Origin of the sequence: Agrobacterium sp. FDAARGOS_525, assembly GCF_003938925.1 — a bacterium.
In the GTDB taxonomy this organism is placed as follows: Bacteria; Pseudomonadota; Alphaproteobacteria; order Rhizobiales; family Rhizobiaceae; genus Agrobacterium; species Agrobacterium pusense.
In genome coordinates, this window is sequence record NZ_RKIU01000002.1 from 1 (window position 1) to 203493 (window position 203493).

Genomic DNA, 203493 nt, shown 5'->3' on the forward strand with positions numbered 1-203493 from the left:
ATCGAGGAATGCCCGGCTGGCTTTCTCCATTAAGTGCCAGCGGTCAGCGACCTGGGTGGCGTGTTGCAACGCCTTGGCTGCAGCCGTCGCGTAACCACCGCCGAGGTCGCGAGCGACGATGCTGATCTGAGGTTGGTCCGAGAGCCAGGCCTGGGCCGTCGACGGCTCCCGATCCGGCAGGAGAGCAATGGTTTTGCGCCGTTCCAGATCGCAGATGATGGTCCCATAGCGTTGATTTCGTCGCCACGCCCAGTCGTCGATACCGATCACGGTGGGTGGGACAAAGCGCGGACTGCCGCGTCGCCGCACGACGCGCAGCAGCGTATCGTTGCTGACCGGCAACATCAGCCTTTTGGCAAAGGTGGCCGCTGGCCTGCCACCCAGTGCAAGTCCGAGATGATGGACGATGTGGTCGAGCCTGGCGGTTCGCCGCGCCGAAGGCGCGAAGCAACCCTTTCGGGACATCGAGCGAACCAGTCTTGCTTCGCTGATACGGGTTAACCAGCCGGGCCATCGATAATGGGCTCCGCTCTTCTAATGGCGGTGAGCTGGACCTACTCGATAAATTCGACCATGACGCCCGGCTTGACCATGCCGGCCAGTTCCTCGACGTCCCAGTTGGCCAGCCGAACACATCCATGCGATCCAACCTTGCCTATCAGTTCCGATTCAGGCGTGCCGTGTATGCCGTAGGTCGGCTCCGTCAGGTCGATCCACACGGTACCCACAGGACCGTTCGGCCCGCTCGGCAGCTCAAGGATTTTCTTGTTGTTGCCCTGCTGAAAATTGATCTTCGGGTTGTATGTGTATGTCGGCATCCGCGAGACGCCCTTGACTTTGTGCGTGCCGGTCGGTGAGGGCGAATCCTCACTGCCTATGGTCGCCGGATAAACCGCCAGCAGTGAGCCGTCTTCGGCAAAAGCGAAAACCTGCGCCAGTTTGCGATGAACCTCGATCCGCTTGACCGATCCGGTCCTGGCAGCGCCGGGAATGGCGACAGCGATCGTTTCGCCCGGCTTGAAGGCCGCCGTCGGATTGAGGGCCTTGATCAGCGCGATATGCATGTGGAACCGCTCGGCCAGCTTCTCCGCAATGCTGGTGTAGCCGAGATGCTCCATCCTGGCCTGTTCGGCATAGTCTTTCGGAATGCTCTCGACGATATCCTTGCTGTCTTCCTGAATGATGGCATAGGCCTGGATGGCCGGGGCATCATCGGTCAAGCGGCCCAATACGTCGGGATCGAGCTTCCCATCCACTGGCAGACGTTGAAGCGCCTCGAAGCCGGCGATCGCTTTCGTCAGGTTGTCGCCGAAATACCCGTCGATGACGCCCGGCGATGAACCAGCCCGGTCGAGCAGGACCTGCAGATGCACGATGGCGGGATTGGGCTCGGTCTGTTTTTCCGCCGGCGCCTCGATCGGAAGGGACGCGATCGCCGCGGTATTGACGGCTTGTGCGTCGATCGGCGCTGCAAAGGCTGGGGAACAGAGCGTTAGAGCGGCGGTCAGTGAAAAGTACCGAAAGGCATTCTGCATGGAGGCTACCGATAAATTAGGGAGCGACTCTCCACCCGGTGGATGGAGAGGCTTCATTGGAGAAAGGTCAAGCAAGGAAGAAGGCCGCCGTTTCCGGCGGCCTTCATCTTGTCAAATCGTGCGGCGAGTGGTGGTTTCGGCCAGAAGCAACGCCTTCTTCGTGCCGTAGGAACCGCCGAACCAGGCCGCCACGGCCCCGAGCAGGAGGGCGAAGAAGCCCAGGATCGCGCCGGCCGACACTGCCTTGGTGGCCGTCTGCGCCGCCTCGAGCGCCTGCTGCTTGGCCGCAGCAACATTGTCGCGATAAGTCTTCTCGTACTGCTCGACCTGGGTGCGGGCCTGATCGACCGGGATGTTCTGTGCCTTGGCGATCGCATCAGCGGCACGATTGCGGGCATCTGCGGCCTTTGCCTGGTCACCGGTCACGGCAGCCTGGACCGCCGACACCGCAGCGTCACGCAGGGCTGCCGGATCGTTGCCGCCGGACGCATTGCGGATCTGTTGCTCGATCCCCGCCATCGGGTTGGCCGAGTTGGCGAGGGCAGGGGCTGCCGCCGTGGCAGCGGTTGCGGCCGTCTGGCCAACACCGCCGACAATGCTCGACAGACCGCTGAACGCGCCGCCGATGAGGGCACCGACCGACGTGGTCAGCAGGTAGAGGATGACAAGAGTGGTGACAGCCCAGGTGGTTACGCCCTGATACCCGCCGGTCGAGCGGCTCGGACGTCCGGAAAGGCGGCTGGCGGCATAACCGCCGACGAAGGAAGCAATGATACCGGCCACAACGAACCACGCGCCACCGGCAATGGAGAAGGTGCTCGCATTCGGGTTGTCGTAGGTTGCCGGATCGATCACGGCGGCGCCAATGCCCACGCCCAGAAGATTGAGGAGGAACTGGACGGCAAGCGCCAGGACGACCCCGGCGAAGATCGCGCCCCAAGACACCTTATGCAAAGTGGCTGTAAGGGAGGGGTCGACATAGGCCGCTTCGCGCGACACGTGGACTGAGACAGGTTCGGTCATGGTGCATCCTCTTCATCACGGGAATGTGAGTGCCATACTAACGCCGCAATCGCCGTTCGGTTCCCGTCCAGCAGGATAGAAAAAAGACCGGCGATGGGATCGCCGGTCTCTGCTGCAGTTACATCGAACGAACCGCCTTGATTAGTCCTTGCGGACAACACTGTCGGATCGTTCATCTTCGACTTCCACCTCGGTGCGGCGAACGCTGTCGCTGATGGTTTCCTCGCGCTGCTCGGCGGTCTTGCGCAGAGCGATCTCTTCGACAACACGCGCATCCTTAGAGACGACTGCCTCTTCATGACGTTCTTCTGCCTCAATTGTGCGGTCGACGAACGCGTTTTCCGTTCCAGTCACCGGGCGATCGACGGCGCGGCGCTCGATGCTGACGTTTTCGTCGCGCAGCGATACCTGTTCGCTGACAGGATTTTCGACCACGTAAGAACGGACACGCACGCGGCCATGATTGAGGTCACGCTTGCCGACGCGAAGCTCTTCCTCGACCACCGGGATAACCTCTTCACGGCCGGCCTCCAGAGCTGCCGTTCCGGTTGCGCTGGCACGATTGGCGGAGGCGCCATACGAACTCACGGTCTCCTGCTGGTTCCACCCTTCCGAGCGCCAGCTCTCTGCGCGCTGATCGAGATCGATGCTGCCCTCGTCATCGAGGATATCGATAACCTTGTCATAAGAGGCGGCGGTGACGTTGCTGACCGTCACAAGATAGCCACCGCGGCGAAGACCTTCGGAATAGACGGCGCGGTCCTCGTCGGGAAAGAAGAAGTCTTCCAGCTTCTCCCAGAAGCCCTTGTGCTCGGAGGCAACTTCAGTCGAGGTTGTAGACTCCTTTCCGGCGACGACGCGAATGCCGTCGCGGGCAATCCCGGCTTCCGCAAGGCGTTCGACGGCGGCATCCGCATCGCTGCGGTTTTCGAAGAAGGCCGTCACCGTGTTCGATGACGAGGCGCGGTAGGACGATGTGGTTTCGCTGTAGGTCATGAATTTCTCCTTTTCTCGGATTGATAATTAGCTCAGGGGTCGTCGCGCTCGATGGTGGCACGTTGCTTGCGCAGTTCGACCGGAATGGAAACGTCGTCAGTGGTGGCGACGCGGCGGATGTGGATCTCTTCGACCAGCATAAGGCGCTTTTCGACAACGAGAACCTCCTCCATCACAGGTATAATGGTCACGTCACCGTCCGTGCGAACACCCGGCGCTTCTGACACTTCACGTCCGATTGCCACACGCGTGACCTCGACATTCTCGCTGTCTAGGCGTGCTTCCGCTTTCTCGGTGACAAACTCGGTTTTGGTGGTGACGCGAACGCGGCCGTCTATGACGGCGCGCTTGTCGATGACAAGCTGTTCTTCGATCAGCGAGAGTTTCTCGTCAGGCTTGGTCATCCGCATTCCAGATTGTTGCGACAAGCATTGAACGAGCGGAATCCAACTTTGTTCCTTGGAAAAGGTCACACGTCACCAGCTGCGCAAAAATCGCCCAAGGCCGGAACAAAGTATTGACGCAGTGATTTTGTCGCTCACGAAGCAAGGTTGGATAAGCATGGTCAATATTCTGATCGTCGAAGACCAGTGGCTGTTATCGAGCGCGGTCGAAGAGGCAGTGTTGTCGCTTGGGCATGAGGCCATCGGGACGGCAACCACGGCAAAGGAAGCGTACGAGCTTGCCGACAAGGCAGAAGTTGCATTTGTCGATGTCAATCTCATCGATGGTGCGACCGGACCGGAAATCGGCCGACGCCTGGCGGCAGACGGCGTCACCGTCGTCTTCATGACCGGCAACCCGGAACAGCTTGGCTCAGGCGTCGATGGCGCCCTCGGGGTGATCTCAAAGCCGGTGATGGACCTTGAATTGGTCGAGACGATCCAGTTCGCAACGGATCATCACGCCGGGCGGGACTGTATCGCTCCTAAGCGGTTTATTGCGTTTCATTGACGACGACTACTCGGCGATACCCTTCTATTCGTCGAGCTCGTTTCGTGTGACGCTCGCCAACTCGTGGAGCCCCTCGGCGCGGCCTGGCTCCTCGTCAGCGGCCAGAATAACCGCGTAGAAGGCGGCCCGAGATATTTCTTTTTTAGACGCAGCAGCGTGTTTCTTTCTGACCGCGTCTACGAGATCCTTCGGTCGCATTCCCGGGAGAGCGAGTTCGGCGATCGTCCGCGCGATATCCTCAATGTCTGATGCCAGTTCTCTTGCCATCACCTTCTCCATTCGAAGATGAGATAGCGAAGGGAGATGACAGCGCGATGTCAGAACGCGTCTGGTCCGCTCAAAGTCAGATTTGCATTCTCAGGCGCGTTTCCGGATGCGTCAGGTCAGGCCTTACCCCCAACGATACGTTTCGCCGCTCAAGCGAGAGTGTGTAGGCGGGTAAATTCCGTCAACTTCCCGACTGAAGCCGCATCTTGCGCAAACGCTCGGTCTTCAGCCGCCGCTCCTCCGCCTCCGCCTTGATTGACGCCATGGCGCTGTTATGCGTTGCGTCGAAGCGTTGCTTCCTGTCCGCCAAGGAACTCTTCTCGCGGTTTCGTTTTTGTGGAATGTCGTCATCTTTCGATCACGATGAACTAATGCTCAGCAAAACAGCGACAAGTAGAGGGGGACGTCAACAAGAGGAATGTTCGACAGGGTACGGTGCTGATGCACCATCGGAACTTATCGTTTCGGGATGACGTTATCTGGCACCTCATCCTGGAGAGCCCCGATGGCCGACGATCCCAAATCTTCTTCACCCGCAGTTCAGGCTTACGAGTTGGAGAAGGCACGACAGCGGCAAGAGGAGGACAAGGGCGATCTCGATAAAGGCCTCGAAGATACCTTTCCCGCGTCGGATCCTGTTTCTCACACGATCACCTCCGTCCCGGCAGGCCGCACCGATCCACAAGAGGCTGAGCGCGTCAAAGCCAGTGCTCCTGAGAACCAGCAAAGCGACGGTTTTGCAAACAGCGTTCGCGGCTGGATCAAGGAAAACCCGCTCACTGCTGTAGCCCTCACAGCTGCGGTCGCCTGGATCTTTGGCGCGACCCGCTAACCGGGACGACGGATGTGAACACCTCAATTGACGGCCCGCTACCCGCGCCCCCTTCCGGGCACGCCACGTCGCGTCCGACATCAGGCTCGGTTCTGAAGAAGCTTGGCCCTGGCCTAATCACTGGAGCCGCCGACGACGATCCAAGTGGGATCGCAACCTACTCCCAGGCCGGCGCGCAGTTCGGCTTCAACATGCTTTGGACCATGTTGCTGTCTTATCCGCTGATGTCGGCAATCCAGCTTGTCAGCGCCAGAATTGGCCGCGTGACCGGATCGGGGCTGGCGGTCAACATGGGTGCCATCTGGCCGAAATGGCTCGTCACCGGGTTGGTCTGTCTGCTATTCGTTGCCAACTGCATCAATATTGGCGCGAACCTCGCGGCGATGGGTGCGTCGGTCGAGCTCGCGACGGGAATGCCGAGCCTGCCGATCACCATCTTCTTCGCCCTCTTGTCACTAGGGCTGCAGATGTTCATTCCCTATGAGCGATATGCCAACATCCTGAAGTGGCTGACGCTGGTCCTGTTCGCCTACATCGCCGTCCTGTTTGTGGTAAAGATCGACTGGATGGCGACGTTGAAAGGATTTGTCTGGCCAACCTTTCCCTTGAACACCGACAGTTTCACCGTGGTCGTTGCGATCCTCGGCACGACAATCAGTCCGTACTTGTTCTTCTGGCAGTCGAGCCAGGAGGTGGAAGAGATCGTTCGCAGGACGAAGCCAAGCCGCTTGAGGAGGCGCCGCGTCAAGCTCCCAAAGAGCTCAACCGGATCGAGCTTGATACCCTCGCGGGTATGGCCGTTTCCACCATCGTCGCTGTCGCGATCATGATGTGTGCGGCTGCGACACTGCACGCTAATGGCAAGACGGATATCAAGTCGGCGGCTGATGTCGCCGAAGCGCTGAAGCCGATCGCCGGCAATTTTGCCTTTGTCCTGTTCAGCCTCGGCATCGTTGGAACCGGATTGCTGTCGATCCCGGTACAGGCTGGCTCTGCGGCATATGCCTTCGCCGAAACGCAGGACTGGATCTGTTGGTTTACATTGAGGAGTTGATCATGCCCAAACTTGCGCTGTACGTGCCATTGAAGGCCAGGCCCGGAAAGGAGAGCGATGTCGCCGATTTCCTGACCTCGGCGTTAGCGCTCGTTCAAGCTGAGCCCGGTACCCTGACTGCGTATTCCGGTGATGCCGGACAAGCGCTAAACCGGAGGGGGATCACCCACCCGGAGGGCCGAGACGTATTTCATGGAAATGCGGCCGGTGCTGCAGGCCGCAGGCCGAAGCATGGGGAGACGGGTTTAGTGCTTGTGGGGGAGAGAGGGCAGAGCGCCTTTCTCCCCTCTCAGTGCGCTGAATAAATTCGCCTTCCGGCCCGAAGGATATATTCCGGCACAGATAGCTGCCAGGCGGCTACGCGCCGTCATTTCCGTCATTCGAGGGCGCCAGAACACATCCTGGAAGCAGTCATTCTCCACTATGGAGCTATCGCTGCCTGTATCGGTAGCTCAAGCGTGAAAACGCTGCCCAACCCCGGACCATCACTCCATACCGAAACATCGCCGCCGTGTAACTCCATGAGTTGTTTGACGAGGGCGAGGCCGATCCCAAGTCCCCCATGAGCATGATTCCGATGCTCTTCGACTTGCTCGAACATCCTGAAAATTGCGCCAGCGGCCTCGGCACTGAGGCCGAGACCATTGTCAGTGACGCTGATGCGATAGGTGCGCGGAAGTAATTCCAGCGCTACCTCAATCTGACCGCCCATCGGCGTGTATTTTGCGGCATTGTTCACGAGGTTTGAAACGCACTGCGTCAGCCGAACCTTGTCAGCGAACATCATGCACGGCTGATCCGGAACGTTGATGGACAAAGCATGGTTTCGCTCCTCGATTGCCTCTTTTGTCATATCCAGCGCGGAGTGAATGGCATCTCTCAAGTCAAAGTCAGACTTTACGAGATTGATTTTGCCCTGCGTTATCCGTGACACATCGAGCAGGTCGTCAACGAGCCTGATGATGTGGTCCATCTGTTGGTGCATGAGGCCATGGATCTGCTCCACCTTGCCAGCATCCGGCTTTCTCGAAAGAAGCTTCAGCCCGCCATTGAGAGCGGCAAGTGGGTTGCGCAGTTCATGGACGAGAACGCCGATGAACTCGTTCTTACGCTTGTCGGCGAGCTGAAGCGCGCGAGTCTGTGCCTCGAGAAGGTCGCGCTGTTCGGAAATCATTTTACGCTGACGATAGAGCTCTGCAAAAATCTCTGCCTTGCTGCGCAGAATATCCGGCTCGATCGGTTTTTGAATAAAGTCGACGGCGCCCGCTTCATATCCCTGGAACCGCCGCTCGGCTGTATGGGTACCGGCAGTCACGAAAATGATCGGAACCCGCCGTGTCCGCTCATTGCCTCGCATAAGTTCGGCAAGTTCGAAGCCGTTCAGTCCTGGCATCTGAACGTCAATCAGCGCCAGTGCCACATCATGTTGGAGCAGAAGCTCGAGAGCCTCATCGCCGGACCGCGCCTTCAATAGCATCAGCTCGTCGCGTTGTAGCAGAGCTTCCAGAGAAAGCAGGTTCTCTGGAAGGTCGTCAACCAAGAGGAATTTGACGTCAGTGTTCATTTTCGATGTTCTGCAAATAGGTTGAAATCTTCGACAAGGTCAAAACTTGAGCGCTTGGGCATGCGCGGATGGCAGCTTCGGGCATGGCCCGAGCGAAAGCCTCGGACGGATCCTGAACGATTGCCGTTCCGCCAGAACGAACGACGGCCGAAAGGCCTTGGGAACCGTCATGATTGGCGCCCGTCAGGACAATAGCTGTCAGTTGGCTGCCCCAGGCGTCTGCCGCGCTCTCGAATGCCACGTCGATCGATGGCCGCGAGAAGAGAACCTCTTCCTCGCTGGATAAAGCGACATGCGTTCGCCCCTCGAGCGACAAATGATAATTAGGGGGCGCGAAGTAGATGAACCCGGCTTCCACGGGCTCCTTGTCTTCCGCCTCGATCGCGCGAAGCTGACATTTGAGGTCAAAAATCGCGGCCAGCACACTGCGTTTGTTTGGCGGTAAGTGCACCACGACGAAGATAGGATACGGATAAGTCGCAGGCAGTGGCGGCAATATCATGGACAGCGCTTCCAGCGCCCCAGCGGAGGCGCCGATGATGATCGCACCGTTCGGATTGTCCTTCACGAGCCGATCCTCTGATAGATCTTCTCATCTCGGACGAACTCCCGGAAGCCATCGGCGTGTGCCGAAAACCGCAGTGTTTCCTTCGAGCCCAGCCCGAGAAAGCCGTTGCGTGGCAGCGCATCCCGGAAAAGACCGACAGCCCTGTCCTGGAGATCCCGGTCGAAATAGATCATGACGTTCCGGCAGGAGACCAGATGCATCTCACCAAAGACCTGGTCCGTCACAAGAGTATGATCTGAGAACACGACATTGCGCCGCAGGCTTTTGTCCAGGATGCACCGGTTGTAGCCCGTCGTGTAATAGTCAGACAAAGATCCCTTGCCGCCGGAGTCACGATGGTTCTCGGTGAACAATCTGACCCGTTCGATGTCATAAATTCCGGCTTCCGCCTGGGCGAGGGCCTCTGGATTGATATCCGTCGCATAAAAGAGGGTTCGCTCCTCAAGCCCTTCCTCGCGAAAAAGGATGACAAAGGAATAGAGCTCTTCGCCCGAACTGCATCCGGCAATCCAGATCTTCAAGGAGGGGTAAGTGCGAAGATGCGGAACGACCTTCTCCCGGATCGCCGCGAAGTAGGACGGGTCGCGAAACATCTCGCTGACCTGGACCGTAAGGAAGCGGAGCATGTCGTCAAGCATCTCGGGATGATGAAGGACGCGCTCCTGCATGGCTGAGATGGTCGCAAAGCCCAACTGTTCGCGTGCCTGGCGCAACCGCCGCCGGATCGACGACATGGCGTAGCTGCGAAAGTCATAGTGGTAGCGATGATAAAGCGCCTCCAGCAGCAGCCGGATCTCTATATCCTCCACCTTTTCGAACGTCTCCGTCATTGCGGCATCCAGACGCGCACGAGAGACAGAAGCTTTTCGACGTCAAGCGGCTTTGCCATGTAGTCATTGGCGCCGGCTTCGATGCAGCGCTTCTGGTCGTCCGGCATGGCCTTTGCCGTCAAGGTGATGATCGGCAACTTCTGCCATGCTGAGTTCTTGCGGATGTGGCGGGTAGCGGTGAGGCCATCCATGACCGGCATCATTACATCCATCAAAACCAGATCGATCCGCCCGTCTGGGTTTGTTATCGATTGCTCCAGTTTTTCCAGCGCCTCCTCGCCGTTTCTGGCGATATCGACGATCACCCCGCGTGGTTCGAGGATGTTGGTCAGGGCGTAGACGTTGCGCACGTCGTCCTCGACGATCAGAATGCGGCGCCCTTCCAGCAGTTCATCGCGATTGCGCGCTTTGCGGATCATTTGCTGCTGCTCGTCCGGCAGCTCGGAGACCACCTGGTGCAGGAAGAGGGTAACTTCGTCGAGAAGACGCTCCGGCGATTTTGCACCCTTGATGATGATAGATTTCGAGTAACGGCGAAGTCTCTGTTCTTCTTCGGACGAGAGAACGCGTCCGGTGTAGACGATGACAGGCGGGAAGGAATGCATGCCCGCTTCGCTCAACGTTTCCAGAAGCGCAAAGCCGGATGTATCTGGTAACGACAGATCCAGCACCATGCAGTCGAAGGTCTGTTCAGCCAGCAACGAGATGCACTCTGCCGCAGTCCCGGCCCCCACCGTTTCGACGTCATGCGACGACAGGAGTTTCGACAGAGCGTCCCGTTGAACGGCGTTATCTTCAACGATCAACACGCGCCGCAGCGTTTGTTCGGCTTTCGCGCCTAGGGACTCGATCATCGACACCAGGTGATCGCGTTGTACGGGCTTCAGCGCGTAGCCGACGGCGCCCAATGAGAGAGCCCGGTCGGAATAATCTTCGGCGGAGAGGATGTGGATCGGAATATGGCGCGTCCGCACGTCACGCTTCAGGCGGTCAAGCACCGAGAGGCCGGATTGATCCGGAAGACCGACATCGAGCAGGATGGCGTTCGGCAGATACTGATGGGCGAGTTCCAGGGCTTCTTGAGCGGTTCCGGCTACGAGCGCCTGGAACTTCAGCTCACGGGCGAGATCGCGCAGGATGAGTGCAAAGGATTGATCGTCCTCGACAATCAGCAGCTTGCGGGCCGTCGGCTCGGATGCTGCACGGTCGTCATCGACGATTGCGACTGCCTTCGGCTTTTGTGCAATGGTCTCTGCTTCAGCGCGCAAGACGGGTTCTGCAGCGGACGCGACGGGCGGGGCAAAATCCTGTTTCGGAGCCTGGACCAGCGCACTGTCGAACTCGGCCGGAATGACGATGGTAAACGTGCTGCCTTGGCCGAGCTTGCTCTCCAGCCGGAAGCGGCCGCCGAGCAGGCGCACTAGTTCGCGGGAGATCGAAAGCCCGAGCCCGGTGCCACCGAACTTGCGGCTGATGGTGCTGTCTGCCTGATGGAAGGCCTCGAAGATCCGCTTCTGCTGTTCTTCGGCAATCCCGATGCCGCTGTCCTTGATCGCAAAGGCCAGTTGATTGTCGCCGTGACGGCTGACCGCGAGCGACACACTGCCCTTCTCCGTAAACTTCAGGGCATTCGCCAAAAGGTTCTTCAACACCTGCTCCAGGCGCTGCGGATCGGTCTGGATGACGGCCGGCACGCCGGCCTCCACGGAGACGTTGAGCTGGAGGCCCTTGTTGGTTGCGAGCGGTTCGAACATGTGGCGCAGTCCGTTGACGGTCCGTTCGATGGACACCGCTTCCGGATTTATCTCGACATGGCCCGCCTCGATCTTGGAGAGGTCGAGAATGTCATTGATCAGATTCAGGAGGTCATTGCCCGAAGACTGGATCGTCTGGGCGAACTGGATCTGCTGTGCCGTTAGATTGCCTTCGGAATTGTCGGCCAGAAGTTTGGCAAGGATGAGCGAAGAGTTGAGTGGTGTGCGCAGCTCATGCGACATGTTCGCCAGGAAGTCCGATTTGTAGCGGCTGGCAAGTTCCACTTCCTTTGCCTTGGCTTCGATTGCGTCCTTTGACCGTTCCAGATTGTCGCGCTGCCGTTCCAGTTCCTCCGCCTGTTCTTCAAGCTGGGAGTTGGTCTGTTCGAGTTCCGCCTGCTGCTGTTCCAGGCGGGTTTGCTGTTCGCGAAGCGCGCGCCCCTGTTCTTCGAGCTCTTCGTTGGAAACGCGCAGCTCCTCGCCCTGCACCTGCAGCTCTTCCGATTGCCGCTGGGTCTCTTCCAAAAGAGCCTGGAGGCGGGTTCTGAATTCCGCTGATCGGATGGCGACAGCAATCAGCTCTGAGACCTGTTCAAGAAGCACTAACGTCTGATCGCTGATGGGAGACAGGAAGCCGAGTTCGAAAACGCCTCTTATGTCCCCTTCAACGATCGCAGGCGCCAAGGCGAGATAACGTGGCTTCTGCTGTCCAAGAGCCGAGCCGAAGTTGATATAGCCATCCGGAACCTCGCCAACCGCGATCGGACGGTGATCCCGCAACACATGGCCGAACAAGCTGTCGTTTTGGCCAAAGCTCGTAGGCAGGATCACGTCTGCAGGTACGCCGTGGACGGCCATGCGATGAAAGCGGCCGGCATTTTCGACATAAATGGCACCTGCAACGGCACCGAGATAGTTGGTGAGGAAGCCCAGGATGTTTTCGCCAAGTTTCGCGATTTGCTGCTCACCGCTGACGGATGCAGCCAAGCCCAATTGTGCATCCCGCAACCACTGTTCGCGCTTCTGCGCCAGAGTGGATTTTCTCACCAGTGCGGAGATCGCGAGGGTCATGACGATGCCAAGCAGCCCCGAAGCTAGCGCGCTCGCCCAGGCAATAATGTATGACGCATTCATCTCCTCAAGGCGCTGGCTCCGCTCTTCACCAGCCTCGTTACGCAGTTGGGAGATGACGTTGCGGATGCCGTCCATGTCGCTGCGGCCGCGGTCTGATTTTACAAGGGTCAACGCTTCGACGGACCCTCGTGTCTGGAAGACCTCCAGTGTTAGCGCCATCACTTCAAGTTTGGACGAGACAAACGCTCGGAGTTCCTCGACACTCCCACGTTCGCGCATCTCGGCTGTGGCAGCCGAGCTGATTGTGTCCATTCGGCTCTGAACCTGTGGGAGGGCACGGTGATATGGCGCAAGATAGGCCTCCTCAGAGGTCAGGAGAAAGCCACGTAATCCCGTTTCTGCATCTTGTATGTCGATCAAAAGCAGGTCGAGCGCCACCACAAGACCATGCGTTTGCGTCACTCTCGCATTGCTGTCTCTGACGTTCTGGACTGTGTAAACGGTTAGCGCGGTGCTGATGACGAAAAAGAAGATCGCGGTCGCTGCGCCGATGAGGGCATTTCGCTCCAGACCGAGCATTCTGTTGCCTGTAAGTGCGGATGTTTTTCTGTGCATCAGAAGGTCTCTAAAAACTCGGTCAGATGATATTATCACGTAAGAGTGACGGCATCGGAAACGGGAAATGGCTAGCGGGGTCGCAAAGCGTGTGGTTGCTGTGTCCCATCCACTCCCGCCGATCACGTCAACTTGAATAGAGTCCTAGGTAGCAATAATTTTATGAGGAAAGCAAGATTACGCTAAAAATGGAACGAAATGAGTTGCTTGCCCTTCAGGGGTTGGCCCATTCGCCGCAACGTCACGCAAGGAAGCTCAGCGGCTTCACGGTGGAGTACCTTCAACCAGAGTTGGGTGCTGCTTTCAGTTACGACTGGACGAGCGACCTCCATTACCATGACATTGTCCTGGAAGATGGGGGCATACGTGCAGGGGATGGATTGGAGGACAACCGCCGTGACCTCCGCCACACGCTGACTTATGTCCCGCGGGGTGCACGCGTCACTGGCTGGTCCGAACTCCAAAGGCGGAACAACTCGTTCGCAGCTATCTATTTAGATCCGGCAGCTATCCGGCAGGAGCTGGACACTCGCTTCGCCGAACATGTCGATGAAAAGGTTTATTACCGAAGCGACGAAGTCGCGGGATACCTGCGCCAATGGGCCGGCCTGCTAAAGCGAGATCATTCTGATGCTCTATACGAAGAAGCATTGGGCCTGATCACGATCTTGGCGATCCACAAAGCAACAATGCCGGCATTGAGACAGCCGCCGCCCCTTGGCAGAGCGCCTCTGGCTCTGATCGACGAGTTTATCGAGGAGAACCTTGGCTCAGATCTCAGCCTATCGAGCCTTGCTGCACTCGCGGGCCAAAGTCGGTTCCATTTCAGCAGGGCCTTCAAGGCGTCCACCGGAGAGACCCCATACCAGCACGTGCTCCGACGTCGAATGGAAAGGGCACGATTGCTCTTGGCCGCAGGAGAAATGCCCATCGACGAAATCGCCAGCAGGCTGGGCTTTCAGGATAGCGCGTATTTCCAAAGGACTTTCAAATCATGGGTTGGAATGAGTGTGAAAGAGTTCAGGGACCGGATGTAGGTCCTCACTGAAGGCTTCGCGCGCTTCAATAGTTCGCCCAATAAGAGCAGACTGTCTGCCTGCGCCTGCGCCTGCTTCGCAGCTAGGAACTCTGCGAACTCTCTCTGGCCAATCGTGGCTAGACGAGAATTGAAATGGGTATCTCACAATCGGCCCTACCAAACCGCGTGGACCGGCTTGGAACGCTGGCAAACAAGTTGGCGTCAGCCAACCTTCAAAAATCCCCGTTTGGGCAGTCCGAATCAAGATCTGTAGAAAGGCGTTAGGTTGCTGCATCAATCTTCGCAAAAAGATTGCAAACTAGTCCCGGGTCCCAGTTTTCTGGAACATCAAGCCGTGTTCGGTGGATATTGAATATTGGTGAATGAAGGAACAACTATGCGAAAAATCGGTCGAGTGCGGGAAGTCTGGCGCTATCCGGTGAGTTCTCTTGGCGGGGAGACGCTCGCCTCGATCACCGTGTCGCCCGAGGGCATCGCAGGCGACCGACGGTTCGCGCTGTTCGATCCGGAAACCGGCCTCGCCGCCGCCCCCGAGAAGGAAACGCGCTGGCGTCCTGCCCTCTTCATCACCGCCTGGCAACCGGCCTCCGGACTGCCGGTGCTGTGCTTTGCCGACGGCGCCGAACATGCGCTCGACGACGGTGCATTGCCGGACCGCCTGGCAGAGCATTTCGGCTTCCCGGTCGCGGTCGGGCTCGTCGGGTCTGGCGATTACCGCTTCCCCGTCGTCTCCAATCGTTACAAGCCAGCGCCGCTTCACCTTGTGACGACCGCTTCGACGGAGGCGCTTGCCGCGGTAACAGGCCTTCCGCCACTCGACGCAAGACGGTTCCGCCCCTCCGTGCTGATCGAAACGGAAGAAGGCGAAGGTTTCATCGAAAACGAGTGGGTTGACCATACGTTACGCATCGGAGACACGGATATCCGCGTCACCGAGGCGTCGCGCCGCTGTGGCATGACGCTTGTCGCACAGCCCGGCATGGCGGAAGAGCCCGATGTGCTGCGCGGGATCATGCGCCACAACAAGCGCAATCTCGGCGTCTATGCCACGCCCACCGAGGGCGTGACCATCAGTGTCGGCGATGCCGTCTATGCCGAGATCTGAAAGAGCGGCGTTTCCGCCTGCGAGATATCCTTGAGGATTGCCCGGCCGACAGTCTCGCCGATATCCCGGGCACTGGTGATGCCCTGAACGAAGGGCTCCTTGTGCAGGAGGAAGGCGATTGCCGCGCAATAGAGCCGGCCTTCCGACATCAGGCCGAGACGCGGGCGATAGAATTCATCGACATCGATGCCGCCGGTGCGCACCATATCGGGATCGCGATCGAGCGACATGATCGCCTCGACCTTGGGCGTCGCGGCTTCGCGCACGCCTCCCTGATCGACAAGCGTCGGAAAGGGGAGATCCGTCGCCGAGAGGGTTTCCTGACCGGTCGCATCGATGAAGGCGCCGAAGCGATGCACCGTGCCTGACACCTCGACCTCTGCGCCCCGCTCCAGACCGACCTCGGCCGTGCGGATCGTATAGTCTTCGCCGAGCCGCAGGATGGACAGTTTGCCGACACGCGACAGCGCGAGCAGACGGCGGATCGACATCAGCGGCACGGTTGCATAGTCGTCGATGAAGATGCCCTTGAAGTGGCGGTGGAAGCGCTTGAGGTCTTTCTCGTCCAGATGCGGAATGACGCGCGCGACAATCTCGTGGGTGATCAGGATCGCATAGCGCCACGGCACGGTATAGCGCTTCACCCTATTGTCCTCGGCCTCGGCCAGGTTCTTCGCGGCCCAGACGAACGGATCGCTTTCGGCTCGGTCGGCATAGTAGGCGGCTGCGAAGGTCTCGACGGTCAGCTGCGAAAGGCCGATGCTGGTGGCATAATCCGGGTCGCGGGCGACGATTTCTCCGCGGAACAGCTCGAAGACCTCATCGAGCAGGTCGTGACGACCTGTCGCGATCAGCGCGTCTATGGCCTCTTCCGTGCAGACGAGCGGCGTCACATAGGGCAGCGGGCAGTAGAAGTCGGCCTCCGGCAGGATGCCCTTGCGGGACATCAGCGTCGCGCGAAAATCCTCAGTCCCGGCAGCCGGCTGATATTGCAGATCACCCGCCGCATCGCTGTAGAACATGCCGTGGGCCGTCGCCACGGTCATCAGGGCGTCGATCCCGCTCAGCGAGGTGCCGAGAATGCCGACGGGTTCATTGCGGATCGACTTCAAAACAGTGGCCGGCCAGGGCGAAACGAAGTAGCCGGGTCGTATTTCGGTGCTGTCGGGCCAATTGTGGCCGGTCGCCATCACGACGTGGTCGAAGACTGCGTCCTCCTCTGCGTCGGGACGGGATACCCTCAGCCGCACTGCGGCCGCCTGTATCTCGATATCGGTGACCTTATGGCGGGCCAGCACGTGGATTTCGTGGCCGCGTTCGCCGGCCAGATTTTGCATCCGGGCAAACTGCGCCTGCATGTATTCGCCGAGCACGAGGCGGGGATAGAATTCCCGCTCATCAATCGCCTCGCGGCGGATGCCGTGGCGCATCAGCGTGTCCTCATCCTGCCGCCGCAGCCATTCGACCAGGGTCTCGGTGAAAGCCGGAAGCTCGATGCTCGGAATGTTGGAGAGCATCGCCGGGTCATTCATATCGGGGTGATAGGGCGTACCCTTGCCCGGCTCTCCCTCTGCTTCATAAAGGGTGATCGACAGGGGAACGGTCGAGCCGATCAGTTGTTTGAACGTGTAGAGGCCGGTTGGACCCGTGCCGATGATCGCAATTCGTGGAAGCATGGACATATCCTATGTCCGGCGAACAATCTCGCACGGCTGTCAGGGAATGTTCCACCCTTGAAATTGTTCCCGCCCTCATGCGCCCGCGCGAACTAGCCTTCGAGAAAAGGGGGATCGTGTGAACGTGATGTGAGATCTGGCCTGCTGCCGGTTTCATGGACACCGAGTTAAGGTGTTCCTCCTGAAACCGGAGAGCATGAATGCAACGAAGGAAGTTCAGCCGCGAGTACAAGCTTGAGGCGGTGAAGTTGGTCAAGGAGCGTGGGGTCTCTGTTGCCCAGGCGGCCCGTGACCTTGATGTCCACGAGAATGTGTTGCGCAAATGGGTTCGCGAATACGGCGACGATCCCAGCCAGTCCTTTCCTGGAAAAGGCCAGATGAAGCCAGAGCAGCTTGAGATTGATCGGCTCCGTCGTGAAGTCGCCAAGTTGAAGGCGGAGCGCGACATCCTAAAAAACGATCACGGGCTTTGGTCCGCCTGTGCGCGGTAGAAACAGGCTGTGCTACGCTGCACTCCGGAGGGGAGTTGCCGACTGCTTATTGGAGGCGTTCGACCCCGTTAAAAAACGTGGCACATGGGCTGTTGCGAACTTGAGAGTGGTGACGCGGCTTCAGCAGCGATCCCGATTAGGAAAATGACGAACTTGTGCGGCCCAGCCCCTCCCGAACCGAAGGAGGAGAAGCCATGCCCAAGACAAGATTATCTGCCCCGCAGAACCTCACCCGCCTGAACCCGAGCGCAGCCGCGATCGACATCGGGTCCACAATGCATATGGCGGCGGTCAATCCGGACAGCGATGACATGCCAATCCGCGCTTTCGGCACCTTCACCCATGATCTGCATGATCTCGCTGCCTGGTTCCGATCTTGCGGCGTCACGAGCGTGGCTATGGAGTCGACCGGCGTCTACTGGATACCGGCTTTCGAGATTCTGGAGGAGCATGGCTTTGAGGTAATCCTGGTCAATGCGCGTTACGCGAAGAACGTCCCAGGGCGGAAGACCGACGTCAATGATGCGGCATGGCTTCGCCAGTTGCATTCCTATGGTCTGTTACGCGGCAGCTTTCGTCCCAATGCGCAGGTTGCCACTTTGCGTGCTTATCTGCGCCAGCGAGAACGTCTGGTCGAGTATGCGGCAGCTCATATCCAGCACATGCAGAAGGCTCTGATGGAAATGAACCTGCAGCTCCATCATGTTGTCTCCGACATCACCGGCGTGACCGGTATGAAGATTATCCGGGCAATCGTTTCCGGCGAGCGCGATCCTGACGCCCTGGCCTCTTTGCGTGACGTTCGCTGCCACTCTTTTATCGAAACGATCAAAGCATCGCTGGTCGGCAACGATCGTGATGAACACGTGTTTGCTCTTTCCCAATCACTGGAGCTTTACGACTTCTATCAATTGAAGATGCTCGAATGCGACCGCAAGCTGGAAACGGCGATCGCCATGATGACTGTGGAAGTCGAAGTGCCGCTCGCGCCGCTGCCAAAAATCCGGACAAAGACCAAGCAGACGAATGCACCGTCCTTTGATGTCCGGGCCGCTCTATACGGCCTTACGGGCACCGACTTAACACAGATTCACGGCCTCGGCTCCTCGCTCGCCCTCAAGCTCATCGGCGAATGCGGAACTGACCTACGAGCATGGCCCACCGCCAAGCACTTCACATCATGGCTCTGCCTGGCTCCCGGCAACAAAATATCTGGCGGAAGACTTCTCTCCTCGAGAACGCGCCGATCATCGAACCGGGCAGCCGCACTCTTGCGGTTGGCAGCCACCACGATTGGCCGAAGCGACACGGCACTGGGTGCATTTTATCGACGTTTGGCAAGGCGCATCGGAAAGCAGAAAGCCGTGACGGCGACGGCACGTAAGATCGCGGTTCTCTTCTTCAATGCCCTTCGGTTCGGCATGGCTTATCGTGATCCCGGTGCGGCGGCATATGACGAGCGCCATCGCGGTCGAGTCTTGGCAAACCTGCAGCGCCGTGCTCGCTCTTTGGGATATCAACTTGATCCCATTCCCGATGCTGAGAGTGTTTCTTAGGAAGGCCGCAGCCTACTTTGCCAGGGACGCGATATGAGGTTCGCGTTCATTGCAAAGCACCGTTCGATCTGGCCGGTGGCATGGCTCTGCGAAGCGCTAGGGGTTTCTCGTTCAGGTTTCCATGCCTGGTTCAATCGTTCTGCGAGTGAACGCGCTCGCTATGATGAGGTTCTGCTGGACAAGATCAGGCAGAGCTTCAAAGCCAGCGACCGCACTTATGGTGCTCGCCGTGTATGGCATGACGTGCTGGAAGAAGGATTATCCTGTGGTCTCCATCGTATCGAGCGGCTGATGCGCTTGAATGCGCTCAGGGCGAGGCCGAGACGGCGTGGCTTGCCGAAAGATGCCGGTGACCGTGCCGTCATCATGCCGAACGTGCTGGACCGTCAGTTCATGGCAGAGCGGCCGAACCAGAAATGGGTGGCCGACTTCACCTATATCTGGACAGCAGAAGGCTGGCTGTATGTCGCGGCCGTCATTGACCTGTTCTCACGCCGTGTCGTCGGCTGGTCGATGAATGCCAACATGACGGCCCAGCTTGTCACAGATGCGCTGATCATGGCGATCTGGCGTCGAGGAAAACCAGACGCGCTACTGCATCATTCTGATCAGGGAAGCCAATATACGAGCGAGCAGTTCCAGCGCCTCATGAGCGACCACGGCATCACCTGCTCCATGAGCCGCTCTGGAAATGTCTGGGACAACGCTGCAATGGAAAGCTTCTTCTCATCACTGAAAACGGAGAGAACAGCACGCAGGGTTTATCGCACGAGGAATGACGCCAGAGCGGATGTGTTCGATTACATAGAGCGCTTCTACAATCCGAAGCGTCGCCACTCGACACTGGGCTATCTCAGCCCCAATGACTTTGAAACCAAGGTGGGATTAGCTTAACTCGGTGTCCGAAAAACCGGCAGCAGGCCAAAGGCCGCAAATCTCAAAGGCTCGTCAATCACGTTCTAGGCCGTGAACCCATAAAAATTGCAAGGGGCGGCCGAGGCAGCATGGCTATTCGATTTACCTGAGGGATGAGCGTGCTAAGCGAGGTTTATGAATAATTCGAATCCGACTGATACGTTTATCGAGACACCTGATGGCCGTCTGTTCGCTCGCTTTTGGGGGTCGGTGGGAAGGCCAGAAGCACCACCGATAATCTTATTCCACGACAGTTTGGGCTCCGTAGACCAATGGCGGGATTTTCCATGCAAGCTGGCTGCGGCCACAGGCCGTCCCGTAATTGCATATGATCGGCTTGGTTTTGGCAGGTCCGACCCAAATCCGAGAAAGTTGGAGCCAGATTTCGTCCGGAACGAAGCATCTGCTGGACTTGCCCATATTCGGGAGGCGTTCGCGGTCGATCACATGATTCTGTTCGGACATAGCGTTGGGGGTGGAATGGCGATTGCTTCTGGCGCGACATTTGCGACCGAAACTGATGCTGTGATCACTCTCGCCGCCCAAGCATTTGTCGAGGATAGGACGATTGCCGGTATCGAACAGGCGCGGGAGATGTTTCGAGACGAGAAGCAGATAGGACGCCTCGCCCGATATCATGGTGGTAAGACGCTATGGGTCCTCGATGCGTGGATCGAGACGTGGCTTGCACCTGCTTTCGCGGATTGGTGCCTTGATGATGACCTGCGCCGGCTAAATTGCCCGATCCTCGCCTTGCATGGCGATCTTGACGAATATGGATCGCGGGCACACCCAGATCGCATCGCGGCCTTGGCTGGCGGTGGCGCGCAGGAAGTGCTGCTTACCGATTGTCATCACATGCCGCACCGTGAGATGCCAGGCGAAGTGCTACGATTAGTTCGGGATTTCACCAGCAAGGTGCTTGTCGAAGCTCGTGACAAGCACGACTTTCAAACCACATGAAAATCTGATTCAGGGACGGCATGAGCCGATATGACCTGACCGACTTCGAATGGCGCGTGATCGCGCCGTTGCTCCCCAACAAGCCTAGAGGCGTGCCGCGTGTCGATGACCGGCGCGTGCTGAACGGCATCTTCTGGGTACTGCGATCCGGCGCACCGTGGCGCGACCTGCCGGAACGCTATGGCCCGCGCACAACTTGCTACAATCGCTTCGTGCGCTGGCGAAAAGCGGGCGTTTGGGATCGGATGATGGATGCTATCACCTCCGCGCATGATGGCGACATCCAGATGATCGACAGCACTTCCATCCGGGCGCACCAACAGGCTGCGACAGCAAAAAGGGGGATCGAGATCATTGTCTCGGTCGCTCCAGAGGCGGCCTCACGACCAAAATCCATGCGGTCGTCGACGGGCAAGGTCTTCCGATCCGACTGGGCCTTGCCGCTGGACAAAGCCATGACGTCCAAGCTGCCGGTGATCTGCTCGACCATGTCGGTGCTGGAACAATCGTGCTGGCGGACAAGGCTTATGACGCCGATCGCATTCGAACAACTCTCCGCGAAAAAGGAGCGTTCGCCAATATCCCGCCCAAGTCCAACCGCAGGTCGAAACCTTACTTCAGCACATGGCTTTACCGTGAGCGGAACCTGATTGAGCGCTTCTTCTCAAAATTGAAGCACTTCCGCAGGGTAGCTACACGATACGACAAGCTGGCCGAGAACTTCCTCGCAATGGTCCAACTCGCCTCAATGCGATTGTGGCTCCGCGTTTATGAGTCTACGGCCTAGTCACCTGAATCTGAAGTTCGGCTCATTGTTTTCTGGCAGAATCGCTTGACCGAGGCGAGGATTTGGTCGGCGGACTTGACCCACTTGTATGGGGTGGGGTTCTCGTTGTGGGTTTCGATGAAGGCGTGGATGTCGGCTTCCAGTTCTGCGGTGGAACGATGTACGCCGCGCTGCAACTGCTTTCGCGTTAGCTCTGCAAACCACCGCTCGACCTGGTTGATCCAGGATGCTGAAGTTGGTGTGAAGTGAACATGCCAGTGTGGACGGCGAGCAAGCCAGGCCTTGATCCTCGGCGTCTTGTGGGTCGCATAGTTGTCCATCACTAGATGCACATCCGGTCCATTGGGCATTTCGGCGTCAATCCGCTTCAGGAAGTCGAGGAATTCGGTGGCCCGGTGACGCTTGTAGCAATGACCGATCACCGCACCAGTGGCAATGTCGAGCGCGGCGAACAGCGACGTTGTGCCATTGCGGACGTAGGTATGGGTGCGCCGTTCGGCGACACCCGGCGCCATGGGCAGAACGGGCTGCTCGCGATCCAATGCCTGGATTTGCGATTTCTCATCCACGCAAAGCACGACTGCCCGATCCGGCGGTGACATGTAAAGACCGACGATGTCTTGCACCTTGTCAACGAAGAGGGGATCGGAAGAAAGCTTGAATGTCTCGGCACGATGCGGCTGCAGACCAAATGCCGTCCATATCCGGCGGATGGTGGTGTGTGACAGCCCGCTGTCGGCAGCCATCGAACGAATGGACCAGTGCGTGGCATCCTTTGGAGTGGCATTCAATGTACGCTCGACGACCTCGGCAACCTGAGCATCAGAGACAGTTCGTGGCCGACCTGTCCGGTATTCGTCCGTCAGTCCTTCGATACCATCGTGTACGAACCGGCGGCGCCACTTGCCTACCGTGTGCTCGTGGACCCCGAGCCGCTCGGCTACATCCTTGCTCCGCAGACCCTGCGCGCACAGCAAGACCATTCGGCACCGATCCGACAAGGAGCGTGGCGCTTTATGCCGGCGCACCTGAGATTCGAGGAAATTTCTATCCTCGTCGCTCAGAACGACGAGGTCCGCCTGCCTGCCAACCATAAAACAAACTCCTGCTCTTGTGACAGAAGCTGAACAAAATGAGGCTTACTTTGGTTCCAGGTGACTAGTTGAGCTCCTCAAACAGCTGTTCTTCATCGATTTAAAGGATCAGCCCGGCTGCGCCCCCTTGGCAGCCTTGTCGCAATCCATGCGCTAAAAGCCATTTAGCCGGCCGCCGAGACCGTGGCTTGGAATTGAAGCCTGTAGTGGCCCGAATAAATGTCCCAGCCCGCCCGTACGGCGCCAACCCCAATTTGCACGGGTCCCCATCCGCCGGTCTCGATGTTATTCGGCTCAACGAGCGCGGCCAGCAGAGACTTTATAGACTGACTCCTCATTTATGGGCTCCGGGTGCGTTAGTTCATGCGTGTTTGTCGTTCCATGGAACGCCAACATTGGAAACAACTATCTCGTCCCTCACCGTTTAGAGAGAACGGCGCGGACACGAGGTCCGCGCCTGAACTTCACTCGACCGGAGGCGAGGCTTTGCCGAGCTTAAGAGCAGGTTCCCGGCCCCACACCCGCAACTTCCCAAGTTCGGATACAAAAGCGGCAACCCCCCCTTCACCGGGAAGTGCGATCGTGCCTTCGTCGAGATCGTCGGTGATTCCAGCCTTGACGAGAAGCGGGAAAGCGCTCTCGTCGTAGCCGATGAACTTGCAGTGCTGGAATGCGTCCGCCACGAAGTCCCGTGCTGTCGCCTCCTTCACCAAATCCTCAACTGCGCCCGGAGCCGCGAGGACGGCGACGGCGTCGAACAGCACCGAGGGGCCACCGTCGATCATGTGCTGCGCCTCTATCCAGGTCCCATCGGACGCGGTCACGCCTCCGATCTTCGGCGCAATCAGCTCAACCAAAGCCTTCTCCTTCTCGATCACCATCATCAGCTTCTTGAGGAGCTTTGCATCGACGCCATCCGTTACAAGCACGCCGAGTTTGCGGCCCTCAAACCGCTTCGGTCCGCCTTGCACGATGCTAAGCGCGGGAGACGGCTCCAGATCCTGACGTGTGGGCATGGCAGCGTCGGCGGGCTTAGGCATTGTCTGGATTCCGAGCTTCTGGGCAACGGTGGTGGCGAGCGTCTCGTCGATGTTCAGCAGGTGCGAGATCATCCGTTCGCGGATAGCGACGGTCTCGACCTTGCTTAGCTCGAACGTGAGTGCCATCGCGATGTGCCGCTGCTCGGGCGGCGTCTGACTGAGGAAAAACTGGCGGGCCTGGCTATAGTGGTCGCCGAAGCTTTCCGGACGCAGCCGCACTTTCTGGCCGTTCTCCTCGGCCAGAAAGTGGCGGTATCCTCGGGACGGGGCCTGCCGGGGACCTTCCCCGAACGAGTTCGGCTGGTAGTTTACCCTGCCGACCGGGTTGCGCATCGCCATGTGCCCGTCCTGCTGGAAGTTGTGGAAGGGACACTTTGGTGCGTTGATGGGAAGGTGCGTGAAATTCGGTCCGCCAAGCCGCTTGAGCTGCGTGTCGAGGTAGGAAAAGTTTCTGCCCTGAAGAAGAGGGTCGTTGCTGAAGTCGATCCCCGGCGGAACGTTGTGCGTCATGAACGCGACCTGCTCGGTCTCCGCGAAGAAGTTGTCCGGCATGCGGTCGAGCACGAGACGGCCGATTGGTTTTACCGGCAACAACTCTTCCGGAATAATCTTCGTCGGATCGAGGACGTCGAAGTCCCAGTTGTCGGCAAACTCTTGATCAAAGAGCTGCACAGAGAGTTCCCATTCCGGAAAGTTGCCGGATTGGATCGCCTGCCAGAGATCGCGACGATGGAAGTCGGGGTCGGCGCCGTTGATCTTGACTGCCTCGTTCCACGCAACCGACTGGAGGCCGAGCTTTGGCTTCCAGTGGAACTTGACGAACGTGGACTCGTCTTTGTCATTGACGAAACGGAAGGTGTGTACACCGAACCCCTCCATGAAACGGAAGGATCGTGGGATGGTGCGGTCCGACATGATCCACATGACCATGTGCATGCTTTCCGGCGTAAGGCTGATGAAATCCCAGAAGTTGTCGTGGGCGGTCTGCGCCTGGGGGAAGGCCCGGTCCGGCTCCTGCTTTGCGGCATGTACTAAGTCCGGAAACTTGATTGCGTCCTGAATGAAGAAGACAGGGATGTTGTTGCCGACGAGATCCCAGTTGCCTTCCTGCGTATAGAACTTCACGGCGAAACCGCGGACATCGCGGGCGAGGTCGGCAGAACCTTTGTTGCCGGCGACAGTAGAAAAGCGGACAAAGACAGGCGTTTTCTCGCCTGCGCGCTGAAAGATGTCGGCGCGGGTGACGTCGGACAAGGATTCATAGGTTTCGAAGAAGCCGTGGGCGCCATAGCCACGTGCGTGAACCACGCGTTCCGGAATTCGCTCGTGGTCGAAGTGGAAGATTTTCTCGCGGAAATGGAAGTCGTCCATCAGCAGCGGACCGCGGGCGCCGATCCGAAGAGAGTTCTGGTCGTCGGCGATTGGTCCGCCTTGCGACGTGGTCAACACGTCGGCACCGTCCTCAGCGATCTGGTGGAGTTCGCCGCCCGCGCCTCGGTGAAGCTGCTGATCATGGATGGTGACAGTGTCCGTGGAAGAGGTCGAGCGGGTCGCCCGTTTTGTACGCTTTGCCATGGTTATCCCCTTTGGTGATGGCTGGATACAAAAAGGCCGCCCCTGTGGGACGGCCTTGAATAATGCACTGGGACCTCAGGAAGCCTTGCTTTTGCCCTTGGCGTTCGCAGAGGCCTTTGTGAGCTGCGTGAGCTTCTCGTCTGTCGCTTTCTCCTCGGCGAGGTTCGCCTCCAGCAGGGGTACGGCGTCCTTCAGACCAAGCTGTTTGGCCCACTCGATCAACGTGCCGTAACGGGCGATCTCGTAGTGCTCGACTGCCTGGGCGGATGAGATGAGCCCTGCATCCAGAGCCGGAGACTCCTTGAACTCTTCGATGATCTCTTCGCCTTCGGCAATAATGCCCTGTATGGCTTCGCAGGTCTTGCCGCGCGCCGCCTTTCCGAGCAGTTCGAAGACCTCTTCCAAGCGTTCGATCTGGCCCTGGGTCTCCTCGCGGTGCTGCAGGAAGCTTGCCTTCCCTTCTTCCGAATTGGCGGCGCGGGCCATCTTCGGAAGGGCCTTCAGGATCTTTTTCTCTGCGAAGTAGATGTCTTTGAGAGTGTCGAGGAACAAGTCGTCGAGTGTCTTGGTGGCTGCCATTTCAATTCTCCCTTGTGGTTCAAGATCAGGTCTAAGAGTTTGGTTCAGTCAAGCAGGTCGGCGGGGACTTTTCCTCCGTTTTCCGACAGCTTCTTCATGAGAGCCTTGTGAAGAAACGTGTTCATTTTCGCGCTGCCATCGGCGTCGCCGGTGTAGCCTAGTTCCTGCGCCAACTCCTTGCGCTCCTCAAGGCTGGCGTCCATGCCGAGAGCCTTCATCAGGTCAACAATTGAGCGCCGCCAGTCGAGCTTTTGGCCAGACTTCTTCGCCGCTTCGTTGAGTATGGATTCGACGTCGATTGGAGCCCGAGAATTTGAGCCGGAAGAAACGCCTCCGTCTAATTGCGGCGCAGGGTTCGCAGTCTGTGCTGCGGGCGGGGCGGGCTGGCTTATAGCCGGGTTGGCCGCAGTCTCTGACAGTGCGGGTGGTTGAGTGGTAGGCGCGGCTGAAGATGACGGTGCCAAAGAGGCCGTGCTTGACGCTTGCGGGGCGGGCGCGGCATTTGCTTCGCCAAAAATTGCGTCCTTGATGCGGTCGAAGATGCTCATTCATTCCTCCTGCTATGTGTAGCGGCTTGCCAACATAAGCGCCTCTGCTCGCAAACATCGGCATTTTCTGCTCGAATTATCTGACAATGGAGCGGGCGTCGTGCTCACGCTCTTTGCCAATGTGCTCGCAAACATCCGGGTCTGCTTGCAAACATCCGCCACGTGCTCAGATTAATTGCCAGCGACGGCATGGTCAAACCGGGACGCCTGCCTGTCGTAGTTGCTCGGTCAGCTGACGGGAATATTCGGGATCAAGGGTGCCCGCCAGGAAGGCGCGGATATACGGACATGCGCTGTGGCTTTCCCTCCTTGGCGCTTCGGGTGCAGGAGGTTCTGCAGCATGATCCGTTGTCAGGGCATCTCTTCGTCTTCAGGGGCCGCAGATCGGATATTTTGAAGATCATCTGGCATGATGGTCTGGGCGCCTGCCTTTTTACCCGGCGGCTGGAGAAGGGCCGGTTTATCTGGCCGAATATGGGATAGCATCCGTCAAGGTGGTGTAGAATTGGGACCGGGCCGTCATGATCAGGCGGCTCTGGGTGAAATTTCTCCATCGCAGCTACGCGAGGAGGTAGAGCTGAGTTTAAGTGCTGTCATTGAAGTTTCACGAGCCTGATAAACGGACGTCATATGTCGCCCATAGTGATGCAAATATTCAATCGATGCACCACTAACGATCAGGATTATTGTGATGCTGGCTCTGAACGGAGTTGCCGTGACCTATGCCAACGGCACCCAAGCTTTGAAGACAACGACATTGACGTTCAACCAGGGTCAGTTCGTCGTGCTCCTCGGTAGATCCGGCGCAGGCAAATCTACCCTCATCCGGACACTCAACGGCTTGGTTGCGCCGACGTCTGGTTCGATCACTTCTAACGATATTGGTGCTCTGGATGCGGAAACTAAGCTTCGCATTCACCGAAGGCGAACTGGGATGATATTCCAGCAGCACCAACTCATAGGGCGCTTGAGCGCGCTCGACAACGTCATGACGGGCCGCCTGGGCTACCACTCTGGCTGGCGTACGTTGTTCCCTATGCCGCGTTCGGATCGAAGGCTGGGGTTGGAATGCCTTGAACGCGTAGGCCTTCTTGATAAGGCTCTCGTCAGGGCGGATCAACTATCCGGCGGTCAGCAGCAACGGGTGGGCATTGCGCGCGCGCTGGTCCAGAAGCCCCAACTGGTCCTTGCAGATGAGCCCGTTGCAAGTCTGGACCCTGAAACGGCTGTCGAGGTCCTGTCGCAGCTTCGCGAAATATGCACAGCCGACGGCATCACTGCTGTGATCAGCCTTCATCAGATCGATCTAGCTCGCCGGTTCGGCGACCGGGTCATTGCTATGCGCGACGGGGAAGTGGTTGCGGACGCCGCTGTCGACGAACTGACCGATCAAATGTGTGCGTCGATCTACCGCAGCGCCCCAAGAAATCCGACCACAACACAAGATTTGTCCAACTACGAGTATGATCAACCTTTAGCTGCCATGGAGGCCGCATTATGAAGAAGCTTCTGTCCCTCGCATTCCTCGCCGTTCTTGGCTGGAGTTCGTTGGCGCATGCTGGCTCAAATCCAGAGACATTGCGCGTCGCGTTGCTACCGGACGAGAACGCCGCCACTGTCATCAAAAACAATCGTCCTCTCGAGGAGTATCTTGAGAAGACACTCGGTCGGGAGATTGAACTGATCGTAACGACCGACTACTCGTCAATGATCGAAGCGATGCGTTTCGGCCGGCTTGAGTTGGCTTATTTCGGGCCGCTCTCTTACACGCTCGCGAAAACCAAGGCTGATATCGAGCCTTTCGCAGCACTTATGAAGGATGGCGAAACTACCTATCGCGCTGTAGTTGTCGCCAATGCAGAGGCTGGCATCGAAAGCCTTGAAGATGCAAAAGGGAAAAAGGTCGCGTTTGGGGACGTGGCTTCCACCTCAAGCCACCTTATCCCGAAATCTATGCTGCTTAAGGCCGGAGTTGAGGCTGGAAAAGACTATAGCGAGAACTTCGTAGGGTCGCATGATGCCGTGGCTATTGCAGTGCAGAATGGCAATGCTCAGATTGGCGGACTTTCGTTGCCCATCTACAATTCAATGGTCGCTCGTGGCACCATTGATCCTAAGAAAGTTATCGCCCTCGCCGAGTCCGATCCGTTCCCGCAGTACCCCTGGACCATGCGGTCGGATCTTGACACTTCGTTGAAAGAGGCGATCACCAAAGCCTTCATCGACCTTAAAGACGAAAAGGTATTGGCATCCTTCAAAGCCGATGGGTTCGCTCCGATCGATGACAAAGCCTACGACGTCGTCCGTGAGCTCGGTAAAGTGCTGAACTTGGACCTGAGTCAGTAAGGCGCGTTCGAGACAGTTTCTCACCTTTCGACGCAGGCGCTGGCCTGCGTCCTTTCTTCCAGGATATGTGATGACACAGCCGTCGGCCGACTACGACTCTATCCTTCAACATCAAAACAAAGCTTGGACCAGAGCTGGCGTGATCGCGTTGGCAATTGCGTGTGTGATCATTGTTAGCAGTTATCACTCCGGTCTTCTTGATCTGGAGCGTCTGGGATCTGGGTTTCCTGCGCTCTGGCAGCTCGGTACGGAAATGTTTCCCCCGGATTTCAACCGAGGCTTGGAGTGGATCAGCCCTCTCATCGACACTCTGGCGATGAGTATAGCTGGGACTGCGATCGCGGTACTGATATCACTTCCAGTTGGCTTTTTCGCCTCAGGGAAAACAGCACCCAACGCTGTCATCTATATGATCTCGCGTGGATTGTTGAATGGTCTACGGTCGATCCCGGAGCTGATTATGGGCATCGTCTTCGTGGCGGCAGTGGGATTTGGAGCGCTCCCAGGCGTGCTGGCTCTTGGTCTTCACTCGGTTGGCATGGTGGGCAAGTTCTTTGCGGAGGCGATCGAGCATTGCGATAATGCGCCTATAGAAGCCGCACGCGCAGCTGGTGCGTCGCCGTTCCAGATCGTGACGCGGGCGATCTTGCCACAAGTTCTACCGCAATTGGCCGATGTGACCATCTATCGGTGGGAGTACAACTTCCGCGCCTCGACAATCCTGGGCACTGTGGGAGCTGGTGGTATCGGTTTCGAGTTGATGACATCCCTCCGGATCATGAATTATCAGGAGGTTCTTGCGATCATGCTCGTTGTCCTTCTGATGGTCACCATCGTTGACCAGGTCGGCGCTCTCCTCCGCCGCCAGCTGCAATAGAAGGATAAATTAAATGCTCCCAAAGGTAGTAATCACCCATCGCGTCCACGAGGAGATTATCTCAAAGCTATCTCCCCACGCTCGTTTAGTTTGCAACGATACTGATGATACATGGCCCCGCGAGAAACTGCTCGCAGAATTGAGCGACGCCAAGGCGATGATGGCGTTCATGCCGGACATGATCGACGCGTCTGTACTCGCGCACGCTCCCGATCTTCAACTTGTGGCATGTGCGCTGAAAGGCTTCGATAACTTCGACATCGAAGCCTGCACGCAGCGTGGAGTCCACGTCACGATAGTGTCCGATCTTCTCACTGACCCGACAGCCGAACTTACAATCGGTCTGATGATTGCTCTTGGGCGGCACATTCTGCCAGGCGACAAGAGCGTCAGGAGGGATTACAAAGGTTGGCGCCCTCGGTTTTACGGCCTTGGGCTGCAGGGCACAGCAATCGGCATTTTAGGGATGGGAGCGATCGGAAAAGCTATAGCACAGCGCCTAAGTACCTTCGGCGCCATTGTGTCGTACTGGGATCGTCAATCCCTGGACAAAGCCGATGAGATCAGACTGAACGTAAAGCCTCTTGAATTTGACCAGTTGATCTCGTCGTCTACCTTTCTTGTGTGTGCACTCCCGCTTTCGGCCGAAACGAAGCATCTCCTCGGCGCTGAACAACTCGCCAAAATGCCCAAAGGAGCACTTCTTATTAATCCTGCACGCGGAAGCGTGGTTGATGAAGAGGCTGTTGTCGCTGCATTGCAGGCGGGGCGCTTGGGAGGCTACGCCGCTGATGTTTATGAGATGGAGGACTGGGCCAGACCCGACCGGCCTGACAAGGTCCACGGGGGTCTCCTCAATCGCGAACATGATTCGATCTTGACACCCCACATAGGCTCAGCAGTGGCGAAGTCGCGTTTGGCTATCGAGCACGAGGCTGCTGACAACATTATAGATTTTGTCCAAGGCCGAAGACCTCGTGCGGCAATTAACGAGGTTCAACTAATTCCTTGATTAGAGAAAGTAATGTTTAGCCTTTCGCATGTCGCAGCATTCATAGAGGTAATCGAAACTGGCAGCTTTCACGAGGCGTCGCGACGGCTTCAGATATCCCAACCGACTGTCTCACATAATGTGAAACGATTGGAGGATATACTAGGGGTGCGGCTGGTCGAGAGGAGGAAGGACAAGTGTGTGCCGACTCGGCAAGGGCTCGTATTCTTGCCATTCGCACGCAGCCTTTTGACCGTCACGAAGAGATCTCTGGACCGCCTGCACAGCGGCCGGATTACGTTGGGTGCCAGTACTAACATCGGTACCTATATTTTGCCAGTCCACTTGAAGCGTTTACAGGATGCTCAAGGCCGGCCACCTGAGGTGGCCGTTGCCTCAAATCCTGAAATCATCGAAAAGCTCTTGAGGAAGGAGATTGATCTAGCCTTTACCGAATGGTGGGACGATCGAAAAGGATATCAAGCCCGCCTTTGGCGGAAGGAAAAGCTGGTAATAATCGTATCCCCACAGCATAATTGGAGGACGCGAAAAACAATTGAAGCGGCAGAGTTATTTCAAGAGTCCCTCATTGGCGGAGAACGTGGAACCGGTACCGGATCCGTGCTCCGCGAGGCCTTCGGCCAAGCGGCAGAGCAATTCCCAATCTCATTCAATGTCGGGAGCACTGAGGCTGTGAAGCATGCAGTTCGAGCTGGTCTCGGCATTTCGATCGTGATGAGGAGCACTGTCCTCGATGAGCTCGCGTCGGGTAGGCTTTATGAGGTTTCTGTTGAGAATGTGGTTCTCGAAAAGTCTGTGTGGGCTGTACATCCCGTACATATGGAGGATGGTTCACCGGAAGCAATCGCGCTTAAGGTTATACTCGATGCGAGCGCCCCTCTGGGTGACCTAGAGCACGTCCACATTACTCGGGGTCATATCCGCAAGATTTGAAGTAGTTGGCGCATTCCTGCGGCTCGAACATGGTAACGGCCTGGCCGACCGCATCCTTTGGTATCGCCGCCTCAATTCCCGGAGTATCCCATACAAGGGGGACAAGATCGGGGACCGCCCGATTTTCGATGCGTAAGGTTCCCTGCTCCATGTCGCGAATATTCGGCCGTCAGACACATAGTTGGTTTCCATGGATCGTTTGTCATAAACGAGGGTTTTTGAGCATGCCATAGCGCATGCCGTCACGCCCCTTGAATGGCGCGATGGAATCTTCTCAAAACTGTTATAGAAACGGTTGTCGCAAAATGCTATGTGTCCAACGACTTTCAAGAACATTTGGATGGCTATGCGGGTCGGGTACGCCAGGGTCAGCACGATCGATCAAAATCCGGAGCTTCAGCTTGAGGCGCTGAGACGCGCCGGTTGCGAGAAGGTGTTTACCGAGCGCGGGTCAGGCGCTCGCGATGACCGCCCGGAATTGGGCCGAATTCTCTCCGACGTGCTTCGCACTGGTGACACGCTCGTTGTCTGGAAACTCGATCGGTTGGCGCGATCGCTAAAGAAGCTCATCGCGACGGCGGAAGAGTTGGAGCGCGCGAAGATCGGGCTCGTGTCCTTGACCGAGAGCATTGATACGACGACGCCGGGCGGCATGCTGACCTTCCATGTCTTCGGTGCGATCGCCCAGTTCGAACGTGCTCTGATCCGCGAACGCACGACGGCTGGACTGGTCGAGGCGCGGCAACGTGGCCGCAAGGGTGGCCGCCCGCCCGCGATGCGCCCGGGCGATATTGCCGCGGCGCGCGCCCTGATGAAGGAAGGCAGCATACCGGTACGCAATATTGCGCAGCGCATGGGGGTTTCTGTTGCAACCCTCTATCGTCATATCGGCAAGAAGGGTGGCTCTCCCAAAACAGTGGAATCCGAGGACGTCCATGGCTGAGCGGAGAAAGCGGCCGCCCGGAGAGGCTCTTGTCGATCTTCGACGCCGATTGTCGCTGCTTTCTCCCCGTGATCCAGGCCGTACCGAGATTGTTGCTCGTGCCGCCGATGCCTACGGCATCTCGATCTGGACCCTGTATCGGGCGCTGCGGGAGTTGAACCGCCCGAAATCCGTACGGCGCGCCGATCACGGAACCTCCCGGATCGCCCCGCAGCCGGAGATGGAAACCTATGCCGAAATCATCGCGGCCCTGAAGATCAGAACGGCGAACCGGAAGGGGCGGCATATCTCCACGGCGCGCGCCATCAAGCTGCTTGAGGAAGACGGCGTGGTGACGCCCGATGGCCTGGTCCGTGCACCGCCCGGCATCTTGAAACGCGCAACGGTCGATCGGCTGCTGCGTGTTTCCGGCCTGGATTATGCGCGCGTCACCCGCCCGGTGGCTGCCGTCCGATTCCAGGCGCGGCGTTCCAACGAACTCTGGCACTTCGACATGAGCCCGTCCGACCTGAAGCAGGTGGAAGCGCCGCTTTGGGTCGAGGAAGGGCGCGGCCGGCCGACGCTGATGCTGTTCTCCGTGGTCGATGATCGCTCCGGCGCGAGCTATCAGGAATACCGCTCCGTCTACGGCGAGGACGCGGAGTCCGCCTTGCGCTTTCTCTACAATGCCTTCGCCGCCAAGCCTGAACCGGAACTGCCGCTTCAGGGGATTCCAACGACCATCCATATGGATAACGGGCCGGTGAGCCGCTCGCGCGTTTTCCAGTCCGTCATGGGTAGCCTTGGTGTCCGGGTTCTCACGCATATGCCCCCGTCGGACAGCGAGCGGCGCACGCCGGCGCGAGCGAAAGGCAAGGTCGAGCGGCCGTTTCGCACGATCAAGGAAGTGCACGAGACCCTCTATCATTTCCACAAGCCGAAGGACGAAGAGGAAGCCAACCTTTGGCTCAGGCGCGCCTTGGTCACCTACAATAACGGCGACCATCGCACAGAGTCTCATGCACGCATCGAGGATTGGCTGCGGCATCTTCCTCCTGACGGGGTGCGGGCGATGTGCTCCTGGGAGCGGTTCTGCGCCTTTGCGCGCGAACCGGAACGACGGACGGTTGCTGGAGACGCGACCGTATCGGTCGAAGGCGCATCCTATGAGGTCGAGCCCGAACTTGCCGGCGAAACGGTGACCTTGCTCTGGGGCCTGTTCGATCAGGAACTGTTCGTCGAGCATGAGGGCAAGCGCTTCGGTCCATTCCAACCTTCGCGCGGGGCGGTTCCCCTCTTTCGCTATCGCAAATACCAGAAGAGCAAGCTCGAAGAGCGGCTCGACAAGGTGGTGCGCCTGGCAGACCAACTTGGGCTCCCCCGCGCCGCGGTCACCGGCGGGGATCGTCCATTGCCTTCGCTGCCCCCGACCACGGCTGGGCTGAGTGTACGGCGGACACCGTTTCCGGAACCCGCAATAGAGACCGCTTATCCAAATGGCCTCGCAGCCCGTGGGGCCATCGCCGACCAGCTCGGCCGGCCGATCGGCGCGATGAATGCCGGTGACCGCGCCTTCATCAATGAACTGCTTGGAGAAACACTCGACAAAAAGATGATCGCGGCCCGTATCCGCGAACGCTTCCAGGCGCGAAGAAAGGAAGAATGATGCTCGCTGACGTTCAATCCAGTTACGGCCTCGACCGGCCTTTCCAAGGGGCCGGCAACTTTGAGACCGAGCATCAGCGCACGATCATCCGCGAGGTGTGTGCGGCCGTCCAGACCGGTCGGCTTGTCGTGGTCTCCGGCCTGGTCGGTTCGGGGAAAACCCACCTTTTGCGCCGCATCGAGGCCGAACTCACCAAAGCCGGCAAGGTCGCACTCGCCAAATCGCTGGCGGTCGACAAGCGGCGCACTTCGCTGCCATCGCTCATTGAAGCCCTGTTCTACGACTTGTCTCCCGGCGATCGTGCGCAGGTCAAGATCCCCAAGCAGGCCGAGCGCCGGGAGCGCGACCTGCGCGACATCATGAAAAAAGGCAAACGGCCGATCGTCCTCGTGGTCGACGAGGCCCATGACCTGCACCACAAGACCTTAACCGGCCTGAAGCGACTGATGGAGGTGGTCGCCGACGCCGGCGTGCTCCTTTCCGTACTTCTTGTCGGGCATCCCCGGTTGCGCAATGATCTGCGCCGGCCGCAAATGGAGGAGATTGGCTACCGCACGACCATTTTTGACTACGAGGGGATCGGCTCCGCGCGCCGCGACTATGTTGCCTGGCTGCTTGGCGCCTGTGCGGCCGAAGGCGTAAAGGTTGGCGAACTCCTCGAGGAAGAAGCCATCGACCTCATCGCCGAACGTTTGCGCACGCCGCTTCAGATCGAGATGCATCTCACCCTCGCATTCGAGCAGGGCTTTCGCCTCGGCACCAAGCCGGTTACCGCCGAAATCGTCGAGCAGGTCCTGTCCCGCGCCATCGACGATCTCGAACCGACGTTGACCCGAAATGGTTACGATGCGACGGCTCTGGTCACGCACCTCAATGCTCGGCCGTCGGATATCCGCGCCTTCCTGGCGGGCACCCTTGATCCCGAATATTCCCGTCAGCTGACCGAGCAACTACGACAGGCAGGCGTCCCGGTTTGACCATGCCGTCGCTGGCAATTAATCTGAGCACGTGGGGGATGTTTGCAAGCAGACCCGGATGTTTGCGAGCACATTGGCAAAGAGCGTGAGCACGACGCCCGCTCCATTGTCAGATAATTCGAGCAGAAAATGCCGATGTTTGCGAGCAGAGGCGCTTATGTTGGCAAGCCGCTACAGCTATGAGCTGGTCAGGGCGCTCGATCCACTCGTAAGCTGCAGCACGCATATGTACCCGGCCGTCGCGAAAAGTTGATGTGCTGTCGCCCCGCCGATTAACGCAGCGAACAAATCGCAGTTCCTTGTGCCCCAGGCTTGGGAGCAAATATTCTTTCGCGTTGGTCGCCCAGCGCGAGGCGGCCCGGTTCGAAGGGCGAGGTGGGCAGCCGCGGTGCGCTGCTTAGTGCGCGGTGGTCCGCTTGTTCTTTCACGGATTCTTTTTCCGGGATAAGCAACCTTTGTATCGGTGTGATGCCTAATAGAATGCGTGGATCCATGAGCAATTCGGGTCCCGCCGCGTTGGCGTCATTAAGTGGCCTTTCGAAGCAAGCTTGACTCTTCTGCGCTGAGAAAAAACACCGCGATAGCTTTTGTAGAGGACATTAGATCCTGCTCAACACAAGGTGAGGGAGGTCCGTGAAGGATGTCGCGTATCGAAAACCCTCGGGTGATCAACGGACTCAGGGACCACATCGGTAACCCGGAATGGAATGGTCGGGAAGGACCGCGGTTCTACCCTTTGGGGCTTTAATGCCAATCTGCGCTAATGGCCTGCAAACCAGTCCGCCGCGCCGCGCCATTTCCGCCTGAGCACTGAAGCGAACGCCGGTAGCCCGACCCCGCGCGAAGTTCTTCAGCGCTGCGTTAGAGATCCGCTCCCAGGTTTTTCCTCGGTCCCGGCCGGCGGGAACGCGGGGCAGCAGCCCGGGTTCTGCGCTCCAGGCCAGAAGTTGGTCCAAGGATGACGCTGTCGCGGAGGTGGTGCTCGATGAGATAAGCGTCCAGCATGGCACGGTGGGCAGGCAGGCCGATCTCGTGAACGAGCCCTTCCGGCATGCGCTGGTAGCGCAGCATCTGGTTGGAAGCGGGGAAGCTCCGACCAAGACCCCCAGCGCCGACTTCCAAAAACAGACCCATGGTGCGCCGCCGGTACAGCTGGGCGTGCATTAGCGCTGTCGAAACCAGTGCGCTGGGCGGCGAGCGCATCCAGGCACCAGACGGCCGGAGCACGTCTGCGGCAAACTCCTTCCAGAAGGCCGGGTCGGCGACGTCGGCGTCAAGAATATGATGCACGGCGATTGAATCCGGTGTCGTCGGCGGCTCGGGATTGACCACAGAGCTCCGCGCTCCTCGGTCACTCACCACTGGTCATCATCAGCCATAGTGACGTCCTGCCAGCCGATCTCGCAAACGTCGCTCAGACCATTGCCGCCGGTCTCCAGATCGATGACGCGAACTCTAGAGAGAGAATTGTCGGAAATCCTCGTCTATCCTCTAGTTATCCAATCATAACGCCAGATAGAGTTGCGGTTGTTCCCCGTCATCTTCCGACTGATCGTTGGTAAGCGAAGAGAGCGTGACGCCCAGCAGACGGATCGGACGCTTGAACGGATAGACGGTGGAAAGCAGGGCAGATGCGGCCTCCGTGATCTCGGCAACGCCCGTGGCCGGGAGAGTGCCTGTTCTGCTTCGTGTTGCCTGCGTGAAGTCCGAATATTTGATCTTAACGGTTACCATCTTGCCGCTGATCGACTTTGCCTGACAATGCGACCAGCCTTTTGCCGCTGAAGGTTCCATCCGGTGGTGGCGAGGGCTAGATCGTCGGTGTCGTCGACTAACGTATCCTCGGCACCGATTGGTTTTGTCACCCGGTCGGGCCGAACAGGGGGCTCATCGATGCCGCGCGCGATACCGTAAAAGTAGGGACCGGATTTACCGAAGTTCTCAGTCAGGAACTGCAGCGATTTTGATTTCAAGTTGGCTCCGGTTTTGATGCCGAGGCGGTGCATCTTCTCGGCGTTGGCCCACACCGCGAAATTTCTTGACCGCTAGTCCGTCGACGAAAGCTGGGCCGTTCTTCGGGCTGATGACGGTCTGGCCGTTCGGCTTGTTGAGATCCGACGCCATCTTGGCCAAAAACTTGTTGTACGGAATGCCGGCTGATGCATTGAGACCAGCGACTGACTTGATTTTTCGCACGGATCTCCAGCGTGATCTCGGTGGCGATCGGCATGTCCTTCAGATTTTCCGTTACTTCGAGATAGGCTTCATCGAGTGACAATGGCTGATCAGCGGCGTGTATTCGGCAAAGATATCGCGGATCTGTTGGGAAACAGCGCGATAGATCTCGAATGACCTGCCACTGAACTTTCATCCAGTGGCGATTAGAGCCCCGGCGGACGGTGAACCGCCCCAGGTTTCTGGACCATCTGAGGCTAGAGTTTTCCGGCTTCATTCAGGGAGGCGGGCTGGTTGAGCCTCCTGATTTCATCAGCGAGATCGGTACCTTATTGCCGATCGCACCATGCGGCCGAAACTCATTATAGTCTATACGCCAATCCTCCATCTTTTCGCGGGCATCCGCAAGGGTCAGGAACCAGTGCTGATTCAGACATTCGGCGCGGAAGCGGCCATTGAACGCTTCAATGAACGCATTGTCGGTCGGCTTGCCCGGGCGTGAGAAGTCCAAGGTGACGCCTTTGGCGTAGGCCCAAAGGTCAAGATCGCGAGACACGAACTCAGTCCCCTGATCGACACGGATCGTCTTCGGGTAGCCAACTTTCCGGCATACCCGTTCCAAGGTTTGCACGACATCTTCACCTCGATAGCTGTGACGTGGATCAAGCACCGGCACATAGCGCGAGAAGGTGTCGACCACCGTGAGCACCCGCAGTTTCTTGCCGGTCGCGAGTTGGTCGTGAACGAAGTCCATCGCCCAGACATCGTTCGGTCCAACGGCCATTTGCCGATCTTCCCGCAGCTTGGCTTTGACCCGTCGCTTCGGCGTCTTGTTACGCAGTTGCAGGCCCAAGTCTCTGTAAATGCGATAGGTTCGCTTGATGTTGGTCCCCCAACCCTCGCGCTCCAACAATACATGCACGCGACGATAGCCGTAGCGAACACGTATCTCGCAGATCTCACGAATACGACGTTCCAGACCGGCCTGATCGGCACGGCGAGAGGTGTAATGGTAGGTCGACCGATCGAAGTTCAGTGCCCCACAGGCACGCCGGATCGAGATCATCCAATCCCGGCACATGCCTTTCACCATCTCGCGTTTCCGAGCAGGCCTTAGAGCTTTCGCCGAATGACATCCTGCAACATCTCACGGTCCAGCGTCAGGTCCGCGACGATCTTCTTCAACCGCGCATTCTCGTCCTCGAGCTGCTTCAGCTTCTTCATCTCCGGCGGCAGCATGCCCGCGTATTTTTTCTTCCAGTTGAAATAGGTCGCCTGGCTGATCCCCGCCTTCCGGCAGATCTCCGCAACCGACACTCCTTCATCACCCTGCTTCAGAATGAACGCCTTCTGTGCGTCCGAAAACTGTGATGCTTTCATCGTCTTCCGTTCCTTTCCCAGCCAGGAAAATGCACCGGAAAACTCTAACCAAAAACGGTCCAGTTTGAAGGGTTCAGATCACCCCTTCATCGCCTATCAAACTCCAAGTTCAGTTAACCTTACGATGCCAGTTCTGTCTCATGGGCGCAGATGTCAAACAATGTAGAAAAGTAGGGACCTTCGAGACATCCTTGTTTTTAACTTTCGATCACAAGGATAATCGCGATGATGACATTCCGACGGGAAGTTTCACATAAGCTGCGCGTTCTTCAACATGCCGAGCGTCACGGTGACGTATCGCAAACCTGCCGCTATTTCGGTATTGGCAGAGCCAGTTTCTATCGATGGAAATCGGCTTTCGAGCGCTATGGCGAGGCCGGGCTTGAGAACCGATCCTCCGCACCAAAAAATCCCGCTAACCAGAAGCCTGCAGAAATCATCGAGAAAGTCTTGCATCTGCGCACCAGATATCATCTCGGCCCGATGCGCATTTCCTGGTATATGAGCCGGTACCATGCCATCACCATCTCTGACGCCTGCATCTATAGAATTCTGAAGCGGAACGGGCTTAGTCGGCTTCCCGGCGGTACGCGTGTTAGGAAAATCCATACCCAGAGATACGAGCAGCGCGTGCCGGGGCATCAGATACAGGTCGACGTAAAATTCCTGAAATTTGAAGGCGTTGACGGCAAGGTCGTCAAGCGCTTCCAATACACGGCAATCGACGATGCCACCCGCATCCGGGCCTTGAAGGTCTATGATCGCCACACCCAGGCCAACGCCATAGACTTCATCGACACCGTAATCGCCAAATTCCCGTTCCGCATTCGCGAAGTGCGCACCGATAATGGGCACGAGTTCCAGGCCAAATTCCACTGGCACGTCGAAGACCAGGGCATCCGGCACGCCTATATCAAGCCAGCGTCGCCCCAACTAAATGGAAAAGTCGAACGGTCACACCGCACTGATGATCAAGAGTTCTACCAGCTTTTGTCATATACAGACGACACCGACCTCGTTCAAAAGCTCAGCGAATGGGAGAGGTTCTACAACCTTGCAAGGCCGCATGGCGCTTTCAATGGAAAGGCACCTTACGAAATCCTCCGCGAACGCCTATAATCCAAACAAGGATGTCTCATCGCCCTTCAGAAGATTACATACTATGAACGTTTGGCTGGTGTGCACCGTCATACGGCTCTCCACATATCCCTGTTTATTTATTTTGATTCAAGTAAGCACTGAGCGTGGCATTGGTCAGTCAACCTTTTGTTACGTTCGTCGTTGTAAGGGCGCGAACGTGAGCGAAGCTGGATTGTTCCGGTAGCTCACTGGTTCTTCACCAAGGCCTAGTTGTAAGTGTATGTCTGCACGAGCCCCAGTGTGTTTTTTGAGAGTAGCCTGAGCCAGATAGCCAGCAGCGGCGGGACATTTGCTTTACCTCGGCTCATTGCCTCCACGACTGACAGATCGCATTGGAGGACTTCTGCCAAGTCTGGAAGTGACCACTGGAGATTGCACAGGCAACGGCGAAACTCTTCGGGGGCCATGGTCTTGCCACTTTACTTCGCTTCAAGCAAAGGAACCCACCATTCTCGGCGGGTTCCCTCACGATGCACTACCATACGTTGGAGCGCGGTCTTCTGGTCCCGCGCACGCTCATAGTGTGGCACTGCGGTTAATGATGGGTTAACGGCCAAAAAGAAATCCGCCGGAGCAGGTCTCATGCAAAGACACCATCAGACAAGGCCGCTTGAACCACCAGGCCAAAGCGGCGTCACGACACGAAAGTGTTGAATCTGTCCGACTTTTGAGAACGTATGGTGATCACGCTGCGAGGATGGATGTTTCGCGCCGTAGCGGCCTGAGATCGAGGCTTTCCGTCGAGGTCCAAATGTAATCGCCACTGAGCCTGATGTGTCGCCACCCGAGCGGGGTGATCTGTTTGACTAGGTCGGGCGATACCCTCCCGGTTGAGTTGGGCGAAGGCCGGTTGGAGATAGAGAGTGTTCCAGTAGACGATGGCATTGAACAGCAGGTTCAGCCCGGACGCCCGGTAGAACTGACTCTCGAAGGTCCTGTCTCGCAGTTCTCCGAGCCGGTTGAAGAACAGCGCACGGGCCAAGGTGTTCCGGGATTCGCTCTTGTTGACTGTGATTAGGCATGGAATAAGGGCTCTGACTCACTTTTGATGAAATCAAGTGCTGGCTGATGTTGGTTTCACGCAAGGAATCAATACCATGGGCCATTCGCTCAGATCGTCGACGCTCGTCCCTCGCGGCTTTATAGTCGACAATACAGCCATTGATGACGACGTCATGTTGATCGCAGTCCGGCCGACGAGCAAAGCAAGCTTTTGCCCAATCTGTGGAACAAGGTCGGAACGAATCCACAGTCGATATCAACGACGCCTGGCTGACCTGCCCTTGGTGGGAAAGCCCGTTCGGCTTGTCATTGAAGCGCGCCGGTTCCACTGCGATGCACTGCTATGCGGTCGGCGAATCTTCGCCGAGCGCTTCGACGGAGACATTCTCGCGCCTTCGGCGCGGCGAACCGCCAGGCTTGACCACATCGTCCATCATCTCGGACTTGCACTGGGTGGCAGGCCAGCGGCCACCTTTGCCAAAAGGCTGATGTTGCCGGTCAGCAACGATACGCTGCTGCGCGTCGTGCGGCGACGCGGCAGTCCGCGCTTTGTCCCACCCACCGTGATCGGTATCGACGACAGGGCGTGGCGACGAAATCAACGCTATGGGACCATCATCTGCGATCTGGAACGGCGCAAAACCATTGCTCTCCTGCCGGATCGGGAGCCGTCGACGGCCCAGGCCTGGCTCTCGGACCAACCTCAGATCAGCATCGTCGCTCGCGACCGCGGCGGTGGTTACGCGACGGCTGCAGCCAAGGCGTTGCCACACGCCACCCAGGTCGCTGACCGCTGGCACTTAATGGAGAACGCCAGCCGGGCATTCCTCGATGCGGTGCGCAAATCGATGCGCCAGATCCGAACTGCGATCGGACCGGCCACGATCAACCCCGAACTGCTGACGGCCGCCGAGAGGATCCAGTACGAGGGATATCTTCGCCGGGAAGACACCAACGCCGCAATTCTCGACATGGCCAAGTCCGGAGCAACAATCAAGGAGATCGTGCGCCGGACCGGATACAGTCGCGGCCTTGTCCGACGCGTACTGCGTGGTCAACGTTCGGATGTCTTCCGCGTCCGTGAGAACTCGCTTGAACTCTACCTGCCCTGGCTTGACGCTCAATGGACGGCCGGAAACCGGAATGGAACGGAGCTATGGCGGCAACTCAAGAGCCAAGGGTTCCGCGGCTGTCTTCGAGTTGTCACCGAGTGGGCCACACGCCGTCGAAAAGCAGAGAAGGTCGATGCGGGCGCGTTGAGCCGAGCGCCTTCGGCCAGGACCATTGCGCGTCTCATGACCATCGGCCGCGACGACCTTTCCAAATCTGAGACCGTGACGGTTGCGGCGATTGAGGGTGGCGTGCCGCTGCTGGTTGAGGCCCGGGAAGTCATCGCCGCCTTCCAGGCCATGATCCGCAAGAAATCTCTCGCTGATCTCGATACATGGTTGGAACGCGCTCGATCGGGCTTGGTCGCCTCCTTCGCCAACGGTGTCGTTAGAGACCGAGCAGCCGTCAGCGCAGCGATCTCTTCACCATGGTCCAACGGCCAGACGGAGGGGCAGATCACCACGCTCAAACTTGTGAAACGCCAGATGTACGGCCGCGGAAAAATTGATCTCCTCCAAGCCCGCGTCATCGGCGCGGGATAAAATCCATCACCACCAAAACTGCGTCAGAGCCCCGTTACGACGCCGATTGACAGAAACAGCGCTCCGGCTCATCGACGGATGGATCGCGGATTATAATGAAATCCATCCCCATTCTGCCCTCAAGATGGCTTGCCCTCGGCAGTTCATCAGGGCTAAATCAACCTAGCCGACTTGTCCGGTCAAACGGGGTGCACTCCATCACCCGATTCGAGACAATCAGCGATGAATGCCTCAAGTTCAGGTGTCAGCGATACGTTTCGGGTCAATCGATTGGCCATTGTCAAGATGTGCCCCAGGTCGAGCACTGTGTCAAAGTGTGGCCATATACCCCCCCTGCGGGGCGGGAAAGAACAAAGTGAAACGGCTTTTACCGACTGCATGGCAATGGCGGCAGACGCCGGTGTCCCAGGTTGAAGGCACAGAATTGGCCAGGCATGAAACCTGGAGAGGTCCTCGGGCGATAAGGTTTTCGCCTGACGATCAACCGCTTGGGCGCCACCCTACACCGGCATGGAGTGTATAGCTTGCCCGAATTGAAACGTTGGAACTCCGCCTACGCGCCTAAAACTGGCGGCTCCAATAGCAACCCCTCTTGCTCGTCGATAGCGACCGTGCTCGCTGTTAACACGAAATATGTCATGCCGACCCTGATGCAATTCGGTCTATTGTTGGGAAGCGCCGCAAGCAGCGCGACTAGATCTGCTGGCATCACAGGTGTTTCAGGCCTTCTGCGGTTATACCAGTGAATGATCCGATTCATCGTCCTAAGGCACTCCAACCCACGTGAACTTCTGGGACGCGGCCCCTCGAAATCGCACCGCTCTCTATTGTCTCGCGGGAGCGGAAATCGTCTCCGCCTCGCCAAATAAGGGTCATCTGCCCAAAACATCTCGCTTTAGGCGTCCCTCATCGTCTGACATCAAATCCTCGCCAGTCCCTGCAGCCGCCAACGACGTCCTGATGGCATCTTCAATCGGCTGTGGCCGGCCGAAAAGGTAGCCCTGACCGAGATCACAGCCAAGCTGCTGAAGGTATTGCAGTTGGCTTTGCTCCTCGATTCCTTCGGCGGTGACCTCAACGCCCAAACCATGACCAAGCGCGATCATGGCGCGGACGACCTTATCCTGCCTTTCGCTTGCCTCGAATGTCTGAACGAAACTCCTGTCAATCTTGATCTTCTGGAACTGGTAATTCGACAGCTGCGAAAGGCTCGAATAGCCGGTCCCAAAGTCGTCCAGAGCAATCCGGATACCCGCCTTGGTAAGATCCTCCAGAACTTCCTTGGCCGCAACTGCGTCCTTGATCAGCGCACTTTCCGTGATCTCGATTTCCAGGCGCTGAACCGGCAGGCCGCTTTCGCCCATGATTTTCAGCAGTCGCAGCCCGAGCAGCCGATCGCACAATTGCGTCGGTGAGACATTGAAAGACAAAATGGTGTCGGCCGGCCAGGACATTGCATCCTTGCAGGCTCGCCTGAACAATTGTTCTGTTAGCTCGACAATGAGCCCGGCATCTTCGGCGATCGGGATGAAATCAGACGGGGGAATAAAGGTGCCATCAGCTGTTTTCCACCGGGCAAGTGCTTCAAACCCCGCCAGCTTCCGGGTGCTGAGTTCTACAAAAGGCTGGTAATAGGGCTCGACTACACCCTCTCTCATGGCTTGGCGCAAACGAGCCTCAAGTTGTATGCGATTGTTGAGCTCATCAAGCATTGCCGGAGTAAAGGCCGAGGCATTGTTGCGGCCCATTTTTTTCGAAGCATACATGGCGCAGTCCGATTGATGGATTGCATCTGCGAGCGTTACGCCGTTAATGCCTGCAACGGTATATCCAACGCTTGCGCCAAGATCGACCGTCGCGCCTTTGATTGTCATTGGCTTGGATATCGCACGTACGATTCGGGCCGACAGCGCTTTGAGATCGACCTGCCCCCTAAGCTTCGCCAGCACGACAAACTCGTCACCCCCTAGCCGATAGATATGCTCGTCTGGGAAAACCTCCGCCAGCCGTTCGGACGTAATTTTGAGAGCAGCATCGCCGCTATCATGCCCAAGCAGATCGTTGACCTTTTTAAACCCATCCAGATCGATGCTGAACACCCCATAGCGGTCACCGGAAAGGAAATCTTCCCGGGCGGCCACAGCATCAAGAAGACGGCGATTTGGCAGCTTTGTCAGTGGGTCATGGAAAGCAATCCAGTCGACGTCACGCTCGGCGAGAATGCGGCGAGAGATTTCGTGAGACATATCCTTGATACGGAGGACAGAGTAGGCCAGTCCCAGGAAACCACCGATGTTAAGAGCGGTAAACACCTCATCGAGATTGTAACTCTCATGATCGCGGAAATAATGGTCCAGAACCTCATGGGCATTAAAATACGAGGCAAGGCCGTAGAGCAAAACGAATGCACCGATCCAGATAAAGATCTCGACGTTGGCGCGATTATGACGGAAGTTTGGCATGGAACCTCTTTGCGCGGCCTTGATAGGCGGAGCGATCGAAATCCGTTCGGCATCTGATGTTCGGCATCCCATGTGTAGATGCCGGTAAGGTTGATATGTTCCCAACTGAGCGGCGATATGTGTTTCAATAGAGTATCAGGAATGTCTCGCCCCGCTCGTTTCAGCTGTGTGACTGCGCGATCAAGATAAACCGTATTCCAGTGCACGATCGCACTGACGACGAGATTGAGCCCCGAGGCGCGGAAAGCTTGGCTTTCGAACGACCGGTCACGGATCTCGCCTCGCTCGTGGAAGAACACAGCGCGCTTCAGCTTATGGGCGGCCTCTCCCTTGTTGAGACCGGCTTGGCATCTCCGCCGCAATGCCGGACTTGAGTACCATTCGATCATGAAGAGCGACCTTTCGATACGGCCGAGTTCGCGGAGCGCCCTCGCGAGATGGCTTTGCTTCGGAGATGCGGACAGCTTCTTCAGGATCGTAGACGGTACCACGGACCGCGTCGTGATCGACGCCGCGAGATGGAGCAGATCGTCCCAATGGTCGAGAATCAGGGCGGTGTTGATCGGCGCCCCGATAGGAGGGGCGCCACGGTGGCGCCCCTTCAGTGACGCCCGATACCGCCTTTGATAAAGATCTCGTTTGTAAGACAATTGCCGCGATTAATTTAACGGTCTGCGACATAGATTTCATTCCACCCGCTCAAATTAGTATGCAGAATTCGTAAGCGGGACAACCAGCCGGCCGTAAGAGCCCCTCGCCCCTTCGTCAGCCGTTTGAAGCCTGAAATCTATCGGCATGCAAAACCTTGCAACTCCGCGCGGGCCCCGTTTCCGCACCGTCCGCCACGCAGGGAATATCGCAAACCAAGTTTTAACCATTGCCGTCAATTATAATATGGCGCGGCTTGTATAGCGTCCGCGCGTTTCAGTCGGAGACACTCGCATTTTCCGAAAGATTTTACTTTTCCTGATCGTCACCTTGTCTACAATATTCGCGGCCATGCTGATCGCAGTGATTGCAGCAGAGACAAATTGGATCGCGAGTTGGGACAGCAAAATAACGCTCGCCCCTGGCACAGCTTATAAGCTCTAACTGCGATCGCGACATTGCCGTCTCGCGAGGGTCGAATGCAGATGCTCGACTCAATCCTCACCCTGATTGTCATTTTTATCCCGTCTACGCGTTCTTCAAATGGGTTCATCATGACGCGCCGAATGCGGGTACATCCTCAAAACCGCACCAGGCCAGCCGCGGCCTAAAACGCCACTAATTTTCGCGCTGCCGCTCTCCTGTCGATAATGAAAAATTTCCCCGCGCCTGCATTTAAGATTCCCAGAGCTCCGGTCAACCCGGGCATGGTGCAGGACTGCCGTCATTGCCGGATGATCCAAGTTGGGTGACAATCTTACGGCGTCCCGACCTCGCCGAACGAAGTGAACGACATGAGCGGAAGGTAGCTTGCTCTTAGGGACGCCACCTGCATGGTGCCGCTATCGGACATCCGTTCTCTCTCTCTCTCTCTCTCTCTCTCTCTCTCTCTCACCCCGTTCATTAGCGCGTTTATCAGAAGAAGCGGCAGCCAGTCTCCATCCATTGACCTCATGGAACCTCATTGCCGACCAATCGTTTTGTTCTCGCGAGGGGGCCACGTCGCCATGTTTTCTCGGGGCCCAGGAAAACAAGGAGAAAAATCATGGTGAGCGGCCAACTGAAAGCATTGCTGGGTGTACTTGCGGTAGCAGGCTATCAGAACAGGGAGAAAATCGCGGATTTTCTGCGGGGGTTGAACACGCAGCAGACCTCCGGAGCTAACCGGGATGAAGAAGCGTCCTCCAACCAGACAAGCGGTGGCGACCTGCCCGGCAAGCTCGGTGGCGGCAGGGAGTCGGGAGGCATCGGATCTATTTTTGACGGGCTCACCTCAGGAGGAACTTTAAGCGGTGGTCTGAGCGACCTTCTCAAGACGTTCCAACAAAACGGCTTCGGGCAGAAGGCGGAGTCCTGGATCAAGCCGGGGGCAAATGACGCCATCAACGCCGACGAACTCTCGGAGGCGATCGGGCCGGAGGTTCTCGATGAATTGGCCGCGAAGACACGTCTGTCGCGGGAAGAGATATTGGCGCGTCTTAGCAAGGATCTACCGCAAGCTGTCGATGAACTGACGCCAGATGGGACCATTCCATCCGAGCAGCAGGTTTCGAAGCTCTGATATATATCTTTGCCGGATAGCGCTGACACGCTGTGGGGTGCTTGATCTGTGAGAAAATGCTCGCCGCGAGAGGTCGGCATATAAAATGTCGCAGACGTTTTTTACTCTCTGGAGCAACAGGAAAATGGAGGCGGCAGGCCTCATTTCCGCTGATCAGGAAACACCGGTCCCAAAACGCGCAGGTTCTCATCGCGACCGTAGACCCTTCGCGGTTTACTCTTTCCTGCAACCACTCGCCTTAATTCAACTTAGGGAGACCTGATGGAGTCACATAGTCAACCGATATACATAGGGGTCAGAACAAGAGCAGTCCGAAATCGTACGCTAAGGGCGAACGGAAAGAGAACTTATGCGACCCGCCGTAGCCCGGCTGGCAGACGCAGCGATCGAAATCCGTTCGGCATCTGATGTTCGGCATCCCATGTGTAGATGCCGGTAAGGTTGATATGTTCCCAACTGAGCGGCGATATGTGTTTCAATAGAGTATCAGGAATGTCTCGCCCCGCTCGTTTCAGCTGTGTGACCGCGCGATCAAGATAAACCGTATTCCAGTGCACGATCGCACTGACGACGAGATTGAGCCCCGAGGCGCGGAAAGCTTGGCTTTCGAACGACCGGTCACGGATCTCGCCTCGCTCGTGGAAGAACACAGCGCGTTTCAGCTTATGGGCGGCCTCTCCCCTGTTGAGACCGGCTTGGCATCTCCGCCGCAATGCCGGACTTGAGTACCATTCGATCATGAAGAGCGACCTTTCGATACGGCCGAGTTCGCGGAGCGCCCTCGCGAGATGGCTTTGCTTCGGAGATGCGGACAGCTTCTTCAGGATCGTAGACGGTACCACAGACCGCGTCGTGATCGACGCCGCGAGATGGAGCAGGTCGTCCCAATGATCGAGGATCAGGGCGGTGTTGATCGGCGCCCCGATATGGTTCGACAGGGTTGGATATGCATCGCTCCTCTCGAACGTGTGGAACTTCCGGTCTTTGAGATTGCGCAGTCGCGGTGAGAACCGCTTTCCGATCAAGGCGAACAGCCCGAAGATATGATCACTGGCACCGCCCGTGTCGGTAAAGTGTTCCTGAATGTCGAGCACCGTGTCCTGGTCGAAGAGCCCATCGAGCACATAGGCCGCCTCGCTTTCGGTCGGACTGATGGGCAAAATGCCGAAGTAGCCGTACTGATCTGATAGATGGCTATAGAATTTCGTCCCGGGTTCGCTGCCGTAGTGCAAATTGATGTCGCCGCGCTTTGCGGCTCGGTCACTCGCACGAAAAAATTGGCCATCTGACGATGACGTTGTGCCATTGCCCCAAAGGCGGGAATGCGGATGCTGGGTGTGGACATCGGTGATGCACGCTTGCGCCGCGCGGTAGGTCTCCGATCGAGCATGGAATGTACGCATCCACCCAATCTGGTGAGCGCTGATCCCTTTGGACGCGCCTGCCATCCGCTTCGGGCCGAGATTTGTCGCATCGGCCAGTACACCAGCGAGCATGGCAGAAACATTTTTTGGGACGTCGCCGGTGCGAACATGCGTGAAGTGATCCGCAAAGCCGGTCCATTCATGCACTTCTCTTAAGAGGTCAGGAACCTCGACCAATGGATACATATCGCTGACCTTGGCATTCAATTCCTCGGCTGCCGCCGGGACGTCGCCGACGGTTGGTGTGACGATCAACGTTCCAGCCTCAAGACGAACTCCTTCGAGACTTCCGGATCGTGCTCTATACGCCAGGCGCTGCAGGTTGAACTCGAGCATCTGGCACGCTTCAGCAAGCCACTGCGCGCCGTCGCCTTGGACCCCCAAACCGAGACGATCTTCTTCCTTCATCGTGATGAATGTCGACCGCGGCATCAGATGCTCGTCAATCGGCCGGAAAGATCGGCTGCCAGCGACCCAGATCTCCGCAGATCTAAGCCGGTCTCGCAAAGCCGCTAGCGTGGCGATCTCGTAGAGACGGCGATCAGGTTTCCCTTGTTCGAAGATAAGCCGTCGATCAGTTTGGCTGAGATGGGTGAGCGGCACGCGATCAGGGAGTGTCCGCCGCTTCTCGGCATAAAGCCGTTTCAGCAGCGCAATTGCCGCCAGAAGCGGGTCGTGGCGATGCGCCGAGCGAAACGTGAAGGCCTGAAGAAATGCACCAATGTATTTGTGGACGGTCGCGTATTGTTCGGCTGCCACGGTCAACGGCGGTGCCTCGTTGTCGTCGACCATCGACTCAAGCTCAGGCTTCATCCGAAGCAACCGGTCCCAACCGACTTTTTGGTCGAGAACATCCAATGCATTCCGACCATGGTCGTTGGCGGACTGCAGTGCGGTGATCGTATCCAGAAACATGCGCAGCGCTTTGGCGGTATTCGCCCTGCAGTCCATCTGTCGCTGCTTCTTTCGATTGTTGGCTTGCGAGAACAATTTACCCATCAGCTTGATGAACATCGTCACCGCATCGTCCGTGAGCTTCTGGCAAAGCTTGATGACTTGGGCCACGATCAGAGCGTGGCGACGGCTGGCGTTGAAGTCGTTGGCAAGCCAGGCCGGCGTTGCGTTGCCCTCCCGGATCATCTGGTCCCACCGTCCGGATGACACGCGCGCCTGCAGTTCCGGATCGATCTCCAGCCGCCGCAGAAAGGCTATCCGCTCGGTCAGCCCGACGAGGTTCGACGCGGCCGGCGCTTCTGGTGCCGAACGCAGCCAATGAAAGCGGGTCTGGCCGATCGACGGGTCAACCTCTAACAGCCTATCCAGTGATTGAAGCCTATCGAGTGGGATGTCTTCAATCAGGGTTCTTTCTGCTCGCCGCCGGGCTATGGCACGGCCGGCAAGGCCGATGCGTTCGATCGTGTCGATCGCCGGCAGAAGAGCGCCGCGTTCGCGAAACGCGGCGACAGTCGAACTGGCTATCGCAGCACCGTCGTCGGACATGGTCGCCGCTTGAATTGCCGCCAATAGCGCGGCGCGGCGATCTTGCAGCGTCGCGCTTCTCGTATCCAGATACACCATTAGCCGCGCCATATGATCCCGACGGGTTTCTTCGCGGCGTGCATAGAGGGCAAATTCGTCTGGAGCGGCGCCGATCTGATCAGCAACATACTTCAGCATGGCGCGAGGCGGAGTTTCTTCTGCTCCAAGCACTCGACCCGGGTATCGCATTAGACATAGCTGGATGGCGAAGCCGAGCCGATTGTGATTACGTCTCCGCAGTTCAATCTCCAGGCGATCCGCCAATGACAACGAATAGTGTCGGATTAGGTTATCCTCGTCGACTGGTATGTCGACAAGTTTTCGGCGATCTTGATCTTTGAGAAGTTTGCGCTTTGCCATCGCCCGACTCCATTAACGACCAACCTGTGTGAAGCGTTGTCGAGTCGGACCGGACAGAAAAATCAAAACTGGCGCATGTCGACGGCAATCCACAGAGATCCGGATGCTGCACATCCGATCTACAACATCGTTCCGGTTTCGTTCGGCCCTAGCGTACGATTTCGGACTGCTCTTGTTCTGACCCCAGCCTGTCGTCGGCGGCATTCTTTGTGCGGCGATCGTCGCTCTGATCTATCCGCTTTCCGGCGTCAGGATTTCATTCGACCTGGAGGTGAAGGACTTCCTGCTTCTGCTTTTTTTCGCCGGGATCGGGCTGAAGGCCGACATCGTCACACTGCTCAAAGGCGGGCGCCCGCTGTTCGTTCTTCTCGCCCTTGCGATCGTTTTCATCTTCATCCAGAATTTCGCCGCGATCGGCATGGCCGTTCTTTTCGGCATGGAGGCGAAAGCGGGGCTGATGGCCGGGTCCATCTCGCTGACCGGCGGCGTGGGGACGACGCTCGCCTGGGCGCCGACATTCGTGGAGAGGCTCGGCATCGCAAACGCCCTGGAGCTTGGCGTCGCCGCGAACACCGTCGGCCTCGTCTCCGCATGTGTGATCGGCGGGCCGATGGCGGCGTTTCTCATGCGCAAGCACCGCATTGCGCCGGCCGGGGAAGGGCATCTCGACGTCGGCGTCGCCTATGACCGTCAACCAGCGTCCAAACTGGACTATTTCGCGGTGCTCTGGGCCATTCTCATCCTCAATGTCACGGTCATGCTGGGCATGGGCATCAACGAGGTGCTGAACAGAGGCAGTCTTACCCTGCCAGCCTTCGTGAGCTGCATTCTGGCGGGGATCGCAATGCGAAACCTGCTGCCCGGCGCCATCGGCGCGGGCATCCGCCGCATCTGGCCGAGCCTCGACGACGGTTTTTCCCTGCTTTCCGATCTTTCGCTCGGGCTGTTCCTCACCATGGCGCTCATGGGGCTGCAACTGTGGGACCTCAAGGGTATGCTCGGCTTCATCGCCTGCACGCTCGCCGTCCAGATCGCCCTGGCTGTCGTCTACGCGCTCTTCGTCGTTTTCAGGGCTATGGGGCGCGATTACGAGGCGGTCGTCATGTCCGCCGGCTTTGGCGGCATCGCGTTGGGTTCGACTGCCACGGCGATGGCAAACATGGCCGCCGTGGCCCAACGCCACGGTCCTGCTCACAGGGCTTTCATCATCGTGCCGCTGGTCTGCGGCTTTTTCATCGATATCGCCAACGCGCTGATTATCTCAATGTTCGTTGCGTGAATTCAGGGGCGATCTCACAAGGCGACCGTTGCACCCGGCCGGGCCTGCCGTTTTGGCAGCGCATCGACGCCGACCATTTCGGGCGGGTAGCGGCAGCCTCCTCAAAGTCTCGTGCACCCGTAAAGGAACATGCGGACGCAGGAGGCGGCCCATGCCTCCAGTTCCACGGCTCCCATGGGCGGCCTCAACCCCAGCAGCATCTGCCTTTGCGGACCGATGATCATGCCCCTGAGCAGATCGGCGGCCAGCGCCGGCTCGGGGCAGGCGATCTTTCCGGCGGCGGCAAGCCGCCTTATGTGCGCTTCGAGCGTATCGGACACCTTAAGGGCCATTTCCCGATAGCTGGCCCCGACTTCCGGGAATTGATCCATTTCGGCCATGACCAGCCGGGCTGTCCTGGCCGCTTCCTCGCTAAGAAACAGCCGCGCATAACCCAGAACGATCTGCGCGAGCTGCTCCTCCACGCCCGATTGCGCCGTCCCGGCCGTATCCGGCGAGCCGAGGCTCGCCTCGATCCGCCTTTCGGCCGCCATGCGAAACAGCGCCGCCTTGTTTTCGACCAGCCTGTAAAGCGTGCGCGTGGAAATGCCCACCCTGCGCGCCACCGCCTCCACGCTCGTCTGGGCGTATCCGGACGTCAGGAATTCGGTGATCGCCGCTTCGACGATCACGCCGGCCGTCTCCTCGGCGCTGCGAGCCGGCGGCCGACCCCGCCCACGGCGTTTCGCCTTGTTGTCGTCCACGATCTTGACTCCCGTCAGTTTTTGCGTCATCTGCTCTATTCGGAAATTTTCTATTTTCCAAATTATCGCAAGCAGGATTCGAGTCAAGATCGGGAACCGGAGCATGTCCGCACGCAAGGCCGTAGCAGTCGCCGCCATTGTGGCGGCAGGGGTGGGAGCTTATGTCGCCTGGTCGGTGGAGCGGCCGCGCACGCTGCTCGTGCAGGGGGAGGTGGAGGCGACGCGGATCGACCTGGCGACCAAGGTCGCGGGGCGGGTTTCCTCCGCGCCGGTCAGTTTCGGCGATCGCGTGACGGCCGGGCAACTGCTTGTCGAACTCGACAGCCCGCAGTTGAAGGCCGGTCTCGACACGGCCGAAGCCAGCCTCGCCGTCGCCCGCTCCAACCGCGAGCTGACCTTCTCGACGCGTCCCGAAACCATCGCCGCGCGCAGGGCGGAGCTTTCCAAGGCCGAGGCGGATGTCGTTCTGGCCCAACGCACCTACGACCGCCTGTCCGGCCTGCTCGACCGGTCGGTCACGTCGCAGCAGGCGGTCGACCAGGCCTCCAATAGCCTGGACGCGGCGTTGCGCGCACGCGAGGCGGCGGAAGCGAACCTGCATCTGGCGGAAAACGGCAACAGCGTGGAGCAGAAGGCGGTCGCGGAGGCGCAGGTCAGGCAGGCGGAGGCGTCCGTCGCCCAGACCACGGCCGATATCGCCGAACTGACGATCCGTTCCCCCATCGACGGACAGGTGACGGCGCGTATGGCCGAGCCGGGCAAGCTCTTCAGCGCCGGTGCGCCGGTGATATCCATTGTCGACGTCGACCGGGCCTGGTTCACCTTCAATGTGCGCGAAGACCTGCTCGACGGGCTTGAGATCGGGCGGACCCTTCAGGTCCGCGTTCCCGCCCTCGGGAACCGGCTGGTGGAGGCGAAGATCACCGCGATCAACGCGCTTGGAAGCTTCGCCAACTGGCGGGCGACGAAAGCGACCGGCGATTTCGACCTGCGGACCTTCGAACTGCGCGCCGAACCGGTGGCGGCGGAACGGAACCTGCGTCCGGGCATGAGCGCGCTGGTCGAATGGAGCGCATCCCACCGGCTGGAGCGGTGACCGTGTCCGCCGCTCATCTCCCGCCCGGCTTCCGGCGCATATTCCGCCGCGAGCTGCGCCAGATCGCCGAACGGCCGGCGCTGTTCTTCATGCTCGGGCCGTTTCCGCTTCTGCTGTTTCTCATCCTCGCGGCTATATTCCATGCCGGGCTGCCGACGGCCCTGCCGGTGGCGGTGATCGACGAGGACGGCACCGGCATGTCGAGGCAGATCGTGCGGATGATCGACGCGACCCCCGAAGTCGAGGTTGCGGGACGCCTGGTCAACCTGACCGAAGGCAGAGAGGCCGTTCTTGACGGCAGGATCTATGCAGCCGTCCTGATCCCCTCCGGTCTGGAGCGGGATCTGCTCCTGGGCCGCCGCCCGGAAGTCGTGGTTTTCTACAACAACCAGTTGATGACGCCCGGAGGCATCGCCGCACGCGCCATAAACGGGGCGCTGAATACCTTCTCCGCCGGTCTGGCCGTGGAAATGCGCATCGCCAGGGGCGCCACGCGGGAAGCCGCCATCGAGGCCGCCGCTCCGGTGCCGCTCCGGCAGAGCCCGCTTTTCAATCCCACCCTCGACTACGTGCAATTCCTGCTCGCGGCGATCATGCCGACGGTGCTGCAAATCTTCATATGCGCCGGCGCCGTCCTCTCCTTTTCCCGCGACCGGCATACGAAGGCCGGAATTGCCCGGGTCCTGCGACTGGGAAAAACGCCGCTGCGGGCGACGGCGGGCAAGCTTTTGCCCTACACCTTCACCTACGGCCTGACGCTGATTGCCGCCGACGCCATCATCTTCGGCTTCTTCGGCGCGCCTTTTCATGGCAGCATGCTGCTGCATGTCGTCTCGGGCTTCGCCTTCATCCTTGCCAGCCAGCTGCTCGGCGTCCTTCTGGCCCTGTCGCTGGCCGACACGGTCGCGGCGCTCGGCCTATGCGGTCTTTTGACCGGTCCGGCTTTCGGCTTCGCCGGCGTCAGTTTTCCCCGCATCGTCATGAACGGATTTTCCGTGGCATGGGGGGCGATCCTGCCGCTCACGCCCTATCTGCAACTGCGGACCGACCAGGCTCTCAGGGGGACGCCGGTGGAGATATCGCTGCCCACCCTCGGCTGGCTGCTGGCGCTGCTGGCGGTCTATGGCCTTTTGACGCTTCTCCAGTTCCGCAGAACGGCCCGGCCCGCCGTGCGGGTGAAAGCGGAACCGCCGGTGGGAGAGACGCCATGAGATCCTTGTTCGCAGGTATTCTCGCCGCATTGCGCCAAGTCGCCGCCGATCCAGGCGCCAAGTCCACGATGATCGCCGCCATCGTCATCTATTGCGTCCTCTATCCTCAGCCTTATCTCGGAGAAGTGGTGCGCGAGGTGCCCGTCGTCGCCGTCGATCAGGACGGGTCGACCGCCAGCCGGGAATTGCTGCGCCGTGTTGCCAGCAGCGATTCCGCCGAAATTGTATCGATCGTGGCCGACCTGCCGGCCGCCAAGCAACTGTTTTATGCCCGTCAGGCTTACGGGATCGTCGTGGTGCCGCCGCGTTTCGAGGAAGACCTGCTATCTGATCGGCGCTCTGCCATCGCAGGCTACGGCGATGCAAGCTACTTTCTGCTCTACAATGCCGCGATGGGCGCCATGGGCGATGCCGCGCGCAGTCTGGGGGCCGATATCCAGTTCCAGCGCCTGAACGCAGCCGGGCTTCCGGGTGAAGAAGCGGCCGCGCTTGTCGCCCCGATGACCATTGCCAGCACACCGCTGTTCAATCCGCAGGGCGGATATGCGAGTTTCGTCGTCCCCGCCGCCTTCGTTCTGATCCTGCAACAGACCCTGCTGATGGGCATCGGCATTCTACATTCGGGCCGGCAGCCGTCGCGCGCTCCGGCCGCGGTTGCGGCGGCGCTGGCCTATATCCTTCTCTATTGTTTCTGGATCGCGGTGACGCTCGTCTTCCTGCCCTATGTCCTTGGTATTCCGCGCATCGGCGGTATCGTTACGCTCTACCTCGTGGCCGTCCCCTTCCTTTTCGCCGTCACCGCCATGGGCTTCGCCATCGCCTGGTCGATCCCGTGGAAGGAGGGCGTCGTCTTCTTCCTCGTCGTGCTGGGCATGCCACTGTTCTTCCTGTCCGGCGTTTCCTGGCCTGTAGAACAGATTCCCTCCGTCTTGCGCGAGCTTTCCCTGCTGATCCCGTCGACCACGGCGATCACCGCTATCGTCCGCGTCAACCAGATGGGTGCGAATTTCCGCTCGGTCGCGAACGATGTCGCGGTCCAGATCGTTCTGGCCATCGGATATGCGCTGCTGGCCGTAACAATCCGATGGGCGCGCAGATAATTCAAGTATCATTTGATATTTGAATTTCGAGTGATATTTATAACGTCGTACCCTGAAACGGCGCTGCGGCGCGCGGAAACGGAAAGGACGATCATGAACGACAAGACCACCTCCCTGCCGAACGGGCAGAAGCCGGGGATAAAGATCGAAGCCAATGTGGGCGAAGCCTTCTGGCGGAAAGGCCCGCAGGACACGCTGCCGCCGCCCGACACGATGGGTCCCTACATGCGCAACCGCCCGCTGCCGGTCACGCCGGTCGAAGGGCGCAAGGCCTGGATCGTCGGCAGCGGCGTCGCCGGGCTCGCGGCGGCCTTCTACATGCTGCGCGACGGCCGCATGAAGGGCGAGGACATCACCATCCTCGACACGATGAATATCGAGGGCGGCTCGCTGGACGGCGCGGGCAACGCCGAGGACGGCTATATCATTCGCGGCGGCCGCGAGATGAACTGGAACTACGACAATTTCTGGGACGTCTTCCAGGACGTGCCGGCATTGGAACTGCCCGAGCCCTACAGCGTGCTCGACGAATACCGGCTGGTGAACGACAACGACCCGAACTGGTCGAAAGCGCGCCTGATGCACAAACAGGGCGAGATCCGCGACTTCTCGACCCTCGGGCTCAGCAGGGCGCATCAGTGGGAGATCGTCAAGCTGCTCCTGAAGCGCAAGGAGGACCTCGACGACATCACCATCGAGGACTATTTCAGCGAAAGCTTCCTGCAGACCAATTTCTGGTATCTGTGGCGGTCGATGTTCGCCTTCGAGAACTGGCAGAGCCTGCTCGAGGTGAAGCTCTACATGCACCGTTTCCTCGACGCCATCGACGGCCTGACGGACATGTCGGCGCTGGTCTTCCCGAAATACAACCAGTATGACAGTTTCGTCGTGCCGCTCATCCGCCTTTTGAAGGAAAAGGACGTGAAGGTGCAGTTCGACACCCGCGCCTACGATCTCGACATGACCGAAGCGGAGGGCAAGCGGACGGTGACCGCCATCCGCTGCAAGGTCGATGGCCGGGACGAGGTGATCGATCTCGGCCCCGATGACGTGGTCTTCGCGCTGACCGGCTCGATGACCGAGGGCACCGCTTATGGCGACATGGACACCGCGCCCGTGCTTGAACGCGGCAAGGCGGAGCCGGGCGAGGACAGCGACTGGACGCTGTGGAAGAACCTGGCGAGGAAATCGCCGGTCTTCGGCAAGCCTGAAAAATTCTACGGCAATGTCGACGGCTCGATGTGGGAATCGGCGACGCTCACCTGCAAACCGTCGCCGCTCGTCGACAAGCTCAAGGAGCTTTCGGTCAACGATCCCTATTCGGGCAAAACGGTCACCGGCGGCATCATCACCTTCACCGATTCCAACTGGGTGCTGAGCGTCACCTGCAACCGCCAGCCGCATTTTCCGGACCAGCCGGGTGACGTGCTGGTGCTGTGGGTCTATGCGCTTTTGATGGACAAGGACGGCAATTACGTCAAGAAACCGATGCCTGCCTGCAACGGGCGCGAGGTTCTGACGGAGCTCTGCTATCACCTCGGCATCGTCGGGCAGATCGACGAGATCGCGGCCAACACCAAGGTGCGGCTGGCGCTGATGCCCTATATCACAGCGCAGTTCATGCCGCGCGCGGCGGGAGACAGGCCGCATGTCGTGCCGGAAGGCTGCACCAACCTGGCTTTGCTCGGCCAGTTCGTCGAAACCTCGAACGACATCATCTTCACGATGGAAAGTTCGGTCCGCACCGCGCGCATAGGCGTCTATACCCTGCTAGGTCTGCCCAAGCAGGTGGCCGACATCAGCCCGACGCAATACGACATCCGCAATATCCTGAAAGGAGCGCGGGCGCTCAACAGCAACGAACCCTTCCCCGGCGAGCGGCTCTTGCACCGGCTGCTCGACAAGACCTATTACGCCCATATCCTGCCGCCGTTGCCGGAGAAGGAGGAGACGACGCTGGAGCATGCCGAAAGCGAGTTGTCCAATCTTCTCGGCAAGGGCGGGCAGGCCGTGGCGACGGTGTTCGGCTGGCTTGAGCGGTTCCGCGAGACGGTGCGCGGAAAACGCGACTGAACGGCAACGGCACGCCGTCCCCGCAGGGGCGGCGTGCCGCAATCAGAAAAAGGCAAGGGTGCCATCATGCGCTTGACACGCAAGGAAGCTCAGGAACAGACACGCCGGCGCCTGATCGCCGCCGCGAACGCCTCGATCGCCTCGGAAGGGCTGGCCGCCGCCTCGATCCGGCATATCTGCGAGGCCGCGGGCCATACCCAGGGCGCATTCTATTCCAACTTCAGCACGAAGGAGGATCTGCTTCTGGAAATCATGCAGATGCATGTCCAGAGCGAGGTGGCCTTTCTGCGCGACATTCTTGCCGGGACCGACCGGGGCGATCTCGATGCCGCGATGACGCGGCTGGCGGCGAGGCTGGCCGAACTGGCGGCCGAGCCGCAATGGTCGCTTCTTTCGATCGAGTTGCAGCTTCATGCGCAGCGCGATGCCGCCTTCGCCAGCCGCTACAACGAATACAAGGCCGCCTGCCACGGCGAATTCACCCTGCTTTTGGAGGATCTGATCCGCCTTCACCGGTTGAAACCGGCGATGGAGCCGCGGCAGATCGCCATCGGGCTCTACGCATTGTGGGCGGGGCTGATCGTGCAGGGCAGCGTGCCGGATTCCCTGCCGCGCGACCGCATCCTGCTCGCCTTCTTCCGCGCCATCACCGGCTGCCCGGCCTGACGGGCGGCTGCCGCCGATATCCGCGCGCCGTCTGCCGGCCGCATCATCCGCAGGAGAAACGTCCATGACCATAGCCACTGTCACCGTGCTCGGAACCGGTATCCTCGGGGCGCAGATCGCGCTTCAGGCCGCCTGGCACGGATTTTCCGTCATCGCCTACGACATCGATGAGGCCGCGCTGGCAAAGGGGAGGGGGCTGGTTGACGCCTTCGCCCTGCGCTTGCTGGAAGATATTCCTGGCGCGGACGGGGCCTCGGCCGAGGCCGCGAAGGCGCGCATCGCCTGGACGGACGATCTTGAGGCCGCCGCCGGGGCCGCCGATCTGGTGATCGAAGCGATTCCCGAGAAGCTGGAGCTGAAGCGGCAGGTCTACGCCCGTCTCGGAGCCGCCGCTCCGCCGCGCACGATCTTCGTCACCAATTCCTCGACGCTCCTGCCCAGCGCCATGGCGGGATCGACCGGCCGCCCCGAGCGCTTCCTCGCGCTGCATTTCGCCAACGAGATATGGAAGCACAACGTGGCCGAGGTCATGGGCCATGCCGGGACCGATCCCGCCGTCTACGAACAGGTGGTCGCCTTCGCCCGCGCCATCGGCATGGTTCCGATCGAGATCCGCAAGGAGAAAGCGGGCTATGTGCTGAACTCGCTGCTGGTGCCGTTTCTGTCCGCCGCTTCCGGGCTTCTGGTCGACGGCATCGCCGATCCGCAGGCCATCGACAGGACATGGAAGATCGCCACCGGCGCGCCGAAAGGGCCGTTCGAGATCTACGACATCGTCGGTCTCGGTACCGCCTGGTATATCTCCTCGAACGGCGATCCGAAAGCGCAGGCCTTCGCCCGCTATCTGAAGGAAAACTATATCGACAAGGGAAAGATGGGCGTCGCCTCTGGAGAGGGGTTCTACGTCTACGGGAAATAACCTGCCGGAACGGGATGCCGGAGCAAGGCCCCCCCGCTCCTGCATCCGTATTCAACCGGCCCAGCCCTCGCTTCCGATCCAGCGCAGGGCCGTCAGGGAGGGCATGAACATGTATTCGCCTCCTCGCAGACGGTTGAAGGTTGTCACCCCGTCGATGCGGCGGCGCACCGGATCGGCCGGAATGGTGAACCTGCCCGGCTCCTCATGCAGACCGACAATCGGATCTGGCTCGGTGCCGAGGTCGATGAAGTTGCCGCGGTTGATCCACTCCTGTTGCAGGAACTCCACCGTGTCATAGGCCCGCGCGCTGATGAAGATGAAGAACAGGCCGCGTTCGTCCGGCCTGTCTTCCGCCGCCGTCACGTCCGGTGTCCATTTCGGACCGAAGGTCGAGGATCGCCGGATGATGCGGTGGATGTTCTCGTCTGTCAGGATGGTCAAGTCGCCGCCGCGCGGGTTCATGCGGCGCATATGACTGGAATGCGGACAAACGAACCCCCTTACGTCACCCTTGAAATCGAAATCGTTGTTGCGCTGCCGGTCCGCGCCAAGGTCCGGATCGTCCCTGGCCGGTGATAGTGGCAGCGGCGCGCCCGAACGCCAGCGGCCGAACATCTTGGCGGCCAAGGCATGCTGCGCCTCTGCGTCCCCCGTCTGTGCACGCAGAAACTCGTTGAAGGCGCCGACGCGGCTGTCATATTTGCGCAGCACGACGAAGGAGCCGTTTCGCCCCAGAGGATCGGGCGAAGGCATCGAGATGGGCTCGCCGGTCTCGCTGTTTTCGCCCAGAACGAATTCCCCGGCGGCGATGGCGCGCTCCTGCCCCGGCTGCGGATCGACACCGGCGCCCGCCACCGTCGGCTGCGAGATGGAATCGCGAAAGCCGAACGGGTTTTCGGCATCCTCGTCGGCGCCGAACTCATGCGTGCCCACGAGCGTGACGCCGGTCGAGGCGTCGAACTCGGCCATCGCCTTTTCCACGGCAACATCCAGCGCGGGCTTGTCTGCGGCATAGATCGTCAGCGCGATGTGGCAGGTGTCGTTCCTGTAGGCGTCCTCCCAGGTCTCGGGCGCGTTTTCGCCGAAATCATGAAGCTGGGTCGCGCGCCCCGCCATGCCCTGCCGGAAGGCTAGCGGGAAGGAGGCCAAAGAGTCCTCGGGCAGGCCGAGCGCCTTAAGCCCGGCATGGCTGATCGCGACGCCGGTCCAGGCGCTGAGATCGTCGGCCCAGTCGCTGGCCGAGGGAATATATTCAGCCAGCCGGGCGATCAGGTCGCGCCCGCCCTCCGCCTCGTCCACATGCAGCATCGCATGGATGCCCACATAGGGCTCGGGTCGCGAGCGCAGGATCAGGGCCTGGATATCGTCGAGCTGGAGCGTGACCCGGTCGCGACGGAAACGGTCTTTCAGGTGTTTGAAGAAGCTCATCAGTAATCGACCCCCTGCGGAACGGCGATGGCTTCGGACAGCTTCGCGAGCGCCTTGTGCGTCGTCGCGTCCATTTCGGCATTGGCCGACATGGCGTCGAGGAATTCCTCTACTGCCTTGTCCATCCGCTGGTAGCGGCGCACATCCACGACGCTCACCTGCGGATTGGCAACGAACCAGCCCGCCGCGTCGATCTGGTGTCCGGCGATGAAATCCTTCACCTTGGGTGAGGTGATGCCGGGCCAGCCTTCGACATTGGCGAAGAGCAGGTCCATCAGTTCCGGGATCTTGGTCGCGAAATCGTTGATATAGGTGTCCCAGTCGCCGTCATAGGCGGTGGCAAAGATGATACGCGTATCGTTGTCGAAAAAGACGAAGCGCATGTTGTGCAGGGTCGAGACCCTTTGTGCACCATCGAAATTTCCGTTCGTCAGGTTGAAGAGACGGCGCAGGCGATCGGCTCCGCCGGGCTTGAGATCGGCGATCGCCGTCAGTTCCGAAACATTGCCCGACTGCCGCCCGGCGCGCCCTGCGGATTTCGAGCTACCTTCGAACAGCGGATTGTGGTCGCGGATCAGACTGTTGATCTTGATCTGGGCCAGCGTCGGCGCGTCCGCCGCGATCTCCCTGGCGATGCGGCGGAACTCGGCGAGCCGGGACTCGTCGCCCAGACGCGGGTCTTTGGTATCGTTCGACATGAGTGGGGTCTCCTGCTTGGTCGAATGTGTCGGTCAGTCGGGAATATCGGCCAGTGCCGATGGCTCGGCGCGCGGCACGGCATTCAGCCGGTGTCGCTGCGCGGAAGAGGATTCATAGGCCGCCTTGCGCACGCGCATGATCGAGCCCAGCGGACGATGCGCAGCCACGCCGTTCCAGGGATTGAAGGCCAGATGGTCGTCGCCGTGGACTCGCCGGGCCGGCGACAGCACGTCCTGCGGCTCGAACTGCAGGGTCGCGATCGGTACATGCGGCGAGGCGTCGGGATCCCACAGGATGGCGGCGTCCTCGACCGGCATGTTTTCGGCATCGGTGCAAAGCTGGGCGCGCAGTTCGTAGCTCGCGCCGGCGCGTGCGAAATGCGCCGCCACCGCATCGGCCATCGCCGAGAAGCCGTCGCCGACCTCTTGCCCGGTCAGCACCGCGACCTCGCCCTGCGGCGCTAGCGACAGCTTGGCGATGTAGTCGCCGTAGCGGATCGCGGCCTGGGTGTGGAAGGTCTCGCCCAGCACATGCGCCCGGTCGCGGGCGAGGCCCTGGAGCGTTGCGCCGGGCGTCGCGCCCACGGCCTTGACGAGACCCCGCACTCCGCGTGCGGTGGCGGCCGTGGCTTTCTGCACCGCCTCGGGCGCTTGCGCCCTGCGTTCGAGAAGCGTGAGCATCTTTTTGTATTTCTGCACGGTTCCGAAGGCGAGGATGGGAAAGTTCACCATCAGAAAATCCTGATTGGCGCCGCCAAGCTCGGGCACGAGACGTTCGCCCTCAACACCGATGATCTTGATCGCGAAGCCGCGCGGTTCGGGAATGGAGTCACTATGGATATCGCCGGGCGCCGAGGACAGCCGTGCCACCACCTCGTATTCGCGCGGGGCGGCGAAAATCCCCTGTGCCAGTTCAGGTACCAGCCCGTCATGCACCGCCATCCGCCCCTTGAGGACCGCATGGCTCTTGGCGTGCGCGTCGCGATGGGCGTGCCGATGACGCTCGGCGTTGCGAGCCTGCGCCGCCGCCATATGGGAGACGATGTCACGGACGATGCGTTCTTCATCCGGCTGGAGCGTCTCGGTCGTTTCCGTATAGGGTATGAACAAATCTTGTGTCCCGCGTTCTTGCAACATGCAGGAGAAAGCCGGACATGTCCGAAGGCTTTCTCGCGCGCTTTGCGTCTTCGTGGCGTAAACGCACGGATCGATTTCAGGTTTCATGTGATATTCGAAATTTTTCCGCCAAAGCTGGAAAGTGAGTTCACCGTCGGAGAGCGGGAGCTCTTAAATCGGACAGTGGCGAGAGCGAGGATACAGCACCCGCCTGAGTGTGCCGGGCCCGCGAGGGAGGCATAGGCCGCAATTTGGGAATATGCCTTTACTGCGGCGATCCTGCCAGAGTTGCTGTAGTCGATATCAATGCGGAAGCCAAGTTCCGGCACTGTCTAAAAAAGCCCGAAGGTCTCGCTGGTGAAATGCCTTTGACATTCGTTGGAAATTTTCCCAGATTCCGCACCTCGTCTTTCTATTTCAGACTGGGAAGTGCCTGATGAAGTTCAGTTGTCGCAGGGCGTAAACAAGGGCATCGACATGAGCGAGGCTGTGAAGCCCGATCTTGCGGTCCTAACGGTTCAGCTTTGAGCGCCTATGTTAGAAACAATGCCGTGCCAGGCAGCGAGCTTGCCAATATGATTCGGACGACGAAGGCGGCTCCGTCGGAGGATGCAAAGCCTGAGGCGCCGCCGGAACCCGAGTACGTGCCAACCGTCTCCGTTAAGACAAGTCTGGAGTCGCGTGATCACATTGGCCTTCTCCAAGGCAGGCCCTGCAAGAGCCTGAAACGGCATCTGGCGATACGGGCTTACATCAGAGGAGTACCGCTTCCGGTTCAAGCGGCCGGGCGATTGTCCGATGGTAGCCCAGGATATTCCGAACAACGCCGGCAAGCGGCGAAGCGGCTCGGGCTCGGGAGGAAAAACGCGGACGGCCGATGTGTAGCAGAGTGCGGTTAATTCGAAATCTACGAGAAAGGTCGGCACCCCAGCCAGGTCGGCAGCTTCGGGAGCGATGCACATTCGGAGTGTTGGAAAAGGAAAGTGGGTGGTGAAGGAGAATGGGACCCCGCCGGCGGAATAGTCTGGAGTTTGGCAGAACGCGGTGGCTTTCACCAAAATAACGACAATGTGATGCGGGTATTCTTGTGGGTATTATGGACGACGGTGGATTTCTAGTGGATTGAAAAACAAGAGACTTTCGGGATAATATGGCAGCTGCCCCCGCAACCACCGACATTTGTAAATTCTCCCATTCGGGAAGCCGCTCGAGAAATTCCTCGCGGTAAATGTCGAGCATCATCTCCTTCTTCTCTTCACTGTCGATATCGCCGGCTTCCACGCGTTCCATGAAATCCTCGTGGACCTCCGACATAAAGCGGCTACTCATGTAGTCGAACACATCCATCTGGGTGAGGATTGCGGCGATCAAGCCATGAACCTGCAGGCTCGCCGGCTGATGGCCTGGTGTCTTACCGATGACAACCTTCTGAACGAGCTGGCGGACGATCGGCATCAGCGCGCGCTTTGCATCTTCATCCGTGCCCTTGCGCGCCATCCGCATGAACTGCCGCATCGCCATCTCTGTTTCCTGCGGATTATGGCGCCGACCCAATTGCTCGATCTTGGCAGTCATGTCCGGGCCGGTTTCCGTGAAACTGGCGATCTCCTTCTCCAGCGTCTGTCGCTCGACTTCGAGCCGGTCGAGCGTGTCGTCGAGTGCCGGCAGGCGAGGACGGCCCTCGGCCGCACGGTCACTGATCTGCTGGATGATGTTCTGCTGCTTGCCCTCGAGCTCCAAGAGCTTGCGCTTCATCTGATCGCGGTCGGCCAGCGGACGTTTGAGTTTTGCCGTCTCGTGGGCGATGATCTGTTCGGATAGCGTGTCGAAGATGCCTCCGGCAAAGAAGGCTGCGGGCAGGCAGTCCAACACGCGGCACTCCAGTTCCTGACGAATGATGGTCTTGCTGTTGCTGCAGCATGCGCCGCCAAGCTCGTCGATCGGCAGGCGTTTCTTGCGGTTGGTGCAGCTATAGCGATCCTTGCCGGAAATCGCGTAGGGGCCGCCGCACTCCTCGCATTCGAGGAGTTGGCTCAGAAGATACTCCGGCCTAGGCTCATCTCTCGAAACGGCCGTGTCCCAGAGCGATTACGCCAGCCTGTCTCGTTGCACCCAATATGCGCATTTCACGCCGGAGTTCATTATCCGCGCGATCTGGGCCGGATTGCAGCGTTTGGGCTGGCGCGGCGGCCGGGTGCTGGAGCCGGGGATCGGCACGGGCCTGTTTCCGGCGTTGATGCCGGACGCTTTCCGCGACGCCGCCTACGTAACCGGTGTCGAACTCGATCCTGTCACCGCCCGCATCGTCAGGCTTCTTCAGCCGAAGGCGAGGATCATCGAGGGCGACTTCGCCCGCACCGATCTGGCGCCGATTTACGATCTGGTGATCGGGAACCCGCCGTTCTCGGATCGAACCGTGCGCTCCGACCGAAACTATCGGTCGCTTGGCCTGCGCCTGCACGATTACTTCATTGCCCGGTCGATCGATCTGCTGAAGCCCGGCGCCCTTGCCGCCTTCGTCACCAGTTCCGGAACGATGGACAAGGCGGATGTCACCGCCCGCGAGCATATCGCGAAGGCGGCCGACCTGATTGCCGCCATCAGGTTGCCGGAGGGCAGCTTCCGCCGTGACGCCGGCACGGACGTCGTGGTCGATCTCCTGTTCTTCCGCAAGCGCAAGGCCGGAGAGGCGGAAGGTGACCAGACCTGGCTCGATGTCGATGAGGTTCGTGCGGTGGCGGAAGACGAGGGCGCCATCCGGATCAATCGCTGGTTCGCCCGCCATCCGGGTTTCGTGCTCGGCGATCATGCTCTGACATCTGGTCCCTTCGGCGAAACCTATACATGCCGTCCCCGCGCTGGTGTCGATCTCGAAACCGCGTTGAAGGCGGCCATCTCCCTCCTCCCGGAAGATTTCTATGACGGCGAGCCGACTGAGATCGACATCGATCTGGAAGACGAACTCGGCGAGATCGTCGATCTGCGCCCCGGCAGTTCGAAGGTGCGGGAGGGCAGCTTTTTCGTGGATACCAAACGCGGCCTGATGCAGATGGTTGACGGCGCTCCCGTCGAGATCAAGGTCCGCAATGGCCGTGGTGGTGAAGGTGGATCAGGCGAATGCCTGCCGGAGAAGCATGTCCGGATCATCAGCAAGCTGATCCCGGTCCGCGATGCGGTACGCGAAGTGCTGAAAGCGCAGGAGCAGGATCGTCCGTGGCGTGATCTTCAGGTCCGCCTGCGCATCGCCTGGTCGAGCTTTGTCCGCGATTTCGGCCCGATCAACCACACGACGGTCTCGATCACCGAAGACGCCGAGACGGGTGAGGTGAAGGAAACCCATCGTCAGCCAAACCTTCAGCCCTTCCGCGACGATCCTGATTGCTGGCTGGTGGCCTCCATCGAGGACTATAATCTCGAAACCGATACCGCTCGCCCCGGCCCGGTCTTTTCCGAACAGGTGGTTTCGCCGCCCGCGCCGCCGGTGGTGACATCAGCCGCCGATGGCCTGGCCGTCGTGCTCAACGAGCGCGGCCGCGTCGATATCGATCATATCGCCGAACTGCTGCATCGTGATCCGGACGCGGTGATCGCCGATCTGGGTGACGCCATCTTTCGCGATCCGGCCGATGGGTCATGGCAGACTTCTGACGCCTATCTCTCCGGCCCGGTTCGCACGAAGCTTGCCGCAGCGGAAGCGGCTGCAGACCTCGACCTGACCTACCGGCGGAATGTTGTGGCGCTGCAGGAGGTCCAGCCCGCCGATCTGCGCCCGTCGGATATTACCGCACGTCTCGGCGCACCGTGGATCCCGGCCGCCGATGTCGTCGCCTTCGTGCGTGAGACGATGAACACGGAGATCCGCATCCATCATATGCCTGAACTCGGTTCCTGGACGGTCGAAGCCCGGCAGCTCGGATATTCGGCCGTCGGCACATCGGAATGGGGCACCAGCCGCCGCCATGCCGGCGAATTGCTGGCCGACGCGCTGAACTCGCGCGTGCCGCAGATATTCGACACGATCAAGGATGTGGGCGGCGAGCGCCGGGTGCTGAATGTCGTCGATACGGAAGCCGCTCGCGACAAGCTGCAGCGGCTGAAGGAAGCGTTCCAGAACTGGGTCTGGACCGATCCGGATCGCACCGACCGGCTGGCGCGGGTCTATAATGACCGCTTCAACAATATCGCGCCGCGTAAATTCGATGGCTCGCATTTGCAGCTACCGGGCGCCTCTGGCGCCTTTACGCTTTATGGGCATCAGAAACGTGGTATCTGGAGGATTATTTCCTCCGGCTCCACCTATCTGGCCCATGCCGTCGGCGCTGGCAAAACCATGACCATGGCGGCCGCCATCATGGAGCAGAAACGGCTTGGCCTGATCGCCAAGGCCATGCTCGTCGTTCCCGGCCATTGCCTGGCGCAGGCAGCAAGGGAGTTTCTGGCGCTCTATCCGTCGGCGAACATTCTTGTCGCCGATGAGACCAATTTCACCAAAGACAAGCGCGCCCGGTTTTTGAGCCGGGCCGCGACCGCGGTCTGGGACGCGATCATCATCACCCACAGCGCATTCCGGTTCATCGGCGTGCCCTCGGCCTTCGAACAACAGATGATTCATGACGAGCTGCAACTCTATGAGGATATGCTCATCAGGGTCGAGGACGACGACCGTGTTTCACGCAAGCGGCTCGAGCGACTGAAGGAGGGTTTGCAGGAACGGCTGGAATCGCTGTCCACCCGCAAAGACGATCTCCTGACCATCTCGGAGATCGGTGTTGACCAGATCGTCGTCGATGAGGCACAGGAGTTTCGCAAACTCAGCTTCGCCACCAACATGAGCACGCTGAAGGGCATCGATCCGAACGGTTCCCAGAAGGCGTGGGATCTCTATGTGAAGTCCCGCTATATCGAGACGAAGAATCCCGGCCGCGCGCTGGTGCTCGCCTCTGGGACCCCGATTACCAACACACTCGGAGAAATGTTCTCGATCCAGCGCCTGCTTGGATACGAGGCGCTGCATGAGCGCGGTCTGCACGAGTTCGACGCCTGGGCACGCGGACAATCCCGGTCGCTGGCCGCTTCACTGCCATCACCTCTATCACATGGCGACGGGCATGATGGCCTACGTCACCTATGACGGGATTGGTTGATGCTGTCCGCTGGATCGCGACATTTTCGCCGATCATCGCCGCCGCCATGGCGCTGTCCTCGGTTTAGCGTCATCGGCAACTCGCTGCGGCTTCGGCGCGCGTCGTTCGACTAGGTGGCCCGGAGGCGTGGCCGCCGAACACGACATTCCAATTGCCCTCCTGCGTCGAATTCAGGACGCAGGAGGGTGAAGAAACCAGGCTAAAGGAGAAACGGACATGACAACGATAAGATTGCCACATTCAGCCTTGCTGGCTGCACTGATCATGCTCGGTGGAACAGGTTTTGCCCTCGCACAAACAAGCGGAACCGATCCGCATCATCCCGCAGATGCGTCGCAGGCCGCCGAGCCCTCCGCTGAAGGCATGACGGGTTCCGGCATGATGCAGGGCGGGATGATGGAGCGGGGCATGATGGGCGGCACGCCGATGATGGGAATGCGCGGACATATGATGAAGATCATGTTCGCGATCGCCGACACCGACGGGGACGATGCGCTCTCCTTCGAGGAGGTGACGACCGTCCACAAGCGCATCTTCGACGCAGTGGACGCGAACAAGGACGGCAAGGTCACACCCGACGAGATGCAAGCGTTTATGCGACAATAGGCTCCGGACGATGACAAGGGTCGACAACAACTCTCTTCGGCCACTGCAACCCTGGTCGTTGGTCGCCTTGCTTCTGGCGCCAGCACCGCCGTCGTCGTGGCCATGATTGCGGCCAGCGCCGGAATTCTCTCCCCGGTCGTCACCCACTGGATCTCGTTGAGCGCCGGCGAACGACAGGGCGCCGACCTCGGCTGGCAGTCTCGGCCAGGCCGCCGGGTCGGCGGCCGGAGGACTTCTCTTCGGCGTCGTTTTCATGCCGAACGCATCGTTCACGCTCACCGCGGTGGTCGTTCTCGCCGGGCTCGCCGCCAGCATCGGCGTCCCTCGCCTTTTGAAGCGACCCGAGCGAGGAGGGCCGGCCGCTCCTGCATCCGCCGGAGAGGCCGAAGAGGGACGCCACTCGTGAGAGGCGTCCCTCTCAGAAGGTTTCCCTTTTTTCTCGCCTGCCAGGCATCGATGCCAGCATTTCCCGGATCCTAAATCGAGGCGCCATTTCACAGGACCAATCCTTATTCCCTTCGGCTGTGAACACAGCCGGAACCGCTCGACAGCTCCGCACCTATGGCGATGCCGTCCGTGGCTCGGCCGGCCGCCACAAGCTTCTCGTCCTTGTTGTCGGCCTTGCCGTCGTCATCGGCGTGACGACGATCGGCCAGCTCCGGCTGAATGCCTGGTACGAACCGTTCTTCGACGCCGTCAAGAACAAGGACCTACCTTCGTTCCTCCGGCAGCTCGTTGTATTCGCCGTCGTCGCCAGCGTCCTCATCTTCCTGAACATCGCACAGACATGGCTCGACCAATGGACGAAAATCGCCCTGCGCGACTGCGTCACGCGCGATCTCCTGATCCAGTGGTTCGCACCTCGCAGAGCCTTTCTTCTTGCCGGCGCAGGACCGGTCGGCAGCAATCCCGACCAGCGTGTCCAGGAGGACACGCGACGGCTGACCGAGCTTACCGTGTCACTGGCGATCGGATTTTTCCAGTCGACGCTGCTGCTCTTCAGCTTTGTCGGCGTGCTGTGGCTGCTCTCCCGCGGCTTCGTATTCGAATTCGACGGTCGCAGCTTCCAGATCCCGGGATTCATGGTCTGGGCCGCGTTGATCTACGCGGCATCCGGCTCGTGGCTGAGCTGGCGTCTGGGCCGTCCTCTCATCGAGTTCAATGCCGCGCGCTATGCCCGAGAGGCCGAATTCCGCTTCGGACTCATGCAGGCGAACGAAGCGAGCGACGGCATCGCACTCTCCGGAGGCGAGGAGGGCGAGCGGGTCAGGCTCGAACGCGAATTCGACGGTGTGATCGCTATCGCGCGGAAGATCGCCAACGTCGCCACGAGGCTGACGGGCGTCACGGCGGGATACGGATGGTTCGCGACCGTGGCTCCGATCGTTGCCGCGGCTCCGGGATATTTCGGCGGGCAGCTCACCTTCGGGGAGCTGATGGTGGTCGTCGGCGCCTTCAATCAGGTCCAGCAGGCCCTGCGCTGGTATGTCGACAACGCCGGGAACATCGCCGATTGGCAGGCCACGCTGGAGCGCGTGATGGACCTGCGCCAGGCGCTTCTGGCCCTCGACCTAGCATCGCCGTCGGAAAGCCGTATCACTGTCACAGAGGGCGATCCGGCGCTGGCTCTCGACGACATGACCGTGCATGTGGCGGACCGGGTTGTTTCCGTCGACGAGCCGAACATCTCCATCCTGCCGGGCGAGCGTGTCCTCGTCATCGGCAAGCCCGGTACGGGCAAGAGCATGCTGTTCCGCGCTCTGGCAGGACTTTGGCCATGGGGAAGCGGACGGCTGCGCCTGCCGCCGAAGGCGGACACCATCTTCCTCCCGCAACGGCTGTATGTCCCGAATGGTTCGCTGCGCGAGGTGCTGTCCTATCCGTGCGAACCTTCCACCTTCGAAGAGACGACCTTCTCCCGTGCGCTGGAACGCACCGACCTCCGCCACCTGATCTCGTCGCTCGACCGCGTGGCCCGCTGGGACAAGGAACTGACGGTGGACGAGCAGCAGCATCTGGCCTTCGCCCGGCTCCTGCTCCACAGGCCCGCATGGGTCGTCAGCGACGAGGCCCTCTGCCATCTGAACGACGACGATCGCAAGATGCTGTTTTCGATCTTCGGCAGCGAATTGTCGAAGACCGCCGTCGTCAGCATATCGAGCAACGATGCGCAGTACGGATTCTATTCGAGGATTCTTCACCTGACCACGCGCCCTCGCACGCTGGCGATCCCGGCGTCGGGATGATCGCGGTGCGCGCAGGGATGTGCTAGGATCATTCCGTTGCATTGATCGTGGAAGGCGGAATGCGCCGAATTTTTTCGTCCCTGCTCCTGTGTGCATTGTCAGCGTCGATATCCTTCGCCTCCGGCCATGCCATCTTTTACACGGCCTCGTTCGGCGACAGCGGGTCCGTCAGCCTCAGCCTGGCGGAAGGAAGACCTTCCCGCGATCCAACCTTCGATTTAGACGCGGTCATCACGCTCTCCGAATTCGACCACAGTGGAGCCACTCGCTACCGCGACGAGAGACGGCACGGCGACGGTGTTGACCAACGCGAAGCTCAGCGCCGGGGAGGGGCGGAGAATCATCCAGGCACAGAATGTCAGACGCGCGGCGAGGATGGCGGCGGGGACGAACCAGCCTGTCACCCTGTCCACCAGAGCCTGGATAGGCAGCTTGGACCCTTGCGCGGCCTCGACCATCCGGATGATCTGGCGGGCACGGTGTCGGCGCCGACCCTTAGAGTGACCGAGCCAGGGAAGTATGTTGCATGGCGTTGGCCACTAGGTTTGCCAACATCTGCCGGACTAGGTCCGCATCGCCATCGATGCAGCAGCACCCGGTCCCTCCCTGAAATCCGAAAGCGTCCATTGTCGAGGACGTAACAGCCGTGCCGCAGAATGCTCCCAAAACGCGAGTTTTCCGGAGCGCTTCGCGACACGGTTCTCGTGCTGCCAGTCAACACCGTGACAATCGTTTTCGATCCCAACAACCTAGGCAAATGGCCGTTGCGCTGCCATCACCTCTATCACACGGCGATAGGCATGATGTCTTACCTTGCGTACGACAATCTCAGCTAGACATGAACTGGCATTGCCTGGGTTCCGGCTCTAGGCTAGGTGTGTTTTGCGAACCGCTTCACGTTGTTTGGTCGCAATACCGATGCCACAGTGGCCGCCGGGCAAGGTGCAAGCTTACGCCAAACCGTAGACTGGCGATGGCTTGCTGTACGGCATAGGAGCCGGGCCTCATCAGGAAAATCTGCGGCTATCCGCCTCCCATCAAGAGCCGGTCTTTTGGCCCGACGCTCCAGCAATGGCACTTCGCGTTGGTTGCTGGCACATATGCGCTCTGCGATGCGAACCCAAGGCAACAATCTTTAATCTAGGTTAAGGATAGCGGGGTTAAGCTTGAGGAAAATGGCTAGAAAATGGGCGGCAAGCCGTAAACAAACTTCGACTATATATATAGGAATACGAACCATGAAAGCGCAGAAGGCATCGACCGTCTTTGCAGATAGTAACGCGGAGCCTTGGCGTAAGGTGTCTGTGCTAGCCCTGTTCGTTGCGGCGGTAGCTCTTTCCGGCTGCCAGCAACTACCTTCTGACCATTGGTCCAGACCGTGCGGTCAGAGAACGGGGAGTGACTGTTACGGGGTAGCGGCTGCGCCACCCCTACCTGGTAGTTGATCCGTCTGAAGAGACGTGGCTTGTCGAGATTCCACAAGAACGGGTGCGTTGTCTTGTGTGCAGGCCCGTCTTTATCGGCGATCAGTCATCCATGATCGCTTTTCATCAGCACTTTTCTCGCATCATGCCGGTGGTTTGCTAGCGAACTGACGGAGTGCGACGGATGCAGTGCGAGTTATTCGGTACTACCAGCGACAACGCGAGCTTTTGCGGACAGGTCGACAGTTCCATAAGTTATATTATGCGATATGTTATTGTAAGGGCTATTTAGTAATGCGACAGTTGGGCCAGTTAGAGATGCGACAGTCTCGCCTCTCGACGCACTGGTCAAAGCTAACGTTGGGAGCAAGGATGACGATCTTCAGCCTGGTTGAGACCATGAGCGGTCGGAGTCGTCATGTCCTTTATGATCACCATGTCGCAGAAAGAGTTGCATCGCCTCGACATCATCCAGAAGATCCGTGACGAACGCCTGAGCGTCGTCGAGGCTGCCGAACGGCTCGGCCTAAGTCGAAGCCAGGTCCATCGGCTGCTACAGGCCTATGACCGGGATGGTCCGGCTGGCCTTGTTTCCAAGAAGCGATCACGGCCGAGCAATCGGCGCCACAGCGAGGAGTTTCGCAATGCGGCGCTGGATCTGATCCGCGAACGCTATCTGGATTTCGGTCCGACGCTGGCGCGTGAGAAGCTGATCGAGCTGCACCGGATCTCTGTGGCTAAGGAGACGCTGCGGCAATGGATGACCGAGGCTGGTATCTGGGTCTCACGTAGAGAACGCAAGAAACGGGTTTTCCAGCCACGCGGCCGACGTGATTGCTTTGGCGAACTGGTGCAGATCGATGGCTCGCATCACTGGTGGTTCGAGAACCGTGGGCCCAAATGCGCCCTACTCGTCTATATCGATGACGCGACCGGCAAGCTGCTGCATCTACGGTTTGCCGGATCGGAGAACACATTCGACTATCTGCGCGCGACCAAGGCATATCTGCAGCAATGGGGCAAACCACTGGCCTTCTACAGCGACAAGCACGGCGTCTTTCGTTCGACCCATGCGTCGCAGAAGGACCGGACGAGCGGCCTGACACAATTCGGCCGGGCGCTTTATGAGCTGAACATCGACATCATCTGTGCCAACACCCCGCAGGCCAAGGGCCGTGTGGAACGTGCCAACCAGACATTGCAGGATCGGCTGGTCAAGGAGATGCGGCTTCGCGGCATCGACACGATCGAGGAAGCCAACGCGTATGCGCCTGAGTTCATTTTAGATTTCAACGCGCGTTTCGGCAAGGAACCGCGCAATCCGAAGGACATGCACCGGCAGTTGGCCGGTCACGAGAACCTTGATGGCGTCATGTGCCGCAAGGAAGTTCGCACGCTGTCGCAGGCTTTGACGCTGCGCTACGACAAGGTGCTGTTCATTCTCGATCCGACCGACGTTTCCAGGCCTCTGGCCGGCCAAAAGGTGATTGTTTGCGATTATCCGGACGGTCGCCTCGAGATCATGCACGAGAGTTTTGCCCTACCCTACAGAACCTTTGACAAGCTGCGGTCGGTCCATCGCCCGGAAGTCGTCGAGAACAAGCGTCTGGACGACATGCTGTCGATCGTCGCCGAGATGCAGGCTGGACGAGAACAGCAACGGAGCAAAAGCGGCCCTCGCCGCACCGGGCAGACGGATCATATGTTCGGCATTCGCGACGGCAGCACGGGGAACGGCTATCAGAAGCGTGGCCGTAAGCCGAGGACAGATTACATGAACGATCCGGCGGTGATTGCACGGCGAGAGAAAGCGTTATTGAGGCAACCAGCGGCGGAATAAGATTGTCAGTGCACGCCGATGTCGCTTTGTGTATCTGATTCCAGCTGCAGGCAGGCGGACCAAAGCGGCGTCTTGTGGAAGGCTCCGTCTTGAAGAAGCGTGAGCCCTTCTCGTGCCTCATAAAGCAGGCCCAGCCAGCACAGGCGCCGCAGGACACCATATTGGAGATCGGATTTTAGCTCCCAGGCTTCCAGTGTCATTTCGGTCTCAGATAGGGGCTCGAAGTCTGGGTGGAGGATCTTCACAAGCTCCAATGGCGTGCACCCTTCTCTGGCCTTGATATTGAGAAGGTTGAGGAACATGCGCCACCAGCGTAACCGCGCTTGGACCTCCTCTTTGCGCTCCGTGGCGTGGACATAGGAATAGAGATAATCCGTGGCGACGAGATCGAAGAAGCCTTGCGGGTTCACCAGGAACTCCCGGCCGCGTCTGGTTGGCAGCAGCACATCCTTTTTCCGGCGAAGAAGCTTCAGATGACGGGTCATGTCGCGCACGACCCAGAGCGGTGGCATGTCGCGCTCATTGAGCACCTTGTTCATGCTGTAGAGATCCTCAGCTGTGAACCCTGGCCAGAGAAAGTGCACAGCGGCCCAATGCACGAACTTGCGGTTCATGGCGCCGGTGGCTGTTAATCCGATGCCACCCTCACCGTCAGCATAGGCAACGGAAAGAAGCATACCTCGAAGAAGTGGTGACAGCGCGGCGACATCGACTTCACGCTGCAATTTGATTTCCGGAAGCATCGTGTGGCTTTGACCCCTACCTGCCCCACGCAGGTGCAAAAGAGTATCAGGCGGCGACGGAACAATTGCTACTGAGAAAGCTAAAGCAGGAAGGTGTCCCTCACCCGCCCCCGCTCCTTCCTTGCAACCCGGACCAGCCGGTCGGATCGGGGGCTGATCGTCAGAGCCAGACGAGATGCCGAGTGTCGCATTTCTAACTGGCTGGCGACGTCGCACCTCTATTCAGCTTTGACAGTTATTGTAAGGGGGTGGGTTCAAGGATGAAGTGCGACTTGCGAATGATACCAATGGGTTGTCACTCGCAAGGAACCTGCAATGAAACGCACCTACTCCCATATCGACATGGATGAAAGACGCAAGATCGCCCGCTGGCGTACGGCTGGCCTGACTGTTGACATCATCGCCGAGAAGCTTGGACGCCATCGCTCGACAATTTTCCGCGAGATCCGGCGCAATATGTTCATCGATGACGCGATCTCCAATCTGAACGGCTATTATTGTGTCACGGCGCATGACATGGCTTGCGAACGGCGGACCAAACTGCGCAAGCTGATGCGCTTCTCGCATGTCCGGCAATCTGTCATCGACCGGATCATGCACGGCTGGTCGCCACAGCAGATCGCTGGCCGGATGCGCCTTGAGCGGCATCCAGTATCGGTTAGCCACGAAACCATCTACAAGTTTGCATACTCATCTGACGGCCAAGCGATCAAGCTGTGGCGGCACCTGCCGGAGCATCGAGCTCGGCGGCGACCGCGACATGCCAGACGCAAGCATGGCCAACGGTTTAGTCCGGAACTCAACATCCTGCGCCGCCCGGATGTGGTCGCCGATCGCAAGCAGTTCGGGCATTGGGAGTGTGACCTGATCCAGTTCCGAAAGAAGTTTGGAAAGGCCAACGTCACATCACTCGTTGAACGGGTCAGCCGCTTTGCAATCTTTCTGCGCAACAATGATCGGCAGTCTCGACCGGTCATGAACGGCCTCGTGCAAGCACTTCAGACCCTGCCCCACCTCGCCCGTCGTTCCATCACGTTCGACCGTGGCACGGAGTTCACCGACTGGCCTTACCTACAGGCGAGCATTGGCATCCAGACCTGGTTCTGCGACCCTCAATCGCCGTGGCAAAAAGGAACCGTCGAAAATACCAACAGGCGGGTACGGAAATGGCTTTCGAGAGAGGTCGATCCCTTATCCGTAACCGACGCGGATCTGATCGCGATCTGCAATCAGCTCAACGAGACGCCTCGTAAATGCCTCGGCTATCGGACACCAGCAGAGGTCTTCCGCAAGAAGCTGCTCGCACAACTAAGGCATACCGGATAGCTTCGCCCTGCCCGCAAGTCGCGCTTCAGCATGAACTCACAGGGCTATTTAGTAATGCGACAGTTGGGCCAGTTAGAGATGCGACAGTCTCGCCTCTCGACGCACTGGTCAAAGCCAACGTTGGGAGCAAGGATGACGATCTTCAGCCTGGTCGAGACCATGAGCGGTCGGAGTCGTCATGTCCTTTTTGATCACCATGTCGCAGAAAGAATTGCATCGCCTCGAACTTATCCAGAAGATCCGTGACGAACGCCTGAGCGTCGTCCAGGCGGCGGACCGGCTCGACCTCAGTCGAAGTCAGGTCCATCGGCTGCTGCAGGCCTATGACCGGGATGGCCCGGCCGGGCTCGTTTCGAAGAAGCGATCACGGCCGAGCAATCGGCGCCACAGCGAGGAATTTCGCAATGCGGCGCTGGATTTGATCCGCGAACGCTATCTGGATTTCGGCCCAACGCTGGCGCGTGAGAAGCTGATCGAGCTGCACCGGATCTCGGTCGCCAAAGAGACGCTGCGGCAATGGATGACCGAGGCCGGGATCTGGATCTCGCGCCAGGAACGCAAGAAACGGGTGTCAATCGGCGTCGTAACGGGACCCCTTATCGGCTCCCAAAAGGGACCCCTGCCTCTAGTTGCATCGGGTCAGCGCGCGTAGGCCCGGGGCTCTCCATTTAGCGCAAGGGCCTGCGGGCGCGGGTTGTTTGTCTTTTCGGCTTTAGCTTTGAGAGCGGTTTTTAAAGCGCCAGGATTCGTTCCCGGTTTCCACGATCTCGCAATGGTGGGTGAGCCTGTCGAGCAGAGCGGCGGTCATCTTGGCGTCGCCGAATACGGCCGGCCACTCGCCGAAGGCCAGGTTCGTCGTGACGATGATGGACGTCCGCTCGTAGAGCCTGCTGATGAGGTGGAAGAGGAGCTGGCCGCCCGCCTGGGCAAATGGGAGATAGCCCAGTTCGTCCATGATGACGAAGTCGAGCCTGGTGATGAAGTCGGCCAGCCGTCCCTGTTTGCCGCTACGTGCCTCCGTCTCGAGCCGATTGACGAGGTCGACGACGTTGAAGAAGCGGCCGCGTGCGCCATTGCGGATCAGAGCACGAGCAAGGGCGATGGACAGGTGAGACTTTCCCGTGCCGGTTCCGCCGACCAGAACGATATTGTGCTGCTCGGCGAGGAAGGCCCCGGTTGCGAGTTGGCGCACCAGGCCTTCGTTGACCGGCGTGTCGGTGAAGTCGAAGTCGTCGATGTCCTTGGCCAGCGGCAGCTTGGCGACGGTGATCTGGTATTTGATGGAGCGCGCTTGCTTCTCGGCGATCTCCGACTGAAGCAGGTCACCGACGATGCGCGGCGGTTCGTGCTGTCGCTTGATGCCGGAGGCCATGATCTCGTCATAGGCGCTACGCATGCCGAACAGCTTCAGCGTGCCCATCATGTCGAGGATTTGGGATCGTTCCATATCAGCTTGCCCTCCTCAGGCTGTCGTAACGGGCGCAGTCGGCCAGAGGCTCATGGGTCAGGCGAAGCGCATCGGGGATGGAAAGGATGGCGGCCGGCTGCGGATCACGCTTGCGGGCCAGAATGTTGATGATGACGGCGGCCGAGAACACGCCCTGATCGATCGCCTCCTGGCAGGCCGCTTCGACGGCGGGGAGCCCGTCCAGGCCCACGCATTCGAGGATCGACACCATCTGCCGGTCGCCGTCATGCATTGCCTTCAGCCGGCGGCGCACCTTCTCCATGGCGGCGGGCAAAACCCAGTCGTGGAACGGCGCACCGTTGCGCAGTGCTCCCGGTTTGCGGGTCAGGACCGGCACGTAATGCCAGGGATTATAGATCGTCTCGCCACGGCCGAAGCAGCGATCGTGTTGGCCGATTTCCACGCCATCCTGCCGGATGACGATGCGATCTGCATAGGCATGTATCTCGGCAGGGCGGCCGACTGCCGTAGACAGTACCGAGTATTTGTTGTTGTCGAAACGCACGAGGCAGGTCTTGCCGATCGAGGCCTGCACAGCGTGGAAGCCGTCGAATTTGCCGGGATAGCCGACCAGGTGCGGCCGCTCCGCATCGAACACCTCCCAGATCGTGCGCTCCGTCTGATCGACGTGCTTATGAGCGCGGGCGTAACTGATGCACTTGTCCAGCAACCAGCCATTCAGTTCATCGTAGGATTTGAAGCGCAGTCGCGGCGTGAAGAAGCGTTCGCGCACCAGATTGACCTGGTTCTCGACCTGGCCTTTCTCCCACCCCGACGCCGGCGTGCAGGCCACCGGTTCGATCAGGTAATGGCTGCACATCTGTAGGAAGCGGCGATTGTATTGCCGTTCCTTGCCGACGAAGACCGTCTCCACCGCGGTCTTCATATTATCATAGATGCCGCGCGTGCAGGCCCCGCCGAAGAAAGCGAACGCCCTGTCATGGGCGTCGAAGACCATCTCTTGCGTCTCGCGCGGATAGGCTCTCACATACATCATCCGGCTGTGGCAGAGCCGGATATGCGCAACCTTCACCGTCGTCGTCACGCCGTTCAGCACGACAATCTCGTGGCTCCAGTCGAACTGGTAGGCCTCGCCCGGCGCGTAATAGAGCGGCACATAGGCTTGCGCCGTCACGGACCCGCGCTCCTTCGCCCATGTTCGGGCGTAACGCCGGACTGTGTCGTAACCGCCCTCGTAGCCGAGGTCGCGCAAGTCCTCGAATATCCGGATCAGTGTCAGCCGTTCGCGAGAAGATTTGGCCTCATTGGCGAGGAGCATTCCATCGAGCTGACCGCGCCAGGGGCCGAGCTTCGGCTGAGGTTGACGGGTCCGTTCGTATTTGAACTCCGTCTCATCGGTGCGCAAAACCTTCCGCACCACTTTCCGCGATATGCCCAACTCCCGGCAGATCGCCTTGATCGACTTGCCCTGAACATGGGCTAGCCGCCGTATCTTCAGAATTGTTTCCACAATAAGCATCCGAACAAAAAGCCTCCGATGAAACCGGAGGCTGTTGTAACCCCATTGCAAATGGGGGTCCCGTTTGGACGCCGATCACCCCATGTGCGGGGTCCTTATTCCATGCCTAATCACAAAACGGGTTTTCCAGCCACGCGGCCGACGTGACTGCTTTGGCGAACTGGTGCAGATCGATGGCTCACATCACTGGTGGTTCGAGAACCGTGGGCCCAAATGCGCCCTGCTCGTCTATATCGATGACGCGACTGGCAAGCTGCTGCATCTACGCTTTGCTGGCTCGGAGAATACATTCGACTATCTGCATGCGACGAAGGCCTATCTGCAGCAATGGGGCAAGCCGCTGGCTTTTTACAGCGACAAGCACGGCGTTTTCCGCTCGCTGCATGCGTCGAAGAAAGACCGAACGAGTGGCCTAACGCAGTTTGGCCGGGCGCTTTATGAGCTGAACATCGACATCATTTGTGCCAACACCCCGCAGGCTAAAGGCCGGGTGGAGCGTGCCAATCAGACGCTGCAGGATCGGTTAGTGAAAGAGATGCGGCTTCGCGGCATCGACACGATTGAAGAAGCCAATGCCTTTGCACCTGAGTTCATTGCGGATTTCAACATACGTTTCGGCAAGCAACCGCGCAATCCGAAGAACATGCACAGACCGTTGGCCGATCATGAGAACCTCGATGGCGCCATGTGCCGCAAGGAAGTCCGCACCCTGTCGCAATCTCTGACACTGCGTTACGACAAGGTGCTGTTCATTCTCGATCCGACCGAGATTTCCAGGCCATTGGCGGGCCAGAAGGTGATCGTATGCGATTATCCCGACGGCCGGCTCGAGATCATGCACGAGAGCTTTGCCCTGCCTTATAGAACCTTCGACACGTTACGCTCGGTACATCGCGCCGAAGTCGTAGACAACAAGCGACTGGATGACATGCTGTCGCTGGTTGCCGAGATGCAGGCTGGTCGCGAACAGCAACGCAGCAAGGGCGGCCCTCGCCGCACCGGTCAGACGGATCATATGTTCGGCATTCGCGACGGCAGCACGGCGAACGGGTATCAGAAGCGTGGCCGCAAGCCGGGTCGGCGGACGGATTTCATGAACGATCCAGCGGTGATTGCGAAGCGCGAGAAAGCATTATCGAAGCAGCCGGCGGCGGAGTAAGACGTTTCAATGCACCCCGATGTCGCTTTGTGTATCCGATTCCAGCTGCAGGCAGGCGGACCAAAGTGGCGTCTTGTGGAAGGATCCATCCTGAAGGAGCGTGAGCCCTTCTCGTGCCTCGTAGAGCAGGCCCAGCCAGCACAGGCGCCTCAGCACGCCATATTGGACATCGGATTTCAGTTTCCAGGCTTCCAGTGTCATTTCGGTCTCAGACAAGGGGGCGAAGTGTGGCTTGAGGATTTTTACAATCTGCAATGGCGTGCACCCTTCTCTGGCCTTGATATTGAGAAGATTGAGGAACATGCGCCACCAGCGTAACCGTGCTTGGACCTCCTCTTCCCGTTCGGCGGCGTGGATGTAGGAATAGAGATAATCCGTGGCGACCAGATCGAAGAAGGCGTTAGGGTCCAGCAGAAACTCCCGGCCGCGTTTGGTTGGCAGCAGCACATCCTTTTTCCGACGCAACAGCTTCAGATGACGGGTCATGTCCCGCACGACCCAGAGTGGCGGCATGTCGCGTTCATTGAGCACCTTGTGCATGCTGTAGAGATCTTCGGCTGTAAAGTCGGGCCAGAGGAAGTTAACAGCGGCCCAATGCACGAACTTGCGGTTCATGGCGCCGGTTGCCGTCAATCCTATGCCCCCCTCACCGTCAGCATAGGCAACCGAAAGAAGCATGCCGCGAAGAAGCGGTGACAGCGCGGCGACATCGACGTCACCATGCAGCTTGATTTCCGGAAGCATCATGTCGCTTTGATCCCTACCCGCCCGATGCAGGTGCAAAACGATTATCAGCTGACAACAAGATAATTGCTACTGAGGAAGCTAAAGCCGAAGAGGGAGTTTCATTACCCGCCCCCTCCCTACCCTTGCAACCCGGCCCAGCCGGTCCGGTCGGGGGCTGATTGTCGGAGCCAGTGTCGCATTTCTAACGGGCCAGCGGCGTCGCAGCTCTAACCAGCTTTGACAGTTATATCATAACGGGCAGATTCCATTTTCAAATGCAACGAAGACAATATTGGCTATGGTTTCAGATGCTATGAGGGCGGACACCGGCCGACCCTCGAGTCATAATGCGGCGTCCTCAATTAGGGAGCCGATCATGTCATTTACTAGTGATACTATCCTTGTTGCGCTCGAACTCAGTAATTCTCTGTGGCTTGTCGGAACCCGACAGGCGGGTGCCCGGGTCAGCCAAATGCACCGTGTTAGTGCCGGCGATACAGCTATGCTGATGCGCTTACTGGATGAACTGCAGGCAAGCGGGCGAGGCCAAGGTACCCCGTCGCCCATTGCTGTTTGCTTCGAGGCGGGACGCGATGGGTTCTGGCTGCACCGTCTGCTGACAGCCCAAGGTATTACAGCGTATGTGGTGGAACCGACAAGCATTCTGGTGAACCGAAGGGCGAAACGGGCAAAGACCGATCGTCTCGATGCTGAAGGAATGTTGCGTGTTCTCGCCGCCTATATCGCCGGAGACACCCAGATATGCAGCATGGTGCAGGTGCCCACTCCCGATGAGGAGGATGGCAAAAGGGTGCACAGGGAGCGAGAATATCTTGTGCAGGAGCGAACGCGGATCGAAAATCGCATATCTGCTCTCCTTGTCACCCAAGGTATCCGTTCGCGGCCATCACTGCGTAGCTGGGAGCGAGACATGGCGCTCCTTGAGACCGGCGATGGACGCAAGCTTCCCCAACATCTTGCATCGGAGTTGAACCGATTGCGCCGCCGCCTGGTCCTTGTCCGAGAACTAATCAGCGAGCTGGATACCGAGCGCGATGAACATCTGATTGCCACATCAGGTGACGCGATCACCACGAAGGTCACCGCTCTCAGCGAGATTTATGGCGTTGGTGACAACTTCGCGGCGGTGCTGACGCGGGAGGTCTTTTACCGTCGTTTTGGAAATCGAAAACAGTTGGCAAGTTATGTCGGCCTTGCGCCGATGCCGCATCAAAGTGGCAATGTTGATAAGGACCGACGTATCGGTCGGGCAGGCAATGCTCGAGCCCGCAAAACGTTGGTCCAAGCGGCATGGCTTTGGTTGCGATATCAGCCAAAGAGTGAGCTCGCTGCCTGGTTCCATAAGAGGGTTGGTGATTTGAAAGGGCGAGCCCGACGTATCGCGATCGTCGCAATGGCACGCAAGCTTTTGATCGCGCTCTGGCGCTATACCGAAAGCGGCGAAATCCCGGCAGGAGCCGTTTTCCGATCAGCATAAAAATCGCAGCCAGTATTTGCTGGACGTGCGAGGAACACGGCCGTCTTCCTCAATGGTCTAAAAACCGCGTTTCAGGTTGGTCGTGCTCATTGGGGCTTGCCTCGTGCATGAGGCATTATGGTCATGGGTTCCACGCTGAACCCGACCGCATGTAAGGTTACGCAGCCAAGGCTGCCGCACAGCGCCGCCCCAAACTCGCAATGATGTTCTGAAATTGAAGGAGATAAAATATGGCACGATGACGTTGACACATGAACCCTCATGTAAGGAGGATGGAATGGCCCGCTCTTTTGCGCAATTGAGTTTGGACGAGCGCCGCATCATTTCGCGGATGCATGAGAAGAAGATCAGTCAGGCCGAGATCGCACGCACCCTTCGACGCGACCGGTCGACGATCTGCCGGGAGCTGCGGCGGAATTTCTGGCATGACCGGGAGGTTCCGATCGCCGAAGGATACTGGCACGTCACAGCGCATGGAATGGCATCTGACCGGCGGCGCAAATACCGCAAGCTACTGCGTGATCCCAGCCTATGTGCTGCCGTTATCGATCGTCTCAAGGACGGATGGTCGCCAGAACAGATTTCCGGTCGGTTGCGGCTCGCCAGTGGCGCAGCCGCCCGGTTGAGCCACGAGACAATCTACCAGTACGTCTATTCCCGGGAAGGTCAGGATCAGCAGCTGGGCCGGCATTTATCTGAGCGCCGCCGCAAGCGCCGACCGCGATATGCACGCAAACCCAGAAGCCTCGTCTTTCCAATGGAATGCGCCATTCGCAACAGGCCGGAAGCGATCAATTCGCGAAGCGAGTTCGGTCACTGGGAAGCGGATCTGATGATCTTCAGGAAGGAGCATGGTGCCGCCAACATTGCGACCGTTGTCGAGCGCAAGAGCCGCTATACCCTGCTGTTTCGCAACAATGACAGGCGATCGAAGCCAATCATGAGCCAGTTGATCCGCCATCTGGCGCCCCTGCCCGCGCTGGCCCGGCAGAGCCTGACATTCGATCGAGGGCTGGAGTTCGTCTCATGGCGTGAGTTGGAGCACGGCATGGGAACGGCAGCCTGGTTTTGCGATCCGCAGGCACCTTGGCAGAAAGGGACGGTGGAGAACACCAACAAGCGCGTCCGCCGTTACCTGCCGCCGGAAACGATTGTGCTTGAGGTCAGCAATCAGGAGATCCGATCCCTCTGCGACCGACTGAATGACACGCCGCGCAAGTGCCTGGGGTTTCAGACGCCGAAGGAGATGTTCAGCCAGCATCTATTGGCTCTCGAACGGTGATGCGTGTAGATTTCCGACCAGCGTTGCATTCAAGCTGGAACCAGCAACGTTGTAGTATCCCTATCCACGCCGCGGCACCTCTGTCGTCGGAACACTCGACCGCCGCGCTCGATCTGAGCAACTTTGACCAAGCGGCGCGTCGAATACCTGCATCGTTCTGAAGGAGTTTAGAATGGATTCGGAAACCCAGTCAGCGCCTTTCCAAGCCGCTTTTCACGAGATCAACGCAGCGCCGGACGTCGAGAGCGCTCTCCACATGTTCAATAAGGTGTATCGGATCGATTTTTCCACCTATCATCTTGCTCAAACGATCGCCGATGTCATCGATATACCTTTTGTAAGGACCACATATCCAGTTCCCTGGGTTTCGCGCTATCTTCTGAGGGGTTACGCCAAAATTGATCCCATCCTTCGCGACGGGATCATGCGGCAAATGCCGTTCGACTGGCGCGAGGTCGACATCCCAGGAACAGCCCATGAGTTTCTGGCTGATGCTGCGGAACACGGCGTTGGCGCAAACGGTTACTCCATTCCGATCATCGACAAATCGCGCCGCGCCCTCCTGTCATTGAACTCCCACAGGCTGCCAGAGGAATGGAGCGGAATCGTCGCGCATCATCGAAATGAGTGGCGAGAGCTCGCCTTCCTCATACATCACAAAGCGATATTCGAGCTACACGGTGAACATGATCCGGTTCCTCAGCTCTCAGCACGCGAAATCGAATGCCTGCACTGGACGGCTCTGGGCAAAGACAGCATCGACATTGCGGTTATGCTAAAGCTCTCCGAACACACGACAAGAGCCTACATCAAATCGGCGCGACACAAACTCGGGGGCGGCTCAATTACATATACGATCGCGCGGGCCATGCAGCTGCGATTGATCAATCCGTTTGGCAATACCCCCTACTAGGCGTGCCATTCTGGGGAGTTTATCGTTCCCCACTCGATCGTCATTCTGTTCTCCATCAAACGATGGAGGCATTCATGTATCTTCTTGTTCAGGCTCACGAATATCGCAAGCACTCTTCCCTGCTTGAGCAATCGTTCCGGCTGAGGAAAAGGGTCTTCGCTGACCAGCTCGGCTGGGATGTTTCAGTGTCTGGCGCCCACGAGCGGGATCGATATGATGATCTTCATCCTGCCTATCTCGTCTGGTGCGATGACGACAGGAAGGAGCTCTACGGATCGGTCCGGCTCATGCCGACCACAGGTCCCACACTTCTCTACGACGTCTTTCGCGAAACATTCCCCGATGCCTGCGACCTTATCGCGCCTGGAATATGGGAGGGAACCCGCATGTGTATTGATGAGGAGACCATCGCGCGCGACTTCCCCGACATACGTCCTGATGGTGCCTTCTGCTTGCTGCTTCTGGCGCTATGCGAAGTGGCCATCGACAACGGCATCGATACTCTGATCTCGAACTATGAGCCGCATATGAAGAGGATCTACAAGCGCGCTGGGGCAAAATTCGATGAGCTCGGTCGAGCCGATGGCTATGGCAAATACCCGGTGTGCTGCGGAGCCTTTGAGGTCTCGCAGCGCGTCCGGACCCAAATGCAGCAGAATCTGCGGGTTGCCGATCCGTTGTATGCGGGCCGTTCATTTTTCAAGCGCGAGATCGAATTGCCGGTGCTCATGACCGCTTAAGCCGAAGAGAGCGGCAACCAACACGACCGAGGAGACAACCCGGACTGAGTATCGAGGTTTCGAGAAGGCAAGGCTCGCTTCCAGCCTTGAGCGCCAGCCAATGAACAACGATGACAGCAAATTCCGGAGCATCGGCTCCGCAGGCCTCGTCATTTTCGAGAGAGATGGCACCCTGTTGAGACGGAATAATCCGCCCAGGGATTTCATGCTTGGAGACATCAGCAACGAATTCGTCCAAATGCTGCAGCAGTTGCGAGAGATGAACGTTCGCTTTGGTTTCATCTCGGACGCAAGAGGAATGGACGCTGGCTCCCACGGCAGATCAGAATTCGCAGCCCTGACGCAGCTACTCGACAAGTTGCTGCGGGTCCGAGGTGCAATGCCGGATTTCTGGATGGCATGGAACGGTTTCCCGCAGACAAGCGGATCACCACGACAGGATCCAGGTGATCGCCGCCGGAGAGATGGTGCCGGACCGATCCACCAAGCGATTGAGTGGTACGGCGTGGACAAGAAGGAGGCCATGTTCGTTAGTAGCACTGCGGCGGGTCTGTTTGCTGCAAACGTCGCAGGTGTCACGAGTATCCAGTATCCCTCCCCGTCTGGAATTACGGACACCCAACGGCTTCGGGCCGAGATCCAACGGATTTTGGGGCTGGGCCGCCGTCGATCAGCCTAAAGTCAGGATCGGGTGGGAATGACGATCGGAGGCTCAGCGACTGCGGTCCCGATCTTTTTCCTGAGGCGGGCGAAGCTTGACCGATTTTTGCGCCTCTCGCGTGCGTTGTTGGGTCTTGTCACTGTCGCGATCGGCTTCCGGCCTGTCGTGCTCGGCATTGGACCGGGCAATGCGCGTTTGATCGAACGTACGGTTGTTCGAGCTCTTGTTGATGACATCCCGCTCTGCAACGTGATCTCGACCGGCCGCCGACTTCGTCGCCAAACTGTCCAGGCTGTTTTTGTCTTTGCCGACTTCACCGCGATCGCGGTTTTTGGCCACACGTGAGTCGAGTTGGAGCCCAACGACCTTCCCAATGATCTTCGTCGCCTGCTCGAAGATCAGCCGATCGGATGGGTTGGCAATCTTTGTGGCCAAATTCACGGCGGTGTTCGCCAGCGTCTCCTTCGCTGCCTTTGCTTGGGACGCGCTGATAGGTGTCGATCTCAGCATATGCTCTTCTCCTTTTTCGTTTGTTGGGTCACGACCGGCACGGACTGCCGTCTCAAGCCGGCGGTATTCACGTTGGAGCCCTATCGACAGGTCCTGGCTAAGCTCGCGCGCCGTACTGGGAGCAGACCGGTCCTTCGCTATCCCGTCCAACATCTTCAGAACAAGTCCGACTGAGCGCCGGCTCTGATGGAGCCGCTTTTGAGCATCCCGCAATCTGGGAGCAGTCGGTGTATCTCGAACCTTCGCCAGGACTTTGTCGACGACGTTGCTCGGGGCCATGGCTCCCATCCGCCGGAACATCTCCCATTCCCAGCGCTTCACGGGAGGCGGACCGGCCCGCTCGAGGCGCTTTTGACGATCGATCAGGATACCACGTTCACGCGCCTTGTCGGCGAAACGGAGCCGCCATTCGGTAAAGTCTCGAATATTGGGATTGAGCATCTTGCCAGTCGAATTCCGCAGCGCGACGATCACATGCATGTGTGGATGCTTGTCGAGATCGTTGCGATTGTGGACTGCATAGGCATAGCGGTGCCCTGAAAATTGCTCTCTCAGGAAATCACGGCCGGCATCAATAAGCTTTTCGCGATCGACATTTGCCGGTCCTGACAGCAACAGGTGCATGAAATCCCGCGGCTGACGGGTTTGCATGAGGGCACCGACGATCTTCCCCTCCGCCGTCAGCTGCTTGTGATCCGCAGTAGTGATTTCGCGCCGCTCAGCGCCGTGGAGGTAACGTCCGCTCCGGCCTGGACGCTCCTCGACATGCGTCGTCGTCGAAAGCGTTACCTCCGCGCCCCTGCGCTGCATGGCGTGCAGCGTCGCCGTTAGCCCTTTCGGGCCTGACGAGAACTCGGCCGGGTATCGCGAGATCGGTGTGAGCCCCTCTTTCCGGAAAGCTTGATCCAGGCGTGCATCGATCACATGCGCCACATCGAGCTCTCCTGGAATGCGATTGCCGGTGCTTCGATCCGACCTGTCCTTCTTCTCATGGGCAATAACAAGTGCGAAATGCACTCTTGTCTGGCCGTTCACACCGTCGCTCACACTGAAAGCGTAGGTCCGGCTGGTGTCGCCGGCTTCATGGAAACCTTCGGCGGCGAGCGAAGCAAGCGCGCGGGCTACGCCTTCCCGATCGGTTTTCTCAAGCTCATAGGTCAGACGCAGCACGTCGCTGCTCCCCTTTCGGTTGCGGAAATCCCTTTCCCATGATCGCACCGCTTCGTTCAAATCCGATACTTCGCGACCGTCCTGATCCTGAGCCTTTTCTTCCTTGCTCTGGTAGGCAAGCACGTTACGGGCGGAAACAGCACCGGCACCATAGGACAGGACCTTGACCACCACAGCATTGTTGCCCGCGGCCCGGCTGATCGCCGAGGCCGCGCCGGGATGCTTGATCGACGGTCGCTTGCTCTGGCCAGCCGGCGGTCGTTTTCCGCTGCCGCCACCGCCGCCGCCGCCACGTCGGCGCAGATCGTCTTCGATCAGATCAAGGTAACCCGGCAGTCGCCGACCCTCGGGTCTAGACTTCGAGGGATTTCTGGAGACCTCGTTCATCGTGTTTCCTGATGAGCTCGACAATGTAAGACGACGGCCGAACAAAGGCGGCATCGCGGACGGCGTCGATGGCCCCCATCACCTCGTCCAGCTTCTGTGCAATCAATCTGGTGCCCTCGGCGTGTCCGACCTCTTGCGCTAAAAATGCCTCATTGCGCCAGGCAAGTTCGCGGAGAAACTGATGCATGTTCGCCATTTGCCGATCATGTTCCTCGATCATTGCGGGAACGTGCATGATCTCCCTGGTGACGATCAGCTTGGCGACGATGTTGACGGAGACGTCGAGCCGCCCGGCGAGAGCGTCGACATTCCTCAGGACGTGATCTGGTAGGCGAAACATGATGGGCGGCTGTCGCATGCGATCTACAGCCCCCTCGCCTTCAGCGCCTCCAGGATGAGCCTGTGCGTTGCCGACGACAGTTGCTCATGGCTCTCCAACGAAACCCGGAAAATCTTCGTCAGCACGTCGTCTTCGAGATAGAGCGATATCCGTTTTCGTTTGCTGGGCACGCCATCCGCCTTGACGGACGCCGGCGCCACAGGTCGCTCCTTGCGTTCTTGCCTGGCTGGCGTGGGGGCCTCAGGCACATCGGCCTCAGAAGACGCTGTTTCCGCTCCTTGTCCATCACGATCGGGCATGAGCGTGTCGAGATCGATAGTCGTCGGCATATACGATGTCGCGGCGTCCTCCACGTCCTTGGCCTGCTCTTCACGAGATCGGGCAAGGGCGAGAATGTTTCCGGCAGGCGTTCTTTCCCTCGACATCGTTTAGGCGGCCTCCGCCTGCAGAAGTGCGATGAACTCGTTGTTGATCCTTTTCACCAGATCAATCGCATCGAGCACGCTTTCCGAGGCCCGCCGCTTGGCCGACGGCGTCAACGAAGGATTGTCTGCAATACCAGCAAGCTTGGAGTAGAGCGAACCATAGCCCCCCCCGACATCGCTGAAATGGTTGCTCTTGCGGATGACTGTCTCGACCATCGGAATCCGGCCGCTCGTCAGGATGGCGTGGACCTCGGGAAGGGATCGATTGTGTTTGAGGGCAATCATGTCCACGTAGTTCCAGATCGCGGCATAAGGGATAGGTCCCCTGTCCCGCTTCCGGCCGATTTCCGTCAGGATCGTGGCCACCTTGATGGCTGATGTGGCAGCCGTCGGCTCGGGGATGACTGGAATGAGGATCGCATCGCACTCGTGGTAGACCTCGATCGCGCGCTGATGCACGTAACCACCGACATCGTAGATTCGGATGTCGGCGTCGGGGGCATTGTCGAGGCGCTCACGAAACCTGTCTCCGGGCGCTACGCGTAGATGCAACAATGTCCCGTCAGTCGGCAACAGTCCCCGCTTCATAGAGACATTGTACCAGCGCGTTGACGATTCCTGCTCGTCGCAATCGATCAGAAGGGTCCTGTGCCCCTGTTGCGCGAATTCCGCAGCGAGATTGACATTAAGGGTCGATTTGCCGGCCCCGCCCTTGAAGGTCGAAATTGCGAGCGAAAGAGGTTTGACTGTCATGAGGCTCCTCAATCTCCATCTCTATTTGAAGCTTCTCGCCCCGGCGCAGAACAGGATGGCGCACTCACCGCAGCCCACGGCGTCTGGCTGCGATGAGCTCGTCATTGAAGCGTACCATCTCCCGCTCATGAGCCGCCTCGGCAATCGGATCCCTTGCCGGCCAGAAGCGAAGGATCGGCAGGACGAGCAGCAGGAATGAGGTGATTGTCGCGGCCTTGAACCATGGGGATTGAGCGTAGAGATCGGCTGCCCATTGCCAAAGGTTCTCCGTCGTTTCCAGCGGCAGAAACGCATAGGAAAACGTCAGTACGATCAAGTAGCCGACGAAGGCCGCGACCAGGATGCACGCCGCTGACAGCAGCAAAAAGCACGCAATCTGAAGCAGGAGCAACAGGGCACGGAATGGAACAGTGAAGGCTATCAGCGCCTTCCGATACATCGCCATCATCTTGTCTCCACATGCAAATTGAGGACCGGACCAACCTTATCTCAATCTTCGCAGCGTTTCCATACTTGCACTCCAGTACAATTTCGTGCATGTTCAAAAAAGTCAACAGGCGACGGATGCGAACATGAAAAATGGCGCATGGCGATCTTCTCGCCACCTCATTTATGGCCTTTTGGGTGCTTTGATCTCGTTACCCGAGACGGCGTGGGCGGATACTGATGCCGGGTTCGTCAGCTACTACCAGCAGGCCTATGTTCAGGGGCGAGACCTGGTCCCGGCATCACCGAAACCACTTGATACAGCTTCGATCGCCTCACGGCTTGATCTCCAGAGTGTCAGCCCGGAAGCAGCCTTGAGCGGCAGCGCATTTCTCGCAGCGGATGGAACGATCATCAAACTCGCCGGCGTGCAAGGCTGCCTTTCGACCGAGCCACTCGAATTCTCGGGTGTCATGGCGACTTGTGCCATGATCTCGCTGGCCGCGATGACGGCGACCATCGGCGAGATACAGGATGTCGACGGACCTGCAATTCCTTGTCATGAGCTCGGGCGGACCCCAGGCCAGCCGACGGTTCGGTATGCGGAATGCTTTTTCATGGACGGAGACACGGTGCGATCGCTCTCTGAAGTGCTGATCAGCAAAGGAGTGGCGTTTGCTTTCCGTGATCGAACTGGCCAGCCCATCTTCCCGGAATATGCTCGGGCGGAACAAGGCGCGCGAGGAACGAAAGCCGGTATCTGGGCCAGCGCCCATTTCCTCCATCCCTACGGTGAGCGTTACCGCGCCAATCCGACAATGCACTGATGCGGATCGGAACTTTGATGCTTATTTCCACGATCGCAGTCTCCGGCTTCTACGCAGGCTTCGTCATAATGCCGATGCTCACCGGTGGAGAGTTAACGCAAATGCAGCCTTCCAGGCTGCCGGTCGTTCCCGTTCAGGCATCGCAAGCTGACGCTCCTCCCACGGAAGACGCGGCGCTTCCGCCATCTTCCGCATTCACACCATTCCCAACGCATGCGCAGTTCGAGACTGGCGATAGCTGGGTCTCAAACGGGCGACGGCATCGGCTCTATGGTCTACAGGCATGCCTGCGCGGGACCACCGTTGCCGTATCTCCGGGGACCTCGCGCGACTGCGGTGAACTCAACGTAATCATGATGCAGGCGTTGGTCAGGGACACAAAGCCGGTCTGCGCCACCATTCAGATGGTTGACCAGAACAATGTGGTGGTCGCATGCCAGACGACGGCAGGCGAGCACCGGTATGATCTTGCGACCTACGTTATCGCGCAAGGATGGGGATTTGCGGCCGTCGACAGCACCGGCCAGGTGATTGTTCCCGGATATAGGGTCGCTGAGGAAAGCGCCCGCACCGCGCGCGCGGGTCTCTGGGACTATTCCGATATGCCGCACCCCGTCTCTGTGCTGATGCAACAGGCCGGAGTGTCGCGATGAAGCTTGCCACCATCACGTTAATTGTCCTCGCCCTCATCCCGACGGGGACGCTGGCGCAAGCCCGCCCCACAGACGTTCCGCGTCAGATATATGGCAAGGTTCAGGTCATCGATGGCACCACATTCAAGTTCGTCAAAACGCGTCAGCTCATCCGTCTGGCTGGATATGAAGCCCCCAGGCTGGCGCAGAACGCAACGACCGAAAGTGTGACATGGCCTGTCGGTCAGGTCTCGCGTGCCTGGATGATCCTTCAAACGCTCGGTCAGGACGTCAACTGCGCGCCTATCGGTCGTGACACCAACAAGAACCTGATCGCGCATTGTTTTGTTGGTGAGACAAATCTGGCAGCGACGGCAATCGCGGAAGGGATCGGCTACGCCTTCAACTATCGTAATGAACCCCAAGTCCCTGCCTATTTCGATATTGAGAGGAGGGCGAGAGGGCTTGGTTTCGGCATCTGGTCGTCGCCGGACCTGTCTCCTCCCTGGCTCTACAAAGCATCGCCAGAGCCTGGTGAGCAGTCCGATGGTGGCGCGCCAGCCACCGAAGAGGGGCTTCCTCTGCCCCTGCCCGTCACTCCCGACAAAGCACTGTCGTTCACGCAGGTGCACGGAGGTTAAATGAAACGCCCTTTCGAAACTTCGACCATTACTGCCATTCTACTGGCTGTTTCTCCGGTTGCCGCCGGCGCGCAGGACGGGGCCACCCAAACCCAGATCGAGCAACGCGATCCGGACTTTTGCGGTGCGGGCGGTGCTGGTTGTGATCCGGCAGACGTGCAGCAATGGAAGGCGGTTGGCAACAGGCTTACAGACCTGTCTTCGGCCGACCTTAGCCAATACGCCTACGCCTGCGCCAAGCATCGCGAATGGAAATCGGAGTGCGAAACCAATCCGATCGCTATCCTGAAGCGCCTCGGGATCGAAGGATATTGAGGTTGCCGATGAAGAAGCTCGACTACGGATCGCTTGTCGCCGCCGGCATTGCTTTCGTCGTGGGATCTGCCGGCGGGTACACGATCAACGCGTTTGAACGGGCCGACAGGATAGCGGAGCTTGAACAGGAGGTCGCGCGGCTTGAGAGTGAGCTTCAACGGCAGCCGGCGTTTGACTTTCCCGACGACAGTCAAGCGAGTGCCGCGATCGCCAAATCGGGCCGCACAATCCGCATCTCGGAGTGCAAACCCCGTCAGAACGCACCCGGTGTCACCTGTACCGGCATCATCACAACAACAAGCGGTTCCTTCGCGGGGACGACGCAGCCCGGCACCCTGTCCTTTGCGAAAATCGACGGCACCTGGGTGCAGATCCAATAGCCCCCTAAAGGAGACGGACGGTGAAAGCGATCATGTTCTTGGCCGCAGGCTTGATAGGCACGTTTGCGGGGGTGCCAGCAAAGGCACAGGACGCCGAATGGGGATGTCGGGTTCTGCTGTGTGCAGCATCGAAAAACCCATCCTGGCATGGCGTCCCCTATTGCGTTCCGCCCATGCGGAAACTCATCACCGCCATGTCCAAACCCGGCTTCTCCTGGCCGGTTTGCCATGAAGCAAAATCCGGAAAGCCGGGCCACGAAACCTACGAGGATTGCCCCGTGGGAACGACTGTCGGCTACTCATCGTCAGGCGGCGACAATAATTGGCGAGGCGAACCCGACCAGTGCGTCAAAACGGTCAATGTCTGCGGAACCTCCGGCCACTACTTCAACAGCAATCGGGATGGCGAAAGCTGCATCCAGCAGGTCGCAACTCCGCGCCCGCGGCGCGCGGATCCCTACTATTTCGATATTCCAAACGAGGACGGGGGGAAAGAGAGGTTCTGGTTCAACCTGAACCACTAGCGCTACTGGTCTGTCTCGGCAGATTTCTGTTTCTTGCGGCGGGCTTTCCAGACCGCTACCCGAGGGAGGTCGGCTTCGGTGATCTTGAGCAAATCCTCAATGAGGACATTCCACTCACGCTGCATCTTGTCGAGGGTCGACAACTTGACGTCCCGCATGGCCCGCATCACCTGCGATATATATGCCTCATGCACGCCGAGCTGCTCGGCCAGATCCCGGTTCGTCAATTTGCGCTCGGACTTCAACCGTCCGAGGCCGATGGCAAGCCTCTCCTGGAACGTCAGGGAATCGAGTGTCGAAATGTCAACGGCCTCGACCGGGGGCTGGCGTTTTACACGAGGCATCGACCGCCATCCCCAGACCCGATCAGGCCTACGCAGCGACAGACGGACATGCTGGCAAGGCAACAGCCAAGCGCGCGATCTGGGCGAGTTAAAAAAATCCCTGAAACCATTTTGCTCATCCGTCACCCGACATCGACCGCGAGCCCACACGCCCAAGCGTAAACCAATCGTCGCTCATGTTCTAAACCGGGCAGTTCACAAGCTTGTTACGCTTCCTACACCGGCACGATCCACCCATGCAAGGGGAGTTGATCGGGCCATCGGACAGGGGCAAAGCCGAGACCCCAAATGCTCGCATACCGCATGCGTATAGTCGTCCGGAATAGCCCCACTCACAGTCTGGCAGAGCTTACCTGGGAAGACGCCGCCGCGCTACGAGCCTGGTATGGCAATGCTGCTTCCAACGCGGAGAAGGCGATGGCTCTCGCAGTCATCAGGCAAGCCAAGGTGATGAACGGCTGGATCGAGTGCGATTGCCTCGCCGGTCGGCCGCAGCCACTGCTCGCCCCGATCCGGCAGGAGCACACCTATACGCTGCGACGATTGACGTCGAAGGACGAGGATCCCCTCCGGCACGAAGAGCGGCCGAACCATGCGAGCACCTGTCCGTTTCACGTTGACAAGGACACCTCGCCGGCACTTGTCGATCGCAGCTACCACATTCGACCGGTTCGAAAATCCGATCGGAGCTACATCGATGCATTGCCGGCCATTCCCGACCGTTTGGCCGACGCCGCAGACGACGACATCTCCCGTTCGACGGAACGGAACGACCGACCGTCCAGACTCGGTGGCATCCTGTGGAGGCTGCTCGACGACGCCGGGACGAACGTCGTCCAACCGCTACAGGATAATCCCGATCTAACGCTTCGAAACCAGCTTTCGAGACTGCGCGCAGCCGCCAGGGACCTTCGGGTCTTGAGAACATGGTCCCTCAACGCACTGCTATCGACCTGGGCGGCCGATTACTGGGAGACCGACAGTCGCTGGCAACGTCTGCTCGAAACCTCACGTCCGGATTGGCCCGGAACGCTCCGCCGGACGGGCTTCATGCTGCTGTTTGCGAAGTCCGTATCGGCTCAAGAGATCATGCCGGCATCGTCCTCACGATCGATTGACGTGCTCGGAAAGGTAAGACAACCGTTGCGAGGCGATCCAAAACAACGTGGCCCATTCGTCAGCCTGCTGAACGTGGACTTTGGCGACGATGACGAGGGGCCGGTGCGCGCCGTACAAGCCTATGCCCAGCCGGTCTATAATGGCGACACGTTGTTTCCGGTGGAATCCGGTTTCGAAAGGGACGTCTCCCATCTCCTGTTCTGGCTTCAGGAATCCCTGTTCGAAGGCGTTCCTGAACTTCGCATCAAGATCACCAAACCGCTCTTTGCGTCCGAAACACCGCTTGGACCTTGCCGGCCAGATTTCGTCCTGGAGGCGAGCTATAAGGACCACCGACCCACGACGCTGATCATCGAGGCCTTTGGTATGGAAACCGAAGAGTATCGCGAAGCCAAGAACAAGACCGTGCCTCGCATGAAGCATCTTGGGCCGATATTCGGGATCGTCCCCGACGATCTTGCTGAAGCGAATGCACAGCATACGGCCAAGCGCCTCCAGGACTGGGTACTCGACAAGGTGCGGCATGCGTGAAGTCAACGGGGTGGATGGCAACTTCCTGGCTTCAGTATCGCGTCCCACTTCCGGCGGGAGGAAACTGTGCGTCGAGCCCTTCGTCGTCGCAGAGCCTGTCTGAGAGCGTTCGCTGTGCGGTGCCATCGGTCAGGTCGCACCGGTGCTCAATTCGGGGTCAGAACAAGAGCTGCTCGAAATCGTACACTAAGACCGAACGGAGCGGGAACGTCATGCAGCGCGGAGTATAGCGCGGCGATTAGGATGAGACGCGGGCGACAATCTGGATGAGATTCTTAGGTCGCGGTCGGGGTCAGATTATCATGCTGATTGTCGCTGACAAGTTCTTCGTCATTTTCTGATTGCCGCTCCGCGACAGACAGCGTTGAGGTCCTGATTGTCGCAAACGAAGCGGGTCGGCCTCGCTGGCGCTTTTCCTCAAGTGCTGCTCTGCGGCGATAGCTTTCGACATTCATCTCGAAGATCGTGGCATGGTGCACGAGCCGGTCGACTGCGGCGAGTGTCATGGCAGGATCGGGAAAGACCCTGTTCCACTCTCCGAACGGCTGATTGGCGGTGATCAGGATCGACCTGTGCTCGTATCGGGCCGAGATCAGTTCGAAGAGCACACTTGTTTCCGCCTGGTCCTTGGTGACGTAGGCGAGGTCATCGAGGATGAGCAGGTCGTATTTGTTGAGTTTGTCGATGGCTGATTCAAGCTGGAGTTCTCGACGGGCAACCTGAAGCTTCTGCACAAGATCGGTGGTTCGGGTGAACAGGACCCGCCATCCGTTCTCAATCAGCGCGAGACCGATGGCAGCAGCAAGATGGCTCTTTCCTCCGCCGGGCGGACCGAACATGAGGATGTTCGCTCCCTTGGCGAGCCAACTGTCGCCGGCGGTAATTGCCATGACCTGCGCCTTCGAGATCATAGGTACAGCGTCAAAGGCGAAGCTGTCTAAGGTCTTTCCAGGCGGCAGGTGCGCTTCGGCGAGATGCCGTTCAATCCTGCGATTTGCACGTTCTGCCAGCTCGTGCTCGGCAATAGCCGACAGGAATCGAGCTGCTGGCCATCCTTCCCGGTCCGCCTGCTCGGCAAATTGCGGCCAAAGCGTTTTAATTGTCGGCAACCGAAGTTCGTTGAGCATGATACCGAGCCGTGCTTCATCGATGGCGTGTGCGTTCTTCATGCGGCTTCTCCCGTCCCGATCAGGGCCTCATAACCGTTAAGCGATGCGAGTTGCACATGAACGGTCGGCAGCTTGGCCGGGTCCGGACCGAAGAGCGCTCGCATGGCAGCCAGGTTGGGTAACTCACCAGCATCGAGTGTCCTGGCCAATTCTTCGGCAAGTTCGCGTTCGCAGCCGCGGTCATGCGCCAGTGCCAGAAGCTCAACGGTGATCTTGCAAGCCTGCTTATCGGGAAGATGTTCGGTCAGGGCCTCGAAGGCCTTGCGATATTCTTCTCGCGGGAAGAGCTTGTCGCGATAAACGAGGCCACGGAGCGCCATCGGCTTTTTACGCAGAGAATGGATGACGTGGTGGTAGTTGACGACCTGGTCGTGTCGCCCGTCAGCGTGGCCACGTCCCCGGCGCAACGTCATCAGATGCGTACCGCCAACGAAGACATCCAGCCGATCGTCGAACAGGCGAACTCGTAACCTGTGGCCGATCAGGCGGGACGGCACGGTGTAGAAGACCTTGCGCAGGGTGAAGCCGCCCGTCCGGGACACAGTGACAACAATCTCCTCGAAGTCCGTGGTCCGGCGCTCAGGCAGCGACTGCAGATGGGACCGCTCTGCATCGATACGCCTGCCATGGGCAGCGTTGCGACGGCTGACGATCTCGTCGACAAAAGCGCGGTAAGAACCGAGATCGTCGAATTCCTTGGTGCCCCGCATCAGCAGGGCATCGTGAACAGCGTTTTTGAGATGACCATGCGAGCTTTCGATCGAGCCGTTCTCATGCGCGACACCTTTGTTGTTGCGCGTCGGGGTCATCCGATAATGGGAGCAAAGCTGATCGTAACGGTGTGTGAGATCGACCCTGGCGTCGGCATCGAGGTTGCGGAATGCCGCCGACAGGCTGTCGCTGCGATGATAAAGCGGCGTACCACCCACGGACCACAGGGCATTTTGAAGTCCTTCGGCCAGCGCGACGAAGCTTTCCCCGCCGAGAATGACATGGGCGTGTTCGAAGCCCGACCAGACGAGCCGAAAGTGATAGAACAGATGATCAAGCGGCTGGCCGGCGATCGTTACACCAAGGCCGCTGGCGTCGGTAAAATCCGAAAGGCCCAGTCGGCCTGGCTCGTGCGTCTGGCGGAAGATGACCTCCTGCGCTTCGCCATTGACAGCACGCCACGACCGGATGCGTCGTTCAAGCGTACGGCGGATACCTTCAGATAGTTCTGGATGTCGGCGCAGCATCTCGTTGTAGACGGCGACGGCACGGATGCCAGGGGCGGCCTTCAGCAGCGGGACGACTTCAGTCTCGAAAATCGGCTCGAGGGGATCAGGGCGGCGACGTCCACGCGGCGCTTTGCTCTGAGATGGTAGGTGTACCTTCTTGTCGAGGCGGTATGCCGTGGCTCGGCTGATCGACGCTTTTGCCGCGGCGATCTGTACGGAATGCGTTTGTCGGTACTTCATAAAGAGTCTCATCTGATGATCGGTTAAATGGCGACCCGGCACAAACTGGTTCTCCAATCCAGAAAACCGCAAATGTACCGGACCGACCGCGATCTTGAGACGCCGAAAATCTGCGCCACGCCGGGGTATGACTACGATCGGGCTACGCCCTCACTTCGTCACACCCCGGCGCAAGTCTCATCCTGATTGACGCTGAATCCGCATTGCCTCACTAGAAATGTTCCCTGATTGTTGGCCGTTGCCTCATCTGATTTGCTCCCAGCATTTGTGGGTGCGGAGCAAATCAGATGAGGCTGATCAGCGTGACGACGAAGAAGGAATTGGTTGCTGCTCTGGCAAAGCGCTATGCGGCCGGAAAGCGGGAGGAAAAATCGCGGATCCTCGATCAGTTCGTTTCGATTAGTGGGATGCATCGCAAACACGCGATGCGTTTATTGCGGGGGGCGGATAAGCAACCGCAATCGCGAACGCGGGCGCAGATTTATGACGAGGCGACCCGACAGGCTCTTATTGTTTTGTGGGAAGCCTCCGACCGCATCTGTGGCAAGCGATTGAAGCCCTTGCTGCCAATTTTGATCTCATCGATGGAACAACATAGCCATTTGAGGTTAGACGATCAGGTCCGCACACTTCTGCTACAGATGAGTGCGGCTACCATCGACCGTGCATTGAAAAGCGTGCGAGAAACAGCAGGCGGCCGTCGACGCCGACGTTCCGTTGCTTCATCAGCATTGAAGCGGAGTATCCCAATTCGAAAATTCTCCGACTGGGGTGATCCCCCACCTGGCTTCATCGAGGCCGATCTGGTGTCGCACTCCGGTCCCAACGCACGCGGCAGCTTTATTCAAACTCTTGTCCTTACAGATATTGCGACCGGTTGGACCGAATGCGCCCCTCTGCTTGTTCGCGAACAGAAGCTTTTGACGGAAGTTTTGACCGAGCTTCGCCGCGTAATGCCCTTCCCGTTGCTTGGCTTTGATACGGACAATGATAGCGTATTCATCAACGAGACAATCAGGGACTACTGTATTGATTCAGATATAGAATTCACTCGCTGTAGGCCATATCGTAAAAATGATCAGGCTTATGTGGAGCAGAAAAACGGATCGGTCGTCCGCCGCATTGTTGGCTATCATCGGTATGAGGGAGTTGAAGCTGCGGCAACACTTGCAGAGCTTTATCGTTCGGTGCGCTTGTTCGTGAACTTCTTTCAGCCGTCGTTTAAGTTGCTCGAAAAGCAGCGAAACGGAGCGATGGTCAAGAAGCTCTACTCTTCTCCCGCGACGCCACATCAACGGATTTTGTCGGATGCAAGGACGGGACTGGAGGTACGCGACCGCTTGGTGCGCATGAGCGAACAACTCGATCCTGTAACGCTTCTCCGAAACATTCGTGCAGGACAACAGCGGCTTGCCGACATTGTGCATCAGGGAACACCCTTAAGCGAAGTTCCTGATATCGAGAGCTTTTTACGAAGCCTGCGTATCGCGTGGACGGAGGGCGAAGTTCGTCCGACCGCGAAAGCAAAGCCAAAACTAAAACGCGAGCGACGGCGGCCTGACCCGCTGGTTAACGTCACGAATGATCTTTACAGTTGGTTTGAAGCAGAGCCATGGAGAACCGGCCGCGAGCTACTAGAGCGACTTCAAAGCATCTATCCCGGCGAGTATCCTAATGGACTAATCCGTACGGTGCAACGACGGGTGAAAGGTTGGCGTCGCGATCGCGCGCATAGAATGATATTCGGAAACGAGCCTGGCGAAGATGAACAACAACCAGAGCTCAGCAGGGCATAGGGAGCATTCTGGTGAGGCAATATGCTATCCGTTCGGGAGCATTCTTCGATGAGGCAATACGAATCTCACCTTGATTGCCGCTATGCAGCGGAGGATTCTTCCAGGAAGTCGCAATGGCCTGAAGCCTTCGGGCATCTGCTGCTCGGTGTCCCAGGAATAGATGCCGGTGAGATTTATGTGCTCCCAGCTGAGTGGCGAGACATGCTTGAGCAATATGTCGGGGATAGTTCGACCACTTTGACGCAGATGGGCTACGGCACGGCTGAGATAAACGGTATTCCAGTGGACGATGGCGCTGACGACAAGGTTGAGGCCCGAGGCACGGAATGCCTGACTTTCGAACGATCGGTCGCGGATTTCGCCGCGCTCATGGAAGAAAACGGCCCGCTTGAGCTTGTGGGCGGATTCTCCTTTGTTAAGACCGGCTTGACATCGCCGGCGAAGTGCCGGGTTGGAATACCATTCGATCATAAACAGGGATCGCTCGATGCGCCCGAGCTCACGCAGGGCTTTCGCCAACTGGCTCGGTTTCGAGGATGCCGCCAGCTTTTTGAGGATCATTGAGGGCGCAACAGAGCGTGTCGTGATTGATGCCGCCAGATGGAGAAGGTCATCCCAGTGTTCCAGAATGAGGGCGGTATTGATCGGCGCGCCGATATGGTTGGCCAGTGCTGGATATGAGTCGGCCTTTTCGAAAGTATGGAACTTCCGGTCCTTGAGATTGCGCAGCCGAGGCGCAAAACGCTTTCCGATCAGAGTGAAGAGGGCAAATACATGATCGCTCGCACCTCCGGTATCGGTAAAGTGCTCCTCGATCTCCAGGATGGTGTCGTGGTCGAACAGGCCGTCGAGAACATAGGCTGCCTCGCTCTCGGTCGGGCTGATCGGCAGAATGCTGAAATAGCCGTACTGATCGGAAAGGTGGCTGTAAAATTTCGAGCCTGGCTCGCTGCCATAATGCAGGTTGATATCACCGCGTTTGGCGGCACGATCACTGGCCCGGAAGAACTGACCATCAGATGATGCGGTCGTCCCTGTTCCCCAGAGCTGGGCGTGGGGATGACGCGCATGGGCGTCGGTCACACATGCCTGCGCTGCGCGATAGGTTTCCGTGCGGGCATGGAACATGCGCATCCATCCGATCTGATGGGCGCTGATCCCCTTGGAGGCTCCGGCCATACGTTTCGGGCCAAGATTGGTGGCGTCCGCGAGCGTGCCGGCGAGCATGGCCGGAATGTTTTGCGGTGAATCGCCCGTTCGAACATGGGTGAACTGGTCGGCAAAGCCGGTCCACTCATGCACGTCTCTTAAGAGATCCGGCACTTCGACAAGCGGATACATTTCGCTGAGTTCGATATTTAGTTCATCGGCTGCAGCGGGCACTTCGCTCGCCAGCGGTGTTACAATCAGGGTTCCGGCATCGAGACGGACGCCTTCAAGTTTGCCGTTGCGGGCGCGATGGGCGAGACGTTTCAGATTGAAGTCCAGCAATTGTTGCATTTCGGTGAGCCAAGCCACCCCGTCGCGCTGCACACCGAGCCCAAGCTGGTCAGTTTCCTTCAGCTTGGTAAAAGTAGGGCGGGGCATGAAATTTTCATTTATCGGCCGGAACGCCCTGCTGCCTTCGACCCAGATGTCGGCCGAACGAAGCCGCTCGCGCAACGCTGCCAGTGTTGCAATCTCATAGAGACGGCGATCGGCCTTTGCCTGCCCGAAGATCAGTTTACGCTCCGCCGCGCCGAGATGAGCGATCGGGACACGTTCGGGAAGCACGCGCCTTCCTTCCGCGTAAAGGGATCTGAGTGTTTCGATCGCTGCCAGCAAAGGATCATACCGACGACTTGAATGGAATGTGAAGGTCAGGAGGAACCGGCCTGCATAATTGCGAACATTGGCATATTGCTCAGCTGCAATAAGCAAGGGTGAGGCGTCATTGTCTTCCACCATCGCCGCAAGCGTCGGCTTTGCCTGCACCAAGCGATGCCAGCCGACGTGGCGGTCGAGCGTTTCAATTGCATCTTCATCATTGTCATTGGCGCACTGAAGAGCCGATATCGTGTCGAGAAACAGCCGTAGTGCCTTAGCCGTCTCCATCCGGGTGTTCACATGGCGCTGCTTCTTGCGGTTATTCGCCTGCGAAAACAGCCTGCCGATCAGCTTGATGAACATGGTGACTGCGGCGTCGGTGAGCTTTTGCCCAAGCTTGATGATCTGCGCGATGATCGTCGCGCGCCGCCGACTGGCGTTGAAGTCGGCGGCAAGCCATGCCGGTGTCACATCGCCCTCCCGGACCATCTGCTCCCAGCGACCGGAGTGGATGCGGGCTTGTAGTCGGGGATCGATATCGAGCGCGCGGATGAAAGCGATCCTGTCGGTCAGCGTGACCAGGTTGGTTGCTCCCGGAGCATCTGGCGCAGATCGCAGCCAATGGAATCGCGTCTGTCGTATCTCGGGATCAACCGTCAAAAGATCATCGAGGGATTGGAGCTTTTCGGCTGAAAGGCCCGATATCAGGGCAGCCTCGGCGCGACGGCGGGCTATTACGCGGCCGGCAAAGCCGATCCGCTCTATTGTGTCAGGTGCGGGAAGTAACACCTTCCGCTCCCGCAGCGTGGTGACAATAGCTTGGGCAATAGAATGGCCCTTGTCCGTTGCGGTCGCCGTTTCGACGGCGGATAGTAAGGCGGCGCGCCGGTCCTGTGCTGTTGCTGTTCGTTTTCCAAAATAGGAAAGCAAATGCGCGATATGCTCGCGGCGAGTTTCCTCCCGCCTGGCATAGGAACGGAAACTCTCCGGATCAGCATCCAATTGTTCGGCTATATAATTGAGCATCGCCCTCGGCGGAATTTCGTGCACCATGAGAGCCCGGCCCGGATGCCGCATCATGCAAAGCTGGACAGCAAAGCCGAGCTGGTTATGTTTTCGCCTGCGGACTTCGATCTCCAGCCGGTCCGATGGAGATAGAGTGTAGTGACGGATCAGACTATCCTCATCGGTCGGTACGCCGAACAGCTCCTGTTGATCCTGAATTTTGTCCATTGTCTGGCCCTCGGCGGCGTCGATCTGGCGAGTTCCGCCGGGAAGATGACGATGAGCGTCATCAATGCCGTCGCTCAGTTCGAGCGTGATCTGCTGATCGAACGCACGCAGTCGGGCCTCAAACGAGCCAAGTCGGAAGGCAAGACCCTCGGCCGTCCCGCTCGGCTCAATGAGAAGCAGAAATTGGATGTTCTCTCGGATTTGGCGGGCGGGATGAGCGTTTCCGCACTCGCCAGAAAATTTGACACCAGCCGCCAGACCATCATGCGTGTCAGGATCGAGGGCGACCGCTCCGTTTAAGCCGTGACTTGAGTAGGCACCCGTTTCCCTTTCGCCTCACCCCGCGCAGCAGGACAGTTTTTTCACATCCCTGTCGAAGGTCTGAGCCGCAAGCTTCAAACCTTCGACAGTCGTCAGATATGGAAAGATCGTCTCCGAGAGATCATCGATCGTCAGGCCGCAGCGGATGGCCAAGGCTGCCGTCTGAATGCTGTCAGCACCCTCTGGTGCAAGGATGTGAGCGCCAAGGAGTTTCCGGGTTGACCCGTCGGCGACCAGCTTGATCAGGCCGCGCGTGTCGCGCGCCGCCAGCGCCCGCGGCACATTGTCGAGGGAAAGGACGGAGGTGCGAACCGAATGTCCGGCAGCCCGCGCCTGCGCTTCGGTCATGCCGACGCTCGCCACCTGCGGATCGGTAAAGACCACGGCGGGCATTGCGGTGTTGTCGTAACTCAGGCTGTTGCCGTTCAATGCGTTCTTGGCGGCGAGCTTTGCGCCATAGGCGGCCATGTAGACGAACTGATCTTTTCCGGTTACATCGCCGGCGGCATAGACGCCCGCCTTCGAGGTGCGCATGCGATCATCAACGATGATGGCCCCGGCCGGTGTCAGGTCTATACCGGTTTCAGCAAGCCCAAGGGCTTCAGTGTTCGAGCGGCGTCCCGTCGCCACAAGAATCCGCTCGGCAGTCAAGATTTCCGGACGTCCGTCCCGCGCGATGGCGAGGGCAACACCACCATCATCGGTCTTGCGGGCGGACTCGTAGGTAATGCCGCTGACGATTTTAATCCCCTCATCGGCCAGATAGGTGGCAAGCGCAGCGCCGATTTCGGGTTCAGCCTCCGGCAGAAGCCGGCTGCGGAACACGAGTGTCACTTCGACACCGGCCCGTGCGAAAGTCTGGGCAAGCTCCACGCCGATGTAGCCGCCGCCAAGCACTATCATCGAGCGTGGCAGCTCGGTCAGGGCGAGCGCTGTCGTGCTGTCGAGCGGCGATACGTCAGCGATCCCCGGAATCCCCGGCAACGCCGGACGCGCACCGGTGGTGATGATAATTCGCTCGGAGCCGATGTGCTGGCCCGCGACCTGGACACCGCCGTCAACGAGGCGGGCCGGACCTTCGTGGTAGACCACATTGTTGTACTCCGGCAGCAGATCAGCGTATTTCGCCTGTCGCAGACCGGCAACCAAAGCGTCTTTCTGGGCGATCTGAGCGGCCCAATCAACCACGCGCGCGCCGCTTTCGATCCCATCAAACCGGGCAGCCGCATCGTTGGCGTGACGTACAGCCTCCGTGGCCCGGATCAGGGCTTTCGAGGGCACGCAGCCGATGTTGACGCATGTACCGCCGATCGTGCCATGCCCGACAAGAGCCACTTGGGCGCCTAGTTCGGCGGCCGTGATCGCGGCGGAGAAACCGGCCGAGCCAGCTCCGACGACCACAAGATCATAACGGCCGTTGCCTTTGTTGGAAGTTGGAACGTCGCAAGCTTCACACATTCAATTCACCTTTGTTGTCTTGTTATTCATCGAGCAGCAATTGGCATCCGCTGATGAGGCGGAACGCCGACGCCGGTAAAGATAAAGTGCGGACGCCCCAATCGCGGCGAGAGCGATCGGGATCAGCACATAGCCGGCCGCTGCGAACCATGCGGAAAAGCCAAAAGAGCCAGCGGCGACCAAAAGAAATGGCGCGGCGCAACAGATGACGGCGAGAAACCCGACTTCGCCAAGGCCGATGAACTTTCCATCTGTCATGCTGAACCTCCTTACTGCGAAACGCCGGACGGATAGCCAGCATTGGTGGTTGCGGTGATCAGCGCGGCGACATTCGTCTGGCTGTCGTCAAAGCGCACCTTCGCGATCGCCGCGCCGGTCGCCTCCGATACATCAACATCGAGCACGCCTGGAACGTTGCTGAGCGCCCGCTTCACAATCGGGCCGCAGAGTTCGCAGGTGGCATTGGCAACATTCAAGGTTACGGTCTGCTCGGCGGCAAAAGCGTGACCACCCGTCAGCAGGGACGCAGTAAGGGCAATGAGGGGCAGGATTTTCATGAGATTCTCCTTGGGATTAAGCATCGAGGACAAGGCGGGCGGCGTAGGGAAAGCCCACGGCGATAATGATCAAGACAGTTGCGACCCAAAGGCCGATCTTGGCGTTCCGAGGGGATGATGGACGCGCGCAGTAGGAACCCTCGGCGCATTCAGCCGCCTTCGGCCTGCGATAGACGAGATAGAAACCGTAGCCGAGGCAGGCGAGCGCGATCGTGATAAACACAGGCTGGTAGGGTTCGAACGCGGTCAAATTGCCGATCCACGCGCCGCTGATGCCAGCGAAGAACAAGGCAAAGGGCAGCACGCAACAGGTTGCTGCGCCCAGTGCCGCAACGATGCCGCCGACCGACAGCAATGCTGCCCGATCAAAACCCTTTTCGGCTGGCTCTGTGACTGTATTTGCCAGCGTCCGTGTTTCATCCTGCATCATCGTTCACATGCTCCCGCAATTGATCTATCGTGACCCTAGTGCCTGTAGCGACTACAGGGTCAAGCGAGAAATTTTCACGGATTTGTGCGAGCTATGTGATGACACAGAATGATGAATTTTCGATCGGCGTGCTGTCCGAGCGCAGCGGCGTCAACATAGAGACGATCCGCTATTACGAGAAAATCGGCGTCATGCCGAAGCCCGCCCGCAGCGCAGCGGGTTATCGTATCTACACAACTGAACACGCAAGGCGGCTGCATTTCGTGCGGCGCGGCCGTGAACTCGGCTTCAGCCTGGACGAGTTGCGCGGCCTGCTTCGCCTGGTCGATGGGCATACCTACACCTGCCGGGAGGTCCATGCGCTCACCATCGAACATTTGAAAGATATCCGTCAGAAAATCGCCGATCTGCGGCGTCTGGAGCGGGCCATGTCGAATATGGCGGCGCAATGCACCGGCGATCAGGTTCCAGAATGTCCGGTCATAGATGCCCTTTTTGAAATGCGGTCAATCAAGCGTTCCCGCTCCGTTCAAGCTTAGCGTACGATTTCGAGCAGCTCTTGTTCTGACCCCAATTCCGTTTGTCAATCAGTGAAACCTCACATTCATATCAAGCGTATCGGCCTTGCCAGGGGTCGATCACGACGACACCAGTTCCTTCGAAGTCTCTGAGGTTTCGCGTCACCACTGCCATGTTATGAACCAGACCGGTCGCGGCAATCAGGGCGTCGGCCTCGTTTCGCCGATCCGGTATGTGAAGATGTGCACAACGTGTCGCGATGGCGTCATCAATCGATAGAATGCGACCGGCGAATTCCTTGCGGACATGATCGTCGAGCCACGACCGCAAACGGCCACCCTGTACCGCGTCCCGGCGTTGAACGCCGAGAATGCCGCGCTCAAGTTCAAGGATGGTGATTGCGGAAATATAGAAGCTGGCCGCATCCTCCGCCGTGATCCACGTCACCACATTGGAGTCAGCCTTGCCGTCACCGATCTTGCGCAGTTCGGAAACGACGTTCGTATCCAGGATAAATGTCAAGAAAGATCCACTCCGCGAGCCGCAATCTCGGTGCGGGGCGGATCGAAGTCGATATCCGACAGGCCGGGCATGGCCAGCGCATCGACAAGGCTCCGACGCTTGCCGGTAAGGCGGGCGAACTCATCATAGGTCATCAGGACATGGGACGGTCTGCCACGGTCCGTGATAATGACGGGACCATTTCTGGCGGCCTTCTTGGCGTTGCTGACGTCATGGTTCAGCTCGCGGCTGGTCAGTGTCGTGATGCTCATAGACACCTCCATGTAGGTATTTACCTACATATAGCATTTCGGCCCGACAAGACAAGCAGGATCCGGAATGGGATGAGCACGATCTGTCCCCTAACGCCGCGATTTCAGCCTTTGACTTCCGTTTCGAACCGTGCGGCAACCTCATCCCACGACAATATGTCCTCCTTCCAAGCGGCAAGGTGGAGCATTGTTACGGCTCTGTTCAGCTTGCCAGCCCAGTCCGTTTCGTGCCGCTGTTCGTAACCCACGATGTTCGGACGCGAATTCGTCATCAGGTCGGGAGCGAGGATCGGGAGCTCACAATAGGAATATTGCTGAAGCTTCAGGCTCGATTCTACGAGATAAAGCTCACGCTCCTTCAGTCTATAGGGGGCCAGCCCGAAATCAGCGAACTTGATGTAGGGAATGATCTCGTTGAAGGCGCGTTCGCCGTAGACCCGGACATTCGGTGGAAAATCGACTGGAATCCCTTCGCCGAAAAGATGAAAACTCACATCAGGTGCATGGGTCGCCATGGCCATCACGGCATTCCTGTCGAACAGCATGTTGCCAACGGCAACGCCGTTGCGGGTCCCGACCGGATAGGGCGAGTCCTTACAAGAATCGAAACCCTTTTTGTCGATGCCTTGCGGAATGATCACGACCTTGCCAGCTTCCCGGAAACCCTCGGCCATGTGGGACGAGGGAACGACGATCCGGTCAAACAGCGGCACAATTCGTCGTTCCAGCCGCTGCAGATATTCTGACGCCCCCACTGTGTCGAGCCGGTCGCGGGCGAAGTAGACCATCCGCGCACCTGGATTGGCTCTGCGGATCGCGTCTAAGAACACGATGGCCGTCCCGGATTCGATGGCGATCACATCGGCCTTCACGATGGCCTCCCGCATGAACCGTGGCAGAAGGGTGCCATATAGCTTGAAGAACGGCGCGGTCAGCGTATTGAGTAGCGTATTTCCAGAACTGAAGGGGTGAATGAGCGGCAGGTAGCAGGCTGAACGGTAGCGCGGATCTGTCTGCACGAAACGGTTACGCTGCTGTGCGGCTAGTTGGCTATAGATCGCCCGTTTCTTGAAGTACGACAGATGGCTGAAACCAACACTGATCGTCTCGACTTCGTGGCCGCGGTCCGCAAGCGCCTGGCTGACAAAGTGCACACTTGTCTTGCGTGTCGTCGGTAGAAACGCATGCGTGGAAAGGAAGAGAAAATTCACACTGCTGCCCAACCCTAGCAATGCACTGTCCGAAAGAACGGTATCAGTGCTCCTTCGACAGATCCTGCTTCCATCGCGCGCCGAGCGGTTTGTCCAACGCGTCGGGCACACACCCATTGAACCCGCCGCCTGGATAAAGCGTCAATTCGCCAACGTGAATCTGCCCTTCGGCCAGATAAAGGTCCACCCGCATGAAGTCGCAATTGCTCGCGATTTTTTTTGCCACGCTGCACATTTCCTCCAGTTTTTCCGGCTTCGACAACTCGCCGGGAAAGCTGACATAGTAACTGCTCACGATGTCGAGACGTTTCCAGTCGGGATCGAAATAAGCTTCATACCCGATTCCATTCCGGCGAATCCGCAGCTCGATCAGGACAACCCTGCCATCGAAGACAAAAAGGCGATAATCGTCCGGGACTTCGTGATCATCGATCAGCATCGTCTCAATAATGATTTGTGGCACGAACTCGCCATAGGCCCATTCGCGGTTGAAACGGTGGTGCTCCAGAGCCATCCATTCGGCGCTGGGATCGTCATCCATCAGCGTCCTGATGTCATCGGCGCCGCGAAGAAAGGCGCCGCACCCTGATGCGTGGGTCGGCTTCACGACTACGGGAAGTTCGATCTTAGACCAGTCAACGGTGGAAAGGTTGCGACCTACCCATTGCGTCGGGATGACATATTGCGAACCGGCGCGCTCGCGGATCAATTCCTTGGCAGCGTGCTTGTCAACCATAATTGGGTACAGCGGATTGCGGTCATAAAGCTTGCGGGCCTGAATTTTTTCGGAAAAAAGTTCAGGCGCATTGAGCCGTGGGAATCGTCCCGACATAGACCAGTATTTTAGCATGATATACGCTTTATCTGGCAAGCCAGATATCAAGCGCCAAAATAAGTGTAGCGCCTTTTCTCTGAGCCAGTTTTTCTGATTTGATGGAAGCGTGATATTGGACATGACCATACTAACCGGACTTACATTTCCGACCGGCAAAACGTAGCGGATGGCACTTACCAACATCTTAACCGAGCGCCGAAAAGCAACCCAAAGGCGTAGGATGCATACGCAATCTTAAACTCCTGTCTGTATCGGTATTCATGGAATATGATCCTGCCATTGCGCATGGCCGACCTTAATCGATCTTTCCGGATCAGGATGCCTGTTCCGGGCGTCTCGGGTTGACGGGCGCCGGCTCACGGCAAAACAGTTGGCAGTAGGTCTTGGATTCAGTACCGGTCAGGAACATGCATCATGTTTGGCGCATCAATGATGAACACGGCCGCCGGGTTGGCATCGTTGATCGCCGGGTTCGGCAGTAGCATTATCGTTGCCCGCGTCCTTGGCGTGAATGGCTCAGGGATCGTTGCCTACGCGCTGTGGATCATGACTGCCGCGACCCTGGTTTCCGACCTCGGCCTTCCACAGGCATTACTCCGCTTTGCCGCGAAGGGGAGTGATAGCGAACGCATTGCGCTACTACGAGCGCTCACAAGGCGGTTCGCGCTCTCGACCGGCCTACTGGCAACTGTAATGGCCGGCTTCGCCATGTGGCGATATTCAACCGGAAGTCCGGCAACAGCCTGGGTCTGGATGGCGACGGCCGGGCTGTTCCTGTGCTACGCCTACTCAACACTTTCCCTTGGTGTCGCCCAAGGGCTGGGTCACTTCCGCCAGACCAGCGTGAACACCGTCGCAGGTTGCCTCATTCAGCCCGTTTCCGTCGCAGTAGGCGCGGTTTTCCTCGGCCCCGCGGGCGCGATCCTCGGCCAAATGGTCCGCCACCTGCCACAGGCGCTGGGGTTGCGACGCTACTTCGCATTCGAAGCCGCTCCGGCGGATTACAGCGTTCCCTCAGCCGTCAATACCTATGCGCGCAACAACTGGATGTCCGGCGGACTGGCGGCACTCTTGAGTTCCCGTGTTGAACTGGCGGTCATCGGCGCATATCTCGGCGTCACCGAGATTGGACAATATGCCGCCGGCGCGACGATGGCCAGCATGATCGTGCAACTGACCTTCTCACTTGCTGCCGTTCTCGTTCCGCTTTTTTCATCCTATCAGGACAGAGAGGATTCTGCCGGCCTCATCTGCGCCTATCAGCGCAGCCTTTTGGGGCTCTCCCTTCTCCTCGCGCCGATATGCTTTGGGGGGGCCGCGATAGCGCCCGTTCTGGTGCCAGCCATGTTCGGCGAGGCGTTCCGCCCGGCTGGCGAAATAGGCGCCGTTCTTGTCGCCTTCGCCTTTGCCCAGGTGCTGACAACGGTTCCCTATCGGTTGATGCTTGCCAGAGAGCGCACCGGCGTCGTTCTGCACCTGTCCGTCTGGGAAGGCGTTGCGAGCATGGCCGCCCTTCTGGTCGTGACTCCGCTCTGGGGAGCGATGGGCGCGGCCTTCGTCAAGGGTGTGACCTCAACCGTAACCGCTATAATATATTTGGCCTATTGCCGCGTTGCGCTCGACACCCCGGTTCGGATATGGCCCCTGCTCAAGATCGTTCTCTCCGCCGCGCTCTGCGCGAGCGCAGCTTGGGCCTTGCTCATGTGGAAAAACGATCTTATCGGCCTTACACTGTCCATACCGGTGGGTGCGACGACCTATATTGTTGCGCTCATCTGCCTCTCCGCGATACCGGAGGAAGATCGGAGGCTGGCAAAGGGCTGGGCCGCAGAACGTCTTACCTTTCGGAAGGGTCAATAACGGCCCTACATTTACTTGAAATTTTCATGAGCAAGTTCGTAGTTAGGCCAGGTACAACATTGAAAACATCACAACCATCCATTCGTCCCTTTTGCTATGGTGATCTGGATGAGGCCGCCCTGACCGTGCCGAGTTTACCGGAGACCATTCGGTTTAAGTTATGCGACCACGGCTGGCGCATCCAGTATGATGTAGTAGGGGTCAGGACAAGAGCAGTTCAAAATCGATGGGTTGGGAGGCTCTCACCGATACAAAGTCGTTATGCGTCGATCTGGGCAGGCCCTTGAAATCTAAACCGCAAATCATTCGTGCTCTTCACAAGGATGACCTGGACGACGTTGCCCGTCTCTTCCAGAAGACGTTCCGCAGCAGCGCCGCGGCCTCGCCGGCGGTCAAGGCTGCGCTTTCGGATACGTTTCTGAACCATCCTCACGCTGACGACGAACTGACTTCTCAAGTGCTGGCGGATGAAACCGGCAAGGTTGGCGGCTTTATCGGCATCATTCCAGTAAAGATGGTCATTGAGGGCCGCCCCGTTCGGGCGGCTTGCGCCGGTTCAATGATGGTGGAGCATCCGAGTGAGAATCCGCTGGCAGGTGTGCGGCTGCTGCGCTCCTTCCTTTCCGGCCCGCAAGATGTGTCGATCAGCGAGACGGCGAACGCCACCGCGCTGCGAATGTGGCGTGGCCTCGGCCACGGCCCCCTGACTGCCTACAGCCTGAATTGGCTGCGGCTTCTGCGGCCCGGCGCGGCGGTCGGTGCAATCACGGCGAACGTGCATCCAGCCGGTAGGCTGTTAAAGCCCTTCGGAAAGCTGGCGGACGGGGTCGCGCGTCTTGCCCGGATCGAACCTTTCCGCTTGCAGACCGCGAATCCGAGAGCGCCCGTCTTCCGCGACGCGGACGCACCGGAACTGGCTGAGGCGCTGTTGACCCTTGCGACCGCCCACACGTTGCAGCCGGACTGGAATGAAGTAACGCTCCGCTGGCTGCTCCGACAGGCGTCGGAAAAGCCGCTCTATGGGAAAATCGTCCGGCGCGTCGCCTATGAAAAGGATGGCTCCCCTCTCGGCGCCTATGTCTATTACGGACGGCCCGGCGGAATCGCCTGGACACTCCAGCTGCTCGCCCGGCCGGAGCGCGTGGATGCCACCCTCGACGATATGCTTCATCATGCCCATGATGCCGGTTGCGCGGCCATCCGCGGCAGCGGCCAGCCCTGGCTGACAGCGCCGTTACTCAGCCGCAAAGCGCTGTTTCTCGGGCGCAGCTTCACCGTCGCCCACACCCAGGATGCGGAGATACGCCGGGCGCTCGACGGTGGCGCGGCGCTGATTTCCGGCCTTGCGGGAGAAACCTGGTCGCCGCTGATCGGAAACCGTTTTAACTGACCGGAAGCAGGGTCAGCGGCGGCGCGCCGAGCGAAACAGCTACCCGGCGCTTGGCCGCAATCGCCTGCCACGCCGCCTCCACCTCGTCAGTCTGCATGCCTGTGGCGGCGGCGGTTTCTGCCGCGCTCCTGCCGTGGTTCAGGGCATAGAGACAAATATCCATCAGGCCATGCGGCAACGAGAAATAATATTCGTCCTGCGTCTGCGGCAGCGACCACGTATCGGTCGTCGGCGGGCGGCGACGGATCGCCTCCGGAACCCCGAGCGCCTCGGCCAATTGATAGACCTGCGTCTTGTAAAGATGGGCGATCGGCTTCAGGTCAGCGGCGCCGTCGCCGTTCTTGACATAGAAGCCCTGATCATATTCCAGCCGGTTCGGCGTGCCCGCCACGGCGTAGTTCAACCGGTCGGCGTGGTAGTATTCGAGCTGCTTGCGGGTGCGCTGCTTCATGTTGGCGGCGGCGATCATGCCGAGATAGACGGAAGCAGGCATGCGCTTCTTGACCTCGCGCCCGGCGGGGTCGGCGGCCACCAGCCACGAAAGCGCCAGCCCGCGCCCGGAAAAGGGCGATTCGAGAACCACCTTGCAGCGCCAGCCCTCGCCATAGTCGGGCAGGATTTCGCGGATGAATGCGTCCCGGCGCTCGTAGCAACCCGCGGCAGCAAGGATGGGGCCGATCGTCTCGACGACAGTGGCGACACCGAGCGTTTGCGCCAGCTCCCGCCCCAGCGCCAGGCTCTGCGGATCGGATTCGTCTTCCGGCATGAACAGGCCGAACACCCGGTCCGCCCCGAGCGCCCTGACCGCCAGCGCCGCCGTCACCGAACTGTCGATGCCGCCCGAAAGTCCGACCACGACGCCGCGCCGGCGCAACGGCGTACGCAAGGTTTCCATCATCCAGTCGCCGATGCGGGCAATTTCCACCTCGGCATCCAGCCGCAGATCCTCCGCGCTAAAGCTCATCGTCTATTTCTCCCTGCATTTTGGGCGACGGCATCCGCTCTACCCGCACTTTTCCGCTCGCCGTCTTTGGCAGGACGTCACAGAATTCGACGATCCTGGGCAGCATGTAGTCTTCAAGCGTTTCCGAAAGCCGCAGCAGGATGTCGCGCCGACCCAGTTCCGAGCCCGGAGCGAGCACAACGAAAGCCTTCACCGCCTCACCCAGAAAGTCATCCGACACGCCGGCCACGGCGGCGTCTCGTACGCCCTCGATCGCATAGAGCGCCCGCTCCACCTCCTGCGGGCTGACCTTCTCGCCGCGCGACTTGATGATATCGTCGGAACGCGAGACGAAGGTCAGGAACCCGTCGGCGCTGGCGGTGAAGAGATCGCCGGTCAGCAACGTGCGCACGCCGTCACCCCCCACATCTCTGAGCTTAGCGTTGCTCGCCGCGGGGTCGTTCCAGTAGCCGGCCATGACATGCGGGCCGCGCACCGTCAGTTCTCCCACCGCGCCCGGCGGAGCGACCTCGCCGCTCTCGTCCAGCACGAAGGCCTGCGTGCCGGGAATGGCGAAGCCCACGGAGACCGGATGCGTGGCGGTAGCCTCCGGCGGCAAGGTCACGGCGCGGATGCATTCCGTCTGGCCGTACATCAGATGCAGGCGCGCAGCGGGAAAGAGCCGTTGCAGCTTGTCCGTGACCGTGGGCGGCATGGCGGCAGCGGCGCTGGTGATGGTGCGCACGTCCGGCAGGAAGCCGGGAACAGGACCATCCATCGCGACAATCGTCGAGGCGATAGAAGGAACCAGCGGAAAAACGCTCGCCCGGCTTTCCGCGAGCCGTTGCAGCGCAAAAGCCGGAAAGGCAAAGGATTTCTCCAGATGCAGCGTGGTGCCCGTCATCATCACCATCAGCACCTGCGTCAGACCGTAGCCGAAGGAAAGCGGCAGCACATTGAAGACGCCATCGTCCTCTGTCAGACCGAGATAGGCACAGATCGCGACGCAGGCCGCACCGAGGCTCGCATGGGTGTGCATCACGCCCTTCGGCGCGCCGGTGGAGCCGGACGTGTGGAGGATCAGCGCCAGCCCCGCCGGAACCTCCGCCGGTGCTGACGGCGGCCCGCACGCGGCCACCGCCTCAAGGCGGAAGAGCGGCTCGCCAGGGGAATCTCCCTGCTGGTCCGCGGCGAAAAGAGAGACGGACAGGCCGCACGCGGCGATAGAGGCATGCGCCACCGGCAAAAGCCTCGCCTGCGTCAGCAACGCCACGGCACCGAGGTTTTCCAGGATCGCACCGAGTTTCGCTACCCGTGTAGATGGATGCAGCGGACAAGCGACAGCCCCGGCCTTCCAGATGGCGAACAGCCCAGCGACATATTCTGCGCCGTTGTCGAGGAAAAGAACGACGCGATCACCAGGCCGAACGCCCGCATCGCGCAATGCGCCGGCAAGCCGGTGACTGGCCGCATCGAGAGCGGCGGCGGAAAGCTTTGTGCCGTTCGCCGTCAGCGCCGTCTTTTGCGGCAGCCGCCGGGCATAGACGCGCAGATGATCCTCAAGCCGCATCTTCCGGCCTCACTCTCAGGCCGCCTGCTTGCGCTCGACATAGGCGGCGATACGGCGGATGGTGTCGAGATTGTCCGGCACGATGTCGCTGTCGGCCACCGTTACCCCGTGCGTTTGCTCAAGGAAGGCGATGATCTCCAGCACGCCGGTGGAATCGACGATGCCGCTGTCAAGCAGGGATTCGTCATCGCCGGGCGCCTCGTCAGCGCTGCGAAAGAGGAAGTTGTCGGCAATAAAGCCGCGAATGGACGACAAGAGTACGGGATTCATCATTGACCTGCCATTTCCCTGAGCGGCGCTTCCTTCTCCCCGGAAGGATGCGGAAATTGTTCACGCCAAAGCTGTGTCGACAAGATGCCGGTCAGCGCCATAGCGTCGCGGGTGCCGGGCGACGATTGGGACTGGAGCTTGCGCACAAGCCTAGCCGTGGCAGCCGGATCGAAAAGTCCCTCACGCCGGATCGCCGCCTCCGAAAGCGCCTGCGGAACCGGGCCGGACGGCCGCAGCAGAGCCGCGTCCGGCGCGCGATAGGGCTGCTTCGGGCGATTTCGGATTTCGGGGGGCAGAAGATCGGCGGCGATATCGCGCAGGTTGTGCTTTTCGGTCAGCCCCTTCAGCTTGAGACGCGGCGGAATGCGGGCGGCGAAATCGACAAGACGCGGATCGAGGAACGGATAGCGCCCCTCGACGCCGTGCGCCATGCTCATCCGGTCGCCCTGGGAGGAAAGGATATAGCCCGGCAGCAGGCCGGTCATTTCCAGATATTGTGCCTGGTGCAGCGCGTGCCAGCGATGGAACGCTTCCGGCAGGCGGCTGCGCAGGTCGTCCAGCACATCGTAGCCCTTCAACGCATCGCCAAGCGCGCGGGAGAAGAACACCTTCGTTCCCGCCGCAAGGCGGAAACGCGGTTGGTGCGAATAGAGCGGATCGGCCATGTCGGACGTCGCCGAGAAAAAGGCCGAGAGATAGGCGGGCGACTGGCGGCTGAGGCGCGGCAGATAGGGATAGAGCCGCTGGAAGAGAAGCGGTCGTCGGCGCGATCCGGGCTGACGGTGCGCGAAGCGCCGGAGCTTGGCTTCCTTGAAGATGTCGTAGCCCGCAAAGACCTCGTCGGCCCCCTCACCGGTCAGCACGGCCTTCACACCGCTTTTTCGGACATGGGCGGCCAGCATGTAAAGCGGCACAGGCCCAGTGCGCGGCAGCGGCTGCTCAGCATGGCGGATCACCTCCGGCAGCAGGGCGGCGATCGCATCGAACGGGCAGCACAGCGCGCTGTGTTGCGTTCCGAGCGCCACCGCCATTGTTTGTTGGGCTGCACTCTCGTCAAAATCCGCCGCCTCGAAGGTGACGGAGAAGGTGCTCAACGGCTCCGGTGATTGCCTGGCCGCGAGCGCCGCTATCAGCGAGGAATCGAGGCCGCCGCTGAGATAGGCGCCGCAGGGCCGGTCGGCGCGCAGGCGGATGCGCACGGCGTCGGTCAGGAGCGCGGCGAGTTCGTCCTTTACCGCGGCTTCGTCGCAGGGCGCACGCGCCTCGTCGGCGTCCGGAAAGGAGGGCTGCCAATAGCGCGAGACGTGCGCCTCACGGCCCGCCTGCGCCAGCAGCACATGGCCGGGCGGTAGTTCGAGAATGTCCTTGAAGGACGTTCGGGGGGCGAGCGGAAACCAGAGGGTGAAAATCTGGTCGAGCGCCAACGGGTCCGGCTCCGGCACGATGCCCGGCACCGCGACCAGCGCCTTGATTTCCGAGCCGAAGAACAGGCCATTGCTACGTCTTGCATAATAGAGCGGACGCACGCCGATCCGGTCACGGGCTAGCATCAGCCGTTTTAGCCGCCGATCCCACAGCGCGAAAGCGAAGTCGCCGTTGAGATGCTGGACGCAATCAGCTCCATAAAGCTCGTAGAGATGCAGTATAACTTCCGTATCGGAATGGGTGCGAACACATCGTCCCCGCTGCATGAGGTCTTCGCGCAATTCGATGTGGTTGAATATTTCGCCGTTGAAAGAAATGACGGGACCGCCGTCGGGTAGGCTCATGGGCTGGGCGCCACCCGCTATATCGACGATGGAAAGCCGCGCATGGGCGAGGCCGAGGCCGGGTGCGGTGAACATCCCCGTCGCATCGGGGCCGCGATGCGCAAGCGTTGCGGCCATGCGGGAAAGCAGCGCAGACTCCGCCGGCGTCTCCAGCGAGTTCAGGTAGCCAGCAATTCCACACATTTCGATCTTCCTTCCAACGCTTCATGCACTGCCGGACTTTCAAAGTGCCGACTACAGATCGATTTCGTAACCATTACACCCAGGCCGTGAATCAGGAATTAAGACGCTTCTCAATGATCGTTGCCGGATGCGCCTTTCAGAGCGGGTCTCACAGCCAGAGGAGCAAGCGCATCAAGAAATCCAGAACGCCTAATTCGCATATTAGAAACTGTATTTATGCGACCGGGTGAAAGCGCGAAGGTTTAGACGTTTTGGAGGTGGGATGATGCAGCATGACGCTCCGCCTGACGGTTGGCCTTGGACTATGCGCGGCTCGGCTCAGTGTCGGGCTTTGCGTTATCTTCGCCCAACGGATCCCGCGCCGCGCCAGCGAACTCGCGTAGCCAGACTCTCGAACTGTCCTCCGCCAATCTACCCGAAAGCGTGTCTATCAGGAGTTCGACGTCCGCATTCAACTCTTCCGGCTCAATGACGCTTTTCCCGGCTTGCCGGAAGACGGCATCATTCAAAGCTTGAAGATCGCCCCCGAATGCTTCTCTCACTTCCTGGCGTTTGAGAATGGGCGAACCGGTTGTTTGGTCGGGGAAAGCACCTGCGGAAACGGATGAGCCATCCTGAGGATTGCGCCGTCTCTTCGGAGATCCCGTATAGATGTTCTGGCCAAGCTTTTCTTCATCGATATCGAGATCGATGTCGCTAGAAAGCTTGGCGTGCGCGTCTTTCACCTCGCCCCGCTTTGCTTTCCGGCCGACCGCGTCCTGCGCGGGCTTCCGTCCCGACGGCTGCTGCCCGTCGCCAAGGTCTTCTTCGGCGACACCTGCCGCCCGCGTCTCATCCAGGTCCAGCCGGCGACGCAATTCATCGAGGGAGGAGATATAAACGTGACGAACGCCTTCCTTGACGATGAAGCGCAGGTCCTGGGGCTTGCGGACACGCTCGATCGCAACAAGGTCGATATCAGCTCCTGGTTCGGCACCTGACCGATCGCCCGGCGAGGCCGCATCTGAAGAGGGCGGCGCGGTGGACTCGAAACGGTCACTGTCAGCGATCGTCCACTCAACGGGCTTGATACAGGGCTTCGGCACCATTTTGAACTTGCGCACCTTCGCAAACATCCGTTCGCCGCCCGCGTCCAGTTTCATGATCCGCATCACCGGCATGCCGGTGACCTGCAGGATCGCCTCTTCCGGCTTCATCATCATCAGCGTGTTGACCGGAAGAAGATCGACGGAGACCGGCACTTTCGAGATCGAGCGCTGACGGCGACCGTGGCGATGGGAGTAAGACGATTGCTCGACCCATTCCGTCGTCTTCCCGGCCGCCAACGAGACCGCCATCGCGTCGTCCTGGTTCTGGAAGTTCATGAAGACCTTGATCGTCGACGCCCCCATCAGGATCATCTGGCCCGATCGCTGGTACAATCGCTCCAACTGGGCGCCGTCCTGAAGAATGAAGACGAAACGCACACCGTTCTTTCGTATCAGTGGCGCGAGCGTCAGCACCGTGTCGATGCGGCCGCCATTGCCGAACTCGTCAAGCATCATCATGACTTCGTGCTCGCCATTGGGCAGCGGACCCATCTGGACCAGCTTGTCGGCCATTTGCTGGATGAACATCGAGATCAGGCGCTCGTAGATCTGAATGGCGTTCCAGTCGGCCTGGATGTAGATCACCATCTTGCGCCGACGAATACGGTCGATCGGGATGGTGGTGATCGACGTCAGTGCCTCGACCAGGGGATTTTGGAGGAAGTTCAGCTTCGCGACGATCTCCGCTGCGATCCCCTCGCCCAGCTTCTCATGGCGTCCGGCAAACTTGGTAAGCTGCATGCGGGTCTGGTCGGACAGGACTTTCTCGTAGTTCTCCAGCAGCTGGACAATCGCTGTGCGCTCGTCGGACATCGAGTTGAGGATACGATACAGTTCGCTGAGCGATTTGCGGGTGTCCGGGCATTCGAGAACAAAGCCAAGCATGGCGGTGAGCAGGATCCGGGCGCTTTCCTCCCAGAAGTCGGAGGAATCCGAGCGCAATCGTTCCGGCAGCAGCATCTGTGTCAGCTTCTGGAGATCGGTGATCCGCTGGTGCGGATCGGTGCTGATCAGGTCGAGCGGATTGTAACCGTCGGTGAATTTCGATCCCGGCGCCAGCAGGAAGGTCTCAAAGCCCTTGTCCCTCAGAAAACCGGAGGTTTGCTCGAACAGCTCACCGCTCATGTCGAGCACAACCTGCGATCCCTCAAAACTCATCATCGAGGGAATGACAAAGCCGCGTGATTTCCCCTGCCCCGGCGAGCCGATCAGCATCACATGCTGGTCGCCGTCATTGCGCAGAAGAAGCCCTTGCTTGAGCCCGAGCACGATCCCGTGCTTGTCGCGCAGGCGAAAGTCAGCCGCATCCTTGAGGGTGGCAAGGCGGGCCTTGCCCATGATCATCTGCTGACGCTTCTGGATTGCCGCACCGATCGGAAACCCCACCAGCGCGCAGGCGGCGGCAAGCCCCACGAGTGTAGCCTGGACCGTCTGCCGGGATGGCCGCTGGTAGCCACCGGCTGCATCGGTCGTCCCGAACGGCGCCTGATACATGGCGGCGAGATGGCTACCATAATAGCTGGCGATATCGGCATGTTCGCCAGCCTTCGAGGCGACGAGATAAAAGGCGAAGCCGTAGATGAAAGCACCAGCCCAGGCCGCGGCAAATATCAGCGCGGTCATCGCAATCAGGCTGAACATCGAACGGACATGCAGGAGATAAAGGATCTTGCGCGACAGCGCCCTTCCGCCCTTGAGCATCCAGATGCACATCAGAAAGAACAGGAAGGGTGATGCAAGCGCGAATGCCAGAAGCGACAAACCAACCGTGTTGCGCGTATGGATGATCGACCAGGTGTAGCGGGCGGCATCAGCGAACCGCGCGTGGCCCACATAGTCGAAATACGACAGTGAACCGAAAGAAACGACATAGGCGTCGTAGATCAAGGTGAAGAAGGCAAGCCATATGCAGACCACGCCAACCAGCGCGACAGGCAGGGTGAGAAAAGACAGTTTCTGGAGGCCCGTCCATTTCGGGCGATCAATCTCTCCGTCTGTGAATACGCTGGCCATGTTCATCAACCTCGTCGGCAAAATAGATCTCGCTGACACCGCGCCCGCCGGCGGCATCGCTCTTCTTCAACTGGACTACGATCGGGATGATCGAGCGGATGTAGCGGATGATATCGTCGCGCTCCATGCGGACATTGCTGTTGAGCACCAGCGTCGAGAGGCGGTTGAAGGCATGGTGCGGCGAGTTGGCGTGGATGGTTGACATCGAGCCAGGGTGACCGGTGTTGATGGCGTTCAGAAAATCGAAGGCCTCGTCGCCGCGCAGCTCGCCCATGAAGATGCGGTCGGGCCGGAGGCGAAGCGCCGTGGCAAGGAGGTCGCCCATCGTCACCCTCGCCTCCCCTTGTCCGCCCTTCGACACGAGCAACGAAACAACATTCTCCTGCAACGGCTCGAGCTCGGCCGTGTCCTGCATCAGGATGAAGCGCTCGTGGTTCGGGATGGCGGTGAGCATCGTGTTGAGAAAGGTCGTCTTCCCGGTGGATGTTCCGCCCGAGATCAGGATGCTCCGATGGTTGGCGGCGGCCAGTTCCAGGAATGCCCGCGCCTTCCCGATCCGCAACAATCGCGAGAGCTCGATATCGACATCATCGAGATAATCGTCACCGGTGACCTTGGTGAAGCGAAAGGCGCCCGCCTCCTCATAGTCGTTGAGGTCGAACCGTCGGATAAACTGCTTGCGGATCGAGAAGGCGTGACCGGTTGCCGAGGTCGGGCTCAAGACAAACTGGACGCGCTCGCCGCCCGTCAGTGTCGCCGACAGAAGCGGATTCTCCGCATTGATCGTCTGCTTTGTGAATGAGGCGGCACGAGCCGCCATGTGGCGGATGACATCCTGGTCCAGTCCCTCGATCTCATGGCGCACCATCCGGAGCTGCCCGATCTTCTCCAGCCAGACCTCGTTGCTGCGCTGGCAAGAGATTTCGACGACAGCGGGATCGTCGAGGAATGACCGGATCGGTTCCAGCGCCTCGGTCAGAAAGTGCTGTTCAGCTGAAATCTGGGGGCGTGCGTTCATTTGCCGTATCTCACCTTGCGCAGTCGCTCGAACTCTTGGCGGACCGGGTCGGGATAGAGGCCGGCAAAATCGAGATCACGCGTCACGAAGACGTTGATATCGGACCCTTGCGGAATATGGATGGTCGGACGGATGTTGCGGGAATCCTCAAATGCCGTTGCTGCCATTTGCTGGATGCCCGATGCGATGGTCTCGGCGGCAATCGCGCGGGCGCGATCTTGAGGCGTCTCGCCATTGTCCTGCGGAATGCGGGTGACGCTGCCGTTGTCGTTGACGATGGTGATGTAGCGATCTTGCCTCTGTCCAAGCTGCGCGATGTATTGTGTCGCGCCGCCGATCAGCGTCATCAGCGCCGGCGGTCCGAACCTCTCCCAGTTCTTGCGGTCGACGATGCCTGTCATGCCCGAGCGGCCGAGGCGATCGGTGCCATAGGAGCCAAGCTGCACGGAAACGCCGTCGCCGCGGATCATCCGCGTCCAGACAATCAGGATGCGCTCCTGCCCCCTTTGGACGCCGGACTTGCACTCGCCGATCAGCGAGGATCCGGCCGGAATGAGAATACGCCGACCGTCGAAGGAATAGACATCCTCGCGCACAATCCCTTTCACCATGCCGGCGAGATCGGAGTTGATGGCTGTTTCGAGCGTTCCGCGGATCATCGTGCCCTGCGGTATCCAGGCATCGATGCGACGGTTCTCGGTTGCGACCGACACCTCCACACCCTGTCCGCCCATCGCCTTCAAGAAGGCACGATCACCATCGACAGCAGCGCCGGCTTCTCCATTCACGGCCGTGGATGCACCCGGCGTGCCGTTTGCCCCGAACAGACCCGATCCCGATGTATCGGACGACGTCGCCGACGCGCCCCTGGTCTGGTCGGATTGATCGAAGACCATCGCGGATGAGCGGACGCGTTCAAGCAATTTGGCCTTCCGCTCCAGCTCGATACATTTCGGGTCGTCGGGATTTTTGCCCCGGGAGCAATCGATCTCGGCGGGCGGTGCGACAGGGGCCGCGGCCGGCACACGCGGCGCCGGTGGCGGCGGAGGTGGGGGTGGTGCTTCCGGAATTTCGACCGTGGGCAGCGGCGGCGGTGACGGCGCCCGGAACCCCTCGTTTCGCGGTGTCTGGACCGGCCGGAATTCCTCGCGAGGCGTCGTATCGATCGGCGGCTCCGCCTCCCCGCCAGCCAGAAGGAAATAAAGGACAGCGCCAACGCCCGCAATGCCCGCGACGACGGCAAACGGGCGCATGAGACCTATGCCACCGCGCCTCACCTCTCCACCGATGGAGGTATCGGTGTCGATCGAATGGTAATTGGGATCGGACATGGCGTGCCTCCTATCTTGACTGCGATTGCTGGTTGGATGTTCCGCTGCCAATTCGCTTCGGCGCGACCGCACCCTCGATCGGTGCGGGCACATCGGCAGGGGCGGTCCGGAGATTGAAGAGGCAGGTCTCGCTCTCGGTGCCAAACCGAAGCGTCCACTGCCGCGACACCTTGTCGATCACGATGTAATCGGCCTCGCGGCGGTAGTTCACGAGGCTTTCACGACGTTTGGCGTCAACAATGAAGATTGCCGGGATGTCGCCGGTGAATTTCATGAAGGTCTTCAATCCATCGTCGAAGACCCAGAGCGGTTTGGCTCCGTCGCTGCCCTTGAACCCGTAGTCGTAATTGACCTTGTCGCGGCGAATGTTCTTGATGTTGGGATTGCGCTGCGCATCCTGCGCCTGTTTCCAGAGTTCTGCCGTGCCTTTGAGACCCGCGTCTTCCGGATAGGTGAAGCGCAACTTGAAGGTCTGGTTCTGCATCGCCTTGGTGTCGTTGACACGCAGGTCGAAGGAGTAGGTTCGCTTCGTTGTGACCACCGACAGATTGGTGGCCGCGTCCTTCTCCATCGGTTTCAGGGTGAGTGAGCGCCGGTCGGCCGAGGTGAGGATCTGCCAGGAGACGGTATCGCCGGCGACAACCTGGGTTATGTCCTCGTCGGCTCCGAAGAGGATCGTTGTCACCAGCCCGTAGGTGCCCGTTACGAGGAAGACCTGCTCGGCCGAATAGGGAAGTGAGCGGATTCTGGGGTCGAGGCGACCCGGCCTGGCAACCAGTTCAGCATGTGCAGCCAGCGGCCCGAGCACTACCAGAAGGGAAATTGCTGCCATCCGCCTCATCATGGCGTGATCCCCGACGGCATGGTTTCGGGAACCCTCGCATATTCGGTCACGACAAAACCGAGAGGATTATAGAGACGGACCCGGTTGCTGGCGGGCAGGTTGATCTGCCGGTAGCGTATGGTCGCCGACCAGCGCGTGACGACCTCGCCGCCACGGCGACGTTCGCGTGTCTCGAAGCGAACGGCCATGGTCGAGGGATTGAGAGGATTGACCGAGAGGATTTCCGGACGAATTTCGCCGGTTGCACCGAGCGTCTTGACCGGCCCCCTCGGATTGGAGGGGTTCATCCAGGCCTCGTAGTCCTTGAAAGCCTGCGAGCCGGGTTCTGACCACAGCGCAATCATGTCGAAATTATCCGACAGATAGCGGGGATCGTAGGTTTCGCGGCGGATGACGTAGTTGCCGGCGAAGGCGGCGCGCACGGCCTGGTTTTCCGAAACCGTCGCACGGTCTTTATTGAGCGTGGTCACCGTCTCCATGTAACCTGTGTTCCGGTCGACGATCAGCGGAACGACCTCGGTGCGAACGAGCGGAAAGAGCTGCGCCACCGAAAACGACAACACGCCTGCAACAGCCCAGCCGGCCAGGGCAAACCCCAGCAGGATGATGCCGATCAGGGTGCGAAGCGAACGGTTCTTCTCACCCCAGGAAAGGTGCTGGTCGTAGATGTCCTGCGGCCCGGCAACCTGGTCGGTTGGTGCGGCTCGCAATTGCCTTCTGAACAATGCCACGTTCTATCCCCAAAATCATGATCGTCATGGATGTTTGCCAATTGTGTTGTCGGCAAATCCGGTTTCCGTATGCAAAACCCAGGCTTGACCAGCGCATATTTCGCCTCATTCGCCGTTCCGCCGGCGCATGGTCAGCATTCGGCCGAGCGCACCAGCGCCAGCCATTCCGCCGCGGCCGGCAAGCGCTGCGGCCGTCAATGCGCCTTTTGGCCCCGCCAGCATGCCAAGGGCCACTGCGGCAGCCTGCCCGCCTCTGGACGTGCTCGAACCGAGTCGCGCGCGCGCAGCGCCATATAACGTACTGGCGCCGCCTCCGCCGGGCGTACCCGACGTCATCGTGCCGTAGGCAAATGTTCGTGCAAAATCAGGAACCTGGAAAATGAAATAGGAGATCAGCGCCAGATAGAGCACCATCGCCAGCACGATCGCCAGTGCGTTTTCCTTGGTCGCCATGTCACCACTGATCGTGTCCATCATGCCGATCAGGAAGCCGAACGACAGTCCTGCCATGACATAGGTGAAGAGCAGCATGAACATCCCGTAGGCGATGCCCCTCACCCACGCATCGAAAACGAAGCGCGTCATGCCGAAGAAATAGGAAAGGATGGCGATCGGGCCGATGGCCAGCATGACGGCGGTGATCATCTTGGCGAACAGTGTCACGCCGGTCAGGATCAGCAACATCGGCAGGAGGCCGAAAACGAGAACGATGAACACCACCACCGCACCGGTGACGTTCGGCAGCCATCCGGACTCGTAGGAATTGAAGAGCTGCATGGCAAAGTCGTAGACCTTGCGGGACATGCTGGCGACCTGGCTCGCAAGATCGGAGCCGGCGGTTTCCCCGCCCATCGCCGAGGAAATGGCAGCACCTAGATCCTGGGGGGAGGTCAGAATGAACTGGCCGATGTTGTCGTAGAAAGTCGCCCAGGACATGATCAGGGCATAGGCAAACGCAAGCTTCGAGGCTGTGATCGCCATGTCCTGAAGAGATACGCTCGAAAGACCGAGTGCCCCCCAAAGGAAATAGAGAATGAGGAACAGTGCCAGGATCGATGAGACCAGATTGCTGTTCTCGGCGAACAGCCCCCATGCTTTCTCCAGCGACGCCTCGTTGATCTTGTCGAAGTATGCGAGTGCATCGCCATAAAAATTGACGGCGTAGCTGACCGGATCCATCATCCCCCCTGGAAGGAATTGACGGGTCGCATCGGACCGCAATCACTGCTGACGATTTCCGCGAGCGCCTGTTGCGGCGCCGTCGGTTTCTGCTGTGCCTCGTAGCCAAGCGCCGGCACTGGGTTCTCGTTGGCGGCGCATTTGGCCAGCTGTTCGTACTTGCCTGCGCATCCGGACAAGATAATAAGAGCGAGGATCGGCACAGGGAGAAATCTCACTGGTTCTGTTCCTCGAATGCCCGCAACTGGTCGCGAACCGAAGCTGCGTCTGCGCCGCCTCCGCCGTCGCGCATCACGCTGTCGGGAAGCGTTGCGAAGGTCTTGAGGTTCTGCGATGAGGTCGCGAGTGCCGCCTTATACTGCTGGTTCAGCAGCATCACCTGGTTATTCAGCGAGCCGACGGCCTCGTTGGCGGTCTGGTTACCCTGGAGCACCATCTGCGTGTTCTGTTCCAACGCGCCCTTCAGATCCTGCGCCGTGCCGATCTGCTCCGTCGCCTGCATGAAGGCGTTCTGCCGGTCCTTGGTGGCGCTGTTCATTGCATCGGTAAGGGCAGTCAGCGTCGTCAGCGCGTTGATCCCTTGCGAATAGGCCTTATTGGCGCCCGACAGCTCGCCGCCCTTGACGGTATCGACGACCATTTTCACCAGATTGAGCCCATTGATGAGCTTGGCGGCCGTGTTCTGGAATTCACCGCTGATGCCGCCGAACAACGCTTCATTGCCCGACAGGATGCTGTTGAAATCAGGCGCCTGGCCCATACTGAACCCATTGCCGGTCGCAAGCTTGGCAAATTGGCTCGCATCCTGTGACCGGTCGCCGGTGATCGCCTGAAGCGTCTTGATTGTGTTGTCCTTGACGATGGACGTGTCGCCCTGGATCTGCTTCGAAAGCTCTTTGATGCTCTCGCTTATCGCGATATTGGCCGCGTCCTTGACCGGGACCTGCGCAAAGGCGTGCGACAAAGTGGTGATGCTGAGCGCCGCGGCGATAATGATTTTTCTCATCTGCCTGTCCTCTCTCTCTTTCTGTTCAATTTGCCGTTGGCGTGGCGTCAACGACCGTCACGAGCCCAAGTGCGGGATCCTCCAACACCGAGAAGGTCGCGACATCGCCACTGGCGCGTGCCTGCTCCTGAAGGTCCTCGAGCCAACGCTGAATCTGATCTGTGGTGGCGGTCGTTGGCACCGCAAAGCATCGGGTGCTGCCGGTATCGATGATTGTCGAGGGGCACTGGACTTCAGCCATGACGGGGGAACCATCGTGGTCCCTGGCGTTGCCGCCTCCCGAGCCGCGCAAGGCCGCAGACGAAGACTGAAGCCCAGCCTGCAGACGCTGCAAATATTGCTGGTTTGCCGCTAGCGATTTTCCGAGCAGCTCGTTCCAGACTGAACCGCGTTCGACCTGCGCCTCAGTATTGCGGTCGACCGCCTTTTTCAGCTGCTCCCCGCATCCGCGCGCATCACTGACGGTTTCCGTTTCGACATCGTCGCCCGACGGGGTCCGGTCACCGTTCTCGGCCTTGTTCCGGCTGTAATAGGCTGAGACCTTTTTGACGTAATCCTGGGTTTCGGGAATATTGGGGATGCGGCCGTTCTGCAGCGACTGGCGATAAGGCCCTGCATTGTACCCGGCGGCGATTAGGTCGTAGCGATTGCCGAACATGCCCTGCAGTTGCTTGATGTATTTGACGCCACCGCGGATGTTGTCCCGCAGATCATAAGGGTTGACGCCGAGACCCGCCGCAGTCCCCGGCATGAGTTGCATGACGCCGGTCGCGCCAACCGGCGAGCGCGCCGATTGGCGGAAGCGTGATTCCTGCTCGGCGATCGCCAGCGCAAAATTGGGATCGACCCCTTGGCGGATCGCCTCGTCGACGACCATACGGGCGACTTCCTGCTGGCTATGCGTGCGCTTCGACGGGCTGGCAGGCATGGTCTCACCGGCCATGCCCTCGGCCGAGCAATCCGCCGGCGCACCGGATCCCTGCCCGGGCGCAACGCTGTCGGTCGTTCCGCCCGACGCGCCCTTCAAGGCTCGGGTATCCGCCTGATAGGTCTTGTACCAGTTCTCCGTCGCCTGCTGGATATTGCGACGAGCATTGTCGATTACCGGGACCTGCGCGAAGCTAGCTACCGGTGTAAACATGCTGGCCAGTACCACGGCACCGACGGTCGCCAGTTCAGGAAATCTTGCGTTGGTCATCGGACGCATCCCCCTCCCAGTCGCAGAATTTCGACAGCCAGTTCTTCGGATCGTTGCCATATTCGTCGAGCAGCATCTCGACCTCGCGCACGGTCTCCTCGCGGCCGGACAGCACCTTGATGAACTCCGGCATATGGGACATATCGACACGCGCGATCACGCTGCTCTTCGCCTGTTTGATCAGCATGAAGCGGGAGGCCGGGTCGCCATTCTTGACCCAATCGAATTCAGCCCTGGAAAGGCCGAAATGCTCCATGTAGGAATTCTCGTCAGCCTTCGGATTGGCGAAGAAGATATTGGTCGACGTCTGCTCGATGATCGTCCGGCTGACGCTCGACTGCACCACGTCGTCGGCCGACTGGGTGCCGAAGATAACGAGACCGTTCCGTTTCCGGATGGTCTTGAAGTAATCCTTCATGGTGCGCTTGAATTCGTCGTCGTCGAGCAGCTTCCAGGCTTCGTCCATGAGGTTGATGATCGGCGCCTTGCCGTCATAGACCTCATCAAGCCGATGGAACATGTAGAGGAGTGCTGCCGTACGCACGGGGGGATCGTCGAGGATCGACGTCATGTCGAAGCCGATCATCGGCCGGGAGATATCGAGATTGTCGTCGGCATTGTCAAAGAGCCAGGCATAGGGGCCGTGATCGACCCACTTGTCGAGCCGCGCGATCAGGCTTCCCTCGGTCCGCTCACTGCCCGCCAGAAGGGCGCGGAGTGATGACAGGCGGCGATAGGAGCGGTCCTTCGTCTTGAGGACCGACTTGATCGCGCTGCGGATGATGGTCTCTTCCTGTGGAGTCAGGCTTTCGCCTTCCTTCGCCGGCTTCAGCATGAAGCTTAAGAGACGATAGAGGAAAACGCGGTTCTCCTCGGTATCGTCGAGGAGCAGTGGGTTCCAACCGGAAGGCTCGCCGGGTTCGAGCGTCATATAGGTTCCGCCGGCCGCCCGCACCATGATGTCGAGACCGCGGTCCTTGTCGAAGACGATCGTTTTCAGCCGTGGGCTGACACGGTAGGCCTGAAGGATCAGGAAGGCCATGATGACGGTCTTGCCTGAGCCGGTCGGTCCGAACACCGTCGTGTGCCCGACATCGCCCTGGTGAAAGTTGAAGAAGAACGGCGTCCCTGACGTCGTCTCGAATATGGTGATCGCCGGACCCCAATGATTGCCGTCCGGCTTGCCATAGGGATAGGCGTGGAAGCTGCTCAGGCCCGCGCAATTGAGCGTCGAGATCACGGCGCGACGGGCAATATAGGCCTGATTGCCAGGAAGTTGCGCCCAATAGGCCGGCTCAGCGTTCAGATCCTCGCGGACATAGGAGGCACCCAACGCACCAAGTTCGTTGCCAATCAGGGCGACGCCATCGTCGAGTTGGGCCGCCGATCTCGCCACCGGCATGACGGTGAGATGATGCTCGGCGAAGGCAACGCGTTTCCTCGCCAGTTCATCGCGCGCAATATCGAGACTGGCTTGAACGCTGGAACCACCCTCGTCTGCCTTCGACAGCTGCCTGTCGAGGCGTTCGATCCTGCTTCTCGCGGCCATGTCGTCAATGAAAGACATGGATTGGGTGAGCACCATCTCAAATGGGAGTTTAAGGATATAGTCGAGCATCCCGGCGCCGGTCTCGGGCGGATATTCCTTCAAGGAAACCATCGCGGCATAGCGGTCATCGCCAGGCGTATCTCCCTGAAGATGAATGGTCCGGTTGCCGATCGATGTGCGACGCGCAGGCAGCATCGCGTCTATGGGAAGGTTGCCGAGGCGGATCGGTCGGACACGCCCGCCATTCAGCAGCGTGTAGAAGAACTCGCATTGTTCCGAAAACCAGATTTTTTGGGCCCCCTCCTCGACCTCCATGCTTTCGGAAAAGTCGCGATGGATCGTCTTGCCGTTGCCCAGGTCCACCTGGACACGCTGCATGTCGCGCAGAACTTTGGGACCATAGGCGGCGAGCGATTTTTCGAGCGCTTTCGTCGCCTCGACCAGTTTGTCTCGCATCGAGCGAAACTGCTCCTTGCGAACGATATCGCCGCCAATGCCCATGATGCGGGAAAGCGCGGATCCTTGTTTGAACAGTGGTCGCACGACGAGCGAGATGTAGGTGTCGTTCACGAACATCTCATTCCTCGAGATGCTTGCCTGATAGACATCATCGAGACGCTGGATGAAGGGGTCGGTGAATGTTGCCGGCAAGGACGGTGCTACCTTGCGCCTGACAACATGGGTATAGAGCGCAAAATTGCCGATCGAGGAAATGGCGCGGAAAGCCGAATTTCGCTGCCGCTGCAGCATGTTGATCGTCTCGATGTCGGCCGTTTCAAACGAGAATCCTGTGAGGCGCAGGGTCGACACCAGGCAATCGCTCTTCAGCCGGATAATGCCGTTTTCGATCGGAACGTAGAAGGGAACGTGGGTCGAGATACCGCGATCGGCGAAGATCTCCCAGCCCTTCGATAAACTTCCCTTCAGCGATCTAGCCATCGTGATCATCGGTCAGGCTCCGTAGGTCCGGATACCCCCGCCGAGTTTGCGGCCGAGGGGATTGACGCCGCACATGCTGAGGCGGCCGAGGATGTCGAAGAACCAGAGATCGAGTTTGACCGTCAGCACATAAAGAATGCCGTGCAGGATGACGAAGGAAACGGGAAACCACAGGATGGAGCCGAGCACCATGAATACCATCAGCGAGACGAAGCATTCCGCCAGGAAGTAGGTGTATGGGATCCCCATCACGGTCGGCGGTCGCGTGAGGGCAAGGATGACGGGATAGGATTCGATATAGTCGTCCCCGCCTGAATTCTTGTTGCCGGAGTTCGACATGATTACGATCCCGCCCCAGCTAAGAAATCTACAAGCTCAGCGGCAGCGAACATGCCGGCGAGGCTTCCACCAACCCGCAGAAGCGCGCCCCAGGACCAGAAGCCAAATGCCGCTGCAAGGAACATTCCGATGAACGCGATCGCCCCGACGGAGCGGCCGAATGCGCCAGTGAAGAACTGTACCAGTCTGTCGGCAGCATTCTCCAGGGCATCGAGGCTCTGCGCTGCCGCCGGCTCGTATTGACTGACGAACAGCACCGAGGCGGCAAGCAGCACCATCGCGGCATGGCCGGCCCACTTGCGCTTGACCAGGGAGCGGCAGGTGACGCTGCCAACAAGAATTGCCATGACCACTATGTTCATTGAAGTACCTCTTCCTTGACTATTTTGACCGGACCGCCGAGTTGCGCCGCGTTCAACGGCTGTGGGAGGCGGCTGTCGGACGCGAGCGGGCTTGCAGCTGAGAAAACAAGCATCGGGGACCTTGCCCGGTCGGCCGGGCCTGATCGGCGGTGCTTATTGGATTGAGAGTCAGGTGTCGGAGCACGTGTAGGGGGCTGGGAGCTTGCCGGCTTGCCGGTGTAGTAGCCGACAACACGCGTCACATAGTCCGCGGTTTCGCGGATCAGCGGCAGGGATTGATGCGCATCAACGCGGGGTTCTCCGGCATTGTATGCGGAGGCGATCAGCACAGGGTTGCTATACTTGTCGATGAGCACCCGCAGGAAACGCGTGCCTGCACGAATGTTCGGTCCGGGATCGGTGAGGTCATGGACGCCAAAGGCCTCGCCGATGTCAGGCATGACCTGCATCAGACCGATGGCGCCGGCCGGACTGACAAATGCGGGATTGAACTGCGCGTTTTCCGCGCGCATGATCGAGAGTACCCAGTTCGGATCGACCTCCTCCTCAACCGCAATTTCCACCGCAAGGGCCGCGTAATCTTCAGGTACGCCGGAAAGCAGGTCGGGACGGGCTTGCGTCCTTGTGCGATCGGAAGGCGTTTGGGGTTCGATGGCCGGATTGGCAGACGGATGAACGGCGTTTGCGTCAGACGAGAAGACACTGATGGGAGAGAGCACGGCGCGGTCGCGCCGTGCTCTCATGCTGCCGGCCGCTTCTCCCGGTAGCTTTGGCGTACTGTCGTCAAGTTCAGTCGCTGGATCTGCAACAAATGACAGATTTGCGGGAACTGCGTTGGTATTGGCCTCTCCCCAAAAACGCTCATTGAAACTGGTGAGGTCGATGCTTGGCGGTGGTTGTGGGTCAGCGTCAACGGCGAGTGCTGACAGCGCACCGGGCTCACTTGAGATTCCGCCCGCGAACCGGAAGGACCAATCGGCATGGTCATGGTTCTCGCCGATCTTGAACGGGTCGCTCTCGGCGGACGTTGCGGCAAGACATGTCGCCAGGAGCACAGACGTTACCGCAGGCCAGACTGCTATTTGTAACACTCTGGGTCGCGGTCTCATCACAGAAGAAAGCGGGCTGTCATCCATTCCGAACCAGTCCATAACTTGTACTTCAATACAAGTTATGGACTGCAATCCGCGCCGGAAATCAACTGAAAAATATAACTGGAGTACAAGTTTTATCCCGAAGGTCGATATCGTCTTGAAAAATATTCCACAAAATCAATCGTGTAAGCGCGACCAACGATCCGGCTTCCATCGATACTCGATCTGGTCTCGATCGCCCAGGATGCGCGCCAAACGAACAGCGGTTCCACCCTTGACCAGCACCGAACCGGCATCGGCACCTGACTGCCCGTGAGAGATTCGGCATGTGAAATTGGGTAGTTCCCGTTGAACTCTCGAAACCGGCCAGCAGGCAGTGATCTGATAGCGAGAACCATCGAGGTTCGTCGCGAGGTCACGTGAGACCTGCTGTACCGGGCCGAGACGATGGCGCCCGAACTGTGTACCGTAGTCAAGTTGGCACTCGACGATATTGCTGGGATAGTGCCGGCAAGCGGTCAAACTAAGATAGGCATACGGTGCTGGCGGCAGCGGGCGTGAAGACTGGGCGTGCTGCCCGCATGCGGCCAATGGAATTGTTATGGCCAACGGCCAAAACAGCGTTTTGATGATTCGCACGGCGTAGCTCCTAAATCTGCTGCTGATATCCGGCATGTTCGAGGGCTTCGAGAAAGAGGTCCCGGGCAAGACCACAATAGGGCGACGAAGGCTGCGCCAGGTGCAGTTGGGTTAACACCAACCCGAGCGTTCCAATGGTGGCTGTCACCTCCATGAGATCATCATTGAGGCCATCGCGAAGCAATTCGTGGCCCTCTTGGCCTTTGACCACAAACGCATAGTCGTTTCGCGCAACACTGTGCCAAAGTTCAAGCGTGCCGGTTTCGCCGCTCTGGGTTTCGGTGTCGCAGATGAGCATCATCGCGTAGTCTGGAAGACGAAGGTCGCATTCCTCGATCGAGGTTCCACCACTAAACTCCGTGAGCGACACCGCAGATGAGAACAGTAGCAAACGTTCGTTGACCAGAAGCCGCCGTTGTCCGAGGCGCACAAAGCCGTTCATGACGCCCGAACGAATAACTTTTGGCGCGAGACTTTCCTCGCAGTGCTCGCAGACCTGCACCAACTGATCGTTCCTGAAAGAAAACGTGTTGTGGAAACGACCGAGAAGGAAGCGCTCGATATTGTCGGTGCGACCGCCGAGCGACTCGACGAATGCGAACGCACCAAACCGCGTCCAGGCTTGCTTGACATCACTCTCAGCCGATAGCCCTGCGATGCTTACCAGGCTGGATGGACCGGCCACGATTCCCGCGGTCCGCGTCTCCACACCGCAATGCGGGCAATCAATGCTGACTGGCACCCTGTACCATTCCTTCGTCAGAAGCGATCGGTGGCTTGTCAGTGGGAAACCCGCCTTGCTATTTTACTGGAAGAACTCGCAGAGATCAGTGCATAGCCGACGCTCGTCGCCTTGCTGCAAGAAAGAAATGTCATCGAACATGCTGAGAATACAGCGACAAAACTTGCACTTCAATACAAGTTTGTAGCAGTCATAATCGAAACGCTCAAGATGGGGAAGTCAGGTTTGGTGGTGGAACCGGCCCAAAGCAATCCGGTCGTGTTCCACTGAGATTCGCGGGTGTTGCGCCGACCGCCTTGGGGCTGGAGAATTACCGTTCGGACACATCCTCGACAGTTGCGCTTTCCGGCTAACGAGGCTCGCCCGACGGAGTTCGCCGGACGTCAATGTCTCGACCTTAAGCCCAAGCTGTACAGCAAATTCAAACGGCAGCAGAAACATTCCTTCCAGAACACTGGGTCGTTTCAGGTCGAACAGAACTAACGCATCGGAAACCAAAACGGACACCGTTCAAGCCGCCACCTGGTCCAGCCTCCGGTCGAGTTCGCGAACGGAAATACCAAGCAGTTCAGCAGCCCGCGTTTCGCCGATAACGCCCTCAGCTAGGGCGCGGAAGCACAGGCGCTCGAAGCGCCTGGGCTCTTCTACTTCAGGAGCCAAGCTTTCCGGCTCCTCATAGGGCGCATCGCGCCATCCTCTTTCTGAAAAGATCTTGAAGAGTCGTGTGCAAGCAGCCTGACTGATGATGCCGAGATCCTGACAACGGTATGCAAGCGCCTGGACGCTCACACCGAAACGTTTCTTCAAAGCAACCTGTAGAAAAGTAGGGACCTTCGAGACATCCTGTTTTTGACTTTCGATCACAAGGATAATCGCGATGATGACATTCCGACGGGAAGTTTCACATAAGCTGCGCGTTCTTCAACATGCCGACCGTCACGGTGACGTTTCGCAAACCTGCCGCTATTTCGGTATTGGCAGAGCCAGCTTTTATCGATGGAAATCGGCTTTCGAGCGCTTTGGCGAGGCCGGGCTTGAGAACCGATCCTGCGCACCAAAAAATCCCGCTAACCAGAAGCCTGCAGAAATCATCGAGAAAGTCTTGCATCTGCGCACCAGATATCATCTCGGCCCGATGCGCATTTCCTGGTATATGAGCAGGTACCATGCCATCACCATCTCCGACGCCTGCATCTATCGAATTCTGAAGCGGAACGGGCTCAGTCGGCTTCCCGGCGGTACACGTGTCAGGAAAATCCATACTCAGAGATACGAGCAGCGTGTGCCGGGGCATCAGATACAGGTCGATGTAAAATTCCTGAAATTTGAAGGCGTTGACGGCAAGATCGTCAAGCGTTTCCAATACACGGCAATCGACGATGCAACCCGCATCAGAGCCTTGAAGGTCTATGATCGCCACACCCAGGCCAACGCGATAGACTTCATCGACACCGTAATCGCCAAATTCCCGTTCCGCATTCGCGAAGTGCGCACCGATAATGGGCACGAGTTCCAGGCCAAATTCCACTGGCACGTCGAAGACCAGGGCATTCGGCACGCCTATATCAAGCCAGCGTCGCCCCAACTAAACGGGAAAGTCGAACGGTCACACCGTACCGATGATCAAGAATTTTATCAGCTTATGTCATACAAAGATGACACCGACCTCGTTCAAAAGCTTAGCGAATGGGAGAGGTTCTACAACCTTGCAAGGCCGCATGGCGCTTTCAATGGCAAGGCACCTTACGAAATCCTACGCGAACGCCTATAATCAACACCAGGATGTCTCATCGCCCTTCAGAAGATTACAGTGCGATAATCATAACGTGCCCTGGATCGCCGCAACCGAAACGGACTATGGGATCGAGCGAGATAACGCCCCACCGTTGATCGCCGATGACGCTGATGTCAGCGTGATTGCCAACCATGCGTCCAGGTTCATTCTGGATATTCTCACGCGCGAGCAAAGTGTCTTTCCTTGCTCTGCCTACGCGATCGGACTGGTGGCCGAATGGATTTTCCGTGCGCCCTTTGATACCTGGCCAATCGATCTTCGGCAGGAAGGTGACTGGGGTGGTACCCAGGAACTGGCTTCATCCGAAGAGCTCAAAGAGCTCCTTGCATCGCTGTTTCCGAAGGTGAATGCGTGATCAGGATCACACTCTCCAGGCAGATCCGTGATCGCATGAAGTTACCGTTGAGACGAGCCGGATTGCGTGAAATCGGCGGCATTCTCATGGGACAGGAGATTGCAAGCGGCCATTTCTCCGTTCTAGACTTCTCGGTGGACGAAGCGTCAGGAGCCAATGCCCACTTTGTGCGTGATGCTGATCATCACCGCCATGCGCTGGATGCGTTTTTCGACCGAACAGGTCACAATTATCAAGCATTCAACTACTTGGGCGAATGGCATTCCCATCCAAGTTTCTCGGTTCGGCCAAGCCTCACTGACGTGCGCTCCATGCAGGAACTGGTTGATGGTGAAAGAGATATCGGTTTTGCCGTGCTCCTGATTGTGAAGCTTGGGTTCTGGGGCCGTTTCAATGCATCAGCGAGCCTGCACCGGCGTGCACTCCCGCCTGAAATGATCGACCTGCGCGCAAATTGAGGGGCATCGCGATGAACTGGAATACACTAGATTTTGTTGTTCGATCTTTGGTCTCGTGGTTCGTGCGAGCCCGTCATGCTGAAAGCTGGATTTTCCGCGGAGCCGTTGCGGTCTTGGTTGCAATCCACGGGGTAAACTGGGTCTTCAAATATTCCGGTACCATCGGAGGTGAGCCCGGATCGATAGAGTTCGGGACGGCAGGTGCTGTGCCCGATAGTATTCTCTGGATCATCACGGTCGTCTGCATCACCCTTATGCTGGGATCGGCCGTGTGGGCCTGGATACGTTATGCGAAGGAGCAACAGCGTCTTGCGCGAAAAAAAGTCTTTGTCATCGAGGGGAGAGGTTTGCGCGATGATGATGGATCATCGCTCAAATCCGCCGTACCCGAAAGCATCACGGGCACGCGTATCGACTACATGCTCGATCTGCGGCAGCGCAAGGATGGTATGATCGTCGAGCCGGAAGATCTCCTTCCACCTGTTGCCGCAATGAAAACCTGGGTCCATCAGGCGCAGAAGGGCAACGAACGTAGCGACCTGACAACAGTCTATGGCGGCCTGACGGCCGTCCCATTGACCTTTTTGACCGGTCTGCTTCTGGACGACGAAGGCGATATTGTCGTCATGGATTGGGATCGGGTTGCAAGCCGTTGGCGCCTGCTTGACGGTCAAGACGATGCATCGCGTTTTGAAATTACCGGTTTGGAACAGGTCGGGGCACAGCGGGAAGTCGTTCTCGCGATCTCGGCTTCGTATATGGTGAAAACCGAGGATCTCGCAACGACGTTTAACTGCCCGATTGTCAGGATGACATTGCCTGACCTGCAATCATCTCATTGGTCTCAGGCGAGGCAGTCAGCGCTGGCCGATCAGTTCCTCGGCGTCTTGAAACAGCTCGATGCAAAAGGCGTGGAGCAAGTCCATCTGGTTCTGGCAGCCCAGAACAGTGTCGTGTTCAATCTCGCTCGTCGATATGACAAGCGAAATCTACCGAGGGTCGCTGTCTATCAGTTTGAACGTTCCCAGGAACGGCGATACCCGTGGGGAATCGAGATGCCTGTTGCCGGGGTAAATGTTGCCCATGTGATTCAGACGGATGAAGGCGCTGCGAGATTTCCGGAACGAACGTAAGGGTGAGCCTCGAGGACAGCTGGGATATGGCGAACGCCTGAGCGTATGGTGCATTTGAGAAGTGTTAGCTCATTTTCGGACCGGGCACTGATCTCAAGGCCAACCTCCATCAGGAGCCGGTCGAGTTTCGCGCGGGGATCAACAGTCTCGTGGTCCCGATGCAAGACGTGATGGAAATGGACCGCTTGCCCATCATTCGAGCGTTCAGCAATCGCCAGCGTGACCGCTTGAAACTTTTGTTCTTTGAACGGTGTTGTATCGCAACCGATGCTATGGTGGTTCAGCCTGCAACAGCCGTGGATGCGCATCGAAAATCGCAGACGTCCCGTTGCTCGCCGACAAGCTTGTCCGAAGCCAGTACCCTGGCTTTTGCCTGTTTGTTTTCTTCGGCACATCTTTTCCAGAAGCGAGTATCACGTAATGGGACAAGGTTGCCATGTGTCGGGTTTTTGCATATATTCAGTGTCGGGTTTTTGTAACGGGAAGCCGATCATGGATCAGACATTGAAGCAACGGATCAGGACAAGAGTTAGCCGGACGAAGAAGACCGACGTCTTCATTCCGCGCGATTTTGCTGACCTGAGCGGCGACGATCAGGTTCTTCGGGCCCTGAGAGCATTGGTAAAGGATGGCGCACTCATACGCCTGGGCTATGGTGTCTATGCCCGGGCCGTACGGTCACGGCTGTCGGGGCGGGTTATGGTCTCCAGTTCAAACGGGTTTCACGGTGCTGCCCTCCAGGCCCTGAACAAACTCGGGGTCCCTTGGGAGCAAGGTGACAGCACCCAGGCCTATAATAGGGGGCAGTCCACCCAAGTCCCGGTTAATCTTACCGTCAAGGTCGGGAAACGTTTCAGCCGCCGGCTATCCGACGGCCGTACGGAGCTTCGCGTTGAGCGATAAGCCGGACCTGCAGACGCTGCTCGAGGTGCAGGACTACTTCGCCCTGCCCTCGACGGCCCTCGTCGAAAAGGACTGGTTCGTCGTGCGTGCCCTCGCGGCGATCCACGACGTAGAGGTCGACGGACTGACGTTGGCTTTCGGTGGCGGGACGGCGCTCGGCCGGGCATATCGTCTGCTCGAACGCATGTCAGAAGACATAGACTTGCGCATCGTAGGGGAAAATGCAGGTGAGCGCGGGTCCCTCAAGCGTATGAGACGTGCGGTAAGCAAACGTCTGCAAGACGCCGGCTTCACGGTCGAGGGCCACGTGCGGGTACTCCAGAACGGCTCTTATGTGCGATACGACCTGCCCTACGAGCCGATCGCCAAGGGCGAGGGTGTCCTACGCCCGGAGATCAAGATCGAAATCGCGGCATTTCCGATCTGCACGGCCCCGGAGTTGTGTTCGGTCACCTCATTCGTCGGAGAAGCCACCGGTCGGCCGGCCGAGGCCAACGATGTTAAATGCGTTCGTCTGGTGGAAACGGCTGCCGACAAGTTCGTCGCGCTCGGGCGCCGGGCAGGTTTTGCTTTTGCCGGGCACGAGCCGCTAGACCATACGCTGGTCCGTCATGTCTATGACATTTCACGCATGGATGGTACGTACGACCTTGATACAGCAGTTGCGATTGCATTGGATACCATGGTGACCGAGTCAAAAAGTGACCGGGCGGACAAATATCCGGACTACAAGTCAGATCCTCGCGCTGAGACGCTCAAGACGTTCGAGATAATGGCGACGCATGCTGAATTCGCTGCGCACTACGAAAAGCTCATGGGCGACATGGTATACGGCGCGCGGCCAAGTTTCGCGGAGGCCTTCACCGTTGTAGAACGCTTTGCGCAGAAAGTCCGCGAAGCCTAAGGGCGGTTTCGCCGATGAAGACTGGAACATTGACCGGAAACGCAGACCCCATCGACAGCCGCCCTGCTAGGCCGGTGTTGCTAACGGGTCACCCGACCTAAAATGGCAGCAATAGGGTCGCAAGCTACCTGACAAGCCTGTCCCCGTTGATGCTTGATTGCGATTCTTGAGGCTTGCGCAGTTTCACGAGGCTGATACCGACAAAGCTGCATCGAGCGACCTGCGCCCACTGCGCGCAAGCCAGGACCTGAAAGTCAGCAGGTCGGGGTTGATTTCGCGCATGAGTTCCAGATCGACCTGCTCGGCGAGCGGCCCGTCTTCCAGACTCTCCGCCATATGGGCGAGATCAGCGTTTGCAGCCAGAACATCTTCCGGAAACCGTTCGTAGGCTATCGGACGACCAATTGCTTCGCGGAGTATGACCGCAAGCTCGCGCTCGGTCAGGCGGTCGCTGGCGATCTTAAGTGTTGCGCCGCCAAAGCGGGACTTGTCGGCAAGCACGGCAGCGACAAACCTGCCGATGTCTTCCACGGCGGTAAGCTGAATGGAATGGTCGGATCGGATCAGGGACACCAGCCGGCCCTCATCCAGACCGAAGCCAGGTCGCACCAGCATTTCCATGAAAATCATCGGCCGGATGATGGTCGTAGTCATGTCGAGCTGTCGAATATGGGCTTCGATACGAGGCTTGGCGTCGAAACGCGGAACGCCTGTCAGTTCATTCCCCACGCTGGCGCCTGAGGAATAAACAAAATGGTTGACGCCGGTTTCAGCAGCGATATCCGCAATCGATATACCATGACGGACTTCGTCTTCGGCAGCCAGGCTGGCTGGCAGTACGCTAAAGACACCGTAAGCGTCTTTCATCGCTGTGCGGACTACTTTGGTCTCTTCAAATGAACCCTGCACAAGCTCGACACCTGAATTCCGCAATTGCAGCGATGCAGCTTTGGTGGAGTCCGGAACGAGTGCGCGAACAGGCCATCCCGCCTTCAACAAGGCTTTGGCGACAGATCCGCCTTGCCTTCCGGTAGCGCCGAAAACCAGAATGGGGTGCTTGCTATTGGTCACTTGAAACCCTCGCGTTAAAACAAGGGCCATCTATATATACGAATGTAATTCTGCCGGAAGACGGCACATTTTTCAGCATCAGGCACAAGGACGATACCCTTGGATATACAGATCGATGCCGGTCCATCGCGCGGATCAGAAAACGACAGACACTTCAGACCCATACCGTCAAACGGGGTCTGCAGCCTGCTGAGTGACAAATGGACTCTGCCAGTTCTTTGGCGTCTTTCTGTCGCGGAAGATCATCGGCTCCGCTTTTCGACATTGAGAAAAGAGGTCGGTGAGATCACCCAGCGCATGCTGACGCTCACGCTGCGAAATCTCGAGCGCGACGGATTTGTTGTACGTCACTATTTTCCCGAAGTGCCGCCGCGTGTCGAATACGAACTGACAGAGATCGCCCATGGAGCTTTGCGCGCCCTCGACGGATTTAACTTCTGGGTCCACGACAATCTGGACACCATCAAGGCGCGCCGGAGCACTTACGACCGGGCAGAGTCTTAGATCAGATCCCCGAGAAGAGCTGAGGTGGAGAGGCCGCTCCAGGTAACCGTTTCGCCAGGCCCGCTTTCCGCGTTATTGGTTCCGCGCTCAACGGCTACGTTCAAGGTCGCAAGCCCCATTTTGTGATCTGTTGTTGTCGATCGTGCCCACGGGGATGTTTGGGCCTGTCGTATCAAAACGACGGTTCGCTCATTGACCTATTTGCCGATTGGAGCATTCGCCGGTTTGCACAATGACAGAACAACCAGTTGGCGGACTCACCTCTTCGCCCAACCGGTGTTTCACCGCTTCACCGCTTCACCGTTTCACCGTTTCACCGCTTCGCGTCTTCGCTGATTCACCGATTCTCCGGTTGGCCTGAACACCGATTCGCTCATTCACCGACTTGCCCAATCACGGATTCGCCTGGTCGCGCATCCGCCGGTTCACCGCGTTACCTATTCGGTGAATATGCATTGTGTCATTTCGCCGATACGCTTCTTTGCCGATCTGCCGATGTACCTATTCAGCCAAGCACCGAGCCACTCATTCGCTTATTTGCCGATGCACTCACTCGGCGAAGCACTCATTAACACCATCGCTCAGCCGCGGATTCGCTGAACCACCCGCCCACTTATTCGCTTATTCACTTAACCGCACAATCGCCGATCACCGGAATTACGGGATATCTTCAGCCGGATGAAGGCTCCGGGAACCCCTCAAAACAGGCGGAACCGCCCTCCTCACTTCCGGCCGTACATCGATCGCTCGCGCCCGTCGTTTTTGCCCAACTCTGGCAAAAATTGCAGATCACGGAGATGCCCGGTCGCCCAGGCGACCATCGCCCCTGGGGCGAAACGGCTATTGGTATACCAATAGCCTATCCTGCCATCTCTCACCACCATGTCCAGCCCACGTGCCCGACCCGCCAATGCTGTTGCGAGTCGTCAGACGATGCAACAGCGATCACAGGTGTATCGCCTGTGATCCGCGGAGGAGGAATAGCGCGTGGGCCGGACATGGTGGTGAGAGATGCTGAAGTGAGCCGCCGTCGGGAGCAGTCGGGATGCCCGTGACCGCAGGGAGCGGACATCGATGACATGCGAACGACTGGGCGGCGAACGCACCGCAGGAGAGGAGGATCGTCTGGAGCGGATGCCCGAAGCATGAGGGCGCAGCGCAGGACGATCCTCCTCTCCGTATTGTTTGGGGAAGTCGCGGCAGCGTCCGTTTACCGGCCCGGGAGGCCGGGCGGGGCCTGCCCCGCACCGCAGGGAGAGGGGAGTTTGAGGGGAGAGGCGGCAAGTCTCGCCCCTCAAGACCGCGCGCAGGCTCGATGCCGGCAAGCGGTCAGGACCACGCGGAAAAGACGAGAGGCGACCGTGCCGCCTCTCGTCTTCATATCAGTCGGTCCCCAGTTCGCGGATCACGGCGGCGACAGGCCAGTCGCCGAAATGGGTCCGGCGCTGGGCAACGAGGATGTCGACGGCCGTCTCATTGGCTTCGATGGCTCGGATTGCCTCATCCATATCGTCATAGGGGCCGAGATTTTCGACCGGCTCATAGTCGCCATAGTCTTCGTCCCAGCTGCCGGCAATGTATTGCGGCGCGTTTTTGACACGGATCAGTGCCCGTTCTGCCTCGCGGATGAGACGGAACCCCTCGGTGCGCTGCCGCCAGTATTCCGGGCTTCCACCATCGATGTATTTGATCTTGCGCTGTGTCATAGGAAGTCTCCTTTCGTTTTCTGACGGAAGGAGTCCGCACGATAGCCGCGAGGGGTCAGGGATCGCGGAACGCGGCCGCCGGAGGCGGCAAGCGGGGGAGCCGATTTTCTGACGACGCCCAAAGGCGGCGCCTGAAAATTGGGGGAACCGCGCAGTCCTTGACGCCGGAGTGGCGGGTGCAAAATGGGAAGTCAGAGAAGAAGAGCCCACGGCGCCAGGGGCGCCGTGTCCGTGTTGAGGGAGAGTGTGAGAGGGCTAGGCCCTCTTGCCGCCGGGCGGGCCGGTCGATCCGGACCACCCGGCGAAGGTGCGATGACAGACCCATCCGTCGGGTCCTTAGCGCGTCGTATCGGGTGAGCGGGGACGGGATTGCCGCCCCCTTCTGTCGCCCTCACACCGTGGCGATGACGGCCGGATTGGCGGCCTTCAGCGTGGCGGTAAAACCGCTGACGCGGCTGCCGAATACATGCGGTCCGCTGATTGCCTCGAAAGTCGGTGACAGGACCGGGAACCGGATCGTCAGGATGGCGGCAAAATCCTCGATGGGCCGCTGCGGTGAAACGGTTTCGCCAAACTGGTCGGTACCGACGATCAGGAGATTGCCGGCCAGCGGACTTGCATAATCCGCCACCTCGGTGAAGCATGGGATCTCGTCCATCAGCCCGTTGTCGTCAACGATGATGCAATGGTTCCGGTCGATCCTCACCATGTCGATGAGGTTGCATCCGATATGACGGCGAATGTCGGCAAGGCTGTTTGCCGGATCGATCGTCACCATACGGATGCTGCGGGTTTCGACTTCGACAAGATAGGCGTTGAGGGTCATTTTGAAGCTCCTTCGGTTCGCGAAGCGAAGGGCCTTTCGTCAGGAAGCAGGCCCCGCTCCTGCTTCCCGAGCGCGCGCGGAGCGGCGGGTGAGAGGGGGGCAAGGCGCAGGCGCCGGAGGGGGATCACCCGTCCTGCACAAGCCGGCGCGGAAGGACGGGGAGACCGGCGACTGGACCTTGCTGGGGAGAGAGGGCGGCGCCCTCTTTTCCCGATCAGACCGGAATGGATCGCCAAAGGCGATTTCCGTCGGCGCAGCCGAGGGAGAGGATCGTCACCGGCATCGGCGGAGACCGCTTGCGGGCTCCGTTCGCGCAGCGAATAGAGCCGTCCGCGTAGCGGCTCGCCCTCAATCCCCTTTCACTCCGCAAATATTCGGATAAGGCGGGAAACGAAACAGATTGCGAGGAACGGCAGGCATTGAAGAAGATCGTCAAGCTCGATGACGAGCGAAGCAAACGAACCGACAAGCGGAAACCAGCCGCCACGGCTGAACGAAGACCGCCGAAACGGCCGAGGTGGAAACGCAGCCGTATCCGACCCAGCAGCATCGTATTGGCGACCATCATCGCTTTGGTGGTGTTTGGCGGTTATCTTGTCGCAACGCAGGACATCATCGTTGATCTCGGGCCGCCGATGTCTGCACGGGCAAACGCTCCGGTTTCGGTTCGCTTCGATATCTGTCCGAATGGACCGCATCGCGACTGCGTGGTCGACGGCGACACGTTCTGGCTTGGTGATCAGAAGATCAGGATTGCGGATATCGACACGCCGGAACTCAGCCCGCCGCGGTGTGAGGCGGAGAGGATCAAGGGCGAGGCGGCGAAGACACGTTTGCTCGACCTCCTCAATGACGGGGCATTCTCGCTTGTGGCGGGTGATCGGGACGAGGACAGGTATGGCCGGAAGTTGCGCAGGGTTGTCCGCGACGGGCAGTCCATCGGCGACATTCTGGTTGCTGAAGGTCTGGCGCGGCGCTGGGACGGCGCACGGCATCCCTGGTGCGATTGATCCATCACCGAGATGAATCGGTCGGGCCTGACCGATTCAAATCTCTGGTTGGACGCAGAATCGGCAATCGACGATTCTGTCGTCATGATTGCCCAGCCCTATCAGCTTTATATCGAACGCAGGGACGTCTCGATGAACATGGCTCGTTATTATGCCATGGATATCTCGGAGACCCTGTTTGGAGAGACCCGGCTGACGCGCCGCTGGGGACGCATCGGCGCGCGCGGCCAGTCGAAGGCGCATATCTTCCAGCGTGAAGAGGAGGCGGTGCTGCTGTTTCTCGATCTCGTTCGCCAGAAGCGGACACGCGGCTATCGCCCGGCGGGACGTCAGGTGGAACGAGGCCCGCGCGAGCAGGCCTCGACTGGTGCCTTATCGGCGCCGGTCCCAGTCCGTCTCGAAGGCGATCTCGATCTCGACGAAGAACGGGATCTTGATTGCGAGCTTGAGGCCGAGTTTGCCTTTGCGGAAGAAATGGCCGGCGACTTTGCCGAGTGCGCGCAGCCGGCGACCGGTGGCGGTGAGGAATTGGGCGAGTTGGCGCATGATGTTTACTCCTTTCGATAACGTGTCATTGCGGGGATAGGCCGCGGCCCGGAAAGGCGTGCTGCACCCGAAAGGGCCGCAGCGTATGCGGAGGACCTGCCGGCGACGGAATTTTGAAGCGCGAGGAGCCGAAGGCGGGGAAAACTCCGTTGCCGGCAGGTTGCAGTGCAACGACCGGGCTGCAACATCCCCGATGCCGATGACAGGGGATCTAAAGGAACGACGCGGCAACCTTCCCGATCTCTTCCGGTGGGATGCAGGCTGCGGTATTGGTGTGGTCGGTGGCGAAGCGAAGCGTCGGGCCCTGGCCGCCGGTCGATCCGGCGGGCTGGGCCGGCAACTGCGGCAGAAGCCTCCGTCAGAACGGAGGCTCCGAGGAATGGCTGCCGTCCTGTTCGGCAAGCGCGGCGGCCAGCTCAGCCTGGGCGAGTTCGAGCTCGGCCTTGATCTGGCGGCGCTCTGCGGCATCGACTACGGCCCGCATCTCGGCGCGCAACTCTTCAACCTGGATTTCGAGGGCATAGGTCATCGTCGTCTCCTTGACGTCTGTGAAAGACGGGGACCAGCGGCGTGAGGGGATGGCGGGGTCAAGGATCGCGGCACGCGACCGGCGAAGCCGGCGTATGGGGGAGCCGATTTGCGGAACCTGCCCGGCAGGGCGGGCGGAGCAAATTGGGGGAACCATGCGTCCTTGAGGCCGTCATTTCCGAACGGCACAATGGGACGATCTGAGCAGACCCCACCTCTCCGTATGGCACCGGAAAGAAGCAGGCGGGTTCGATACCCGCCTGCTTCTTCATCGTATCGGGAGAGACCTGACCTGTTCGTCGGCCTTGTCCATTGGACGGGGGTAGATGGCCCGCCGGGCCTCAGGGACACCCGAAGACGCATAATTCCTGTGGTTTTCGCGCCTTTTCGGTCGAATGCGGATGTTTCGCACTTATCGTTGCGGCATCTTCAAGATCATACCGGAAGGTGTGAAACACGAGGAGCTGTTATATCATGACCACGACCAATGAAATTGCTGACAAGATCGCGTCCGAGCAGAACCTTAGCAAGGTGCAGGCCAAGGCGATTGTGGAGAGAGTCTTCCGGCAGATTACCGAGGCGGCGCTGGCCGGTGCGGAGACGTCCATTCCGAGCTTTGGCAAATTCAAGCTGAAGGAAACACCGGAGCGCGAGGGGCGCAACCCGGCAACCGGGGCGACGATCAAGATCGCGGCCGCGAAGAAGCTGGCGTTTACGCCGGGCAAGGCCGTAAAGGACGCACTCAACGCCTGAGGCATCCCATGACAATGACAAAGCCGGATCCTGGCTCGCTGCCCGGCTCCGGCTTTGTTGCTTTTTGCGAACGACCCCGCCTCGCGGCGGGGCCATTCGTGGATCCCGGTCATGCGGCCTCGCGGTTCGGGCGGGACCAGACGAGGACGTAGTCGCCTTCTTTTTCGGCCGGCCACAGGGCGGCGTTGATCGGGGCGTTGAAGCTCGGATCGTCGAGCTTGAGGGAGATGTAGGGCTCGCCGTTCGCCGAGACCGAGTTCCAGCCGGCTCCCACTTCGGCGGCGCCAGAGGTGACGCGGAAGTCCGGGGCGTCGCGGGAGACGCGCTCGATGGGATTGAGGCGGGCCTTCATTGCGACGGTTAGAGTGCGAACGTTGCCGACGATGGTGTTGCCGTTGGTGGTGAATTCGCCGATGACTGCCATGACTTGGTTCCTTTCGTGTGATCGGGCTGCGCCCATCGCTGCCTCGATGACGGTGTAAGGACCGGGAGCGATCGGTACTGCACCCCTTCAGGGGCCGGAACGCAGTGGAGGGCGGCTGGAGCGGGCTATTTTGTTTCGCGATGCAAAGCCCGGCCTGCCGGGCGGCGGAAAATAGTCCGGGCCGGTCGTTGCGGTCGGCCGATCGAGCCGCAGGCGTCTTGCGGTCACACCAGTTCCATCGAGGTCTGCGTGGGTGCACCGGTGTCCAGGGCGGAGGAACCTGGCAGGGCGCGGGGTCTCGGCGGTCCCCTGCTTCAAACGAACCCTTTCGGTGGCACGGACGTTCGTGATCGGCCGCATGCTGGCGCTTTCGTCCGGCGACGACTTTTTCCGGGACGGTGGGTTTTCCGCCTGCCCCTCCCGTTGCGTTTGAGGCAGCGCACGGATGGACTTCACCGACGCACGGCACAGCTCATCTCATCCCTGTGATGCGTCAGCGGCGGCACCTGATATCTGCCGTCGGCAACCCTGCCGAAAGGGATGAAGACCGCCTTGTCCGGTTCACCGCCGATCAGAACGCCGGGTGTCATGTCCAGGGGCGCCATTGCCGACTTCCGCCTCTGAGGCACGGGTTGCGCTCGCCCGATCGCGCCGGGCTCCTGTCAGACGCGCGATCCGATAGAGATGCCCGGCATAGACGGCAACGGCTTTCCAGTAGACCGCCATCGGCGCCTTGTTCTGTCGCCAGCTCCGTTCGGCGCGTTCCCGCGCGTCAAACGACAGTTCCCGCAGAAGCTCTGCCAGAACCGCACGCGCTTCCGGTGGCAGAGATCGCATTTTTTGCGCCGCGGGCAGTTGCAGAAGAGGGTTGCGCACTTCGGCGCTGGAGGATCGATCAGACACCGCACATCCCCTCGCATTCATTCGGCCACAGATCGAGCTGACCGTGGTCGGCGGCCGTCGACAGGTCCGCCCGATCGAGCGGCACGCCCGAGCGATGGAGAAAGACCTGCCCGCGAATGCCGCGCAATCCGCTGCGAATGGCGCGGTCGACCTCGACCGCATCGATCCAGGCATCGGTGTCGTGATCGCGCATGAAGCGCCAGCGTGCATCATCATGGAAGGGGCACCCGATGCAGGCGGATTTCGGGGGCTCGGGATAGTCATGGCGGCGCAGCCACGCAAGGCAATCGCGTCGGCTCATGCGCTGTTCGATGAGCGGCCATCGGTTGATTTGCCATGCCTCCCGACTTGGTTTCATTCTGACGACTTCATCAAGGCTGATGCCGATCCATTGTTCCACAACCGGTGCGTCGGGAGACCGCCGGCGGGTGAGCCCGGCAAGCTCGCGGACCTTCCTGCGGATCGGAACGATCTTGTAGTCGGAGGTGCATTGGCGTCGGATCATGCCAATCGAGATTGTCTCGGTTCTGGTCTGGCGTGTGCCGACGGTGACAATTTCGCCCTCCTCATCTTCATCGAGGATCGGCACACGGGAACCGACTGGCGTTACCGTGCGGGTGAAGGCGGGAATGGAGGCCCAGCGGTTGCCAGCGCCTGCCTCCATGAGCTGGTTGCGGATGTTTCCGTTCGAGACGATATGGACCGGGAATGGCAGGACATTGGATGACATCAGCCATGCGAGATGATCATAGACGGCCTTCGGTTCCCATCCGGTGTCTGCGAAGATGGCGCAATCGGGCATCGGACCGATCTCTCCATGGGCCGCCATCAGGGCCATAGTGGTCGATTGCACGCCAGCACCGAGGCTGAGCGCCCGCAGCCGGATTTCAGAGGATCCGGTGACCTGGTTCGGGACAAGCGGAGAATACGCCATCAGCCCGCCTCCCCGTTCTGGTCGACGAGCCACCGGCGCAGGGCGCGTCGCATGAAACCGATGGATTCATTGATCTCCGTGATCCGGGCGTCACCGGCGACATAGCCGCCTTTACAAAACAGATCGACAAGGTGCCGCATGACGTCGAGATAGAGATGCCCGCCGGCGAGCGCGACGTCGCAAAAGGCAAATTTCCGATGCTCGGTGAGCGAAGCGATGTGCATTCCCGGATGTTCGCCAGACGGCATGACGCGGGCATGAGACGTCGGTCGCGGCCAGCGTGTTCCGAGATCGCCCCTCTTCATCGCAGCGACCATAGTTTCCGTCATACGGGCATCGTAGATTTCGATCGGCATGTCTGCAGCGCGGAAGCCGAGATGGGCGGAGAGAAAGGCGACTTGCGCCTTCTCCCTTCGCGGATCGACCGTGCGCAGCGTCCGCCAGAGCGGGCCATCGTAGCGGTCGATGGCCGGCATGTATCGGGGATCGTTGCGTTTGGTCGCCGAGCACGCCAGGATGAGCAATCTCGTGCACGGGAGGGCCATCACGCAGCCTCCCTGTGTTCAGCACCGTTCGGCTGCAAGCCATGCAGATAGGCGGTGGCGCGTTGCGCATGGGCCGCTGCCTGGAAGATTGCGCGCTTATCTTCACCCAATACCTTCAACCATGAGTGGAGGTAGCTTGCATGGTCGGGCCGTGGTTCGAGCTCGGGCGAAATTCCCACGTCCGCGGCTAAAAAAACGCTGCCCAGCTCGGCAATTAGCTCTTCGCGGCTACGCTCCGATCTGTCCTTGGCATAGCGGCTGAGGTCGCGTCCGACCCGCTCCGGACTTGCCGTCCAATGGGTTGCCTCGTGACTCAAGGTTGCATAGTAGCTGGCCGCATCCTTGAACGTCTCGAAGGGGGGCATCTGGATGTAGTCCATGACCGGCGAATAATAGGCCTGGCTACCGCCATGCCGGATAAGGGCCCCGGTGCGGCGAAAGAACCGGTCAACCTGTTCGAGGCGCTCGACGGGATCGATCTGCACGACCGGATGATGGTAATAATGGTCGGGCAGACCGTCGATCTGTTCGACATTGAATACGCTGTAGGCCTTCAGGAACGGGATCTCCCGATCGACCTCGCCGCCCTTTCCATCGTCCTCGGACTTTGTGAAGCGGCTGGCGAAGACGACGGTGGAACCGGTCTCGCCCTTGCGCACGGCAGCATCCAGCTGCAAGGCCTGTTTGAACGTCATCCAGGTCTGTGAGGCAAAGCCTCGCGCGATACCCTCCGACCACAACAGGAGGACGTTCATGCCGGAATAGGGCTGTCCGTTGTGGCGCAGCGGCCGGGTAACCCGACCAGCGGCGTTGGCGGAACTCCAGGGTTTCATCCACGGCCGGACGCCTTTTTCCAGATCGGCGATGATCCGGTCGGTGATCCGTGAATAGATATCGCTTCGATCGCTGTGCTCTTTCCTGCTCATTTTCCTTTGCCCTCCAATCAGGAGGCCGCGCCATTGCGGCCTCGTCGCGGAGGGACTAGGGCAGGAGCTGTCAGGCGGTGAGCTGCACCGGAACGGCCGGAACGCAGTGGAGGACGGCGCAGCCGTTGCGGCTTGCCGCCGGCTCCTGCAGGACCGACAGCAAGGACGGGGCCGCATTGCAGCGACCGTTCAAAGCCTCTTGGCCATCGATGCGCTCACGGCAGGGGCAGACCCACACTGGTCCTCACCCGAAGACGACAAAGGGGTGGCGCGCTGGACGGAGATGGATAGGGTCAATCCTGTTGGGTACCGCCGATATCGATATCGGGTGTGCCGCCGGCCATATCGGCCTGCAATTTTCTTTGGCGGCGAATTTCGGTCACGCGCAGTTGCGCTGCCATTCTGTCGTCGGCACTGACCGGCGATGTCGGACGTCCGGCAATATCATGGCGCATGGCATCCGGCTGGGCGCAGGCCAGCAGGTAGTTTTTTGCAGCCGCATAGGCGGCGACAGCACGCCGAAGACGGATCCTGGCAATTCCAGGCTGAAGTCTGCCGCTGAATTGCTCGAAGATGCCGATCTCGAATGGTAAGATCGGATCGGTTTCCTGCTGCGGAAGGATTGCCGCGGGTTCGGTCAGCAACTCGTTGATGGCAGCGGCTTTTTTGAGATCATTGGCACTGGCAGGAACCGGGCCTTGCGAGGTGACCCAGGGCTTCATCTTGGACGTTTGTTCGTTGTTCATGTGATCCCCTTCGATAACGCCGTCCATGGGGATATAGTGACAAACTGCGACGGTTAAACGGCTGCCGGCGAAGCTGGCCGAAAGCGGGCACCGCTATAGGCACAAAAAAAGCGGGGCCGAAGCCCCGCCATCTTGCGGATCAGTCGAATGCCGCCATCTGTGCCGCGGCAGCCTTGCGGTCGAGATTTTGGCCGGGATTTTCGACCGGGCGGTCGAACGGCTTCCAGCTTTCACCAACCACCTGTTCATAGGCCGCGACGGCCCCTTCGGCTGCCATCCGCAGGGCGTGGGACTGTATCGCCATGTCCGCGGCAAACTCGCGTTTGCGCTGGGCGGCGCTATCGTAGCCGACCGGTCCATCGAGGTCCTCGTCGCGGGCGTCGTTGGCCGCCTTGGCCGTTGCATCGCGAGCCTCGGTGACGGCGCGGCTGTAAAACTGTCCCGCACCATGAGCGGACCCGACATAGGCGCCAACGACACGCTGGAGATGGATCTGCATCGCCCGCTCGCCCAGGCCCTCGGAAAGGCTGTCTGCGGTTTCGATAATCAGCCGCTCATGCAGATCGCGGATGCCGCCGCTATCGACCACGGCGGTCCCGAAACTCTCCGCGATCAGCAGTGCCTGTGCGGTATCGGGGCAAGTGAGCCGAACCATTTCGAGGGTGGCTCCCTTGCGGAGCTGGACGACGCGTGCCGACGGACGGGGCGACTGACGGGAGGGGGTAGCGGGCTTTGCCATGAGGGTTTCCTCTTCGGGTTTTCCTCCGGGGACCCGAAGCGGCCCCTTGCCGCTCCGTCCCTCGGGTGCGGTCTGGAAAAGCCGGCGGAATGACGGTTGCTTCAGGGTCCGGGGCGGCCATGACGAGCGTCATCGGCCTGCGGCCAAGCGGGGTGCAGCCCTGCGCGGGACGCGGGATGGTGATGTGAGACAGGCTGTTCCGGCCGCCGCGCGGCGCGATAGCGGCCTTGAAGCAGACGGCCGCCGGTTTAGACCGCAACACAACCGAGGGGCGGAGCGGCAAGGGGTTTAAGGCATCATTGGAAACGCGTGGTGGGATACCCGCCCGACAATGACGCGCCCTCACCACAATTGGCGATCACCGTGTCAGCACCCCGGGTCCCCTTCGCAAGACCGTCCCTGCGAGGTGCTCACGCAACCCTGCGGCCGGCCTCTTCGCCGAGTTTTCGACGCAGCGTGTCGATCGCCTGCTCCTGACGAGCCAGTTTGCCGGCGAGCCCATCGAGTTCAAGACGCCGCTCGAATTGAAGCCGATCGAGATGTGCCTGAAGCAGCATCTGGTCGTTTCGGCACCACCGCGTACCCGACCGCTTGCGGGATGAGTGTCTCGCCTTTGCCTTCTGTGTGATCGTAATGCGTTCGGCGCGGCATGCGATCTGCCGATGAACGAGATCGAGGTGCCGGCGGGTGTCCCGATGGGCTGCCTCCATTCGCTTCAACAGCACGCGAGGATTGACGGGTTTCATCCGGCCGTCCTCCGCGCCTTCCAGCCCACGAAGCTCGACGAACCGTCGTAGAGTTGATGACGGCCCGGATCGATGACGAAACCGAGCGGGTTCCGGGTGCCATATTCGGGACTTGGCACAAGATAGCGCCGCTCCCCGGCAGAAAGGTCGCGTTTCCCGCCGAGCGTGGCGATCACTTCGGTCATGCCTTGATGCTGGTCGGAAAGGATGGCGGAAATGACCACCCAATCGTCTGCATGCGCGGTGTCGAAAAGCCTGCGGGCCTTTTCCCAGGATTCGGCAGGATCCAGCACGCAGCCGTTGATTGTTTCCCACGCATCCGGCCAGCTATTGCGGATCGTATTTCCGGCGATCCGGCGCTCGTAGCTGGTGAATAGCTCCGGGAAAGTCACGGCGACGATCGCCCATTCGGCATCTTCTTCGTACCACGGGGTCTCCTTGCGAAGCGAAGGATGGATTCGCAGATTGCGTTCCATCGACAGGTGAAATCCGCCGTGACCGGCCGTCATGTGTGACGTCACACCCTCGGCATAGACCGTCGCCATTTGCGAGGCGCCCCATGGGGTGCTGCAGGCGATCCGCCTCTCGACACGGTCAAGACCTGCAAGCTCGCGACGGTGTTCGGCCGTCTCGAACACGCGATCGCGGAATGCCGCCTCGTCGTCCAGCCGGCGTTCGTGACCGTAAAAATCGGCTCGTGTCATCTCCGCGAGTGGCCGGTACACACGCCAGGCACTGGCAAGGAAAACGCCGCCATCAACCAACGGCAGCATCGCGAGCGTGATATCGCCGATCCGGGCGACCGGGAAATCATCAGCACTGCGCGCGAACTCGACCCCTGAATTTTGGGGGGTCATTGCATCATGGGCGTTGGCTTGCCTGTTCATGCCACCCTCCCCTCGATCCGGTCAGCGGCAACCTCATCCGCGGTGACCTCGCGCAACATCGTATTGCTGAAGCCACAGCTCCGTACCCAGATCTCGGCATGGGCTTGATCGGCCGCAAGATGCAGGAGTTCAGCATCCTCGGCATCACCGTCAAGAATACGGATGGAGCCGACCTGAGGCCGTTCAAGCACGGCGAAAGTGAGCACGCTGCCGACGGAAAACATCCTGAAGTCGGCGCCGATGATGGCACCGAGATCGTCGATACCGTCCGTGGCAACCTTGAAACTTGCGGGAATGCGAGACTGTGCCATGACAGTACGGCTGCGTTTACGCACCAGCCGTCCAACCGCATTGTCGCGTTTCCATCCGGCAAGCGTGTGAATTCTGTCCTCGGACGGGCGAGGATTGCCGTCCGACCAGGAAATGACGGCGCCGATCGGCGCAAGGTCGAAGATCATGAGTGCGGACATCTATGTCCTCCTTCTCGATAAGGGAATTGAACACGAAAGCGCCGCCGGACAGGCCGGCGGCGGTAGATGATTTCGATGTACAAAGGGAATGGCGGCTTATGCGGCGGCCTTGTCCTCGGACGGGCTTTCCTGGCTGCGCGTTACCTCTTCCAGCACGGCGTGCGGATGCCGGTGGCGGGCGAGCCATTCTTCCGCCGCGGGATGATCGGCAGCGACATGAACGAGCTCCGCGCCCTCGCCGGCGCGATCGAAGATGCGGACCGAACCGATCGCCGGACGCTCCACCACGGTGAAACTCAGGGAGCAGGCGCCAACATCGAAGGTGCGATAGACACGCAGCACGATGGTGCCCTTGCTGCCATGGTCGCCTTCATGGATGGTGAAGCAGTCAGGCGCGGTGTAGCTGCCACGGGTCTGGCTGGGCTGCTTGCGGATCAGGCGGCCGGAGCTGTTTCTGGTCCTCCAGGCAGCGAGTTTTTTCTTATGGCGCTCCGGCGGCTTGGGCGTTCCATCAGACCAGGACACGATGGATCCGATCGGAACGAGCGTGAAAACGAGAGAGGCGGACATGAGATTTCTCCTGTGGATTTGAGGGGCTGGAAACAAAACCGCCGCCGGTGATGAGCCGGCGGCGGGTGACGATCTGGATGAGAGCTGCACCGCTATTCGGCGGCGATACCGTAGGCGCTGTCGTCTTCGTCGGTTGCCGGCGTGTCGGATCCACCGTCTGTATCGGCAGGATCCTCACCCGATTCACCATCACCGGCTTCGGACGGGTCGCTGTGAGCCGCCTCGGTTCCAGCCTCGACATCCTCGGAGGCGGCAATCTCCTCCTCGTCACTACCCGGGCCGTCGTCATCGGCGTCGATGACCTCGCCACGCTTTATCAGATCTGCCACGTCGCCAGCCTCCGGTGCGAAGAGAGCCGAGGGGTGCACGAAATGGCCGTCCTGATAATGGTCGACCAGCGCAGCGCGGGTTTCGCGCACCTTCTGGCGCGGCAGAACGGAAGCGTCCTTGCAGGACGCCTCCAGCGCCTGGCGCGACAAGCAAAGCAGGAAGTCTTCGCTGCCCATATTCGGCAGATAGCCATCCGCCCCGATGGCATCGCCGGCAATCCTGGAGATAACGCCACTGTTCGACATACCACGGCGGCATGACAGCACCTCGACCAGCGTCGAGCGGGCAACGACCCGCAATGTGTCGAGATCGAAGGACAGCTTGCCATTCTCATCGATCAGTCGGACGACATGCCGGGCAAAACGCTTCTGCCCGTAAACCGTGTCCCCGGCTCCGGAATCGACGCGTACGTTGGTACCTGCAAAGGCGAGTACCAGCAGAGCCAGCAATGTATCGTCCTCGATCGGCGCGCGGCCGAGCGCCTCATGCAAGGCATCGGTCCGAAAATCCCCGACCATGTCGAGGCCCTTCTGAGTGACATCGGGGCGTGGTTTTGCGCCAATGATCGTGTCGTCCTCGGCCTCTCCGACACCGCCCGTCGTCGCACCACCGGCGCCCTTCGGCTTCTTCACCTCGGGAAGACGATAATAGACCGTCTGCACTTTACCATCACGATCGAGATAGATGCCGGCATGGTCCGATTTCTGCGGCTTGCTGTAGACGCGCTCGGCTTTCCTGGGCAGTTCCGGCTGTCCCCAGGAATTGACCTCGACGATGGCACCACGTTTCGGGAGATTGGCCGTCATCCACTCGTGCTGAGCACCGAGGAAGCCCTCGACGTTGGTTGTGTAGCGCGTATCCTCGTCGGCCGGAGCGAAGAGATCCTCGACCCATTCGACACCATAGGCTGCCGCGAGATCGTCGCCGAAGCTCGCGTCCTTGGCGTACATACGCTTCTTGGCAAGTGCACTGGAAATCTGGTGCCAGGATGCCCGCTCGCCCTTCTTCGGCTTGTTGGCTTTCCAGACCTGCTTCTGTTCTTCGACACTGGCGGAGGCGATGGTGCGAAGCTGCTGCTCGGACGGCATGTCGCCGAGCGCCATCTGGTCGAGCATCGCAGGCAATACGTTAGCGAGAAGCCTGAGCTTGCGGACCTGCCGTACCTGAAGTGTCAGCGCCAGCGCGATCGCTTCCTCGGTCCAGCCGAGAGCCACGAGCCGTTCGATGCCACGCCATTGGTCGACCGGGTTGAGGGGTTCGCGTGCCGTGTTTTCCACCATGGAGCGCATCGCACCATTGTCGTTCGCCGCCTCATCGACGAGAACCTGAATTTCCTCAAGGCCAGCGGCGATGGCCTGGCGCACGCGGCGATGGCCGGCATCGATGATGTAGCCGTTACCGCCATCCTTTTCGGGTTCGACCACTGGCGGCTGGATAATACCGACGGCCTTGATGGTGGCCAGAAGTAGCGCATCACCCTGTGGCGATGACTTTGACTGGCGTGTCTTGTCGGGGTTGTCTTTCAGCGCGCGTGGATCGAGCGTGACAAGATACATGGGTTTCTCCTTCACCGGATACGGAGCGGCCCGTTGCCACTCCTGTTCGTGTCTTCTTTTTTCCGAAGACATCTTCCGGACCGCGGGACGGCCGGACCGGCGCAACTGCGGCCGAGCGTCCCTGCGGCGAAGGACAAGCGGGGCTATGGGCCCTGCGAAGGACGAGTTGCCGGGATGCGGCAGGCGGCGGTTGAGCGTGAGCGTCGGCGGGAGGACCGATCTGCGACCGGTTTCTTCTTCCCCCTTTTCTTCCTTCCCATTCTTTTTCCGCCCACCACGCACGAGGGACAGGCCGATGCCACCTCTTGCGAGGCGCGCGACATCAGAGTTGAGCGAAAGATAAAAAAATGGGCCGTCGGAAACCGCGGCCCATGAAGTGTGGAGATCTTGAACCTCCAGAGGGGAACAGCTGATGCGACGGAACTGGGAGGTGACCGTCAAAATGCATCAGCTATGTGCTGTATGACTAATTTCTGCCCAGATGGAAACTATTTATTGTGCAATGCAGCCATGCAGATGCTGCACTGCGTTTGTGAATGGCCCCAATTGCCGAGCACAGTTCCGCTGACCACATGCCCGCAAACGGGGTTGGAATATTTCTGGGTCCGGATGCGGGTTTGCGCAAAGATTGAGCGCTATCGCGGTTTCGTCGCTATGTTTTGGCGCGAACGAAGTTTATCACACCGCTGCTACATGGCAGGATCCCAAGGATTGACGAGTTTCACGCCCATCCCCGCAAAATCCTTGATGTTGCGCGTGACGAGTGTCATGCGACGGGTGAGCGCCGTTGCCGCGATATAGGCGTCGTTGATCGGCTTGGGGTCAGGCACATGCCATTTGGCTGCCTGTAAGGCCGCCGCGTCGTCAAGGGGAAGGATTCGACCCGAGAACGCCGTAATAACCGTGTTGTCCAGCCAGTTGCGCAATACTCTCCCGGCAGCGCTGTCATTGTGTTCCACCAACCGCACACCGATCTCAAGCTCATGCAGAACAACAGAAGAGATGAACGTTTCGGCCGGATCAACGGTTTCGTTCCAGACCACGACATTGGGATGCGCCTTGCCGCTCACAATCTTGCGCAGTTCGGAGACAACATTCGTATCGAGTAACAGCATCAGGACAGGTCAACTGCCTGCGCACGTTCCGTCCGCGGCGAAAGCGGCAAATCTATTTCTCCCGCACCCGGTGCAGCCAGCATGTCGCCGAGCGTCCGCATTTTTCCGGTCAGCCGTTTATACTCGTCGAACGACAAGAGGACATGCGCTGGCCGTCCTCTGTCGGTGATGATGACTGGCCCCTCGTTGGCCGCGCGTTTTGCGCGGCCAAGATCCTGATTGAGTTCCCGGCCTGAAAGCGTGGTGACCGTCATGACAAGCCTCCAAATATCGTGGTTACGTAACTACATTTAGCGCGCATCACCTTAAATTGCAAGATAAGCCGCCTCAGCTGGCACATAGTGTGCGGGAACGGAATCGTCGCGCACTGGTTTTATCCTATTTTGATGACCAGTTTGCCGAAATGGCCTGCATCCCGCAGCGCGTTATAGCCGGCTTCTGCTTCCTCGAAAGGGAACACCTGGTCAACTTGGGGGGTGATTCCGGTCTTCACGAGGGACGCGAGCGTTGCCACGGGGCCGACATAGATCCCCTGCAGGGTGATCCGCTTTTCGAGAATCGCTCCCGTATCAATGTGACCGTCAAACCCGGTTAGCACTCCCATCAGGGAGATACGACCATCAAAACGGGTAGCGGCAAGTGTCTGGCTGAGCGTGGCCGGGCCAGCGACGTCAACCGCCAGGTCAGCGCCGATGCCATCTGTGAGTTTCAGAACCTCATCCTGCCAGGCCGGAGTACGGCGATAGTTGATGACTTCATCCGCGCCCAGCTTACGGGCACGCTAGAGCTTTTCGTCCGAGCTGGAGGTGATGATGACACGGGCGCCTGCCTTTTTAGCGAGCTGAAGAGCGAAGATCGATACGCCGCCCGTGCCGAGCAACAAAACGGATTCACCTGGCTGCACCGGCCGACACTCAAACAGGGCGGCGAACGCCGTCACGCCAGCGCAAGGCAGCGTCGCGGCTTCCTCGAACGTCATCGCGTCCGGAAGGCGCACGATGCTGTCGGCGGGCACGACAATGCGCTCTGTCAGAACGCCGTCCATGGTCTGACCCCCGAGGCTTGTTGCCTTCTTGGCGGCAGTGATCGGGCCATCTACCCATCCCGGCATAAATCCGATTACCACGCGATCGCCAACCTCCCAGCCGTCTACCTGTTCGCCCACGACCGACACGATGCCTGCGCCATCGGAGAGCGGCACCACGTCTTTGAAGTTTCTGGCGATGATCACGTCGCGGAAGTTAAGGGAGGCAGCGCGCAGATCTACGGCAACTTCGCCTTTCTCCGGCTGGCGCACATCGGCCGAGGCGAGCTTGAGGCGCGGGTTTTCGTTTCCGGTCAATATGTATCGTTGCATCGAGGCATCTCCTTTTCAGAGCCTCCAGATAAGCCTACAAGTCAATTTGATGAAGTACATACAAATTGAGCATGTAGTATCATGAACGATAGTACCCGCATGAAACGGGGGCGGCGCCGCGCCGATCGCACCGGATGCGCAGTCGAAGCTACGCTGTCGGTTATCGGCGGCATATGGAAGCCAGTCATTCTGTTTCACCTGCTGGACGGCAAGCTGCGTTTCAACGCACTGTGTCGCCTCGTCCCGGCAGCCACACCCCGCATGATGACACTGCAATTGCGAGAGCTGGAGGTGGATGGGATCATTCGGCGCATCGTTTATCCCGAGGTGCCGCCCAAGGTAGAATATGAACTCACCTCGCTCGGTGTCTCACTCGCCCCCATACTGATAACGATGCGCGACTGGGGCGAGCAATTCCAGAAAATGCACTGAGACGGCGGGACCGACTGGCCGCACTCGTTGCGCTCCCTGTTTTCTTGGGGATGCGGAGCGCTCATCAATTTATAGACCAGCTATCGCGAGCGTAGGGAAACAAGGTTGTTGCCACACGCCACCCGCTCGTTGATGCTGGATTACAGTCAATTGTGATAGGCAGGATCCTTTGGCATGGCAGAACCCCGTTCCCCGCGCCTCGCGGTGCTTATCGACGCTGACAATGCGTCCGCGAAAATCGTTGATGGCCTTTTTGAAGAAATTGCCAAGATCGGCGAAGCGAGTGTTCGACGCATCTATGGCGACTTCGCCAATCCTCGTTCAAAGGCGTGGATCGACGTTCTCGCAAGGCACGCAATCATTCCCCAGCAGCAGTTCGCCTACACGGCCGGCAAGAATGCTTCCGATATCACGCTTGTCATCGACGCGATGGACCTGCTGCATAGTGGTCGCTTCGACGGTTTTTGCCTGGTATCTTCCGACAGCGATTTCACCCGCCTCGCCTCTCGCATCCGTGAACAAGGCATCGACGTCTTCGGTTTTGGAGAGCAGAAGACGCCTGAAAGTTTCAGGCAGGCCTGCCGGCGTTTCATCTATACCGAAAATCTGTTGCCCGTGGCTGCCGCGAACGGGACAGATACGGCACAGGCGACAGCCTCTCTCCAGCCTCCGACAGCCGCCACGCCCATCATCAGGAAGGTCATCGCCCAGATGGAAAGCGAGGATGGATGGGTGCCGCTTGGCGCCGTCGGCAATTAACTTGCAAATCTCGCTTCGGATTTTGACCCGCGAACTTATGGGTTTCGCAAGCTGAGCGATCTCGTGAGGAAAACAAACGCCTTCGATCTTGAGCATGCAGAGGGCCGCCCGCTGCGTATCCGGGTCAAGCAAAAATCTGGAAAAAAGAACGGATAGACCCTGTGTGCCGCGTATGAGATTTAGTCGATACGGCTGATTTTTGCGCTCAAGGTTGCGAGATACGGCTTGAAGGCTGCGGCAATCTTGGAAAGAAAGCCTTTGCTGAACGATCCCAGCACTTCCATGTTCGGGTCATAGTGGAAGGAGGTCTCTGCCACGTCGTGATTGAATTCCGACACAGTAATCCAGGCATCTTTCCAATCTCGGATACCGGCACGGCGGCATTCGAGCTGCGGGATCTCGAGCGCTGTCTGATCTGAACGTGGTGGTGTTCCCGAGATTGCCAGCAGAATGAGATTTGTCTGGCTACCTTTGGCGATTGCAAGAACCATGCAGACGGGCCGTTCTTTTCGACCCTCCGTCTCCCCTTTGTCGCGTTGCCATGCCCAAAGATAGGGGTAGGAAATGACAGAGCCATTCGACGGTACGTCAACCATTGGGGTCACGCCCTTCCTCGATCAGCCTGTCCAGTTCAGGCAGGACCATCGCCGCGAGGTCAGCTGGTGCTTCATTGGGGCCGTAGACCCGGCGGGGATCGCTCCTGCCTTTCAACGCCTCAAACTCGTCATAGGTCATCAGCACATATCTTGGCTTGCGATGCTGCGTGATCGCAACAGGCTGACGATCAGCTGCCATCGTCACGGTCTTGATGTCACGCAGCAGTTCGACAGTCGAAAACTTTTTCATGGTCACGCTCCATTCAATTTAATCGGAATATACAAATTATTTGACTATTTTGCAATTCCGGCGGTTCTGCGTATGTGAACAGCCGAAGGCAGCGTAGAAATACAACTTGTCCCCCCCGATCAGCGGGGACAAGCGATGGAAGCGATCAGGCTGCCTGCTCAACACCGTGGCTCTCCTCACGCATCGAGGCGGCCAATGCCTCATCGACATCGCTCAACTGGCGACGCTTTAAAGCAAGTTCCTCAGCGAAGGCGAAGCTGCCGCCCTCACGGGTGCGATATGAGGCGAGCCGTCGGCGGGCGTCTTCGAGACGATGGCGATAACGATCACGCTCCTCCCCGAACCCGTCGAGCGCATGTTCGAGGCGGGAGATCGCCCCGAGCGGCGTTACCGTGACGGCTAGGTCGATCTCGTAGTCCGCACCGGTGCGCTGCAGCAGCGTCGCATAACGATAACCGTCCGCCTTGCCAAACCGTTCGCCCTCATAGATGAGATCGAACCCGCCGATCGATGCGAGATGAACCTCCCCATGCTGGCGAAGCTGTACGAGCGTCAGGATTTCCCGCATCAGTGCCCGGCCAGCCTCCTTGCGTTCATCGTGGACCTCACCCAGAACGGTCATGGTGAAGGAATCCGCCGCGGTCGGAATCAGCCGTATCAAGTCCTCACCGATCTCAGCGATCCGGCGGGTCGCCGTTTCGATGTCACGCTTGGCGTCACGGATCTGGCGTCGAACGGCATATTGATCGTCGTCGTGGGCAGCACGCAACCGTTCGAGCCGGGCGATATCGGCCTCCAGACCTGCCTTTTGCATCAGCCTCTCGTCACCACTGGCGATCGCTTTCGCCATTGCGAACTGGTTGGCCTGGCCCTCGCCGAGATCTTCAAGCCTGCGGATCGAGGTATCGCCGCTCAACGCCGCAGCGATGAACCTCGCCTTGCGCTCATTGTTCTGCCACATGGATGCATCGAGACTGCCCTCCGTCGCGTAGGCGAAAATATCGACCTCGTCATGCTGATTGCCCTGACGGACGATGCGTCCTTCGCGTTGTTCGATCTGGGAAGGCAGCCACGGCACGTCGAGGTGATGCAAGGCTTTGAGGCGCAACTGCGCATTAACACCTGTTCCCATTGTCTCGGAGGATCCGAGGAGGAACCGCACCCTGCCGGCACGCACATCGCCGAACAACCGTTGCTTGGCCTCGGTCTTCTTGTAGTCCTGCATATAGGCAATTTCGGAAGCGGGCACGCCGAGCCGGATCAGTTCATCGCGTATCCAACGATAGGCGGAGAAGCCACGTGTCTTCTCGACATTCATGGTTCCGAGATCGGAAAAAATCATCTGGGCAGCACCCGGCACATCGTAATCCTTGCCATCCGGGCGGCGGAAAATGCTTTCACCTGTCTCCTGCCAGATCCGGAAAGCGTTGCGCACAAGCATGTTCAGCTTGTTTTCGTCCTCGTTATCATTCGCCGGCGTGACCAGACGAAGATCGATCGCCGCGTGGCGGCCGTCGGTGATCACCGACAGGAGAATGTCGTCACCGGGCTGCGCCGGTCCCTCACGCATCTCGATTGCCTTGATGCGCGCTTCGAGGATCTGCTGATACATCTTGAAGGCAGGCGTCGGCTTGGCGGTGACGATCTGGCGGCGGCCGGTCGAAATCGCCGGCACCCTGACATATTCGCGAAGATCGTCGGGCATCACCACGTCGGCGAAGGCCCGGAACATGGCGATCAGCTCCGGGACATTCACGAAGCTCGCAAAGCGGCTGACGGGTCGGTACTTGCCGGACGGCTGGATCTCCAGCTCGGTTGACGTATCGCCGAAGCAGCTTGCCCAGGCGTCGAACTCGTGCAGGCCACGTTCGGCAAGCGCGTCATGTCCGAGCAGCCGCTGGATCGAGAACATCTCGCCGAGCGTGTTCGTGATCGGGGTCCCCGAGGCGAGCACCAGCGCGCGGCCGGGATTGCGAGTTTCGATGTAGCGGGATTTCACATAGAGATCCCAGGCGCGCTGCGAACCGTTCGGATCGATGCCCTTGAGCGTCGACATATTTGTCGCGAACGACAATTTGCGAAATTCCTGGGCCTCATCAACGACGATCTGGTCGACACCGATCTCGGAGATGGTCAGAAGATCGTCCTTGCGCGTCGAAAGCGCTTCAAGCCGTTCCTGCAATCCCTCCTTCAATCGTTCCAGCCGCTTGCGTGAGACACGATCCTCGCTGTCGACCCGGGTCAGCAATTCCTCATAAAGCTCCAGTTCGTCGTGGATCATCTGTTGTTCAAAGGCGGAGGGAACACCGATGAACTTGAAAGCCGAATGGGTGATGATGATCGCATCCCAGGTCGCGGTCGCGGCGCGGGAGAGGAACCTCGCCCGCTTGTCCTTGGTGAAGTTGGTCTCGTCCGCAACAAGGATGTTGGCGGATGGATAGAGCGCCAGGAACTCTCGGGCGGCCTGTGCAAGGCAATGTCCTGGCACGACCTGCATGGCTTTGGCGATCAGGCCCAGACGCTTCTGCTCCATGATCGCGGCGGCCATCGTCATGGTTTTTCCCGCCCCGACAGCATGCGCGAGGTAGGTGGAACCAGCGGAGATGATGCGCCAGATGCCACGCTTCTGGTGAGAATAGAGGCGGAAGGCGGCGCTGGCGCCCGGCAGTTTCAGATGCGAACCGTCAAAAGCCCGAGGCGCGATGTTGTTGAACCGGTCGTTGTAGATTCTGGCCAATCGATCGGTGCGATCCGGATCGGTCCAGACCCACTTCTGGAACGCCTCCTTGATCTTCTGAAGCTTGTCGCGCGCTGCTTCGGTGTCGATCACATTGAAGATGCGCCGCTCGCCGCCGACGTCCTTGATCGTATCGAAGATCTGCGGCACGCGGGAGTTCAGTGCATCGGCGAGCAGTTCGCCGGCATCGCGCCGGCTGGTGCCCCATTCGGACGTACCTGCTGCACTGTATCCAAGCTGGCGCGCCTCGACCGTCCAGCTGCCGAGTTCCGGCATGTGGTGGATACGGATCTCGGCGCCCATCAACTCCTTGACGAAATCCACGACGTCGGATGCGGGGATCCAGGGAGCACCGAGGCGGGCGGTAATATCGGAAGGCCGAAGATCGGCCGGCTGGACCGCCTGCAGGGCACGGACATTGCGCTCAAAAGCTGGATCGAGTTTGGCCGCTGCTTCCGCTTCTGTCATCCTGGTCCGAACCGGACCCGAGAGATAGGCATCGGAGGTCTGCCAGGAGCCGTCGGTGGGATTCTGGAAGATTGCTTCGCCGAGTTCTTCGATCACCTCCTCGGCGGACATGTGCAGCAGTTCGGCGATGTGTTCGAGATCGACACGGCCACGTTCGTTGAGCACGACCGCAAGCGCATCCCCGGCGCTGGTGATGACAGGCGCAACCGGTGGCGCGATTACCCGTTCGGAGAAGATCGGACCGGGCTTTGCCGTGTCGGTATCGAGGTCGTAGTCCTCGATGGACGCGACCAACCAGCAATCGGGATCGTCCCTGAACGGCGCCAGGTTCGGTTGGCGGTGGGTCTCACGGACCTCACCGGTCTGTTCGTCCTCGCTGATCGAGACGGTAGTATGATTGATCGGGCCGAATTCCCGAACAAAGGCCCCCCAGGCGATGCGCAGCCGGACCTGAAGATCCCGCCAGGGACGATCCTGTTCCTGGGCTTTCAGCACCTCGCGAACGGCATCGCGGATCGGGAGCAATTTGCGGATAATGCGGGCATGCTTTTCCGGAATGCCGTCGCCGCCGCGACCCTTGCGTATGCCGATAGGCACGGGGGAGCCGTCGATCAGTTGCATGAGGGAATTTTGGCTGTCGAGGAAAAAGCTGCCTTCGCGGACTTTGGCATTATCGGGCTTCAGGTCGACGATCTCGGCGAGTTCTTCTTCCAGATCGAGATCAATGATACTCGGCTCGCCATCATAGAGATGTTCGGGAAGCAGCGAGATGGCGTCCTTCAGCAGACCCTCAAGGTTCTCGCCGGGACGCGGCTGGCAGGTATAGGTCTCGCCAAAGGGCCCGGAGGTCAGGGCATGGTCGCCGAGCACGAAGACGGGATGTCTGGCAAACCAGCGATTGACGCGGATCGCGCCCTCATCGGCGGTGGCGGGCCGGATCTCGTCGACGTCAAGCCAGGTGACATCGCCTTCGGGCTCTCCGGCCTTGCGTTTGCGGAAGAACAGGATGTCGACCACGACATCGGTCCCGGCATCTGCGCGAAACGCGCCTTCCGGCAGGCGAATGGCGGCGACAAGGTTGGCCGATTTCGCGATATGCTCACGGGCCGTCGTATCGGCCTTGTCCATCGTACCGTGGGAGGTGACGAAAGCGGCGAGAGCGCCTGGCTTCAGCAGATCGATCGACCTTGCAATGAAGTAATCATGCAGTCTGAGACCCAGGCTGCGATAGTTGCGGTCGGAGCGCACCGTTCGATCAGAAAACGGCGGGTTGCCGATGGTAAGATCGTAGATCACCCCAAGATCGGTGCGGGCGAAATCGCCATTGACGATCCGCGCCTTCGGCTGAAGGAGGCGGACGATCCGGGCGGTGACCGGATCGAGTTCGATGCCGGTGACATAGCTGGAGGCGCGGAATGCCTCCGGCATCAGGGCCGGGAATAGGCCTGTACCGATTCCCGGTTCAAGAACGCGGCCGCCGCGCCATCCCAGACGTTGAAGACCTGCCCATATGGCGCGAATGATGAACTCGGGCGTGAAATGAGCATATTGCGTGCAACGTGCCAGCGAGGCGTAATCCGTCTCTGAAACCACACTTTCCAGCGAACCGCCAAGATCGTCCCAACCGTCCCTGAATTCGACCTCGCCGGGGCGACGGAACATGCCGTTCGCCAGTTCGGAGGCTCCGAAACCGGTGAAGCGGATCAGCCGCTTCTGGTGTTCGCGCGTCACCGGAATATCGAGCTTCTCGATCTCGTTGGCGGAGAGGATGGCGGCGACATTGATCCTGGCGCGCTCCTTCCAGCTTTTCGGAAGGTCGCGATCATCGTCATCGAGATAGAAATTGGCACGATCGCCCATCTTGCGAGGCGACGGTAGTTTCGCCGCGACAACCGGTAACGGGACGATAGGCGCTTCAGGCGCGGCGCTTGTGTTTTCAGGCGTGGCCGGTTCGGGGGCAAATTCTTCGTTCATGCCAAGGCCAAAACCAAGCCCGGAGGAGAGCGCGGTATTGCCGAACATATCGAGGGAAAAGGAATCGTTGGACATCTGGTGAATGCTCCTGAAAAAAGACGAGCGTCATCGACCGGGTGAACCGGCATGACGCTCGCGTGGAAGGGGGAAAGGTTGTGGTTGTAGCGGACGCCGATGCGTCAGCCGCGTTGAATGACCGAGATCTGCATCGCGTCGTCATCGAAGGCGAAAGAGAGATGCGTACCGCCGGGGCTGGCGGCGATCATTGCTTCGAGGCTCTCGGCATCGATGAAATCGACACCGTCGTCGCCGCCGAAGGTCTGGCGTTTGACCTCGAACCAGTCGTCATTTCGCTCGGGGTGGCATTGTTCGGCATAGATGACCAGCGGCTTGCCGTTGTCAGGCAATTTTCCGTTGGACATGACGTAAACCCCGTGGTCCCCGACGAGCCAAAGGCCGGGCTTCTCGCCCTTGCCGGGTTCGAGCCCATAATAGGGGTCACGGAAGCCGCCATTGACTTCTGCATCGGCTCGACCACGTGCGATGACGTCGAGGATGGATTGGACCGGGAAAGTCAACATGTTCGATCCTCCCTCAAACCGCGATGGGAAGTGGCGGGATCTCATTCGCCACCGATGCTGGCCTTGCGGCGGCCGCAGGTGACGGCGGCGTCGGATCCGGATCGTCGTCATTGGCAGCCGCCGGGATGAACCGGCTTTCCGATCCACCAGGCCGACCGGCAAACGATGGAATTGAAGTTGACGTGAAGGACTTGCTGGGCATGCTCTTCTCCATTCTGTTGAGCGACCGATCGCGCGGCCGGAATAAAATCCGCCGGGGCATGTCGTGGCTTTGTGATCGCTGTTTTTCGGGGATGGAGCGGAAGCTCCCCGACGCTTTTCGCGTCTTTTCGGACCTTCCAATCCAGCTTTTCACCGCCGCATTGGCGATGGCCGGTCAAGGGCCGCTTTAGCGGCAAAGCCCGCCCTTGACGGGCCGGAGCCACATGCGGCAGAGGTCTTCTTTTCTTCTCCTTCCCTCCCCTTCCCTTCCCTTCACAGGGTCCGGAACCAGAAACGACGGTCGGCCTCCAGCCGTACATGCTCGGAGCGGGCGTTCCATTCGGACATCAGCCGCGCCTTGCAACGCAGGATCAGGCGTGTCTCGCGGCGGGACCGTTCATCGTCATCGCCAAACAGATCAGGGTGAGCTCGGAGGCACCGCAGAAGACGCTCATTATTCATCGGCGCCATCCCAGACGTCCGCAACGTCATCGTCCAGCCGTACTTCAAAGGGGCCGGGCCAGTCCCGGATCCATTGCGGAGCATCACCTTCGTAACGCAGGTCATCCCTGATCTCAGCCTTGGCATACCAGTCCGCCTCTGTCGGAAACCGTTCGAGAAGCAGCGACCGCGACACGGTCCGGTCTGTCGGCTCGGAGACATCGTCCTCAATCGCCTGATCGTCGCGCCAGATCTGGGGTACGAACGTCAGCGTCACGCGCAGGTCCTCCGATAAAGTGACAGGCAGACGCCGGCGTCCCTCATCCAATGTTTGCAGTTGGTGGTCCGCACCATAGTTCCGGGTTCTCTCATAGACCGGGTCGTCCACCTCATCGACGAGATAACCGACCACTTCCCCGGCATAATCGGCCTCGATCACGCCGTTGCCACGGGGATTGAGGCTGACGGCAAATCCGTTGCCGAACAGACGTTCGTCAGCCGCGGCCATGGTCGCCCGGTGGTTTTCGGCATCGACTTCAACCTTCACCCGGACCACGGCGTAGACATGGACGAAATGCTTTCTGCGCGCAGGATCGCCAGGATCCTTTCCAGCTGCCGACATTGCGGGAGATGGGGCTTGCTCGCTCATCGGTTTGCTCCCTGCTGCACGTCGAGCTTCTTCAGCACGCGGACGGCGGCGTCCTCGAGCGTTGTTGCGAAGTCCGGGCCATTTTCCGTCCATTCGAGCACTTCGAGGACTGCCGGGATAAATCCGTAGTCGAACGGGGCATGACGATCGATCAGCTCCCGTCCAAGATGGTCATGGATCTGAAGCGCATAGATGGCAGCCGGCCGCGCCCAGCGCCGCAGTTCGATCGAACCGAGCTGGGTCCAGTGCAACATCAGAGCATGAATGTTCCGCACCAGCGGCTTGTCGTGTTCGAACAGGATGCGGTAGTCCTGCATGGCCTCCCAGCAGCACAGGGCCGCGTCCAACTGCCGGCTATCAATGTCGGCGATCACTGGCGCCGACGTGGCGAAGGACTCGATGAACCGGCGGATGGTGGTCAGCGAGTTGCGACCGCCCCGATCGAGCATGAACTGGTCGTGCGGGAAACGCCCTGTGATCTGGCGGTCGATCGTGCGGCGCATACGCGCAAGAACCGGATCGGCATTTGAGAGATCAGGCGCACCGGGCGGGTATCGCAGGCCCTCGGCGGGCCTTTGTGTCTCGGTCGCAGCGCGCAGATCCTCAAAGAGATTGTCGCTGGAACGGCCGGCGCATTCCGTTGCGGTGATCAGCATGATGCTGGCGCTGAAACTGTCAGGTCTCTGCGATGAATGCCGGGACCATTCGAGCACGCGCACTTCCGAAAGCGTTTCGGAGCGCGCGACAATGTCCTGCAGAATGAACTCCCAGGAGCTCGGTCGCAGATCGATTTCTATTCTGTCCCGACCATCGATCTGGTCACGCCAGCATTCGGCAACGATCCGATTCAGTTCGCTCTTGGGCGCACGGCGAGACGTTTCATAGGCTGCCGAGAGATCGCCCGCCGCCAGGCTGAACGTCAGGGCGGCGCCGCGGTCGGTATAGAGCAATAGCGCGTTGTCGACCTCGCCTGCGTCGAACACGCTGGAGAGAACCAGCCGTTCGAGTTCGGTGATGTCGACGAGTGGGATCGCCGGGTTGATCACGATGGTGGTTTCGAGGTCGTCCATGGGGTTGTCCTTTTTGAAAATGGAAAGGCCCGAAACGATGCTCCGGGCCAGTTGGTCGGAATGAATGTTGATTGACTGCGGCGTTGCGGATGGCGGTCAGGGTACCGACAAAAGCTGCTGCACCTCGTCGGGAGACAGGTGGACGAGAAGTTTGAGAACGGGCCTGAAGCCCGGCTTGCGGACGATAATGGTCCTGAACCCCTTATTGCCCGGCGGCCAGACGTCGTCGGCATAGCCGCCATCGCTACCCGCGCCGTTCCAGATGCGTTCGAGCTCTTCCTCGCGGATGTACGGGACAGGTTCGCCGGTCTCCCGCGCGACAATCGCCGCCCGCATGGCCTCAGGCGTCACGGCGGGATCGGTGACGCTGACGAAACCGTGGAACCAGCGTTCGCCATAACTGGTCACAAGGCTGAAGAGACGGACCGGATCTGCTCGGGGCGCCGCCCTGGGAGCACGATAAGACCACCGGGCCGTAGACGGCCGAGAAACAGACCAGCCATCGCGCGCGCCGCGGGCTCGTCGAGCTCGAACCACTCACCTGCATGCAGGATACCGGTGAAGCGTCGCAGGGACATGGGTGCTGTATCGTGCCTCGAGAGGAGCGCTCGAACTTCAGCAGCAGACGCCGTCCCCGTGTTGATGCGACGGAACGGCGAGAAGAGAGATGTGGTGGGCATCCGGATCGCTCCTTCGATGACGGGGTTCTGTGGTCGGACTGACGTCAGTCCGTCTCGTCGGATGCGAGGCCGTCGAGATAGCCGGCCAGCGCTTCGGTGTGCCGGTTCTGGTCAAGCCAGCGGGAGATTTGCAGCGACAACGTGAAACTGTCCCAACCCGCGGCGGCGGCGATGCCCTCCAGACGGCTCCGGGTGTCATGGCCACCGGTTTCATTCGAGCCGGTGTCTGGCGCCGGCTGCGTTGGGTGCTCGTTCCACATGCGCTCCAGCATGTCGGTCGTCGAGGAATACTGGATCGCCGTCTTCGTGATGCGCATGACACTGCCGCCGAAGCCGTCTGCGCGCATTTTCGTGCAGGTGAAGGCCGCGGTGACGACGATCTCGTCCAATATGGATGAACGACGGGCGATATCCTGAAGGATCTCGTCCCAGCCCGGCCCAGCCGTCAGATCGATATCAAGATCATCCGGAAGATCTTCCTCGGGGGTGGCTTCGTGCTCCTCCAGCAGCTTGGTCACGTAGACGGTGATCCTAGATTCGGTGCTTTGGGACGCATGAAGAGCCTCGCGAAGCTCGCCGATACCTACGGTAATGACGTGGGAAGGCCCACACCAGGAATGAAAATAGAACCCGTCCTCTTCGGCACTTTCATCGAACACGAGCGGCAAGAGGAGAGCTTCGAGAGGGGTGACGTCGTGAAACGGGACGTTCGGGGTTACCACGGTGGGAGAATGATAGTCGGCCATGTCACGCCCCCTCACGCTGCGATGGAAACGGGAAGGTGGCGCAGATGCACGGGCAGTTTCGCAGCGATCTCGTCGTCGGTCAGGTCTTCGAGCAGCTTGAGCGTGGTGCCGGCCGCGCCACCATAGAGGATGATCGTTTTCTTGCCGCGTGAGGCGTGTGGCCAGCGATCAGTGGCATAGCCCCGATAATCATCGGCCGTGCTGCTCCAGATGTGGTCCAGACGCTCATCCCGGGTCATGGCACGCACCGGCCGGGTTTCGCGCTCGGTGATGGCGAGCCGCATGTTTTCGACAGAAGACGTGTCTGAAAGATCGCAATAGCCGTGGAAGTGGCGGATGGTTCCGTCGATGCGCAGCGCGAAGAAGACGCTGGTGATCGATCCGGTCAGAAACTCGCGCATGGCGAACAACGACCCCCGGATCCATAGGGGTGGCAGGATCTCGAACATGTAATCGTGTTCGCTCTCGCGGATCTCAAACCATTCCCCGCTGTAGAGCGCTGTCGCATCATCGTTCCAACGATCAGGTCGCTGGGCGTGGCGGTCGAACATGCGGAACATCTGGTGGCGATCGGCGACCCCCTGATAGACCTTGCGGATTGCGGGTGAGGTATTCATCTTCGGCTCCCTGGGAGTTGTTCCGGACCGATGCGCGGCGCTGCCCTCTCGACCTCACCATCCACTTCAGTCCTTCATTACCCCTTCTCAGCCGCCGGCATCGTGACCGGCCGGGTCAAGGGCCGGCTTCAGGCCGGGCGAAGCTTCCCTTGATGCGGCTGGCGCGAATGCGGCACGCCTTCCCTTTCCCCCCTTCTTTTTCTTCTTTCCGCCTCCCTCTCCTGCAGAGCCTCGTTCCAGTCATCTGCAGGAGGCCGCAATCGCTGCCAGCCACAGCCCGCCTCTTCCGCAAGGGTTCGAAGCCGATCGGCGAACGTGTCGCCCTGCGCGTTATTGTCCGTTGCCGCGACCAATTGGACACCGGAAGGGGCGGCAAGCATGCGCAGCGCCGCATCTGTTGCCGGAGACCAGCCCCCGCCGGTACTGAGATAGAGGGTGCCATCACGCAGACCCTCGAAGGCAGCAAGGCTCATGGCATCGATCGCCGCTTCAGTGACACAGAGCCGGGACGCCACAGACCGGCCGAGGCGAAACAGAACCTTTGTTCCCCCGGTCGAAAAGCCCCTCCATTCCGGGCCTCGCTCCTCCCAGCCCGTAATGGCGCCAAGATCGTTCGTATGGGCGGCCCACATGCTGCCGTAAGGTCCTTCGCGAACAGCGTTCTGGGAAATGGCAGCATGGAGTGTATGCGATGGCAACAACCTTATTTCGGAGAGATAGTGCCAGGTCTGAGAACCAGGCCATGGCCGGCGTTGGCGGTTCCATCGTTCGGCAATTGCAAGGTTTGGCCCTCGGACACGATTAACCGTGCGTCTGGCGGTTCCTTGCGGGACATAGCCGATCAACTCGGCGACGCGATCGCGTGCTGCCCTAAAGCCTCCGCCATCCAGATGGGCGACGAGCGAGAATACATCACCCTTGGCTTCGGAAAGCGGGTCAAACCAGCCGTGACCGTCATGAATCATGATGATGATTTCGCTGTCACGGCGATATTTTACCGCCCGCAGGGTGCTCTCTTTCAGATCGATGACGAAGCCCGCTTTTTCCAGCACCGCAGAGCATGGCACACGAATGCGCAGTTCCTGGATTTCTTTCTTTTCCATTCTCTTTTCGGCATTTCTTGCCGCCCTCTTTTCCACTTGGGTTGCCTTCCCACACATTTTGCGGGACCCCATCTGACAGCCGCGAAGAGCATGCGGAGGCAAGGGCGCGGCGGGAGTTGCCGGCAGGTCCGGAACCACAAGCGCCACCTGCCCGCCGCGGCGAAGCTTCCCTTGCCGCCGCCGGCTCGCAAGCGGCACCCGAGAGGGCAAGCCGGCGGCGTCTTGAGCCGGCTTCATCAGGCTCGGCTCGATCAAGCCGCTGCTAGCGAACGAAATGTCACTAAAGAGCGGCAACCTCCATCCGGACCGTTGGAAAGTTGGCTGGCGAAACACTCCAGGCTTTCACCTAGCGCCCATTTTGACTGCCACAGGCCCCTTCCACGCCATTCTGCGGATATGCCGATATTCGCAATGTCGAGGGAGCCGTGATCGAAGATAATCGAAGAAATTTCAGGACAAATTCAACAAGATCACATATCGTCCGCAGCGAAGCGGTACGCGCCGCTTCGGGGCGTCGAAACCCCTCATACCCGGTTGGTGCCACCCGTAAGGCACCAGACTCCTTGACCTTTGCGGTCGGGGGACCTGTGGCGTATGCAATAGGTTCTCCGGAACTAAAGGCCATGGGGCCGTGGTATGCGGTTTCGAATCCCCCGATCACCAGGGGTCAATGAGCATTGAACGGCGGGGGCGCACCGCCGAAATTGCTTTAGGAGAAACCATTGGCACAGGACATTGCCTTCACCTTTTACACATATTCAAATGCCGGTGTAACCGCCGAGGAGCGTTGGAAGCCAACCGGCATTCCAGATGTTTTCTTTGACAGTCATGAAGAAGCTCAGCGCGCCTTGAAAGAAATGCGCGCAGATATAGTAGCCGACCCCGAGATGGAGTGGCCGGTTATGAACATAGAAAAAGTAGTAACAGTCCCCGTCAACTCAGAGAGTATACTTGCGTTATTGAATAAGGGCTTAGGTTCATTTGTTCAGCGTTACGAAGTTGTTGAGAGTATTGGGCCGTCGCAATGAACTCCATGTTCGCCGATGTGCGCCGGGATCCGGGTCAATCAGCACGGTCATTGCGCGAGGCGATCGCCTGTTGGCCGAGCGGGAAAGATTGTCGCTCCACGCATCATTTGTCTGCACGCCTGAAAGTATCTGTCCTGGGCGTATTTTTGCAGTGAGCACTGCTCCTGCAGCAGTTGCATGTAGTTATGCCGAGCTTCTGGAATTTCGATTTCACCGGCTATCCATTGCTCGATCCAAGCCAGCTGGTATCGGTTTCTTTGGAAAAACTTGCTTGGCGCAAACGGTCAAAAGGCCTTGCAACGGCACGTCCTCGTCGCTCAATTTTCATTTGCAGCAACTCATATAGTCTCGCTCGACGACGCTTTGCATTAAATCGCTGGGGAATGTGCGTAGCGGTTAACGGAATCTCGATTGAGTATCCTCTGCGGATCAATGGGTGCATATTGATCGGCAAGATTCCGCGTCTTGGGCAATGCTGTCCGACTCTTGATGGTTCAGTGTGATGGGCTCATCCCCTCACCCGTTGGACAGAGAAAATCCATGATGCCGCGATCCGACGCTGCCCGCTTCTGCCGACATGTCCGCCGATCGGTGGGCAATCACCTCCCCTCCCCTCTGGGTTCTGCAATAGATTCAGATCAAGCCAGGGCAAAGATTCAAGAGGCGGGATCTTTTCTTCATCCACATTCTTGCCATAACAGGCGTCGAACACATTCACCACTTCCCGCGGCACGGCAATCGGTGTGTTCGATATTCAAGCGCGCAAAGCTCGGGCCACGGACGGGAAGTTCGACGGGCGCACGGAAAGGCGCACCGCCAACAAGGGGTCGGGTGACGAAGCTAACTCACCCCTTCGTTCTCTTTATGTTCTTTCTTGGCGCTACGACAATGAGCCGACGATTATTAAAGGGCCCCGGTGTTGGGGAGTAACAGATACATGCGATCCAATGACAGATGCGGGTCGACAGGGCCTGTCAAAATCTTTGCCAGTCAATCTGGAACACCAGCTAATGATGTGCATTTCCAGCCTATGTCAGACGAGGGTATTGTCGTCGCATAGGGCTCGCACCAACGATCCAACACGAACCCAATGTTCGGTATAGCTACCGTCAAGAGCGGCAGACCCACTCACCAGATCCGTCTCAAGACCCCGAGAAATCGGGACTAGTTCGACCAAACTTCCATGAGAATCCATGTGAAAGTGAAGACCATGAAGAGGCCAAAGAGCAGACTGCTTATTGCAGCTCGCATAACCTCACTGTAATCGCAGAACCGGCCGGGACGTTGTTTGTGCGCTCTATTCGGGAGCTTGACCAAACTGCGCCGCAGCTGAGGCGAACTGGATGTACGTAGTCCGCCATATTAAGACCCCTGGAAAAACCACGGATGTAGACGGTGATCCGCTCGAAAAGCCTTCGAGCGCATGTGCTATGCGCGCCCTGTTCTTAGAGGTGGGACACCAATGGGAGAGCTTGCAGCAAAAGCTCGTTGAACCTTCAGACGAAGAGCATCAAAAGGCAACCACCAGATTCCACGTGACGCGCGATCCGGACGGCCTCACCTCGGCAAGCGATTGAGCCTGGACATCATCCACTCGTTTTCTTCACGAAGCTTGTTCATCATCAGTCGTTTTAGGTAGCGATTGTCAGCCTCAAGCAACGCGAGTACGCTTGGCGCTGTGTCGTCGTCCTCCGTTCTGAAGAGTTTAGGGGCTATCGGAGGTGCTCGTTTGGCTCCCCTCCCCTTCCGCACCTGAGCTCGGCCTGGCACCGGTTTTGCTGAATCGTCATCCTGCGCCGGAACCATTAATGCGGCTTCGGTAGTCTGATCGTCTAGCGCGCCGACATCCGGGCTTTGCTCCGGCATTCGTTCGCCGCCCGAAGAAAGCGTATGTTGATGTGGTTCTGGCTGCGATTCCAGAATCGATACCGGCGATGCACTATCAGGCGTTAGCGAGCGAGGTGCAGTGCCCGCGTTTGCCAAATCACCCGGTACCATCCCATCGACTTCGATTTGTCGAGCGACGGCCTGCAAATCGAGACTGCCCCAAATTGAGGTTCCTCTTGGCTTCACTTGGCGCCTGTTCGTCTTGTACTCGACGACAAAATTGGGTCGTGGTGTTCTCATGGGTCGTATGTCTGAATTAAATAGAGTCCCAAGACCAATCGACTTGGGCCCGTTATAAAGCGCATGCTCATCAGCTTCATGCGTTCCTATGGCTCGATAAACCTTAATATGATGGCTATTTCAAACCCAGCCTTCGACGCAAATCGGCGTTTTCCGCCCGAAGTTTTTCTGCCAGGAGTTTGCGCAGCCGACGGTTCTCTTCTTCGAGGTGAACAAACTCGGCAAACTCATCATCTTCTGGAATTCCTGACTGGGGAGCGGGTCCCAGCGCTTTTTTCCATTGATAATAGGTTTGGTCAGATATCCCGGCCTTTTCAACCGCGGCCTTGAGGGTATCGCCAGCCGCAACGTGCTCATCAATGTGGCGAACGCGGTCGAGCTTCTCCAGTTCGGTTAGACCGCGGCTTTTCCGCCTTACTTGCTTTTTCGTGTCCCCACGGGCCTTGCCACCTGCAACGCTTCTTGACTTGGAAGGCGACTTCGGACCTCGTTGTTCAATCTCAGTCTGCGGGTCCCCTTCAGCAGGGGTACGGATTTCTTCGTCAGCCATTGATTATCCTCTATTGCTACATGATCTTCTCTGCCACCTCTGATCGCGAGTCAACTCATCCGACAAGCTCGGCAATGGCCCAAGCGCTCATGGTACATAACTCCCCCGTCGCCGCCGTCCTGCGCACCAAAATCAACAGACACAAAAAATCACGGCAGTTAATTATCGCGGGAGCAAACAACGTCGAGTCTGTTGGCTTTGAACGCGCGGCTCAAATCGACAGCAAAGGATACAACATCTGATACTCCTTCGGCATCGCCGCGGTTGGCGGAACGAATTGCGGGCAGGGGAAATCACAACATGGCTTATCGAAAACCGTCTACAGGTATGCAAATTGACCAACAGTCGCGACAGGGAAAAAGACGATTTTCAAAAATCTTTTTATTTTCAGCGCATTAGTTGCTGTGGGAGCTCCCACAAGATGTTCCCGACCAACTGGTGTTGTTTTTGTCAGAAAGTCGGACCTTCATATTAACACAGCTAGCCCTTGATCTGCAGTCCTCTTCTATATCGGACAGCCTATCGAGCAAACGTGTGACGTCAACCTTCCGTCTATCTGTTTTGCCTCAACGATGAGCCACCCTCTTCAAGCAGGATTGTGCCGCTGAAGCCTGCGACCTCATCCTCGTTCACCGCGATGGACTTGGAGGGGTTTGCCTTGGAGTTTCGTCCAACAGATTGAGGTCTTCACCCCGATCCTGCTGGTGTTATCGCGGGCAGTTCAAGGAAGCCAGATCCGAGAAACAGCGCCGGAACGGTGAAAGCGGCCATCTAACTGTGATAGTTGCTCTGACAGTAGCCTCTGTCAGCGCAGATGTCGGACACGGCTTTCTGGACATGTGATCGATGACCGGAACGCTTTCAACGAAGACATTGCCGAGATACTTGCCTTCGTCATTTTCCAAGAAGGAGATTTCCGGTCTTTTTTTCACTGCCGTGAAAGGGAGGACATCGCCTGCGCTTTTTAGATCCCATACGAGGCGTCCAGGCAACGATACCCGACCAGATCCTCCTCCTGGCTCCTTCTCATTGCAGACTGCCGCGTCGATTGTTGATGAACGGCGTCCCAAAACTCCTTTCGACGAAACCAATACGCAACACTCCTAGATCGACCGACCTGCTGATTGTGGAGATCGGCCAGGTCGATATCATTACCTTGGAATGAATGTACGGCCGCCTGCCAAACCCGATGGATATCGATTAAATTTTTGTCGCAGTTTTGAAGTCTTTAGCAGGCGCTTCTCTCCCATATCCACGTCGGCAAGCGGTAATTTGAGATGCACTTTATCCATTTGGGTCGCCCACGCTCTACCGTGCTTCCGGAAACCGCGGAAGATGGGTTGCGGCTGTAACGGCCGAAACCGAAAGGTAAATCAATCCCGCGACTAGCGGGCTGCGCAAGTGGTCGAACAATCTTTTGTGGCGCGATAGTCTCGCGCTGCCGAGCGCGTTGCATAGATATCGTTCGCCAGTTTCAGCTCGACAACCTTCGCGCAAACGCTGTCTCAAACGTGGCGCAGGTACAACCTTCAATTCATGGCCGAGCTCGCAGGAGGTCTCGTTAATGTATCTCCTGTCTTAGATGCTCATACGCACATTGCCGCGTTCGCAAGAGGTAGCGCCGATCAAGATATGGATGACGCGGCCATGGGGTTTTGTAGCGATCCCGTTTCCAAGCCTTCTGACATCGCTCTTTCGCCCAGCAGAAGAAATGTGTGATGCGTTCCGGCCCTCTCAACTGTTCCCGCCAGGATTTTGCAACGGCACCATCGGCGATGAAAACCGTTGGCCGCCTATGCCTCGTGGTTCGGCAGTGCAATAGACTGCCAGCGCCGCACCAAGACCAAACGAGACCCAAGGGTTCCCGCCAGACCTATCCTGCGCTTCGAGCCTCTCGCCGACTAACGTTGAGGAGCGCCATCACCATAGGCCCGATCGAGAACTCCCCGCGCTCGGCTCGCCGCGTCAGGTCTCTGAGGTATCCTCCCGGAGAATTGATCATATTCGCCTTCTCGAGGATGCAGGCCGCCGCCACCGCAGCGTTTTCAGGCCCCAGAACCTCACAGGCCTCCTGATACGCGGAAGCACTGATACCCAGCATTGAGCGCACGACGACAGCAGCGGACATAAAATCTCGCCAGTGCACAATTTCTCCGTTCTTGCCGTAATCCGCAATCTGCGGGCATGCCTTCATCACCAATCCCAATGGGAACACCTTCGGCGGCTCACTCCGTCTTCCACTAACGGCACTCGGCTTTGCTCCCAGCTCTTTTCTGGAGCGTGGTTCAAGTTCATTTAGGGGTTCGGGTTTTGAATTCTGTATGTGCTGCTCAATATGGGCAGCATTGGTGCTATTATTTATGACTTTATCGTGCATTGCCAGTCGGTTGAGTACTTCTTCCTTCAGTACTCCCATCTCATCGAGCATGGCCGTCGCCTGGCTGAGATCCGGGGAGCGTGGGATACGGGCAATGAGCCCCACATACGTGTCCTCAACAGCTTGCCAATCTCCGTCAGCCCCCTCTTCCATAGCCGCTGTGATTAGCTTCCTGACGTCCCGCCGGCAAACGGTCAGCGCCTCCCTGACTTTCTTGAGGGCCGCGCGGTCGGCCAATATCTGTTGGGCCATCATTGCGAATTCTTCAGCACGAGCGAGCAGGGGAGACAGGTCGAAACCGAACGCGTGATCGACTGTGCCGGATGTATTTTTCCGCGCATAACGCTTGCCGTTAGCGCTGTCCCTTCGGACGATCAGTCCCGCATCGACCAGAACCGCGATATGCCGCCGAAGCGTCGAACCAGGCATGCTGTGCGCTCGCAGTGACAGTTGGATGTTTGATGGGAAAACAATGAGTTGCGCATCCGGACGAAGCTCGTTTTCGGGATAGAAGCTCAGAAGCGCGTCTAGGACCGCGAGGCTGTTTGACTGGATCCCTAACAACTCGATAGCCACCGAGGCGTCGCGGAACACTTTCCACTTGTCTACGCTCTTGCCCGCCCTGATTTCCCCGGCAGTTAGTTGCCGCCGTACGAGGGCAAGAGATATCGGACGCCGTCCGAACGGCGTTGAAACATTTCCTGTCTGCATCGTTTTCTACCTGTCAACAGGCAAAAGAAATTTGTTCGCCAAAATGGCGCCGAAAACTCTTGACGATGATTCTCGAAAATGCGAATCTGAACTTGCTAACGAACAGAATAGGGCTTCCGAGACGGCGACGTTTTGGGGGCTCTTTTCTTTTGCGGGTTAAGCTTCCTTCTCTTTGTCCTTGCTGGCCTGATGCTCCTCATAGAGCGCGGCCAGTCGTTCGAGTACGAAGGTCGCGAAGTCTGGCGTGGCCTTCTTGTCGATAGTTATTTCAAGTTTGGTCCTGCCGTTCTTGAGTTGGGCCAAGCGCCCCCCAGTTGATGTCGACAGCACTACCGGAACTCCCCGCTCAAGACGGGCGGGTTTGAGATAAGCGATAATCTTTTTAAACCGCTCCTCCGATGGGAGAGTGTTCAGTGATCGAGCCAGATCGTGAACTTTTGCAGGTTCGGGAAACTTTTCAAGAAGCTCCGCCAATTGCTGCCAATTGCCCCGTCCGATTCCGGGCGCCGGGCCAATTGCGTCGACCAGTTCGGGCGGGAGAGCATCCACAAGGGCCATCATACGGGAGATGTCTGCTCTATCGATTGACATCGACGCGACGATAATCTCCCGTGTGAATCGGTCCTTTAGATTGGCCGCGAACCGCGCTTTCTCAATATAGGTGAGATCCGCACGCTCATTGTTTTCTTGACCCTGCGCGATCACCAGTTGTTCGTCGGTCAGTTCACGGACAATGGCTTTCGCCTTGATCCCAAGCTCTTTGAGCGCACGGAGGCGTCGATGTCCGAACGCAACTTGATACTTGTCTGGAAATTCGGGATGCAGACGAACGAGAATAGGGACCTGCTGTCCTTGTTCAGCGATCGATGCCTTCAAACCTTCTATGTCGCCGTCCATGCGGTCCTGAACAAACGACGGTTCTACAATGCCGGCGTCAATCTCGATTACCGCCTGGCCTTCCATCAGGCTCTTTTCTATCTCATCGGCTCGGCGGCTGCGGTCGTTCAGATCTCCGACCGACCGCTTGATAGCTGACATCGGTTTCGTAGACCCCTGAAGAGGCCTGGCATGTGGAGGCGGTGCCGGCGTTACGACAGGTGTTGGCAGGTCGGAGAACAGATTCTTTCGGCTCATGTTCTACCCCACGTCTTTTTGATGAGTCCTTCAATCTCATGATTGACACTGTTCATCGCTTCGAGCGCGCGATCATAGGTGACGCGGTTAAACTGACTTCTGTCGACCTCAAAAAGGGTCTGGTTGGTCAGGCCCGCGTCTGAGACCGCGGTACTCTTCACCATGGAATTAACCATTACGTTTGCTCCGAACAAGGATCGCAGGAACGCCACCATCTGGTGCTGAGGCCCGTCGGTGGGTTCAAAACGCGTGACGAGATAACGCATCCAGTTTTGTTTATCGTCGGCTCCCGCTTCTCCAATTGTGTCCATCAAGTCACTGGTCATCGCCAAAAACTGGTTCATGGACATGACGTCTAGCATTTGTGGGTGGACTGTAATTAGAACTGACGTCGCTGCGGTCAGTGCAGAAAGCGTCAAATAACCAAGCTGGGGAGGGCAGTCGATGACTACGACGTCATAAGCATCGGCGATCTCATCTAGCGCGTCCGACACGCGGGCAAAGAAAAGCTTGTCGCCGGGCACTCGGTTTGCCAGAGCCATAGGGGTTGCATGTTCGAATTCCATAAGTTCAAGATTACCGGGGATCAAATGAAGGTCTGGAATATAGGTTGCTCTGACAATATCCTGGATCGGCCGTCGCTCATCATCATATCGGATAGCGCCGTAGATCGTGTCGTTCGGACCGACATCCGTTTCTGGCTGGCTTCCAAACAACGCCGATAAGCTCGCTTGAGGATCAAGATCGACAGCAAGGACGCGATATCCTCGAAGCGCCAGATATTGGGCAAGATGGGCTGATGTCGTTGTCTTTCCCGAGCCGCCCTTAAAGTTCATGACAGCAATGATCTGAAGTTCCTCACCCTCACGGCGATGGGGCAAGTATCTCCCGGCCGGCCGACTGCCCGCATCCATGTACTGGCGTATTTTCGCAATGTCCTCGACAGAATATACGCGACGGTTGCCTGGACCAGAAGCCACTTTGAAGTTCAGGCTATCATCTTTCTCCATCTCGCTAACAATGGTGCGAAGATACCCTTCCGCGCAATCGAAAAGCTTCTCAGCCTCTGCCGGCGAGAAGTTTCGAATCGTCTTGCGTGCGTGGGGCGGAAACATCTTAGTTTGGTAAGCTTGAAGTTGCGCCGACAGCGCAGCCGAATGGGTTCGGACAAGATCCCGAAAACCCGAAAACTCCTCGATAGGTGCCAAATCCAAATTCACCATTGCCGCACTTTCTTACCCAAGATACGGAGTTTTGCCAGCGCACGGCTAAACTCCGCAAACAGATAAGACGCGATTTCCGGTTTCCGCAAGCGCTTTATAGTTAATGAGATATTAACGCTGGGCCATTCATGTCGCGAATGAAGCCGGAATTTCGCCTCAAACTCCCAGAAACCGGCAGATGTTGGCCTTTTTCATTCAATAATAACGGTTCCCAAAAAAAGAGTCGATAAACACGGTTCGATCATCATTTTCGTCCGAGTTGCTGCACGTATTAATGAATCACTGCCCATTTGGCTGAAGTGAGTCGGCGCAAATAGCGGCCGATACCGGTTGTTGTGCCGGTTCTTCAACTGCAAGCAGGCGGAGATTCCGCAGTCCGACGCAAGTCGTCTCTTACAAAGATACTGATGGTGTCACTATCCAACTCACGCAGCTATCAGCGGGAGTTTCGGCGGGGCAAGCGAATTCGCCTTGTGCCGCTGGTGGCATACGGCTTGCGCTTCAGTCTGATCCCTTTGAGTGAAATTACGAACAAAGATACCGCACAGATCAGCAACAAGTACCCGCCTACATGCTGATAAGCGAATACGCCTAATATGCCTCCAACAAGGAAAGCTCCTATCGTCCAAATGTGTAACGTGAGCCGTGTACGGTTTTCAACAGCGTACGTGTCTGGCTCTCGTCCCCGAAGAATGTCCAGCGCAATACCAAGTTCAATGCCTACGTCGGTCGCCATCCCGGAGACATGGGTGGTCCGCACGCGAGCATCGGAAATTCGGGTGACGGTGGCGTTCTGCAATCCCATTAAAAAGGCCAGCCCAAGTGTTAAAAGGGGAGGGCGCCACATTGCAAGGAACCAGATGTCCGCTATCCCGAGCACAGCGAGCAGGATGGCTTCCAAGAGGATGCTATAGGCATAGATGGCCGCGATGCCGCGGCGCCGTCCTGAGTTGATAAGGAGGGACGAAATCGCGGCACCGAGGATGAAGATTATGATCACGGTGAAGAAAAAAACTGCCTGTCCCCAATGCGCGGTCGCAAGATGGTCGGACAGAGATGAAACGTTGCCGGTCATGTTGGCGGAAAAGAACCCAACGGCATAGAAGGCTGCGGCATTCAACGCGCCGGCTATCATCGCCAATGAGCAGGCGAGGTTGAGGTTGATGCGCTCGTTACGGGCGGCGCCCTGGCTGATCAGCATTCCTACGATCCGAAGTGTTCACAAGGTCGGGTAGGCCGAACCCTATGCGTTGCGTACGTCATAGTCCGGCGGCCTTAGTTAGATTGACCCTGAACCTGTCTCGACGTCGCTGATACCGCCTGGTCATCTCGGCCGAGGCGTGCCCCAGTTGCTTTTGGACATAACGCTCATCGACTTCGGCAGAAGAGGCGAGGCCGGCCCGCAATGAGTGCCCTGAGAACTTCAACCAACGCTCGATCTCGGCCAGGTCGCCTCGAATACCCGCGGCCATCGCTGTGCGCTTGACTAGGCGGGCGATTTCTTTGTCGTTCAAGCGATCCGATCCAACGGCCTTTCCTTGTCCGGTAACCCGCCGGAAGAGGGGGCCATGGGCGAGCTTGGCGTATTTGATCCAAGTTTGGAGCGCGAGGACGGGGCAGGTGTTGTCGGACGAGCCTCTACCGATCTCCACTTCACGCCAACCCGTCTTGCCCCGAAGCGTCACCAGCATGCCTTTGTCGAGGATCTCGATCCAACCGCGACCGTCTTCGGTCTGATCTGCCTTGAGATCGAGGCAAACGATCTCGGACCGTCGAAGTCCGCCGGCATAGCCGATCAGCAGCATCGCCCGGTCGCGCATGCCACGCAACGTGCCGCGATCGATCGTTTCCAGCATGGCGATGATGTCGGTTGCCATGACCGCTTCCTTCTGGACCGGCGGGCGGGCATGGCTGTTGCGAATGCCGGCCATGACAGTTGCAATATGCCGGTCCTTACGATCGAGGCTCAGGCCGCGTTGCGCGTAATTCCAGGATATCGATGAGAGGCGTCGTTCAATCGTAGAAACGGAATTTGGCTTGGCTCCACGCTCCACGGATCCCGAGGCGCAGGCGGTGATGTAGAGACCAACGGTTTGAGGATGCGGGGGGAGGGGGGAAAGATTGGAGCGTCGGCACCAGGCAGAGAAATGTTTCCAGTCTGATGCGTAAGCTTTGCGGGTGTTGACGGAACTGGCCGCCTCGACGTAGCCGCGCGCCCGATCGGTGAGATCCTGAAGGTGGCCCGGCAAGCCGAACCCCGGCTGCGGGGCAGGGGACGGGGCTACCTCCGCCAGATCCTCATCAGCAATGATCTTTCCCTCACTATTCATGCCGCTTCGATATCCGTCTGCTTAAAATCTTCCCCGATGAAGAGAAGGGCGTCGTCGGCCCGCTTTGCCAGCGCGTAGGAAAAGCAGTCCGCAAAATTCAGTCCGGCGCGATGTCTGCCCATGCCATAGGTGAGCCACGCTTGGGTGGCGAGATCGACCAACTCGGCATCGACCGGAATGATTTCCGCCGCGATCTTGGAAAGCCACAAGTCGATTTCGGCCAATGCATGCTCGCCACGACGGCTGACCATCACCATGCGAGCTTCGAACACGCATGTCGCCGGTACCAATCGGATCGGGTCGGCGACGATGGCTCTCTCAAGTCGTTCCGCCTGTGGCTCGTTGCGCAGGATCGTGACGATCGCCGATGTATCGATGACCATCAGTTCGGGATTCCGTGCTCATCGAACCCGACGATGTCCTCGTCGCTGCGCTTTTCCAACTCTGGAAGCTGTGCTCCTCTTTCTGATAGCGCGAAGTTCATAAAGCATGCGGTCCTTCGGGACGTCGGCATGCCCGAGTCGGTGAAGGCGCTCGGTCAGGGCCTGGTGGATTGCCGCCGTTTTGCTGATACCCTGGCGCCGAGCGAGCTCGTCGACGAGCGCTACAGTGGCTGGATTTTTGATGTTCAGCGACACCACAACCTCCAAAAATCTACCTTTTCGTCATTATCTACCAAAACTTAAGACGCGCGTCAACAATGTCCGATAATGCAAGATTATCGGACATTTTACATTTCTGACATGTTGTGCGGTTTGTATCGATATTGATAGCCTAAACCGCACATTTGATCTATACTGCGAAGCATGAACTCGATCACCAAAGTGCAAATTCCAACAGTGACATGGTCGGCGAACATGCCGGGCTGGACGTTGGCATATGGCCGTGACATCGACGAAATTGATGCCGCCTTCGCCGCCGGTATCGGATTGCTTCGATGATTTGATCCGCGCCGATCCTCCTTGGCTCGGCTGCTGGCGCGACCGCCTAGCCCTGAAATCAGCCGCCGTCGCGGCCCGCATGCTCGATCGGAATGAAGAAGAGAATGCGCTGCGCGACGCCGTTTTGCTGACTCCCGCGAATGGAGATCCGGGACCGGCCGGAAAGCTGTTTTGGCCACACGAAGGTGGCGTCGCCTTAACGGCCTGTTTGCACCAACGTGATATCGGGCTTTGATGACCGAGACCTCGCTTGCCCACTTCAGACGTCACCGCTTTCCTGCTCAGATCATCGCCCATGCCGTATGGCTCTATTTTCGGTTCCCGCTGAGCCTGCGCGACGTCGAGGATCTGTTGGCGGAGCGCGGCATCAGCGTCTCATTCCAGACCGTCTCGGAATGGGCGGCGAAGTTCGGTTTGAGATTTGCTCATCAGCTCCGGCGGCGGGCTTGTCGCAAATTTTCGAGAAGGTCAAAGCCACCCCGTTATCGGCCGCATTTTTATGCTTTGTTAACCTTTTGAAGTCCGAAGAGGTGCGCAAGCAGATCGTTCTGAACGTTGACGGTCCAGCCGCCAGAGAAGCCGAAGCCCTTCCTGAGCCAGAGCATGGCTTCGAAGCCGGCGATTGTGCGGCGCGCCGTTTTGAAAGATTGGAAGCCGCCGATCTTTGGCATGTTCTTCTTCACACGGAAGTGGTCGCTCTCGATGCCTTGCTGCAGATGCTTGGTGACATAGTGCACAGGATCGGGATGCAGCAGTCCGTTGTCAACCGATGTCTTGATCGCGGATGGGAACGTATTGGCACCATCCGTGCCGATCTTTTCCGGCGAGAGCAAGGGCTCATCCTTGAGCATTTTGCGGAAGAAGCGCTTTGCGGCATCAAGATCGCGCCTTGCAGTCAACAGAAAATCGACCGGATTTCCGTTCTTGTCGATCGCCCGGTACAGATAACGCCATTTGCCACGGATATTGACGTAAGTCTCGTCGGTCCGAATTGAGCCGCAATGAGGCCGACGAAACTGACGGAGCCGCTTCTCGATCAGCGGCGCATAGGCGAGAACCCAGCGGTTGATGTACTATGGTCGACCTCGAAGCCGCGCTCGCGGAACATCTCCTCGAGATCTCTGTAGCTGAGCGGGTACCGCAGATACCATGTCACCGCCTGAACGATGAGCCATGCCTCGAAATGTCGCCCTTTGAAATCATCCTTCGACTGGCGCTTCAACTTTTCGGCAATGGCGTTCAGAATCATGGCTACGCTCCGCTACACGAGGAGCGGAATTTCCCCCGTCGTGGTCAACAGCGAGTTAACCAAGAAAATTTGCGACAAGCCCTTCGATGGACTGACCGAGCGCTTTGGCCTCGGAAAGACAATCTCGGATCATCTGCTGCAATTTGCCAGCCGTCTGCTGCCGGAGCACTTGCCCAAAAGGCTGGTCGACTATCGGGACAGCTATCCGCATCACCTGATGATCCGAGCCGGAGACGCCTGCATTGCAGAGACGCGCAACTATCTCGCCTCGATTTTTCCCAGTGCCACCGGCAGCTTCATCGAATGCAACGAGATCGAAGGCAAGGCGGCTTTCCTCAATCGCTTTACCGTGGGCAGCGCCGTGGTGCGTTACCGGGCAGTTCATCGGCGCACCGTAGAAGACATCGTTGCCCTTGACGTTGCCCTGCCACGCGACACGCTCGATTGGTTCGAGACCCTGCCGAGGGCGATTTCGGACAAGATGATGCTGAAGATCTATGTCGGCCATTTCCTGTGCCACGTGATGCATCAGGAATATCTGGTGAAGAAAGGCGTCGATTGCGCGGCGCTGGAGCACGAGCTTTGCGCACTGCTTGACGCACGCAACGCAGAATACCCGGCCGAGCACAATGTCGGCCACCTCTACGAGGCGAAGCCAGCGCTGCGAGAGTTCTACCGTACCCTCGATCCCACCAACACGTTCAATCCCGGAATCGGCAAAACGTCCAAATGCCGTCACTGGCATGAACCGCCTTGACGAGATTTGAACCTCTGTCACCCGGCATAAGCGGTAATTATTTCCGCCTACGCGCAATCCCCCTCCGCCGCCTTGAAGGGATCCGAACCAGCGACCCTGTTCTTGGTCAGGAAGAGGTCTGGGACGCCAATGGTTCTCTAACACAAGTCCTTCACAGGGTTGCCGTAATGAGGCTCTGACCGCTCCTGAATATTTCCAGCACGTCAGACCCCGTAGCCGACAAATCTTTCCGCCACACAACAGCCTCCAATCAATAGAAGTGATCAATTATGGCCAATGAGACTATTCATGTAGCTGAGGATGTTCTGGAGCAATACGTGATTGCAGCCTTCCGACGGGTGGGCACCAGCGAACCGTCCCTTCAAGCGGCGACGCGCGCCATGATGCACGCCTCGCGTGTCGGTGTTGACAGCCATGGCGTGCGGCTAACCCAGCACTACTGCCAGATGTTGAAGGGAGGCCGGCTCAACAAAAAGCCGCAGTTGACGATCGAGCAGAAGGGCCCCTCCTCCGCCATGGTTGATGGGGATGATGGCCTTGGCCATTACGCAGCTTACCGTGCAATTGAACTTGCCTGCGACCTGGCGCGAGAAACGGGCATGGCCGGCGTCGGCGTACGTCGCTCTTCCCACCTGGGGGCCGCGGGCGCCTACGCGCTGGCCGGCGCAGAGCAAGGCTTCATCAGCTTTGCAACGACCAATACCGACTCAATGGTTCCGCTCTTCGGGGGAGCCACGGCCTTCCATGGTACAAACCCGCTGGCCTTTGCTGCACCGCTCGCGGGACAGAAGCCATGGCTTTTGGACATGGCAACATCATCTATTCCAATGAACCGGGTTCTTCTCTATCGCTCGCTCGGCAAGGAGCTTCCTGGCGGCGTCGCCGCCGACAGGTCCGGCGTGCCGACGACCAATGCGCATGAGGCGGAAATGGTGTTGCCGCTGGGGGGGGGGCTGATTATAGCTATAAGGGCGCTGCGCTTGCGGGCGTAGCAACACTTCTTTCGGCCATTCTTATGGGGACAACGCTCGATCCGGATTTTATCCCCATGGTGGGCGCCAAAGACATCAGCACACCGCGTAATATGGGGCACTTCGTCTTCGCGATTAACCCAGATCACTTCGCTGGCCGCGCTGGGTTTGACGCGGGCATGACCCATTACATCGACAGCCTGCGCAGTGCACCAGCGCGTGAAGGACAAGAGGTGATGGCGCCAGGGGATCGGGAATGGCGCGAGGCTGAGCGCCGTAAGGTCGAAGGCATTCCAGTGGACCCCGACACTGCGGATTTCCTGAAGATTTGAGCATCTAAGCTGGGAAGTCGATGTGTAGGGAACCGGAAAGGTGGCGTCGCCTTAACCTGACGTAGGACGCAATCATTTCTTTGTCCTGAATTTCAGGCTTGGATCGGCAACGCGATCTCACGCCAGGTGGCGCTGGCGAGGGCGCGGAGTTGGCGATGATCAGCGGCATTCAGGTGTTTTCGATGAAGTTGGAAAAGATTGGCAATTTGGCCGTGGGTTGAGACGAAACGCGATCGTCATCCGGCCGACCGCACAGCAGTTCTGATTTCGACGAGGAGGCGGGGCCGCGTGTGCTCCGCCTCATGGGGAACCTACCGGCCCGCTCGTCCGTTACGTTGCCGAATAATGTCTGTCCGTTCCACTTGAGGAGTCATTTATGCCCAAACTTGCCCTGTATGTACCACTGAAGGCCAAGCCCGGAAAAGAGCGCGATGTCGCCAATTTCCTGACCTCGGCATTGCCGCTCGTTCAAGCTGAGGCGGGCACTCTGACCTGGTATGCGATCGAGGAAGGTCCCGGTGCGTACGCGATCTTCGATACGTTCGACACAGAGGAGGATCGGCAGGCCCATCTTGACGGCAAGGTTGCCGCCGCACTGATGGACAAGGCAGAAGAACTGTTTTCTGAACCGCCGCAGATTCACAAGTTCACCCTGCTGGCCGCGAAATAGCGGAGCGGTCGGCACTCTAAGCTGCCGTTTGACTGCAGGGTAAGGCTCGTGTTTCCATCCGGAATGGATGGCCCGGCCGAATAGGGAATTGAATAAATGAATACGACAGGTCATCCGCGATAGTGGATGGCCTTGTCTTTTGCGCTTATCACACGTCTGAATTTACTTATAAGGCGCCGTTGATGTGTCGCGACGTAACGGCACCATTGGTTCGCGGGAGATTCTTGAGCACATCAATTTGGCGCGTTATTCGGCCGTTCTGGCCCAGTCATTCAGAAAACCGCCGTGAATCGATCCCAGGATGGCTTGACGGGAAGGAACCTCTCAGGTCGCAGAACGTTCAGGAAACTGAGATCACTTGGAAGGGTGCGATGTCCCCAGCCGTTGCGATGGAACGGATCATCACCAAGCTCTCGATTTGATGACGCATTGGGAAGAGCTCCGAAAGGAAAATATCCATGAAAGCTGTCGTGTACAATGGGCCCAAAGATGTTTCTGTCAATACCATCGACGATCCCAAGATCGAGAAACCGACTGATGTGATCATTCGGGTGACCACCACCAACATTTGCGGGTCTGATCTTCACATGTACGAGGGCCGGACCAGCTTCGAGAAGGGCAGGGTCTTTGGTCACGAAAACCTTGGCGAAGTCATCGAGGTCGGCGCTGCCGTAGATCGTATCAAGAAGGGCGATCGCGTGTGCATGCCGTTCAACGTCGGTTGCGGTTTCTGCGAAAATTGCGAACGCGGTTTGACAGGTTTTTGCCTCACGACCAACCCTGGAACCGCCGGGGCAGCGTATGGCTTTGCCGAGATGGGTCCGTGGCAAGGTGGTCAGGCCGAGTTGATGCGCGTTCCTTATGCGGACTTCAATTGTCTGAAGCTGCCTGAGGACGCCAAAGAGAAGGAGGACGACTATGTCATGCTCTCCGACATCTTCCCGACAGGTTGGCATGGCGTCGAACTGTCCGGTTTCCTGCCCGGCGAAAGCATCGCGATCTACGGCGCCGGTCCGGTGGGTTTGATGGCCGCGCACTCAGCTCAAATCCGCGGTGCCGCTCAGATCTTCGTGGTCGATTCTCACGATGACCGCCTGAAACTGGCCGAGGCGATGGGCGCTATTCCGATCGACATGCGCAAGGGCGATCCCGCCCAGCAGATCCTTGACGCGACCGGCGGTCTCGGGACCGACCGGGGGGTCGAGGCGGTAGGTTATCAGTGCTGCGATCGCCACGGCAAGGAGCGCAGCAATTACACGATGAACTGCCTCGTTAAAAGCACAAAGGCCACCGGCGGAATCGGCGTTGTCGGCGTGTTCGTTGCGGAAGACCCGAACGCGCCCGACGATCTCCAGAAGGAAGGCAAGATGGCGTTCGACTTCGGCAACTTCTGGTTCAAGGGCCAGAAGATCGGCACCGGACAATGTAATGTAAAGCATTATAACCGGCGGCTGATGAACCTTATCGAGCATGGCCGGGCCAATCCTGCCCAAATCATCTCGCACCGACTGTCGCTCGATCAGGCGCCAGACGCCTACAAGCATTTCGACGAGCGCGATGCTGGTTGGACGAAGGTCGTGCTCAAGCCGGGCACCTGACCTTAGTCTTCGACGGAATAGGAGATAAATTATGACTTTGGAAGGCAAATCAGTTGCCATTCTGATCGCACCCCGCGGGACGGAAGAACCAGAATTCTCGAAGCCCAAGCAAGCTGTCGAGGACGCTGGTGGCAAAGTGACCGTGGTCAGTTTTGAACCGGGCAAGGCTCGCACAGTCAATAGCGATCTTGACGAGGGCGGCAGCTATACTATCGACAAGACGTTTTCCGAGGTCAAAGCCGACGATTTCGACGGACTTGTTGTGCCCGGAGGGACTGTCGGTGCCGACAAGCTGCGCGGCAGCGTGGAGGCAATTGGTTTCATCCGGGCTTTCTTCGATCAGAAAAAACCTGTTGCGGCTATATGCCATGCACCCTGGACATTGATCGAGGCGGGGGTGCTTAAAGGTCGCACCTTGACGTCCTACCCGACGCTGAAGGTCGATATCGAGAACGCCGGCGGTGCATGGACCAATGAGGAAGTCGTGGTCGACAACGGCCTTGTTACCAGCCGCGATCCCAATGATTTGCCCGCCTTCTGTGCCAAACTCGTTGAGGAAATCGCAGAAGGTGTGGGCGCAGCGCTCGCAGCAGGGAATAAAGACGGGGCGTTTCGACGAACCATGTGAGGGCCCTCTCCCTGGAGAAGGTCCGCACAAAGCAAGCGTGGCTGATGGCCAGCGATTGGCCGTCCGCCACGCCGCGTATCACACGAACACGGCGCACCTGACGGGCACCCAAACCTTAAGCCGCGTCAACCGCGGTGACATCGCCGGATCCCGCTTCGAGATTCGACCCATTCCAACGTTGGTTGAGATGCACCTGATCGAACGTGCGTTCGGCCAGATTCACGACCTACAGCGCCGCCTTGAGATAGCGGGCGGTGAGACTGCCTTCCGCTGGCCAGCGATTGGCCGTCCGCCACGCCGCGTATCACACGAACACGGCGCACCTGACGGGCACCCAAACCTTAAGCCGCGTCAACCGCGGTGACATCGCCGGATCCCGCTTCGAGATTCGACCCATTCCAACGTTGGTTGAGATGCACCTGATCGAACGTGCGTTCGGCCAGATTCACGACCTACAGCGCCGCCTTGAGATAGCGGGCGGTGAGACTGCCTTCCGCTTCCGCAACGACGCCAGGGACGCCGCTGGCAACGATACGGCCGCCATCTTCCCCGGCCCCCGGTCCCAGATCGATGATCCAATCCGCCTGTGCGATGGCGCGCATATCATGTTCGACGACTACGACCGTATTGCCGACGTCGACGAGGCCCTGCAGGTGTTGCATCAGCCGGTCCGCATCGGAGGGGTGAAGCCCCGAAGTTGGCTCGTCGAGGATGTAGATAGTGTTGGCGCGTTGAGCGCGTTGCAGTTCAGTCGCTAGCTTGATGCGCTGCGCCTCGCCGCCCGACAACTCGGTCGCCGGCTGTCCGAGCCTCAGATAGCCGAGACCGATCTCCCGCAGCACATCGAGGGAGCGCATCACAGATGCCTCGCCAGCGAAGAAGTCGCACGCATCGTCGACCGTCAGTTCGAGCACCTGGGCGATATTGCGCCCGTTCCATTCGACTTCGAGTGTTTCCGGGTTGTAGCGAGAGCCATGACAGGTCGAGCACGGCGCAAAAACGCTCGGCAGGAACAGCAGCTCCACCATGACGTATCCTTCGCCCTCGCACACCGGGCAGCGACCTTGCGCGACGTTGAACGAGAACCTGCCCGGGCTGTAGTGTCGCCGGCGGGCGAGCGGCGTATCAGCAAAGATCCTTCGCACATGGTCGAACATGCCGCTGTAGGTGGATAGATTCGAGCGCGGCGTGCGGCCGATCGGTTTCTGATCGACCCGCACCAGTCTGCGAACATGCTCCATGCCTGCGACAATGCGTCCTTCAGTATTTTTCTGAGCAACATCGAGCAGCGGATCGATATCCTCATCCTCGGCCATGGGGGAGCCGCCGAGGTGTTCCGTGACAAGCTCAGGCAGGGCCTGACTGACAAGACTGGATTTGCCCGATCCCGAAACGCCGGTGACAGCGGTAAAGCACCCGATGGGAAATTCGACGTCGAGCTCGTGGAGATTGTTACGTCTGACCCCTTCCAGGCGAAGCCATGCCTTGGGATCGCGGGGTGCGCGCTCACTGCGGAGCGGCTCTGCGAACAGGTAGCGGCGGGTGATCGAAGTCTCGACGTCGGCAAGCCCCTCTATCGGGCCGCTGTAGAGGACTTCACCGCCCTTTTCCCCGGCTCCTGGTCCAACATCGACGAGCCATTCGGCGTGGCGGATTACGTCGAGATCATGTTCGACGACAAACAGAGAGTTGCCCGCCGCCTTAAGACGCTCAAGGATAGTGAGCAAGGCCTCGCCATCCGCCGGGTGCAATCCCGCCGAAGGCTCGTCAAGCACATAGACCACGCCGAAAAGCTGTGACGACAATTGGGTGGCAAGGCGCAAGCGCTGCAGCTCTCCCGAGGAGAGTGTCGGGGTGCTGCGGTCGAGCGAAATGTAGCCAAGGCCAAGATCGATCAGCGGCTCGAGCCGCTCGATCAATTCGCAGGCAAGGCGTTGGGCGGCGACCCGCTTTTCGTCGGAGAGATTGGGCGTGCGGCGCACGTCGGCCGCGCTCTTGTGCGCAGAGCCGCCCGCGGCAACCCGTTCTTCGACCGCTGCATCGCGGGCCGCTTTTTCCAGAACATGGCCCGTTGAGGCGGCCGAGGCCGCCCCGTATTCGCCATGCGCCACGGGCGTGAGCAAGTCCTTCAGCTTGAGCACCGTCAGGTCGCCGAACTCAGCAATGTCGAGGCCGGCGAATTTGACCGATAGGGCTTCGCGCTTCAGGCGCTTGCCGTCGCAGGTCGGGCAAGGGCGGCCGATGATATATTGCGAGACGCGCTTCTTCATCAACGCGCTTTTAGTGTTGGCGAAGGTTTCCAGCACATAGCGACGCGCGCCGGTGAAAGTGCCCTGATAGCTCGGCTCCATCCGGCGTTTGAGGGCAACGCGCGTCTGCTCAGGGCTCAGCCCCGCATAGACCGGCACCGTCGGCGTTTCGTCGGTGAAGAGAATCCAGTCGCGATCCTTCTTTGGCAGATCGCGCCATGGCGTATCGACGTCATAACCAAGCGACACAAGAATATCGCGCAGGTTTTGGCCGTGCCACGCCGGAGGCCATGCGGCGATTGCCCGCTCGCGAATGGTGAGTGTATCGTCGGGTACCATCGTCGCCTCAGTCGCGTCATAGACGCGCCCGATTCCGTGGCATGTCGGGCAGGCCCCGGTCACGGTGTTGGGCGAGAAATCCTCCGCATAGAGCATGGGTTGATTGCGGGGATATTCGCCGACGCGCGAATAGAGCATCCGCACCAGGCTGGAGAGCGTCGTCACGCTGCCGACCGAGGATCGCGCGTTGGCCGAGCCGCGCTGCTGCTGCAACGCCACCGCAGGCGGCAAACCGTCGATCGCGTCGACCTCCGGCACGCCGGCCTGATCGATCAGGCGGCGCGCATAGGGGGCGACCGATTCCAGGTAGCGCCGTTGCGCCTCCGCATAGAGGGTTCCAAATGCAAGTGACGACTTGCCCGATCCCGATATTCCGGTGAACACCACGAAGGCATCGCGGGGAATATCGACATCGATATTCTTGAGGTTGTTCTGTCGCGCTCCACGAACCTGCACGCAAGCGGGCGGCCCCGTATGCCCATGATCGGTGGCCGGCGTCGTCGCGTGAATATCCTTGCTCTTCAATTCAGTCTTCCTGCCCTATACGCCCGTGCGGCCCGTGGTTCATCACAGTCGGGTAACAGATGAATGCATTTCCGACTCAATACATCCAACGGCCAGGCTGGCCCGATGTTCGGCACCTTTGAAATATTTTTCCAGCATTAAACAAAGGTTACGACAAAACCATTTTTCCCGTTGGGTCCCGCGACGAGGCCACACACACTCCGCTGGTAAGCGCCTGGGCCAGGCGGCCCTGGTCCGTGCCGCTATCGGCATGTAACGATCGCACTTCGGCGCTTGTTACCGCACCGCGACGCGTTGCCCATTTGCCAGAGCGCGCTTCATCATGGCCGGGGTCGGGCCATGATGACGGCCGAGTTGTCGATCCGAGCGCCTCGCGCCGCTTCGGATCGGCGGGTCAGTAGGGAATGACCGTGCGGATCGACTTGCCTTCGTGCATCAGTGCGAAGGCCTCGTTGATCTCCTCCAAACCCATCGTGTGGGTTACGAATGGGGCCAGATCGATATCGCCTCTCATCGCGTCCTCGACCATGCCGGGGAGCTGTGTCCGTCCCTTGACGCCACCGAAAGCGGACCCCTTCCATACGCGGCCCGTGACGAGCTGGAACGGCCGGGTGGAGATTTCCTCGCCCGCGCCGGCAACGCCAATCACGATCGACTGACCCCAGCCACGGTGCGCTGATTCAAGAGCGGCGCGCATGACGTGGACGTTGCCGATGCACTCGAAGGTATGATCGATGCCCCAGCCCGACATCTCGATCAGCACTTGCTGGATGGGCTTGTCATGGTCCTTAGGGTTGATGCACTCGGTCGCACCGAACTGGCGTGCCAGCTCGAACTTGGACGGATTGGTGTCGATGGCGATGATGCGACCCGCCTTCGCCTGGCGCGCACCCTGAATCGCCGCGAGGCCGATGCCGCCGAGGCCGAACACGGCGACCGAGTCTCCGGGCTGGACCTTGGCGGTATTGTGGACTGCACCGATGCCGGTCGTGACGCCGCAGCCGAGCAGGCAAACATGTTCGGGGTTTGCCTCGGGATTGATCTTGGCGAGCGAGACTTCGGCGACGACAGTGTATTCACTGAAGGTTGAACAGCCCATGTAATGATGGAGGGGCTGACCATTGTACGAAAAGCGGGTGGTCCCATCGGGCATCAAGCCCTTGCCCTGCGTTTCGCGGACAGCGACGCACAGGTTGGTCTTGCCCGACAGGCAGAAGTCGCACTTGCCGCACTCGGCGGTGTAGAGCGGAATCACGTGATCGCCCGGCCCGACGCTGGAATGGGCCGACGACTACAACAATTTCCGGCCACTCATCGCTCGGATACCAGACCCCGGCGGACTATGCAGGGATCATCGCCGCAACCGGCACAAACGCTACGCAGTGTGGAAGATTCACGTTTCCGCCGGTTGCTCCCACCACGCCCTTTGGCGTATCAAAAACAGCCGAGGCTCTAATCGCAGCCGGATGAAACTTCAGTGGCAGGTCACATGCTGTAATTTTTGGTATATGGGCGGGGCCAAAATAAAAGCCTCCCTCTCTCAAAGGGAATTCTCGCGGGGTGGTTAAGGCCGTATTGCGAAGGCGGGTTAGCCCGGACCAGAGCGAAAGCGTACTGCTTATGGTTTCTGTGAGGTGGAATTCCTTAGAGAGGAAAAGTATTCCTGTGAGAAACGTCGGCGCCGCTGACACCGTGGTGATGAACGTAGGGGAGGTCGGCGATGGCGTCTAGGATTTTCAGAACTGCGTTGGACTGACAGTAATAGTAGCGAGTCTGGGCCTGCTGGCGCCATTCAACCAGCTTGGCGTCACGCATCTTCTTCAAGTGTTGGGAAAGAGCTGACTGACTAAGATTTACGTGTTGGGCAAGGCTGTTAACGTCCCATTCCCTTTGCGTCAAAAGCCTGAGAACATGGATGCGTGAAGAATTAGACATGATGGAAAGCAGGCGTGCGGAAGCTTCCACCTGAAGTTTTAAATTATTTTCCACCACAACCATATTGACTATCCGTTTTGCATTGGGAGGACAATTTCGAATCAGTCGCTTCGCATATACTAATCGGATCTCATATCGCTAGCACGTTTGGTGTGGGGCATTGTTACACCACTCAGCTTCCGACGGCGACGACGGAGCAGACAAGTGGAAAACAGCCCTTTGAATCTCGCTATTCCCTGCTATGCGTCCGCTGATGCAGCGAACACGTCGTCATCGAGTATCTCGATCCATTGGCGTCTTTCCACCGTCTGATCCCGGACGAGACCGAGACCATCAATTTAGGAGCGGCGCAGACCTCCAGCTAGACCTTGGAGCTTATGCGTTTCCGACGATGACCAATTCAAGCGAACTGATCTTCCATGCGGAACCACCAAAACACGACTTCGTCTAAGCCGCTGATCGTTGGTTCTTCTCGCCGCCGATTTGCGGAGCTGCACCGTTCGCTCTATTTTGGTAGATCGTCTTCTTGCCGTATCCCCTTGCCTCTGGGCCGAGTTTGGACGCTTCAGAGCCGGGCTCGCGAATCCACTTGCGCCGGTTGAGCTTGAAGCGTTTCACCAGGGTTTCCAGCTCGCTTGCGGCGGCAGAGACGGATTCGGCAATGGCACCCATGCTGCTGACCATGCCAGCGTTTTGCTGCGTCATTTGGTCCAGCGAGTTCACCGCGGCATTGATTTCGTTCAGACTGGTCGATTGTTCTCGCGCGCCGACGGAAATGCTTTCGATGTTAGCATTGATCGACTTCACATACTCTTCAATATGTTTCAGGGCTTGACCTGTTTCACCAACGAGCCGAACACCTTCCCTTACCTCAGCCGAAGAATTGGCAATAAGACCGGAAATCTGTTTCGCAGCACTGGCCGAGCGTTGTGCGAGCTCGCGGACTTCCTGTGCGACAACGGCGAAGCCTCTACCCGCTTCGCCGGCACGCGCCGCCTCAACGCCTGCGTTGAGTGCGAGGAGGTTTGTCTGAAAGGCAATTTCGTCAATCACGCTGATGATGCTGGTGATCTCCTTTGAAGCGGATTCGATGCGTCCGATGGCATCGACGGTAGCCGTGACAACTTGAACAGAGTTTGCTGCGACCGTGTTGGCTTCGGTAACCAGTCTATGGGCTTCGGCAGTCCGTTCGGCCGACTGCCGCACTGTGACCGTGATCTGTTCCAGAGCGGCGGATGTTTCTTCAAGAGCCGCCGCCTGCTGTTCTGAACGATGAGCAATTCCGTTGGCGCTGGAACTCATGTCCCCGCTTTTTTCCGTTAACATTGACGTTTGGCTGAGGACCTCTTCCAGCGTTCCCTGGAACTTCGCTAGCGACTCATTGAAATCGTGTCTGAGGTGCTCAAACTCATCGACAAACGGCTCGTCAATCGTGATGCGTATATTGTTATCCGAGAGACGTTCAAGGCCTGCTCCGATCTGCTGCAGTGCGGTCACTCGGCCCGAGACATCGGTGGCGAATTTGACAACCTTGAAGACTTTGCCTTCGTCGTCCATGATCGGATTGTAGGTTGCCTGAATATAGACGGAACTTCCGTCCTTCCTCAAGCGCTTGAATTCGTCGTTGAAGAACTCGCCTCTCGCGAGGCGTGGCCAGAAGTCGGCATACTCCTTTGATGCAAGATAATCCGCCTCACAGAAAATCTGGTGGTGCTTGCCGACAATCTCGTCAAGGGAATAGCCAAGTGTGTCGAGGAAGTTCTTGTTGGCCGTCAGAATCTTGCCATCAGGTGTAAATTCGATCACGGCCTGGGCACGGGAGAGGGCATCCAGCTTGCCCTTGCTTTCCAGGCTCTCGCGTTTGATGTCTGTGATGTCGGTTGCGATCTTCACGACCTTGATGACCTTGCCGCCACGGATAACGGGATTATAGGAAGCTTCCAGCCAAATTTCCCGACCATTCTTGCCGATCCTCTTATATTGGCCGCGGTCGAACTCACCGGAACTAAGACGTTTCCAGAATGCTGTGTATTCTGCAGACTGGGCATCATCCGGCTTGACAAACATCCGATGGCTTTTGCCGATAATCTCGTCACGACTATAACCGACCGCCTTGCAGAAGTTCTCATTGGCGTCGAGGATCGTGCCGTCGGTTTTGAACGAGATAATGGCTTGTGATCGTTCGAAAGCCTGCATGACAGAATAGAGACTGCCGGCCAGGATGGTGTTCAGGTTCACGAAAGCCTCCGCCTTGAAAGAATTAGGCCTTCACTATCTAACGAACTGATTAATTTATCATTATCCATCGCGCTAATGTGGCCCCGCGGGCCGAGTTCGGCATCCTATTAAAAAACGCTGTGACAAACGAGCTCAAAGCAAAGACCGCCGCGCGCTTTTAACCGAAAAACAATGGATTTGAGTAAAATCGAAAATAGTTTCCACCGCACGCGCTTGAACTACTATCAAGGCCGCGCACAGAGGTTCCATGCCAAACTTCCGTCATAATCGCGCCAACGTCGAGATCTTTATCTGGATCGGTGCATTCGTTTTGCTCTACGGCCTTGCCTCGTATTTTAATGCCCATGAGGTTCTGGACCATTATTTCCGAGATCATGAGAGTTACAATCTCGATGAGGTGTTTACCGCTCTTAACATCGGTGGTTTCCTGGGACTGGCCTACTCTGTCCTCCGTATCAAGGATATGTCTCACGAAATCTCTCGCCGCATTCTCGCCGAGCGTGACGTCGACTGGATTGCTTTCCATGACCCACTGACAAAGCTGCCAAATCGACGCCTTCTTGACGCCGTGACCGCCCGGGAAGATTTCCTTTCCGGCGACCGCTATGGAGTGTTCAGCATCGATCTGGATGGGTTTAAAAAGGTCAACGATCTGCTTGGGCATGATAGCGGCGATGCTGCTCTCAAAATTACGTCCGAAAGGCTGGCGGAGGTTTTCCCCGACGAGCATATCTATCGGCTAGGGGGCGACGAGTTCGTCGTGCTGGCGAAGCTTAAGGGCCAGGTCGATTTGAAAGCGCTGTCGGCCCGAATCGTACGTGCGATATCCAAGCCAATGACAATCAAAGGCGCGACGGTCGATCTCGGCGCAAGCGTGGGATATACGGTCGCAGGCATTAACGGCGTAACGCTCGCAGATGCAATCCATCAATCGGACTGCGCCATGTATGCTTCGAAAAAAATGGGCCGCAACAATGCCTCGGCCTTTACTCCGGCAATGCTTGATGAGCTCAACAATCGCATACAACTTGAGGCTCGTTTGCGCCAAGCCATGAGAGAGGGTGTAATCGAGCCCTATTACCAGCCTTTTGTAGAACTCAGCACCCGGAAGCTGGCGGGGTTTGAAGCACTTGCCCGGTGGAAAACAGCTGATGGCACCTTTATTCCCCCGTCTGATTTCATCCCGATCGCCGAAGATGCCGGGCTCATTGTCGAGCTAACAGAACAATTGTTCAGGCGAGCCTGCAAGGATGCAATGTCCTGGCCGGCCGACACCATTTTGTCTTTCAATGTCTCACCGACGCAATTGTGCGATCGGCTGCTCGGGCTGCGACTGCTGAAAATCATGGGCGAAAGCGGCCTGCCGGTTCAGCGCCTGGAAATCGAGATCACGGAAAGTGCGCTGATCAAGGACGCAGTTGCGGCCAAGGAAGTTCTGGAGGATCTTACCAAGGCGGGTATCCGGATTGCTCTGGACGACTTTGGGACCGGCTATTCGAGCCTTTCGCAGCTGTCGAATTACCAGTTCCAGAAGATCAAGATTGACAGGAGTTTCGTTCAGACATTCGAGGCAAGCGAAAGGCAGGATAAGGTCGTCCGCGCCATGATCGCGCTTGGTCATGGTTTGGGCGTTGAGGTCACCGCCGAAGGAATCGAGGAGCAAAGCCAACTGCAATACCTTCAGCAGCTTGGCTGTGATCTCGGTCAGGGCTACCTTTTCGGCCGGCCACAGCCGATTGAAGATGCCATCAGGACGTCGTTGGCGGCTGCAGGGACTGGCGAGGATTTGATGTCAGACGATGAGGGACGCCTAAAGCGAGATGTTTTGGGCAGATGACCCTTATTTGGCGAGGCGGAGACGATTCCCGCTCCCGCGAGACAATAGAGAGCGGTGCGATTTCGACGGACCGCGTCCCAGAAGTTCACCGTGGGTTGGAGTGCCTTAGGACGATGGATCGGATCATTGACTGGTATCACCGCAGAAGGCCTGAAACACCTGTGATGCCAGCAGATCTGGTCGCGCTGCTTGCGGCGCTTCCCAACAATAGACCGATTTGCATCAGGGTCGGCATGACATATTTCGTGTTAACAGCGAGCACGGTCGCTATCGACGAGCAAGAGGGGTTGCTATTGGAGCCGCCAGTTCTAGGCGCGTAGGCGGAGTTCCAACGTTTCAATTCGGGCAAGCTATACACTCCATGCCGGTATAGGGTGGCGCCCAAGCGGTTGATCGTCAGGCGAAAACCTTATCGCCCGAGGACCTCTCCAGGTTTCATGACTGGCCAATTCTGTGCCTTCAACCTGGGACACCGGCGTCTGCCGCCATTGCCATGCAGTCGGTAAAAGCCGTTTCACTTTGTTCTTTCCCGCCCCGCAGGGGGGGGTATATGGCCACACTTTGACACAGTGCTCGACCTGGGGCACATCTTGACAATGGCCAATCGATTGACCCGAAACGTATCGCTGACACCTGAACTTGAGGCATTCATCGCTGATTGTCTCGAATCGGGTGATGGAGTGAGGAGGTGGACGGCCTCCGCACCCAACACTGTTGTGGCATACTGTGGCTGTCAAAGGTCACAATCGGGAGAACCGTCCATGAAGGAAGTTATCACAGTCGGCCTGGATATCGCCAAGCACGTTTTTCAGGTCCACGGCGTCGATCAAAAGGGCGATACTGTTCTGCGGAGGAAGCTCCGGCGATCGGAGATCATCAGCTTTTTCGATCACCTGCCACCCTGTTTGATTGGGGTTGAGGCGTGCGCCACGGCTCATCACTGGGCTCGGGTTCTGATTAATCTCGGGCATGAGGTTCGGCTGATGCCCGCCTCGTACGTCAAGCCGTATGTGAAGCGGCAGAAGAACGATGCGTCTGATGCGGAGGCAATTTGTGAGGCGGTCACGCGACCGACGATGCGTTTCGTTCCCGTAAAGAGCGAAGAGCGACAAAGCGTGTTGATTGTTGGTTTCCACGCGGAACTGACCACCGGCTCACTTCTGCGCGGAAACCAACAGCATTGGGTGGTCGGCCAGCAGCACGGTTCGCAGATCGTCTCGGGTTACCGGTTAGCAATGACACGCTGCTTCGAACCGTTCGCCGATATGATCGCCCACCACCACCGCCGCCAAGCGTTATCGGCATTGATGACTGGGCGTGGCGTCGCAATCACCGATATGGCACGATTATCTGCGATCTGGAACGGCGAAAGACGATCGCGTTGTTGCCCGACCGAGAATCCTCGACCGCAAAGGCCTGGCTGGTCGAGCAGCCGCAAATCGAAATCGTCGCAAGAGACCGCGGCGGCGGATATGCACAGGCCGCTGCGCAAGCCCTGCCACATGCCGAACAGGTCGCCGACCGCTGGCATCTCATGGAAAACGCTAGCCACGCCTTTCTTGACGCCGTTCGCAAGTCGATGCGGCAGGTGCGCATGGCAGTTGGAACAGCAACCGTAAACCCTAAGCTTCTGACTGCCGCCGAGCGTTTGCAATATGAGGGCTATCTCCGGCGTGAAGAGACAAACTCTGTCATTCGTGGGCTCGTCGGCGATGGCGTGTCCATCAAGGAAATCGTGCGCAGAACAGGACATAGTCGTAAGCTCGTTCGCAGTGTCATCCGTGGTCAAAGGACCGACATCTTCCGAGTCCGGCAAACTTCGCTCGAACCACACCTCCCGTGGCTCGAAGCGCAATGGGATGCCGGATTACGAAACGGCGCTGAACTTTGACGGCAGCTTCGGCTGGCTGGTTTTGGCGGCGGTCTCCGCGTCGTCACGGAATGGGCAACACGACGAAGAAGGGGCGAAAAGGCCGAGAACGGGCTTGGCCACGCGCCGGCAGCACGCACCATCGTGCGCCTAATGACCCTTGAGCGCAACAATTTGACCAAGGCGCAAACGATGACGGTCGCTGCGATTGAGGAGCAGCTACCAGACCTTGTCGAGGCAAGAGATGTTGTGGAGAGCTTCCACGAAATGCTGCGGCGCAAGTCTAAAGATGATCTGGACACATGGATCAACCGCGCCGCAGCAAGCTTAATCTCGCCATTCGCGAACGGCGTTATCCGCGACAGAGCAGCGGTTCAAAATGCAATCACTTCAATTTGGTCGAACGGCCAGACAGAGGGCCAGATCACCAAGCTGAAACTCATCAAGCGCCAGATGTACGGGCGCGGGAAACTCGATTTGCTTGAGGCACGTATCGTCGGAGCACCCTGATGTCATCGAAATTGCGTCAGACCCCTTATTCCATGCCTTAATCACAACCGGGAGGGTATCGCCCGATCTAGTCAAACAGATCACCCCGCTCGGGTGGCGACACATCAGGCTCAGTGGCGATTACATTTGGACCTCGACGGAAAGCCTCGATCTCAGGCCGCTACGGCGCGAAACATCCATCCTCGCAGCGTGATCACCATACGTTCTCAAAAGTCGGACAGATTCAACACTTTCGTGTCGTGACGCCGCTTTGGCCTGGTGGTTCAAGCGGCCTTGTCTGATGGTGTCTTTGCATGAGACCTGCTCCGGCGGTTTCTTTTTGGCCGTTAACCCATCATTAACCGCAGTGCCACACTATGAGCGTGCGCGGGACCAGAAGACCGCGCTCCAACGTATGGTAGTGCATCGTGAGGGAACCCGCCGAGAATGGTGGGTTCCTTTGCTTGAAGCGAAGTAAAGTGGCAAGACCATGGCGCCCGAAGAGTTTCGCCGTTGCCTGTGCAATCTCCAGTGGTCACTTCCAGACTTGGCAGAAGTACTCCAATGCGATCTGTCAGTCGTGGAGGCAATGAGCCGAGGTAAAGCAAATGTCCCGCCGCTGCTGGCTATCTGGCTCAGGCTACTCTCAAAAAACACACTGGGGCTGGTGCAGACATACACTTACAACTAGGCCTTGGTGAAGGGCCAGTGAGGTAACGAAAAAATCCAGCTTCGCTCACGTTCGCGCCTTTACAACGACGAACGTAACAAAAAGTTGACTGACCAATGCCACGCTCAGTGCTTACTTGAATCAAAATAAATAAACAGGGATATGTGGAGAGCCGTATGACGGTGCACACCAGCCAAACGTTCATAGTATGTCAAACCGAGACTTGCCTGAGACAGACACGCCATCTCGCCTTTGGAGAGGCGCAAGTGTTCGGCTGCGAACTTTTCCATCAGCGGCTTCGTGACGACGGTGTGGATCGTTTCAGCAACCAGCGAGAGGAAGGTCAGTTCCTCGTCATCGAACGGCGTGGCCTGGTAACGCCAACCGCTCCGTATGTGACGCTCTCGCGCGCGATTGGGAAAAGAGTCCTATTGTGTACGCCGAATGTGCGCTGAAGATACAGCAAGCGCTGTGGCGGCGAGTGCTCGGCATAGACCTCGTGCTCGACCACCACCGATTTCGCCGCTTTGGCGGCCGCAACAAAAGGGTCCTCGGCGTATAAGCGGTCAGCGTGATAGGCTTCCACGTAACCAGGGGGAAGGTCCGTGTCGATCGAGAAGCCGTTTCCGAAGCGGTAGTGGTCGACGTAAAGACCAGAGATGAAGATGTAGTCAAACGGGACGGCACGGCGCAGTCTTTCGATAATGTCGTTCTTCCCGAAAAAGCGGTGATTGGGAACAGAACGCAGGTCGATAGTGTCAATCGGCATCGAAACGGGGCTCTGACGCAGTTTTGGTGGTGATGGATTTTATCCCGCGCCGATGACGCGGGCTTGGAGGAGATCAATTTTTCCGCGGCCGTACAACTGGCGTTTCACAAGTTTGAGCTTGGTGATCTGCTCCTCCGTCTGGCCGTTGGACCATGGTGAAGAGATCGCTGCGCTGACGGCTGCTCGGTCTCTGACGACACCGTTGGCGAAGGAGGCGACCAAGCCCGATCGAGCGCGTTCCAACCACGGATCGAGATCAGCGAGAGATTTCTTGCGGATCATGGCCTGGAAGGCGGCGATGACTTCCCGCGCCTCAACCAGCAGCGGCACGCCACCCTCAATCGCCGCAACCGTCACGGTCTCAGATTTGGAAAGGTCGTCGCGGCCGATGGTCATGAGACGTGCAATGGTCCTGGCCGAAGGCGCTCGGCTCAACGCGCCCGCATCGACCTTCTCTGCTTTTCGACGGCGTGTGGCCCACTCGGTGACAACTCGAAGACAGCCGCGGAACCCTTGGCTCTTGAGTTGCCGCCATAGCTCCGTTCCATTCCGGTGTCCGGCCGTCCATTGAGCGTCAAGCCAGGGCAGGTAGAGTTCAAGCGAGTTCTCACGGACGCGGAAGACATCCGAACGTTGACCACGCAGTACGCGTCGGACAAGGCCGCGACTGTATCCGGTCCGGCGCACGATCTCCTTGATTGTTGCTCCGGACTTGGCCATGTCGAGAATTGCGGCGTTGGTGTCTTCCCGTCGAAGATATCCCTCGTACTGGATCCTCTCGGCGGCCGTCAGCAGTTCGGGGTTGATCGTGGCCGCTCCGATCGCAGTTCGGATCTGGCGCATCGATTTGCGCACCGC

179 protein-coding genes and 23 pseudogenes are annotated in these 203493 nt (G+C 58.8%); 85 read left to right on the forward strand and 117 right to left on the reverse strand.

Annotation, left to right across the window (positions count from 1 at the left end):
* The 5 genes and pseudogenes from EGT36_RS00125 to EGT36_RS00150 form a co-directional block, all read right to left on the reverse strand.
* A pseudogene (locus EGT36_RS00125) lies at positions 1–528 on the reverse strand (transposase); the annotation flags it as partial.
* Between the two features lie 26 nt (positions 529–554).
* A complete protein-coding gene (locus EGT36_RS00130; RefSeq protein WP_113731513.1) occupies positions 555–1535 on the reverse strand; it encodes a L,D-transpeptidase family protein in 981 nt (326 codons plus the stop codon).
* A gap of 111 nt (positions 1536–1646) precedes the next feature.
* Entirely contained in the window at positions 1647–2558 is a 912-nt protein-coding gene (locus tag EGT36_RS00135) for a PhnA-like protein (protein ID WP_113731512.1), read from the reverse strand.
* A 141-nt stretch (positions 2559–2699) separates the two neighbouring features.
* A complete protein-coding gene (locus tag EGT36_RS00145) occupies positions 2700–3554 on the reverse strand; it encodes a YsnF/AvaK domain-containing protein (protein WP_024895857.1) in 855 nt (284 codons plus the stop codon).
* A gap of 32 nt (positions 3555–3586) precedes the next feature.
* Positions 3587–3958 (reverse strand): YsnF/AvaK domain-containing protein, encoded by a 372-nt coding sequence (locus EGT36_RS00150; RefSeq protein ID WP_279795944.1) that lies wholly within the window; start codon positions 3956–3958, stop codon positions 3587–3589.
* Positions 3959–4013: 55 nt separating this feature from the next.
* On the opposite strand from EGT36_RS00150, the gene EGT36_RS00155 reads away from it, so the two are divergent.
* The gene (locus EGT36_RS00155; protein WP_125269917.1) at positions 4014–4508 is read left to right on the forward strand and encodes a response regulator; all 495 of its coding nucleotides are present in this window, start codon (positions 4014–4016) and stop codon (positions 4506–4508) included.
* A 24-nt stretch (positions 4509–4532) separates the two neighbouring features.
* Here EGT36_RS00155 and EGT36_RS00160 read toward each other — a convergent pair whose 3' ends face one another.
* The gene (locus EGT36_RS00160; protein WP_113731509.1) at positions 4533–4775 is read right to left on the reverse strand and encodes a hypothetical protein; all 243 of its coding nucleotides are present in this window, start codon (positions 4773–4775) and stop codon (positions 4533–4535) included.
* Between the two features lie 181 nt (positions 4776–4956).
* The gene (locus EGT36_RS30875) at positions 4957–5085 is read right to left on the reverse strand and encodes a hypothetical protein (protein ID WP_279795943.1); all 129 of its coding nucleotides are present in this window, start codon (positions 5083–5085) and stop codon (positions 4957–4959) included.
* 195 nt (positions 5086–5280) lie between these two features.
* Between EGT36_RS30875 and EGT36_RS00165 the strand changes: the two genes are divergently transcribed.
* The 3 genes from EGT36_RS00165 to EGT36_RS30880 are packed head-to-tail and all read left to right on the forward strand — an operon-like array spanning position 5281 to position 6661.
* Complete coding sequence (locus EGT36_RS00165; RefSeq protein ID WP_052114311.1) at positions 5281–5607, forward strand: hypothetical protein; 327 nt, start codon at positions 5281–5283, stop codon at positions 5605–5607.
* Positions 5608–5621: 14 nt separating this feature from the next.
* Positions 5622–6437, forward strand: a complete 816-nt coding sequence (locus EGT36_RS00170) for an NRAMP family divalent metal transporter (protein ID WP_279795942.1) — start codon at positions 5622–5624, stop codon at positions 6435–6437.
* A complete protein-coding gene (locus EGT36_RS30880; protein ID WP_279795941.1) occupies positions 6401–6661 on the forward strand; it encodes a divalent metal cation transporter in 261 nt (86 codons plus the stop codon). Before EGT36_RS00170 ends, EGT36_RS30880 begins: the two co-directional genes overlap by 37 nt.
* A 421-nt stretch (positions 6662–7082) precedes the next feature.
* Here the strand turns inward: EGT36_RS30880 and EGT36_RS00180 are convergent, their stop codons facing one another.
* The 4 genes from EGT36_RS00180 to EGT36_RS00195 are packed head-to-tail and all read right to left on the reverse strand — an operon-like array spanning position 7083 to position 13066.
* Positions 7083–8201, reverse strand: a complete 1119-nt coding sequence (locus EGT36_RS00180; protein ID WP_234797310.1) for a hybrid sensor histidine kinase/response regulator — start codon at positions 8199–8201, stop codon at positions 7083–7085.
* 13 nt (positions 8202–8214) lie between these two features.
* Entirely contained in the window at positions 8215–8793 is a 579-nt protein-coding gene (locus EGT36_RS00185; protein ID WP_072492897.1) for a chemotaxis protein CheB, read from the reverse strand.
* Entirely contained in the window at positions 8790–9623 is an 834-nt protein-coding gene (locus tag EGT36_RS00190; protein ID WP_113731508.1) for a CheR family methyltransferase, read from the reverse strand. The genes EGT36_RS00185 and EGT36_RS00190 overlap by 4 nt, the downstream gene beginning before the upstream one ends.
* Positions 9620–13066 carry a response regulator gene (locus EGT36_RS00195; protein WP_125269918.1) on the reverse strand — a complete coding sequence of 1149 codons (3447 nt, stop codon included), beginning with the start codon at positions 13064–13066 and terminating at the stop codon, positions 9620–9622. Before EGT36_RS00195 ends, EGT36_RS00190 begins: the two co-directional genes overlap by 4 nt.
* Before the next feature lie 188 nt (positions 13067–13254).
* Between EGT36_RS00195 and EGT36_RS00200 the strand changes: the two genes are divergently transcribed.
* Positions 13255–14103, forward strand: coding sequence for a helix-turn-helix transcriptional regulator (locus EGT36_RS00200; RefSeq protein ID WP_125269919.1), 849 nt, complete (start codon positions 13255–13257; stop codon positions 14101–14103).
* Between the two features lie 378 nt (positions 14104–14481).
* The gene (locus tag EGT36_RS00205; protein WP_125269920.1) at positions 14482–15210 is read left to right on the forward strand and encodes an MOSC domain-containing protein; all 729 of its coding nucleotides are present in this window, start codon (positions 14482–14484) and stop codon (positions 15208–15210) included.
* Here EGT36_RS00205 and EGT36_RS00210 read toward each other — a convergent pair.
* The gene (locus EGT36_RS00210; RefSeq protein ID WP_125269921.1) at positions 15195–16886 is read right to left on the reverse strand and encodes an FAD/NAD(P)-binding protein; all 1692 of its coding nucleotides are present in this window, start codon (positions 16884–16886) and stop codon (positions 15195–15197) included. The genes EGT36_RS00205 and EGT36_RS00210 overlap by 16 nt on opposite strands.
* A 200-nt stretch (positions 16887–17086) precedes the next feature.
* Here EGT36_RS00210 and EGT36_RS00215 point away from each other — a divergent pair.
* From EGT36_RS00215 to EGT36_RS00235, 5 genes and pseudogenes are all read left to right on the forward strand, one after another.
* Positions 17087–17356, forward strand: a pseudogene (locus tag EGT36_RS00215) (transposase); the annotation flags it as partial.
* Between the two features lie 215 nt (positions 17357–17571).
* Positions 17572–18933, forward strand: a complete 1362-nt coding sequence (locus tag EGT36_RS00220; RefSeq protein WP_125269922.1) for an IS110 family RNA-guided transposase — start codon at positions 17572–17574, stop codon at positions 18931–18933.
* Positions 18934–19827 (forward strand): annotated as a pseudogene (locus EGT36_RS00225) (IS3 family transposase); the annotation flags it as partial.
* A 156-nt stretch (positions 19828–19983) separates the two neighbouring features.
* The gene (locus tag EGT36_RS00230) at positions 19984–20811 is read left to right on the forward strand and encodes an alpha/beta fold hydrolase (RefSeq protein WP_125269923.1); all 828 of its coding nucleotides are present in this window, start codon (positions 19984–19986) and stop codon (positions 20809–20811) included.
* 20 nt (positions 20812–20831) lie between these two features.
* A protein-coding gene (locus EGT36_RS00235; protein WP_125269924.1) for an IS5 family transposase occupies positions 20832–21598 on the forward strand; the annotation gives its coding sequence in 2 pieces (ribosomal slippage) (positions 20832–21144 and positions 21144–21598; 768 coding nt in all).
* Here EGT36_RS00235 and EGT36_RS00240 read toward each other — a convergent pair.
* From EGT36_RS00240 to EGT36_RS00255, 4 genes are all read right to left on the reverse strand, one after another.
* Entirely contained in the window at positions 21595–22692 is a 1098-nt protein-coding gene (locus EGT36_RS00240) for an IS630 family transposase (protein ID WP_125269925.1), read from the reverse strand. The two genes, EGT36_RS00235 and EGT36_RS00240, sit on opposite strands and share 4 nt — an antisense overlap.
* Before the next feature lie 464 nt (positions 22693–23156).
* Positions 23157–25307 carry a catalase gene (gene katE / locus EGT36_RS00245; RefSeq protein ID WP_072492890.1) on the reverse strand — a complete coding sequence of 717 codons (2151 nt, stop codon included), beginning with the start codon at positions 25305–25307 and terminating at the stop codon, positions 23157–23159.
* A gap of 75 nt (positions 25308–25382) precedes the next feature.
* A complete protein-coding gene (locus EGT36_RS00250; RefSeq protein ID WP_113731503.1) occupies positions 25383–25886 on the reverse strand; it encodes a YciE/YciF ferroxidase family protein in 504 nt (167 codons plus the stop codon).
* Between the two features lie 44 nt (positions 25887–25930).
* Positions 25931–26434 (reverse strand): DUF3597 domain-containing protein, encoded by a 504-nt coding sequence (locus tag EGT36_RS00255; RefSeq protein WP_072492888.1) that lies wholly within the window; start codon positions 26432–26434, stop codon positions 25931–25933.
* A gap of 288 nt (positions 26435–26722) precedes the next feature.
* On the opposite strand from EGT36_RS00255, the gene tnpB (EGT36_RS30890) reads away from it, so the two are divergent.
* The 9 genes from tnpB (EGT36_RS30890) to EGT36_RS00300 all read left to right on the forward strand — a co-directional run bounded on the left by tnpB (EGT36_RS30890) (position 26723) and on the right by EGT36_RS00300 (position 35167).
* Positions 26723–26917: an IS66 family insertion sequence element accessory protein TnpB gene (gene tnpB / locus EGT36_RS30890; RefSeq protein ID WP_006473174.1), complete on the forward strand. Its 195-nt coding sequence runs from the start codon at positions 26723–26725 to the stop codon at positions 26915–26917.
* 208 nt (positions 26918–27125) lie between these two features.
* A complete protein-coding gene (gene phnC / locus EGT36_RS00265; protein ID WP_006473175.1) occupies positions 27126–27935 on the forward strand; it encodes a phosphonate ABC transporter ATP-binding protein in 810 nt (269 codons plus the stop codon).
* On the forward strand, positions 27932–28780 hold the full coding sequence (gene phnD / locus EGT36_RS00270; protein ID WP_003501103.1) for a phosphate/phosphite/phosphonate ABC transporter substrate-binding protein: 849 nt from the start codon (positions 27932–27934) through the stop codon (positions 28778–28780). Before phnC ends, phnD begins: the two co-directional genes overlap by 4 nt.
* Before the next feature lie 70 nt (positions 28781–28850).
* Positions 28851–29657, forward strand: a complete 807-nt coding sequence (gene phnE / locus EGT36_RS00275) for a phosphonate ABC transporter, permease protein PhnE (protein ID WP_006473411.1) — start codon at positions 28851–28853, stop codon at positions 29655–29657.
* Between the two features lie 13 nt (positions 29658–29670).
* The gene (locus tag EGT36_RS00280) at positions 29671–30669 is read left to right on the forward strand and encodes a phosphonate dehydrogenase (RefSeq protein ID WP_003501101.1); all 999 of its coding nucleotides are present in this window, start codon (positions 29671–29673) and stop codon (positions 30667–30669) included.
* 12 nt (positions 30670–30681) lie between these two features.
* Complete coding sequence (locus tag EGT36_RS00285) at positions 30682–31602, forward strand: LysR family transcriptional regulator (protein WP_003501100.1); 921 nt, start codon at positions 30682–30684, stop codon at positions 31600–31602.
* A gap of 340 nt (positions 31603–31942) precedes the next feature.
* The gene (locus tag EGT36_RS00290) at positions 31943–32545 is read left to right on the forward strand and encodes a recombinase family protein (protein WP_003501098.1); all 603 of its coding nucleotides are present in this window, start codon (positions 31943–31945) and stop codon (positions 32543–32545) included.
* Complete coding sequence (locus EGT36_RS00295; RefSeq protein ID WP_003501095.1) at positions 32538–34190, forward strand: IS481 family transposase; 1653 nt, start codon at positions 32538–32540, stop codon at positions 34188–34190. The genes EGT36_RS00290 and EGT36_RS00295 overlap by 8 nt, the downstream gene beginning before the upstream one ends.
* Positions 34187–35167, forward strand: coding sequence for an ExeA family protein (locus EGT36_RS00300; protein ID WP_006470275.1), 981 nt, complete (start codon positions 34187–34189; stop codon positions 35165–35167). The genes EGT36_RS00295 and EGT36_RS00300 overlap by 4 nt, the downstream gene beginning before the upstream one ends.
* Positions 35168–36028: 861 nt before the next feature.
* Here EGT36_RS00300 and EGT36_RS30895 read toward each other — a convergent pair.
* From EGT36_RS30895 to EGT36_RS00315, 3 genes and pseudogenes are all read right to left on the reverse strand, one after another.
* The gene (locus EGT36_RS30895; protein WP_279795939.1) at positions 36029–36457 is read right to left on the reverse strand and encodes a hypothetical protein; all 429 of its coding nucleotides are present in this window, start codon (positions 36455–36457) and stop codon (positions 36029–36031) included.
* A gap of 213 nt (positions 36458–36670) precedes the next feature.
* Positions 36671–37516, reverse strand: a pseudogene (dinB, locus tag EGT36_RS00310) (DNA polymerase IV); the annotation flags it as partial.
* Between the two features lie 103 nt (positions 37517–37619).
* Positions 37620–38722, reverse strand: a protein-coding gene (locus EGT36_RS00315) for an IS3 family transposase (RefSeq protein ID WP_104679491.1) whose coding sequence is annotated in 2 segments (ribosomal slippage) — positions 37620–38461 and positions 38461–38722 — 1104 coding nt in all. Because the reading frame shifts where the segments join, the coding sequence is not laid out codon by codon here.
* A gap of 225 nt (positions 38723–38947) precedes the next feature.
* On the opposite strand from EGT36_RS00315, the gene EGT36_RS00325 reads away from it, so the two are divergent.
* Complete coding sequence (locus EGT36_RS00325; RefSeq protein ID WP_113731502.1) at positions 38948–39841, forward strand: IS481 family transposase; 894 nt, start codon at positions 38948–38950, stop codon at positions 39839–39841.
* 705 nt (positions 39842–40546) lie between these two features.
* On the opposite strand, the pseudogene EGT36_RS00335 reads toward EGT36_RS00325, so the two are convergent.
* Positions 40547–40871: pseudogene (locus tag EGT36_RS00335) on the reverse strand (Tn3 family transposase); the annotation flags it as partial.
* Positions 40872–40959: 88 nt separating this feature from the next.
* On the opposite strand from EGT36_RS00335, the gene EGT36_RS00340 reads away from it, so the two are divergent.
* Positions 40960–42516, forward strand: coding sequence for an ISL3 family transposase (locus EGT36_RS00340; protein ID WP_125269927.1), 1557 nt, complete (start codon positions 40960–40962; stop codon positions 42514–42516).
* A gap of 52 nt (positions 42517–42568) precedes the next feature.
* Positions 42569–42682 (forward strand): annotated as a pseudogene (locus EGT36_RS31480) (integrase core domain-containing protein); the annotation flags it as partial.
* Between the two features lie 706 nt (positions 42683–43388).
* On the opposite strand, the gene EGT36_RS00350 reads toward EGT36_RS31480, so the two are convergent.
* Both EGT36_RS00350 and EGT36_RS00355 read right to left on the reverse strand, forming a co-directional pair.
* Entirely contained in the window at positions 43389–44978 is a 1590-nt protein-coding gene (locus tag EGT36_RS00350; protein WP_113732191.1) for a putative bifunctional diguanylate cyclase/phosphodiesterase, read from the reverse strand.
* Between the two features lie 23 nt (positions 44979–45001).
* Positions 45002–45553 (reverse strand): annotated as a pseudogene (locus EGT36_RS00355) (Tn3 family transposase); the annotation flags it as partial.
* A 1118-nt stretch (positions 45554–46671) separates the two neighbouring features.
* On the opposite strand from EGT36_RS00355, the gene EGT36_RS00360 reads away from it, so the two are divergent.
* The gene (locus tag EGT36_RS00360) at positions 46672–47187 is read left to right on the forward strand and encodes a YidB family protein (protein ID WP_125269928.1); all 516 of its coding nucleotides are present in this window, start codon (positions 46672–46674) and stop codon (positions 47185–47187) included.
* A gap of 347 nt (positions 47188–47534) precedes the next feature.
* On the opposite strand, the gene EGT36_RS00365 is transcribed toward EGT36_RS00360, so the two are convergent.
* Positions 47535–50510, reverse strand: a complete 2976-nt coding sequence (locus EGT36_RS00365; protein WP_125269929.1) for a Tn3 family transposase — start codon at positions 50508–50510, stop codon at positions 47535–47537.
* Between the two features lie 229 nt (positions 50511–50739).
* Here EGT36_RS00365 and gltS point away from each other — a divergent pair, with 229 nt between their 5' ends.
* Positions 50740–51789, forward strand: coding sequence for a sodium/glutamate symporter (gene gltS, locus EGT36_RS00370; protein ID WP_279874964.1), 1050 nt, complete (start codon positions 50740–50742; stop codon positions 51787–51789).
* Between the two features lie 101 nt (positions 51790–51890).
* Here gltS and EGT36_RS00375 read toward each other — a convergent pair whose 3' ends face one another.
* Positions 51891–52562, reverse strand: coding sequence for a TetR/AcrR family transcriptional regulator (locus EGT36_RS00375; RefSeq protein ID WP_286083359.1), 672 nt, complete (start codon positions 52560–52562; stop codon positions 51891–51893).
* A gap of 73 nt (positions 52563–52635) precedes the next feature.
* Between EGT36_RS00375 and EGT36_RS00380 the strand changes: the two genes are divergently transcribed.
* From EGT36_RS00380 to EGT36_RS00405, 6 genes are all read left to right on the forward strand, one after another.
* Complete coding sequence (locus EGT36_RS00380) at positions 52636–53628, forward strand: HlyD family secretion protein (protein ID WP_125269930.1); 993 nt, start codon at positions 52636–52638, stop codon at positions 53626–53628.
* A 2-nt stretch (positions 53629–53630) separates the two neighbouring features.
* A complete protein-coding gene (locus EGT36_RS00385; protein WP_082179096.1) occupies positions 53631–54839 on the forward strand; it encodes an ABC transporter permease in 1209 nt (402 codons plus the stop codon).
* On the forward strand, positions 54836–55939 hold the full coding sequence (locus tag EGT36_RS00390) for an ABC transporter permease (protein ID WP_011983009.1): 1104 nt from the start codon (positions 54836–54838) through the stop codon (positions 55937–55939). Before EGT36_RS00385 ends, EGT36_RS00390 begins: the two co-directional genes overlap by 4 nt.
* 93 nt (positions 55940–56032) lie before the next feature.
* Entirely contained in the window at positions 56033–58012 is a 1980-nt protein-coding gene (locus EGT36_RS00395; protein WP_125269931.1) for an oleate hydratase, read from the forward strand.
* 66 nt (positions 58013–58078) lie between these two features.
* The gene (locus tag EGT36_RS00400) at positions 58079–58678 is read left to right on the forward strand and encodes a TetR/AcrR family transcriptional regulator (RefSeq protein ID WP_035228312.1); all 600 of its coding nucleotides are present in this window, start codon (positions 58079–58081) and stop codon (positions 58676–58678) included.
* Positions 58679–58742: 64 nt separating this feature from the next.
* Positions 58743–59597: a 3-hydroxyacyl-CoA dehydrogenase gene (locus tag EGT36_RS00405; RefSeq protein WP_011983006.1), complete on the forward strand. Its 855-nt coding sequence runs from the start codon at positions 58743–58745 to the stop codon at positions 59595–59597.
* 51 nt (positions 59598–59648) lie between these two features.
* Here EGT36_RS00405 and EGT36_RS00410 read toward each other — a convergent pair whose 3' ends face one another.
* From EGT36_RS00410 to EGT36_RS00420, 3 genes are read right to left on the reverse strand one after another with little or no spacing between them, the layout of a single operon-like run.
* Complete coding sequence (locus EGT36_RS00410) at positions 59649–61025, reverse strand: Dyp-type peroxidase (RefSeq protein ID WP_011983005.1); 1377 nt, start codon at positions 61023–61025, stop codon at positions 59649–59651.
* Positions 61025–61723, reverse strand: coding sequence for a hypothetical protein (locus EGT36_RS00415; protein ID WP_011983004.1), 699 nt, complete (start codon positions 61721–61723; stop codon positions 61025–61027). The genes EGT36_RS00410 and EGT36_RS00415 overlap by 1 nt, the downstream gene beginning before the upstream one ends.
* Before the next feature lie 33 nt (positions 61724–61756).
* A complete protein-coding gene (locus EGT36_RS00420) occupies positions 61757–62947 on the reverse strand; it encodes a catalase family protein (RefSeq protein WP_200869484.1) in 1191 nt (396 codons plus the stop codon).
* 467 nt (positions 62948–63414) lie between these two features.
* On the opposite strand from EGT36_RS00420, the gene EGT36_RS31485 reads away from it, so the two are divergent.
* The 7 genes and pseudogenes from EGT36_RS31485 (at position 63415) to EGT36_RS00455 (ending at position 70835) form a co-directional block, all read left to right on the forward strand.
* Positions 63415–63738 (forward strand): MucR family transcriptional regulator, encoded by a 324-nt coding sequence (locus tag EGT36_RS31485; RefSeq protein ID WP_210210116.1) that lies wholly within the window; start codon positions 63415–63417, stop codon positions 63736–63738.
* A gap of 475 nt (positions 63739–64213) precedes the next feature.
* Entirely contained in the window at positions 64214–64660 is a 447-nt protein-coding gene (locus tag EGT36_RS31490) for a hypothetical protein (protein ID WP_082179093.1), read from the forward strand.
* 220 nt (positions 64661–64880) lie between these two features.
* A pseudogene (locus EGT36_RS00435) lies at positions 64881–67886 on the forward strand (helicase-like domain-containing protein); the annotation flags it as partial.
* A gap of 1 nt (position 67887) precedes the next feature.
* A pseudogene (locus EGT36_RS00440) lies at positions 67888–67983 on the forward strand (multicopper oxidase domain-containing protein); the annotation flags it as partial.
* Between the two features lie 216 nt (positions 67984–68199).
* Complete coding sequence (locus tag EGT36_RS00445) at positions 68200–68589, forward strand: EF-hand domain-containing protein (protein ID WP_125269932.1); 390 nt, start codon at positions 68200–68202, stop codon at positions 68587–68589.
* 253 nt (positions 68590–68842) lie between these two features.
* A complete protein-coding gene (locus tag EGT36_RS30790; RefSeq protein WP_210211218.1) occupies positions 68843–68995 on the forward strand; it encodes a hypothetical protein in 153 nt (50 codons plus the stop codon).
* A gap of 118 nt (positions 68996–69113) precedes the next feature.
* Positions 69114–70835 (forward strand): ABC transporter ATP-binding protein/permease, encoded by a 1722-nt coding sequence (locus EGT36_RS00455; protein WP_125269933.1) that lies wholly within the window; start codon positions 69114–69116, stop codon positions 70833–70835.
* Positions 70836–71122: 287 nt separating this feature from the next.
* Here EGT36_RS00455 and EGT36_RS30380 read toward each other — a convergent pair.
* Positions 71123–71346, reverse strand: a pseudogene (locus EGT36_RS30380) (hypothetical protein); the annotation flags it as partial.
* Between the two features lie 145 nt (positions 71347–71491).
* Between EGT36_RS30380 and EGT36_RS00470 the strand changes: the two are divergent.
* Positions 71492–71671, forward strand: coding sequence for a multicopper oxidase domain-containing protein (locus EGT36_RS00470; protein WP_125269935.1), 180 nt, complete (start codon positions 71492–71494; stop codon positions 71669–71671).
* A gap of 1006 nt (positions 71672–72677) precedes the next feature.
* Positions 72678–74099: an ISNCY family transposase gene (locus tag EGT36_RS00475; protein ID WP_125269936.1), complete on the forward strand. Its 1422-nt coding sequence runs from the start codon at positions 72678–72680 to the stop codon at positions 74097–74099.
* Between the two features lie 5 nt (positions 74100–74104).
* Here EGT36_RS00475 and EGT36_RS00480 read toward each other — a convergent pair whose 3' ends face one another.
* The gene (locus EGT36_RS00480) at positions 74105–74842 is read right to left on the reverse strand and encodes a hypothetical protein (protein WP_125269937.1); all 738 of its coding nucleotides are present in this window, start codon (positions 74840–74842) and stop codon (positions 74105–74107) included.
* A gap of 315 nt (positions 74843–75157) precedes the next feature.
* Here EGT36_RS00480 and EGT36_RS00485 point away from each other — a divergent pair, with 315 nt between their 5' ends.
* The gene (locus EGT36_RS00485; RefSeq protein WP_125269938.1) at positions 75158–76168 is read left to right on the forward strand and encodes an IS30 family transposase; all 1011 of its coding nucleotides are present in this window, start codon (positions 75158–75160) and stop codon (positions 76166–76168) included.
* Between the two features lie 178 nt (positions 76169–76346).
* Positions 76347–76739: pseudogene (locus EGT36_RS00490) on the forward strand (helix-turn-helix domain-containing protein); the annotation flags it as partial.
* Between the two features lie 141 nt (positions 76740–76880).
* Here EGT36_RS00490 and istB (EGT36_RS00495) read toward each other — a convergent pair.
* Positions 76881–77615: an IS21-like element helper ATPase IstB gene (gene istB, locus EGT36_RS00495; protein ID WP_003501246.1), complete on the reverse strand. Its 735-nt coding sequence runs from the start codon at positions 77613–77615 to the stop codon at positions 76881–76883.
* Between the two features lies 1 nt (position 77616).
* Positions 77617–79116 (reverse strand): IS21 family transposase, encoded by a 1500-nt coding sequence (istA, locus tag EGT36_RS00500; protein ID WP_052821263.1) that lies wholly within the window; start codon positions 79114–79116, stop codon positions 77617–77619.
* 115 nt (positions 79117–79231) lie between these two features.
* Between istA (EGT36_RS00500) and EGT36_RS00505 the strand changes: the two are divergent.
* A pseudogene (locus EGT36_RS00505) lies at positions 79232–80275 on the forward strand (ISNCY family transposase); the annotation flags it as partial.
* A 6-nt stretch (positions 80276–80281) separates the two neighbouring features.
* Here EGT36_RS00505 and EGT36_RS00510 read toward each other — a convergent pair.
* Complete coding sequence (locus tag EGT36_RS00510; protein ID WP_125269962.1) at positions 80282–81019, reverse strand: hypothetical protein; 738 nt, start codon at positions 81017–81019, stop codon at positions 80282–80284.
* A 358-nt stretch (positions 81020–81377) separates the two neighbouring features.
* On the opposite strand from EGT36_RS00510, the gene EGT36_RS00515 reads away from it, so the two are divergent.
* The 5 genes from EGT36_RS00515 to EGT36_RS00535 all read left to right on the forward strand — a co-directional run bounded on the left by EGT36_RS00515 (position 81378) and on the right by EGT36_RS00535 (position 86113).
* Positions 81378–82499, forward strand: a complete 1122-nt coding sequence (locus EGT36_RS00515) for an IS110 family RNA-guided transposase (protein ID WP_072492904.1) — start codon at positions 81378–81380, stop codon at positions 82497–82499.
* Positions 82500–82776: 277 nt separating this feature from the next.
* Positions 82777–83781 carry an IS30 family transposase gene (locus EGT36_RS00520; RefSeq protein WP_107341211.1) on the forward strand — a complete coding sequence of 335 codons (1005 nt, stop codon included), beginning with the start codon at positions 82777–82779 and terminating at the stop codon, positions 83779–83781.
* Between the two features lie 172 nt (positions 83782–83953).
* Positions 83954–84694 (forward strand): LuxR family transcriptional regulator, encoded by a 741-nt coding sequence (locus EGT36_RS00525; protein ID WP_072492875.1) that lies wholly within the window; start codon positions 83954–83956, stop codon positions 84692–84694.
* A gap of 74 nt (positions 84695–84768) precedes the next feature.
* On the forward strand, positions 84769–85434 hold the full coding sequence (locus EGT36_RS00530) for an acyl-homoserine-lactone synthase (RefSeq protein ID WP_072492874.1): 666 nt from the start codon (positions 84769–84771) through the stop codon (positions 85432–85434).
* Between the two features lie 100 nt (positions 85435–85534).
* Positions 85535–86113, forward strand: coding sequence for a hypothetical protein (locus EGT36_RS00535; protein WP_072492873.1), 579 nt, complete (start codon positions 85535–85537; stop codon positions 86111–86113).
* 33 nt (positions 86114–86146) lie between these two features.
* On the opposite strand, the gene EGT36_RS00540 is transcribed toward EGT36_RS00535, so the two are convergent.
* The 5 genes from EGT36_RS00540 to EGT36_RS00560 form a co-directional block, all read right to left on the reverse strand.
* On the reverse strand, positions 86147–88162 hold the full coding sequence (locus EGT36_RS00540) for a relaxase/mobilization nuclease domain-containing protein (RefSeq protein ID WP_072492872.1): 2016 nt from the start codon (positions 88160–88162) through the stop codon (positions 86147–86149).
* Positions 88128–88520, reverse strand: a complete 393-nt coding sequence (locus tag EGT36_RS00545; protein ID WP_072492871.1) for a hypothetical protein — start codon at positions 88518–88520, stop codon at positions 88128–88130. The genes EGT36_RS00540 and EGT36_RS00545 overlap by 35 nt, the downstream gene beginning before the upstream one ends.
* 5 nt (positions 88521–88525) lie before the next feature.
* A complete protein-coding gene (locus tag EGT36_RS00550; protein ID WP_036588673.1) occupies positions 88526–88927 on the reverse strand; it encodes a hypothetical protein in 402 nt (133 codons plus the stop codon).
* 3 nt (positions 88928–88930) lie between these two features.
* Positions 88931–89680 carry a ParA family protein gene (locus EGT36_RS00555; RefSeq protein ID WP_125269939.1) on the reverse strand — a complete coding sequence of 250 codons (750 nt, stop codon included), beginning with the start codon at positions 89678–89680 and terminating at the stop codon, positions 88931–88933.
* 64 nt (positions 89681–89744) lie between these two features.
* Positions 89745–90128: a hypothetical protein gene (locus tag EGT36_RS00560; RefSeq protein WP_234905336.1), complete on the reverse strand. Its 384-nt coding sequence runs from the start codon at positions 90126–90128 to the stop codon at positions 89745–89747.
* A gap of 85 nt (positions 90129–90213) precedes the next feature.
* Here EGT36_RS00560 and EGT36_RS00565 point away from each other — a divergent pair, with 85 nt between their 5' ends.
* Genes EGT36_RS00565 through EGT36_RS00590 form a run of 6 tightly spaced genes read left to right on the forward strand, consistent with a single transcriptional unit; the run spans position 90214 to position 93425 of the window.
* The gene (locus EGT36_RS00565; RefSeq protein WP_286083360.1) at positions 90214–90933 is read left to right on the forward strand and encodes a nuclease; all 720 of its coding nucleotides are present in this window, start codon (positions 90214–90216) and stop codon (positions 90931–90933) included.
* 17 nt (positions 90934–90950) lie between these two features.
* Positions 90951–91586, forward strand: a complete 636-nt coding sequence (locus EGT36_RS00570; protein WP_036588681.1) for a thermonuclease family protein — start codon at positions 90951–90953, stop codon at positions 91584–91586.
* A complete protein-coding gene (locus EGT36_RS00575; RefSeq protein WP_036588684.1) occupies positions 91583–92206 on the forward strand; it encodes a thermonuclease family protein in 624 nt (207 codons plus the stop codon). The genes EGT36_RS00570 and EGT36_RS00575 overlap by 4 nt, the downstream gene beginning before the upstream one ends.
* Positions 92207–92521, forward strand: coding sequence for a hypothetical protein (locus EGT36_RS00580; protein WP_036588687.1), 315 nt, complete (start codon positions 92207–92209; stop codon positions 92519–92521).
* A gap of 8 nt (positions 92522–92529) precedes the next feature.
* Positions 92530–92901: a hypothetical protein gene (locus tag EGT36_RS00585; RefSeq protein WP_036588689.1), complete on the forward strand. Its 372-nt coding sequence runs from the start codon at positions 92530–92532 to the stop codon at positions 92899–92901.
* 32 nt (positions 92902–92933) lie between these two features.
* Positions 92934–93425, forward strand: coding sequence for a hypothetical protein (locus tag EGT36_RS00590; protein WP_080692112.1), 492 nt, complete (start codon positions 92934–92936; stop codon positions 93423–93425).
* A gap of 2 nt (positions 93426–93427) precedes the next feature.
* On the opposite strand, the gene EGT36_RS00595 is transcribed toward EGT36_RS00590, so the two are convergent.
* Positions 93428–93769, reverse strand: coding sequence for a helix-turn-helix domain-containing protein (locus tag EGT36_RS00595; RefSeq protein ID WP_036588693.1), 342 nt, complete (start codon positions 93767–93769; stop codon positions 93428–93430).
* Positions 93770–94072: 303 nt separating this feature from the next.
* Here EGT36_RS00595 and EGT36_RS00600 point away from each other — a divergent pair, with 303 nt between their 5' ends.
* Positions 94073–95419, forward strand: a complete 1347-nt coding sequence (locus EGT36_RS00600; protein ID WP_036588767.1) for a DUF8535 domain-containing protein — start codon at positions 94073–94075, stop codon at positions 95417–95419.
* Positions 95420–95694: 275 nt separating this feature from the next.
* On the opposite strand, the gene istB (EGT36_RS00610) is transcribed toward EGT36_RS00600, so the two are convergent.
* The gene (istB, locus tag EGT36_RS00610; RefSeq protein ID WP_037095010.1) at positions 95695–96588 is read right to left on the reverse strand and encodes an IS21-like element ISRel5 family helper ATPase IstB; all 894 of its coding nucleotides are present in this window, start codon (positions 96586–96588) and stop codon (positions 95695–95697) included.
* Positions 96585–98090, reverse strand: a complete 1506-nt coding sequence (istA, locus tag EGT36_RS00615; protein ID WP_125269941.1) for an IS21 family transposase — start codon at positions 98088–98090, stop codon at positions 96585–96587. The genes istB (EGT36_RS00610) and istA (EGT36_RS00615) overlap by 4 nt, the downstream gene beginning before the upstream one ends.
* A gap of 245 nt (positions 98091–98335) precedes the next feature.
* Between istA (EGT36_RS00615) and EGT36_RS00620 the strand changes: the two genes are divergently transcribed.
* Positions 98336–99844: an integrase catalytic domain-containing protein gene (locus tag EGT36_RS00620; RefSeq protein ID WP_125269942.1), complete on the forward strand. Its 1509-nt coding sequence runs from the start codon at positions 98336–98338 to the stop codon at positions 99842–99844.
* A 24-nt stretch (positions 99845–99868) separates the two neighbouring features.
* On the opposite strand, the gene EGT36_RS00625 is transcribed toward EGT36_RS00620, so the two are convergent.
* Positions 99869–102883, reverse strand: coding sequence for a Tn3 family transposase (locus EGT36_RS00625; protein WP_286083361.1), 3015 nt, complete (start codon positions 102881–102883; stop codon positions 99869–99871).
* Between EGT36_RS00625 and EGT36_RS00630 the strand changes: the two are divergent.
* Positions 102878–103183 (forward strand): annotated as a pseudogene (locus EGT36_RS00630) (recombinase family protein); the annotation flags it as partial. The gene EGT36_RS00625 and the pseudogene EGT36_RS00630 overlap by 6 nt on opposite strands.
* 36 nt (positions 103184–103219) lie before the next feature.
* On the opposite strand, the gene merA reads toward EGT36_RS00630, so the two are convergent.
* The 4 genes from merA to EGT36_RS00650 are packed head-to-tail and all read right to left on the reverse strand — an operon-like array spanning position 103220 to position 105649.
* Complete coding sequence (merA, locus tag EGT36_RS00635) at positions 103220–104662, reverse strand: mercury(II) reductase (RefSeq protein WP_003501078.1); 1443 nt, start codon at positions 104660–104662, stop codon at positions 103220–103222.
* The gene (gene merT / locus EGT36_RS00640) at positions 104663–104920 is read right to left on the reverse strand and encodes a mercuric ion transporter MerT (RefSeq protein WP_023517539.1); all 258 of its coding nucleotides are present in this window, start codon (positions 104918–104920) and stop codon (positions 104663–104665) included.
* 11 nt (positions 104921–104931) lie between these two features.
* Entirely contained in the window at positions 104932–105219 is a 288-nt protein-coding gene (locus EGT36_RS00645) for a cation transporter (protein WP_010661778.1), read from the reverse strand.
* A 16-nt stretch (positions 105220–105235) separates the two neighbouring features.
* Positions 105236–105649 carry a mercuric transporter MerT family protein gene (locus tag EGT36_RS00650; RefSeq protein WP_125269943.1) on the reverse strand — a complete coding sequence of 138 codons (414 nt, stop codon included), beginning with the start codon at positions 105647–105649 and terminating at the stop codon, positions 105236–105238.
* Positions 105650–105747: 98 nt separating this feature from the next.
* On the opposite strand from EGT36_RS00650, the gene EGT36_RS00655 reads away from it, so the two are divergent.
* Entirely contained in the window at positions 105748–106188 is a 441-nt protein-coding gene (locus EGT36_RS00655; protein ID WP_023517540.1) for a MerR family transcriptional regulator, read from the forward strand.
* 70 nt (positions 106189–106258) lie between these two features.
* Here EGT36_RS00655 and EGT36_RS00660 read toward each other — a convergent pair whose 3' ends face one another.
* The 4 genes from EGT36_RS00660 to EGT36_RS00675 form a co-directional block, all read right to left on the reverse strand.
* Positions 106259–106690 (reverse strand): type II toxin-antitoxin system VapC family toxin, encoded by a 432-nt coding sequence (locus EGT36_RS00660; RefSeq protein WP_036588695.1) that lies wholly within the window; start codon positions 106688–106690, stop codon positions 106259–106261.
* Positions 106687–106941, reverse strand: a complete 255-nt coding sequence (locus EGT36_RS00665) for a type II toxin-antitoxin system Phd/YefM family antitoxin (RefSeq protein ID WP_036588700.1) — start codon at positions 106939–106941, stop codon at positions 106687–106689. The genes EGT36_RS00660 and EGT36_RS00665 overlap by 4 nt, the downstream gene beginning before the upstream one ends.
* Before the next feature lie 104 nt (positions 106942–107045).
* A complete protein-coding gene (locus EGT36_RS00670) occupies positions 107046–108152 on the reverse strand; it encodes a GumK N-terminal domain-containing glycosyltransferase (protein ID WP_051517877.1) in 1107 nt (368 codons plus the stop codon).
* A 43-nt stretch (positions 108153–108195) separates the two neighbouring features.
* Complete coding sequence (locus EGT36_RS00675; RefSeq protein WP_157951611.1) at positions 108196–109107, reverse strand: ATP-grasp fold amidoligase family protein; 912 nt, start codon at positions 109105–109107, stop codon at positions 108196–108198.
* Between the two features lie 294 nt (positions 109108–109401).
* Here EGT36_RS00675 and EGT36_RS00680 point away from each other — a divergent pair, with 294 nt between their 5' ends.
* Complete coding sequence (locus EGT36_RS00680) at positions 109402–110847, forward strand: lipopolysaccharide biosynthesis protein (RefSeq protein ID WP_036588702.1); 1446 nt, start codon at positions 109402–109404, stop codon at positions 110845–110847.
* A 283-nt stretch (positions 110848–111130) separates the two neighbouring features.
* Complete coding sequence (locus EGT36_RS00685; protein WP_125269944.1) at positions 111131–112237, forward strand: hypothetical protein; 1107 nt, start codon at positions 111131–111133, stop codon at positions 112235–112237.
* Here EGT36_RS00685 and nadE read toward each other — a convergent pair.
* The 20 genes from nadE to EGT36_RS00785 all read right to left on the reverse strand — a co-directional run bounded on the left by nadE (position 112230) and on the right by EGT36_RS00785 (position 133908).
* A complete protein-coding gene (gene nadE / locus EGT36_RS00690) occupies positions 112230–113201 on the reverse strand; it encodes an NAD(+) synthase (RefSeq protein WP_036588707.1) in 972 nt (323 codons plus the stop codon). The two genes, EGT36_RS00685 and nadE, sit on opposite strands and share 8 nt — an antisense overlap.
* Positions 113191–114750 carry a class I adenylate-forming enzyme family protein gene (locus EGT36_RS00695; protein ID WP_036588711.1) on the reverse strand — a complete coding sequence of 520 codons (1560 nt, stop codon included), beginning with the start codon at positions 114748–114750 and terminating at the stop codon, positions 113191–113193. Before EGT36_RS00695 ends, nadE begins: the two co-directional genes overlap by 11 nt.
* Before the next feature lie 15 nt (positions 114751–114765).
* On the reverse strand, positions 114766–115023 hold the full coding sequence (locus EGT36_RS00700; protein WP_318282853.1) for an acyl carrier protein: 258 nt from the start codon (positions 115021–115023) through the stop codon (positions 114766–114768).
* Positions 115020–116972, reverse strand: coding sequence for an asparagine synthase (glutamine-hydrolyzing) (gene asnB / locus EGT36_RS00705; RefSeq protein ID WP_036588713.1), 1953 nt, complete (start codon positions 116970–116972; stop codon positions 115020–115022). Before asnB ends, EGT36_RS00700 begins: the two co-directional genes overlap by 4 nt.
* A 302-nt stretch (positions 116973–117274) precedes the next feature.
* Positions 117275–120073, reverse strand: a complete 2799-nt coding sequence (locus tag EGT36_RS00710) for a type IV secretory system conjugative DNA transfer family protein (protein WP_125269945.1) — start codon at positions 120071–120073, stop codon at positions 117275–117277.
* On the reverse strand, positions 120042–121091 hold the full coding sequence (virB11, locus tag EGT36_RS00715; protein WP_036588717.1) for a P-type DNA transfer ATPase VirB11: 1050 nt from the start codon (positions 121089–121091) through the stop codon (positions 120042–120044). Before virB11 ends, EGT36_RS00710 begins: the two co-directional genes overlap by 32 nt.
* Positions 121088–122422: a type IV secretion system protein VirB10 gene (gene virB10, locus EGT36_RS00720; protein WP_125269946.1), complete on the reverse strand. Its 1335-nt coding sequence runs from the start codon at positions 122420–122422 to the stop codon at positions 121088–121090. Before virB10 ends, virB11 begins: the two co-directional genes overlap by 4 nt.
* Positions 122423–122432: 10 nt before the next feature.
* Positions 122433–123254: a TrbG/VirB9 family P-type conjugative transfer protein gene (locus EGT36_RS00725; protein ID WP_234797306.1), complete on the reverse strand. Its 822-nt coding sequence runs from the start codon at positions 123252–123254 to the stop codon at positions 122433–122435.
* An 8-nt stretch (positions 123255–123262) separates the two neighbouring features.
* Positions 123263–123997, reverse strand: coding sequence for a VirB8 family type IV secretion system protein (locus tag EGT36_RS00730; protein ID WP_036588721.1), 735 nt, complete (start codon positions 123995–123997; stop codon positions 123263–123265).
* A gap of 105 nt (positions 123998–124102) precedes the next feature.
* Complete coding sequence (locus EGT36_RS00735) at positions 124103–125176, reverse strand: TrbL/VirB6 family protein (protein WP_036588777.1); 1074 nt, start codon at positions 125174–125176, stop codon at positions 124103–124105.
* On the reverse strand, positions 125176–125394 hold the full coding sequence (locus tag EGT36_RS00740) for a hypothetical protein (protein WP_036588724.1): 219 nt from the start codon (positions 125392–125394) through the stop codon (positions 125176–125178). Before EGT36_RS00740 ends, EGT36_RS00735 begins: the two co-directional genes overlap by 1 nt.
* Positions 125391–126182 (reverse strand): hypothetical protein, encoded by a 792-nt coding sequence (locus tag EGT36_RS00745; RefSeq protein WP_036588726.1) that lies wholly within the window; start codon positions 126180–126182, stop codon positions 125391–125393. The genes EGT36_RS00740 and EGT36_RS00745 overlap by 4 nt, the downstream gene beginning before the upstream one ends.
* Positions 126183–126207: 25 nt before the next feature.
* Positions 126208–127380, reverse strand: a complete 1173-nt coding sequence (locus EGT36_RS00750) for a lytic transglycosylase domain-containing protein (protein WP_036588781.1) — start codon at positions 127378–127380, stop codon at positions 126208–126210.
* Entirely contained in the window at positions 127358–129877 is a 2520-nt protein-coding gene (locus EGT36_RS00755; protein ID WP_036588729.1) for a VirB4 family type IV secretion/conjugal transfer ATPase, read from the reverse strand. The genes EGT36_RS00750 and EGT36_RS00755 overlap by 23 nt, the downstream gene beginning before the upstream one ends.
* Positions 129878–129880: 3 nt before the next feature.
* Entirely contained in the window at positions 129881–130207 is a 327-nt protein-coding gene (locus tag EGT36_RS00760) for a VirB3 family type IV secretion system protein (protein WP_036588732.1), read from the reverse strand.
* A gap of 2 nt (positions 130208–130209) precedes the next feature.
* Positions 130210–130569 (reverse strand): TrbC/VirB2 family protein, encoded by a 360-nt coding sequence (locus EGT36_RS00765; protein ID WP_051517880.1) that lies wholly within the window; start codon positions 130567–130569, stop codon positions 130210–130212.
* Positions 130566–131705 (reverse strand): lytic transglycosylase domain-containing protein, encoded by a 1140-nt coding sequence (locus tag EGT36_RS00770; RefSeq protein WP_036588784.1) that lies wholly within the window; start codon positions 131703–131705, stop codon positions 130566–130568. The genes EGT36_RS00765 and EGT36_RS00770 overlap by 4 nt, the downstream gene beginning before the upstream one ends.
* A 135-nt stretch (positions 131706–131840) precedes the next feature.
* A complete protein-coding gene (locus EGT36_RS00775; protein ID WP_125269948.1) occupies positions 131841–132302 on the reverse strand; it encodes a hypothetical protein in 462 nt (153 codons plus the stop codon).
* A 10-nt stretch (positions 132303–132312) separates the two neighbouring features.
* On the reverse strand, positions 132313–133044 hold the full coding sequence (locus EGT36_RS00780; RefSeq protein WP_234797305.1) for a hypothetical protein: 732 nt from the start codon (positions 133042–133044) through the stop codon (positions 132313–132315).
* 510 nt (positions 133045–133554) lie between these two features.
* Positions 133555–133908: an ImmA/IrrE family metallo-endopeptidase gene (locus tag EGT36_RS00785; protein WP_279875485.1), complete on the reverse strand. Its 354-nt coding sequence runs from the start codon at positions 133906–133908 to the stop codon at positions 133555–133557.
* A 13-nt stretch (positions 133909–133921) separates the two neighbouring features.
* Between EGT36_RS00785 and EGT36_RS00790 the strand changes: the two genes are divergently transcribed.
* From EGT36_RS00790 to EGT36_RS00820, 7 genes are all read left to right on the forward strand, one after another.
* Positions 133922–134815 carry an IS481 family transposase gene (locus EGT36_RS00790; protein WP_125269949.1) on the forward strand — a complete coding sequence of 298 codons (894 nt, stop codon included), beginning with the start codon at positions 133922–133924 and terminating at the stop codon, positions 134813–134815.
* A 55-nt stretch (positions 134816–134870) separates the two neighbouring features.
* Positions 134871–135194 carry a hypothetical protein gene (locus tag EGT36_RS00795; protein ID WP_125269950.1) on the forward strand — a complete coding sequence of 108 codons (324 nt, stop codon included), beginning with the start codon at positions 134871–134873 and terminating at the stop codon, positions 135192–135194.
* Positions 135191–135652 (forward strand): Mov34/MPN/PAD-1 family protein, encoded by a 462-nt coding sequence (locus tag EGT36_RS00800; RefSeq protein ID WP_107341216.1) that lies wholly within the window; start codon positions 135191–135193, stop codon positions 135650–135652. The genes EGT36_RS00795 and EGT36_RS00800 overlap by 4 nt, the downstream gene beginning before the upstream one ends.
* Before the next feature lie 11 nt (positions 135653–135663).
* Entirely contained in the window at positions 135664–136785 is a 1122-nt protein-coding gene (locus EGT36_RS00805; protein ID WP_072492868.1) for an SAVED domain-containing protein, read from the forward strand.
* Between the two features lie 71 nt (positions 136786–136856).
* On the forward strand, positions 136857–137264 hold the full coding sequence (tnpB, locus tag EGT36_RS31295) for an IS66 family insertion sequence element accessory protein TnpB (protein WP_107341217.1): 408 nt from the start codon (positions 136857–136859) through the stop codon (positions 137262–137264).
* A gap of 13 nt (positions 137265–137277) precedes the next feature.
* On the forward strand, positions 137278–137688 hold the full coding sequence (locus tag EGT36_RS00815) for a DUF6088 family protein (protein ID WP_036589581.1): 411 nt from the start codon (positions 137278–137280) through the stop codon (positions 137686–137688).
* Positions 137678–138592: a nucleotidyl transferase AbiEii/AbiGii toxin family protein gene (locus EGT36_RS00820; RefSeq protein WP_036589577.1), complete on the forward strand. Its 915-nt coding sequence runs from the start codon at positions 137678–137680 to the stop codon at positions 138590–138592. The genes EGT36_RS00815 and EGT36_RS00820 overlap by 11 nt, the downstream gene beginning before the upstream one ends.
* 183 nt (positions 138593–138775) lie before the next feature.
* Here EGT36_RS00820 and EGT36_RS00825 read toward each other — a convergent pair whose 3' ends face one another.
* Positions 138776–139663, reverse strand: coding sequence for an NmrA/HSCARG family protein (locus tag EGT36_RS00825; protein ID WP_125269951.1), 888 nt, complete (start codon positions 139661–139663; stop codon positions 138776–138778).
* Between the two features lie 99 nt (positions 139664–139762).
* Here EGT36_RS00825 and EGT36_RS00830 point away from each other — a divergent pair, with 99 nt between their 5' ends.
* The gene (locus tag EGT36_RS00830) at positions 139763–140167 is read left to right on the forward strand and encodes a winged helix-turn-helix transcriptional regulator (protein WP_036589573.1); all 405 of its coding nucleotides are present in this window, start codon (positions 139763–139765) and stop codon (positions 140165–140167) included.
* Positions 140168–141549: 1382 nt separating this feature from the next.
* Here the strand turns inward: EGT36_RS00830 and EGT36_RS00835 are convergent.
* Positions 141550–141873: a hypothetical protein gene (locus EGT36_RS00835; protein ID WP_011982970.1), complete on the reverse strand. Its 324-nt coding sequence runs from the start codon at positions 141871–141873 to the stop codon at positions 141550–141552.
* Positions 141874–142264: 391 nt separating this feature from the next.
* Positions 142265–142699 carry a DUF3846 domain-containing protein gene (locus tag EGT36_RS00840; protein ID WP_011982969.1) on the reverse strand — a complete coding sequence of 145 codons (435 nt, stop codon included), beginning with the start codon at positions 142697–142699 and terminating at the stop codon, positions 142265–142267.
* A 578-nt stretch (positions 142700–143277) separates the two neighbouring features.
* Between EGT36_RS00840 and EGT36_RS00845 the strand changes: the two genes are divergently transcribed.
* The gene (locus tag EGT36_RS00845; RefSeq protein WP_373366461.1) at positions 143278–143709 is read left to right on the forward strand and encodes a thermonuclease family protein; all 432 of its coding nucleotides are present in this window, start codon (positions 143278–143280) and stop codon (positions 143707–143709) included.
* A 156-nt stretch (positions 143710–143865) separates the two neighbouring features.
* Positions 143866–143979 (forward strand): annotated as a pseudogene (locus tag EGT36_RS31495) (WGR domain-containing protein); the annotation flags it as partial.
* Positions 143980–144613: 634 nt separating this feature from the next.
* Here the strand turns inward: EGT36_RS31495 and EGT36_RS30385 are convergent.
* Entirely contained in the window at positions 144614–144784 is a 171-nt protein-coding gene (locus EGT36_RS30385) for a hypothetical protein (RefSeq protein WP_011982966.1), read from the reverse strand.
* Positions 144785–145257: 473 nt separating this feature from the next.
* On the opposite strand from EGT36_RS30385, the gene EGT36_RS00860 reads away from it, so the two are divergent.
* Positions 145258–145536, forward strand: coding sequence for an HU family DNA-binding protein (locus EGT36_RS00860; RefSeq protein WP_125269953.1), 279 nt, complete (start codon positions 145258–145260; stop codon positions 145534–145536).
* Between the two features lie 109 nt (positions 145537–145645).
* On the opposite strand, the gene EGT36_RS00865 is transcribed toward EGT36_RS00860, so the two are convergent.
* The 16 genes from EGT36_RS00865 to EGT36_RS00940 form a co-directional block, all read right to left on the reverse strand.
* Positions 145646–145960 (reverse strand): DUF736 domain-containing protein, encoded by a 315-nt coding sequence (locus tag EGT36_RS00865; RefSeq protein ID WP_035226669.1) that lies wholly within the window; start codon positions 145958–145960, stop codon positions 145646–145648.
* Positions 145961–146521: 561 nt separating this feature from the next.
* The gene (locus EGT36_RS00870; protein WP_198650704.1) at positions 146522–146863 is read right to left on the reverse strand and encodes a hypothetical protein; all 342 of its coding nucleotides are present in this window, start codon (positions 146861–146863) and stop codon (positions 146522–146524) included.
* On the reverse strand, positions 146856–147797 hold the full coding sequence (locus EGT36_RS00875) for a hypothetical protein (RefSeq protein WP_125269954.1): 942 nt from the start codon (positions 147795–147797) through the stop codon (positions 146856–146858). Before EGT36_RS00875 ends, EGT36_RS00870 begins: the two co-directional genes overlap by 8 nt.
* Positions 147797–148342 (reverse strand): hypothetical protein, encoded by a 546-nt coding sequence (locus EGT36_RS00880; RefSeq protein ID WP_011982962.1) that lies wholly within the window; start codon positions 148340–148342, stop codon positions 147797–147799. The genes EGT36_RS00875 and EGT36_RS00880 overlap by 1 nt, the downstream gene beginning before the upstream one ends.
* Complete coding sequence (locus EGT36_RS00885) at positions 148342–149268, reverse strand: ArdC family protein (RefSeq protein ID WP_062653237.1); 927 nt, start codon at positions 149266–149268, stop codon at positions 148342–148344. The genes EGT36_RS00880 and EGT36_RS00885 overlap by 1 nt, the downstream gene beginning before the upstream one ends.
* Positions 149269–149561: 293 nt before the next feature.
* On the reverse strand, positions 149562–150014 hold the full coding sequence (locus tag EGT36_RS00890; RefSeq protein ID WP_051796481.1) for a ProQ/FinO family protein: 453 nt from the start codon (positions 150012–150014) through the stop codon (positions 149562–149564).
* A 139-nt stretch (positions 150015–150153) separates the two neighbouring features.
* Positions 150154–150753: a hypothetical protein gene (locus EGT36_RS00895; RefSeq protein ID WP_011982959.1), complete on the reverse strand. Its 600-nt coding sequence runs from the start codon at positions 150751–150753 to the stop codon at positions 150154–150156.
* Positions 150754–151163: 410 nt separating this feature from the next.
* Complete coding sequence (locus EGT36_RS00900) at positions 151164–151499, reverse strand: hypothetical protein (RefSeq protein ID WP_011982958.1); 336 nt, start codon at positions 151497–151499, stop codon at positions 151164–151166.
* Positions 151496–152386 (reverse strand): DUF7007 domain-containing protein, encoded by an 891-nt coding sequence (locus EGT36_RS00905; RefSeq protein WP_011982957.1) that lies wholly within the window; start codon positions 152384–152386, stop codon positions 151496–151498. The genes EGT36_RS00900 and EGT36_RS00905 overlap by 4 nt, the downstream gene beginning before the upstream one ends.
* Positions 152383–152856, reverse strand: a complete 474-nt coding sequence (locus tag EGT36_RS00910) for a UCP036055 family protein (RefSeq protein WP_011982956.1) — start codon at positions 152854–152856, stop codon at positions 152383–152385. Before EGT36_RS00910 ends, EGT36_RS00905 begins: the two co-directional genes overlap by 4 nt.
* A 96-nt stretch (positions 152857–152952) precedes the next feature.
* Positions 152953–153426: a UCP036055 family protein gene (locus EGT36_RS00915; protein WP_011982955.1), complete on the reverse strand. Its 474-nt coding sequence runs from the start codon at positions 153424–153426 to the stop codon at positions 152953–152955.
* A 92-nt stretch (positions 153427–153518) separates the two neighbouring features.
* Positions 153519–155312 carry a ParB/RepB/Spo0J family partition protein gene (locus EGT36_RS00920; RefSeq protein WP_011982954.1) on the reverse strand — a complete coding sequence of 598 codons (1794 nt, stop codon included), beginning with the start codon at positions 155310–155312 and terminating at the stop codon, positions 153519–153521.
* Between the two features lie 689 nt (positions 155313–156001).
* The gene (locus tag EGT36_RS00925) at positions 156002–156427 is read right to left on the reverse strand and encodes a type II toxin-antitoxin system VapC family toxin (protein WP_011982953.1); all 426 of its coding nucleotides are present in this window, start codon (positions 156425–156427) and stop codon (positions 156002–156004) included.
* Entirely contained in the window at positions 156427–156681 is a 255-nt protein-coding gene (locus EGT36_RS00930) for a type II toxin-antitoxin system Phd/YefM family antitoxin (protein ID WP_011982952.1), read from the reverse strand. Before EGT36_RS00930 ends, EGT36_RS00925 begins: the two co-directional genes overlap by 1 nt.
* Before the next feature lie 119 nt (positions 156682–156800).
* Complete coding sequence (locus EGT36_RS00935) at positions 156801–157196, reverse strand: zinc-binding dehydrogenase (protein ID WP_080514378.1); 396 nt, start codon at positions 157194–157196, stop codon at positions 156801–156803.
* 12 nt (positions 157197–157208) lie between these two features.
* Positions 157209–157784 carry a zinc-dependent alcohol dehydrogenase family protein gene (locus tag EGT36_RS00940; RefSeq protein ID WP_125269955.1) on the reverse strand — a complete coding sequence of 192 codons (576 nt, stop codon included), beginning with the start codon at positions 157782–157784 and terminating at the stop codon, positions 157209–157211.
* 81 nt (positions 157785–157865) lie between these two features.
* Here EGT36_RS00940 and EGT36_RS00945 point away from each other — a divergent pair, with 81 nt between their 5' ends.
* Complete coding sequence (locus tag EGT36_RS00945) at positions 157866–158216, forward strand: winged helix-turn-helix transcriptional regulator (protein ID WP_011982951.1); 351 nt, start codon at positions 157866–157868, stop codon at positions 158214–158216.
* A 174-nt stretch (positions 158217–158390) separates the two neighbouring features.
* Positions 158391–159131, forward strand: a pseudogene (locus EGT36_RS00950) (NYN domain-containing protein).
* A gap of 23 nt (positions 159132–159154) precedes the next feature.
* Here the strand turns inward: EGT36_RS00950 and EGT36_RS00955 are convergent.
* The 11 genes from EGT36_RS00955 to EGT36_RS01010 all read right to left on the reverse strand — a co-directional run bounded on the left by EGT36_RS00955 (position 159155) and on the right by EGT36_RS01010 (position 171088).
* Entirely contained in the window at positions 159155–159571 is a 417-nt protein-coding gene (locus tag EGT36_RS00955) for a hypothetical protein (protein WP_035226674.1), read from the reverse strand.
* The gene (locus EGT36_RS00960) at positions 159564–159821 is read right to left on the reverse strand and encodes a type II toxin-antitoxin system Phd/YefM family antitoxin (protein WP_011982948.1); all 258 of its coding nucleotides are present in this window, start codon (positions 159819–159821) and stop codon (positions 159564–159566) included. Before EGT36_RS00960 ends, EGT36_RS00955 begins: the two co-directional genes overlap by 8 nt.
* A gap of 145 nt (positions 159822–159966) precedes the next feature.
* Complete coding sequence (locus EGT36_RS00965) at positions 159967–165075, reverse strand: helicase-like domain-containing protein (RefSeq protein ID WP_125269956.1); 5109 nt, start codon at positions 165073–165075, stop codon at positions 159967–159969.
* Between the two features lie 104 nt (positions 165076–165179).
* On the reverse strand, positions 165180–165581 hold the full coding sequence (locus EGT36_RS00970; RefSeq protein ID WP_011982946.1) for a DUF3085 domain-containing protein: 402 nt from the start codon (positions 165579–165581) through the stop codon (positions 165180–165182).
* Between the two features lie 474 nt (positions 165582–166055).
* On the reverse strand, positions 166056–166244 hold the full coding sequence (locus tag EGT36_RS00975) for a hypothetical protein (protein WP_125269957.1): 189 nt from the start codon (positions 166242–166244) through the stop codon (positions 166056–166058).
* On the reverse strand, positions 166237–166872 hold the full coding sequence (locus tag EGT36_RS30795; protein WP_011982944.1) for a hypothetical protein: 636 nt from the start codon (positions 166870–166872) through the stop codon (positions 166237–166239). The genes EGT36_RS00975 and EGT36_RS30795 overlap by 8 nt, the downstream gene beginning before the upstream one ends.
* The gene (locus EGT36_RS00985; protein WP_036589489.1) at positions 166869–167942 is read right to left on the reverse strand and encodes a hypothetical protein; all 1074 of its coding nucleotides are present in this window, start codon (positions 167940–167942) and stop codon (positions 166869–166871) included. Before EGT36_RS00985 ends, EGT36_RS30795 begins: the two co-directional genes overlap by 4 nt.
* Positions 167943–168038: 96 nt before the next feature.
* The gene (locus EGT36_RS00990) at positions 168039–168350 is read right to left on the reverse strand and encodes a hypothetical protein (protein ID WP_049768469.1); all 312 of its coding nucleotides are present in this window, start codon (positions 168348–168350) and stop codon (positions 168039–168041) included.
* Positions 168351–168666: 316 nt separating this feature from the next.
* Positions 168667–169368 carry a hypothetical protein gene (locus tag EGT36_RS01000; RefSeq protein WP_011982942.1) on the reverse strand — a complete coding sequence of 234 codons (702 nt, stop codon included), beginning with the start codon at positions 169366–169368 and terminating at the stop codon, positions 168667–168669.
* Positions 169369–169379: 11 nt separating this feature from the next.
* Positions 169380–169985: a DUF1419 domain-containing protein gene (locus EGT36_RS01005; protein WP_011982941.1), complete on the reverse strand. Its 606-nt coding sequence runs from the start codon at positions 169983–169985 to the stop codon at positions 169380–169382.
* A 128-nt stretch (positions 169986–170113) separates the two neighbouring features.
* Positions 170114–171088: a DUF3991 and toprim domain-containing protein gene (locus EGT36_RS01010; RefSeq protein ID WP_035226685.1), complete on the reverse strand. Its 975-nt coding sequence runs from the start codon at positions 171086–171088 to the stop codon at positions 170114–170116.
* A 722-nt stretch (positions 171089–171810) separates the two neighbouring features.
* Between EGT36_RS01010 and EGT36_RS01015 the strand changes: the two genes are divergently transcribed.
* On the forward strand, positions 171811–172116 hold the full coding sequence (locus EGT36_RS01015; RefSeq protein ID WP_011982939.1) for an RNA-binding protein: 306 nt from the start codon (positions 171811–171813) through the stop codon (positions 172114–172116).
* A 1557-nt stretch (positions 172117–173673) separates the two neighbouring features.
* Here the strand turns inward: EGT36_RS01015 and EGT36_RS30800 are convergent.
* The 9 genes from EGT36_RS30800 to EGT36_RS01065 all read right to left on the reverse strand — a co-directional run bounded on the left by EGT36_RS30800 (position 173674) and on the right by EGT36_RS01065 (position 183209).
* Positions 173674–174243 (reverse strand): hypothetical protein, encoded by a 570-nt coding sequence (locus EGT36_RS30800; protein ID WP_011982937.1) that lies wholly within the window; start codon positions 174241–174243, stop codon positions 173674–173676.
* Between the two features lie 115 nt (positions 174244–174358).
* Positions 174359–174793 carry a transposase gene (locus EGT36_RS01025; RefSeq protein ID WP_011982936.1) on the reverse strand — a complete coding sequence of 145 codons (435 nt, stop codon included), beginning with the start codon at positions 174791–174793 and terminating at the stop codon, positions 174359–174361.
* A gap of 1873 nt (positions 174794–176666) precedes the next feature.
* Positions 176667–177881, reverse strand: a complete 1215-nt coding sequence (repC, locus tag EGT36_RS01035; protein WP_011982934.1) for a plasmid replication protein RepC — start codon at positions 177879–177881, stop codon at positions 176667–176669.
* 156 nt (positions 177882–178037) lie between these two features.
* Positions 178038–179015 carry a plasmid partitioning protein RepB gene (gene repB, locus EGT36_RS01040; protein WP_011983024.1) on the reverse strand — a complete coding sequence of 326 codons (978 nt, stop codon included), beginning with the start codon at positions 179013–179015 and terminating at the stop codon, positions 178038–178040.
* Complete coding sequence (gene repA / locus EGT36_RS01045) at positions 179012–180238, reverse strand: plasmid partitioning protein RepA (protein WP_036589493.1); 1227 nt, start codon at positions 180236–180238, stop codon at positions 179012–179014. The genes repB and repA overlap by 4 nt, the downstream gene beginning before the upstream one ends.
* 436 nt (positions 180239–180674) lie before the next feature.
* Positions 180675–181439 carry a YoaK family protein gene (locus tag EGT36_RS01050; RefSeq protein WP_011983022.1) on the reverse strand — a complete coding sequence of 255 codons (765 nt, stop codon included), beginning with the start codon at positions 181437–181439 and terminating at the stop codon, positions 180675–180677.
* A gap of 58 nt (positions 181440–181497) precedes the next feature.
* Positions 181498–182568: a site-specific integrase gene (locus EGT36_RS01055; protein ID WP_011983021.1), complete on the reverse strand. Its 1071-nt coding sequence runs from the start codon at positions 182566–182568 to the stop codon at positions 181498–181500.
* On the reverse strand, positions 182565–182951 hold the full coding sequence (locus EGT36_RS01060) for a type II toxin-antitoxin system VapC family toxin (RefSeq protein WP_011983020.1): 387 nt from the start codon (positions 182949–182951) through the stop codon (positions 182565–182567). Before EGT36_RS01060 ends, EGT36_RS01055 begins: the two co-directional genes overlap by 4 nt.
* Before the next feature lie 18 nt (positions 182952–182969).
* Positions 182970–183209, reverse strand: coding sequence for a type II toxin-antitoxin system VapB family antitoxin (locus EGT36_RS01065; protein ID WP_353505572.1), 240 nt, complete (start codon positions 183207–183209; stop codon positions 182970–182972).
* Between the two features lie 238 nt (positions 183210–183447).
* Between EGT36_RS01065 and EGT36_RS01070 the strand changes: the two genes are divergently transcribed.
* Positions 183448–183744: a DUF1403 family protein gene (locus EGT36_RS01070; protein ID WP_341769842.1), complete on the forward strand. Its 297-nt coding sequence runs from the start codon at positions 183448–183450 to the stop codon at positions 183742–183744.
* Positions 183744–183971, forward strand: a pseudogene (locus tag EGT36_RS01075) (IS6 family transposase); the annotation flags it as partial. The gene EGT36_RS01070 and the pseudogene EGT36_RS01075, both read left to right, overlap by 1 nt.
* A 35-nt stretch (positions 183972–184006) precedes the next feature.
* Here the strand turns inward: EGT36_RS01075 and EGT36_RS01080 are convergent.
* Positions 184007–184758, reverse strand: a pseudogene (locus EGT36_RS01080) (IS6 family transposase).
* Here EGT36_RS01080 and EGT36_RS01085 point away from each other — a divergent pair.
* Together EGT36_RS01085 and EGT36_RS01090 are read left to right on the forward strand one after the other, a co-directional pair.
* Positions 184757–185515: a hypothetical protein gene (locus tag EGT36_RS01085; RefSeq protein WP_279795909.1), complete on the forward strand. Its 759-nt coding sequence runs from the start codon at positions 184757–184759 to the stop codon at positions 185513–185515. The pseudogene EGT36_RS01080 and the gene EGT36_RS01085 overlap by 2 nt on opposite strands.
* A gap of 269 nt (positions 185516–185784) precedes the next feature.
* Positions 185785–186818 (forward strand): annotated as a pseudogene (locus EGT36_RS01090) (Ldh family oxidoreductase).
* 92 nt (positions 186819–186910) lie between these two features.
* On the opposite strand, the pseudogene EGT36_RS01095 reads toward EGT36_RS01090, so the two are convergent.
* Positions 186911–187048: pseudogene (locus EGT36_RS01095) on the reverse strand (IS6 family transposase); the annotation flags it as partial.
* A 146-nt stretch (positions 187049–187194) separates the two neighbouring features.
* Between EGT36_RS01095 and EGT36_RS01100 the strand changes: the two are divergent.
* The 3 genes from EGT36_RS01100 to EGT36_RS01110 all read left to right on the forward strand — a co-directional run bounded on the left by EGT36_RS01100 (position 187195) and on the right by EGT36_RS01110 (position 189714).
* The gene (locus EGT36_RS01100; RefSeq protein WP_037093999.1) at positions 187195–187488 is read left to right on the forward strand and encodes a putative quinol monooxygenase; all 294 of its coding nucleotides are present in this window, start codon (positions 187195–187197) and stop codon (positions 187486–187488) included.
* A gap of 458 nt (positions 187489–187946) precedes the next feature.
* Positions 187947–189086, forward strand: coding sequence for a glutathione-independent formaldehyde dehydrogenase (locus tag EGT36_RS01105; protein WP_113731543.1), 1140 nt, complete (start codon positions 187947–187949; stop codon positions 189084–189086).
* A 31-nt stretch (positions 189087–189117) separates the two neighbouring features.
* A complete protein-coding gene (locus EGT36_RS01110) occupies positions 189118–189714 on the forward strand; it encodes a type 1 glutamine amidotransferase domain-containing protein (RefSeq protein WP_113731544.1) in 597 nt (198 codons plus the stop codon).
* 452 nt (positions 189715–190166) lie between these two features.
* Here EGT36_RS01110 and EGT36_RS01115 read toward each other — a convergent pair whose 3' ends face one another.
* Positions 190167–192827 carry an excinuclease ABC subunit UvrA gene (locus tag EGT36_RS01115; RefSeq protein ID WP_502697439.1) on the reverse strand — a complete coding sequence of 887 codons (2661 nt, stop codon included), beginning with the start codon at positions 192825–192827 and terminating at the stop codon, positions 190167–190169.
* 394 nt (positions 192828–193221) lie between these two features.
* A pseudogene (locus tag EGT36_RS01120) lies at positions 193222–194106 on the reverse strand (S-(hydroxymethyl)glutathione dehydrogenase/class III alcohol dehydrogenase); the annotation flags it as partial.
* Between EGT36_RS01120 and EGT36_RS01125 the strand changes: the two are divergent.
* Positions 194105–194297: pseudogene (locus tag EGT36_RS01125) on the forward strand (integrase core domain-containing protein); the annotation flags it as partial. The pseudogenes EGT36_RS01120 and EGT36_RS01125 overlap by 2 nt on opposite strands.
* A gap of 174 nt (positions 194298–194471) precedes the next feature.
* On the opposite strand, the gene EGT36_RS01130 reads toward EGT36_RS01125, so the two are convergent.
* Together EGT36_RS01130 and EGT36_RS01135 are read right to left on the reverse strand one after the other, a co-directional pair.
* On the reverse strand, positions 194472–194825 hold the full coding sequence (locus EGT36_RS01130; protein ID WP_107327907.1) for an ArsR/SmtB family transcription factor: 354 nt from the start codon (positions 194823–194825) through the stop codon (positions 194472–194474).
* 384 nt (positions 194826–195209) lie between these two features.
* The gene (locus tag EGT36_RS01135; protein WP_113732193.1) at positions 195210–196958 is read right to left on the reverse strand and encodes a methyl-accepting chemotaxis protein; all 1749 of its coding nucleotides are present in this window, start codon (positions 196956–196958) and stop codon (positions 195210–195212) included.
* A 289-nt stretch (positions 196959–197247) separates the two neighbouring features.
* Between EGT36_RS01135 and EGT36_RS01140 the strand changes: the two genes are divergently transcribed.
* The 3 genes and pseudogenes from EGT36_RS01140 to EGT36_RS30910 form a co-directional block, all read left to right on the forward strand.
* Positions 197248–198837, forward strand: a complete 1590-nt coding sequence (locus EGT36_RS01140) for a putative bifunctional diguanylate cyclase/phosphodiesterase (protein WP_125269958.1) — start codon at positions 197248–197250, stop codon at positions 198835–198837.
* A 761-nt stretch (positions 198838–199598) separates the two neighbouring features.
* Positions 199599–199964, forward strand: a pseudogene (locus tag EGT36_RS01145) (IS110 family transposase); the annotation flags it as partial.
* A 50-nt stretch (positions 199965–200014) separates the two neighbouring features.
* A pseudogene (locus EGT36_RS30910) lies at positions 200015–201217 on the forward strand (ISL3 family transposase); the annotation flags it as partial.
* A 992-nt stretch (positions 201218–202209) separates the two neighbouring features.
* Here the strand turns inward: EGT36_RS30910 and EGT36_RS01170 are convergent.
* Positions 202210–202635, reverse strand: a complete 426-nt coding sequence (locus EGT36_RS01170) for an autoinducer binding domain-containing protein (RefSeq protein WP_279795974.1) — start codon at positions 202633–202635, stop codon at positions 202210–202212.
* A 39-nt stretch (positions 202636–202674) separates the two neighbouring features.
* Positions 202675–203493 (reverse strand): transposase (locus tag EGT36_RS01175; RefSeq protein ID WP_133308181.1); only part of this gene is annotated, 819 nt, incomplete at its 5' end.

What these genes read in the sequence shown, in the direction of transcription:
- virB10 (WP_125269946.1), bottom strand. Translation starts at nt 122,422, where the DNA reads ATGTCCGATCCCAATTACCATTCGATCGACACCGATACCTCCATCGGT.
- merT (WP_023517539.1), bottom strand. Translation starts at nt 104,920, where the DNA reads ATGACAGATGGAAAGTTCATCGGCCTTGGCGAAGTCGGGTTTCTCGCC.
- EGT36_RS01050 (WP_011983022.1), bottom strand. Translation starts at nt 181,439, where the DNA reads ATGCTGATCAGCCAGGGCGCCGCCCGTAACGAGCGCATCAACCTCAAC.
- EGT36_RS00145 (WP_024895857.1), bottom strand. Translation starts at nt 3,554, where the DNA reads ATGACCTACAGCGAAACCACATCGTCCTACCGCGCCTCGTCATCGAAC.
- EGT36_RS30880 (WP_279795941.1), top strand. Translation starts at nt 6,401, where the DNA reads ATGGCCGTTTCCACCATCGTCGCTGTCGCGATCATGATGTGTGCGGCT.
- EGT36_RS00555 (WP_125269939.1), bottom strand. Translation starts at nt 89,680, where the DNA reads ATGACAGTCAAACCTCTTTCGCTCGCAATTTCGACCTTCAAGGGCGGG.
- EGT36_RS00415 (WP_011983004.1), bottom strand. Translation starts at nt 61,723, where the DNA reads ATGTCGAACGATACCAAAGACCCGCGTCTGGGCGACGAGTCCCGGCTC.
- EGT36_RS00970 (WP_011982946.1), bottom strand. Translation starts at nt 165,581, where the DNA reads ATGTTGACTTTCCCGGTCCAATCCATCCTCGACGTCATCGCACGTGGT.
- asnB (WP_036588713.1), bottom strand. Translation starts at nt 116,972, where the DNA reads ATGTGTGGAATTGCTGGCTACCTGAACTCGCTGGAGACGCCGGCGGAG.
- EGT36_RS00930 (WP_011982952.1), bottom strand. Translation starts at nt 156,681, where the DNA reads ATGACGGTCACCACGCTTTCAGGCCGGGAACTCAATCAGGATCTTGGC.
- EGT36_RS00550 (WP_036588673.1), bottom strand. Translation starts at nt 88,927, where the DNA reads ATGTCGAGGGAAAGAACGCCTGCCGGAAACATTCTCGCCCTTGCCCGA.
- EGT36_RS00675 (WP_157951611.1), bottom strand. Translation starts at nt 109,107, where the DNA reads ATGTCCAATATCACGCTTCCATCAAATCAGAAAAACTGGCTCAGAGAA.
- EGT36_RS00880 (WP_011982962.1), bottom strand. Translation starts at nt 148,342, where the DNA reads ATGGCCCTCCCGTGCACGAGATTGCTCATCCTGGCGTGCTCGGCGACC.
- EGT36_RS00410 (WP_011983005.1), bottom strand. Translation starts at nt 61,025, where the DNA reads ATGAGCTTCTTCAAACACCTGAAAGACCGTTTCCGTCGCGACCGGGTC.
- EGT36_RS00365 (WP_125269929.1), bottom strand. Translation starts at nt 50,510, where the DNA reads ATGGCAAAGCGCAAACTTCTCAAAGATCAAGATCGCCGAAAACTTGTC.
- EGT36_RS00420 (WP_200869484.1), bottom strand. Translation starts at nt 62,947, where the DNA reads ATGAAACCTGAAATCGATCCGTGCGTTTACGCCACGAAGACGCAAAGC.
- virB11 (WP_036588717.1), bottom strand. Translation starts at nt 121,091, where the DNA reads ATGAACGCACGCCCCCAGATTTCAGCTGAACAGCACTTTCTGACCGAG.
- EGT36_RS30790 (WP_210211218.1), top strand. Translation starts at nt 68,843, where the DNA reads ATGCCGAACGCATCGTTCACGCTCACCGCGGTGGTCGTTCTCGCCGGG.
- EGT36_RS00645 (WP_010661778.1), bottom strand. Translation starts at nt 105,219, where the DNA reads ATGAAAATCCTGCCCCTCATTGCCCTTACTGCGTCCCTGCTGACGGGT.
- repA (WP_036589493.1), bottom strand. Translation starts at nt 180,238, where the DNA reads ATGGTGAATTTGGATTTGGCACCTATCGAGGAGTTTTCGGGTTTTCGG.
- EGT36_RS00480 (WP_125269937.1), bottom strand. Translation starts at nt 74,842, where the DNA reads ATGCTTCCGGAAATCAAATTGCAGCGTGAAGTCGATGTCGCCGCGCTG.
- EGT36_RS01130 (WP_107327907.1), bottom strand. Translation starts at nt 194,825, where the DNA reads ATGGTTGTGGTGGAAAATAATTTAAAACTTCAGGTGGAAGCTTCCGCA.
- EGT36_RS01060 (WP_011983020.1), bottom strand. Translation starts at nt 182,951, where the DNA reads ATGGTCATCGATACATCGGCGATCGTCACGATCCTGCGCAACGAGCCA.
- EGT36_RS00965 (WP_125269956.1), bottom strand. Translation starts at nt 165,075, where the DNA reads ATGTCCAACGATTCCTTTTCCCTCGATATGTTCGGCAATACCGCGCTC.
- EGT36_RS00900 (WP_011982958.1), bottom strand. Translation starts at nt 151,499, where the DNA reads ATGAAACCCGTCAATCCTCGCGTGCTGTTGAAGCGAATGGAGGCAGCC.
- phnE (WP_006473411.1), top strand. Translation starts at nt 28,851, where the DNA reads ATGACACAGCCGTCGGCCGACTACGACTCTATCCTTCAACATCAAAAC.
- EGT36_RS00515 (WP_072492904.1), top strand. Translation starts at nt 81,378, where the DNA reads ATGTCATTTACTAGTGATACTATCCTTGTTGCGCTCGAACTCAGTAAT.
- EGT36_RS00160 (WP_113731509.1), bottom strand. Translation starts at nt 4,775, where the DNA reads ATGGCAAGAGAACTGGCATCAGACATTGAGGATATCGCGCGGACGATC.
- EGT36_RS00520 (WP_107341211.1), top strand. Translation starts at nt 82,777, where the DNA reads ATGGCCCGCTCTTTTGCGCAATTGAGTTTGGACGAGCGCCGCATCATT.
- EGT36_RS00860 (WP_125269953.1), top strand. Translation starts at nt 145,258, where the DNA reads ATGACCACGACCAATGAAATTGCTGACAAGATCGCGTCCGAGCAGAAC.
- EGT36_RS00325 (WP_113731502.1), top strand. Translation starts at nt 38,948, where the DNA reads ATGATGACATTCCGACGGGAAGTTTCACATAAGCTGCGCGTTCTTCAA.
- EGT36_RS00895 (WP_011982959.1), bottom strand. Translation starts at nt 150,753, where the DNA reads ATGGCAAAGCCCGCTACCCCCTCCCGTCAGTCGCCCCGTCCGTCGGCA.
- EGT36_RS00815 (WP_036589581.1), top strand. Translation starts at nt 137,278, where the DNA reads ATGGATCAGACATTGAAGCAACGGATCAGGACAAGAGTTAGCCGGACG.
- EGT36_RS00130 (WP_113731513.1), bottom strand. Translation starts at nt 1,535, where the DNA reads ATGCAGAATGCCTTTCGGTACTTTTCACTGACCGCCGCTCTAACGCTC.
- EGT36_RS00445 (WP_125269932.1), top strand. Translation starts at nt 68,200, where the DNA reads ATGACAACGATAAGATTGCCACATTCAGCCTTGCTGGCTGCACTGATC.
- EGT36_RS01025 (WP_011982936.1), bottom strand. Translation starts at nt 174,793, where the DNA reads ATGGCTGACGAAGAAATCCGTACCCCTGCTGAAGGGGACCCGCAGACT.
- istB (WP_003501246.1), bottom strand. Translation starts at nt 77,615, where the DNA reads ATGGAACGATCCCAAATCCTCGACATGATGGGCACGCTGAAGCTGTTC.
- EGT36_RS00735 (WP_036588777.1), bottom strand. Translation starts at nt 125,176, where the DNA reads ATGGATCCGGTCAGCTACGCCGTCAATTTTTATGGCGATGCACTCGCA.
- EGT36_RS01010 (WP_035226685.1), bottom strand. Translation starts at nt 171,088, where the DNA reads ATGGAAAAGAAAGAAATCCAGGAACTGCGCATTCGTGTGCCATGCTCT.
- EGT36_RS00510 (WP_125269962.1), bottom strand. Translation starts at nt 81,019, where the DNA reads ATGCTTCCGGAAATCAAGCTGCATGGTGACGTCGATGTCGCCGCGCTG.
- EGT36_RS01140 (WP_125269958.1), top strand. Translation starts at nt 197,248, where the DNA reads ATGCCAAACTTCCGTCATAATCGCGCCAACGTCGAGATCTTTATCTGG.
- EGT36_RS00655 (WP_023517540.1), top strand. Translation starts at nt 105,748, where the DNA reads ATGACACAGAATGATGAATTTTCGATCGGCGTGCTGTCCGAGCGCAGC.
- katE (WP_072492890.1), bottom strand. Translation starts at nt 25,307, where the DNA reads ATGGCAAAGCGTACAAAACGGGCGACCCGCTCGACCTCTTCCACGGAC.
- nadE (WP_036588707.1), bottom strand. Translation starts at nt 113,201, where the DNA reads ATGAGCTTTAGCGCGGAGGATCTGCGGCTGGATGCCGAGGTGGAAATT.
- EGT36_RS00700 (WP_318282853.1), bottom strand. Translation starts at nt 115,023, where the DNA reads ATGATGAATCCCGTACTCTTGTCGTCCATTCGCGGCTTTATTGCCGAC.
- EGT36_RS00470 (WP_125269935.1), top strand. Translation starts at nt 71,492, where the DNA reads ATGCTCCCAAAACGCGAGTTTTCCGGAGCGCTTCGCGACACGGTTCTC.
- EGT36_RS00665 (WP_036588700.1), bottom strand. Translation starts at nt 106,941, where the DNA reads ATGAGCATCACGACACTGACCAGCCGCGAGCTGAACCATGACGTCAGC.
- EGT36_RS00360 (WP_125269928.1), top strand. Translation starts at nt 46,672, where the DNA reads ATGGTGAGCGGCCAACTGAAAGCATTGCTGGGTGTACTTGCGGTAGCA.
- EGT36_RS00540 (WP_072492872.1), bottom strand. Translation starts at nt 88,162, where the DNA reads ATGAACGAGGTCTCCAGAAATCCCTCGAAGTCTAGACCCGAGGGTCGG.
- EGT36_RS00945 (WP_011982951.1), top strand. Translation starts at nt 157,866, where the DNA reads ATGAACGATAGTACCCGCATGAAACGGGGGCGGCGCCGCGCCGATCGC.
- EGT36_RS00295 (WP_003501095.1), top strand. Translation starts at nt 32,538, where the DNA reads ATGGCTGAGCGGAGAAAGCGGCCGCCCGGAGAGGCTCTTGTCGATCTT.
- EGT36_RS00835 (WP_011982970.1), bottom strand. Translation starts at nt 141,873, where the DNA reads ATGACACAGCGCAAGATCAAATACATCGATGGTGGAAGCCCGGAATAC.
- EGT36_RS00230 (WP_125269923.1), top strand. Translation starts at nt 19,984, where the DNA reads ATGAATAATTCGAATCCGACTGATACGTTTATCGAGACACCTGATGGC.
- EGT36_RS01170 (WP_279795974.1), bottom strand. Translation starts at nt 202,635, where the DNA reads ATGCCGATTGACACTATCGACCTGCGTTCTGTTCCCAATCACCGCTTT.
- EGT36_RS00625 (WP_286083361.1), bottom strand. Translation starts at nt 102,883, where the DNA reads ATGGACAAAATTCAGGATCAACAGGAGCTGTTCGGCGTACCGACCGAT.
- EGT36_RS01135 (WP_113732193.1), bottom strand. Translation starts at nt 196,958, where the DNA reads ATGCAGGCTTTCGAACGATCACAAGCCATTATCTCGTTCAAAACCGAC.
- EGT36_RS00710 (WP_125269945.1), bottom strand. Translation starts at nt 120,073, where the DNA reads ATGGCCAGCGTATTCACAGACGGAGAGATTGATCGCCCGAAATGGACG.
- EGT36_RS00405 (WP_011983006.1), top strand. Translation starts at nt 58,743, where the DNA reads ATGACCATAGCCACTGTCACCGTGCTCGGAACCGGTATCCTCGGGGCG.
- EGT36_RS00805 (WP_072492868.1), top strand. Translation starts at nt 135,664, where the DNA reads ATGAACTGGAATACACTAGATTTTGTTGTTCGATCTTTGGTCTCGTGG.
- EGT36_RS00575 (WP_036588684.1), top strand. Translation starts at nt 91,583, where the DNA reads ATGAAGCTTGCCACCATCACGTTAATTGTCCTCGCCCTCATCCCGACG.
- EGT36_RS01085 (WP_279795909.1), top strand. Translation starts at nt 184,757, where the DNA reads ATGGCTACGCTCCGCTACACGAGGAGCGGAATTTCCCCCGTCGTGGTC.
- EGT36_RS00340 (WP_125269927.1), top strand. Translation starts at nt 40,960, where the DNA reads ATGGGCCATTCGCTCAGATCGTCGACGCTCGTCCCTCGCGGCTTTATA.
- EGT36_RS00750 (WP_036588781.1), bottom strand. Translation starts at nt 127,380, where the DNA reads ATGACCAACGCAAGATTTCCTGAACTGGCGACCGTCGGTGCCGTGGTA.
- EGT36_RS00955 (WP_035226674.1), bottom strand. Translation starts at nt 159,571, where the DNA reads ATGGTTGACGTACCGTCGAATGGCTCTGTCATTTCCTACCCCTATCTT.
- EGT36_RS00400 (WP_035228312.1), top strand. Translation starts at nt 58,079, where the DNA reads ATGCGCTTGACACGCAAGGAAGCTCAGGAACAGACACGCCGGCGCCTG.
- EGT36_RS01000 (WP_011982942.1), bottom strand. Translation starts at nt 169,368, where the DNA reads ATGGCCGACTATCATTCTCCCACCGTGGTAACCCCGAACGTCCCGTTT.
- EGT36_RS00920 (WP_011982954.1), bottom strand. Translation starts at nt 155,312, where the DNA reads ATGTATCTTGTCACGCTCGATCCACGCGCGCTGAAAGACAACCCCGAC.
- EGT36_RS30800 (WP_011982937.1), bottom strand. Translation starts at nt 174,243, where the DNA reads ATGAGAACACCACGACCCAATTTTGTCGTCGAGTACAAGACGAACAGG.
- EGT36_RS00725 (WP_234797306.1), bottom strand. Translation starts at nt 123,254, where the DNA reads ATGGCAGCAATTTCCCTTCTGGTAGTGCTCGGGCCGCTGGCTGCACAT.
- EGT36_RS00390 (WP_011983009.1), top strand. Translation starts at nt 54,836, where the DNA reads ATGAGATCCTTGTTCGCAGGTATTCTCGCCGCATTGCGCCAAGTCGCC.
- EGT36_RS00585 (WP_036588689.1), top strand. Translation starts at nt 92,530, where the DNA reads ATGAAGAAGCTCGACTACGGATCGCTTGTCGCCGCCGGCATTGCTTTC.
- EGT36_RS00240 (WP_125269925.1), bottom strand. Translation starts at nt 22,692, where the DNA reads ATGGTTGGCAGGCAGGCGGACCTCGTCGTTCTGAGCGACGAGGATAGA.
- EGT36_RS00770 (WP_036588784.1), bottom strand. Translation starts at nt 131,705, where the DNA reads ATGGATGACAGCCCGCTTTCTTCTGTGATGAGACCGCGACCCAGAGTG.
- EGT36_RS00560 (WP_234905336.1), bottom strand. Translation starts at nt 90,128, where the DNA reads ATGATGGCGATGTATCGGAAGGCGCTGATAGCCTTCACTGTTCCATTC.
- EGT36_RS00910 (WP_011982956.1), bottom strand. Translation starts at nt 152,856, where the DNA reads ATGTCCGCACTCATGATCTTCGACCTTGCGCCGATCGGCGCCGTCATT.
- EGT36_RS00960 (WP_011982948.1), bottom strand. Translation starts at nt 159,821, where the DNA reads ATGAAAAAGTTTTCGACTGTCGAACTGCTGCGTGACATCAAGACCGTG.
- EGT36_RS01055 (WP_011983021.1), bottom strand. Translation starts at nt 182,568, where the DNA reads ATGAATAGTGAGGGAAAGATCATTGCTGATGAGGATCTGGCGGAGGTA.
- EGT36_RS00595 (WP_036588693.1), bottom strand. Translation starts at nt 93,769, where the DNA reads ATGCCTCGTGTAAAACGCCAGCCCCCGGTCGAGGCCGTTGACATTTCG.
- EGT36_RS00535 (WP_072492873.1), top strand. Translation starts at nt 85,535, where the DNA reads ATGAACAACGATGACAGCAAATTCCGGAGCATCGGCTCCGCAGGCCTC.
- EGT36_RS00695 (WP_036588711.1), bottom strand. Translation starts at nt 114,750, where the DNA reads ATGCGGCTTGAGGATCATCTGCGCGTCTATGCCCGGCGGCTGCCGCAA.
- EGT36_RS00755 (WP_036588729.1), bottom strand. Translation starts at nt 129,877, where the DNA reads ATGATCACGATGGCTAGATCGCTGAAGGGAAGTTTATCGAAGGGCTGG.
- EGT36_RS00190 (WP_113731508.1), bottom strand. Translation starts at nt 9,623, where the DNA reads ATGACGGAGACGTTCGAAAAGGTGGAGGATATAGAGATCCGGCTGCTG.
- EGT36_RS00600 (WP_036588767.1), top strand. Translation starts at nt 94,073, where the DNA reads ATGCGTATAGTCGTCCGGAATAGCCCCACTCACAGTCTGGCAGAGCTT.
- repB (WP_011983024.1), bottom strand. Translation starts at nt 179,015, where the DNA reads ATGAGCCGAAAGAATCTGTTCTCCGACCTGCCAACACCTGTCGTAACG.
- EGT36_RS00200 (WP_125269919.1), top strand. Translation starts at nt 13,255, where the DNA reads ATGGAACGAAATGAGTTGCTTGCCCTTCAGGGGTTGGCCCATTCGCCG.
- EGT36_RS00255 (WP_072492888.1), bottom strand. Translation starts at nt 26,434, where the DNA reads ATGAGCATCTTCGACCGCATCAAGGACGCAATTTTTGGCGAAGCAAAT.
- EGT36_RS00205 (WP_125269920.1), top strand. Translation starts at nt 14,482, where the DNA reads ATGCGAAAAATCGGTCGAGTGCGGGAAGTCTGGCGCTATCCGGTGAGT.
- EGT36_RS00680 (WP_036588702.1), top strand. Translation starts at nt 109,402, where the DNA reads ATGTTTGGCGCATCAATGATGAACACGGCCGCCGGGTTGGCATCGTTG.
- EGT36_RS00250 (WP_113731503.1), bottom strand. Translation starts at nt 25,886, where the DNA reads ATGGCAGCCACCAAGACACTCGACGACTTGTTCCTCGACACTCTCAAA.
- EGT36_RS00840 (WP_011982969.1), bottom strand. Translation starts at nt 142,699, where the DNA reads ATGACCCTCAACGCCTATCTTGTCGAAGTCGAAACCCGCAGCATCCGT.
- EGT36_RS00135 (WP_113731512.1), bottom strand. Translation starts at nt 2,558, where the DNA reads ATGACCGAACCTGTCTCAGTCCACGTGTCGCGCGAAGCGGCCTATGTC.
- EGT36_RS00790 (WP_125269949.1), top strand. Translation starts at nt 133,922, where the DNA reads ATGATGACATTCCGACGGGAAGTTTCACATAAGCTGCGCGTTCTTCAA.
- EGT36_RS31485 (WP_210210116.1), top strand. Translation starts at nt 63,415, where the DNA reads ATGATTCGGACGACGAAGGCGGCTCCGTCGGAGGATGCAAAGCCTGAG.
- EGT36_RS00765 (WP_051517880.1), bottom strand. Translation starts at nt 130,569, where the DNA reads ATGAACATAGTGGTCATGGCAATTCTTGTTGGCAGCGTCACCTGCCGC.
- EGT36_RS00300 (WP_006470275.1), top strand. Translation starts at nt 34,187, where the DNA reads ATGATGCTCGCTGACGTTCAATCCAGTTACGGCCTCGACCGGCCTTTC.
- EGT36_RS01070 (WP_341769842.1), top strand. Translation starts at nt 183,448, where the DNA reads ATGGCCGTGACATCGACGAAATTGATGCCGCCTTCGCCGCCGGTATCG.
- EGT36_RS00865 (WP_035226669.1), bottom strand. Translation starts at nt 145,960, where the DNA reads ATGGCAGTCATCGGCGAATTCACCACCAACGGCAACACCATCGTCGGC.
- EGT36_RS00165 (WP_052114311.1), top strand. Translation starts at nt 5,281, where the DNA reads ATGGCCGACGATCCCAAATCTTCTTCACCCGCAGTTCAGGCTTACGAG.
- EGT36_RS31490 (WP_082179093.1), top strand. Translation starts at nt 64,214, where the DNA reads ATGAACCTGCAGGCTCGCCGGCTGATGGCCTGGTGTCTTACCGATGAC.
- EGT36_RS00985 (WP_036589489.1), bottom strand. Translation starts at nt 167,942, where the DNA reads ATGGACGACCTCGAAACCACCATCGTGATCAACCCGGCGATCCCACTC.
- EGT36_RS00375 (WP_286083359.1), bottom strand. Translation starts at nt 52,562, where the DNA reads ATGACGCAAAAACTGACGGGAGTCAAGATCGTGGACGACAACAAGGCG.
- EGT36_RS01110 (WP_113731544.1), top strand. Translation starts at nt 189,118, where the DNA reads ATGACTTTGGAAGGCAAATCAGTTGCCATTCTGATCGCACCCCGCGGG.
- EGT36_RS00760 (WP_036588732.1), bottom strand. Translation starts at nt 130,207, where the DNA reads ATGTCGAACTCCGGCAACAAGAATTCAGGCGGGGACGACTATATCGAA.
- EGT36_RS00905 (WP_011982957.1), bottom strand. Translation starts at nt 152,386, where the DNA reads ATGAACAGGCAAGCCAACGCCCATGATGCAATGACCCCCCAAAATTCA.
- EGT36_RS00525 (WP_072492875.1), top strand. Translation starts at nt 83,954, where the DNA reads ATGGATTCGGAAACCCAGTCAGCGCCTTTCCAAGCCGCTTTTCACGAG.
- EGT36_RS00975 (WP_125269957.1), bottom strand. Translation starts at nt 166,244, where the DNA reads ATGAATAATGAGCGTCTTCTGCGGTGCCTCCGAGCTCACCCTGATCTG.
- EGT36_RS01105 (WP_113731543.1), top strand. Translation starts at nt 187,947, where the DNA reads ATGAAAGCTGTCGTGTACAATGGGCCCAAAGATGTTTCTGTCAATACC.
- EGT36_RS30385 (WP_011982966.1), bottom strand. Translation starts at nt 144,784, where the DNA reads ATGACCTATGCCCTCGAAATCCAGGTTGAAGAGTTGCGCGCCGAGATG.
- EGT36_RS00290 (WP_003501098.1), top strand. Translation starts at nt 31,943, where the DNA reads ATGGCTATGCGGGTCGGGTACGCCAGGGTCAGCACGATCGATCAAAAT.
- repC (WP_011982934.1), bottom strand. Translation starts at nt 177,881, where the DNA reads ATGCAGACAGGAAATGTTTCAACGCCGTTCGGACGGCGTCCGATATCT.
- merA (WP_003501078.1), bottom strand. Translation starts at nt 104,662, where the DNA reads ATGTGTGAAGCTTGCGACGTTCCAACTTCCAACAAAGGCAACGGCCGT.
- EGT36_RS00395 (WP_125269931.1), top strand. Translation starts at nt 56,033, where the DNA reads ATGAACGACAAGACCACCTCCCTGCCGAACGGGCAGAAGCCGGGGATA.
- istB (WP_037095010.1), bottom strand. Translation starts at nt 96,588, where the DNA reads ATGAAGAACGCACACGCCATCGATGAAGCACGGCTCGGTATCATGCTC.
- EGT36_RS00285 (WP_003501100.1), top strand. Translation starts at nt 30,682, where the DNA reads ATGTTTAGCCTTTCGCATGTCGCAGCATTCATAGAGGTAATCGAAACT.
- EGT36_RS01100 (WP_037093999.1), top strand. Translation starts at nt 187,195, where the DNA reads ATGCCCAAACTTGCCCTGTATGTACCACTGAAGGCCAAGCCCGGAAAA.
- EGT36_RS00590 (WP_080692112.1), top strand. Translation starts at nt 92,934, where the DNA reads ATGTTCTTGGCCGCAGGCTTGATAGGCACGTTTGCGGGGGTGCCAGCA.
- EGT36_RS00890 (WP_051796481.1), bottom strand. Translation starts at nt 150,014, where the DNA reads ATGAACAACGAACAAACGTCCAAGATGAAGCCCTGGGTCACCTCGCAA.
- EGT36_RS30795 (WP_011982944.1), bottom strand. Translation starts at nt 166,872, where the DNA reads ATGAGCGAGCAAGCCCCATCTCCCGCAATGTCGGCAGCTGGAAAGGAT.
- EGT36_RS00220 (WP_125269922.1), top strand. Translation starts at nt 17,572, where the DNA reads ATGCCCAAGACAAGATTATCTGCCCCGCAGAACCTCACCCGCCTGAAC.
- EGT36_RS00530 (WP_072492874.1), top strand. Translation starts at nt 84,769, where the DNA reads ATGTATCTTCTTGTTCAGGCTCACGAATATCGCAAGCACTCTTCCCTG.
- EGT36_RS01005 (WP_011982941.1), bottom strand. Translation starts at nt 169,985, where the DNA reads ATGAATACCTCACCCGCAATCCGCAAGGTCTATCAGGGGGTCGCCGAT.
- EGT36_RS00580 (WP_036588687.1), top strand. Translation starts at nt 92,207, where the DNA reads ATGAAACGCCCTTTCGAAACTTCGACCATTACTGCCATTCTACTGGCT.
- EGT36_RS00650 (WP_125269943.1), bottom strand. Translation starts at nt 105,649, where the DNA reads ATGATGCAGGATGAAACACGGACGCTGGCAAATACAGTCACAGAGCCA.
- EGT36_RS00545 (WP_072492871.1), bottom strand. Translation starts at nt 88,520, where the DNA reads ATGCGACAGCCGCCCATCATGTTTCGCCTACCAGATCACGTCCTGAGG.
- EGT36_RS00150 (WP_279795944.1), bottom strand. Translation starts at nt 3,958, where the DNA reads ATGACCAAGCCTGACGAGAAACTCTCGCTGATCGAAGAACAGCTTGTC.
- EGT36_RS00940 (WP_125269955.1), bottom strand. Translation starts at nt 157,784, where the DNA reads ATGCAACGATACATATTGACCGGAAACGAAAACCCGCGCCTCAAGCTC.
- EGT36_RS00475 (WP_125269936.1), top strand. Translation starts at nt 72,678, where the DNA reads ATGTCCTTTATGATCACCATGTCGCAGAAAGAGTTGCATCGCCTCGAC.
- EGT36_RS00745 (WP_036588726.1), bottom strand. Translation starts at nt 126,182, where the DNA reads ATGAGAAAAATCATTATCGCCGCGGCGCTCAGCATCACCACTTTGTCG.
- EGT36_RS00925 (WP_011982953.1), bottom strand. Translation starts at nt 156,427, where the DNA reads ATGCTGTTACTCGATACGAATGTTGTCTCCGAACTGCGCAAGATTGTG.
- EGT36_RS00620 (WP_125269942.1), top strand. Translation starts at nt 98,336, where the DNA reads ATGAGGCTGATCAGCGTGACGACGAAGAAGGAATTGGTTGCTGCTCTG.
- tnpB (WP_006473174.1), top strand. Translation starts at nt 26,723, where the DNA reads ATGCGCTGTGGCTTTCCCTCCTTGGCGCTTCGGGTGCAGGAGGTTCTG.
- istA (WP_052821263.1), bottom strand. Translation starts at nt 79,116, where the DNA reads ATGCTTATTGTGGAAACAATTCTGAAGATACGGCGGCTAGCCCATGTT.
- phnD (WP_003501103.1), top strand. Translation starts at nt 27,932, where the DNA reads ATGAAGAAGCTTCTGTCCCTCGCATTCCTCGCCGTTCTTGGCTGGAGT.
- EGT36_RS00280 (WP_003501101.1), top strand. Translation starts at nt 29,671, where the DNA reads ATGCTCCCAAAGGTAGTAATCACCCATCGCGTCCACGAGGAGATTATC.
- EGT36_RS00485 (WP_125269938.1), top strand. Translation starts at nt 75,158, where the DNA reads ATGAAACGCACCTACTCCCATATCGACATGGATGAAAGACGCAAGATC.
- EGT36_RS00195 (WP_125269918.1), bottom strand. Translation starts at nt 13,066, where the DNA reads ATGCACAGAAAAACATCCGCACTTACAGGCAACAGAATGCTCGGTCTG.
- EGT36_RS00875 (WP_125269954.1), bottom strand. Translation starts at nt 147,797, where the DNA reads ATGGCGTATTCTCCGCTTGTCCCGAACCAGGTCACCGGATCCTCTGAA.
- EGT36_RS00885 (WP_062653237.1), bottom strand. Translation starts at nt 149,268, where the DNA reads ATGAGCAGGAAAGAGCACAGCGATCGAAGCGATATCTATTCACGGATC.
- phnC (WP_006473175.1), top strand. Translation starts at nt 27,126, where the DNA reads ATGCTGGCTCTGAACGGAGTTGCCGTGACCTATGCCAACGGCACCCAA.
- EGT36_RS00380 (WP_125269930.1), top strand. Translation starts at nt 52,636, where the DNA reads ATGTCCGCACGCAAGGCCGTAGCAGTCGCCGCCATTGTGGCGGCAGGG.
- EGT36_RS00915 (WP_011982955.1), bottom strand. Translation starts at nt 153,426, where the DNA reads ATGTCCGCCTCTCTCGTTTTCACGCTCGTTCCGATCGGATCCATCGTG.
- EGT36_RS00350 (WP_113732191.1), bottom strand. Translation starts at nt 44,978, where the DNA reads ATGCCAAACTTCCGTCATAATCGCGCCAACGTCGAGATCTTTATCTGG.
- EGT36_RS00570 (WP_036588681.1), top strand. Translation starts at nt 90,951, where the DNA reads ATGCTTATTTCCACGATCGCAGTCTCCGGCTTCTACGCAGGCTTCGTC.
- EGT36_RS00210 (WP_125269921.1), bottom strand. Translation starts at nt 16,886, where the DNA reads ATGCTTCCACGAATTGCGATCATCGGCACGGGTCCAACCGGCCTCTAC.